General features: G+C 45.1%; 228 protein-coding genes, 8 tRNA genes and 1 other annotated feature (1 of these 237 cut by a window edge). Of the genes, 178 read left to right on the plus strand and 58 right to left on the minus strand.

The features are described 5' to 3' along the window. On the plus strand, positions 1-987 hold the 3' portion of the coding sequence (locus V7M78_RS00745) for an alanine/glycine:cation symporter family protein (protein WP_333645539.1). Its footprint begins 363 nt before the window's first position; the window shows 987 of its 1350 coding nt (coding positions 364-1350); its start codon lies off the left edge, out of view; it ends in the stop codon at positions 985-987. Positions 988-1193: 206 nt separating this feature from the next. On the opposite strand, the gene V7M78_RS00750 is transcribed toward V7M78_RS00745, so the two are convergent. The 3 genes from V7M78_RS00750 to V7M78_RS00760 are packed head-to-tail and all read right to left on the minus strand — an operon-like array spanning position 1194 to position 3004. Then, positions 1194-1445, minus strand: coding sequence for a hypothetical protein (locus V7M78_RS00750; protein ID WP_333645540.1), 252 nt, complete (start codon positions 1443-1445; stop codon positions 1194-1196). Next, the gene (locus V7M78_RS00755; protein ID WP_333645541.1) at positions 1442-2593 is read right to left on the minus strand and encodes a M56 family metallopeptidase; all 1152 of its coding nucleotides are present in this window, start codon (positions 2591-2593) and stop codon (positions 1442-1444) included. Before V7M78_RS00755 ends, V7M78_RS00750 begins: the two co-directional genes overlap by 4 nt. A gap of 3 nt (positions 2594-2596) precedes the next feature. Next, positions 2597-3004, minus strand: coding sequence for a BlaI/MecI/CopY family transcriptional regulator (locus V7M78_RS00760; RefSeq protein WP_333645542.1), 408 nt, complete (start codon positions 3002-3004; stop codon positions 2597-2599). A 450-nt stretch (positions 3005-3454) separates the two neighbouring features. Here V7M78_RS00760 and V7M78_RS00765 point away from each other — a divergent pair, with 450 nt between their 5' ends. The 11 genes from V7M78_RS00765 to V7M78_RS00815 all read left to right on the plus strand — a co-directional run bounded on the left by V7M78_RS00765 (position 3455) and on the right by V7M78_RS00815 (position 16103). Continuing rightward, a complete protein-coding gene (locus tag V7M78_RS00765) occupies positions 3455-4270 on the plus strand; it encodes a hypothetical protein (RefSeq protein ID WP_333645543.1) in 816 nt (271 codons plus the stop codon). Positions 4271-4796: 526 nt separating this feature from the next. Then, positions 4797-5459, plus strand: coding sequence for a hypothetical protein (locus V7M78_RS00770; protein ID WP_333645544.1), 663 nt, complete (start codon positions 4797-4799; stop codon positions 5457-5459). Further along, positions 5449-5739 carry a transcriptional regulator gene (locus tag V7M78_RS00775; RefSeq protein ID WP_333645545.1) on the plus strand — a complete coding sequence of 97 codons (291 nt, stop codon included), beginning with the start codon at positions 5449-5451 and terminating at the stop codon, positions 5737-5739. Before V7M78_RS00770 ends, V7M78_RS00775 begins: the two co-directional genes overlap by 11 nt. A 148-nt stretch (positions 5740-5887) precedes the next feature. Beyond that, the gene (locus V7M78_RS00780) at positions 5888-6265 is read left to right on the plus strand and encodes a BlaI/MecI/CopY family transcriptional regulator (protein WP_333645546.1); all 378 of its coding nucleotides are present in this window, start codon (positions 5888-5890) and stop codon (positions 6263-6265) included. Beyond that, entirely contained in the window at positions 6258-8594 is a 2337-nt protein-coding gene (locus V7M78_RS00785) for a M56 family metallopeptidase (protein ID WP_333645547.1), read from the plus strand. The genes V7M78_RS00780 and V7M78_RS00785 overlap by 8 nt, the downstream gene beginning before the upstream one ends. Before the next feature lie 322 nt (positions 8595-8916). Beyond that, entirely contained in the window at positions 8917-9438 is a 522-nt protein-coding gene (locus V7M78_RS00790; protein WP_333645548.1) for a hypothetical protein, read from the plus strand. Between the two features lie 261 nt (positions 9439-9699). After that, a complete protein-coding gene (locus tag V7M78_RS00795; protein ID WP_333645549.1) occupies positions 9700-11376 on the plus strand; it encodes a MutS-related protein in 1677 nt (558 codons plus the stop codon). A gap of 125 nt (positions 11377-11501) precedes the next feature. Beyond that, positions 11502-13562 (plus strand): thioredoxin domain-containing protein, encoded by a 2061-nt coding sequence (locus tag V7M78_RS00800; protein WP_333645550.1) that lies wholly within the window; start codon positions 11502-11504, stop codon positions 13560-13562. A 69-nt stretch (positions 13563-13631) separates the two neighbouring features. After that, positions 13632-14585 carry a choloylglycine hydrolase family protein gene (locus tag V7M78_RS00805; RefSeq protein WP_333645551.1) on the plus strand — a complete coding sequence of 318 codons (954 nt, stop codon included), beginning with the start codon at positions 13632-13634 and terminating at the stop codon, positions 14583-14585. 248 nt (positions 14586-14833) lie between these two features. Then, positions 14834-15352: a peptidylprolyl isomerase gene (locus V7M78_RS00810; protein ID WP_333645552.1), complete on the plus strand. Its 519-nt coding sequence runs from the start codon at positions 14834-14836 to the stop codon at positions 15350-15352. Between the two features lie 4 nt (positions 15353-15356). Beyond that, positions 15357-16103, plus strand: coding sequence for a GNAT family N-acetyltransferase (locus V7M78_RS00815; RefSeq protein WP_333645553.1), 747 nt, complete (start codon positions 15357-15359; stop codon positions 16101-16103). On the opposite strand, the gene V7M78_RS00820 is transcribed toward V7M78_RS00815, so the two are convergent. After that, positions 16042-16743: a hypothetical protein gene (locus tag V7M78_RS00820; protein ID WP_333645554.1), complete on the minus strand. Its 702-nt coding sequence runs from the start codon at positions 16741-16743 to the stop codon at positions 16042-16044. The genes V7M78_RS00815 and V7M78_RS00820 overlap by 62 nt on opposite strands. Positions 16744-16915: 172 nt before the next feature. Here V7M78_RS00820 and V7M78_RS00825 point away from each other — a divergent pair, with 172 nt between their 5' ends. Next, entirely contained in the window at positions 16916-17644 is a 729-nt protein-coding gene (locus V7M78_RS00825) for a YesL family protein (protein ID WP_333645555.1), read from the plus strand. An 8-nt stretch (positions 17645-17652) separates the two neighbouring features. Here the strand turns inward: V7M78_RS00825 and V7M78_RS00830 are convergent, their stop codons facing one another. Next, positions 17653-18864: an ammonium transporter gene (locus V7M78_RS00830; RefSeq protein WP_333645556.1), complete on the minus strand. Its 1212-nt coding sequence runs from the start codon at positions 18862-18864 to the stop codon at positions 17653-17655. 145 nt (positions 18865-19009) lie between these two features. Then, complete coding sequence (locus tag V7M78_RS00835; RefSeq protein WP_333645557.1) at positions 19010-19348, minus strand: P-II family nitrogen regulator; 339 nt, start codon at positions 19346-19348, stop codon at positions 19010-19012. A gap of 251 nt (positions 19349-19599) precedes the next feature. On the opposite strand from V7M78_RS00835, the gene ispE reads away from it, so the two are divergent. The 8 genes from ispE (at position 19600) to V7M78_RS00875 (ending at position 28796) form a co-directional block, all read left to right on the plus strand. Further along, positions 19600-20505, plus strand: a complete 906-nt coding sequence (gene ispE, locus V7M78_RS00840; protein ID WP_333645558.1) for a 4-(cytidine 5'-diphospho)-2-C-methyl-D-erythritol kinase — start codon at positions 19600-19602, stop codon at positions 20503-20505. After that, entirely contained in the window at positions 20495-21172 is a 678-nt protein-coding gene (locus tag V7M78_RS00845; protein ID WP_333645559.1) for a GntR family transcriptional regulator, read from the plus strand. Before ispE ends, V7M78_RS00845 begins: the two co-directional genes overlap by 11 nt. Positions 21173-21184: 12 nt before the next feature. Then, complete coding sequence (locus tag V7M78_RS00850; RefSeq protein WP_333645560.1) at positions 21185-21376, plus strand: hypothetical protein; 192 nt, start codon at positions 21185-21187, stop codon at positions 21374-21376. Positions 21377-21566: 190 nt separating this feature from the next. Continuing rightward, a complete protein-coding gene (locus V7M78_RS00855; protein ID WP_442914604.1) occupies positions 21567-22118 on the plus strand; it encodes a TetR/AcrR family transcriptional regulator in 552 nt (183 codons plus the stop codon). A 24-nt stretch (positions 22119-22142) separates the two neighbouring features. Next, entirely contained in the window at positions 22143-23294 is a 1152-nt protein-coding gene (locus tag V7M78_RS00860) for an efflux RND transporter periplasmic adaptor subunit (protein WP_333645562.1), read from the plus strand. Positions 23295-23306: 12 nt separating this feature from the next. Further along, positions 23307-26354, plus strand: a complete 3048-nt coding sequence (locus tag V7M78_RS00865) for an efflux RND transporter permease subunit (RefSeq protein ID WP_333645563.1) — start codon at positions 23307-23309, stop codon at positions 26352-26354. A gap of 95 nt (positions 26355-26449) precedes the next feature. Further along, complete coding sequence (locus V7M78_RS00870) at positions 26450-27601, plus strand: TolC family protein (protein WP_333645564.1); 1152 nt, start codon at positions 26450-26452, stop codon at positions 27599-27601. A 1-nt stretch (position 27602) separates the two neighbouring features. After that, the gene (locus tag V7M78_RS00875) at positions 27603-28796 is read left to right on the plus strand and encodes a TolC family protein (RefSeq protein WP_333645565.1); all 1194 of its coding nucleotides are present in this window, start codon (positions 27603-27605) and stop codon (positions 28794-28796) included. On the opposite strand, the gene spoIIR is transcribed toward V7M78_RS00875, so the two are convergent. After that, positions 28777-29427 carry a stage II sporulation protein R gene (gene spoIIR, locus V7M78_RS00880; protein WP_333645566.1) on the minus strand — a complete coding sequence of 217 codons (651 nt, stop codon included), beginning with the start codon at positions 29425-29427 and terminating at the stop codon, positions 28777-28779. The genes V7M78_RS00875 and spoIIR overlap by 20 nt on opposite strands. A 96-nt stretch (positions 29428-29523) precedes the next feature. Between spoIIR and V7M78_RS00885 the strand changes: the two genes are divergently transcribed. Genes V7M78_RS00885 through V7M78_RS00895 form a run of 3 tightly spaced genes read left to right on the plus strand, consistent with a single transcriptional unit; the run spans position 29524 to position 31875 of the window. Continuing rightward, positions 29524-30582, plus strand: coding sequence for a D-alanine--D-alanine ligase family protein (locus tag V7M78_RS00885; RefSeq protein WP_333645567.1), 1059 nt, complete (start codon positions 29524-29526; stop codon positions 30580-30582). 17 nt (positions 30583-30599) lie between these two features. Then, on the plus strand, positions 30600-31418 hold the full coding sequence (gene murI / locus V7M78_RS00890; protein ID WP_333645568.1) for a glutamate racemase: 819 nt from the start codon (positions 30600-30602) through the stop codon (positions 31416-31418). Between the two features lie 10 nt (positions 31419-31428). Continuing rightward, positions 31429-31875: a DUF1934 domain-containing protein gene (locus V7M78_RS00895; RefSeq protein ID WP_333645569.1), complete on the plus strand. Its 447-nt coding sequence runs from the start codon at positions 31429-31431 to the stop codon at positions 31873-31875. Between the two features lie 77 nt (positions 31876-31952). Here the strand turns inward: V7M78_RS00895 and V7M78_RS00900 are convergent, their stop codons facing one another. The 3 genes from V7M78_RS00900 to V7M78_RS00910 all read right to left on the minus strand — a co-directional run bounded on the left by V7M78_RS00900 (position 31953) and on the right by V7M78_RS00910 (position 33738). Beyond that, positions 31953-32393 carry a Dps family protein gene (locus V7M78_RS00900; protein ID WP_333645570.1) on the minus strand — a complete coding sequence of 147 codons (441 nt, stop codon included), beginning with the start codon at positions 32391-32393 and terminating at the stop codon, positions 31953-31955. 27 nt (positions 32394-32420) lie between these two features. After that, a complete protein-coding gene (locus V7M78_RS00905; protein ID WP_333645571.1) occupies positions 32421-33041 on the minus strand; it encodes a superoxide dismutase in 621 nt (206 codons plus the stop codon). Positions 33042-33309: 268 nt separating this feature from the next. Continuing rightward, positions 33310-33738 carry a hypothetical protein gene (locus V7M78_RS00910; RefSeq protein WP_333646033.1) on the minus strand — a complete coding sequence of 143 codons (429 nt, stop codon included), beginning with the start codon at positions 33736-33738 and terminating at the stop codon, positions 33310-33312. Positions 33739-33979: 241 nt separating this feature from the next. On the opposite strand from V7M78_RS00910, the gene rpoB reads away from it, so the two are divergent. The 13 genes from rpoB (at position 33980) to V7M78_RS00975 (ending at position 56177) form a co-directional block, all read left to right on the plus strand. After that, on the plus strand, positions 33980-37837 hold the full coding sequence (rpoB, locus tag V7M78_RS00915; RefSeq protein WP_333645572.1) for a DNA-directed RNA polymerase subunit beta: 3858 nt from the start codon (positions 33980-33982) through the stop codon (positions 37835-37837). 18 nt (positions 37838-37855) lie between these two features. Continuing rightward, positions 37856-41515: a DNA-directed RNA polymerase subunit beta' gene (rpoC, locus tag V7M78_RS00920; RefSeq protein WP_333645573.1), complete on the plus strand. Its 3660-nt coding sequence runs from the start codon at positions 37856-37858 to the stop codon at positions 41513-41515. Positions 41516-41661: 146 nt separating this feature from the next. Continuing rightward, positions 41662-42537, plus strand: coding sequence for a carbohydrate ABC transporter permease (locus V7M78_RS00925; protein ID WP_333645574.1), 876 nt, complete (start codon positions 41662-41664; stop codon positions 42535-42537). Beyond that, complete coding sequence (locus tag V7M78_RS00930; RefSeq protein ID WP_333645575.1) at positions 42527-43360, plus strand: carbohydrate ABC transporter permease; 834 nt, start codon at positions 42527-42529, stop codon at positions 43358-43360. The genes V7M78_RS00925 and V7M78_RS00930 overlap by 11 nt, the downstream gene beginning before the upstream one ends. 19 nt (positions 43361-43379) lie before the next feature. Beyond that, positions 43380-45890 (plus strand): hypothetical protein, encoded by a 2511-nt coding sequence (locus V7M78_RS00935; RefSeq protein ID WP_333645576.1) that lies wholly within the window; start codon positions 43380-43382, stop codon positions 45888-45890. After that, positions 45883-46962 (plus strand): glycoside hydrolase family 88/105 protein, encoded by a 1080-nt coding sequence (locus tag V7M78_RS00940; RefSeq protein WP_333645577.1) that lies wholly within the window; start codon positions 45883-45885, stop codon positions 46960-46962. The genes V7M78_RS00935 and V7M78_RS00940 overlap by 8 nt, the downstream gene beginning before the upstream one ends. 12 nt (positions 46963-46974) lie before the next feature. Then, positions 46975-47898 (plus strand): AraC family transcriptional regulator, encoded by a 924-nt coding sequence (locus V7M78_RS00945; RefSeq protein WP_333645578.1) that lies wholly within the window; start codon positions 46975-46977, stop codon positions 47896-47898. A gap of 88 nt (positions 47899-47986) precedes the next feature. Further along, positions 47987-49249, plus strand: a complete 1263-nt coding sequence (locus V7M78_RS00950; protein ID WP_333645579.1) for an ABC transporter substrate-binding protein — start codon at positions 47987-47989, stop codon at positions 49247-49249. Positions 49250-49454: 205 nt separating this feature from the next. Continuing rightward, positions 49455-49877 carry a 30S ribosomal protein S12 gene (gene rpsL, locus V7M78_RS00955; protein ID WP_333645580.1) on the plus strand — a complete coding sequence of 141 codons (423 nt, stop codon included), beginning with the start codon at positions 49455-49457 and terminating at the stop codon, positions 49875-49877. 175 nt (positions 49878-50052) lie between these two features. Further along, positions 50053-50523, plus strand: coding sequence for a 30S ribosomal protein S7 (gene rpsG / locus V7M78_RS00960; RefSeq protein ID WP_333645581.1), 471 nt, complete (start codon positions 50053-50055; stop codon positions 50521-50523). Positions 50524-50539: 16 nt separating this feature from the next. Continuing rightward, positions 50540-52660: an elongation factor G gene (fusA, locus tag V7M78_RS00965; RefSeq protein WP_333645582.1), complete on the plus strand. Its 2121-nt coding sequence runs from the start codon at positions 50540-50542 to the stop codon at positions 52658-52660. A 154-nt stretch (positions 52661-52814) separates the two neighbouring features. Continuing rightward, entirely contained in the window at positions 52815-54008 is a 1194-nt protein-coding gene (gene tuf, locus V7M78_RS00970) for an elongation factor Tu (protein WP_333645583.1), read from the plus strand. Between the two features lie 291 nt (positions 54009-54299). Then, positions 54300-56177, plus strand: a complete 1878-nt coding sequence (locus V7M78_RS00975) for an LTA synthase family protein (protein ID WP_442914605.1) — start codon at positions 54300-54302, stop codon at positions 56175-56177. Positions 56178-56233: 56 nt separating this feature from the next. Here V7M78_RS00975 and V7M78_RS00980 read toward each other — a convergent pair whose 3' ends face one another. After that, positions 56234-57532 carry a S8 family peptidase gene (locus V7M78_RS00980; protein ID WP_333645584.1) on the minus strand — a complete coding sequence of 433 codons (1299 nt, stop codon included), beginning with the start codon at positions 57530-57532 and terminating at the stop codon, positions 56234-56236. Positions 57533-57741: 209 nt separating this feature from the next. Here V7M78_RS00980 and V7M78_RS00985 point away from each other — a divergent pair, with 209 nt between their 5' ends. Then, the gene (locus V7M78_RS00985) at positions 57742-58779 is read left to right on the plus strand and encodes an acyltransferase family protein (RefSeq protein ID WP_333645585.1); all 1038 of its coding nucleotides are present in this window, start codon (positions 57742-57744) and stop codon (positions 58777-58779) included. 4 nt (positions 58780-58783) lie between these two features. Here V7M78_RS00985 and V7M78_RS00990 read toward each other — a convergent pair whose 3' ends face one another. Beyond that, positions 58784-59650 (minus strand): class I SAM-dependent methyltransferase, encoded by an 867-nt coding sequence (locus tag V7M78_RS00990; protein WP_333645586.1) that lies wholly within the window; start codon positions 59648-59650, stop codon positions 58784-58786. Positions 59651-60185: 535 nt separating this feature from the next. Between V7M78_RS00990 and V7M78_RS00995 the strand changes: the two genes are divergently transcribed. The 63 genes from V7M78_RS00995 to V7M78_RS01305 all read left to right on the plus strand — a co-directional run bounded on the left by V7M78_RS00995 (position 60186) and on the right by V7M78_RS01305 (position 110251). After that, a complete protein-coding gene (locus V7M78_RS00995) occupies positions 60186-61538 on the plus strand; it encodes a cell wall-binding protein (RefSeq protein WP_333645587.1) in 1353 nt (450 codons plus the stop codon). A 329-nt stretch (positions 61539-61867) separates the two neighbouring features. Further along, positions 61868-62185 carry a 30S ribosomal protein S10 gene (gene rpsJ, locus V7M78_RS01000; RefSeq protein WP_333645588.1) on the plus strand — a complete coding sequence of 106 codons (318 nt, stop codon included), beginning with the start codon at positions 61868-61870 and terminating at the stop codon, positions 62183-62185. Positions 62186-62407: 222 nt separating this feature from the next. After that, entirely contained in the window at positions 62408-63043 is a 636-nt protein-coding gene (rplC, locus tag V7M78_RS01005) for a 50S ribosomal protein L3 (protein ID WP_333645589.1), read from the plus strand. Positions 63044-63072: 29 nt separating this feature from the next. Next, positions 63073-63693, plus strand: a complete 621-nt coding sequence (gene rplD, locus V7M78_RS01010; RefSeq protein WP_333645590.1) for a 50S ribosomal protein L4 — start codon at positions 63073-63075, stop codon at positions 63691-63693. Further along, positions 63693-63992, plus strand: coding sequence for a 50S ribosomal protein L23 (rplW, locus tag V7M78_RS01015; RefSeq protein ID WP_333645591.1), 300 nt, complete (start codon positions 63693-63695; stop codon positions 63990-63992). Before rplD ends, rplW begins: the two co-directional genes overlap by 1 nt. Positions 63993-64070: 78 nt before the next feature. Then, positions 64071-64919 (plus strand): 50S ribosomal protein L2, encoded by an 849-nt coding sequence (gene rplB / locus V7M78_RS01020; RefSeq protein WP_333645592.1) that lies wholly within the window; start codon positions 64071-64073, stop codon positions 64917-64919. Positions 64920-64938: 19 nt separating this feature from the next. Continuing rightward, positions 64939-65220, plus strand: coding sequence for a 30S ribosomal protein S19 (gene rpsS, locus V7M78_RS01025; RefSeq protein ID WP_024834874.1), 282 nt, complete (start codon positions 64939-64941; stop codon positions 65218-65220). Between the two features lie 72 nt (positions 65221-65292). Next, complete coding sequence (rplV, locus tag V7M78_RS01030) at positions 65293-65679, plus strand: 50S ribosomal protein L22 (RefSeq protein ID WP_333645593.1); 387 nt, start codon at positions 65293-65295, stop codon at positions 65677-65679. 11 nt (positions 65680-65690) lie between these two features. Continuing rightward, complete coding sequence (gene rpsC, locus V7M78_RS01035) at positions 65691-66347, plus strand: 30S ribosomal protein S3 (RefSeq protein WP_333645594.1); 657 nt, start codon at positions 65691-65693, stop codon at positions 66345-66347. Further along, positions 66347-66772 (plus strand): 50S ribosomal protein L16, encoded by a 426-nt coding sequence (gene rplP, locus V7M78_RS01040; protein ID WP_333645595.1) that lies wholly within the window; start codon positions 66347-66349, stop codon positions 66770-66772. The genes rpsC and rplP overlap by 1 nt, the downstream gene beginning before the upstream one ends. Before the next feature lie 2 nt (positions 66773-66774). After that, positions 66775-66981, plus strand: a complete 207-nt coding sequence (gene rpmC, locus V7M78_RS01045; RefSeq protein WP_333646037.1) for a 50S ribosomal protein L29 — start codon at positions 66775-66777, stop codon at positions 66979-66981. A 95-nt stretch (positions 66982-67076) separates the two neighbouring features. Further along, entirely contained in the window at positions 67077-67331 is a 255-nt protein-coding gene (gene rpsQ / locus V7M78_RS01050) for a 30S ribosomal protein S17 (protein ID WP_333645596.1), read from the plus strand. A gap of 26 nt (positions 67332-67357) precedes the next feature. Then, the gene (rplN, locus tag V7M78_RS01055; protein WP_333645597.1) at positions 67358-67726 is read left to right on the plus strand and encodes a 50S ribosomal protein L14; all 369 of its coding nucleotides are present in this window, start codon (positions 67358-67360) and stop codon (positions 67724-67726) included. 14 nt (positions 67727-67740) lie between these two features. After that, entirely contained in the window at positions 67741-68046 is a 306-nt protein-coding gene (gene rplX / locus V7M78_RS01060; protein ID WP_333645598.1) for a 50S ribosomal protein L24, read from the plus strand. A gap of 21 nt (positions 68047-68067) precedes the next feature. Beyond that, positions 68068-68607, plus strand: coding sequence for a 50S ribosomal protein L5 (rplE, locus tag V7M78_RS01065; protein ID WP_333645599.1), 540 nt, complete (start codon positions 68068-68070; stop codon positions 68605-68607). 15 nt (positions 68608-68622) lie between these two features. Then, positions 68623-68808, plus strand: a complete 186-nt coding sequence (locus V7M78_RS01070; RefSeq protein WP_024291897.1) for a type Z 30S ribosomal protein S14 — start codon at positions 68623-68625, stop codon at positions 68806-68808. Positions 68809-68832: 24 nt separating this feature from the next. Then, entirely contained in the window at positions 68833-69234 is a 402-nt protein-coding gene (gene rpsH, locus V7M78_RS01075; RefSeq protein ID WP_333645600.1) for a 30S ribosomal protein S8, read from the plus strand. A 72-nt stretch (positions 69235-69306) separates the two neighbouring features. Next, the gene (gene rplF / locus V7M78_RS01080) at positions 69307-69849 is read left to right on the plus strand and encodes a 50S ribosomal protein L6 (protein WP_333645601.1); all 543 of its coding nucleotides are present in this window, start codon (positions 69307-69309) and stop codon (positions 69847-69849) included. 17 nt (positions 69850-69866) lie between these two features. Then, a complete protein-coding gene (gene rplR / locus V7M78_RS01085; protein ID WP_333645602.1) occupies positions 69867-70235 on the plus strand; it encodes a 50S ribosomal protein L18 in 369 nt (122 codons plus the stop codon). Between the two features lie 19 nt (positions 70236-70254). After that, positions 70255-70764, plus strand: a complete 510-nt coding sequence (gene rpsE, locus V7M78_RS01090) for a 30S ribosomal protein S5 (protein ID WP_333645603.1) — start codon at positions 70255-70257, stop codon at positions 70762-70764. 13 nt (positions 70765-70777) lie between these two features. Next, entirely contained in the window at positions 70778-70960 is a 183-nt protein-coding gene (rpmD, locus tag V7M78_RS01095) for a 50S ribosomal protein L30 (RefSeq protein ID WP_333645604.1), read from the plus strand. A 26-nt stretch (positions 70961-70986) separates the two neighbouring features. Next, a complete protein-coding gene (gene rplO, locus V7M78_RS01100; protein WP_333645605.1) occupies positions 70987-71427 on the plus strand; it encodes a 50S ribosomal protein L15 in 441 nt (146 codons plus the stop codon). A gap of 1 nt (position 71428) precedes the next feature. Then, positions 71429-72751, plus strand: a complete 1323-nt coding sequence (gene secY / locus V7M78_RS01105; RefSeq protein ID WP_333645606.1) for a preprotein translocase subunit SecY — start codon at positions 71429-71431, stop codon at positions 72749-72751. 86 nt (positions 72752-72837) lie between these two features. Continuing rightward, positions 72838-73482 carry an adenylate kinase gene (locus tag V7M78_RS01110; protein WP_333645607.1) on the plus strand — a complete coding sequence of 215 codons (645 nt, stop codon included), beginning with the start codon at positions 72838-72840 and terminating at the stop codon, positions 73480-73482. Positions 73483-73485: 3 nt separating this feature from the next. Beyond that, positions 73486-74250: a type I methionyl aminopeptidase gene (gene map / locus V7M78_RS01115; RefSeq protein ID WP_333645608.1), complete on the plus strand. Its 765-nt coding sequence runs from the start codon at positions 73486-73488 to the stop codon at positions 74248-74250. A 9-nt stretch (positions 74251-74259) separates the two neighbouring features. Then, the gene (locus V7M78_RS01120) at positions 74260-74541 is read left to right on the plus strand and encodes a KOW domain-containing RNA-binding protein (RefSeq protein WP_333645609.1); all 282 of its coding nucleotides are present in this window, start codon (positions 74260-74262) and stop codon (positions 74539-74541) included. A gap of 5 nt (positions 74542-74546) precedes the next feature. Beyond that, positions 74547-74765, plus strand: a complete 219-nt coding sequence (gene infA, locus V7M78_RS01125; protein WP_333645610.1) for a translation initiation factor IF-1 — start codon at positions 74547-74549, stop codon at positions 74763-74765. Positions 74766-74976: 211 nt separating this feature from the next. Further along, positions 74977-75090, plus strand: a complete 114-nt coding sequence (rpmJ, locus tag V7M78_RS01130) for a 50S ribosomal protein L36 (RefSeq protein WP_158377639.1) — start codon at positions 74977-74979, stop codon at positions 75088-75090. 28 nt (positions 75091-75118) lie between these two features. Then, a complete protein-coding gene (gene rpsM, locus V7M78_RS01135) occupies positions 75119-75487 on the plus strand; it encodes a 30S ribosomal protein S13 (protein ID WP_333645611.1) in 369 nt (122 codons plus the stop codon). 86 nt (positions 75488-75573) lie between these two features. After that, positions 75574-75975 (plus strand): 30S ribosomal protein S11, encoded by a 402-nt coding sequence (gene rpsK, locus V7M78_RS01140; protein ID WP_024834894.1) that lies wholly within the window; start codon positions 75574-75576, stop codon positions 75973-75975. A 17-nt stretch (positions 75976-75992) separates the two neighbouring features. Beyond that, positions 75993-76586 (plus strand): 30S ribosomal protein S4, encoded by a 594-nt coding sequence (gene rpsD, locus V7M78_RS01145; RefSeq protein ID WP_333645612.1) that lies wholly within the window; start codon positions 75993-75995, stop codon positions 76584-76586. Between the two features lie 104 nt (positions 76587-76690). Next, positions 76691-77659, plus strand: a complete 969-nt coding sequence (locus V7M78_RS01150) for a DNA-directed RNA polymerase subunit alpha (RefSeq protein WP_333645613.1) — start codon at positions 76691-76693, stop codon at positions 77657-77659. Positions 77660-77746: 87 nt separating this feature from the next. Next, positions 77747-78283: a bL17 family ribosomal protein gene (locus V7M78_RS01155; RefSeq protein WP_333645614.1), complete on the plus strand. Its 537-nt coding sequence runs from the start codon at positions 77747-77749 to the stop codon at positions 78281-78283. A 440-nt stretch (positions 78284-78723) separates the two neighbouring features. Beyond that, a complete protein-coding gene (locus V7M78_RS01160; RefSeq protein WP_333645615.1) occupies positions 78724-79950 on the plus strand; it encodes an N-acetylmuramoyl-L-alanine amidase family protein in 1227 nt (408 codons plus the stop codon). A gap of 23 nt (positions 79951-79973) precedes the next feature. Further along, complete coding sequence (locus tag V7M78_RS01165; RefSeq protein ID WP_333645616.1) at positions 79974-80987, plus strand: N-acetylmuramoyl-L-alanine amidase family protein; 1014 nt, start codon at positions 79974-79976, stop codon at positions 80985-80987. A gap of 386 nt (positions 80988-81373) precedes the next feature. Continuing rightward, on the plus strand, positions 81374-82456 hold the full coding sequence (locus V7M78_RS01170; RefSeq protein ID WP_333645617.1) for a Gfo/Idh/MocA family protein: 1083 nt from the start codon (positions 81374-81376) through the stop codon (positions 82454-82456). Positions 82457-82468: 12 nt separating this feature from the next. Further along, positions 82469-83341 (plus strand): sugar phosphate isomerase/epimerase family protein, encoded by an 873-nt coding sequence (locus V7M78_RS01175; RefSeq protein WP_333645618.1) that lies wholly within the window; start codon positions 82469-82471, stop codon positions 83339-83341. 16 nt (positions 83342-83357) lie between these two features. Continuing rightward, a complete protein-coding gene (locus V7M78_RS01180) occupies positions 83358-84791 on the plus strand; it encodes a GntP family permease (RefSeq protein WP_333645619.1) in 1434 nt (477 codons plus the stop codon). Between the two features lie 24 nt (positions 84792-84815). Next, positions 84816-85583 carry a hypothetical protein gene (locus V7M78_RS01185; protein ID WP_333645620.1) on the plus strand — a complete coding sequence of 256 codons (768 nt, stop codon included), beginning with the start codon at positions 84816-84818 and terminating at the stop codon, positions 85581-85583. A gap of 90 nt (positions 85584-85673) precedes the next feature. Further along, a complete protein-coding gene (locus tag V7M78_RS01190; RefSeq protein ID WP_333645621.1) occupies positions 85674-86417 on the plus strand; it encodes a FadR/GntR family transcriptional regulator in 744 nt (247 codons plus the stop codon). 16 nt (positions 86418-86433) lie between these two features. Then, a complete protein-coding gene (gene ilvD / locus V7M78_RS01195; protein WP_333645622.1) occupies positions 86434-88236 on the plus strand; it encodes a dihydroxy-acid dehydratase in 1803 nt (600 codons plus the stop codon). Between the two features lie 169 nt (positions 88237-88405). Beyond that, complete coding sequence (locus V7M78_RS01200; protein ID WP_333645623.1) at positions 88406-89311, plus strand: energy-coupling factor transporter ATPase; 906 nt, start codon at positions 88406-88408, stop codon at positions 89309-89311. Next, the gene (locus V7M78_RS01205) at positions 89301-90155 is read left to right on the plus strand and encodes an energy-coupling factor transporter ATPase (RefSeq protein ID WP_333645624.1); all 855 of its coding nucleotides are present in this window, start codon (positions 89301-89303) and stop codon (positions 90153-90155) included. The genes V7M78_RS01200 and V7M78_RS01205 overlap by 11 nt, the downstream gene beginning before the upstream one ends. A 49-nt stretch (positions 90156-90204) precedes the next feature. Next, positions 90205-91005 (plus strand): energy-coupling factor transporter transmembrane component T family protein, encoded by an 801-nt coding sequence (locus V7M78_RS01210; RefSeq protein ID WP_333645625.1) that lies wholly within the window; start codon positions 90205-90207, stop codon positions 91003-91005. A gap of 23 nt (positions 91006-91028) precedes the next feature. Continuing rightward, entirely contained in the window at positions 91029-92054 is a 1026-nt protein-coding gene (truA, locus tag V7M78_RS01215) for a tRNA pseudouridine(38-40) synthase TruA (protein ID WP_442914606.1), read from the plus strand. A gap of 52 nt (positions 92055-92106) precedes the next feature. Further along, the gene (locus V7M78_RS01220; RefSeq protein ID WP_333645626.1) at positions 92107-94179 is read left to right on the plus strand and encodes a methyl-accepting chemotaxis protein; all 2073 of its coding nucleotides are present in this window, start codon (positions 92107-92109) and stop codon (positions 94177-94179) included. A 191-nt stretch (positions 94180-94370) separates the two neighbouring features. Further along, positions 94371-94805, plus strand: a complete 435-nt coding sequence (rplM, locus tag V7M78_RS01225; RefSeq protein ID WP_333645627.1) for a 50S ribosomal protein L13 — start codon at positions 94371-94373, stop codon at positions 94803-94805. A gap of 28 nt (positions 94806-94833) precedes the next feature. Beyond that, positions 94834-95226 (plus strand): 30S ribosomal protein S9, encoded by a 393-nt coding sequence (gene rpsI, locus V7M78_RS01230; protein ID WP_333645628.1) that lies wholly within the window; start codon positions 94834-94836, stop codon positions 95224-95226. Between the two features lie 228 nt (positions 95227-95454). After that, positions 95455-95682: a type II toxin-antitoxin system HicA family toxin gene (locus V7M78_RS01235; RefSeq protein ID WP_333645629.1), complete on the plus strand. Its 228-nt coding sequence runs from the start codon at positions 95455-95457 to the stop codon at positions 95680-95682. Between the two features lie 48 nt (positions 95683-95730). Continuing rightward, positions 95731-96075, plus strand: a complete 345-nt coding sequence (locus V7M78_RS01240) for a type II toxin-antitoxin system HicB family antitoxin (protein WP_333645630.1) — start codon at positions 95731-95733, stop codon at positions 96073-96075. Between the two features lie 246 nt (positions 96076-96321). After that, entirely contained in the window at positions 96322-97563 is a 1242-nt protein-coding gene (locus tag V7M78_RS01245; protein ID WP_333645631.1) for a [Fe-Fe] hydrogenase large subunit C-terminal domain-containing protein, read from the plus strand. Between the two features lie 25 nt (positions 97564-97588). Then, entirely contained in the window at positions 97589-98092 is a 504-nt protein-coding gene (locus V7M78_RS01250; protein WP_333645632.1) for a GreA/GreB family elongation factor, read from the plus strand. Positions 98093-98117: 25 nt separating this feature from the next. After that, positions 98118-99455, plus strand: a complete 1338-nt coding sequence (locus V7M78_RS01255) for an MATE family efflux transporter (protein WP_333645633.1) — start codon at positions 98118-98120, stop codon at positions 99453-99455. Between the two features lies 1 nt (position 99456). Further along, entirely contained in the window at positions 99457-100083 is a 627-nt protein-coding gene (locus V7M78_RS01260) for an HAD family hydrolase (protein WP_333645634.1), read from the plus strand. 28 nt (positions 100084-100111) lie between these two features. Further along, a complete protein-coding gene (locus tag V7M78_RS01265; RefSeq protein WP_333645635.1) occupies positions 100112-100978 on the plus strand; it encodes a DNA glycosylase in 867 nt (288 codons plus the stop codon). A gap of 308 nt (positions 100979-101286) precedes the next feature. Then, positions 101287-102372 carry a 3-isopropylmalate dehydrogenase gene (gene leuB / locus V7M78_RS01270; protein ID WP_333645636.1) on the plus strand — a complete coding sequence of 362 codons (1086 nt, stop codon included), beginning with the start codon at positions 101287-101289 and terminating at the stop codon, positions 102370-102372. A 22-nt stretch (positions 102373-102394) separates the two neighbouring features. Then, complete coding sequence (gene ilvD, locus V7M78_RS01275) at positions 102395-104056, plus strand: dihydroxy-acid dehydratase (protein ID WP_333645637.1); 1662 nt, start codon at positions 102395-102397, stop codon at positions 104054-104056. A 20-nt stretch (positions 104057-104076) separates the two neighbouring features. Next, a complete protein-coding gene (gene ilvB / locus V7M78_RS01280) occupies positions 104077-105762 on the plus strand; it encodes a biosynthetic-type acetolactate synthase large subunit (protein ID WP_333645638.1) in 1686 nt (561 codons plus the stop codon). Between the two features lie 38 nt (positions 105763-105800). Beyond that, a complete protein-coding gene (gene serC, locus V7M78_RS01285; RefSeq protein ID WP_333645639.1) occupies positions 105801-106886 on the plus strand; it encodes a 3-phosphoserine/phosphohydroxythreonine transaminase in 1086 nt (361 codons plus the stop codon). A gap of 78 nt (positions 106887-106964) precedes the next feature. Continuing rightward, entirely contained in the window at positions 106965-108128 is a 1164-nt protein-coding gene (locus tag V7M78_RS01290; protein ID WP_333645640.1) for a phosphoglycerate dehydrogenase, read from the plus strand. Positions 108129-108138: 10 nt separating this feature from the next. Continuing rightward, a complete protein-coding gene (locus V7M78_RS01295; protein ID WP_333645641.1) occupies positions 108139-109377 on the plus strand; it encodes a DUF1015 domain-containing protein in 1239 nt (412 codons plus the stop codon). A 185-nt stretch (positions 109378-109562) separates the two neighbouring features. Beyond that, positions 109563-109760, plus strand: coding sequence for a helix-turn-helix transcriptional regulator (locus V7M78_RS01300; protein ID WP_333645642.1), 198 nt, complete (start codon positions 109563-109565; stop codon positions 109758-109760). Continuing rightward, positions 109760-110251, plus strand: a complete 492-nt coding sequence (locus V7M78_RS01305) for a DUF6773 family protein (RefSeq protein WP_333645643.1) — start codon at positions 109760-109762, stop codon at positions 110249-110251. Before V7M78_RS01300 ends, V7M78_RS01305 begins: the two co-directional genes overlap by 1 nt. A 90-nt stretch (positions 110252-110341) precedes the next feature. Here the strand turns inward: V7M78_RS01305 and V7M78_RS01310 are convergent, their stop codons facing one another. Beyond that, the gene (locus V7M78_RS01310; protein ID WP_333645644.1) at positions 110342-111511 is read right to left on the minus strand and encodes a M23 family metallopeptidase; all 1170 of its coding nucleotides are present in this window, start codon (positions 111509-111511) and stop codon (positions 110342-110344) included. 263 nt (positions 111512-111774) lie between these two features. On the opposite strand from V7M78_RS01310, the gene V7M78_RS01315 reads away from it, so the two are divergent. The 3 genes from V7M78_RS01315 to V7M78_RS01325 all read left to right on the plus strand — a co-directional run bounded on the left by V7M78_RS01315 (position 111775) and on the right by V7M78_RS01325 (position 113615). After that, positions 111775-111885, plus strand: coding sequence for a type II toxin-antitoxin system HicA family toxin (locus V7M78_RS01315; RefSeq protein WP_333646039.1), 111 nt, complete (start codon positions 111775-111777; stop codon positions 111883-111885). 31 nt (positions 111886-111916) lie between these two features. Continuing rightward, positions 111917-112330: a type II toxin-antitoxin system HicB family antitoxin gene (locus V7M78_RS01320; protein ID WP_333645645.1), complete on the plus strand. Its 414-nt coding sequence runs from the start codon at positions 111917-111919 to the stop codon at positions 112328-112330. A 97-nt stretch (positions 112331-112427) separates the two neighbouring features. Beyond that, the gene (locus V7M78_RS01325; protein ID WP_333645646.1) at positions 112428-113615 is read left to right on the plus strand and encodes an iron-containing alcohol dehydrogenase; all 1188 of its coding nucleotides are present in this window, start codon (positions 112428-112430) and stop codon (positions 113613-113615) included. A gap of 81 nt (positions 113616-113696) precedes the next feature. On the opposite strand, the gene V7M78_RS01330 is transcribed toward V7M78_RS01325, so the two are convergent. Both V7M78_RS01330 and V7M78_RS01335 read right to left on the minus strand, forming a co-directional pair. After that, positions 113697-113993, minus strand: coding sequence for a hypothetical protein (locus V7M78_RS01330; protein WP_333645648.1), 297 nt, complete (start codon positions 113991-113993; stop codon positions 113697-113699). Positions 113994-114378: 385 nt separating this feature from the next. Continuing rightward, positions 114379-115380, minus strand: a complete 1002-nt coding sequence (locus tag V7M78_RS01335) for a LacI family DNA-binding transcriptional regulator (RefSeq protein WP_333645650.1) — start codon at positions 115378-115380, stop codon at positions 114379-114381. A gap of 220 nt (positions 115381-115600) precedes the next feature. Here V7M78_RS01335 and rbsK point away from each other — a divergent pair, with 220 nt between their 5' ends. From rbsK to V7M78_RS01445, 22 genes are all read left to right on the plus strand, one after another. Continuing rightward, positions 115601-116533 carry a ribokinase gene (gene rbsK / locus V7M78_RS01340; protein ID WP_333645652.1) on the plus strand — a complete coding sequence of 311 codons (933 nt, stop codon included), beginning with the start codon at positions 115601-115603 and terminating at the stop codon, positions 116531-116533. Positions 116534-116535: 2 nt separating this feature from the next. Further along, positions 116536-116955 carry a D-ribose pyranase gene (gene rbsD / locus V7M78_RS01345; protein ID WP_333645654.1) on the plus strand — a complete coding sequence of 140 codons (420 nt, stop codon included), beginning with the start codon at positions 116536-116538 and terminating at the stop codon, positions 116953-116955. 17 nt (positions 116956-116972) lie between these two features. Continuing rightward, positions 116973-118460: a sugar ABC transporter ATP-binding protein gene (locus V7M78_RS01350; RefSeq protein WP_333645656.1), complete on the plus strand. Its 1488-nt coding sequence runs from the start codon at positions 116973-116975 to the stop codon at positions 118458-118460. Then, the gene (locus V7M78_RS01355; protein WP_333645658.1) at positions 118460-119401 is read left to right on the plus strand and encodes an ABC transporter permease; all 942 of its coding nucleotides are present in this window, start codon (positions 118460-118462) and stop codon (positions 119399-119401) included. The genes V7M78_RS01350 and V7M78_RS01355 overlap by 1 nt, the downstream gene beginning before the upstream one ends. Before the next feature lie 22 nt (positions 119402-119423). After that, the gene (locus tag V7M78_RS01360; protein ID WP_333645660.1) at positions 119424-120338 is read left to right on the plus strand and encodes a D-ribose ABC transporter substrate-binding protein; all 915 of its coding nucleotides are present in this window, start codon (positions 119424-119426) and stop codon (positions 120336-120338) included. Between the two features lie 168 nt (positions 120339-120506). Continuing rightward, the gene (locus tag V7M78_RS01365) at positions 120507-122444 is read left to right on the plus strand and encodes a fructose-1,6-bisphosphatase (RefSeq protein WP_333645662.1); all 1938 of its coding nucleotides are present in this window, start codon (positions 120507-120509) and stop codon (positions 122442-122444) included. A gap of 109 nt (positions 122445-122553) precedes the next feature. After that, entirely contained in the window at positions 122554-123030 is a 477-nt protein-coding gene (locus V7M78_RS01370; RefSeq protein WP_333645664.1) for a DUF1700 domain-containing protein, read from the plus strand. Between the two features lie 256 nt (positions 123031-123286). Continuing rightward, positions 123287-123979 (plus strand): C40 family peptidase, encoded by a 693-nt coding sequence (locus tag V7M78_RS01375; protein WP_333645666.1) that lies wholly within the window; start codon positions 123287-123289, stop codon positions 123977-123979. A gap of 122 nt (positions 123980-124101) precedes the next feature. Then, on the plus strand, positions 124102-124833 hold the full coding sequence (locus tag V7M78_RS01380) for a C40 family peptidase (protein WP_442914607.1): 732 nt from the start codon (positions 124102-124104) through the stop codon (positions 124831-124833). Between the two features lie 194 nt (positions 124834-125027). Next, a complete protein-coding gene (locus V7M78_RS01385) occupies positions 125028-125459 on the plus strand; it encodes a PTS sugar transporter subunit IIA (protein WP_333645668.1) in 432 nt (143 codons plus the stop codon). Further along, on the plus strand, positions 125443-125910 hold the full coding sequence (locus tag V7M78_RS01390) for a PTS system mannose/fructose/N-acetylgalactosamine-transporter subunit IIB (protein ID WP_333645670.1): 468 nt from the start codon (positions 125443-125445) through the stop codon (positions 125908-125910). Before V7M78_RS01385 ends, V7M78_RS01390 begins: the two co-directional genes overlap by 17 nt. Before the next feature lies 1 nt (position 125911). Beyond that, positions 125912-126700 (plus strand): PTS mannose/fructose/sorbose/N-acetylgalactosamine transporter subunit IIC, encoded by a 789-nt coding sequence (locus tag V7M78_RS01395; RefSeq protein WP_333645672.1) that lies wholly within the window; start codon positions 125912-125914, stop codon positions 126698-126700. Beyond that, on the plus strand, positions 126700-127509 hold the full coding sequence (locus V7M78_RS01400; protein ID WP_333645674.1) for a PTS system mannose/fructose/sorbose family transporter subunit IID: 810 nt from the start codon (positions 126700-126702) through the stop codon (positions 127507-127509). Before V7M78_RS01395 ends, V7M78_RS01400 begins: the two co-directional genes overlap by 1 nt. 41 nt (positions 127510-127550) lie before the next feature. Then, a complete protein-coding gene (locus V7M78_RS01405) occupies positions 127551-128369 on the plus strand; it encodes a tyrosine-protein phosphatase (protein ID WP_333645676.1) in 819 nt (272 codons plus the stop codon). A gap of 33 nt (positions 128370-128402) precedes the next feature. Beyond that, complete coding sequence (locus V7M78_RS01410; RefSeq protein ID WP_333645678.1) at positions 128403-130355, plus strand: BglG family transcription antiterminator; 1953 nt, start codon at positions 128403-128405, stop codon at positions 130353-130355. Positions 130356-130633: 278 nt separating this feature from the next. Beyond that, positions 130634-130855, plus strand: coding sequence for a hypothetical protein (locus V7M78_RS01415; protein WP_333645680.1), 222 nt, complete (start codon positions 130634-130636; stop codon positions 130853-130855). A 118-nt stretch (positions 130856-130973) separates the two neighbouring features. Then, a complete protein-coding gene (locus V7M78_RS01420) occupies positions 130974-131282 on the plus strand; it encodes a rhodanese-like domain-containing protein (RefSeq protein WP_333645682.1) in 309 nt (102 codons plus the stop codon). Positions 131283-131361: 79 nt separating this feature from the next. Beyond that, positions 131362-131910, plus strand: coding sequence for a phosphodiesterase (yfcE, locus tag V7M78_RS01425; RefSeq protein ID WP_333645684.1), 549 nt, complete (start codon positions 131362-131364; stop codon positions 131908-131910). Position 131911: 1 nt separating this feature from the next. Further along, positions 131912-133093, plus strand: coding sequence for a THUMP domain-containing class I SAM-dependent RNA methyltransferase (locus V7M78_RS01430; RefSeq protein WP_442914608.1), 1182 nt, complete (start codon positions 131912-131914; stop codon positions 133091-133093). A gap of 30 nt (positions 133094-133123) precedes the next feature. Further along, positions 133124-134428 (plus strand): lectin like domain-containing protein, encoded by a 1305-nt coding sequence (locus V7M78_RS01435; RefSeq protein WP_333645686.1) that lies wholly within the window; start codon positions 133124-133126, stop codon positions 134426-134428. Positions 134429-134457: 29 nt separating this feature from the next. Then, positions 134458-135072, plus strand: coding sequence for an XTP/dITP diphosphatase (locus tag V7M78_RS01440; RefSeq protein WP_333645688.1), 615 nt, complete (start codon positions 134458-134460; stop codon positions 135070-135072). Beyond that, the gene (locus tag V7M78_RS01445; protein ID WP_333645690.1) at positions 135069-135560 is read left to right on the plus strand and encodes a metallophosphoesterase; all 492 of its coding nucleotides are present in this window, start codon (positions 135069-135071) and stop codon (positions 135558-135560) included. Before V7M78_RS01440 ends, V7M78_RS01445 begins: the two co-directional genes overlap by 4 nt. Before the next feature lie 107 nt (positions 135561-135667). Here the strand turns inward: V7M78_RS01445 and V7M78_RS01450 are convergent, their stop codons facing one another. After that, entirely contained in the window at positions 135668-137065 is a 1398-nt protein-coding gene (locus tag V7M78_RS01450; protein ID WP_333645692.1) for a family 4 glycosyl hydrolase, read from the minus strand. 135 nt (positions 137066-137200) lie between these two features. Between V7M78_RS01450 and V7M78_RS01455 the strand changes: the two genes are divergently transcribed. From V7M78_RS01455 to V7M78_RS01475, 5 genes are all read left to right on the plus strand, one after another. After that, positions 137201-138049 carry an AraC family transcriptional regulator gene (locus tag V7M78_RS01455; RefSeq protein ID WP_333645694.1) on the plus strand — a complete coding sequence of 283 codons (849 nt, stop codon included), beginning with the start codon at positions 137201-137203 and terminating at the stop codon, positions 138047-138049. 187 nt (positions 138050-138236) lie between these two features. Next, entirely contained in the window at positions 138237-140369 is a 2133-nt protein-coding gene (locus tag V7M78_RS01460) for a hydantoinase/oxoprolinase family protein (RefSeq protein ID WP_333645696.1), read from the plus strand. Positions 140370-140374: 5 nt separating this feature from the next. After that, on the plus strand, positions 140375-141172 hold the full coding sequence (locus tag V7M78_RS01465) for a hypothetical protein (RefSeq protein WP_333645699.1): 798 nt from the start codon (positions 140375-140377) through the stop codon (positions 141170-141172). Positions 141173-141354: 182 nt separating this feature from the next. Continuing rightward, positions 141355-142638: a citrate transporter gene (locus V7M78_RS01470; RefSeq protein ID WP_333645701.1), complete on the plus strand. Its 1284-nt coding sequence runs from the start codon at positions 141355-141357 to the stop codon at positions 142636-142638. A gap of 81 nt (positions 142639-142719) precedes the next feature. Further along, complete coding sequence (locus V7M78_RS01475) at positions 142720-143457, plus strand: GntR family transcriptional regulator (RefSeq protein ID WP_333645703.1); 738 nt, start codon at positions 142720-142722, stop codon at positions 143455-143457. Between the two features lie 60 nt (positions 143458-143517). Here the strand turns inward: V7M78_RS01475 and V7M78_RS01480 are convergent, their stop codons facing one another. The 4 genes from V7M78_RS01480 to V7M78_RS01495 all read right to left on the minus strand — a co-directional run bounded on the left by V7M78_RS01480 (position 143518) and on the right by V7M78_RS01495 (position 149121). Continuing rightward, positions 143518-144576, minus strand: a complete 1059-nt coding sequence (locus V7M78_RS01480; RefSeq protein ID WP_333645705.1) for an AbrB family transcriptional regulator — start codon at positions 144574-144576, stop codon at positions 143518-143520. A gap of 122 nt (positions 144577-144698) precedes the next feature. Then, entirely contained in the window at positions 144699-145817 is a 1119-nt protein-coding gene (locus tag V7M78_RS01485; protein WP_333645707.1) for a glycoside hydrolase family 88/105 protein, read from the minus strand. Between the two features lie 24 nt (positions 145818-145841). Beyond that, a complete protein-coding gene (locus V7M78_RS01490) occupies positions 145842-147353 on the minus strand; it encodes a response regulator transcription factor (RefSeq protein WP_333645709.1) in 1512 nt (503 codons plus the stop codon). Beyond that, entirely contained in the window at positions 147328-149121 is a 1794-nt protein-coding gene (locus V7M78_RS01495; RefSeq protein ID WP_333645711.1) for a sensor histidine kinase, read from the minus strand. The genes V7M78_RS01490 and V7M78_RS01495 overlap by 26 nt, the downstream gene beginning before the upstream one ends. Positions 149122-149299: 178 nt before the next feature. Between V7M78_RS01495 and V7M78_RS01500 the strand changes: the two genes are divergently transcribed. From V7M78_RS01500 to V7M78_RS01515, 4 genes are all read left to right on the plus strand, one after another. Beyond that, positions 149300-150643, plus strand: a complete 1344-nt coding sequence (locus V7M78_RS01500; RefSeq protein ID WP_333645713.1) for an ABC transporter substrate-binding protein — start codon at positions 149300-149302, stop codon at positions 150641-150643. A gap of 26 nt (positions 150644-150669) precedes the next feature. Next, positions 150670-151599: a carbohydrate ABC transporter permease gene (locus tag V7M78_RS01505; protein WP_442914609.1), complete on the plus strand. Its 930-nt coding sequence runs from the start codon at positions 150670-150672 to the stop codon at positions 151597-151599. Between the two features lie 6 nt (positions 151600-151605). Beyond that, the gene (locus V7M78_RS01510) at positions 151606-152460 is read left to right on the plus strand and encodes a carbohydrate ABC transporter permease (protein WP_333645715.1); all 855 of its coding nucleotides are present in this window, start codon (positions 151606-151608) and stop codon (positions 152458-152460) included. A 122-nt stretch (positions 152461-152582) separates the two neighbouring features. Then, positions 152583-154262, plus strand: coding sequence for a S8 family peptidase (locus V7M78_RS01515; RefSeq protein WP_333645717.1), 1680 nt, complete (start codon positions 152583-152585; stop codon positions 154260-154262). 3 nt (positions 154263-154265) lie between these two features. Here the strand turns inward: V7M78_RS01515 and V7M78_RS01520 are convergent, their stop codons facing one another. The 10 genes from V7M78_RS01520 to V7M78_RS01565 form a co-directional block, all read right to left on the minus strand. Continuing rightward, entirely contained in the window at positions 154266-154460 is a 195-nt protein-coding gene (locus V7M78_RS01520) for a hypothetical protein (RefSeq protein ID WP_333645719.1), read from the minus strand. 195 nt (positions 154461-154655) lie between these two features. Beyond that, positions 154656-154907, minus strand: a complete 252-nt coding sequence (locus V7M78_RS01525) for a CsbD family protein (protein ID WP_333645721.1) — start codon at positions 154905-154907, stop codon at positions 154656-154658. 34 nt (positions 154908-154941) lie between these two features. Next, the gene (locus V7M78_RS01530; protein ID WP_333645723.1) at positions 154942-155190 is read right to left on the minus strand and encodes a GlsB/YeaQ/YmgE family stress response membrane protein; all 249 of its coding nucleotides are present in this window, start codon (positions 155188-155190) and stop codon (positions 154942-154944) included. 256 nt (positions 155191-155446) lie between these two features. Continuing rightward, positions 155447-155526 (minus strand) — tRNA-Leu (locus V7M78_RS01535). Positions 155527-155539: 13 nt separating this feature from the next. Beyond that, positions 155540-155612: transfer RNA gene (locus V7M78_RS01540), tRNA-Lys, on the minus strand. A 3-nt stretch (positions 155613-155615) separates the two neighbouring features. Then, a tRNA-Gln gene (locus tag V7M78_RS01545) sits at positions 155616-155687 on the minus strand. A gap of 39 nt (positions 155688-155726) precedes the next feature. After that, positions 155727-155802 (minus strand) — tRNA-His (locus V7M78_RS01550). Between the two features lie 32 nt (positions 155803-155834). After that, positions 155835-155908: transfer RNA gene (locus V7M78_RS01555), tRNA-Arg, on the minus strand. A gap of 3 nt (positions 155909-155911) precedes the next feature. After that, a tRNA-Gly gene (locus V7M78_RS01560) sits at positions 155912-155982 on the minus strand. A gap of 45 nt (positions 155983-156027) precedes the next feature. Further along, a tRNA-Pro gene (locus V7M78_RS01565) sits at positions 156028-156102 on the minus strand. A gap of 503 nt (positions 156103-156605) precedes the next feature. Between V7M78_RS01565 and V7M78_RS01570 the strand changes: the two genes are divergently transcribed. Continuing rightward, complete coding sequence (locus V7M78_RS01570; RefSeq protein WP_333645725.1) at positions 156606-157313, plus strand: hypothetical protein; 708 nt, start codon at positions 156606-156608, stop codon at positions 157311-157313. Positions 157314-157388: 75 nt separating this feature from the next. Here V7M78_RS01570 and V7M78_RS01575 read toward each other — a convergent pair whose 3' ends face one another. From V7M78_RS01575 to V7M78_RS01585, 3 genes are read right to left on the minus strand one after another with little or no spacing between them, the layout of a single operon-like run. Further along, positions 157389-157967, minus strand: a complete 579-nt coding sequence (locus tag V7M78_RS01575; protein WP_333645727.1) for an ABC transporter ATP-binding protein — start codon at positions 157965-157967, stop codon at positions 157389-157391. A gap of 3 nt (positions 157968-157970) precedes the next feature. Beyond that, complete coding sequence (locus V7M78_RS01580) at positions 157971-158744, minus strand: ABC transporter permease (RefSeq protein ID WP_333645729.1); 774 nt, start codon at positions 158742-158744, stop codon at positions 157971-157973. A 35-nt stretch (positions 158745-158779) separates the two neighbouring features. Continuing rightward, a complete protein-coding gene (locus tag V7M78_RS01585; protein ID WP_333645731.1) occupies positions 158780-159850 on the minus strand; it encodes an ABC transporter substrate-binding protein in 1071 nt (356 codons plus the stop codon). A 158-nt stretch (positions 159851-160008) separates the two neighbouring features. Between V7M78_RS01585 and V7M78_RS01590 the strand changes: the two genes are divergently transcribed. The 5 genes from V7M78_RS01590 (at position 160009) to V7M78_RS01610 (ending at position 165872) form a co-directional block, all read left to right on the plus strand. Next, entirely contained in the window at positions 160009-160839 is an 831-nt protein-coding gene (locus tag V7M78_RS01590; RefSeq protein WP_333645733.1) for a purine-nucleoside phosphorylase, read from the plus strand. Positions 160840-160855: 16 nt separating this feature from the next. Further along, positions 160856-162628 carry an adenine deaminase gene (gene ade / locus V7M78_RS01595; protein WP_333645735.1) on the plus strand — a complete coding sequence of 591 codons (1773 nt, stop codon included), beginning with the start codon at positions 160856-160858 and terminating at the stop codon, positions 162626-162628. Positions 162629-162715: 87 nt separating this feature from the next. Further along, positions 162716-162955 (plus strand): (2Fe-2S) ferredoxin domain-containing protein, encoded by a 240-nt coding sequence (locus tag V7M78_RS01600; protein ID WP_333645737.1) that lies wholly within the window; start codon positions 162716-162718, stop codon positions 162953-162955. A 2-nt stretch (positions 162956-162957) separates the two neighbouring features. After that, complete coding sequence (locus V7M78_RS01605; protein WP_333645739.1) at positions 162958-164691, plus strand: [Fe-Fe] hydrogenase large subunit C-terminal domain-containing protein; 1734 nt, start codon at positions 162958-162960, stop codon at positions 164689-164691. Further along, a complete protein-coding gene (locus V7M78_RS01610; RefSeq protein WP_333645741.1) occupies positions 164691-165872 on the plus strand; it encodes a SpoIIE family protein phosphatase in 1182 nt (393 codons plus the stop codon). Before V7M78_RS01605 ends, V7M78_RS01610 begins: the two co-directional genes overlap by 1 nt. Positions 165873-166010: 138 nt before the next feature. Here the strand turns inward: V7M78_RS01610 and V7M78_RS01615 are convergent, their stop codons facing one another. The 3 genes from V7M78_RS01615 to V7M78_RS01625 form a co-directional block, all read right to left on the minus strand. Further along, complete coding sequence (locus V7M78_RS01615) at positions 166011-166256, minus strand: spore coat protein (RefSeq protein ID WP_333645743.1); 246 nt, start codon at positions 166254-166256, stop codon at positions 166011-166013. A gap of 13 nt (positions 166257-166269) precedes the next feature. Then, positions 166270-166443 carry a hypothetical protein gene (locus tag V7M78_RS01620; RefSeq protein WP_333645745.1) on the minus strand — a complete coding sequence of 58 codons (174 nt, stop codon included), beginning with the start codon at positions 166441-166443 and terminating at the stop codon, positions 166270-166272. A 212-nt stretch (positions 166444-166655) separates the two neighbouring features. Then, positions 166656-167063 carry a BlaI/MecI/CopY family transcriptional regulator gene (locus tag V7M78_RS01625; protein WP_333645747.1) on the minus strand — a complete coding sequence of 136 codons (408 nt, stop codon included), beginning with the start codon at positions 167061-167063 and terminating at the stop codon, positions 166656-166658. A gap of 725 nt (positions 167064-167788) precedes the next feature. Here V7M78_RS01625 and V7M78_RS01630 point away from each other — a divergent pair. Beyond that, positions 167789-167926, plus strand: coding sequence for a hypothetical protein (locus V7M78_RS01630; RefSeq protein ID WP_333645749.1), 138 nt, complete (start codon positions 167789-167791; stop codon positions 167924-167926). Between the two features lie 75 nt (positions 167927-168001). Here V7M78_RS01630 and V7M78_RS01635 read toward each other — a convergent pair whose 3' ends face one another. Genes V7M78_RS01635 through V7M78_RS01655 form a run of 5 tightly spaced genes read right to left on the minus strand, consistent with a single transcriptional unit; the run spans position 168002 to position 173031 of the window. After that, the gene (locus tag V7M78_RS01635; RefSeq protein WP_333645751.1) at positions 168002-169747 is read right to left on the minus strand and encodes an NADH-dependent [FeFe] hydrogenase, group A6; all 1746 of its coding nucleotides are present in this window, start codon (positions 169745-169747) and stop codon (positions 168002-168004) included. A gap of 17 nt (positions 169748-169764) precedes the next feature. Next, positions 169765-171552, minus strand: a complete 1788-nt coding sequence (nuoF, locus tag V7M78_RS01640; protein ID WP_333645753.1) for an NADH-quinone oxidoreductase subunit NuoF — start codon at positions 171550-171552, stop codon at positions 169765-169767. A 12-nt stretch (positions 171553-171564) separates the two neighbouring features. Continuing rightward, complete coding sequence (locus tag V7M78_RS01645) at positions 171565-171942, minus strand: (2Fe-2S) ferredoxin domain-containing protein (protein WP_333645755.1); 378 nt, start codon at positions 171940-171942, stop codon at positions 171565-171567. Between the two features lie 24 nt (positions 171943-171966). Next, on the minus strand, positions 171967-172524 hold the full coding sequence (locus V7M78_RS01650; RefSeq protein ID WP_333645757.1) for an ATP-binding protein: 558 nt from the start codon (positions 172522-172524) through the stop codon (positions 171967-171969). A gap of 12 nt (positions 172525-172536) precedes the next feature. After that, on the minus strand, positions 172537-173031 hold the full coding sequence (locus V7M78_RS01655; RefSeq protein ID WP_333645759.1) for an NADH-quinone oxidoreductase subunit NuoE family protein: 495 nt from the start codon (positions 173029-173031) through the stop codon (positions 172537-172539). A 211-nt stretch (positions 173032-173242) separates the two neighbouring features. Between V7M78_RS01655 and V7M78_RS01660 the strand changes: the two genes are divergently transcribed. The 10 genes from V7M78_RS01660 (at position 173243) to V7M78_RS01705 (ending at position 181229) form a co-directional block, all read left to right on the plus strand. Continuing rightward, positions 173243-173590 carry a DRTGG domain-containing protein gene (locus V7M78_RS01660; RefSeq protein ID WP_333645761.1) on the plus strand — a complete coding sequence of 116 codons (348 nt, stop codon included), beginning with the start codon at positions 173243-173245 and terminating at the stop codon, positions 173588-173590. Beyond that, positions 173590-174018 (plus strand): ATP-binding protein, encoded by a 429-nt coding sequence (locus V7M78_RS01665; RefSeq protein ID WP_333645763.1) that lies wholly within the window; start codon positions 173590-173592, stop codon positions 174016-174018. The genes V7M78_RS01660 and V7M78_RS01665 overlap by 1 nt, the downstream gene beginning before the upstream one ends. Before the next feature lie 84 nt (positions 174019-174102). After that, positions 174103-175515 carry a [Fe-Fe] hydrogenase large subunit C-terminal domain-containing protein gene (locus V7M78_RS01670; protein WP_333645765.1) on the plus strand — a complete coding sequence of 471 codons (1413 nt, stop codon included), beginning with the start codon at positions 174103-174105 and terminating at the stop codon, positions 175513-175515. Continuing rightward, complete coding sequence (locus tag V7M78_RS01675) at positions 175493-175825, plus strand: hypothetical protein (protein ID WP_333645767.1); 333 nt, start codon at positions 175493-175495, stop codon at positions 175823-175825. The genes V7M78_RS01670 and V7M78_RS01675 overlap by 23 nt, the downstream gene beginning before the upstream one ends. 1 nt (position 175826) lies before the next feature. Next, the gene (locus V7M78_RS01680; RefSeq protein WP_333645769.1) at positions 175827-176534 is read left to right on the plus strand and encodes a PHP domain-containing protein; all 708 of its coding nucleotides are present in this window, start codon (positions 175827-175829) and stop codon (positions 176532-176534) included. 27 nt (positions 176535-176561) lie between these two features. Next, on the plus strand, positions 176562-177497 hold the full coding sequence (locus tag V7M78_RS01685) for a polysaccharide deacetylase family protein (RefSeq protein WP_333645771.1): 936 nt from the start codon (positions 176562-176564) through the stop codon (positions 177495-177497). 193 nt (positions 177498-177690) lie between these two features. Beyond that, positions 177691-178305 (plus strand): TetR/AcrR family transcriptional regulator, encoded by a 615-nt coding sequence (locus V7M78_RS01690; protein WP_333645773.1) that lies wholly within the window; start codon positions 177691-177693, stop codon positions 178303-178305. Between the two features lie 91 nt (positions 178306-178396). Continuing rightward, on the plus strand, positions 178397-178999 hold the full coding sequence (locus V7M78_RS01695; protein WP_333645775.1) for an MptD family putative ECF transporter S component: 603 nt from the start codon (positions 178397-178399) through the stop codon (positions 178997-178999). Beyond that, positions 178999-179736 carry an energy-coupling factor transporter transmembrane component T gene (locus V7M78_RS01700; protein ID WP_333645777.1) on the plus strand — a complete coding sequence of 246 codons (738 nt, stop codon included), beginning with the start codon at positions 178999-179001 and terminating at the stop codon, positions 179734-179736. Before V7M78_RS01695 ends, V7M78_RS01700 begins: the two co-directional genes overlap by 1 nt. A gap of 11 nt (positions 179737-179747) precedes the next feature. Beyond that, positions 179748-181229 carry an ABC transporter ATP-binding protein gene (locus V7M78_RS01705; protein WP_333645779.1) on the plus strand — a complete coding sequence of 494 codons (1482 nt, stop codon included), beginning with the start codon at positions 179748-179750 and terminating at the stop codon, positions 181227-181229. A gap of 103 nt (positions 181230-181332) precedes the next feature. Here V7M78_RS01705 and V7M78_RS01710 read toward each other — a convergent pair whose 3' ends face one another. Beyond that, positions 181333-181722, minus strand: a complete 390-nt coding sequence (locus V7M78_RS01710) for a helix-turn-helix domain-containing protein (protein WP_333645781.1) — start codon at positions 181720-181722, stop codon at positions 181333-181335. 224 nt (positions 181723-181946) lie between these two features. On the opposite strand from V7M78_RS01710, the gene V7M78_RS01715 reads away from it, so the two are divergent. Both V7M78_RS01715 and V7M78_RS01720 read left to right on the plus strand, forming a co-directional pair. After that, on the plus strand, positions 181947-182984 hold the full coding sequence (locus V7M78_RS01715; RefSeq protein ID WP_333645783.1) for a sensor domain-containing diguanylate cyclase: 1038 nt from the start codon (positions 181947-181949) through the stop codon (positions 182982-182984). Positions 182985-183063: 79 nt separating this feature from the next. Then, positions 183064-183684 (plus strand): peptidase C39, encoded by a 621-nt coding sequence (locus tag V7M78_RS01720; RefSeq protein WP_333645785.1) that lies wholly within the window; start codon positions 183064-183066, stop codon positions 183682-183684. A 49-nt stretch (positions 183685-183733) separates the two neighbouring features. Here V7M78_RS01720 and V7M78_RS01725 read toward each other — a convergent pair whose 3' ends face one another. Next, positions 183734-184165: a DUF4430 domain-containing protein gene (locus tag V7M78_RS01725; RefSeq protein ID WP_333645787.1), complete on the minus strand. Its 432-nt coding sequence runs from the start codon at positions 184163-184165 to the stop codon at positions 183734-183736. A gap of 151 nt (positions 184166-184316) precedes the next feature. Here V7M78_RS01725 and V7M78_RS01730 point away from each other — a divergent pair, with 151 nt between their 5' ends. The 5 genes from V7M78_RS01730 (at position 184317) to V7M78_RS01750 (ending at position 187946) form a co-directional block, all read left to right on the plus strand. Next, complete coding sequence (locus tag V7M78_RS01730; protein WP_333645789.1) at positions 184317-184934, plus strand: hypothetical protein; 618 nt, start codon at positions 184317-184319, stop codon at positions 184932-184934. Between the two features lie 72 nt (positions 184935-185006). Continuing rightward, positions 185007-185615: an imidazole glycerol phosphate synthase subunit HisH gene (hisH, locus tag V7M78_RS01735; RefSeq protein WP_333645791.1), complete on the plus strand. Its 609-nt coding sequence runs from the start codon at positions 185007-185009 to the stop codon at positions 185613-185615. 12 nt (positions 185616-185627) lie between these two features. Then, positions 185628-186389, plus strand: a complete 762-nt coding sequence (hisF, locus tag V7M78_RS01740; RefSeq protein WP_333645793.1) for an imidazole glycerol phosphate synthase subunit HisF — start codon at positions 185628-185630, stop codon at positions 186387-186389. 30 nt (positions 186390-186419) lie between these two features. Beyond that, a complete protein-coding gene (locus tag V7M78_RS01745; protein WP_333645795.1) occupies positions 186420-187094 on the plus strand; it encodes a uracil-DNA glycosylase in 675 nt (224 codons plus the stop codon). An 18-nt stretch (positions 187095-187112) separates the two neighbouring features. Beyond that, positions 187113-187946 carry an undecaprenyl-diphosphate phosphatase gene (locus V7M78_RS01750; RefSeq protein ID WP_333645797.1) on the plus strand — a complete coding sequence of 278 codons (834 nt, stop codon included), beginning with the start codon at positions 187113-187115 and terminating at the stop codon, positions 187944-187946. 90 nt (positions 187947-188036) lie between these two features. On the opposite strand, the gene V7M78_RS01755 is transcribed toward V7M78_RS01750, so the two are convergent. From V7M78_RS01755 to V7M78_RS01780, 6 genes are all read right to left on the minus strand, one after another. After that, positions 188037-188282, minus strand: coding sequence for an HPr family phosphocarrier protein (locus V7M78_RS01755; protein WP_333645799.1), 246 nt, complete (start codon positions 188280-188282; stop codon positions 188037-188039). A gap of 278 nt (positions 188283-188560) precedes the next feature. Next, positions 188561-189541 (minus strand): ABC transporter permease, encoded by a 981-nt coding sequence (locus tag V7M78_RS01760; RefSeq protein ID WP_333645801.1) that lies wholly within the window; start codon positions 189539-189541, stop codon positions 188561-188563. Positions 189542-189557: 16 nt separating this feature from the next. Then, on the minus strand, positions 189558-190658 hold the full coding sequence (locus V7M78_RS01765; protein ID WP_333645803.1) for an ABC transporter permease: 1101 nt from the start codon (positions 190656-190658) through the stop codon (positions 189558-189560). Beyond that, entirely contained in the window at positions 190655-192184 is a 1530-nt protein-coding gene (locus V7M78_RS01770; protein WP_333645805.1) for an ABC transporter ATP-binding protein, read from the minus strand. Before V7M78_RS01770 ends, V7M78_RS01765 begins: the two co-directional genes overlap by 4 nt. Before the next feature lie 110 nt (positions 192185-192294). Next, positions 192295-193578 carry a BMP family ABC transporter substrate-binding protein gene (locus tag V7M78_RS01775; RefSeq protein ID WP_333645807.1) on the minus strand — a complete coding sequence of 428 codons (1284 nt, stop codon included), beginning with the start codon at positions 193576-193578 and terminating at the stop codon, positions 192295-192297. Between the two features lie 182 nt (positions 193579-193760). After that, on the minus strand, positions 193761-194789 hold the full coding sequence (locus V7M78_RS01780) for a 3-deoxy-7-phosphoheptulonate synthase (RefSeq protein ID WP_333645809.1): 1029 nt from the start codon (positions 194787-194789) through the stop codon (positions 193761-193763). Between the two features lie 170 nt (positions 194790-194959). Between V7M78_RS01780 and V7M78_RS01785 the strand changes: the two genes are divergently transcribed. The 5 genes from V7M78_RS01785 (at position 194960) to tyrS (ending at position 200773) form a co-directional block, all read left to right on the plus strand. Beyond that, on the plus strand, positions 194960-195250 hold the full coding sequence (locus V7M78_RS01785; protein WP_333645811.1) for a hypothetical protein: 291 nt from the start codon (positions 194960-194962) through the stop codon (positions 195248-195250). 16 nt (positions 195251-195266) lie between these two features. Then, a complete protein-coding gene (locus tag V7M78_RS01790; protein WP_333645813.1) occupies positions 195267-196049 on the plus strand; it encodes a MurR/RpiR family transcriptional regulator in 783 nt (260 codons plus the stop codon). A gap of 189 nt (positions 196050-196238) precedes the next feature. Then, complete coding sequence (locus tag V7M78_RS01795; RefSeq protein ID WP_333645815.1) at positions 196239-197831, plus strand: PTS transporter subunit EIIC; 1593 nt, start codon at positions 196239-196241, stop codon at positions 197829-197831. A gap of 28 nt (positions 197832-197859) precedes the next feature. Beyond that, a complete protein-coding gene (locus tag V7M78_RS01800) occupies positions 197860-199185 on the plus strand; it encodes a 6-phospho-alpha-glucosidase (protein WP_333645817.1) in 1326 nt (441 codons plus the stop codon). A gap of 60 nt (positions 199186-199245) precedes the next feature. Further along, positions 199246-199501, plus strand: a binding site (T-box leader). Positions 199502-199549: 48 nt separating this feature from the next. Beyond that, positions 199550-200773 (plus strand): tyrosine--tRNA ligase, encoded by a 1224-nt coding sequence (gene tyrS, locus V7M78_RS01805; RefSeq protein ID WP_333645819.1) that lies wholly within the window; start codon positions 199550-199552, stop codon positions 200771-200773. Positions 200774-200824: 51 nt separating this feature from the next. Here the strand turns inward: tyrS and V7M78_RS01810 are convergent, their stop codons facing one another. Then, entirely contained in the window at positions 200825-202156 is a 1332-nt protein-coding gene (locus V7M78_RS01810) for an HD-GYP domain-containing protein (protein WP_333645821.1), read from the minus strand. Positions 202157-202462: 306 nt separating this feature from the next. On the opposite strand from V7M78_RS01810, the gene V7M78_RS01815 reads away from it, so the two are divergent. The 4 genes from V7M78_RS01815 (at position 202463) to treC (ending at position 207634) form a co-directional block, all read left to right on the plus strand. Beyond that, on the plus strand, positions 202463-203581 hold the full coding sequence (locus V7M78_RS01815; RefSeq protein ID WP_333645823.1) for a hypothetical protein: 1119 nt from the start codon (positions 202463-202465) through the stop codon (positions 203579-203581). Between the two features lie 145 nt (positions 203582-203726). Further along, positions 203727-204440, plus strand: coding sequence for a trehalose operon repressor (gene treR, locus V7M78_RS01820; RefSeq protein WP_333645825.1), 714 nt, complete (start codon positions 203727-203729; stop codon positions 204438-204440). A gap of 113 nt (positions 204441-204553) precedes the next feature. Then, on the plus strand, positions 204554-205963 hold the full coding sequence (treP, locus tag V7M78_RS01825; protein WP_333645827.1) for a PTS system trehalose-specific EIIBC component: 1410 nt from the start codon (positions 204554-204556) through the stop codon (positions 205961-205963). Next, positions 205964-207634 carry an alpha,alpha-phosphotrehalase gene (gene treC / locus V7M78_RS01830; RefSeq protein ID WP_333645828.1) on the plus strand — a complete coding sequence of 557 codons (1671 nt, stop codon included), beginning with the start codon at positions 205964-205966 and terminating at the stop codon, positions 207632-207634. It abuts the gene before it with no gap. Here treC and V7M78_RS01835 read toward each other — a convergent pair. The 3 genes from V7M78_RS01835 to V7M78_RS01845 are packed head-to-tail and all read right to left on the minus strand — an operon-like array spanning position 207620 to position 210147. After that, complete coding sequence (locus V7M78_RS01835; protein WP_333645830.1) at positions 207620-208180, minus strand: manganese efflux pump MntP; 561 nt, start codon at positions 208178-208180, stop codon at positions 207620-207622. The genes treC and V7M78_RS01835 overlap by 15 nt on opposite strands. Before the next feature lie 53 nt (positions 208181-208233). Next, positions 208234-208755, minus strand: a complete 522-nt coding sequence (locus V7M78_RS01840) for an NYN domain-containing protein (RefSeq protein ID WP_333645832.1) — start codon at positions 208753-208755, stop codon at positions 208234-208236. A gap of 9 nt (positions 208756-208764) precedes the next feature. Continuing rightward, on the minus strand, positions 208765-210147 hold the full coding sequence (locus V7M78_RS01845; RefSeq protein WP_333645834.1) for an MATE family efflux transporter: 1383 nt from the start codon (positions 210145-210147) through the stop codon (positions 208765-208767). A 560-nt stretch (positions 210148-210707) separates the two neighbouring features. Here V7M78_RS01845 and aspS point away from each other — a divergent pair. The 5 genes from aspS to V7M78_RS01870 are packed head-to-tail and all read left to right on the plus strand — an operon-like array spanning position 210708 to position 216627. Then, positions 210708-212039 carry an aspartate--tRNA(Asn) ligase gene (aspS, locus tag V7M78_RS01850; protein ID WP_333645836.1) on the plus strand — a complete coding sequence of 444 codons (1332 nt, stop codon included), beginning with the start codon at positions 210708-210710 and terminating at the stop codon, positions 212037-212039. A 16-nt stretch (positions 212040-212055) separates the two neighbouring features. Continuing rightward, the gene (gatC, locus tag V7M78_RS01855) at positions 212056-212349 is read left to right on the plus strand and encodes an Asp-tRNA(Asn)/Glu-tRNA(Gln) amidotransferase subunit GatC (protein WP_333645838.1); all 294 of its coding nucleotides are present in this window, start codon (positions 212056-212058) and stop codon (positions 212347-212349) included. A gap of 11 nt (positions 212350-212360) precedes the next feature. After that, on the plus strand, positions 212361-213860 hold the full coding sequence (gene gatA / locus V7M78_RS01860; RefSeq protein WP_333645840.1) for an Asp-tRNA(Asn)/Glu-tRNA(Gln) amidotransferase subunit GatA: 1500 nt from the start codon (positions 212361-212363) through the stop codon (positions 213858-213860). After that, positions 213861-215306: an Asp-tRNA(Asn)/Glu-tRNA(Gln) amidotransferase subunit GatB gene (gene gatB / locus V7M78_RS01865; protein WP_333645842.1), complete on the plus strand. Its 1446-nt coding sequence runs from the start codon at positions 213861-213863 to the stop codon at positions 215304-215306. 31 nt (positions 215307-215337) lie between these two features. Continuing rightward, positions 215338-216627 carry an aminotransferase class I/II-fold pyridoxal phosphate-dependent enzyme gene (locus V7M78_RS01870; protein WP_333645844.1) on the plus strand — a complete coding sequence of 430 codons (1290 nt, stop codon included), beginning with the start codon at positions 215338-215340 and terminating at the stop codon, positions 216625-216627. A gap of 71 nt (positions 216628-216698) precedes the next feature. On the opposite strand, the gene V7M78_RS01875 is transcribed toward V7M78_RS01870, so the two are convergent. The 3 genes from V7M78_RS01875 to V7M78_RS01885 all read right to left on the minus strand — a co-directional run bounded on the left by V7M78_RS01875 (position 216699) and on the right by V7M78_RS01885 (position 219363). Then, on the minus strand, positions 216699-217577 hold the full coding sequence (locus V7M78_RS01875) for a LysR family transcriptional regulator (protein WP_333645845.1): 879 nt from the start codon (positions 217575-217577) through the stop codon (positions 216699-216701). 99 nt (positions 217578-217676) lie between these two features. Next, complete coding sequence (locus V7M78_RS01880) at positions 217677-218873, minus strand: NADP-dependent isocitrate dehydrogenase (RefSeq protein WP_333645847.1); 1197 nt, start codon at positions 218871-218873, stop codon at positions 217677-217679. 70 nt (positions 218874-218943) lie between these two features. Continuing rightward, on the minus strand, positions 218944-219363 hold the full coding sequence (locus V7M78_RS01885; RefSeq protein ID WP_333645849.1) for a metal-dependent transcriptional regulator: 420 nt from the start codon (positions 219361-219363) through the stop codon (positions 218944-218946). A gap of 195 nt (positions 219364-219558) precedes the next feature. On the opposite strand from V7M78_RS01885, the gene V7M78_RS01890 reads away from it, so the two are divergent. The 3 genes from V7M78_RS01890 (at position 219559) to V7M78_RS01900 (ending at position 222025) form a co-directional block, all read left to right on the plus strand. Beyond that, on the plus strand, positions 219559-220896 hold the full coding sequence (locus V7M78_RS01890; RefSeq protein WP_333645851.1) for a redoxin family protein: 1338 nt from the start codon (positions 219559-219561) through the stop codon (positions 220894-220896). Between the two features lie 142 nt (positions 220897-221038). Then, positions 221039-221194: a hypothetical protein gene (locus V7M78_RS01895; protein ID WP_333645853.1), complete on the plus strand. Its 156-nt coding sequence runs from the start codon at positions 221039-221041 to the stop codon at positions 221192-221194. After that, the gene (locus tag V7M78_RS01900; protein WP_333645855.1) at positions 221195-222025 is read left to right on the plus strand and encodes a peptidoglycan recognition protein family protein; all 831 of its coding nucleotides are present in this window, start codon (positions 221195-221197) and stop codon (positions 222023-222025) included. A 128-nt stretch (positions 222026-222153) separates the two neighbouring features. On the opposite strand, the gene V7M78_RS01905 is transcribed toward V7M78_RS01900, so the two are convergent. Then, positions 222154-222561, minus strand: a complete 408-nt coding sequence (locus V7M78_RS01905; RefSeq protein ID WP_333645858.1) for a DUF3888 domain-containing protein — start codon at positions 222559-222561, stop codon at positions 222154-222156. Between the two features lie 806 nt (positions 222562-223367). Here V7M78_RS01905 and V7M78_RS01910 point away from each other — a divergent pair. Continuing rightward, positions 223368-229463, plus strand: a complete 6096-nt coding sequence (locus tag V7M78_RS01910; RefSeq protein ID WP_333645860.1) for a doubled motif LPXTG anchor domain-containing protein — start codon at positions 223368-223370, stop codon at positions 229461-229463. Positions 229464-229646: 183 nt separating this feature from the next. Here V7M78_RS01910 and V7M78_RS01915 read toward each other — a convergent pair. Continuing rightward, positions 229647-229718: transfer RNA gene (locus V7M78_RS01915), tRNA-Arg, on the minus strand. A gap of 112 nt (positions 229719-229830) precedes the next feature. Between V7M78_RS01915 and V7M78_RS01920 the strand changes: the two genes are divergently transcribed. Next, positions 229831-230646, plus strand: coding sequence for a hypothetical protein (locus V7M78_RS01920; RefSeq protein WP_333645861.1), 816 nt, complete (start codon positions 229831-229833; stop codon positions 230644-230646). The last annotated feature ends 40 nt before the right edge of the window (positions 230647-230686 follow it).

A 230686-nucleotide genomic window follows, 5' to 3' on the forward strand; every position in this document is an offset into this window, starting at 1 on the left:
AGAAACGGTGCGTGGGTCTGCGGTCCTATGGTATACTTGGAAAAGGGAATGAAAATGCCTGTTTTGGGAATGGTTTACAGTTTCCTCTGTATCATGGTTTCCCTTGGAATGGGAAGCATGGTTCAGTCCAACTCCATTGCTGAAACCTTAGAATATGCTTTTGACATAAATCCTGTTTCCGTTGGAATTTTGCTGACAGGAGTGGTATTTTTAGTGGTGCTGGGTGGAATCGGAAGGATCGCCTTTGTTTCTGAACGGCTGATTCCAGTGTCGGCAGGACTTTATATGATATTTTCCATGGTTGTGATCATGTCCTGCTGGGACAGTATCCCCCATATTTTCCGGTGTATTTTTGAAGATGCCTTCCGTCCGGTGTCCGTCTTTTCCGGAGCAGCCGGATATGGAGTCAGCAGAAGCTTGCAGTATGGCATATCCAGGGGCGTGTTCTCTAATGAGGCGGGCCTTGGAAGCCTGGCAGTCCTCCACGGGGCGGCAGAGGATACTACGCCGGAGCAGCAGGGAATGTGGGCTATGTTTGAAATATTCTTTGATACTATTTTAATCTGTACTATGACGGCATTTGTGATTCTGTGCATGACAGATGGAAATCCGGCGGCTTCTGGTTATGATGGGGCGGCTCTTACTGCATACTCTTTTTCCAGAAGGCTGGGAGGACTTGGACAGTATGTGGTTTCAGGGGCTATGGTGATTTTTGCATTTGCTACTATTATCGCCTGGTATTATCTTGGGAAGCAGGCGGCGGTTTATTTGGCGGAAAGTTTAAAAAAGAGGCGTATCCTGTATTTCCTTCAGAGGGTTTTAAGGGGAAAGGTATATACCCTTCTTTACTTAGGGGCCGTATTTGGGGGCTGTATTGCAAAGTTGGAAACTGTGTGGGAGTTTTCCGATATCTGGAATGGGCTGATGGCCCTTCCCAATATATTGGCGTTGATATTTTTAATGAAGGAAGTTACATATCCCAGGTAGAATATATTCTTTAAAGCTAAATAATATCAATATTCCCTGCCTGACCATTGGCATAAGAGTGTTTGATTTTTATTTCAAAGAAAACTCCCGTAGTCTGCATTTTCATAGTAAAGTCTGCAGACTATGGGAGTTTTTTGTTTTCTAATATTATATTGTTATTCCATGGACAAGTATGCTTTGATTCACGATTCCCTGGTATCATTCCATTATGATACTAATGTCCACTCCTTATCAATCCATCTTGCATATGTATATGACCAAAGCCGTTTATACTGCTTGCCATTCATAATTTTGTATATATAGCCAGTTTCTTCTGCCTGGGGACCTACCTCTGAGCTTGCAGTAGTCTGTATTTGTCCTGCTTGAGACTCAGATGCATAAGTGCTAATTGGCAGAGCCATTAAAAATGTAGCTGTTGCTAATAGGCCGATAAGGTTTGTTTTCAAAGTTTTTTTCATGGTAAATCCTCCTGATTTATTATTTTTAAATGTTTTAAACTATCATCAATAACTAAAATATTAGCTATTAATTCTCCTTCGCTATTATAAAGATTGTAACCAGAATCTGTTTTTACCAAATAGTCGTCACTGGAAATGTCAGTCATAGTTCCATAATCTTGGACACTGGGCATGCTATAAGGTTGAATGACAAACGTATACGATAAAACCAGCAAGACAAACATAATTGGAATAAACATTTTGCTTCTCTGTTTGTTAATATTTGAATAATTACTTTCAAGCAACATTTTAAATCGTTGTTTGAGCCGATTACTTTGAGCTTCTTCAACTAAGCAACAAGTTAATATAGATTCCTTTTGACCTTTACCCTGATTTTGTATGACCTTGATTATTGCATTTAAATAACACTGTTGTTGCTGCCTACTTAAATAATAACTAACTTTTTCATCAGAGTGCATTTCCAAAGTGTGCTCTACTTCATTGTTAAAATATCTAAAAAAGGGGTTCCACCAAAATATGGTCTGAATGATATCACAAATGCACTTAATGATTGCATGTCTCTGACGGTAGTGCTGCCACTCATGTAATAATACTCCAAATAATTCGTCGTCAGTGAAATTTATATCTGGAAGAATTATGATTGGTGAATAAAGGCCAACGATTGCCGGTGTTCTTATGCTTTTGTGTACTATAATTTTTATTTCCCTTTTTGCGCCGATAAGGTTTTGTATATTCGCTAAGGTTGATTTTATGCGTTGATCTTCAGAAGCGGGGAAAATACATAGTATATTATAAAATCTTCTATATTTATTTATCTTTCTGCAAAGTTTATATAATGCAACTCCGACACTTATAAGAATCAGGATATCAAATACGTTGGCAGTAATACCTTTGCTGGAAAGATTAATAAGAGGGTAAGCTAATACACGTTGTAAAGCAGGCAATAAACTTTCAGATCTAATAATTTGAGTATAGAATAGTTCTGTCGGTAAAAAGAACCTTATTAAACATAAACATATCAAAAAAATCAAGGGATATATTGAGAAAGTTCTTAATAGGATCATTTGCCTGCTTAATAATTTTATGACAATTGCAAAGATACTTACCCATATAAGCGAAGTCAGGAACGAGAACAATGTTAACCCCATAAACTATTCCTCCCTGTATTGGTCTAATAGTTCCTGTAAAGCTTCTGCGATTTCCTCCTTGCTGTTTTTCTTGCCCAAAAGCATTGATATTAAAGACAAACTATCTTGATCATCTCCTTGATAATACCTATCAAACTGCATAATAGCATATTCATTGGCTGATATTGTTGGACGAAACAGCCGTCCATAGGACTTTCCGATTTTTGTTATTTCAGCAACTTCAATAGCCTTCTTTTTTTCCAGTGTCCGTAAAATGCTCTGAATGGAACTTGTAGGCCAGGTTCTGTCAGGAATTCCTTCGGCGATTTCGGTAGCACTTAAAGGCGTTTCGGATGCCCATAAAACTTTCATGGCAGCTTCTTCTTTGCTTGTAAGGAAAAAACATGAATTCATATTGTTTTTGATTAACATATTGCTCATCTCCTGATTTTTATTTTTTATTTAAATTATAATTTCATATTATAATAAATTATAGCTCTATATTATGAAAAAGTCAATTATTATTAATACTATTTTAAAAATTAAAATTGTTATTGACAAAATAGCTGTATCGATATATTATAAAAATATAGAATTTCAAATTAAAAAAGGTTTTATAATAATATTGCGTAATTGTATAAGATATTATCAGTGCTAAAATCATAAGAAAAGTAACAATTCGAACATAAAATCACGGTAATTTCTGATAAAGTTATTATTAATTAGGCCGATATTGGTACTTTTATATATTTGCAAAAAGAAGGGAGGGATTCCAATGGATGGTATGGATTCTAGCTGATATCGCTATAGTGTTAACAAGTTAAGGTATCTTTAGGCACTAAGCATTTTGCAGCCTATATTAAATACGAGGAGGAATTTTTAATGAAAAAATTTATTAAAAGAATTGTTAGCTTTTTATTATCAATTGCAATGCTCTTATCATCTGCAACATATGTTTTTGCCCAAGAGCAGGTTTATGATGGGAAAAAATCCAATATTCATTATGAAAAAGGTAGCATAGAGGCTTTATTAGATTCTACTTCTTCCAGGAGTAGTTTTAAAGAATTAATTTATACCTATGATCAGAATGGCGAAAGTTATCGAGTATATGATCAAGTCAATAGCGATTTAACTTACACTCATTCATCGATTTTTAAAATTGAAAAAAATCAAAAGGAAACACTCGTTCGACGTGAGATTGTTAATGTAGCCAATAATATGGTAACTACAACGATTATCGAAAATGGGAAGGAAACAACCCATGTTTTAGATCTTAATAGCAGTAATAAATCTGAGTTTGCGAATGCGCCTACCCCAATGGGAACATGGGATGGATGGCCAGTAAGCAACACTTTTGAGCATTATGGAACCTTTAAATATTCCTATAGTATAACTGGAACAACCACTGCGGCTGTTACGGTGACAATTAATGCAATTGTAAAATTTGCAAACATTAATCCATATGCTAAAGTAGCAGTGACTATTATATCCGGAATAGTGAATTATATTGTTAAAGAAAATGTTAAAAGGACTTATGTAATAGAAGATGTCTCTTTCAGATGGACTCAAATACCAAATATACCTGTGCAGCAACGTGCAGTTGAACGCACTATACGTAAGTTTCATGCTGATAGTAATTATGCAACAGTAATTGATAGCGCTACAACTACTGTATATGCAAAAGATTATAAGGATTAGGTGGTAATATTAAAAAAATCATTATAAACAATATGGGATATATTGTGATTATTTTATCATTGATTATTGGAGAAAAGGTTAAAACAAATGCTTCTTGGTTAAATATTATAAAATCTGAATCTGGAACTATTTTTTTTCTTATTCTTATTATAATTATTGTAGAAGTAATGATAACTGTTTTTAAGGATTAGTTTGGTAACAAAATAAAGGTTTAAGACAGAAAAATCTGGTGGGAACCACTACCCCGATAGGAATTTTGGGCACTCACCATGACTGGCGAATGTCTATTTGGAGATTTCTCACCTAATAAAACATTGAAGAACTATTATAATCGGATCGACATATCTAATCAAAGCAGAGTCGTTCCGAAAAAAAGATATCGCTTAAAACGATATCTTTTTTATATTAACATATTTAATAAAGCGCTTAATAATATAAAGATAAGTATAAAAAATTAGCAAATATAAAACTGGTTAAGATTGGGGGAAGGGGACAAAAGACGGTGCTTGCAGAAATGGAGGATTTTATGAATTTAGAAAAAGAAAAAGCTTATGATGATCTTACAACTATAACTGAAACTTTAGAACAAACAAGAAAAGACTATAGTGGTCTATATGAAATATTGTGGAGATATGGTGTGATTCAGATAGCCCTTTGTGTATTCCCCATTGTATTGAGAAAAGTTTGGGGGGATCATAGTTCATTTGGATTTATTGCATTGGCATTGGGGATATTGGCAGCAGTATATATGCTGATTATCTATTTTAAGATATATAATAAAGAAAATATCACTTCAAATAAGTACTACTTAAGTTGTCTTGGTATGTGGGGAGTTATCGCGGTTGCTTTACCATTTGTTGAAATTGCAGTAAGAGGAGTGATATTAGCAGTATCTCCCGAAAGGGCACTTGATTTATTACCGAGACTGCAAGAATTTGATATGCTTATAAATATATTACTTGTATGTTTTTGCTTTATTATTTGTGGTTTTATAGTTAATAGAAAAGGTCTTGTTATTTTGTCAATCATAATTTTGTTTGTTTTTATAACCTTGGATATGTTGTATTATAATTCGGGTGTTTCTGGGAGAGGTCCTGCTGCTTTGATCATATTTTATTATATTTGCATTACTGTAGGGTACATTGGATTATCTTATATATTACGACGGAGTAGTAAAGATGGATATTAATAATATACCGGAGGCTTTAAGTCTGCCACTTAGATTAAAATTAATTAGTTGCCTTGTAAATGGAAAAAAGACATTTAATGAATTAAAAGATTTGGTTGAAGCATCGGATGGAAATATGAGCGTTCAACTATCGAAATTAGAACAATGGGGATTTATAACATCAGTAAAAAAGATAGATGGGAAGAAAACTAAGACTACTTATGAAATAACTGATTATGGAATTTGTATGTTAAAGGAATATGTAGAGTTATTAAAAAAGGTTATTATGGAAGCTGATTAACCCTATCTTATTAGTATTTTTGGTAATGTTACAGTTACAACGAGTGAATACTCGGCAGAGTTTTTCTGGAGATATTTCCCTCTTGCATATTTGGTCTAAATGATATAGACTATAATCAGTCTAATAAGTTTAGATTGGAGAGAATATTATGGCTAAGGATATAACACTTACTACAGCAGAAGAAAAGCTGGCAGTTTTGATCTGGCAGAATGCGCCGCTTTCTTCCCCGGATCTAGTCGCTCTTGTGGAGCGGGAAATGAATTGGAAGAAGTCAACAACTTACACGGTATTAAAAAAACTTTGCGATAAGGGTGTATTCAAAAACGAAAATGCCAGTGTGTCGGTGGTTCTTACCCAAGATGAGCAAATTGCCCGTCAGAGCCGCCGTTATGTAGAAGATACATTCGGCGGGTCGCTTCCTAAATTTATCACATCATTTTTTAGTGGCAGGAAATTAACACCAGAGCAGGCAGCAGAGCTAAAACGGCTGATCGAAGAGCATGAGGAGGGCGGAAACAATGGATAAACTGTTCCTTGCAATTCTAAACATGAGCCTTATGGGTGCATTTGTTATCGCAGCCATATGTCTTGCCCGTCTGCCTCTAAAAAAGGCTCCTAAAATAATTTCCTACTGCTTGTGGGCAGTGGCAGGATTCAGGCTTGTATTTCCATTTTCAATCGAAAGCGTTTTCAGTTTAATACCATTTAAGGCTCAGACCATTCCCCCGGATATAGCCATACAACCTACACCGCGTATTGATAGTGGTATTTCTATTGTGAATAACGCCATCAGCAGCGTTCTTCCTGTTGCTACACCGACTGCCAGCGTAAATCCGCTTCAGATATGGATTATTATTGGTGCATTTGTTTGGCTTGTTGGTGCTTCTGTACTGCTTATTTACGGTGTGGTTTCATTTGTTGTTCTTAGGAAAAAAATGAAACATGCATCTCACATTGATACAAATATCTACGAAGCCTCAAATATTAAATCGCCTTTTGTGCTGGGCGCTTTCAAACCGAAAATCTATCTTCCTATTGGCTTATCCGGCCAGGAAAGAATCTATATTCTTTTGCACGAACAAACCCACATCAGGCGATGTGACCATATTGTAAAAATTGTGGCCTTTTTTATTTTATGTTTACATTGGTTCAATCCCATGGTATGGCTGGCATTTATTCTGATGGGTGCTGATATGGAAATGTCCTGCGATGAGCGCGTACTGAAAGAAATTGGCAGCGAAGTTAAGAAGGCTTACTCTATGTCTCTGCTGTCGTTAGCCACGGAAAGGCGTATCATAGGCGGCAGTCCGCTTGCCTTTGGTGAAGGCGGTATAAAGGAAAGAATAAAAAATGTACTGAATTTCAAAAAGCCGTCAAGGAGGATTGTGATTGCTATAGTGGCATTGGTGATGGTGTTCAGTATAGGTTTTTTGGTGAATCGCCCTACGGATAGAAATAATTTGGATTCAATCACACCAAGGTCTATGAATGATGTTGTTAATGAGCCGCACTTTGCCGGAACTGTAATCGAAGTGCATGACAATACTATTCTTGTGCGTGTTAATGAAGGTGAGGAGGCGCGCAGAAGCAGTGACTTGATCAGTGTTTCTCTTGATGTAAAATTGAAAGACAGCATGACTCATTTTACTGTTGGTGACAAGGTTATTGTCTATTATAACGGGCAAATTGCCGAGTCTTATCCGGCGCAGGTAAATACTGTTTATGGGATTGTTCTCACAAGTCCTGATATGAGTATAAACATGGAAGACATTGACCGTCTTTCCGCAATGGGAACACCTTACGTAGGAGACAACAGCGCAGTCGGCAATATTGTAAATGCGCTTCCAAGGATTAATAGAGAGTATAGGCAGCAGTTTTTTTCTATAGGAGATGATTACGGCACAGGCCATACTCCTTATACGCTTACCGTTTACTATGAACCTGATGACACAGAAGCCGGCGATGCACGAACTATAACGGTTACGCCGAAAAATGCCGTATTGCTGTTTATTCTGATTGATAACCTTGAAGAAGTAAGTTATGCATTTCGTTCAACACCCAGTGGCGGAGAAATAGATAAGGCGGCTTATAACACCATCGCAGTATATAACAGGAAGGATGTTTCCGAATATCTTGAAACCATAGGATTGGAATGGGAAGATTTCAAGAATGACTGGAAGGGTTCGGTTGAAAAGATGTACGCAGCTCCCTCCCCTGTCTCATACCAGTCCCAGGACATAACTATTGAAGATGTGCGAGCTCTCGCTAAAAAGGGAGATGGCCTGTTGTTTGAAGACTTTCAAAAATATGCCGGTGTAAACACCAGCTCAAGAACTGACTACAATATAATTGCCTACAGTGTTGAGGAAGGTTATCGTTTGATCGTACATTCAAATGAGAGCGGAAAGCTTGATATGGTGAACCTTGAAAGTATTTGGGAGAGCAGCGGGAGTGGCATTGACATCCGGTATGGAGATATGGAAGAGTTTTTGAGTAAACGGCCTATTGTTATGTTGGTGAAAGGTGGTATAGCAACACCATTGGGAACAACCGTTACTCTTAAAAATGTTACGGATTTTGAATACATTTATGGCGAGAGTTACACTATACAGCGAAAAGATGATGGCGGCTGGATAGATGTTGAACCTATCATTGAAAATTATGGTTTCAACTCCATTGGATATATGCTGCCAGCGATGGAAAGCAAGGAAATGTCTATCGATTGGGAATGGCTTTACGGAAAACTTTCCCCGGGTGATTATCGAATCGTTAAAGATGCATCTCTTGTCATGTCACCGGGTGGCTATGGTACATTTCGATTATATGCAGCATTTACAGTGGCAGGCGAAAGCTAAAGTCTGGAGAAACAGCGGACGGAACAAAAAATCAGGGATTTATTAACTAGGACTGATGTTTCTGAAAATGAGATTGCCGCTGATTGTGCTGTTATAAGGGATCATGCTTATGACCATGTGGGTATTGTGCTATTTACCGATACAGAAAAGAATACCATCAATATGGCATTTTTAGACGAAGAGGCAACCCCTGCACTTGTAAAATAACCTTTTCCATACAGGGCATTGATGTGAACTTTACTGTGGAAAATGAATTATAAGACGTGAAATTGTGTGGACGTGAAGTTTGAGCTATTGTATGTTAGGAGGGGGGCTGCAAATAATGAATAAAATAAAAATGATTTTTACTTTTTTAATCATCTCCATCGTTTGTCTGGCTCTCATATTCATCTATGGGTATAGCCCATATACATATGAGTGGAATGGATGCAGCATTAGCTTTCCTGATCGGAGTTGGAAGAAAGTTATGTCAGGGGATAGTAGTGTGGCAGGTTTTACATCTGTAAATAATGGAAGCGTTGAAATAATCTGCACAGGTTTCGACGATCCTGCTAAGAATATATTATTGTATCCGAGATTAAAAGAGCAGGCAAAAAAGATTTTGGAGGACAAGCAAATTGGAAAAGGCTATGAAGTATTCACTTTAAGCTTTTCCAATGATGATGTAAGCAAAGAATATGAATCTTCCTTTGGAATTACTGGTAGTGACTATAAACATGGGTTATTGAAGGGAATAGAAACACCGGAACAAACTTACCAGATTTTGATATTAATGAATCGTGACGATGCCAAAAGTGTAGAATCTGCTCATAAAATTATGGACTCAATTATTGTAATCCCTTAAAGCTGCAAGGATTGATGATGATTTTATGGATCGCTGCCATAATAATATGCAGTATATTTATATTTTAAGTAAAAAAGAATAAACGTAAATCAAGATGGTTCTGGAATAAGTTTCAGAACCATTTCTGTCAATATTGCTTTCAGCATTGAAGTTTGCTCATGGCAGGTATACAATAAAAGATAATAACATATTGTTCTATCGGTCGCTGGAATACCATAAATCTCCCGTTTTAGCAGGCTATACGGCTGGAAAGAGGAAACTATGAAAACATATATAATTGTTATATTTTTAATTGCAATCATTACATTGAATATATTTAATAAAGTAAAGAAACGTCTGTATTTATTGAAAAAACAAAAAGCTAAAAATTATTTGCATCAAAATTTCGGGAAGACAACCTCCAAAAATCATATTAACCTGGGAGCTGTCCAAAGAGATTGGATTTCAATTTCTAAAAACATACCTGATAAAGACAAAATCGATGATATAACCTGGTTTGATTTAGAAATGGATCAGATTTATGATGAAATAAATAATTGCCAATCGTTTGCAGGGGAACAAAAGCTTTATTCCATGCTTCATACAATTGGAAACCATGGAACAGAATACGAAGCATGGAAAGAAAAAGTTGAATTTTTTAATAATGAAGAATCAGAACGCGATGAAATGTGGTATTTAATTTCCCATTTGGGTAAAGAGACAGACAGTTATTATTTACCTATGTATATAGATAATTTGGAAGCATTTAGAATTCCCAATATAGATTTTTATCGTTTTATGAGAGTCTTGTTATTTCTTTCCTTCATACCAGCAGTAGCAACTATAAATTATGTATATTTGTGGTTCCCAGCCTTTACAGCGTTAGCTAATATTGTCATATATTCTATTCAGAAAAACAGGTATGAAGCATATTTGAATATGCTGAGCAGTATTTTGCGAATCATGAGAGCGGCACAGCAAATTGTAAGTTCAACAGAATTAAAGTATGAAAGTAAATTCAAGGATTTAAGTGAAAGAATCCATGTATTTCAAAAATTGCTTTTGATTATCGGAAAGCTGCAATACCGTTTTAAATCCAGTATATCAGGAGATGCGATGACTCTGGTGGAGTCGGCAACTTTTGGGATTACATTATGGGATTTGATACAGTATGACAAAGTAATAAAACAATTAATTGGGCACCAAAGAGAATTAAGAGCTTTATATGAAATTATTGGACAAATAGATGCTGCTATTTCTGTAGCTTCATTTAGAAAAAGCTTACCATTTTATTGCATGCCTCAGTTTGATGATAAAAGCGTAATAGAAGTAAAAGAGATCTTTCATCCGTTTGTAAAAAACCCTGTTTATAATTCTGTAACGATTAATAAAGGGTGTATGATCACAGGGGCAAATGCCTCTGGAAAATCTACCTTTATTAAGGTACTGGCAATTAATGCAATATTAGGCCAAAGTATTAATACCTGCATTGCAAGCGGATTTAAGATGCCCCATTGTGCAGTTGTGACGTCTATGGCTGTTCGTGATGAAGTTGCATCTGGAGAAAGTTATTACATAAAAGAAATCAAATATTTAAAGAGGATTATTTCTTTATTGAATAATGATACAATAGTATTTAGCGTAATTGATGAAATACTTAGAGGAACAAACACAAATGAAAGGATTGCTGCATCTGCATCTATTTTAAAATATATATATGAAAAAAATAGTATAACAGTAGTTGCAACACATGATATTAAGCTAACAGAGATGCTAAATGGTTACTTTGATTGCTTTCATTTCAAAGAACACATAAGTGAAAAAAAGATGTCATTTGAATATAAAATTTATTCTGGACCTGCGACATCGACAAATGCACTTCGCCTATTGGAATATATGGAGTTTCCGGAAAAGATAATTGAAGAGGCTGAAAAAATATCATTGGGCTTATGTGAGTAAGAAAAAGGCATCTATAATTGCAATTTTTATGCTGTCGGATATATTAATACTTTGGATTTAACAGGGGTAAGTTTTACAAAGCTGGATACAATAATTACAAATTTTAATTAAAAAGAGGTGTTGCTATGCCTGACTCTAACAAGATTTCCAATAATTTAATCAATGAAAAGTCCCCGTACCTGCTCCAACACGCTTATAACCCCGTTACCTGGTACCCATGGGGAGGGGAAGCTTTTGAAAAAGCAAAAGCGGAAGATAAGCCGGTCTTTCTCTCCATCGGATATTCCACCTGCCACTGGTGTCATGTCATGGCTCATGAATCCTTTGAAGATGAAGAGGTGGCAGAAGTCTTAAACCGGGATTACGTGGCTGTAAAGGTGGACAGGGAGGAGCGGCCGGACATTGATTCTGTATACATGTTTGTATGCCAGGCCCTGACCGGCTCCGGCGGCTGGCCTCTGACTATTATTATGACGCCGGAGCAAAAGCCTTTTTATGCCGCAACTTATCTCCCAAAGCTTTCCAGATGGGGCTCTGCCGGACTGCTGGATATTTTATCTTCCATTCAAAGGCTGTGGAAGAATGAAAGAGACCGTGTTCTAAGCGTAGGAGAAGAACTGACAAGTTTATTAAATAAGGAAACCCGTTCCCAATCAGAAACAGAAGAGGAGCCTTCCAAAGAACTTTTAAAAGCAGCGTCAAATACCCTTTCCAGGGCCTTTGATAAACAGTGGGGAGGCTTTCATAGAGCCCCCAAATTTCCCATGGCCCACAACCTGATTTTCCTTTTCAGGCATTATCTGCTGGAGGGCGGGGAAAATGTGCTTTCCATGACGGAAAAGACTTTGAAACAAATGTACCGGGGCGGCATGTACGATCACATCGGAGGGGGATTTTCCCGCTATTCCACCGATGAAAAGTGGCTGGTTCCCCATTTTGAAAAGATGCTCTATGACAACGCCCTTTTGCTATATGCCTATACGGAAGGCTTCCAAATCACCGGAAATCCATTTTACGCCATGGTTTCAAAAGGAATCCTGGACTATGTACTTTCCGTCCTTACTGATGAAGAGGGCGGCTTTTACTGCGGCCAGGATGCGGACAGCGAGGGAGTGGAAGGAAAGTTCTACACCTTTGAGAAAAAAGAAATTATAGACATTCTGGGAAAAGAGCAGGGAGAGGTATTTTGTCAGTGGTTTGGCATAACAGAAGCGGGCAATTTTGAAGGAAAAAATATTCCAAACTTAATCGGAAATGAAGATTTTGAAACAGAAAACCAGGAAATAAAGGCATTGTGTCAAAAGCTTTACCAATACCGCCTAAAACGAACAACCCTTCACACAGACGATAAAATACTCACCTCCTGGAACGGCCTTATGATCGCCGGAGTGGCAAAAGCATATAAGATTCTCGGCGACAGCCGATATTTAGAAGCCGCCCAAAAAGCCCATGCTTTTATAGAAAAGAATCTGAAAACCCCGGACAACAGGCTTTTTATCCGGTATCGCGACGGAGAAGCGGTCCACGACGGACAGCTTGATGATTATGCCTTTTACGCCTTCGGCCTTTTAGAACTGTACGAAGCCTCCCTTTCCGTCACATATTTAAAAGAAGCGGAAAAAGTTTCCGAAAAGATGGTGGACTTATTTTTTGATGAAGCCGAGGGCGGCTTCTACATGTATGCCCATGATAGAGACAGGCTCATCAGCCGCCCCATGGAGTTTTACGACGGCGCTCTGCCATCGGGAAATTCTGTGGCAGCCTATGTATTAAGCAGGCTCTATCACCTGACAGGGGAAGTGAAGTGGCAGGAGGTTTTGGAAAAGCAGATTTCCTGCATGGCAGGAGCAGCAGCTCAAAGCCCTGCAAACCACTGCTTTGCTCTCATGGCTTTTCAGACTCTTCTTTATCCTTCCGCGGAAATCGTGGCAGCTTCAGCCCGGGAGCCGTCGCGTGAGGAAGTGACCACACTCCAGAGGGAAATCGCAGGAAATATAAGTCTTCTATGGAAAACAGCAGGAAATCAAAAAGAGCTTTCTGAATCAGCTCCCTTTACAGCGGATTATCCCATACCTGAGTCCGAAACAAAGTATTACGTCTGCAGCGGCGGAACCTGCCTGCAGCCGGTGGACACCCTGGAGGAAGTAAGGAGCCTAATAAAAACCCTGTCTGACCGTCTGTCCTGATTTTATCATAAAAATAATCTGCCTCCTATATAAATAAGTAAGCATTGATAGAAATAGGAGGTAGATTTTATGTGCACTGCTATTACCCTGCAAACACAGCAGGGGGAAACCTTTTTTGGAAGGACTATGGATTTTTCTTATGATATTGAACCTCACCTGTTCATTGTCCCCAAGCATTACCAATGGACCAACTGTGTGAATATGACGGCTCTGTCCAATACCTACGGCTTTATCGGCATTGGACAGGAGCTGGAGGGAAAGCTCTTTCTTTTTGACGGGGTAAATGAGATGGGATTTGCAGCGGCAGCCCTCTATTTTGCAGGCTGTGCAAAGTATGATGCCTGTTCTGAAAATGGGATTGCGGCTTATGATTTTCTTCATTATATACTGGGGAACTGCTCCTCTGTAGAAGAATTAAAGACATTGGTAAAAGGCGTTTCCGTTGTAGGGGTAAAGGACCCGGTTACCGGGACTGCGGCGCCTCTTCACTGGATTGCAGTTGACAGAAGCGGAGCCTGCGCTGTAGTGGAGATCACGGAAAAGGGAAAGGCAGTCATGGAAAATCCCATGGGCGTTCTGACAAACAGTCCAGAATTTCCCTGGCATATGACCAATTTAAGAAATTACATGGATGCTTCTCCCTGGCAGACAGAAAAGGTCAACTGGGGACAAGTGGAGCTGACTCCCTTTGGACAGGGAGGAGGATCTATGCCTCTGCCGGGAGGCTTTACTTCCCCGGAGCGATTTGTCCGGGCTTCCTATTTAAAATCCCATGTCCCGGAGCCGGAACATGGAGGGGAAGCGATCACTTCCTGCTTTCACGTCATGGAAAACATATCCGTTCCAAAGGGGGCTGTTATTGCCGCCCGGAACGTTTATGACTACACAAAATACACCGCATTTATCAATATCAATACCTGCGAATATTTTTTCAGGACCTATGATGATTTTCAGATCGGTACCACTCGGTTCTTTGAATACAATTTTTCGGCTCCGAGGCTTGTAAATCTTGGGGGCTTGTAATGAACAGAAATGTCCAGAAAAAGGGAGGGGGAGCTGATGACGAATCATCAGCTCCTGTATTATGAAAAAAAGTCTTTCAGCAATTCTTTGCTATGTTTACAGTATATCCATGAAACATGAAGAAATAATATTATTTTTGTAAAAGGTTTTTAAATAAAATTTGAACAAAATATGAACATGTGGACAAACGTCCATGTATTTGATAAAATATTGCTAGATGAGAAATCTAACTCAGAAGGGAGATTAACATGAAGAATCCGGTTGTAACAATTACAATGGAAAACGGCGATGTGATGAAAGCAGAGCTGTATCCGGATATTGCACCAAACACAGTGAATAATTTTATCAGTCTCGTAGAAAAAGGCTTTTATGACGGGCTGATTTTCCACAGAGTAATCAGCGGTTTTATGCTTCAGGGCGGATGCCCGGAGGGAACAGGAACAGGCGGTCCCGGCTACTCCATCAAGGGAGAATTCAGCCAGAATGGATTTCCAAACGCTTTAAAACATGACGAAGGTGTTTTGTCCATGGCAAGAGCCATGCATCCTGACTCAGCCGGTTCCCAGTTCTTTATTATGCACAAGGCATCTCCTCACTTAGACGGAGCTTATGCTGCATTCGGCAAGATTACAGAAGGCATGGATATTGTCAACAAGATCGCTGCTGTAAAGACCGATTACAGTGACCGTCCTATGGAGGAGCAGAAGATCCGATCCATGACAGTGGATACCTTTGGAGAAGCTTATTCCAAGCCACAGGAGAGCTGATGCAATGACCTGGGAGAGGGAAATCACCGTAGAAGGAGCCGTTTTCCGGGTTACCATATCCGATGACTGCAAAGCCCTGCATTCTGCTTATGCGGAAGGCAGGGCTGTTATTGGTTTATGGGACCGGGAGAAAGAGAACCAGAGCCTTGTTCCGGCAGCCTATGTTGTAGAAAAGCTGGAGGATATTGACGATGTTTTTCTGGAACGGGTGGTCAGAAGAAGGCTGGGCCTTCCCTGGGTCATTACCCGAACCAGCCGTCTGACCGTCCGGGAAATGGTTCCCGGAGACTATCTTCTGATTCCTGATGAGCCGGAAGCAGGGGAGGAAGGACGCCGTTTTTTAAGGGAAGAATATTTAAAAGATTATATCAGATGCCAGTATGGCTTTTATGAATACGGAATCTGGGCCCTGGAGAAACGTGACAGCGGCAGACTGGTTGGAAAGGCCGGTCTTTCCAATCTGGATTTATCTATGTATCCGGAATTTTCTTCTTCCATAAAAAAAGAGGATACCCCGGTGGAACTGGGATATCACATTTTTTCTCCCTACAGGAACCAGGGTTATGCAAAGGAAGCCTGCCAGGCCATTTTACAATATGGAACCCGGGAGATTTCCAAACAGATTTACGCCAGAATAGACCGGACAAACCTGCCTTCCTTAAAGCTGGCGGAGAGCCTGGGCTTTCGGCTTATAGCTCAAGGATATAGCGGATCAGCTTCAGGCATGTGTCTGTACGGGTGGAATTGCTGACAACAGACAGAACAGGTTCTTCCATAATAAGTCCTGTCCGGTCACAAAAGTCCGTTTCTCCGATGAAGATGCCGGTTGCAGCAGTTTCTCCGGTTTCTTCATTGGTGGACATATAAAGGCGGTCCTTTACCTTGTCATATACATCAGCCGGAAGAAGCTCTTTTAAGTCGGCAAAGCCGCCCATGGAACCATAGTGTGCGGCGGTTTCCGGGTTTCCGATCATAATATCCAGATCCTTGGTCGAGATCACAGCAGTGACTTTGGCAAGGGAGGCATAGGTGAGCTCGCTCATGGCCGACTCGTCAAAGGTCAGGGACATAGAGGAATCCACATCAATTTTTACATTTTCATCAAGTCCCGCATACTGGCGGAAATCCTGGTCAAAGTAAGAAGACAGGAGGTCTGTGTCACTGCCTGGCCTGCTGTTTAAGATGAAGCAGGAGAGGGCCGTTTCAAACCGGTTCTGGTACATGGCTGAGCCGATGGAACCTATGAGGGCCAGGGCTGCCATAATGCTTAAAATGGGAATCTTATAATATTCCCAGATATACCAAAGTCTGTCCTTGATGCTCATGTTCTTCAGCTTTTGCTTTTCCTCCTGCAGGGAATCTTTTAAGGTCTTGTCTTCATAAGGTGTCATGGTTTGCGCCTCTTTCTTCATTTTTCGGGGGAACTTTTTAGATTATACCATATGAAAGACAGCTTTCCTTAAAATAATTATGAAATTTTGATGAAATAAGGGAGAAGATTTGATTTTTCCAGGTACATGGGCTATAATATTTTTCAATTCTACGTTTGGAGGGGAACAACATATGTTTTCTAACTTTTTTAATTATGACAATCCAGTCTGGCGGTTTATCGGCAAATTCGGGGACCTGATTATTTTAAACATCTTATGGATTGTGTGCAGCCTTCCGATTTTCACCATAGGCGCCTCTACTACGGCAGTCTATTACGTGACCTTAAAGCTGGCCAGGGATGATGACGGGTATACCATCCGTTCATTTTTCAAATCCTTTAAACAGAACTTTAAGCAGGCCACAATTATCTGGCTGATTATGCTGGCAGCAGGCGTAATTCTTGGAATCGACGTATACGTCTTTACCAGATTGTTTACGGGCGGAGAGAGCTTTCGGACTGTAATGCTTACCGTATTCATTGCCATGGCTTTAATCTATGCCGCAATCTTTACTTATATCTTCCCTCTGCAGGCCAGATTCTTCAACACCGTCAGGCGGACCTTTTTCAATGCATTTTTCATGTCCCTGCGCCATTTGTTCCGCACCATCGGAATCCTGGCTATTAACGGAGCTTTGATTGCTGCCGGATTTGTTCTTATGATCCCCCCAGTGATGATGATATTAATGCTCTTTGGCTTTCCCCTTATTGCATTTATCAATTCCTACATCCTATCCCCCGTATTCCAGCGGTACACGCCCGAGGAAAAGAGGGATGGAGAGGAAATGAGGCCCTTATTTGCAGATGAGGACAGTGAAAACAGCCTTTTAAGGGCAAGGGAAGAGCAAAAACCGGAGGAGTAGGAAAAAGGTTATTTATCCATCCGGAAGCCGCAATAAGCGCTCATTCCATGTTCGTGAAGGTCCAGGCCGTCAATTTGCTCCTGATCGGAAACTCTCAGACCAATGGTTTTATGAAGAAGGGTGAAGATGAGGAAGGCCATTACTCCGGTATAGGCAATGACAGACCCAACTCCTATTAGCTGGGTGAGGAAGCTGCATCCCTCTCCGAAGATTCCTGTCAGCAGGGTTCCCAGCAGTCCGCAGCACCCATGTACGCCTACAGCGCCCACCGGATCGTCAATCTTTAATTTTTTGTCAATAAATTCAATGGAAAGAACGATGACAAAGCCTGCAATCACACCGATGATGATGGCTTCATAGGGAGTTATGACGTCACAGCCTGCTGTTACTGCCACCAGTCCGGCCAGTGAGCCGTTTAAGGTCATGGATACATCGGGTTTTCCGTACCGTTTCCAGGTGAATAAAAGGGTCACAAGGGTGGAGGATACTGCAGCTAAGTTGGTATTCATGGCAATGCTGCCCACTGTGGATGTGGCAGCCGTGGTGGAGCCGCAGTTAAAGCCGAACCAGCAGAACCAGAGGATAAATACTCCAAGGACGCCTAAGGGAATGTTGTGGCCCGGAATGGCAGTGGGAGTTCCATCCTCTCCGTATTTGCCCAGACGGGGTCCTACGATCTTAGCTCCCACAAGGGCGCATATGCCTCCTACCATGTGAACTGCCGTAGAGCCGGCAAAATCGTGGAAGCCTATTTCAGCCAGCCAGCCGCCTCCCCAGATCCAGTGTCCGGTTACAGGGTATATAACCACGCTGATGGCAGCAGAATAGATGAGATAAGAAGAAAATTTGGTCCGTTCCGCCATGGCCCCGGAAACAATGGTGGCAGAGGTGGCGCAGAACACTGTATGAAAGATCATGAATACGGCAATGGGAAGACCGCTGAATAATCCGTCTGCATCTGCAAGAGAATAGGGATTAAAGAAGCCGGAAGTTCCTATGATTCCGGCTGCATCACTGCCAAACATAATAGGAAAGCCCAGAATAAAAAAGAACAGAGAACCCAGTACAAAGTCCATTAAGTTTTTCATACAGATGTTTCCTGCATTTTTTGCCCGGGTAAAGCCTGTTTCAACCAGAGCAAATCCGGCCTGCATGAAGTAAACTAAAATAGCGGCAAGCATCGTCCATATGACATTCAATAACATAGTAGTATTTTCCATAATCAAAGCTCCTTCTTCAATTGATAATCGAATATTTTCCCGGCAGAAGAAACGAAAAACGGAGATAACTGCTTTTTAAGAGCAATTATCTCCGTTGATAATGTTGTTTCATTCTGCTGGAGGTTTCATGTCTGTCTTTTCGGAATTACAGGGCCTCGCGCCCATGCTCACCGGTACGGATGCGCACCGCATCCTGCACGTCGTAAATAAAAATCTTGCCGTCTCCGTAATTGCCGGTATTGATTTCCTTTACCACTGCATCAATAATGGGATCTGCCAGCTCCTTGGGAACTACGGTTTCCACCTTTACCTTGGGAAGCAGGTTCACGTTATAGGCGGTTCCCCGGTACATCTGCGTATAGCCCTTTTGGGTTCCATATCCCATAACATTGCTGATCATTAGGCCATTGACCTTGCAGCCTTCCAGAATGGCTTTCAAATTTTCCAGCTTATCCGGCTTGATGATGATTTCCAATTTTTTCATACAGAACATCCTCCTTTTTTTTTAATAAAAAAAACAAGGGCAATTCCGGTTAGGAAACGCCCTTGTTTAATATCAACATTATACACCATTCCGCTTGTTTGTCAAATAAAAAACATAGTTAAAATTCGGAAAAATTTTATAAAAAATTCACAAGAGGCTTGTGCTTTTCTTTGTTTTGGTATATACTAAATACAGTATACAAAAAAATAATTAAGTACAATCCGAATAACAGAAGCGAGGAATACCTGCCTATGATAAGATATCTGGGGTTAAAAGCCTATGGAAAGATCAATCTGGGACTTGATGTTTTGAGAAAAAGGGAGGACGGGTATCATGATGTTCGTATGATCATGCAGACCGTAGGCCTTTATGATAAGATTGATATTTATTTACAAGAAACTCCGGGGATTGAGATTGTAACCAATCTCTTTTACCTGCCTGTCAATGAAAATAATCTGGTTTACAAAGCGGCCAAACTCCTTATGGATGAGTTTCATGTTACCCAGGGCATCCGCATTCATTTAAAGAAGTTTATTCCTGTCTCTGCCGGTATGGCAGGGGGAAGCAGCGATGCGGCTTCGGTGCTCTTTGGAGTTAACAAGATGTTTAAACTGGGCCTGACCAGACAGGAGCTGATGGAGCGGGGAGTCAAAATTGGAGCAGATGTGCCCTACTGCATTATGAGGGGAACTGCTTTAAGCGAAGGAATCGGAGAAATCCTGACGCCTCTTCCCGATATGCCCCAGTGCCAGGTACTGATTGCAAAGCCGGGAGTCAATGTTTCCACCAAGTTTGTCTATGACAACTTAAACGCAGCAGGACTGAAGGAATCTGATCACCCGGATATTGACGGCATGATCAGTGCCATCAAAAACCGTGACATCTACCAGGTGTCGGCTCGTCTGGGAAATGTGCTGGAAACAGTAACCATACCGGAATACCCGGTGATCGCACGGATCAAGGACCGGATGAAGGAAGCAGGAGCTGTGAACGCCCTTATGAGCGGAAGCGGCCCTACAGTGTTCGGCATTTTTACAAGTCCTCAGGCTGCTGAGAAGGCTTATGAGGACATGAGGTACGGAGAGGGGAAGACCCTTGCCAAACAGGTTTATCTGACGAATTTTTACAATACCAGGGAGGTTGCTAATGAGCAGTGAATTAAAGGTGAACATGAATGAATATCTGCCTTTGAGGGATGTTGTTTTTAATACTTTAAGGCAGGCTATTTTAAAAGGAGAGCTGGCGCCGGGAGAGAGGCTGATGGAGATTCAGCTTGCCGACCGTCTGGGAGTCAGCCGGACCCCGATCCGGGAAGCCATCCGAAAGCTGGAGCTGGAAGGCCTTGTTTTAATGATACCCAGAAAGGGAGCCGAGGTAGCCAGAATTTCTGAGAAAAGTTTAAGGGATGTATTAGAGGTCCGCAGATCTTTGGAGGAGCTTGCCATTGAGCTTGCCTGCCAGAGAATGGATGAGGAGGCCGTAGAGGAGCTTGAGAAAAAGCAGGAAGAATTCCGGAACGCCGTTTTAAAGGGCAATGCCATGGAGATTGCGGAAACCGACGAAGCTTATCACGATGTAATCTTTAAGGGAACCTGCAACGACAGGCTGGTTCAGATGATCAATAACTTAAGAGAGCAGATGTACCGCTACCGTCTGGAGTACATCAAGGACAAGGACAAACGCCAGGCCCTTGTGGCGGAGCACGAAAACATCTTAGAGGCAGTGCGCCGGGGCCGGGTCATGGATGCCAAAGAAGCCATGAGAGAGCATATCGACAACCAGGAGATTACAGTTTCAAAGAATATAAAAGAACGGGATTCTTAAGGAGGACGGCTTATGACGTTTAAGGAGAAGTATCTGGCAGGTGAAGTGGAATTTGAAGCCATTGATGATTATATTGAAGAGTGGAACAACAGCAGCACAGACCAGACTCTGGCAAGATTCCTGGGCCTTGACGAAGGGGAAGAGGATATCTGGATTGAGGAAAGCGATGAAGCCTTGCAGGAGCTTTTGGACAGTAAAAAATAAACATAATGGTAAAAATTATTAAATAAATATAATCCTGGTTGACAGGGTGACAATGTGTCATTATAATAAGTGACATGTTGTCACCCTGTGTTTATTTACAGGGTAAAAAACAGAGAGAGGTGAAAAAATGCCGACGGAGCGGTTCTATAATCTTCCACCGGGAAAAAAGAAAACGATTCGCGAGGCCGCAATGGAAGAATTTATCCGGGTGCCCTTCGAAAAGGTATCAATCAATAAGATGATTCAAAAGGCAGGTATATCAAGAGGCAGCTTTTATACTTATTTTCAGGATAAGTTTGATGTCTTGGCCTGCATATTTGAGGATGCCTCAGAAAAGCTGCTGGAAAGCTGGAGAGAATGCGCTGAAAAAAACAGCGGCGATCTTTGGAAAACGGCGGAGACTTTCTTTGATTACAGCATTACCAATACAAAAGAGCATATGCTGATGTTGAAAAATCTTTCGGAAAGTGAAAAAATGTTCGGTGAGATCCACAAAATGCGCCAAAGCTGTGACAGCGGTTTGTATACCCTTTTAGAGGGCATGTATGAACCGGTGGACAAAGGCAATTTTAAGGATCAGACCATGGAAACCTTTGAAAATCTCATATCCATGATATTTTTGGAACTGCTTCACTGTATGGGCTGGCATTACCACCATCCGGAGGATGAAGAAAAGATTAAGAATGTTTTCCGCAAAAAATTAGAAATTCTTCAGTATGGAATTTGCAAATGCCAACTATAATGCGATTAAGTGAAGGAGTTTGTCATGACAAAGAAAAAAATATTCATCATTGCAGGCGCAGTTGTGGTAACAGCTGCCCTGGCAGGCTTAATCCTTCCCAAGGTTCTGGGAGGAAATAAGGAGGAATTTGTGGCTGAAGTGCCTCCTGCCGTAAGTGCAGAGAAGCCTCAGGTCCGGTCTATAGAGCTGTCCAGTGAGCTGATCGGTACCATAGAGCCCTCCAGCATCGTCTATATCACCCCCCTTGGGGCAGGCGAGATAACCGGAGTAAACGTCCAGACAGGAGATATGGTTTCTGCAGGGCAGCTTCTTTGTGTCATTGATACAAAGCAGGTGGAAAGCTCCAGGATCATGGCGGAAACCGCCAGAATTACATATGAGGATGCAAAAAAGAACTTAGACCGGATGGCCATTCTCCATGCGGCAGGCGATGTGGCTGATGCCGATTACCAGTCTCTTGCAGATAAGGTGGAAATGGCACGGCTCCAGTATGAAAATGCCAAGATCGGATACAACCTCCAGATAGAGAGCAGCCAGGTAACGGCTCCCATAGGAGGAAAGGTAGAAAGCTTTAATGTGAAGGTTCACGACATGGTATCCCCTCAGACCGTTCTCGGCGTCATATCAGGAGAAGGCGGAAAGGGCGTCACCTTTTACGCTTCTGAGCGCATTGTAGGCGGCTTAAAGGCAGGAGACAGCATTCAGGTGGAAAAGAACGGAACCAGCTATGATGCCTCCATCACCGAGGTCAGCACCATGGTAGATGCGGCAAGCGGCCTGTTTAAAGTAAAGGCTTCCGTTCCCGGCGGGGATTCACTGGCTACAGGAACCTCCGTAAAGCTTTCCGTAGTTTCCCAGAAGGCGGAAAATGTCCTTACAGTTCCAGTGGACAGCGTTTACTATGAAGGCGGAGCGTCCTTCATCTATACATACGCCGACGGAGCTTTAAAGAGAAATCCCGTGACCATAGGGCTGGCAGACGATGACTATGCAGAGGTCAAAGAAGGAATCACAGCAGAAGACCAGGTGGTCACCACATGGACCAGCGAGTTGTATGACGGATCAAAGGTCACCCTTGCAGGCGGAAATGGGGAAGAAACCCAGGCAGCAGACAACACAGCAGAAACAGCAGAAACAGAAGAAGCCGGGGCAGAAACTTCTGGTTCCGGACAGTAAGGGGGCGGTAGAATGGGAATTATAAAAGGCATTTTAAAGCGGCCTGTCACCCTTGTTTTAGCCATCCTGTGTCTGCTGGTATTCGGTCTCTCCTCTGTTTTCAACGCCAAGATGGAGCTGACCCCGGAAATGAATTTCCCCATGTTTTTAATCACGGCCGTATACCCCGGAGCAAGTCCGGAGGATATCAATGACCTGGTCACAAAGCCTTTGGAAGAATCCGTAGGAACCTTGTCCGGTGTGAAAAACATCTACTCTTTTTCCCAGGAAAATGTCTCCATCGTGTATATGGAATATGAATACGGAACCAACATGGATAAATCTTATTCTGAACTGAAGAAAAAGATGGACAGCGTCAACCTGCCTGATGATGTGGAAGTACCAACCATCATGGAATTTAACATGAATGATATGCCTTCTGTCACCCTGGCAGTCAAGGATTCCACCCAGTCCAATTTATATAACTACGTAAATGAAAAGATTGTGCCGGAATTTGAAAAGATTACTTCCGTAGCCAGAGTGGATGTCAGCGGAGGCCAGGAAAACTACGTCAGTGTCCGGCTCATTCCGGAGAAAATGGCTCAGTACCGATTGACCATGGAGTCCATCAGCCAGGCCATCACCTCGGCTGACTTCACCTATCCTGCAGGAACCACAGGAGTGGGGAAACGGAATCTGTCCGTAAGTACCGCTGTAGAGATCGGGAACATTGAAAGCTTAAAAAAGGTTCCTTTGGTGGCTGGAAACGGAAAGACCATACATTTAGAAGATGTGGCTGACATTTCCGAATCCTATAAAGAAAAAACAGCCATTGGACGTTACAATGGAGAAGATACCATTACCCTGTCCATCAACAAGCAGCAGAAAAACAGTGCGGTGGATGTTTCAAGGGGAGTAAACAAAACCATTGATACCTTGAAAAAAGAATATCCCAATGTGGAATTTATCACCATTGACGATGCCAGTGATCAGATTTTATCAGCCTTGGGAAGTGTAAGAGACGCCATGATAGCGGCTGTTGTCATTTCCATGGTTATCATCTTCCTGTTTTTCGGGGATTTAAAGGCTTCCCTCATTGTAGGAAGCTCTATACCGGTGTCCATGCTGATTTCCCTGATCCTGATGTCCCTCATGGGCTTTTCCATGAATCTGGTTACTATGAGCAGTATTGTTTTGGCAGTGGGAAATATGGTGGATGACTCCATCGTTGTACTGGACAGCTGTTTTAGGGCCCAGAAAGGAAAGGGCTTTAAGGCGTATATGGAGGCAGCCGTAAGCGGAACCGGAGAGGTATTTGCAGCCATCTTAGGAGGCGGCCTCACAAACTGCGTGGTGTTCGTTCCCCTTGCAGTTCTGGAGGGATTATCAGGACAGTTGTTCATGCCTTTGGGCTTTACCCTGATCTTTGCTTCCCTGGCTTCCGCCATTTCAGGACTGACCATTGTGCCCATGTGCTATACCAAGCTTCGTCCTGTTGAAAAGCAGAATTCCCCCATGGGAGGGATTATAAGATTTCTTCAAAAAGGGTACAGCCGCCTGGTTTCCAGACTGCTGAAAAGAAGGGCTCTGGTTATGATCGTATCTGTTCTCCTTCTGGTAGTTTCCTTTATTCTGGCAAGCCGGCTTGGATTTGAGCTGATGCCTGAAACCGATGAGGGAACGGTTTCCGTTTCCGTGGAAGTAAAGCCGGGACTTAAGGTAGAGGAAGCGGACCAGATTCTTAAAAAAGTGGAAGACATTATGATCAAAGAAGAGGATTTAGAGTCCTATATGACCACCTACGGAGGGGGCGGCTTAAGCTCAATAGGCAACAGCGCAGCCACCGTAACCGGATATTTAAAATCCGACAGAAAGCTTTCTACCGATCAGGTCGTAAATAAATGGAAAAAAGAAATGAGTCAGCTTCCTGACTGCAACATTACCGTAAAATCCACCTCCAGCATGTCCATGACAACAGGCGTCCAGGATTTTCAAGTAATCCTTCAAAGCGCCCAGCTTGATAAGCTGAAGCAGGTCTCAGATCAGATGGTGACAGAGCTTTCCGGCCATCAGGGACTTATTAAGGTTCATTCTGATCTTGAAAATGCGGCTCCTGTTTTAAAGGTCCGTGTAGATCCCATCAAGGCAGCGGCAGAAGGCGTGGTTCCAGCCAGCGTAGGTTCCGTATTGAGCGGTATGCTCAGCGGTAAAGAGGCCACAAAGCTGGAGGTGGCAGGAGAGGAAATCGCCGTAAGGGTGGAATATCCTAAGGATCTTTACGGTACGCTTAATAAAGTTCAGGGAGTTTTAATTCCCAATATGCAAGGCGGTTCGGTAGCTTTGATGGATATTGCTGATATCAGCTATGAAGACAGCCCTGCCACCATCAACAGAAAGAATAAACAGTATTTAGTTACCATATCAGGCTCCTTTACAGAAGAAGTTAAGTCAGAAAAGGATAAAGCGGGGCTGAAAAAGACCATTGACGAGGATATTGTCAATCCATATCTGGATGAAACTGTCACAAGGTCAAAGAACAGCGATGAAGAGTCCATGATGGAAGAGTTTACCAATCTGGCTATGGCTATTGTTACAGCTATATTCCTGCTCTTTGTGGTTATGGCGGCTCAGTTTGAGTCCCCCAAGCTGTCCCTCATGGTTATGACAGCCATTCCCTTCAGCTTAATCGGTGCCTTCGGGCTCATGGTGGCAGTGGGAATCAAGATCAACATGCCGTCTCTTCTGGGCTTCCTCATGCTGGTAGGTACGGTAGTAAAATCCGGAATCCTTTACATAGAAACCGTAAGCCAGTACCGCCTGACCATGGAGAAACGGGAAGCCTTAATCCAGGCAGGTGTGAGCCGTTTCCGTTCCATTACCATGACAACACTCATTGCCATTGTTTCTATTGTACCTCTGGCACTGGGACTGGGAGACGGAGGAGAAACTATGCAGGGCCTGTCCCTGGTTAACGTAGGAGGTCTTACTGCCTCCACCGTTCTGACCCTTCTTCTCCTTCCGGTATACTACTCCATTATGACCGGAAAGTCGGAAAAGAATATAGACCCGGACCCGGATTAAACAATCCGGGTTCTGGCCCAAAGGTTTGGAAGAAAGTGGATTTTGTAAATTTGATAAAATATGGTAAAATGAAATTCAAATAAGGAGGATTCAGGATGAGAAAATGGAAACAGATTTGTGCATGTTGTCTTGCAGCCGTGCTGACTGTTTCCGGACCGGCGGCCACAGCCTGGGCCGGAAGTCCGGAATTTGCCAGAACCCCCGAGGAGTGGGCAAGGCTTAGGGACAATGTGATGGAATACGATGAGCTGGCCGGCCTGATCCGTGAATACAACGTGACCGTCCGAAAGAACCAGCTTGATATTAGTGATAAGAAGAAGGATGATATGATCACCAGCGACCAGTATGCCCAGGCATATCGTGATGCTGCTGATCAAAAGTGGAGTGAAGTGACAGGTGACGATGCCATTACAGATGCAGGCAACGAGATGGCTGCCAGAAATGCAGAGATCAGTGCCGATAATAACGTAGAGGATTTACAGGTATATCAGCTGACCTATGACCAGCAGGAAGCCAATTTGGTGGCCTCAGCCCAGTCCTCTATGATCGCATACTTCCAACAAAATTATGAGTTGGAAGGGGCAAAAGACAGCCTGGAACTATTAAAGGCAGTTTATGATTCCACAGTTTTGAGGCAGAGCGCAGGCATGGCAACCCAGGTGGATGTGCTGACAGCCCTGGAAAATGTCCAGAACGCCCAGGCAGGCATTGACAAGCTGACCGCTTCCATTGACCAGACCAGACAGACCCTTTGTGTCATGCTGGGCTGGAAATACAATGACATGCCGGAGATCAGGCAGATTCCTGCAGTGAACATGGATCAGATCGCCGCCATGAACTTAGAGCAGGATAAGGCAGCAGCCCTTGAAAATAACTACACCTTAAAAATCAATAAAAGAAAACAGGGAAATTCCATCTCCGGTGTGACCATAGAAAGCTTAGGCCGTACCATTGAAAGCAACGTGCAGAACATCAATGCCGATATGGTGAAGAATTACCAGGCCGTACTCCAGGCAAAGGCCGCCTATGAGCAGGCAGCCGCAGAGTTTGAACTGGAAAGCAAAAACATGGGAACCGCTCAGAGAAAGTTTGACATCGGTATGATGAGCAGACTGGATTATTTAAAACAGAAAAACACGTATAACTCCAAGAACACAGGAATTAAAACTGCAGAATTGGCCTTGTTCCAGGCGGTGCAGACTTATGAAAACGGAGTAAAGGGTCTGGCTTCGGCAGGAGGAATGTAGTATGAAGAAAAACAGTTTTCTCTGCCTCTGCCTGTCCGTCTCCCTGGCATTTTCACCTGCCCTGACAGCCTATGGTGCATTAGGACCGGGAGAAGCCATGCAGTCCATTCCCGAAGGCGTATCTGAGGAAGTATGGAACCGCCTAAATGATCAGACCATAGAATTTGATGAGGTTTCAAATCTTGTAAGATATTTTAATCCTGATTTAAAAGCAGGATTAGCCTCCGGATTAGCCTCCGTAGACGGGGTGCAGAAAGTTTACGATGAAATGAGAATTCATGTAAAAGATTTGAATAACCAGGCCAAGAATTTAAGAGATTCCGGCGGAGCCGACAGCGTTTCCGGCATGGTGGAATATATGACCTTGACACAGACCGCGAAAGCGTACAGCAAAATGGCTGATGAGATGAAGCCGAATGTGACGAAAGCCAAGAAAGCCATTAATGCGGGAAGTGACCGGGTCGTCAAAAACTTGACTGCTGCTGTGAATCAAATGATGATTGGATATAACAGCGCCCAAGCCAACCGCTCTCTCCTTCAAAAGCTGCTGGAAGCCAATACAGCTGCTTATGAAGCGCAAAAGCTGAGATTCCAGCAGGCTATGGCCACAGAGGCAGATGTGCTGGCGGCTGAAAAAGAAGTTCTGTCTGCCAGATCCAGCCTGACACAGCTTGAAAACACCATAGACAGCTTAGGAAGGATGCTGGGGGTGATGACTGGGTATTCCGCAGATTCAATGCCTCAGATCGGCCAGATTCCTCAAAGTGATTTAGCTGTATTCTCTTCCCTTGACTTGGAAGGGGACACCCAAAAGGCCATTGGAAACAATTATAATCTCATCGACCTGCGCCGGGCCAAGTCGGACAGAACCACAACAGGAATAGAAACCAAAGAGGCGGAAGTCTCCCAGGCGACCCAGGAGGTCACCATCCGTATGCAGTCCTTATATCAGGCGGTGATGCAGGCAAAAGCAGCTTACGAGGCCTCCGGCACCTCTTACGAAAAGGCGGTGCTCATCAATGGAAAATCAGAAAGAGCCTTTCAGCTTGGCATGATGAGCCGTGTTGACTACCTCCAGTCCCAGATGGCCCTGCTTCAGGCAGAAGGGACAAAGCAGAGCGCTTACAACAGCCTGTATCAGGCTTACGACACCTACCAGTGGGCTATAAATGGCATTATTCAACCGTCTGAATAGTAGCCGATGATTTTTTGGAAAACAATTCAGCAGTTTTAAAACGAAGATTAATTTTCACCTTTTCCCGGCTCAGCTTTTGATAATCGGATTCTCCCACAGACTCCCGGAGGATTTCCTTAGATTCATCAGGGACTACTGCATAAGAGGAATCAACAAAACAAAGGGGAGGATAGAGGACGCACCACCAGTTGCGTCCTTTTCCTTTGCCTATTTTTACCCGGACAGCCTGATAGTTTCCCTGGGGAAATACCATATCCCCATAGGTCTTGGCAGGAAAATAAGCGTCAGTCAGTTCCATATGTGCAGGATAATCGTATCCCAGGCTTTTCATGTAATTTGATGCTTCCTTCTCCAGATTTTCCCGGTGAGAAATCACATAATCCTTTGTATCTTCTAAAGATGCTCCCTCTCCCAGCTCTTCATATATGGAATTGAGAAGTCTTGTGCGGACTTTTAATTTAAGGGCCTGATCCTCAGTACTGTTACTGTTTGCCAGCACGTGAAAACGCAGAATTTCCGGGGCGATTCGGGAAGCCAGTGCCTGGTCTTCTTTCCGTTCCTCTGCCAGGGTCAGCAATAGGGCAAGCAATAAACATATTATACATAAAAACAAATTGCGTTTTTCTTTCATATTTCATTTCTCCTTTTTCCTTTTCTATTTCTAATTGTAGCCATATGTGATATAATATAAACGCTGAAAGATTAAGAATTTGGTGAGGAGATAGAAATGAATAAAAAAACTGCGGTTGTTTTATTTGGAGGCCGGTCTTCGGAGCACGTTGTGTCCTGCATGTCGGTCATCAATGTCATTAACCATATTGATAGAGAAAAGTATGATTTAATACTGATTGGAATTACAGAAGAAGGCCGATGGGTAAAGGCAGAATCCGTGGAAGAGATCAAAACAGGGGCCTGGAGAGAAGGAAGTGTCTCTGCCATCCTTTCCCCTGATTCCACCATGGGAGGCGTCATTTTCATGGATGGAGCGAAAACAGAGGTGGTAAAGGTAGATGTGGTATTCCCAGTGCTCCATGGATTGTTTGGAGAGGATGGGACTGTCCAGGGACTTTTGGAACTGGCAGGAATCCCCTATGTGGGCTGCGGCGTGCTGGCTTCCGCAGTTTCCATGGATAAATTATATACAAAGATCATTGTAGACCGGCTTTCTGTAAAGCAGGCAGACTACGTGCCGGTGATGCGCCGGGATTTAGAGAATATGGAAGAAGTTGTGAACAAGGTGGAGGAGAAATTTTCCTATCCCGTATTTGTAAAACCCTCCAATGCAGGTTCCTCCAAAGGAGTCAGCCGGGCAGGCAGCCGGAAGGAGCTGGAGGAAGCCCTGACAGAAGCGGCAAACCACGACAGAAAGATCCTGGTGGAAGAGATGATCGTGGGACGTGAGATCGAATGCGCTGTGTTTGGCGGCGGAAGAGCACCCATAGAAGCCTCCGGCGTGGGAGAAATCCTTGCAGCCGCCGAATTCTATGATTTTGATGCCAAGTATTATAACTCAGAGTCCAAAACAGTTGTCAACCCAGACCTGCCGGCAGGTGCCTCAGAAAAGGTGAGAGAAGCAGCCAAAGCTATCTTTCAGGCAGTGGATGGCTTCGGCCTTGCCAGGGTGGACTTTTTTGTTAAAGCGGACGGAACCGTGGTCTTTAATGAAATCAACACCATGCCCGGATTTACCGCTATCAGCATGTATCCCATGCTTTGGGAAGCTGCGGGAATTACCAAGGACCAGTTGGTGGACCGCCTGATGACTCATGCGAAGGATAGAAACTGACAGTAAGGAGAGACACCATGGCAGATAAAAATTCACCTATCGGAGTTTTTGATTCCGGCGTAGGAGGCCTTACGGTTGCAAGGGAGATCATGAGGCAGATGCCGGAGGAGAAAATCGTATACTTTGGAGACACAGCCCGCGTGCCTTACGGAAATAAATCCCGCAGTACAGTAATCCGTTTTACCAGACAGATTATCCGCTTCCTTATGACCCAGGATGTGAAGGCCATTGTTATTGCCTGCAACACCGCTACAGCCTATGCGTTGGAGGAAGTGGAAAAGGATATCGATATTCCTATCATCGGAGTTATCCATGCAGGGGCCAAGACGGCTGTGGAGTCCACCCAGAACGGGAAAATCGGCATCATCGGAACAGAGGGAACCATAAACAGCGGAGAATATACCAAAGTGATGATGAGAATGAGGGAAGACATCCAGGTTACCGGAAAGCCCTGCCCCCTTTTGGTTCCCTTGGTGGAGGAAGGCCTTCTCCACGATTCCGTTACCGATGAGATTGCTTCCAGGTATTTAAGCGAATTAAAAGGCAAATATATTGATACACTGATTCTGGGCTGCACCCATTATCCGCTTTTGCGCTCTACAGTAGGAAGGCTTATGGGACCGGAGGTCACCCTTGTGAACCCGGCTTATGAGACCGCTTTGGAGTTAAAGCAGGTGCTAGAGGAGCAGGGGCTGCTTTGTGAGTCCTGCGGCAGTGACCAGGAAAAATACCGTTTTTATGTCAGTGACCTGGCAGAAAAGTTTACCAATTTTGCGGCGTCTATCCTTCCCGGAAGAGTGACGGAGACAAAGCAGATTAATATTGAGGAATTTTAGAGGAGCTACTATGACGAGAGACGTTCTGATCAGCATCAGCGGAATGCAGGTTGCAGAAGAGGACAAAAATGGAGTGGAACTGATCACATCCGGTGATTACTTCATAAAAAACGGGAACCACTACATTTTATATGAGGAGATTCAAGAGGATGGAGAAGGCGTAACAAAAAACACCATTAAGATCCGTCCCTCAGGCCTGGATATTATTAAGAGGGGAAGCTTCAGCACCCACATGATATTTGAAAAAGACAAAAAAAATATGTCCTGCTATGCCACTCCCCTGGGAGAGCTTATGGTTGGAATCAACACCAATGACATCCACATCCAGGAGGATGAGGACCATTTGAATGTGCGGGTGGAATATTCTCTGGATATTAACTACCAGCATGTATCACAATGCAGCATTGTCCTTGATATTCATTCTAAGGCAACAGCAGATATCCGCCTTGTAAATTAAAAAAGATATATAACCAAAACCGCCTCGCAGCAAGACCTTCACTGCGAGGCGGTACTTTTATTTTATCTATTTAAAACTCATTCCATGTAAGATTTCAGCATCCACATCAGCTTCTGATACTCTGTCAGATAGCCGTTGAACTGATCTGCAGTGGCCCCATCGTTATTTTCCTCAGCCAGTTCCACAATTTCTTTCGTATCGTGAATCCAGTAATCCACATCAGAGATCAGACTCTTAATGGTTTCATCGGAAGAAATAGGTCCATCTTCCCGTTCCTTTACGGAAGTCAGTTCCAGCGCTTTCTTTAAGTTGGCTACCGGAGAGCCCCCCAGAGCCAGAAGCCTTTCGGCTACGTCGTCAATAATCTGGGCTGTCTGGTCATAAAGCTCTTCCAGCTTGGCATGGAGTGTAAAGAAGCCGCGGCCCTTCACATACCAGTGCAGGTTGTGGAGCTTGATGTACATAACCTGCTGATTTGCAAGGTATTCATTGAGTTTGTCGGATAAGTTTTTGCTCATAATGCTTTTATTCCTCTCTTTCTTTTTCTATCTGCTTAATGCCTTTTCATAATTATCGGCAACTGCTTTCCAGTCAACAACCTGAAAGAAAGCCTTGATATAATCTGCCCTCAGGTTCTTATATTTCAGATAATATGCATGCTCCCATACATCAATGCCCAGAATCGGGATATTTCCCTTTCCTTCCATAAAAGGATTGTCCTGGTTAGGACTGGAGGAAAGAACCAGCTTTCCTTCTTTGCTGACAGAGAGCCAGCCCCAGCCTGAGCCAAACTGTCCGGCAGCCAGTCCGCTTAGCTGATCCTGAAAAGCGGAAAAGCTTCCAAAGGCTTGATCCAGTTCCGCCTTAAGAATGCCGGAAGGTTCTCCGCCTCCGTCAGGGCTCATGGTGGAAAAATAAAGGTTGTGGTTATAAAAACCGCCGCCGTTGTTGCGGATTGCTTTTCTTAAAGCTTCATCGGAAATGCTTTCCAAAGAGGAGAGGATAGAAGTAATTTCTTTGCCCTCAAGGCCAGCCTTCTGGGCCGCGTCATTTAAATTCTTTGTATAAGCTGCATGATGCTTGGAATAATGAGTTTCCATGGTAAGAGCATCGATGTGGGGTTCTAAAGCGTCATATGCATAAGGTAATTTAATTTGTTCAAACATAGTAGTTCTCCTTTCGCTTCTATATATAATGTAGTAGTCAATTTAATATTAGGTTAGTTGTAACTAACAACCTTGTAACTTGATTATATATTAAGAATACAGCTATGTCAAGAGCGTTTTCAAACTTTTGAGATAAAAGAAGGATAATAAACGAGTTTTTGTAAAATATAGTTAAATATTGTGAATAATTACAAGGCTAAATTCAATAAAGGAAAAATAAAAATGCCAGAGCGCGATTCGCAATCGCACTCCGGCATCCAGAGCAGTTTTATTTTTTATCTTTTTTAAACCTGTCCATAAATTTCTTCTTTTTCGGTGCAGGCGGAATTGCTTTTCCCCGAAGGCTCTTGATCTCGGTTATGTAGATCCCGCTTATAACCACCTTAGCCTCTGTCTTAACCGGAAGCACTTCAAAAACTTTTGCGTCTGCAATCAGGGTCATAACCTTTGGCCCGATTTTCGCTTTTACAATGGGAAGGCTTGTACGGCGCATATACCAGGGAGTCTGCTCATATACGACCTTGGGAAGCCCAGCATCCTTAATCTTCATCTTTTTCTTGTCAATTACCAGCATGGATACGGTCTGCGCCGCAGCCTCCAATGCCTGCTGCTGCTCCACCTGACGCTTTTCCAGCCTTCTTCCGAAGAAATAAAGGGCTGCCATAGCCACCACTGCAATGAAAAGAATCACTATCATTACGTTTAAAAATACGCTCACCGGGAATACCTCCAATAGTTCGTTTTATAAGATTTAAGAAAAATATGTCTATCCGCAATAGTATAACACATATGTCTGGAAAATTCAAGTAAAAAATGCTTGACACCTTGACAGTGCTATGATATTATGGAATGTGCACTATTGTGGCTTTGTGTGCCTTAAAGGCACATTTATGCCCAAAAACAGAAATGATTAGAAAGAAAACAGGGGTGAAACGTCAATGGAGAAAAGCAGAATGCGTCCGGTCCCAGCCGGTAAGAGCCTGAGAATGAGTTTCTCAAGACAAAAAGAAGTGCTTGAGATGCCGAACCTGATTGAAATTCAGAAGAATTCCTATCAGTGGTTCCTTGATGAAGGGTTGAAGGAAGTTTTTGAAGACATCTCTCCCATCGCAGACTTTGCTGGTCACTTGAGTCTTGAATTTGTCGACTTTACATTATGTAAGGATGATATCAAGTATACAATCGAAGAATGCAAAGAAAGAGATGCCACCTACGCAGCTCCTTTAAAGGTAAAGGTAAGGCTTTGCAATAAAGATAAAGATGAAATTAATGAACATGAGATCTTCATGGGTGATCTTCCGCTTATGACAGATACCGGTTCCTTCGTGATAAACGGCGCCGAGCGAGTTATTGTAAGCCAGTTGGTACGTTCCCCAGGTATTTATTATGGTATTGAACACGACAAGGTAGGAAAAGAGCTTTATGCTTGTACAGTAATTCCAAACCGCGGCGCGTGGCTGGAGTACGAAACCGACTCCAACGATATTTTCTATGTACGTGTTGACAGAACCAGAAAGGTTCCCGTAACCGTACTCATCCGTGCCCTTGGCCTTGGCACCAATGCAGAGATAATTGAACTCTTTGGTGAAGAACCCAAGCTGCTGGCCAGCTTCGGCAAGGATACCTCCGACAATTACCAGGATGGTTTGCTGGAGTTATATAAGAAAATACGCCCAGGTGAACCTTTATCTGTTGATAGTGCTGAAAGTCTGTTAAATAGTATGTTCTTCGACCCCAGAAGATACGATCTTGCAAAGGTTGGAAGATATAAATTCAATAAAAAGCTTCATTTCAAAAACCGCATCACAGGCCACGTGCTGGCTGAAGAAGTGGTGGATACCAGAACCGGCGAAATCCTGGCAGAGGCTGGAACGACTGTAGACAAGCAGCTTGCAACTGACATTCAGAATGCGGCTGTTCCTTTCGTGTGGCTGGAGGGAGTAGAGCGCAAGCAGAAGGTTCTTTCCAATTTAATGGTAGATTTATCTTCCTTTGTAACCTTTGATCCTAAGGAAGCAGGAGTTACAGAATTAGTATTCTACCCAGTCCTTGAAAAAATTCTGACAGAAGCTGGAAATGACGAAGAAGAGCTGAAAGCTGCCATTCGCAAGAATGTCAACGAGCTGATTCCTAAACATATTACAAAGCAGGATATTTTAGCTTCCATCAACTACAACATGCATCTGGAAGAAGAAGTGGGAAATGCCGATGACATCGACCACCTTGGAAACAGAAGAATCCGTGCTGTAGGCGAGCTTTTGCAGAATCAGTACCGCATCGGTCTTTCCAGAATGGAGCGTGTGGTTCGTGAAAGAATGACAACACAGGATATGGACGGCATTACGCCTCAGTCCTTGATCAACATTAAGCCGGTTACCGCAGCAGTAAAGGAATTCTTCGGAAGCTCCCAGCTTTCCCAGTTCATGGATCAGAACAATCCTCTGGCAGAGCTGACCCATAAGCGCCGTCTTTCTGCATTGGGACCTGGTGGTCTTTCCAGAGACCGTGCCGGATTTGAGGTTCGAGACGTTCACTACACCCATTATGGGCGTATGTGTCCTATCGAGACTCCTGAAGGTCCTAACATCGGTCTGATCAACTCCCTCGCTACTTATGCGAGAGTGAACCAGTATGGATTCGTAGAGGCTCCTTACCGGGTGGTGGATAAGACAGATGTCCAGAATCCTATCGTTACCGAAGAAGTGGTTTATTTGACCGCTGATGAAGAAGATAATTATGTAGTTGCCCAGGCTAATGAGCCGTTAGATGACGAGGGCCACTTCATCCATAAAAATATTTCCGGACGTTTCCGTGAGGAGACTTCCGAATTCCAGAGAAAGAACATCGATCTCATGGACGTATCTCCCAAGATGGTATTTTCCGTTGCAACGGCCATGATCCCCTTCCTGGAAAATGACGATGCAAACCGTGCCCTCATGGGTTCCAACATGCAGCGTCAGGCAGTTCCCCTGTTGACTACAGAGGCTCCGGCCGTAGGAACAGGTATGGAAGCCAAGGCAGCGGTAGACTCCGGTGTGTGTATGGTTGCCAGAGAGTCCGGTGTGGTAGAGCGCTCCGCTTCCAATGAGATCATCATTAAGAGAGATTCCGACGGCAGAAGAGATGTTTACCGTCTGACCAAGTTCAAGAGAAGCAACCAGTCCAACTGCTACAACCAGAAGCCAGTGGTATACAAAGGTGACCACGTGGAAAAGGGAGAAGTCATTGCAGACGGTCCTTCCACACAAAACGGCGAGATCGCCCTTGGAAAGAATCCTCTGATCGGCTTTATGACCTGGGAAGGCTATAACTACGAGGATGCGGTTCTCTTAAGTGAGCGTCTCGTTCAGGAAGACGTTTACACCTCTGTCCATATTGAGGAATACGAGGCAGAAGCCCGTGACACCAAGTTAGGGCCGGAAGAGATCACCAGAGACGTTCCGGGCGTAGGCGAGGATGCTTTAAAGGATCTTGACGAAAGAGGAATCATCAGAATCGGTGCGGAAGTCCGTGCCGGAGATATTCTGGTTGGAAAGGTGACTCCAAAGGGAGAAACCGAGCTGACCGCAGAAGAGAGATTGCTGCGCGCCATCTTCGGTGAGAAGGCCAGAGAAGTCCGTGATACTTCCTTAAAAGTGCCTCACGGTGCTTACGGAATCATCGTGGATGCAAAAGTATTTACAAGAGAAAACGGCGACGAGCTTTCACCGGGTGTGAACCAGACTGTCCGCATTTACATTGCCCAGAAGAGAAAGATCTCTGTAGGCGATAAGATGGCCGGACGTCACGGTAACAAGGGTGTTGTTTCCCGCGTGCTTCCGGTAGAGGATATGCCATTCCTTCCAAACGGCCGTCCCCTTGATATTGTACTGAATCCATTAGGTGTTCCGTCCCGTATGAACATCGGTCAGGTGCTGGAAATCCATTTGAGCCTTGCTGCAAGAGCCCTTGGATTTAACATATCCACACCGGTATTTGACGGAGCAAACGAAATTGATATTATGGATACCCTGGATGTGGCAAACGACTACGTGAACATGGCGTGGGAGGATTTCCAGGAAAAATATGGCGACACCTTAACCCCTGGGGTAATTGAATACCTTGGAGAGCATCTGGATCACAGAGAGCTGTGGAAGGGCGTTCCCATTAACAGGGACGGTAAAGTCCGCCTCCGTGACGGACGTACCGGCGAGTACTTTGACAGCGCCGTTACCATCGGACACATGCATTATCTGAAACTGCATCATCTTGTTGACGATAAGATCCATGCCCGTTCCACAGGACCATATTCTCTGGTTACCCAGCAGCCATTGGGCGGTAAAGCCCAGTTCGGCGGACAGCGTTTCGGAGAGATGGAGGTTTGGGCTCTGGAGGCCTATGGCGCTTCCTACACACTTCAGGAAATCATGACAGTGAAATCCGATGACGTAGTAGGACGTGTGAAGACCTATGAGGCTATTATCAAGGGTGAGAACATCCCTGAGCCGGGAATCCCCGAATCCTTTAAGGTATTATTAAAGGAGCTTCAGTCTCTGGCACTTGATGTAAGGGTGCTGCGTGATGACAACACAGAGGTTCAGATCGCTGAAAGCACTGACTACGAAGAAACGGATTTGAGATCCATTATCGAAGGTGATAAACAGTACCGGGACGAGGAATCCTTTGGCAGCTACGGCTATCAGAAACAGGAATTCAAGGATCAGGAACTGGTAACTGTAGAGGAAGATGAGGAGGACGGAGACGATTCTCCAGGTGTTCTCGACGATACGGATTTTGAAGACTCTGACGAAGAATAATAGAAGGGAGAACCGCTCATGCCTGAAAATAATGAAACTTACCACCCAATGACATTTGATGCCATCAAGATCGGTCTGGCATCTCCGGAGAAAATTCTGGAATGGTCCCACGGTGAAGTAAAAAAGCCTGAGACAATCAACTACAGGACATTGAAGCCGGAAAAAGACGGCCTGTTCTGTGAAAAAATCTTTGGGCCGAGTAAGGACTGGGAATGCCATTGCGGAAAGTATAAGAAAATCCGTTACAAAGGCGTTATCTGTGACCGCTGCGGCGTGGAAGTGACCAAGGCCAGTGTCCGCAGGGAACGTATGGGCCATATCCAGCTCGCTGCACCAGTTTCCCATATCTGGTACTTTAAAGGAATTCCCAGCCGTATGGGTCTGATTCTGGACATTTCTCCCAGAACACTGGAAAAAGTTTTGTATTTCGCATCTTATGTAGTGCTTGATGCAGGAAATACAGGTCTGCAGTATAAGCAGGTTTTATCAGAAAAAGAATACCGGGAGGAAGTGGAGAAATACGGCCACGGCTCTTTCCGGGTAGGAATGGGAGCAGAAGCCATCTTAGAACTTCTGCACTCCATAGATTTAGAAAAGGACTCTGAAGAGTTAAAGAAGGGGTTAAAGGATGCCACCGGACAGAAACGGGCCAGAATCATCAAGAGACTGGAAGTTGTAGAGGCATTCCGCAGTTCCGGCAATCTGCCTGAATGGATGATCATGACAGTGGTTCCGGTTATTCCTCCGGATATCCGCCCCATGGTACAGCTTGACGGAGGCCGTTTCGCCACCTCAGACTTAAACGACCTTTACAGAAGAATTATAAACCGTAACAACCGTCTTGCCCGCCTGTTGGAGCTTGGCGCTCCGGACATCATCGTCCGCAACGAAAAGCGTATGCTTCAGGAAGCTGTCGATGCCCTCATTGACAACGGCAGACGGGGAAGACCTGTAACAGGACCTGGAAACCGTGCCTTAAAGTCCCTTTCTGATATGTTAAAGGGAAAACAGGGACGTTTCCGTCAGAACCTGTTAGGAAAGCGTGTGGATTATTCCGGACGTTCCGTTATCGTAGTAGGACCTGAACTTAAGATTTACCAGTGCGGTCTTCCGAAAGAAATGGCTATTGAGCTGTTTAAGCCCTTTGTTATGAAGGAGCTGGTTTCCAACGGAACCGCTCATAATATAAAGAATGCAAAAAAGATGGTAGAGCGCCTTCAGACTGAGGTCTGGGATGTGCTTGAGGATGTAATCAAAGAGCATCCGGTTATGTTAAACCGTGCTCCTACCCTTCACAGACTTGGAATTCAGGCATTTGAGCCTATTCTGGTTGAAGGTAAGGCTATTAAGCTTCATCCTCTGGTTTGTACCGCTTTTAATGCCGACTTTGACGGAGACCAGATGGCTGTCCATCTGCCCCTTTCCGTAGAAGCCCAGGCAGAGTGCCGTTTCCTTCTGTTATCACCCAACAACTTATTAAAGCCTTCTGACGGCGGTCCTGTGGCCGTTCCGTCTCAGGATATGGTTCTCGGAATCTATTACCTGACTCAGGAAAGACCGGGAGCAAAGGGTGAGGGAATGGTATTTAAGAGTGTAAATGAAGCCATTCTTGCCTATGAAAACCAGGCAGTTACCCTTCATTCCAGAATCAAAGCCAGAATGACCAAGACCATGGCTGACGGAACTGTGAAAACCGGAGTGGTAGAGTCCACAGTAGGACGCTTCATCTTCAATGAGATCGTTCCTCAGGACTTAGGCTTTGTAGACCGTTCCATTCCAGGCAATGAGTTTTTGATGGAAGTGGATTTCCACGTAGGAAAGAAGCAGTTAAAGCAGATCCTGGAAAAGGTTATTAACGTTCACGGTGCCGTTCAGACTGCCGAAACCTTAGATGACATTAAAGCCATTGGTTATAAGTACTCTACCAAAGCTGCCATGACCGTATCCATTTCCGATATGACAGTGCCGGAGAGCAAGCCCAAGCTGATTGCAGATGCAGAAGCAACGGTTGACCAGATTGCAAAGAACTTCCGCCGTGGTTTGATTACGGAGGAAGAGCGTTATAAAGAAGTAATTGATACATGGAAGGTAACCGATGACCAGTTGACCCATGACCTGCTGACAGGACTGGATAAGTACAACAACATCTACATGATGGCCGATTCCGGAGCCCGTGGTTCCGATAAGCAGATCAAGCAGCTTGCCGGTATGCGTGGACTTATGGCAGATACAACCGGTCACACCATCGAACTTCCTATTAAGTCCAACTTCCGTGAAGGTCTTGACGTATTGGAGTACTTTATTTCCGCTCACGGAGCCCGTAAGGGACTTTCCGATACAGCCCTTCGTACGGCTGACTCCGGTTATCTGACCAGACGTCTGGTAGACGTTTCCCAGGATATGATCATCCGGGAAATCGACTGCTGCGAAGGAAAAGAAATTCCTTATATGGAAATCAAGGCATTTATGGACGGCCAGGAAACCATTGAAGGCCTGGAAGAGCGTCTGACAGGAAGATTTATAGCAGAAACCATTACTGACCCGGATACTGGTGAAGTGATCGTAAAAGCAAACCACATGTGTACTCCAAAGCGTGCGGCTGCAGTTATGAAGGTTCTTGCAAAGACCGGCCGGGATTCTATAAAGATCCGTAATGTTCTTACCTGTAAATCACATATGGGTGTTTGTGCGAAATGTTATGGAGCCAACATGGCGACTGGCCAGCCGGTTCAGGTAGGCGAAGCAGTTGGTATTATCGCTGCTCAGTCCATCGGTGAGCCAGGAACCCAGCTGACCATGCGTACCTTCCATACCGGCGGTGTTGCCGGTGGCGATATCACACAAGGTCTTCCCCGTGTTGAGGAGCTTTTTGAGGCACGTAAGCCAAAGGGTCTTGCCATTATCGCAGAGTTCGGCGGCGTGGTAGCCATTAAAGATACTAAGAAAAAACGTGAAATCATTATTACTGAGAATGAAACTGGCAATTCCAAGACCTATCTGATTCCTTATGGATCCAGAATCAAGGTTCAGGATGGTCAGGTACTTGAAGCCGGTGATGAGCTGACAGAAGGTAGTGTGAACCCACACGATATCTTAAAGATCAAGGGCGTTCGTGCAGTTCAGGATTATATGATCCAGGAAGTACAGCGTGTATACCGTTTACAAGGTGTAGAAATCAATGATAAGCACGTTGAGATGATTGTAAGACAGATGCTTAAGAAAATCAAAATTGAGGAAGGCGGGGACAGTGAAGTCCTTCCTGGAACCTCCATGGATGTTCTGGATTACAATGATTTAAATGAGTCACTTCTTGCAGAAGGCAAAGAGCCGGCAGTAGGAAATCAGGTTATGCTTGGTATCACCAAGGCATCCCTGGCTACAGATTCCTTCTTATCCGCAGCCTCCTTCCAGGAGACTACAAAGGTTCTGACCGAAGCCGCTATTAACGGCAAGGTAGACCATTTGATCGGTCTGAAAGAAAATGTTATTATCGGTAAGCCTATTCCGGCAGGTACCGGCATGAAGCGTTACCGCACCATTCGTCTGAATACAGATGCAGCTTTCGAGGAAGAAGAGGAGATTATCCTTTCAGAAGATGATGAAATCATTTTGTCAGAGGATACCTTTGAAGAGGCGGAAGAGGTTCTGGATATTGATGAAATAGAGATAGAAGAATAAAGTGACAAAGGCCCCGGCAGATTTCATTCTGCCGGGGCCTTTTTTTGCAAAAAATTCCATATGGCAATATTCTGTGGTATTTGCACAAAAAAACAAAATTTTTATTCAAAAGATAATGCTATAATCATAAAAAAGGAGGTAGAGGAATGAGAAGTTTTGAACAGAAAATCTTTCCGTATCTGCTGCTGGCGCCCACTCTGATCATATTTGGGCTGTTTTTATTTTTTCCGGCTGTCAATGGATTATGGATTTCCCTCACAAAGTGGGATGGAGTCAATCCGCAGAAGTTTATTGGAATTGAAAACTATGTAAAGCTGATGTCAGACAGAGGGTTCTGGGAATCTTTTTTTCAGACAATACTTTTTACTGCCATTTCAGTTCCTCTCGTTTATGCATCAGCCCTGGGTCTGGCAATGCTTTTGACGGGAGAGAGGAAGGGAAATGATTTTTTCAGGGCAGTATTTTACTGGCCTACCATGATTTCCAGCATTATTGTGGGACTGACCTGGAGATTCCTTCTGGGAGAGGATTTCGGAGTTATCAACTATCTGCTGACTGCCGCGGGCAGGAGTCCGGTGAAATGGCTGACCAATCCTAATTATGCCATGGGAGTGGTGATCTTTGTCACTGCCTGGAGCATGTCCGGTTACTATATGGTCATGTTCGTTTCCGGCATTAAGGCCATATCTGAGACTTATTATGAAGCTGCCAGAATCGACGGCGCAGGGGGGCTTGCCCAGTTCCGCTACATTACCCTTCCTCTGCTAAAGCCTACCAGCCTGCTGGTTATCGTCCTGTCCACAGTCACCATTATTAAAACCTATCCCCTGGTATATGCCCTGACCCAGGGAGGCCCTGCGGGAGCGACCAAGTTCATGGTTCAGTCCATTCAGGAGACAGGCTTTCAAAAGAACCAGATGGGCTATGCCAGTGCCATGACTATGATTCTCTTTGTTCTGCTGGCGTTGTTTACTGTCTTGCAGTTTCAGATAAACAAGGGAGGGGAACAGGATGCAGACTGATATGAAAAAAAGCCTTCTAAAAGGGATAGAATGGATGCTGTTGCTGTTCCTCATCTTCTTGTTTCTCATGCCTATTGTCTGGGTTATGGCTTCTTCCTTTAAAAATGCGGGAGAGCTGTTCTCCTGGCCGCCCAGTTTATTTGGTAAAAATCCCAGCCTGGACAATTACAGAAAGGCGCTGGAGGAAGGAAGCTTTGGAGTTTACTTTTTCAATACTGTATTTACCAGCCTGACAGCCACACTTCTGACGGTTGTGGTCAATGTTATGTCCGGCTACGCCTTTGCAAAATACCATTTTAAAGGAGAAAAGCTGCTTTTCGGTGTGGTGCTGGCAACCCTTATGATCCCTCTGGAGGTTATTATGATTCCCATATTTAAGGTGATCGTGGCTACAGGCCTTTATAACAGCTTATGGGGACTGATCATTCCGGCAGTGGCTTCGCCTACGGCAGTGTTTCTGGTACGGCAGTATTATATGGGAATTCCCGATGCCTATATGGAGGCGGCCAGAATTGATGGGGCTTCGGAATTAAACATTTTGATGAGGGTCATGCTTCCCCTTGCAAAGCCGGTGGTTTCCGTACTCTGCATTTTTTCCTTTATGTGGAGATGGAATGATTATCTCTGGCCTAAGCTGGTCATCAACAGCAAGGAACGCTACACCATCCAGCTTGCCCTGGCAAACTACTCGGGAGAATATTCCGTGGACTGGAACAGCCTTCTTGCCATGTCGGTGATTTCCATGATTCCGGTCATCCTTGTATTTATCACATTGCAGAGATATATCATCGGCGGCATGACGGCCGGCGGAGTAAAAGAATAGATTGAGAGGAAGAAAATACATGAAGTATATGGAATACCCTCTGTTTGCCGAAGGGTTTGTAAACCGTTTTTTAATAACCCCTGTCCACACCCAAATCCGTCAATTCACCAGATCCACCTTAAACGGGCGGGTCAATGAGTGGCTGAAAAAAGGGTTTGCCATCCATGAAAACCCCTGCAGAAAGGAGTTTGTGGCAGAAAGAAGAAATGAAATTCCGCCCTGCCCTGATTTTAGAGGAATCCGCCACGGAGAAGCCGCCGCAAAGCTGTATTTCCCCTTTGGAAATACGGGAGTGGATGCTTCCGGGTTTTATTACCGGCCCACTTACCTGCGGATGTATGGCTATACAGAGCTTTGGGCGGAAGAAGAGGGAAATGTGGATTTTGAACTGGAAACCTGCGGCGGTCTTACTCTCTGGGTCAATGGAAGCCTGATTACAGATTTCACTCCATTTACCCGGAATCTGGTAAAGAAAACAGTGGTTTCAGTGCCTCTTTTACAGGGGCAGAACCAGGTGATTCTGTGTCTGGATGATCTGGCTGAAAGGGATACGGATTATTATTTCCGTATGAAACGGCTGGGAGATGCAGCTCTTACCATGAAGATACCTGTAAAAGAAGAGACAGACCAGACCGTACTGGACAAAATTGAGCAGATGTTAAATGGAATGAGCTTTGACCGGGAGGCATATATGAGCCAGCTTATTAAAATGAACATCAGCAACCCTCTGCCCACTCCTCTGGAGTTTGATATGATCATAAGCCCGGGTGAATTCATTGAAAAGATGGAAAACCCCTGGACAATGGTTAAAACCCGGCATTATACCATGGAACCCTTCCAGAAGGGCCTGGAATTATTTGAAGCCGATGAGTTGTCTCCGGGATACTATTATTTTGCCGTCTCTCTTACCGTTATGGGAATTGATATAAAAAGAAAAATCGGAAATCAGCTTGTCAGAAAAGATTTTCTTACGTATAAGGAACCGGATTTAAGGACCAGAAAGCGCCATGCCCTGGAAACCATCATTCAGTTTGCCCCGGAAAATACTTATAAGGCGGCTGTACTGTTTCAAAGCGAAAGGGAGTACCAAAGAGCAGAGGCCATTATACTGGAGGAACTGGCAGGAGTCAATGCCAGAAAGGATTGTTCGGATTTTCACTTCATTATCATGCTCTATATTTACCATACCTTTCATGACCGGATATCCGGGGTATTAAAAGAGGCTCTGGAGGAAGCTATGGTCAATTACCGGTACTGGATTGATGAGCCGGGGGATGATGTAATGTGGTTCTTCAGCGAAAATCACGCTCTTTTATTCCACTGCTGTCAGTATCTGGCGGGAACTTACCTACCTGAACGCACCTTCACCAACAGCGGCAGAACGGGGGAGGAGATGAAGAAAAGGGGAGAAGAGCTGCTTCACCACTGGTTTGATGAATTTTCCAGGGATTTCATTACAGAGTGGAATTCCAATGCCTATATTCCAGTGGACGTGCTGGGAATCGGCACCCTTTACAATTTGACAGAACCGGGAAGCCCTCTCCATGAAAAGGCCCGTCAGGCTTTGGATATGATTTTCCGCTGCCTTGCCTTAAATGCCCATAAAGGAGCGGTCATGACCAGCTTTGGCAGGACCTATGAAAAAGAGATGAAGGGCAACTACAACGCCGGGACCACTTCTTTGCTGTATGTCGCATACAACGCCGGATACTTAAACAGGGCCTGCATCGGCTATCTGTCCCTGGTTCTTGGGGATTATGAAGCACCGGAAGAGTATCAGTGCTACAGCGCATTAAAAGAAGGCCGGGAGCTGATATTTGAAAACACCCAGGGTTTTGAAGGCCATGTAAACCTGTATCTGTACAAAAACAGCCGGGCCCTTTTGTCCACAGCAGTGGGATATAAGCCCTTTCAGAACGGGTATCAGGAGCATATCATGCAGGCAGTGATCGATGAGGTGGCTCAGGTTTTCATCAATCACCCGGGAGAATCTTTTCCATATGGAAGCGGACGGCCTAATTTCTGGGCTGGCAATGGAAGCCTGCCTTTAGGAGTCCAGTTTGAGGATACGGGTATTTTAAGGTATCACATAGGAGAGGAAGAACGGATTGACTATACCCATGCCTATATTCCCATCAGTGAATTTTCCCGGTACAAGGGAGAAGGCGGAGTTCTGGTACTGGAAAAAGACGGAGCATATCTGGCAGTAAAGGCCATGAACGGCTTGATCATGCAGGAGGAAGGACCCAACCGGTTCCGGGAGTTTATCAGCATGGGGCGGGACAATGTGTGGGTGGTAAGGGCCGGGGCTTTGGGAAAAGAGTATGAAAACCTTGATGAAGTGTTAGAAGCTTTTAAGAGCATAGAGGTCGCTATTCATGGGGAAGAGACAGAAGTGAGAGATGACAGGGGAGACTGCTACCTGGCAGATCAAGAGTATTTCTTAAAGGTTAACGGAAGGACTGTTTATGATTATCCGCTGAATGCGGAAGGAAGAATAACATTGAGGGGGACGGGAAAAGGTGATTGATAAGAAGTTAATTGATGAAACATTGAACCTTGTTTCAAGACGGATGATGACGCTGAAAAATAACGGAATGAAAGAGAAGTTTCCCATCAGCCTTATTGATATCAACTGCTGGGAATGGCCCCAGGGAGTAGGACTTTTTGGCCTTTATAAATATTATGAAGTCAGCGGAAAGGAAGAAATACTGGAATTTTTGCTGGATTGGTATGACAAAAGGCTGGAAGAAGGCATACTGGAGAGAAATGTAAACACCACCTCTCCCATGCTGACCCTGACCTATGTTTATGAGAAAACAGGAAAAGAACAGTATTTATCTTTCATTGAGGACTGGGCTGACTGGATCATGAAGGACAAGAAGCTCATCCGGACCGGAGACGGCTGCTTCCAGCATATGATCACAGGAGACCCTAACGAACATGAAATCCTCATTGATACTTTATTTATGACCGTATTGTTTCTTGTGAGAGCCGGAAAGCTGCTAAACAGACAGGACTATATTGACGAGGCCAATTACCAGATTTTAAGCCATATCAAGTACCTTTTGAATAAAGAAGAACGGCTTTTTTACCACGGCTTTAATTTCAAGAGAAATGATAATTACGGCGGGATTCTCTGGGGGAGGGGAAACTGCTGGTATACCATTGTAGTTATGGAGCTGCTTCAGGAAATCCAACTGGACGGAGCCATGAAGCGCTACTTCCTCAATGTATATGAGAACCAGGTTCAAGCCCTGAAGCACCATGCAGACCCGGAACAGGGGCTTTGGCATACCATCATTAATGACTCCTCTTCTTATATAGAGATGTCTGCAAGTGCTGCATTTCTCTATGGCATCATGAAAGGCGTCCGTCTTGGAATTCTCAAAGAAGAAGAATTCGGGGAAATGATTCAAAAAGCTATGAAAAACATGATGGATTATATCGAAGAGGATGGAACAGTAAGAAATGTATCCTACGGAACTCCTATTGGAATGGATGGGGAATTTTATAAAGAGATCCCATGCTGTCCCATGACTTACGGACAGGCACTTATGATTCTGGCACTGCAGGAAGCCTTGCAGCCTTATTGGAAATAGAAAGGATTGGTTGTGGAAAAAAAGGAAAGAGTATTTTTTGAAGAATTCGACGCACTGTACTATTTTCACGGCAGTTCCGAAAATTGGGCGATGCAGGGCTTTCATTTTCACAACCAGTATGAAATCATCCTGCTTCTCACAGACGGAGCATTGATGGAAATAGGAAACTGTACCTACCATGCAAAAGCCGGGGATTTATTTGTCATTAATAACAAGGAGTACCACAGAACCAGCGGGGCTTCGGGAAAGGCTTATAAGCGGTATGTCCTCATGTTTGAGCCGGAGTTTCTGGTTCAGATGGGGGAGGCGTTTCACTATGACTTTTCCCTGTTTTTTGAAAACCGCCCGGAGCAGTTTAACCACAGGCTTCACCTTTCCGGGGAAAAGCTGGAAAAGGTAGAAAAACTCTTTGGAAAGCTTGAGCGGCATATAAGCTCTGAAAGCAAAAAGAGTGCTGAATCCTCTGTAAAGGTGAAAGTTGCCATTTTGGAATTGATCACTGCAATCAACGAAATGTACCGGTTTTTTATGGAAGAGGAGAAGGGCAGAAATTCAGAAGAACGGAAGGACGAACAAGGGAAGCAGGAGTTTAAAGATCCGGTGCTTTACAGGGAGAGAATTGAACAGTTGAAAAAATACATTGCAGCACATGTGGAGGAGCGGCTGGACTTAGATGAGATATCAGGAAGATTTTATATGAACCGCTATTATCTGAGCCACTATTTCAAAAAGGAAACAGGCTTTACTCTCATGCAGTATGTGACCAACCAAAAGATTCTTGCGGCAAAAACCCTGCTGAAGGAAGGCCATTCCGTGACTGATGTGGCTTTCCGGCTTTCCTATAACAGTGACAGTCACTTTATTGCAGTTTTTAAAAAGGCTACAGGAATTACTCCAAAAAAATACGCCCAGTCCAAAAAGGACAATCACGAATGACAGAGGGGTGCATTTTCCAGAGGGCCTGATGAAATTAACATATGCCCGGAATCCATGGGCAGAAAAAATGGAAAAGGAGAGGTTATTTATGAAGAAAGCATTATCACTGGTATTGGCGGGAACACTGGCCTTTGGAGCACTTACAGGCTGTTCCGGCGGCGGACAGAAAAAGGCAGAGGGGGAGGTAAAGACTCTGGATGTGGTATGGTTCAGCGACGGAAAAGAGGGGGAATCCTTTAAAAGGCTGGCAGATCAGTATACTGCAGAGCATCCGGAGATTAAAATTGAGCTGATTGAAGTTCCTTATGCAGACTTAGAGAGCAAGATCAAAAACATGTTAAACGGAAAAGAAGCTCCGGCCTTAGCCAGACTCACAAATCTGGGACCGTTCCAGAATCAATTGCTGGATTTAGGGGAGCATGTATCTGATAAAGAAGCCTTTGTAAACAGCTTCGGGGAAGGTCTTAGATTTGTTTTTGATGATAAGGTTCTGGCAGCCCCCATGGATGTAACCGCCAATGGACTGATTTACAATAAGACTGCTTTTGAAAAGGCAGGGGTATCTGTTCCCCAGTCAGAGGATGAGATATGGACATGGGATGAATGGAAGGAAGCCATGAAAAAGGTTATGGCAAACAGCGACTGTAAATACGGACTGGTATATGATAAATCTCCCCAGCGCTTTACCACCCTTCTTTATGAAGCAGGCGGAAGCATGCTGAACAAAGATTTAAATGAAGCCAATTTCAATACAGAAGAAACAAAGAGAGCTGTAAGCTTCTTTAAGGAGCTGCATGACGAAGAAATCATTCCTTCCTCCGTATGGCTTGGCTCTGAGAATCCCAACAACCTATTCCGCACCGGCCAGGTTGCCATGCATTTTGCAGGAAGCTGGATGATCGCCAATTATAAAGAGCAGATTACGGACTTTGAATGGGGAGTTACATATCTTCCAAAGGAAGCGAGACGTTCTTCCGTACCAGGAGGAAAGTATCTGGCTGCATTCCAGAACACGGGAGTGGAAAAAGAAGCGGCAGAATTCATCGAGTGGATTTCAAAGGCTGAAAACAATGCTGTATATTGCAAGGAAAACAGTTACTTATCTCAGGTAAAGGGAAATGAAAGCCTGGACTATGAATACGGAAAAGAGTTTTTTGATATTTTTTCCAAAGAACTGGCTGCCACAGATTCCCAGCCGGGAGCAGAATGGGGGTATCAGGCGTTTACAGGAGCAGTCCAGAACGATTTGAGAGATAAACTGATTGAAGTGCTGGCAGGAAAGGTGACTGTGGATCAGTACGTGGAAGAAATGAATCATTTCATGAATGAAGCTTTAAAAGAATTAAAATAATTTGAAAGAGTAAAACCCGGAGTGCCCATGTTTTATCGCGGAACTCCGGGTTTTATCAGAAGTTTGGCCGTAAAATAAAAAAATCCTTGACAGAAAAAAACAATATGTATATAATGATTAGGCGTGCATAAACGCGTCATGTTTTTGTGCGTAAATTAGCTGAAGAAGACAGCAACCACAGACAATATCACAGGAGGTGAATGGAATGCCAACATTTAACCAGTTAGTAAGAAAGGGAAGACAGACAAGCGCAAAGAAATCTGGATCACCAGCTCTGCAGAAGGGTTACAACTCTTTACAGAAAAGGGCGACCGATATTTCTGCTCCTCAGAAGAGAGGCGTTTGTACCGCAGTTAAGACTGCTACACCGAAAAAACCTAACTCAGCTCTTAGAAAGATCGCCAGAGTACGTCTTTCTAACGGCATCGAAGTAACAAGCTACATCCCAGGTGAGGGACACAACCTTCAGGAGCATAGCGTTGTTTTAATCCGCGGCGGAAGAGTAAAAGACTTACCAGGTACAAGATACCATATCGTAAGAGGAACTCTTGATACTGCAGGCGTTGCCAACAGAAAACAGGCTCGTTCCAAATATGGTGCTAAGAGACCAAAAGCAGCAAAGAAATAATTAGAACCACACATTTGAATTTCTAGTGCCGGACTTTAGATATTGAACCTGTAGGTTGCAGGATTATATATAGAAACCCAGCGCGAACGCAACTTCAATGTTTGTGAGTACCTAAGATCTAATGAATAGCTGAACAATTCCAGAAATTGACAGCGGTATTAAGGAGGGAAGTAACGTGCCACGTAAAGGACATACTCAAAAAAGAGACGTATTAGCAGATCCGCTTTACAACAACAAGGTTGTTACAAAACTGATCAACAACATTATGCTTGATGGAAAAAAGGGTGTTGCTCAGAAGATCGTATACGGTGCATTTAACCGTGTGGAAGCAAAGATGGGCAAGCCTGCCGTTGAAGTTTTCGAAGAAGCAATGAACAACATCATGCCTGTACTGGAAGTAAAGGCAAAACGTATCGGTGGAGCTACCTATCAGGTACCTATCGAGGTAAAACCGGAGAGAAGGCAGGCATTAGCTCTGAGATGGCTTACTCTTTACTCCCGTAAGAGAGGCGAGAAGACCCAGGAAGAAAGACTTGCCAATGAGCTTATGGATGCTGCCAACAGCACCGGTGCTGCAGTAAAGAAGAAAGAAGATATGCACAAGATGGCTGAGGCAAACAAAGCATTTGCTCATTACAGATTTTAATTAGGAGGAAAAAGCTTTGGCTGGAAGAGAATATCCATTGGAAAGAACCAGAAATATTGGTATCATGGCCCATATCGATGCTGGAAAGACCACATTGACTGAGCGTATCCTCTATTATACTGGTGTAAATTACAAAATTGGTGATACTCATGAAGGTACTGCAACCATGGACTGGATGGAGCAGGAACAGGAAAGAGGTATCACAATCACTTCAGCAGCGACTACCTGCCATTGGACCATGCATGAAAACGGCAAAGTAAAGCCAGGCGCTCCGGAGCATCGTATCAACATCATTGATACTCCAGGACACGTTGACTTTACTGTAGAGGTTGAGCGTTCCCTGCGTGTACTGGACGGCGCTGTAGGCGTGTTTTGTGCAAAGGGCGGCGTAGAGCCTCAGTCCGAAAACGTATGGCGTCAGGCAGACACCTATAATGTACCCCGTATGGCATTCATCAACAAGATGGATATCATGGGTGCAAACTTCTACGGTGCTGTAGAACAGATCAAGACCCGTCTGGGCAAGAATGCAATCTGCATTCAGCTTCCTATCGGAGCAGAAGACCAGTTCAAGGGCAACATTGACTTATTCGAGATGAAGGCCTACATCTACAACGATGACAAGGGTGATGATATCTCCATCGTTGATGTTCCTGAAGATATGAAGGACGATGCAGAGCTTTACCGCGGAGAGATGATTGAAAAAATCTGCGAACTGGACGATGATCTGATGATGGCATACCTGGAAGGGGAAGAGCCGTCAAATGAAGAATTAAAGAAGGCATTGAGAAAAGCTACCTGCGAGTGTACCGCTATTCCGGTATGCTGCGGAAGTGCTTATAAAAACAGAGGTGTTCAGAAGCTTCTGGATGCAGTTCTGGAATTTATGCCGTCTCCTGTTGACATTCCTTCTATTAAGGGTGTTGATATGGACGGAAATGAGATCGAGAGACATTCTTCTGATGAAGAACCATTCTCCGCTCTTGCATTTAAGATTATGACAGACCCATTCGTTGGTAAGCTGGCATTCTTCCGCGTTTACTCCGGTGTTATGAACTCCGGTTCCTACGTGCTGAATGCAACCAAAGGCAAGAAAGAGCGTGTTGGCCGTATCCTTCAGATGCATGCCAATAAGAGATCAGAGCTGGATAAAGTATATTCCGGTGATATCGCTGCTGCCGTTGGTTTCAAGCTGACAACAACAGGTGATACTATCTGTGATGACCAGCATCCGGTAATTCTGGAGTCTATGGAATTCCCAGAGCCTGTTATCGATATCGCTATCGAGCCTAAGACCAAAGCTGGTCAGGGCAAGATGGGCGAAGCTCTTGCAAAGCTTGCAGAAGAAGATCCTACCTTCCGTGCAAAGACCAACCAGGAAACTGGACAGGTTATCATTTCCGGTATGGGTGAGCTTCATCTGGAGATCATCGTAGACCGTCTGCTTCGTGAGTTCAACGTAGAAGCTAACGTAGGTGCTCCTCAGGTTGCTTACAAGGAGACCTTTACAAAGACTGTTGAAGTTGACAGCAAGTATGCAAAGCAGTCCGGCGGACGTGGTCAGTACGGACATTGTAAGGTTCGCTTTGAGCCCATGGAGGCCAATGGCGAAGAATTATTTAAGTTTGAATCCTCTGTTGTGGGCGGTGCTATTCCTAAGGAATACATCCCGGCAGTTGGTGCAGGTATTGAGGAAGCTACTAAGTCCGGTATTCTGGGCGGATTCCCTGTACTTGGTGTAAAGGCTACTGTATACGACGGTTCCTACCATGAGGTTGACTCCAGTGAAATGGCATTCCACATTGCCGGTTCTATGGCATTTAAAGATGCGATGAACAAGGGCGGCGCCATTCTTCTTGAGCCGATCATGAAGGTAGAAGTAACCATGCCGGAAGATTACATGGGCGATGTTATCGGTGATATTAACTCCCGACGCGGCCGTATCGAAGGTATGGAGGACATCGGCGGCGGAAAGATGATCAAAGCATTTGTACCGTTGTCAGAGATGTTCGGCTACGCAACTGACTTACGTTCCAGAACACAGGGACGCGGCAACTACTCCATGTTCTTCGAGAAATACGAGCCAGTGCCAAAGAGCGTACAGGAAAAAGTCCTCGCTGAAAAGAAGGGCAAATAATCCTAACTGGTTTTCCATGGATTTCGGGCACACAAGTCCGCCCGGAATCCATCAAATAGGCTTGAAAATAGTGCACAAATAGCATATAATAAAAAACAGCCTAACATATAAACAAAGCTCGGAAGAGAGCGTAAATTAAGGAGGACGTTATAAAATGGCTAAAGCTAAGTTTGAAAGAAGCAAGACACATTGTAACATCGGAACCATTGGTCACGTTGACCACGGTAAAACAACTTTAACAGCAGCTATCACAAAAACTCTGAATGTAAGATTAGGTACTGGACAGGCAGTAGCTTTCGAGAATATCGATAAGGCTCCGGAAGAGAGAGAGCGTGGTATCACTATCTCTACTTCTCACGTTGAGTATGAGACTGCAAACAGACACTATGCACACGTTGACTGCCCAGGACATGCTGACTACGTTAAGAACATGATCACTGGTGCTGCTCAGATGGACGGCGCTATCTTAGTTGTAGCTGCTACTGATGGTGTTATGGCTCAGACAAGAGAGCACATCCTTCTTTCCCGTCAGGTAGGCGTTCCTTACATCGTTGTATTCATGAACAAGTGTGACATGGTTGACGATTCAGAGCTGCTTGAACTGGTAGACATGGAAATCCGTGAGCTCTTAAATGAGTATGAATTCCCAGGCGATGATACACCAATCATCCAGGGTTCTGCATTAAAGGCTCTTGAAGATCCTAACTGCTCTTGGGGCGACAAGGTTCTTGAATTAATGGAAGCAGTAGATACTTGGATTCCTGATCCATTACGTGAGACAGATAAGCCATTCTTAATGCCTATCGAGGACGTATTCTCCATCACAGGCCGTGGTACTGTTGCTACTGGTAGAGTAGAGCGTGGTACATTACACGTATCTGATGAAGTTGAAATCGTTGGTATCAGCGAAGAGACTCGTAAGGTTGTTGTAACTGGTATCGAGATGTTCCGTAAGCTGCTTGACGAGGCTCAGGCTGGTGATAACATCGGCGCACTTCTTCGTGGTGTTCAGAGAACTGACATCGAAAGAGGACAGTGTCTTGTTAAGCCAGGTTCTGTAAAGTGCCATAAGAAGTTTACAGCACAGGTTTACGTTTTAACAAAAGATGAAGGTGGACGTCATACTCCTTTCTTCAACAACTACAGACCTCAGTTCTATTTCAGAACAACTGACGTAACAGGCGTTTGTGATCTTCCAGAAGGCGTAGAGATGTGTATGCCTGGTGATAACGTAGAAATGTCCGTAGAGCTGATTCACCCAATCGCTATGGAGCAGGGTCTTCGTTTCGCTATCCGTGAAGGCGGCCGTACAGTAGGTTCAGGTAGAGTAGCTACTATCGTTGAGTAATTATTGACGGTATAGCAATACTAATTTAAACATTAGCCACAATTCCTTAAAATTAAGGGATTGTGGTTTTTTGCATATCAGCAGGATTTTAAGATGCCTCCCTACGTGACCTTGATCCGGTGGATGCGTTTACAAACCATTTAAAAACGGAGAACTGGTTTGATGTTGTGCGGCCCATTGCTTTGTAGTATATTGACTGAAAAACCCAATTTTTCTTCCTGTCATAAATTGTCTATTGATGGTGCTGCTGCTTTGTGGTACCATTAAAGTATTCTGATATAGAAAAAGAGGATGTTTTACGTGATAAGAGAACGGATGTTAAAGTGGTGTAAAAATGCAGGGATTTTTATAACCACTGCTATCATACTTTTAATTCCCTGCGCATCTTATATTCTGTTTGAGTATGTAACCGGCAATTTATCTGCAATTTCCCCGTCCATGGCTGTGTTAAATATAGGCTGGATTTATCTGCTTTATCTTACGGTATTTGCAGTCAGCGGAAGCACCGGAGTGGGAATTTCCCTGACCGCGGTATTTCTCTATTTTGTTTCTGCTGCGGAATACCTGGTTACCAGCTTCCGGGGAAGGCCCATTATGATCTGGGATGTATTGGCCCTGCGGACTGCCATGAGTGTGGCGGGAAATTATGAATTTGTCCTGACAAAGGAAATGTATCTTGCCTTCCTGGGAGTCCAGGCCATCTGCCTTTTTGCTTTTTTATTTCCCAAACGGACAAGAGGCAGAAAAAGGAGGCTGATCCTTGCCGGGGGAAGTGCAGGTGTGATTGTCAGCTTCAGTATGTGGTTTTATACCTTCCTGATTCCTGCTAAGGGTCTTGAAATTAACATGTGGGAGGTTAATGAAACTTATCAGGAGTATGGATATGTGCTTTCAACGGCTGTTTCTTTCAATTACACGGTTCAGAAAAAGCCGAAAGGCTACAGCCTTTCAAAGGTAAAGCAGATTTATGATTCCGTGAGGGAAGAAAACCAGGTTCTTCTGGCCCAGGCCGGAGAAAGCGATGCGGAAACAGAAGAGAAGACAACTCCGGTCAATATCATATGCATTATGAATGAAAGCCTGTCTGACTTAAAGGTGGCAGGAAACTTTGAAACCAATCAGGAATACTTCCCCTTTATGAACAGCTTAAAGGAAAATACGGTGAAGGGAAGTCTGGCCGTTCCGGTGTTCGGTTCCCTGACCAGCAATTCTGAGTATGAGTTTCTGACCGGAAATTCCATCTCCCTGCTTCAGGCCAACAGCATTGCCTATCAGTTCAATGTGAAGCCCAATACATACAGCCTTGTAAGCACTTTAAAGTCCCAGGGCTATGAGACCGTTGCCATGCACCCATATCCAAGGGAAAACTGGAATCGTCAGGAGTGTTACCGGAACCTGGGAATGGATGAATTTCTGGCTATAGAAGATTATGAAGGCAGCGAAGAGCTGAGAAACTATGTCAGCGACAAGGCGGACTATCAAAAGCTGATTGAACGAATAGAGGCCAAGGAGAATCCTGAGGATAAGCTGTTTGTTTTTAATGTGACCATGCAAAACCACGGAGGCTATGAGAGTGCTTACGATAACTTCGATCAGGAAGTGTGGCTGACCGGAGATCTGAAGGGAAAGTATCCCAAGACCGACCAGTATTTATCTCTTGTGAAGCGGTCAGATGAAGCCTTGGAATACTTGATTTCCTATTTTAAGCAAAGTGATGAGCCCACCATGATCGTCATGTTCGGGGACCATCAGCCCAGTGTGGAGGATGAATTTTTTGATGAGATTGCAGGAATGCCAAGCAGCCTTGTACCCCATGAAGAACGGCTGATGTGGTATCAGACCCCGTTTCTGATCTGGACCAATTATGAGAGCCAGGCAGAAGAAAAAGGGAAGCTGGGGGCTGTTTATCTGGGGGCGGAGCTGTTAAAAAGAGCCAACGTCCAGATGCCCCCTTACCAGCAGTTTCTTCTGACCATGGAAGAGACATTTCCAGTGGTCCATCCCATTGGCTGCTATGACAAGGAAGGCACCTATTATTCCTGGGAATCCTTAAGAATGCCGGACAATCCATACCGGGACCTGATTGCAAGCTATGAGTATCTGGTATACAATCACACCTTTGACGGAAAGAAATACAAGGAAATGTTTTCTTTAGATGCTGAAGAATAAAAAAGACAGTGAGGAAAGGGAGAAATGTTCTTCCCTTATCTTCACTGTCTTTTTGTTTACTGCCAGGTGAGGGCTGCGTAAGCATCTAAAAGTCCGCCGCTTACCATTTTTCCTGCAAGACTGTCCATTTTTCTGCTGGAATTTAAAAGAATGTTTTTAACCTCTAACAGAGAAATGTCCTGCCTGTAAGAATAGATCATGGCAGCCACGCCGGTCACCATGGGTGCAGCCATGGAAGTGCCGCTCATAAAGCCGTAAGCATCTCCCGGAATGGTGCTTAAGATAAAACTGCCCGGCGCTGCGATATCCACACTGAGAGCGCCGAAATTGGAGTCCTTGCTTAAGCTTCCGTCAAATAGGATGTTGGCTACGGAAATCACGTTGTCGTGGGGAAGAGAGGCCGGATAAACCGGGTAAATGTCCGTATCGTATCCCAGGCCCGACACCCCGCCGTTTCCGCAGGAAACCACAAACAGCATGGAGGAGTCTCTGATGGCCTGATCCAGAGCCTCGCTGTAGGCAGTGGTCCCCATGCTTAAGTTGCAGATGGAGGCCCCCATTGCTTCGGCATAGCGTATGGCCTGGATCACCGCTTCCGGAGAGCCGGCCCCATCTTCGCCGCCTAAGGCTTTTAAGGTCATGAGCTTCACATAATTATTGTCCGTGATTCCGGCTATGCCATAGGAACCTCTGTCCGCACCAATGGTGCCTGCTGCATGGGTCCCGTGGCTGTCTTCATTGCCCACGAAAACCTGGTTGTTTCCGGAATAGAAGTTCCAGCCGTAAATGTCATCCACATATCCGTTGCCGTCATTATCAATGCCGTCGCCATCCACCTCTCCGGGATTGGTCCAAAGGGAGTTTTTAAGCTCCTGATGATGGATATCAATGCCGGTGTCAATGATGGCCACAGTAACGGACCGCTTGGTTTCCGCCTGGTCATACAGCTTCCAGGCAGGCTGTATAGCGATATCAACGCCTGTAACGGCGTGAGTCACAATGGACTTGTAATCGTCCGGTCCAGGCTTTGGGATTCCGATGCCCACTCCGGATCTTGTCTGGCTGTAGGTCTGGTCAACAGTCCGGAACTTGGCCTGCAGCTCAATGAGGCGGAATTCTCCGTCATTTTTAAGACCCCACTGATAGGTGGAAAACTCATCGGAAGGGGATAAGTTTACAAGGCCCGGGCCAATGGCCGTTGCCTGAAGGGCCTGTCCTCTGTCTGAGGAAAATACTTGAAGCGCCTTGGCCGGATCTTCCGGTCTGCTTTTTCCAAAAGCATAGCTGCCTGAAAGGGATAAGCCTCCAATCAGAACAGCAAGGGAAAGGCAGGCGGCGCGGGTTACTTTTTTCATGGTTATTTTCTCCTTAATTGGAAAGCAATGGTTTAGATTGCTCCTATTATACCATAAACCCTATGAGACGGAATGAAAAAATATATGAAAAATATTTTAATTTTTACGGTATTTCGCCGAAAGTTCCTGTTTCCAGCCAAAGACCTGGAAAATGATTTGATAAAGACTCTTTCCCTGTGATAAAATGTATAGGTAGAAAGGAGGGCCCTATGGAAGAAATACAGTTCCGAAATAAAATCGTCTGGTTTACATTCTTTTACAGTCTTTTGGTCATATGGGTCCATTCCTACAACGCAGTGCTTTTTCTGGGCAGCACAAGGCTGGGATATCAGATGGACTGGATGGAAAGGCTTTTGGGAAATACAGCATCCCAAATTGCCGTGCCCGGGTTCTTTCTGATTTCTTCTTACCTCTTTTTCCGGGGATTTACCATGGAAAAGCTCTGGGTGAAATGGAAATCCAGAATGCGCAGCGTGCTGGTTCCTTATGTGGTGTGGAATCTCCTTTACTACCTGGGATACGTGGTGGGAAGCCGGATACCCTATTTGTCCGAAGTGATTGGGAAAGGCAAGGTGCCTTTTACCCTTTCAGGAGCCTGGGATGCTGTTCTCAATTATACTTATAATTATGTGTTCTGGTATTTGCATCAGTTGATTCTGCTGATCCTCCTGGCCCCCCTCATCTATATGATGATGAAAACCTGGCAGCTTGGGTGCCTGTTTTTGGGAGTGATTTTTGCAGTTATTTATATGGGAGGATTTCTGCCGTTTTTAAACCTGGATGCCCTGCTCTATTATTCCTTCGGAGCCTTTTCTGCCATTCATGGGAAGAAGATAGCAGAAGGGAAGTGGAACAGAGGCCGGTTTTACGCAGGCGCCGCCCTTCTTGCAGCGGCAATCTTTTTATACAGGTTTGATTTTCCGGGAAGTTTAAAGGGAGAAATGGCGGCATCTGCTGTGTGCTTTCGCCTTCTCACACCCACGGGTCTATGGCTCCTCGCTCCGGAAGGGCTTCTTATGGAAGCTAAGGACTGGATGAAACAGAACTTCTTTCTGTATGCAGCTCACTTTGCTATTGTGAGACTGGTTAACAAAACGGGAGCATTGCTGCTCCCGTCTGTTCCGGCCATTCCCTTTTTGCTGTTTCTTTTTATGCCGGTCTTATGTGTGATTTTAAGCTACCAGGCAGGGCGGCTGTTGCGGTGGCTTTTGCCGCCCTTATGGCAGGTGGTAAACGGAGGCCGCTAAAGCTTTAAGACTCTGCCCACCATCTGCCCGATGCCCCGCAGGGGAGGATAAGGCCTGTGTTTGTAACAGGAAGGCCTACCTCCTGTGCCTGGACGGTACCGCCGAATTTCTTTCCTACTTCAATGGAAATCATATAGGACAATACGGAGGGAGCCAGGCCGGTGGTATAGGAATTAATGAGGAAAAATAAAGGCTCAGGAGATAGAAGCTGGGCACATAAGCTGACAAAGGGGTAAATGGAATCTTCGATCTTCCAGATTTCACCTTTTGGCCCTCTGCCATAAGAAGGCGGGTCCATGATGATGGCATCATAACGGCTGCCTCTGCGGATTTCTCTTTCCACGAACTTTACACAGTCATCAACGATCCAGCGGATGGGAGCAGATTCCAGATTGGAGGAACGGGCGTTTTCCTTGGCCCAGCCTACCATTCCCTTGGAAGCGTCCACGTGGGTGACATTGGCTCCCGCCTTTGCTGCGGCCAATGTGGCTCCTCCAGTGTAGGCAAAGAGATTAAGAACCTTGATAGGCCTTCCTGCCTTCTTTATCTTTTCACTGAACCAGTCCCAGTTTGCCGCCTGCTCCGGGAAGATTCCGGTGTGCTTAAAGCTGAAGGGCTTTAACTGGAAAGTCAGTTCCTTATAGTTGATGCTCCACTGCTCCGGAAGGCTGAAAAATTCCCATTCTCCCCCTCCCTTGACGCTTCGGTGATAATGGCCGTTCATCTTTTTCCAGCCTGCTTCTGTCTTGGGAGTGGACCAGATAACCTGGGGATCAGGACGCACAAGGATGTATTTCCCCCAGCGCTCCAGTTTTTCTCCTTCTGAACAATCTATTACTTCATAATCTTTCCAGTTGTCTGCAATCCACATATGGTGTTGTCCTTTCCTTTGCTTCCTGTCAGCTTGTCCGCTTATGGGGCGGGGCTGATTGAACTTCCTCAATTATACTGGATAGAGGGGGGAGCGTCAAGAAATTGCTCATAAACAATTCTGCCCCGTTTTTCAAAAAATCACGCCTTGTCTATGTGTCCTATATAATATAGTATAATTCTAAGTGACGAGGTGTGAAGCTATGTGTTTTCGTATAGGATTTTCTGCCGGTACCTGCGGCTGTAATTATTGGTGCAATTGGGGAATTAACGCAGGGGGCTGCTACAGGCAGTGCAACCGGGGATGCTGCCGGTGCAGAAGGAATTGCTGCTGCTGCCGCCGGTGTAACTGGTAATAATAAATGAAAGCGGGTGCGGTTTACAGCGCCCGCTTTATTAATAGAAGAAAAAAGCCGTATCCATAACAGGGAGAAATAATTTCGTAATATAATCGAAAGATTAAAACAGTTGAATAATTGGAAAATAATTGCTAAAATAAAGAAAGACAAAAGGAAATCCCTGTAAGGAGTGAAGGAATGAAAAGAAAAGGTCTCATTGTGCTGGCTGTCGCCGCCATGCTGGCTATGGGTACTGCATCAATAGATGCCCAGGCCGCGGAAGGCTGGGCTCAGTCGGGAAATACCTGGGTTTATTATGATGCAGACGGAAGTAAAGTCACCAATGTCTGGAAAAAGGGTGCGGACAACCTTTGGCGCTATTTAAACAGCTATGGTGAGATGGCGGTAAACAGTTGGGTAGAAAATACATATTATACGGACTCCAACGGTATTCTGGTGACTGACAAGTGGATGAAGTTCCAGGATTCAGGAAACGGCCAGCTTAAATGGTATTATTTCGGAAGCAGCGGAAAGGCTGTCATGGACAACTGGTCCAAAATTAACAATAAGTGGTATTATTTTGATTCCAACGGCGAGATGCAGACGGGCTGGGTACTGGATGATATGTATTACTGCAGTACAGATGGCGCCATGCGCACAGGCTGGCAGAAGCTTTTTTCACCGGACAGCGATTATGACCCGGACAAAATTGCCCCCGGAGACACTGACGATGGAAAGTTCTGGTATTATTTTGGCGAGAGCGGAAAGAAGTACGTTCCAAAGAACATGTCCGGCGATTTTGCAACCTATAAGATTGACGGAATCTCTTACTGCTTTGATTCAGAAGGCGCTCTTCAGACCGGCTGGAAGAATGTAGGCATTGACAATGCGGATTATGAGATTCAAAATTATAAGTATTATGACAACAACGGAAAGCTGAGAGTGGGCTGGTATTCTGTAGAACCTCCCCATGACGTGTCCGGCTATGAAGAAAATGTAGAGTGGTTTTATTTTTCCAACTCCGGTGTTCCAAAGACCGGCCCTAAGGAGGGAGAAGCCAGCACCCAGCATTTGACAAGGATCAGTGATAAGACATATTTGTTCAACGATCTTGGAAATCCTGTATACGGACTCCAGAAGGTGAAGATCGGAAACGGCTCCGAGTTTACGGCTTATTATTTTGGAGACAAGAAGACCAGTTCCATGCAAAAGGGCAAGATCAAAGTGACCGAAGGAGACGGCAGCGAAGAAACTTATTACTTCAGCGACAGCGGCCGTGGCTATACAGGTGTTAAGGATGGCTACCTATATTATATGGGTAAGCTTCAGAGAGCTGAGGAGGGCAGCAAATACGAAGTCATTGCCATTCCCACAGGAAGCACCACCACCGACTACGTAGTCAACTCCTCCGGAAAAGTGGCAAAGGGAACGACTGTAAAGAATGCGGAAGGCGTAAAGTATAAAACCGGAAGCAACGGAAACCTGTTAAAGGTGGACGATGAAACCCCGTCAGGGGAGGGCAGATCTCCAGTGGAGCCTGTCTGGGAGTAAAAAAAGACCAATGGCGTGAGATTTGAGAAAATCAAATTTTACGCCATTATTTTTGAAAAAAGTGCTTGCAATGTAAAAGAAAGTATGATATTATATCAAGGCTGTGGCATGATAGCTGTGAAGCGTGAGGTTGCTGCTTGTAAAAGCAGGTTTTCCGCGGAGCGAATGTCAAGTTAGGAAACTGGCGACAAGTCACTGTACAACTTAATGTTCTGTTTATTTATACAAACGGATAGTAGTGTGTGGTTCCGTAGGACACACACGGGAATGTGTACAGTCACCGCTTGTCGTACTTCTATTATAAGTGCGAAAAGGAGGCGACTTTTTTTATGGCAAGTCAAGTAATGAGAATCACATTAAAAGCGTATGATCATCAGCTGATCGATCAGTCTGCAGGCAAGATCATCGACACTGTAAAAAAGACAGGATCAAAAGTGAGCGGACCGGTGCCGTTACCAACCAAGAAGGAAATAGTAACCATCTTAAGGGCGGTTCACAAGTACAAAGATTCCAGAGAGCAGTTCGAGCAGAGAACGCATAAGAGACTCATTGATATCATTACACCAAGTCAGAAGACAGTTGATGCATTATCCAGACTGGAAATGCCGGCAGGTGTGTACATCGATATCAAGATGAAGAACAAATAATCTTCATCACCAATGAATCAAGGTAATATCCTGAAGGGTTTAAATATAGAAGCAACACGTTTCCTGTAAGGAATCAACATCTCCATAAACGGCGAATGGTGATTGCAGGGCAATCATGATGCTGCCGGAAAAACGGAGTCATAGTGTTCCACATATATTGGACTGTTCTAGGATGATTGCGAAAGCAATCCGCTGTAGAATTAACAAACAGGAGGTAAAAACATGAAGAAGGGTATATTAGCTACCAAAGTCGGAATGACACAGATCTTCGATGAAAACGGAGTATTGACTCCAGTAACAGTTCTTCAGGCAGGTCCCTGTGTAGTAACACAGATCAAGACTGTTGAGAACGATGGTTACAGTGCAGTGCAGGTAGGTTTTGTAGATAAGAGAGAAAAACTTGTCAGCAAGCCAATCAAGGGCCATTTTGATAAGGCCGGTGTATCTTACAAGAGATACGTTAGAGAGTTTAAGCTTGAGAATGCTGATCAGTATTCTGTAAAAGATGAAATTAAAGCAGAGATCTTCGCTGCAGGCGATAAGATCGACGCAACCGCAATCTCCAAAGGTAAAGGTTTCCAGGGTGCTATTAAGAGACACGGACAGTCCAGAGGACCTATGGCTCACGGTTCCAAATTCCACCGTCATGCTGGTTCCAACGGCGCTGCTTCTGATCCCAGCAAGGTATTCAAGGGCAAGAAGATGCCAGGACAGATGGGTAACAAAAAGGTTACAATCCAGAACCTTGAAATCGTAAGGGTTGATTCTGAGAACAACCTGCTTCTGGTTAAGGGTGCTGTACCAGGACCGAAGAAGTCTTTAGTAACAATCAAGGAAACAGTAAAAGCAGCTAACTAATGCTTTTATAAGAAAGGAGGATCACACAGATGGCAAACGTATCTGTTTACAATATGGAAGGTAATGAAGTTGGCACATTAGAGTTAAGCGATGCAGTGTTCGGTGTAGATGTTAATGAGCATCTCGTACACTTGGCAGTCGTAAGCCAGCTTGCAAACAAGCGCCAGGGCACACAGAAGGCTAAGACCCGTGCTGAGGTATCCGGCGGCGGAAGAAAACCGTGGAAGCAGAAAGGAACCGGTCATGCAAGACAGGGTTCAACCAGATCTCCACAGTGGACAGGCGGCGGAGTTGTATTTGCTCCCGCACCAAGAGATTACACAATCAGACTCAACAAGAAGGAGAGAAGACTTGCTCTTAAATCCGCTCTTACCAGCAGAGTTAATGAGAATAAGTTCATCGTTGTTGATGAGTTAAAGTTTGATGAGATCAAGACAAAGAAATTCCAGACTGTATTAAATAACTTAAAGGTATCCAAGGCTCTTGTGGTTGTTGGCGACGACAGCACAAACGCAGTAATGAGCGCAAGAAACATCGCTTCCGTAAAGACTGCATTTGTTAACACAATCAACGTATACGATATCTTAAAGTACAACACAGTTGTTGCTACCAAGACTGCTGTTGCAGCAATCGAGGAGGTGTACGCATAATGGCAGATATTAAATATTACGACGTAATCCAGAGACCTGTAGTAACTGAGAAGAGCATGAATGCTATGGCAACCAAGAAGTACACATTCATCGTTCATACAGATGCTAACAAGGCTATGATCAAAGAAGCTGTTGAGAAGATGTTCCCAGGCACAAAAGTTGCCACTGTGAACACCATGAACTTAGATGGCAAGACTAAGAGAAGAGGAACGACCTACGGTAAGACCTCTAAGACAAAGAAAGCTATCGTTCAGTTGACCGCAGACAGCAAAGAAATCGAAATTTTCGAGGGACTGTAAGATTCAGTCCACCCTATGTGATGAACATTATATCACGATAATAAGATACGCCAGGAGGCGTTGAAAGGAGTTATAACAATGGGAATTAAAAAGTATAACCCATATACCCCTTCCAGGAGACATATGACCGGTTCTGATTTTACTGAAATCACAAAGTCAACACCTGAGAAGTCCTTAATCAGCAAAACTATTAAGAAGACAGCTGGCCGTAATAACCAGGGTAAGATTACCGTAAGACATCGCGGCGGCGGCGTTAAGAGAAAATATAGAATCATCGACTTCAAGAGAAACAGCAGAGACGGTATTCCGGCAACTGTTATCGGTATCGAATACGATCCTAACAGAACTGCTAACATCGCATTGATCTGCTACGCAGACGGCACAAAGGCTTATATCCTTGCTCCTGCCGGTTTAACAGACGGCATGACAGTTATGAGCGGTGATACTGCAGAAGCAAAAGTAGGAAACTGCTTACCTTTAAGCCACATTCCGGTTGGTGCTCAGGTTCATAACATTGAGCTTTACCCAGGAAAAGGCGGCCAGCTTGTTCGTTCCGCAGGAAACGGTGCACAGTTAATGGCTAAAGAAGGCAAGTATGCGACCCTTCGTTTACCTTCCGGTGAAATGAGAATGGTTCCCATCAATTGCAGAGCAACCATTGGTGTTGTTGGAAACGGCGATCACAACCTGATCAATATCGGTAAAGCAGGAAGAAAGCGTCACATGGGCTTCCGTCCAACTGTACGCGGTTCCGTTATGAACCCTAACGACCATCCACACGGTGGTGGTGAAGGTAAGACTGGTATTGGCCGTCCAGGTCCAAGTACACCATGGGGCAAACCAGCGCTTGGCTTAAAGACCAGAAAGAAAAACAAGCAGTCTAACAGATTGATCGTTAGAAGAAGAGATGGAAAGACCGTTAAATAATTGAAGGAGGTTAGAATCTATGGCTCGCTCACTTAAAAAAGGACCATTTGCAGATGCTCATTTACTGAAAAAAGTAGATGCTATGAACGCAGCAGGACAGAAGCAGGTAATTAAGACCTGGTCCCGCCGTTCTACTATCTTCCCGCAGATGGTTGGACATACAATTGCAGTTCATGATGGCAGAAAACACGTTCCGGTATATGTGACAGAAGATATGGTTGGTCACAAACTGGGTGAATTCGTTGCTACCAGAACTTACAGAGGACATGGCAAAGACGAGAAAAAGTCAGGCCGTAAGTAATAGATAAGCAGACTCCCTTGGGTATTCAACAGAATTTCCCCGGGGCGTTAAAGTTGAAAGGAGGATTCACCAATGGCTAAGGGACATAGAAGCCAGATTAAAAGAGAGAGAAATGCCCAGAAGGACACCAGACCGTCAGCAAAGTTATCCTATGCTAGAGTTTCTGTTCAGAAGGCATGCTTCGTATTAGACGCCATCAGAGGCAAAGACGTTCAGACAGCACTTGGTATTGTACTTTACAATCCCAGATATGCTTCTTCTTTAATAGAGAAGTTATTAAAATCAGCAGTTGCTAACGCTGAAAATAACAACGGTATGGACCCTGCAAAGCTTTATGTAGAAGAGTGTTTTGCAAACAAGGGACCGACAATGAAAAGAGTAAAACCGAGAGCACAGGGCCGCGCTTACAGAATCGAAAAGAGAATGAGCCACATCACCATCGTGCTTAATGAAAGATAAGGAGGCAAATAATGGGACAGAAAGTTAATCCACACGGCTTAAGAGTCGGTGTTATTAAAGACTGGGACTCAAAGTGGTATGCTGAAGCTGATTTCGCAGACAACTTAGTAGAAGATTATGCGATCAGAAAATTTCTTAAGAAGAGATTATACAGTGCTGGTATTTCTAATATCGAAATTGAAAGAGCATCTGACCGCGTTAAAATCATTATCCACACAGCTAAGCCAGGTGTTGTTATCGGCAAGGGCGGAGCTGAGATCGAGAAGTTAAAAACTGAGGTTCAGAAGCTTACAAATAAAAAGTTGTTTGTTGATATCAAAGAAATCAAGAGACCTGACAAGGATGCTCAGTTAGTAGCTGAATCCATCGCACAGCAGTTACAGAACCGTGTATCTTTCCGCCGTGCTATGAAGTCTACTATGGGACGTTCCATGAAGGCTGGCATAAAGGGTATCAAGACTGCAGTTGCAGGCCGTCTTGGCGGAGCTGATATGGCTCGTACCGAGTTCTACAGCGAAGGAACCATTCCGTTACAGACATTGAGAGCAGATATTGACTATGGTTTCGCAGAGGCAGATACAACCTTCGGCAAGATTGGTGTTAAGGTATGGATCTACAATGGCGAAGTTCTTCCAACTAAAGGAAACAAGGAAGGGAGCGATAAATAATGTTAATGCCTAAAAGAGTTAAACGTCGTAAACAGTTCCGTGGTTCCATGGCTGGTAAGGCTTTAAGAGGCAATACAATCAGCAATGGTGAGTTCGGCTTGGTTTCTACAGAACCATGCTGGATCAGATCCAACCAGATCGAGGCAGCCCGTGTTGCCATGACCCGTTACATCAAGCGTGGCGGTAAAGTCTGGATCAAGATTTTCCCGGATAAACCCGTAACAGCAAAACCAGCAGAAACCCGTATGGGTTCCGGTAAAGGCTCCCTGGAATACTGGGTAGCAGTAGTAAAGCCAGGCCGTGTATTATTTGAAATCGCTGGAGTACCTGAAGAAACAGCACGTGAAGCTTTACGTCTTGCTATGCATAAGTTACCGTGCAAGTGTAAGATTGCTGCTAAAGCAGATTTAGAAGGCGGTGAATGACAGTGAAAATGAATAAATATGTTGAAGAATTAAAAGGAAAATCAGTTACTGAGCTGAACGAAGAATTAGTAGCTGCAAAGAAAGAACTTTTCAACTTAAGATTCCAGAACGCAACCAACCAGCTTGATAACACAAGCCGGATCAAAGAGGTTCGCAAAAACATTGCCAGAATTCAGACTGTTATAACTGAGAAGGCTAGACTGGCTTAAGCTGCAGTTTTTTATAAAAGCATGACACACACGACAGAGTGTGAACTTATAGAGAGGGCCGTCCGGGCCAGAACATCGAAAGGAGAATACCGAACGTGGAAAGAAATCTTAGAAAAACCCGTACAGGTAAGGTTGTGAGTGACAAGATGGATAAGACCATCGTTGTAGCCATTGAAGACCATGTAGAACATCCTTTATACGGCAAGATCGTAAAAAGAACGTATAAATTAAAAGCTCATGATGAGAATAACGACTGCAATATGGGCGACACAGTAAAAGTAATGGAAACAAGACCGCTGTCCAAAGACAAGAGATGGAGACTTGTTGAGATTATCGAGAGAGCGAAATAATTTATTTCCAGGAAGGAGTAACAGGCATGATTCAGCAGGAAACCAGATTAAAGGTTGCTGACAATACCGGTGCAAAAGAATTACTTTGCATCCGTGTAATGGGCGGATCTACAAGAAGATATGCTAATATTGGTGATATTATCGTTGCCAGCGTAAAAGATGCAACACCTGGCGGTGTTGTGAAGAAGGGCGACGTTGTAAAAGCCGTTGTGGTACGTACTGTTAAAGGCGCACGCCGCAAAGACGGTTCTTATATCAAGTTCGATGAGAATGCTGCCGTAATTATCAAAGATGACAAGACTCCAAAAGGAACTCGTATCTTTGGACCGGTTGCCAGAGAGTTAAGAGAGAAACACTTCATGAAGATTGTTTCCTTAGCTCCGGAAGTATTATAAGGAGGTATCGGACTGTGCATAAAATTAAAAGAGACGACCTGGTAAAGGTCATCGCAGGAAAAGATAAAGATAAACAGGGCAAGGTTCTTCTGGTAGACACCAAGAACAGCAAGGTAGTAGTAGAAGGCGTTAACATGATCACAAAGCATGTAAAGCCAGGCGCAGGAAATCCACAGGGCGGCATCGTACAGAAGGAAGCTGCACTTGACATTTCCAACGTAATGCTCGTTGTAGACGGAAAAGCAACCAGAGTGGGCTTTGAAGTAAAAGACGGCAAGAAAGTCCGCGTTGCCAAGTCAACCGGTAAAGTAATTGACTAATTCGGAGAGGAGGAATAAAAATTGGCTAGATTAAAAGAAGTATACCAGACAGAAATCGCAGAAGCGATGACCAAGAAATTTGGATATAAGAACATCATGGAAGTACCGAAGCTGGAGAAGATCGTCATCAATATGGGTATTGGTGAAGCAAAGGAAAATGCCAAAATTTTAGACTCTGCTGTAAGAGATATGGAAATCATCTCCGGACAGAAGGCGGTTCTTACCAAGGCTAAAAAATCAATTGCTAACTTCAAGCTTAGAGAAGGTATGGCAATCGGCTGTAAAGTTACACTTCGCGGCGAGAGAATGTATGAATTTGCAGATCGTCTGATCAACTTGGCACTTCCCCGTGTACGTGACTTCAGAGGTGTGAATCCTAACGCATTTGATGGCAGAGGAAACTTTGCTCTCGGCATCAAAGAGCAGCTTATTTTCCCTGAAATTGAGTACGATAAAGTTGACAAGGTAAGAGGTATGGACATCATTTTCGTTACTACCGCTAAGACTGACGAAGAAGCACGTGAACTTTTGACATTATTCAATATGCCATTTGCAAAATAGTAGGAGGAATTATTCATGGCTAAGACTTCAATGAAGATCAAACAGCAGAGACCGGCAAAATTCTCCACAAGAGAATATAACCGCTGCAGAATCTGCGGTCGTCCACATGCTTATTTGAGAAAATACGGAATCTGCAGAATCTGCTTCCGTGAATTAGCATACAAGGGTCAGATCCCAGGCGTTAGAAAAGCAAGCTGGTAAAATAAGGAAGGAGGCAATTCCAAAATGACAATGAGCGATCCAATCGCAGATATGCTTACAAGAATCCGTAATGCAAATACTGCAAAACATGATACAGTAGATGTACCTTCATCTAAGATGAAATTAGCTATTGCTGATATCCTTGTAAAAGAGGGTTACATTAAAAAATATGATCTCGTAGAAGACGGTGCATTCCAGACTATCCGGATCACCTTAAAATACGGTAAAGATAAGAACGAAAAAATCATCACAGGCATTAAGAGAATTTCCAAACCTGGTTTACGTGTATACGCAAACAAGGAAGAGCTGCCAAAAGTACTTGGCGGTTTAGGAACAGCTATTATTTCCACCAATCAGGGTGTTATCACTGATAAGGAAGCACGCACACAGGGCGTAGGCGGAGAAGTATTGGCGTTTGTTTGGTAATTAGTACTGCAGAAAGTCTGAAAACAGAGGGAGTGCATAAATTCCCTCCGAAAATTTAAGGAGGTAAACGGCATGTCACGTATAGGAAGAATGCCTATCGCGGTTCCGGCAGAAGTAACTGTCACAATCGCAGAAAATAATAAAGTGACTGTAAAAGGTCCTAAGGGAACTCTTGAGAGAGTATTACCGGCTGAAATGACAATCAAAGAAGAAGATGGTCAGATCTCCGTTACAAGACCGAATGATTTAAAGAGAATGAAATCTTTACATGGTCTTACCAGAACATTAGTAAACAACATGATCGTCGGCGTAACTGCCGGTTATGAAAAGAAGCTGGAAATCAATGGTGTTGGTTACAGAGCTCAGAAGCAGGGCAAGAAGCTTGTTCTTTCCCTGGGTTACTCCCACCCGGTTGAGATGGAAGATCCGGAAGGCGTAGAGTCCACCATGGAAGGACAGAACATCATCTTCGTTAGAGGAATCGATAAAGAAAAAGTTGGCCAGTACGCTGCTGAAATCAGAGACAAGAGAAGACCTGAGCCGTATAAGGGCAAGGGAATCAAGTATGCTGATGAAGTGATCAGACGTAAAGTTGGTAAGACTGGTAAGAAATAATTAAGGAGAGTGTAAAGATGGTTAGCAAGAAATCAAGAAGCGAAGTTCGCGTTAAAAAGCACAACAGATTACGTAACCGTTTTGCAGGTACTGCAGAAAGACCACGTTTGGCTGTGTTTAGAAGTAATAATCATATGTATGCTCAAATTATTGACGATACAGTTGGTAAGACTTTAGTCTCTGCTTCTACAGTAGAAAAAGAAGTAAAGGCAGAATTAGAGAAAACTGACAACGTTGACGCTGCAGCATATGTAGGTACCGTAGTTGCCAAGAGAGCAATTGAAAAGGGAATTAAGGAAGTTGTCTTTGACAGAGGCGGTTTTATATATCACGGTAAGGTTCAGGCATTAGCAGACGCAGCCAGAGAAGCTGGTCTGGAATTCTAGTAGAGAGGAGAAGACACAGGTGAAACGTACAAATATTGATGCAAATCAGACAGAGTTAAACGATAGAGTAGTTGCCATCAAGCGTGTTTCCAAGACCGTTAAGGGCGGACGCACCATGAGATTCTCTGCTTTAGTAGTCGTAGGCGACGGCAATGGCCATGTAGGTGCTGGTCTTGGCAAAGCTGGTGAAGTTCCAGAGGCAATCCGTAAGGGAAAAGAGGCTGCTGTTAAGAATATGGTTTCTATTCCGGTTGATGAGAACAGCAGTATTCCTCATGACTTAATCGGTAAGTACGGAAGCGCTTCCGTACTTCTTAAGAGAGCGAGCGAAGGTACTGGAGTTATTGCAGGAGGTCCTGCTCGTGCGGTTTTAGAGCTTGCAGGAATTAAGAACATCCATTCTAAGTCTTTAGGTTCCAACAACAAGACTAATGTAGTTATGGCTACTATTGAAGGATTGACTAAGTTAAAAACTCCTGAAGAAGTTGCAAGACTTCGCGGCAAATCTGTAGAAGAGATTTTAGGCTAAGGAGGATAAGAAGATGGCAGATAAGTTAAAAATCACATTGGTGAAATCCCCGATCGGTGCAATTCCGAAGCATAAAGCAACCGTTGCAGCATTAGGCTTAAAAAAGCTTAACAAGACAGTTGAAATGCCGGATAATGGTGCAGTCAGAGGTATGATTGCCAATGTGCGTCATTTAGTAAAAGTGGAAGAGATTTAAAAGAAAACAGTAAGGAGGTGCAAGGGATGGATTTATCAAATTTACAGCCTGCATTAGGTTCCAAACAGAGCGATAACTTCAGAAGAGGACGCGGTCACGGTTCAGGAAACGGCAAGACTGCAGGCAAAGGCCATAAAGGACAGAAAGCCCGTTCCGGTGCTACAAGACCAGGCTTTGAAGGCGGTCAGATGCCTTTATACAGACGTATTCCTAAGAGAGGTTTTACTAACAGAAATTCTAAGACCATCATCGGAATCAATGTAAGTGCTTTGGAAGTATTTGACAACGATGCAGTTGTTACGGTTGAGACTTTATTAGAGAGCGGTATTGTTAAGAATCCGCGCGATGGCGTTAAGATCCTTGGAAATGGAGAATTAACCAAAAAGCTTGTAGTAAAGGTAGATGCTTTCAGCGAAGGCGCAAAAACCAAAATTGAGGCTTTAGGTGGAACCTGCGAGGTGATCTAATATGTTTAAAACACTCCGTAATGCATTCAAGGTCAAGGAAGTAAGAACAAAACTGATCTATACTTTCATGATGCTGGTGGTTATCAGAATCGGTTCTCAATTGCCGATTCCAGGAGTTAATACAGAGTTTTTCAAAGAGTTTTTTGCTCAGCAGAACAACGACGCCATGGGATTTTTCAATGCCATGACCGGAAGCTCCTTTTCCAATATGTCGGTGTTCGCCCTGAGCATCAGCCCTTATATCACATCTTCCATCATTATGCAGCTTTTGACCATTGCAATCCCTAAGCTGGAGGAAATGCAAAAAGACGGTGAAGACGGAAGAAAGAAGATTGCAGAATACACCCGTTATGTAACAGTAGGTCTGGCATTAATCGAGTCCGTTGCTATGGCAATTGGATTCGGCGGCCAGGGTCTGTTAAAAGAATTTAATGCATTGAGTATTATGATTGCTGTCGTTACTATGACGGCTGGTAGTGCTCTTCTGATGTGGATTGGTGAGAGGATTACGGAAAAAGGTGTGGGAAACGGTATTTCTATCGTGCTGATGGTGAATATTATTTCCAGCTTCCCATCTGACGTATCCACCTTATACAACCGGTTCATGTCAGGAAAATCGGTTGCAGTAGCAGCTATAGCAGCCATTATCATCATAGCTGTTATTTTAGCCATTATTGTATTTGTCATCGTCCTTCAGGATGGTGAAAGAAGAATTCCTGTACAGTATTCCAAAAAGATGCAGGGACGGAAGATGGTAGGCGGACAGGCCACCAACATTCCGTTAAAGGTGAATACAGCCGGCGTTATTCCGGTTATCTTCGCTTCCTCCCTTATGTCGTTCCCAGTCGTGATTGCCCAGTTCTTTGGGGATAAGATCGATTACAGCAGCATTGGAGGCCACATTTTAACAGGGCTTAATTCTTCCAGCTGGTTCAAACTGGACAGACCGGCATATTCCATCGGTCTGATCCTATATGTGGCTCTCATTATTGTGTTCGCTTATTTTTACACCTCAATTACGTTTAATCCGTTAGAGGTTGCGAATAACATGAAGAAGTCCGGCGGTTTTATTCCGGGTATCCGTCCGGGAAAACCTACCAGCGATTATCTGAATTCTATTTTGAACTATATCGTGTTTATAGGTGCATGCAGTTTGACGATTGTCTGTGTTATCCCCATCATGGTATCAGGCCTGTTTAATGTAAGCCGTCTTTCATTCGGCGGTACATCCTTAATCATCATCGTCAGCGTTGTACTCGAGACAATCAAGGCGATTGAATCTCAAATGCTTGTACGTTATTACAAAGGCTTTTTAAACGATTAGAGGAGAAACCAAGGAAAACACGCCATGCGTGTTTTTCTTGGGATTTATGCTATTTGACTTAATCCAATGCGAGGGAGGGACTGTTTATGAAGATTATCATGTTAGGCGCCCCAGGAGCCGGTAAAGGTACTCAGGCAAAAAAGATCGCTGAAAAATATGGAATTCCCCACGTTTCCACCGGAGACATCTTCCGTTCCAACATAAAAGAAGGAACAGAACTGGGCAGGAAGGCTAAGGAGTACATAGATCAGGGAGCTTTGGTGCCCGATGAATTGACCATTGGTATGCTGATAGACCGGATTCAGAATGAAGATTGCAAAAACGGATATGTGCTGGATGGGTTCCCAAGAACCATTCCCCAGGCAGAAAGCCTGAAGGAAGCGCTTTCCGAAAGAGGACAGAAGATTGACTTTGCCATCAACGTAGATGTGGCGGATGAAAACATCATAAACAGAATGGCCGGCCGCCGTGCCTGCATTTCCTGCGGTGCTACCTATCATCTGGTATACAACCCCAGCAAGGTTCCGGGAATATGCGATGTATGCGGCGCAGAGCTGATTTTAAGAGATGATGATAAGCCGGAGACTGTTAAGAAGCGGCTGTCAGTTTACCATGACCAGACAAAGCCTTTAATTGAGTATTACGGGAAAACCGGCGTGCTGGTGAGTATTGACGGAACACAGGATTTAAATAAAGTGTTTACTGATATTACCGGCATTTTAGGAGCATAGTTTATGTCAGTTACCATTAAATCTGCAAGAGAGATAGAACTTATGAGAGAGGCGGGGAGAATTCTTTGTAAAACCCATGAAGAACTCTCCAAGGCCTTAAAGCCGGGTATGACAACTTGGGATATTGACCATCTGGGAGAAGAGATTATAAGAAGCTACGGCTGCACGCCTTCTTTCTTAAATTATAACGGATATCCTGCCTCCATCTGCGTTTCAGTCAATGATGAGGTGGTTCATGGGATACCCAATAAGAAGCGTTTTTTACAGGAAGGCGATATTGTGAGTCTGGATGCCGGCGTGATTTACAAGGGCTATCATTCCGATGCCGCAAGGACTTATGGAATCGGAGAAATCACTCCTGAAGCGGGACAGCTCATAGAAGTGACAAGACAATGTTTCTTTGAAGGGATTAAATTTGCAAAATCTGGCAATCATTTAGGTGATATATCCGCTGCAATCCAGAAGTATGCAGAAAAATTTGGCTACGGAGTGGTCCGGGACTTAGTGGGACACGGAATTGGTTCCCATCTTCACGAGGAGCCGGAGGTGCCCAACTTTGCCAGGAAGAGAAGAGGAATCAAGCTGAGGCCGGGAATGACCCTTGCCATTGAACCTATGATCAATGGGGGAAGCCCCGATGTGGTTTGGCTTGACGACGACTGGACCGTGGTGACCGAGGACGGAAGCCTTTCTGCCCACTATGAAAATACTGTGCTGATTACAGAAGGGGAGCCTGAGCTGCTGAGTCTGGTTTCCGATGAAAGATGAGGCAGGTCTATGAAGACAGAGGCAGGAACCCTGGTAAAATCAGCGGCAGGGCACGATAAAGGCAGCTATTTCTTCATATTAAGAGAAGAAGGCGAATATATATATCTGGTGGACGGAAAATACAAACGTCTGGACTGCCCGAAAAAGAAGAAGAAAAAGCATGTAGAAACCCTTTTATGGGAGAAACATTCCCCTGGAGACAAAATCCGGGAAAATAAAAAAGTCACCGATGAAGAAATCAAACATTTCATCAGATGTTTCAAAAGAGAAGAACAGGTTGTTAGGAGGTAAGCTATATGTCAAAAGCAGATGTTATTGAAATTGAAGGAGTCGTTGTGGAGAAGCTTCCAAATGCCATGTTCCAGGTTCAACTGGAAAATGGTCATCAGGTGCTGGCTCACATCAGCGGAAAGCTCCGCATGCATTACATTCGTATTTTACCAGGTGATAAAGTGACCATTGAAATGTCCCCTTATGATTTAAGCAAGGGAAGAATTATCTGGAGAGATAAATAAGGAAAAAAGCGCTTGCATTTAGATATAATCAGTGATATAATGTTGTGGCGACTTTGTTGAAATACGCTGTGTTATGTCCACAGGGACAGCACTGGTTTTATGATAAAACACACTGCGGGTATACTCAGCAAGCTCTTTCTCATGTAAGCGTCTGGAAAACAGATGCCGGGCGTTCAGATGGAAAGGGCGCATAAAGGAAAGGAGAATTGCTGTGAAGGTTAGATCATCAGTCAAACCGATTTGCGAAAAATGCAAAATCATCAAGAGAAAAGGCAGTATCAGAGTAATCTGTGAAAATCCTAAGCATAAGCAAAAACAAGGTTAAAAATTATTAATGGAGGTGTATTACACAAATGGCTCGTATTTCAGGTGTTGATTTACCAAGAGAAAAACGTGTTGAGATCGGCTTAACTTACATCTATGGTATCGGTAGAGTGAGTGCAAACCGCATCCTTACAGAAGCTGGCGTTAGTCCTGACACTCGTGTTAAGGATTTAACAGATGACGAAGTAAAAAGAATCGCAGCAGTGATTACAGAATCTCAGACTGTTGAAGGTGATTTAAGAAGAGAAATCGCTATGAACATCAAGAGACTTCAGGAAATCGGATGCTATCGCGGAATTCGTCATAGAAAGAGCCTTCCGGTTCGCGGTCAGAAGACAAAGACCAATGCAAGAACTCGTAAGGGTCCAAGAAAGACTGTAGCAAATAAGAAGAAATAACAATTAACAGCGAATCACGTTACATGTTTTAAAAACAGGAATAACAAGATTCAGGTGCAAGTAAAAAGAAAGTAGGTTAGTTTAAAATGGCTAAAAAAGTGTCCACTACTAAAAAAGTGACAAAAAAGCGTGTAAAGAAAAACGTTGAACGCGGACAAGCACATATCCAGTCATCTTTTAATAACACAATCGTGACATTAACAGATACGCAGGGAAATGCATTATCCTGGGCAAGTGCTGGTGGTCTTGGTTTCAGAGGTTCAAGGAAATCTACTCCATATGCAGCTCAGATGGCGGCAGAAACTGCTACTAAGGCGGCTCTTATACATGGTTTAAAATCAGTAGACGTTATGGTCAAAGGTCCTGGTTCCGGCCGTGAAGCAGCTATTCGCGCACTTCAGGCATGCGGATTAGAAGTAACCAGCATTAAGGACGTAACTCCAGTTCCACATAACGGTTGTCGTCCACCAAAACGTAGAAGAGTTTAATTTAGGAGGAAATTACAGTGGCAGTTGATAGAGTTCCTGTTCTTAAAAGATGTAGATCCCTTGGTCTTGATCCGATCTATTTAGGAATAGATAAAAAATCCAATAGAGAATTAAAAAGAGCGAACAGAAAGATGAGTGAGTACGGTATTCAGCTTAGAGAAAAGCAGAAAGCTAAATTCATCTACGGCGTTCTTGAGAAACCTTTCCGTAACTACTATGCAAAAGCTTCCAGAATGAATGGTCTGGTAGGTGAAAACCTGATGATCCTTCTGGAGAGAAGACTTGACAACGTAGTATACCGTATGGGGTTCGGAAGAACAAGAAGAGAGACCAGACAGATTGTTGATCATAAGAGCATCCTTGTAAATGGTAAGTGCGTAAACATTCCTTCCTACTTAGTTAAGGCAGGCGATGTGATCGAAGTAAAAGAGAAATGCAAAACCAATGCAAGATTCAAAGGTGTTCAGGAAATGACAGCAGGACGTATGGTTCCGGCATGGCTTGATGTTGACCATGAGAATTTACGTGGTACTGTAAAAGAGTTACCAACAAGAGATGAGATTGATGTTCCAGTGAATGAAATGCTTATCGTCGAGTTGTACTCCAAATAATTGAAGGCTGGCTGATTGGCCGCTTTCGCCCGGGGGTATCTGCCTCCGGGCAAGATTTGAGTATAAGACCCTCGATACAAAATACCCAAAAGGAGGGGCTATTAGTGTTCGATTTTGAAAAACCAAACATTGAGATTGCTGAAATCTCAGAAGACAAAAAATATGGCAAATTTGTAGTTGAACCGCTTGAAAGAGGTTATGGCACGACTTTAGGTAATTCCTTAAGAAGGATCATGCTTTCTTCCTTACCGGGCGCTGCAGTCAGTCAGGTAAAAATCGACGGCGTTTTGCATGAATTCAGTTCCATCCCAGGCGTTAAAGAAGATGTGACTGAGATTATTATGAACATCAAGAGCTTATCTATTAAGAATAACAGCGATACCAACGAAGCAAAGGTTGCATACATCGAGTTTGAAGGCGAAGGTGTTGTAACTGCTGCTGACATCCAGGCAGATCCCGACATTGAGATCATGAACCCGGATCAGCCTATCGCTACGCTCAGCGGCGGTACTGACAGCAAGTTCTACATGGAGCTTACTATCACAAGAGGCCGCGGCTATGTAAGTGCAGATAAGAACAAGAGTGAGGATTTACCCATTGGCGTAATTGCCGTTGATTCCATTTACACACCGGTAGAACGTGTCAACATGACGGTAGAAAACACCCGAGTAGGTCAGGTTACCGATTACGATAAGCTGACATTAGATGTATTTACAAACGGCACATTGGCACCTGACGAGACAGTCAGTCTCGCTGCAAAGGTGTTAAGTGAGCACTTGAACTTATTTATCGATTTATCTGAAAATGCCAAGACTGCTGAGGTCATGGTGGAAAAAGAGGATAATGAGAAGGAAAAGGTTCTGGAGATGAATATTGACGAACTGGAGCTTTCCGTCCGTTCCTATAATTGTCTTAAGAGAGCTGGTATCAACACCGTAGAAGAATTGTGCAACCGGACTTCAGAAGATATGATGAAGGTTCGTAACTTAGGCCGCAAGTCTTTGGAAGAGGTACTGGCAAAATTAAAGGAGTTAGGCTTACAGCTTAACCCCAGCGATGATGCAAACGCATAATTGCAAACGATGTATGGAGATTAAAGCACTGGTACAGTAAGACCGAAGAAGCGTGTATCCGTGTTCCACAGATGGAGGAATATTGAAATGGCAGGATATAGAAAACTGGGAAGAACTTCCAGTCAGAGAAAAGCATTAATCAGAAGCCAGGTAACAGCATTGTTACACAATGGAAAGATCGTTACAACAGAAGCAAGGGCAAAAGAAATCCGCAAGGTAGCTGAAGGCCTGATCGCTCTGGCAGTAAAAGAAAAAGACAACTTTGAGACTGTTAAGGTAACTGCTAAAGTTGCCCGTAAGGACAAAGACGGCAAGAGAGTAAAAGAAGTTGTAAATGGCAAGAAAGTTACTGTTTATGACGAAGTAGAGAAAGAGATCAAGAAAGATCTTCCTTCCAGACTTCACGCCAGAAGACAGATGTTAAAAGTTCTTTACGATGTAACAGAGGTTCCTGCAGAGGCAGCCGGAAGAAAGAAAAACACAAAGTCTGTTGATCTTCCAAAGAAGCTGTTCGAAGATGTAGCACCAAAGTACGTATCCCGCAACGGTGGTTATACACGTATCGTAAAGATCGGCCAGCGTAAGGGTGACGGCGCTATGGCTGTTTTACTTGAATTAGTATAAATTAAAGATTGAAATTCCCGGTATGGAAATTTGTTTTCCTGCTGGGAATTTTTTTTGTTTCTACCTTTTCCTGGCAAAGAAATGCAAGAATAAAGAAAGAATATCGTAAGTTGACGGGGGGGTGGGGGAGAGGATATAATATCCATATAAGCAATGAGCAGTGCGAAAGAGGTTGGTAATGGGATTTTTCGTTGTGCTTGCACATAAGAAAAATTTTATTGCCGACCTGTTTCATAGGGCGAAGCCCGTGAGCCTGGAAACCCAAAGGGTTTCCAGGCTCGCACAGCGGCCCAGACTCCCGCACAAACAAGCTTTTCTAAAGTTCGCGACGGGAATTCCCAAGCCTACACCAAAGATTTTCACATCTGCCCAGCAGATGTCCAAACCTGCACTACAGATTTGCAAAAAATGGATTTATAAAAGGAGAACGGAGGGATCTTATGAAGCTATTAAAACGATTGGCAGCCTTAACTTCCATGGTAACCATGTTAGGAATGAGTTTTTCCCTGGAGGCCCTGGCAGCCGCAAAGACCATATCATCAGTAACTATTAACGTAGGACTGGACGAAATCAACACCGGTGATACCCTGCCCGGAGAAGATTCTTTTGATACGAGCGGAACAAGCGGAAATTACGTTTCCACAACCAATGACAGATTTGTTGTAGAGGAACTGGACTGGGTCACATCAGACAGCAAAGAGATGAAGATCGGTTCTGAACCTAAAATGAAAGTAACCTTAAAAGCAGTAGACTCTGACGAATACGCATTCAAAGGCGGCTACCAGTCCAGCAATGTAAGTGTGAAAGGCGGAACCTACGTGTCTGCCAGCCGCTCCGGATCAGATACCTTATATGTAACCTTCACATTCAAACCCATAAAAGGCACCTACGAGTCCCCAGAAGACGCCTACTGGAGAGATTCCGGCTACGGCAACGCAAAATGGAGCTCTGTAGACAACAGCTCCGATGCCTATGATGTCTATTTATACCGGGGCAGCACCGTCGTAAAGAAGGTAGAAACCTTAAAGGCCACCAGCTACAACTTCTACCCCTACATGACTAAAGCAGGCACCTACAGCTTCCGGGTACGCACCGTACCCTATACAGAAACCGAACAGAAATACGCCAAGAGAAGCGACTGGACCGAGTCCGATGAAATGTACCTTCCGGAAGAAAAAGTCTCAGACGGAAGCGGCCAGGATAACGGAACTCCCGCCAGCGGCGAGGTTGGCTGGATCAAAAACGGAAGCACCTGGTATTACCGCTATCCGGACGGAAGCTATCACAAAAATAACTGGGCAAAGATCAACAGTAAGTGGTATTTATTCGACAACAACGGTGCCATGCTGACTGGCTGGAACCAAAGAGGAAGCTTGTGGTACTATCTGAACAACGACGGAGCCATGGTAACCGGATGGATCGTTTCCAACAATAAATGGTATTATTTAAATCCCTCCACCACCAGCGGAGTGGAAGGTGCTATGGCAACAGGCTGGATCAATTACAACAACAAATGGTACTATACCGATGCCAGCGGCGTTATGCAGGAAGGCTGGAAGCAGGTAGACGGAAACTGGTATTATTTCTATCCGGGCGAGGGCTCCAGGGCGGTAAATACCACCATCAGCGGATTCCCGGTAGATGGCAACGGAGTATGGCGTAAGTAATCAGGACGAAAGGAGATGGCAGGATGAAGGGAAAAGGAAAATGGCTGATTCTATTTTGTGCAGTCATGACACTTGGAACAGGGTTGACAGCTTCTGCTTTAGGAAGCGTAAAGATCCGTCTGGATCAGGGCAGCAAAAGCAGTTGGACGGAAGAAATCCGGATTCCTGCCGTTACCGTTAATTACTCAGAGGAAAGCCCTAAGTGGAGCAAACCCATTGAAGAGTGGGAGCCAGGAAAAAAGGTAACAGGAACCCTCCGCCTTCCGGGCGCTTATTCAGAAACAGACTGTACCGTATACGGAGGCCGCCTTGTTTCTGTAAAAACAGAGGAAGGGGAAACGGTCATCAAGGTTTCCTACACTCCCGGGGCCAAGCTGGGAAAAACAGAGGAAGCAGGCTGGGGCGATGCAGCCAGAACAAAAGCTGTATGGAAAAAAGTTCCCTTTGCTTCCAGGTACCAGGTAATGCTGTATAAGCAGGATGGAACCTGGGTCAAAAGCCTGACCACCTCCTCTGTTTCCATAGACCTTCTGCCTCACATGGAAGGGAAAGACCGGCATTATTATACAGTAAAAGCCATCCTAATGGATTCTTCTGAGGAAGACTATTTAGCGGAAGGCGATCCCGTCACCTCCGGCAACTCTATTCTCCAGGATCAGGACGACAGGTTCGGAACCTGGGAAGAGCATAATAACAGAAAAAAATACCGTATGTCTGACGGAAGCTGGGTGACCGGCAGATGGCAGATGATCCGGGGAGAGTGGTATCGCTTTAACGAGGAAGGCTATGCATCAGTTGGCTGGCAGTATTCAGACGGAAAGTGGTATTACCTGGGAGAAAATGGCCGTATGATGACCGACTGGCAGCAGATAAACGGAAAGTGGTATTATCTGAAGGCCGATGGCTCCATGGCTACCGGATGGCTTCAGATGCAGCCTGGAGAGTGGTACTATTTCTATGAGGATGGAAGTATGGCCTCCGACACCAAGGTGGAGGGAACTTACCGCATAAACAGCTCCGGACTCTGGGTACAATAAAATAATCAAAGGTTTAAAATAAAGGGATCTGCCGTAATTTATGGCAGATCCCTTTATTTTGGACCTTTTATGTATAGTTTATGCAGAAATAGAAAAGCTATGGACCATAATATTATGATAAAAAGTGAGTGTTTTTATTATAATACAATCAAAGTCATCTGATGAATAATTCATGAGAGCAGCTGATCAGTCAAATATTGGAAATTTATGTATAGAAAAGTATCAATATTTATGAAATATATATAGAATAAAACAGCGAAAGATGTTGATAAAGTAGAACATGCTGCAACGACTTGCGATAAAACCCAGAAAAATATATAATTTAAAATCATATGATGAGATATTCCTGTACGTACAAATCTTGAAAAGAAAGGCAATTATAGCAAATGAAAAAATTAAAAACAGCTATCATCGGATGTGGCAAAGTTGGTGACTTTCATGCAAAAGCTTATGTGAATATTGAAAACAGCGAATTTACAGCGGTTTGTGATAACAATATAGAGCGGGCAAAGTCATTTGCAGAAAAATATGGAGTAAAAGCATATTCAGACATTGAAGAAATGATTACAAAAGAACAGATTGAGGTGGTAAGTATCTGTACCCCTCATCCCCTCCATGCAAATCCGGCGGTTATTGCTGCTGATTGCGGCTGTAATGTTCTTGTAGAAAAGCCTTTGGCATCATCTTTAGAAGATTGTGACAGAATTATTGAAGCGGGCAATCGGAACCATGTGCAGATTGGAACTATGGTGCAAAGGAGATTTTACAGACCGGCCATGAGAATCCGCAAGGCAATTGATTCCGGAAAGATCGGAAAGCCAGTGCTGGGAACGGTAACCATGCTGGGATGGAGAGATAAAGACTACTATGACAGCGACCCGTGGAGAGGAACCTGGAAAGGAGAAGGCGGAGGAGTTATGGTAAACCAGGCCCCCCACCAGATCGATCTTTTGCAGTGGTATATGGGGGAAGTTGATGAGGTTTACGGTGTATGGAAGAACCTGAATCATCCTTACATTGAGGTAGAGGATACAGCCGTTGCTGTTATTAAATTTAAAAATGGCGGAGTCGGAAATATTGTTGTTTCAAACAGCCAGAATCCTGCCCTTCATGGCAAGGTTCATATATTTGGCGAAAATGGCGCTGCTGTCGGTGTTCAGACAGACGGAGGTCAAATGTTTATCGCAGGAATGTCAAATATAACGGAAGCTCCCTATAATGATATCTGGACCGTTCCTGGTGAAGAGGAAATGCAGCCTGTATGGAAAAAAGAAGACACAGATTTCTTCAACAGTGTGGATTCCATGTATTATTATCATCAGCAACAGATCGAAGATTTTGTCAGTGCAGTAGCAAATGGAACCAAACCCCTGGTGGATGCAGTTGAGGGAAGGAAAACAGTAGAAATATACACAGCCATTTACAGGTCAACTGAAACTAATCAAGTGATTAAATTTCCAATAAAATAAGGAGTCAGACGAATGAAGTTGTCTTATAATGAAGCCACTGCAAAAGGCTGTTCCGATCTCTTGACAGATTTGGAATTATGTGAAAAGGCAGGCTTTGACTATATTGAAATACGGTTGGATATGCTTGAGGAGTATTTGCGGAAACATACGTTAGAGGAACTGGTCCGATTTTTTAAAACCAGCAGACTAAAACCTCACGCCATGAATGCTTTATATCTTTATCCGGAGTTTCTCAGTGATTCCGATGATCCGGAAAAGCAGAAGGAACTGATGAATGAATTCTTATTTGGATGTGAGGTAAGCAGAGCGATCGGCAACCATTATTTTATTATTGTTCCTCCTTTGCAGAGAGATCCTCTTGGCGGTCCGTTTATAGGAGATAAGGAAAAGACCTTTGCAGACTGCGTAAGGATTCTGGGTAAATTAAGTGACATTGCAGAATTTTATGACATTAATTTATGTTTTGAGCTGGTTGGCTTTAATAGAAGCAGCGTAAGAAGCATTTCAGAAGCAGACCGGATCATCAGAGCTGTAAACAGAAAGAATGTAGGTTTTGTATTTGACTCCTACAACATTTATCTGAATGGAAAATTAAATGATTTCAGTGAACTGCAGGCAGTGGAGCCGGATAAGATTTTTGCTGTTCATCTGATAAGCGGTCTGGAGGTTCCTGATGAAGAAATGGGACAGGATAAAAGATGTTTTTGTGACAGAGGAGTAGTGGACATTGACAACTTTTTGCAAAATTTGAAAAAGACAGGTTATGAGGGGATGGTATCAGTAGAAACCTTTAATCCGGATTATTGGAAACAGGCTCCCCAACTGGTTATACATGAGGCATTTCAAACTCTTGAGAAAAAATTATTAGAAAATAAGTGTATTTAGAAGGGAAAAACATAACATGACACCTATGATGTTTATTATTATGTTGGTATCAGCAATTATTATACTTACGGTGCTGACTTTAAAGCTTAAGATGCATCCGGTTATAACCTTGTTTCTTACAGCAACATTCATCGGATTGGCTTCCGGCGTATCAATTACAGATACCTTTGCTTCCATTAAAAATTATTTTGGTTCGACCTTGGGAAATATCGGTATTATGATTATATTTGGAGCGATTCTTGCGTCAGGAATTTCTGATACAGGAGCGGCTTCCAGTATTGTGAATTTCTTCATTAAGCTGTTTAGAGGAAAAAGGCTTGAATTAGCACCAGCCCTGACCGGCTTTATTATGAGTATTCCGGTTTTTGGAGATATTGCTATTATTTTAAATGCTCCGATCTCTGCAATCCTGGCAAAACGCAAAAAGATGGGTATGCAGCAGGTTGCACCATTTGTAAATCTGGGACTGACCTTAACTCATGGCCTGGTTCCTCCTACGCCTGGTGTACTTGCAGTTTCCATCACCTTGGGCGCAGATGTGGGTACTGTAATTTTATGGGGACTTGTGTGCAGTATTGTCTCCTTTGTAGTCAGCTATATCATCCTTTCACCGGTTTATGCAAAATGTGAATACATTGAGCCTTTGGCTGATTATACAGAGGGAATCGAAGCGGTTGACGAAAATGAATCTGTAGATACCCTTTTAATCAAAGAAGAAAATTGTCCTGGTGCCTTTGCATCCTTTTTACCTCTTCTTTTGCCGGCTGTCATGATAGCAGTTGGTTCTATCGGTAAGGTGTTTGCGGAAGAGGGCAGTGCGGCATATAAGTTTTATAACATCTTTGGAGATACCATTTTGGCGTTATTCTGCGGTATTATTTGTCTTGGCTTACTGGTGTTCGGAAGAAAGAGCAAGGTTGTGGCAAAAGCAAATATGGCGTCAGGAGAAGCTGAGTTAACAGAAAAGAGCTCATGGTCTGAAATCGTTTTTGGAAACTGGGTTGGAAGAGCTTTGAAAATTGCCATCGGAGCCCTGCTGATCACAGCTATGGGCGGTGCTATGGGAGGAATCCTGAGAGAAAATGAAGCGATTTCCGTCATTGGAAAATCCATCGCTGAAACTAATTTTCCGGCTATTTTAGTTCCATTTTTACTGGCGGCAATTTTAATGACAGTTTGCGGTTCCATGACAACCGCTTCTATGACAGCGGCGGCATTGATGGTAGAACTTTTACCTATTCTGGCGATCAGCCCTGTTGTGGCCACCCTGGCAATTGGTGCAGGCTCCATGGTGGGCTGGCACGTAAATAACAGCGGGTTCTGGATCTTTACCTCTCTTTATGGATTTGATACAAAGCAGGGACTTAAATATTTTACATCAACCAATGCAATCGGCGGTATATTGGCCTTTGCGTGTCTGGTACTTATTTCGTTTACAGGACTTATTTAATGAAAAGCAAATAGGAGAAATCATTTGATTTTTTATTTTAAGAAAAGCAGAAAGGTTTTTATTATATGGAGCATTATATTGACGGTCATTGGCTATACGATTTTGCCTTTGCTCTTTAAAAATGGCTCCAACAGACTGATGGCCTATGTCCTGGTCCCTGTAATATCCGTATATCTGGCTTTGTATATCGGAAGATTAATGGGGTACAAAATCTTTCAGGAGAGCTTGCTTCTTCTCTACCAGAATATGGAAGTAGAGAGATTTATAGTGGAACTGGAAAGCATGATGAAGGCAAGACTTTCAAAGAAAGAGAAATGTTTATTAATACAGCATTTATCAAATGGATATATTGCTGCCGGTGATTTTCATAAAGCAAAAAGTATTTTAATGGATTATATGCCCCTTGCAGAAATGCTTGGGGCAGATATGGAGTTTACTTCAAATATTATTTCGGCTATGATTCAAAATAGAGAAACAGAGCAGGCAGATATTGCCATATCAGATTTAAAGCAGGTAGTCAGCCATGAAAAAGATAAGAGTAAAAAGATGAGACTGCAGAAAACCTTAGCATACCAGCAGGCTTGTCTGGAAACCATAAAGGGTAGCAAGAAGTACTGTGATGTACTCGAAAATGATTTTATTAGCTCTAAATCAATTCTGCATAAGCTTAATGTAAGTAGATGTTTGCTGGAATTGTATAAAGCAGATGGTTATCAAGAAAAGCAAAAGAACATAAAGGATTATATTAAAGAAAACGGGAATCAACACTATATGGTAAAAAAAATTACGTAGAAAAATAATTAATATCCTTGTAAAACAAACTTATGCACAATGAACCAATAGTACATCATCAACGTTTCGTATCATTGATAGGAGTCTAATATGCATGGGTTTGAAAATTATAAAGAAAAGTTGTTGACGGAACAGATTGAGGAACAAATTATTGATTACATTGCAAAAGAACAGATAGAGTCGGGAAAAAGACTTCCGAATGAATATATACTTGCTGAAAAATTTGGTGTTGGCAGAAGTACTTTGCGGGAGGCAGTTAAACTTTTGGTCGCCAGAGGGGTATTGACGGTTCGCCACGGATCAGGAACCTATGTGGCAAGTCCCATACCTCTTGACGACGACCCTCTTGGCGTGCGCGGAATTGATGACAAGATTTCTCTGGCTATGGATTTTGTCAATGTCAGATTAATGCTGGAGCCGGAAATAGCGGCCCAGGCAGCTCTTAATGCTACAGAAGAAGACATTAAAATGCTGACTGAACTCTGTGACAAGCTGGAAGAAAAAATCTTGAAGGATGAGCCGTATATCCGTGAGGATATTGAATTTCATACATTCATTGCGAAATGCTCCAAGAACCGGGTAGTAGAACAATTAATTCCTATTATCGATACGGCTGTATTACTGTTTGTAAATGTAACACACAAGACCTTGATCGCAGAGACAATAAAAACCCATAGAGCATTGACCGAAGCGATTCGGGACCATGATTCCATCAGTGCCAAAACTTCTATGCTGATGCATATTATTCACAACAGGGATAAGATTAAAGAAATAAAAGAAGCAAGAGATAAAGACAATCCGAATGATGAAAATATTAGAACGAAAAGGAAATAAGAGAGGAAAATCTGTGATGGGCATTGATATAAATACATTAAAGAGTCAGGCGACCAGAAAAATAGCTCCGGAAATGGATCCTTTGAAAATGGGAATGGGGTGGACATTACATGATCTTGAAAAGCCCCAGATCATTATAGAAAGTACCTATGGAAACAGCCACCCCGGTTCCACACACCTGGATCATTTCATTGAGGAAGCAGCTAAAGCTGTAAATGAAAACGGGGGTAAGGCAGCCAGATATTATGCCACAGATATGTGTGACGGAATGGCCCAGGGACACGATGGGATCAATTACTCCCTGGCCCATAGAGAAGCAATTGCCAACCTGGTGGAAGCCCAGGTCAATTCCATCACCTTTGACGGAGGTATTTTTATTGCAAGCTGTGATAAAGGTATGCCGGCCATGCTTATGAGCATCGGGCGCTTAAAAGATATGAGCGCCATTGTTGTCAGCGGCGGAGTGATGGAGGCAGCTGTTGTAAAAGACGAATATGTTGCAGATGATCAAAGCTGTGCCATTAATGAGCTGCTGACACTGGAACAAATTGGAAAGTTTTCTGCAAAGCATGAGCGTGGGGAAATATCTGATGAACAGATGTCATATTATAAGCACAATGCCTGCCCCAGCTGCGGTGCCTGTTCCTTTATGGGTACGGCGGCAACCATGCAGGTCATGGCAGAAGCTTTGGGACTGATGCTTCCGGGGACTGCGGTCATGCCGGCTTTAGCCCCGGAATTGAAGCAGGCTTCCTACGATGCTGGCGTTCAGATCATGAAGCTGGTGGAGCAAAATATTACGGCAAAAGATATTGTTACAATGAAAAGCTTTGAAAATGCGATTATGGTACATGCGGCCATTTCCGGTTCCACCAATGCGGTGATGCATATATCAGCCATTGCCCATGAATTTGGATTTGATATTGATGCGGATACCTTTGATCGGTTACATAGAGGTGCCCATTACCTTTTAAATGTAAGACCGGCAGGAGACTGGCCTGCCCAGTATTTTTATTATGCAGGCGGAGTTCCCCGCATTATGGAAGAGATCAAAGATATGCTTCATTTGGATGTTATGACCGTTACGGGAAAAACACTTGGAGAGAATCTGGAAGAACTGAAAAAGAACGGATTTTATGAGCATTGTGATGAGATCCTGTCAGAAAAAGGAAAAGAGATAGGGCGGGAAATCAAACGCACAGAAATCATCCGTGATTTCAGCCAGGCAATAGGCGTAGATGGAAGCATTGCTATTTTAAGAGGGAACTTAGCGCCGGAAGGAGCTGTGATCAAGCATACGGCATGTCCTAAAAATATGTTTCAGGCAAAGCTGAATGCCAAGCCTTTTGACAGCGAAGAAGAAGCCATAAATGCAATTTTCAAAGGCAATATCAAACCGGGAGATGCGGTATTCATCCGGTATGAGGGACCCAAGGGAAGCGGAATGCCGGAGATGTTCTACACAGGAGAAGCGATCTGTTCAGATCCGGAGCTTGCGGCCAGCGTTGCATTGATTACGGATGGAAGATTCTCAGGAGCTTCCAGAGGACCGATTGTGGGACATGTTTCTCCGGAAGCAGCAGCAGGAGGTCCTATTGCACTGGTGGAAGAAGGGGATATCATAGAGCTGGATGTGGAAGCCCGCAAATTAAATATCATTGGTGTAAAAGGCATGGAGAAGACTCCGGAAGAGATGGAGGATATTCTGGAGGAAAGAAGGAAGCATTTAAAAGAATTTAAAAGCAAATATACAAGAGGCCTTTTAAAACTTTACACCCAGCATGCAACAAGCCCCATGAAGGGCGCTTATATGGAATAGAAGCGGAATAAAACCGAAACAACCGTCTGGAGAACGAGGATGTTCTTCAGGCGGTTGTTTTTTATAAGGAAAATAATAAAAGATTTGTGACGATGCTTGACTGTTATGCAATATTCAACTAAAATTATGTGACATGTAAATGTTTGAGTCTACTACAGAAAGGTATGCTATGGGAATCATAAAAACCTCTAAGCTGATATTCGATTACATCAGGAAAGACGAAGAAGAAAATATTGAAGAAATAAAGCGGGCCATTGACGGAGTCAGCGTAGATATTGAAGCAGGAAAGTTTGTGGCTGTTCTGGGGCACAATGGTTCCGGCAAGTCCACTTTTGCAAAGCACTTAGATGCCATTTTACTGCCTACAGAAGGAACTGTATGGATTCAGGGCCTGGACACCTCCAAAGAAGAAAACTTATGGGAGGTTCGAAAGAGAACAGGAATGGTATTCCAGAATCCGGACAATCAGATCATCGGAAATGTGGTGGAAGAAGACGTGGGATTCGGTCCGGAAAATCTGGGCGTTCCCACAGAAGAAATATGGAAACGGGTGGAGGAGAGCTTAAAAGGAGTGGGCATGGCTGCTTACCGCTTAAAATCTCCCAATAAGCTTTCCGGAGGCCAGAAGCAGAGGGTTGCCATTGCCGGAGTCATGGCCATGCGGCCTCAGTGCATTGTTTTGGACGAGCCTACAGCCATGCTGGACCCTAACGGCCGAGCGGAAGTGGTGAGGACTGTCCGGGAGTTAAATAAAAAAGAAGGCATTACCGTAATCCTCATCACTCACTATATGGAAGAAGTCATCCATGCGGACCGGGTCATTGTCATGGATGAGGGAAAAATAGTCATGGATGGAACTCCCAGGGAAATATTCTCCAGGGTGGAGGAGTTAAAATCCTACCGTTTGGATGTCCCCCAGGTGACGGAGCTGGCTTATGAGCTTCAGAAAAACGGAGTGGACTTACCTGACGGAATATTGACATTAGAGGAACTGATGGAAAAACTGCTTCCCATGTTTACAGAGCGTTTTCCTGGAAAGGTTACTCTGGGAAATGGAGCAGAGAATGGCGATTAAAGCAGAACACTTGAATTATATTTACGGCCAGGGTACGGCCTTTGAACAGCATGCCTTAAAGGATGTGAATTTAGAAATCAAAGATGGAGAATTTGTAGGCCTGATCGGCCATACAGGCTCCGGCAAGTCCACCCTGATTCAGCATTTAAACGGGCTTTTAAAGGCTACCAGCGGAGCCATCTATTATAATGGAAAGAATATTTATGAGGCAGGGTACGACTTTCGGGCTTTGAGAAGCCGTGTGGGTCTTGTATTCCAGTACCCGGAGCATCAGCTTTTTGAAATTGATGTATTTTCCGATGTGTGTTTTGGCCCCAAAAATCAGGGACTATCCAAAGAAGAGGTGGAAGCCAGAGCCAGGGAGGCTCTTTCCATGACAGGACTTGATGAAAGCTTTTATAAGCGTTCTCCCTTTGAGCTTTCCGGCGGGCAGAAGCGCCGGGTTGCCATTGCAGGAGTTCTGGCCATGAATCCGGAGGTGCTGATTTTAGATGAACCTACGGCAGGCCTGGACCCAAAGGGACGGGATGAGATTCTGGATCAGATTGAACGGCTCCATAAGGAGCGGAACATGACCATTATTCTGGTTTCCCACAGCATGGAGGACATTGCCAGATATGTGGACCGGATTCTGGTGATGAATCACGGGGAAAAGGTATTTGACGATACACCAAAGGAAGTGTTTAAGCATTATAAGGAGCTGGAGGCTATGGGACTGGCAGCTCCAAAGATCACTTACATCGTCCATACCCTGCGGGAACATGGAGTTCCTATTGATGACAACACTACTACCATAGAAGAAGCCAGAGACGGGATACTGAAGCTTCTGAGAGATGGCCGCTGATCTGCCTTAGGGCAGGGCAGGCCTTCTTAAAAACAGGATCGGAGATATTATGCTGAAAGATATTACTTTAGGACAATATTATCCGGTGGATTCCATCCTTCACAGGCTGGACCCCCGGACAAAGCTGTTTGGGACTATGATTTACATCATATCCCTTTTTATTGCGGACAACATATGGGCCTATCTGGCAGCCACCATTTTCCTGGCAGGGGCCATCCGGCTGAGCCGTGTTCCCATCCGGTTTATGGTGCAGGGATTAAAAGCCATTGTGTTCCTGCTTTTAATCAGCGTCAGCTTTAACCTGTTTCTGACTCCCGGAGAAGCCGTATTCCAGTTGGGATTTTTGAAAATAACGAAAGAAGGAATCCAGACAGCAGCCTTTATGGGAATCCGTCTCATTTATCTGGTGATAGGCTCTTCCATTATGACTCTTACTACCACTCCGAACCAGTTGACTGACGGATTGGAAAAAAGCCTTGGATTTTTAAAGAAAATCAAAGTTCCCGTTCATGAGCTGTCCATGATGATGTCCATTGCCCTTCGTTTTATCCCCATTCTGGTAGAGGAAACGGATAAGATCATGAAGGCTCAGATGGCCAGGGGAGCTGATTTTGAAACAGGAAATTTAATTCAGAAGGCAAAGAACATGATTCCCCTTCTGGTTCCCCTGTTCATTTCCGCATTCCGCCGTGCCACAGATCTGGCAATGGCTATGGAAGCCAGATGCTACCGGGGCGGGGAAGGCAGGACTAAGATGAAGCCCCTTCGGTATGAGAAGCGGGATGGGGCGGTTTACGCACTCTGTCTGGTCTATTTGGCAGTTATTGCAATACTTCGGATAAAAGCCTGAGGAATCTATAAAAAGGAGAGTATATGAAACGGGTTAAGATGATTGTGGCCTATGACGGTACCAATTACTGCGGATGGCAGCTCCAGAATAACGGAGTTACCATTGAAGAGGTTTTGAACAAGGCGCTGACGGATTTGCTGAAGGAGCCGGTGGCAGTCATCGGGGCCAGCAGGACGGATTCAGGAGTTCACTCTGAGGGAAATGTGGCCGTCTTTGATACGGAAAACCGGATGCCGGCGGATAAAATCTGCTTTGCATTAAACCAGAGGCTGCCGGATGATATCCGGGTTCTGCAATCCGAAGAGGTGAGCCCTGACTATCATCCCAGAAAACAGAATTGTGTAAAAACTTATGAATACAGGATTATGAACCGGAAAATCGAAATTCCCACCATGAGATTATACAGCTACTTTTGTTATTTTCCTCTGGATGTGGAACTGATGAAAAAAGGAGCCGCTTATCTGGTGGGAGAGCATGATTTTAAAAGCTTCTGCACCGCAAGGGGTCAGGCAGAGGAAACGGTGAGAACCATTTACAGCCTGGACGTGGAAAAGTCAGGAGATTTAATTACTCTTCGGATCAAAGGAAGCGGATTTTTATATAACATGGTGCGGATCATCGCAGGAACCTTGATGAAGGTGGGAATGGGTGTTTATCCTCCCGGACACGTGGAAAAAATTCTCGATGCCAGAGACCGGAATGAAGCGGGTCCCAAGGCGGCAGCCAAGGGTCTTACTTTGATGAGCCTGGAATACGAAAAGGAATTGGAACAGGAAATCAAGGGAGAAAACAAGGAATGGAGCTATACTCTCTCCCAGGAGGAGATTGTTTCAAAAGGAAAAGCCCGCCTTATCATTCACCGGTGCAGGGAAGAGGATTTTGAACGGCTTCTGATCCGGGTAGTCCATCAGGCAGTGCGCAATGGGGCTGGGACTGTTTATGTAAAGGATGAGGAGAATGCAGAAAGAATCATTTCGGGAAAATCTTATGGATTTTATGTCTTTCATTCTTCTGATGAGGAGCAGGGCTGGTATGTGACACAAAAATAGGATTCTGTTTACAGAAAATTGAAAAAAGATAAAAGATACCAGGAGGATTATAATGAAGAAAGGCATCGGATTCAGAAGTATTGGAATAAAAATGCTGCTGGGGATTCTGCCTGTTGTTGTACTGGCTCTCGTTCTTTTAAACAGAATCAGTGTATCTACGGGCAGAGACTTGATTGAGGAGCAGAGCAATGCCAGTATGCATTCAGAATTGAAGGCAAGTATAAACGGAATCAATGACTATCTGAATACAGTGGAAGCAACGGCAATGAACCTTGCACATATGGTTGGTTCCTCCTATGAGAGCACAGAGCTGGAGGTTTACGGAAAGGCAATTGATAGAATCATATGGGATAATGAGCTGATTTTGGGAAGCGGAATCTGGTTTGAGCCCAATGTATATGACAGTCAGGAGAAATACATAGGTCCTTATTGGTACAAGGAAAACGGCAAAACATCTTTGACTTATGATTACAGCAATAAGGATTACGACTATTTTAATCAGGAATACTACATGCTTGCAGCAGCAGGGGGCAAAGAGGCAGTTATTACAGATCCTTACTACGATCCCACCCTTGATGTGATAATGGCTTCCTGCACTGCACCTATTTATGATAGCCGGAATAAATTCATTGGGGCAGTTACAGTGGATATGGAACTGGGAAGCATTGATACCATGATTCAGTCCATAAAGGTAGGAGAAAAAGGTTCTGCCATGCTGACAAATTCTGAGGGAGTGTATATTTCCGGTGTGGAAAAGGAAAAGATAACAGCAGCAATGAATATGGCCCAGGATGAAAACAGTTCTCTGGCAGCTGCAGCAGCAACCATAATTTCCACTGATTCCGGCAGATCTTTCTATCAGGAAGGGGCGGAAACCTATAACCTTTACTATGACAAGGTGCCTGGTGTAAATTGGATCATTATGATTAAAATGCCCCAGTCAGAACTTCAAAGGCCAGTGAACCATTTAAATTCCCAGCTTATGAAGCTAAGTGCAGCAGCGCTCCTTTGCTGCGTTGTGGCAGTGCTGCTTCAGGTAGCAGGAATTGCTTCCGGATTAAAACGGGTGAAAAATTTTGCCGGTTTTCTGGCAGCCGGAGATTTTTCCATACGTCCTTTAAAGACCAGAGGAAAAGATGAACTGAGCCAGATGAGTCATTCCTTAAATAATATGTTTCGAAGCAATAAATCCCTTATGGAGCGGATATCCGTTCATGCCGGAGGAATCAGCGGTGCAAGTGAACATTTAAACACAGCATCTGCTGACTTACTTCAGGAATTTCAGGATATCAGGACCTATATGGGCGATGTGGATAAAGCCATGATGTCCTCCAGTGCAGCCACAGAAGAGGTTAATGCCTCGGTGGCAGAGGTTAATTCCTCAGTGGAAGTCCTGGCTGATGAGACAGAAAAATGCAGCAAAATGGCCGGAGAGATCATGGAGCGTGCCAGAGACATCGAAAAAAACAGCAGGGAAGCGTATGAAAATGCAATCGGCATATCCGGGGAACGGGAAAAGGATTTAAGACTTGCAGTGGAACATGCTAAGGTAGTAGAAAAGATCGGGAACATGGCAAAGATTATTTCTGATACAGCTTCTCAAATCAACCTTCTTTCCTTAAATGCTTCCATTGAAGCGGCCAGGGCCGGTGAACAGGGAAAAGGATTTGCAGTGGTAGCAAGAGAAATTGGAAAGCTTTCCAAAGATACCTCTGATATTGTAAAAGAAATTGAAGTGACCATTGACGGAGTTCAGAATGCCTTTGCCATGATGATGAGCGGTACGGAGTCCATGCTTAAATTTTTAAAAGAAACAGTTACCCCTGATTACAGCCGTTTTGTGGATGTGGGCCGCCAGTATGGGCAGGATGCGGTTTCCATTGAGGAAATCTCCAATGAAGTGGCTGAAATGGCCGGAAACATCAATGTGGTTATGCAGGAAGTCCGGGATGCGATTGAAAATGTATCGGAATCTGTACAGACCACGGCAGGCAACAGCAGCATGGTTCTGTCTGCTATAGAAAAGGCACATAAAGTAGTACGGAATATGGCTGAAATGGCTGAAAACCAGAAACAGGTGGCAGAAGAATTGAGCGAAGCTGTTGCCGGTGTAAAGCTGTCATAATATTTTTTGTTCTTTTGTTCTTTTGCTCATTTTTACAGGAAAAGTGGTTGACACAGCCGGCTGAGTGTAATATAATGTATAACTGTGACGTTAGGCAAAAATGTTCAAGCCAATGCCCCGGAGTGAACGTTTTGAATATAACTTAAATGCAGTTATGATGAATAAAACGAGAATTTACAGGAGGTTATCCCATGAAGACTTTTATGGCTAGTCCATCAACGATTGAAAGAAAATGGTACGTAGTTGACGCTACAGGACATACATTAGGACGTTTGGCTTCAGAAGTAGCTAAAGTATTAAGAGGAAAAAATAAACCGATCTACACCCCGCATATGGATTGCGGCGATTATGTGATCGTTGTCAACGCAGACAAGATTTCTGTAACCGGCAAGAAGCTGGACCAGAAAATTTACTATCATCACTCTGATTATGTGGGCGGTATGAAAGAAACCACATTAAGAGAGATGCTGGCTAAAAAGCCTGAGAGAGTAATGGAACTGGCAGTTAAGGGTATGCTTCCAAAGGGACCTTTAGGAAGAAGCATGATTACAAAACTTCACGTATACGCAGGCCCAGAGCATGTAAATGCAGCTCAGAAGCCAGAAGTTTTAGAAATCAAATTTTAATCAGAGGTGCTGAAAGGAGGAAGTTATCATGGCTAATGCAAAATTTTACGGAACAGGCAGAAGAAAAAAATCTATCGCCAGAGTATATTTAGTACCGGGTACAGGCAAAATCACCATCAATAAGAGAGATATTGACCAGTACTTAGGTCTTGAAACATTAAAGGTTGTTGTTCGTCAGCCGCTGGTTGCTACAGAGAACGTTGATAAGTTTGACGTTTTAGTAAACGTTCACGGCGGTGGATTCACCGGACAGGCCGGTGCAATCAGACACGGTATTTCAAGAGCTCTGCTTCAGGCAGATGCGGACTATCGTCCAGTTCTTAAGAAAGCCGGTTATTTAACAAGAGATCCAAGAGCGAAAGAAAGAAAGAAATACGGCTTAAAGTCCGCTCGTAGGGCACCTCAGTTTTCAAAGAGATAAGCAGTTATCTGCGAACAAAAATGTATATGGAAAAGTCCCTGAATGCTTGCATTCAAAGGGACTTTTTTATATACATTTTTGTTCATTGGAATGCAAGAAATGACCGAGATGGAGCGAAGCGGAATCGAGGTTATTTCTTGCATTCGCAGATAACGGAAACTGCCAAAGACCAGAACATTGACAATCAGTACCAAATATAGTACTGTAGTTTTGAGCGGGCCGAAATAAGTGCCAAGCGTACAAAAAATAATAGACAAGATGAAACGGCAGCCAAACGGTATACGGCCGGAAGAAGCTGAAAAGGTACTGAATGCATATGGGTATGAAGCAGTGAGACAAAAGGGAAGCCACAAACAGTACTTAAATAAAGAAACTGGAGACCTGACAACAATAAAGCAGGAAAGCCCGTTAAAGAAGGTATATGTAATGGACATACTAAACCGGATAGGAGAGTAATTTCTCTGATCCGGATATAATATATCAGGCAGGAAAGGAGCGCAAACAATGGAAGTTAAGGATTATATGAAACTCCCATATACGAGATTAGTACAGGAAATAAATGATGAAAGCGGTCATTATTTCTACGGTAGAATCCTGGAGTTAGATGGCTGCCAAAGTACAGGCGATACACTGGAAGAATTATATGAAAGCCTTAATGAAGCTATGGAAGGGTATTTGGAAGTGAAGTTAGAAAATGGACTGCCGATTCCAATGCCTGAGAGTACAGGAGACTATAGCGGCAGATTCAACTTAAGGCTGCCTAAGTCCCTGCATCAAAGGCTTGCAATAGAAGCGGAACGAGAAGGCGTAAGTCTCAATACATTGGCGTTATATAAACTGACAAAGTAATGCAGGATATAGTAAAATCAGTAACAAAAGACTATCGAGGCTATTTAAATAGGAGGTTTTGCAAAAACAGCAAATAAGGCTATTTTTGCAGAACCTTCTTTATATCAGTTAAAGAGGAAGATTTAAATTCCATTTTTCGGTATAGCAAGAAGGAAGAAAAGGTATTATAATGGTAATTGTACGATCCGATAAATACCTATTTAAAAATGCCACACCAAGATCAAAGCCTACATGCGGGAGGTATTTATGCAAACCTTTAAAGAGCTATACGAAAGCACGATCAAAGCAGCACTGGACAATAAATCAGATTTGGCACCGGAAGACGAACACTCCTACGACCCCAACCACTTAGACTGCCTTTTAAACCCCAAGAAACACCCCATCGTATTCCGCACCGGAACATGCAATTGTTCCGAATCTGAAGGCGAAGAATGCTTAAACCGCTGTCCCTTCGGAGCCTTAACCATGGGAGCCGATGGAGTAGAGGTAGACCCTGAACTCTGTCTGGGCTGCGAAAACTGCATCCAAGGCTGCGCCAGTGAAAAACTAACTGCCACCACAGACATTATCCCAGCCCTAAAAGCCATAAGAAGCTCTAAAAGTCTGGTATACGCCATGATCGCCCCTGCATTTCTAGGCCAGTTTTCCAGTGAAGTCACACCCGGCAAACTGAGAAATGCATTAAAAGAAGTAGGATTCGACGGAATGCTGGAGGTTGCCCTATTTGCGGACATCCTCACTCTAAAAGAAGCCCTCGAATTTGACAAAAACATTAACGATATCAATGATTTTCAGCTCACAAGCTGCTGCTGTCCCATGTGGATCGGCATGATCCGTAAGGTTTACAACCAACTCCTCCCCCACGTCCCTGGCTCAGTTTCTCCCATGATTGCCTGTGCAAGAGTAGTAAAAGCACTCCACCCCGATGCCATGACCGTCTTCATAGGCCCATGCCTTGCAAAAAAGGCAGAGGCCAGAGAAAAGGATTTGGCAGGAGATGTTGACTTTGTGCTCACCTTCCAGGAAACAAAGAACATCTTTGATGCCCTGGGAATCGATCCTGCTGTAATGGAAGAGAGCGAGAAAGACCACTCCTCCAAAGCGGGAAGAATTTATGCCAGAAAGGGCGGAGTCAGTGAAGCGGTGGAATATACCGTAAGGGCCATCAACCCCAACAAAGAGACAAAAATCCGCACCAAGCATGCCGATGGAGTCCCTGCATGCAGGAAGATGATCCAGGATATTATGGAGGGAAAGATTGAAGCCAATTTTTATGAAGGAATGGGCTGCGTAGGCGGATGTGTAGGAGGCCCCAGATCCATCTTGGGAATGGAGCTGGGAACCGAGCTGGTCAATGAATATGGAGAGAAGGCAACCTATCAGCATCCCGCTGAGAATCCATATGTCATTGAGCTGCTGCACCGCCTTGGAATGGACACCATTGAAAGCCTGTTAGAGGAAACAGACTTTTTCAGCAGAACAATATAAGAAAAAGGAAAGGCTGGCTTAAAGCGTGTTTGACAAATTAACAGAAAATGACATCAAGAAAATGCAGGAAGAAATTGATCACAGGAAGCTGGTGGTCCGCAAGGAAGCCCTGGAGGCCGTCAAGGAGGCCAGGGCCCATGGGGACTTAAGCGAGAACTTTGAATACCATGCTGCTAAAAAGGACAAGAACCAGAACGAAAGCAGAATCCGGTATTTGGAGAAGATGATCCGTACAGCTCAGATCGTATCCGATAATTCCAAAGAAGATGAAGTTGGGCTTTACAATACGGTTGATTTATATTTTGAAGAAGATGACGAAACAGAAACCTACAAACTGGTCACCACGGTCCGGGGAAATTCCATGAAGGGCCTTATTACCCCGGATTCCCCTTTGGGAAGAGCTATTATGGGCCGCAAAGCAGGAGACAGAATTTATGTAAAAATCAGCGATAAAGCTGGTTATTACGTAGTGGTAAAACGGCTGGAAAATACAAAGGATGACGGAAGCGATAAGCTGAGAAGCTATTGATCCGCAGGAAGGGTTGGTTTAAACGATGAAGGATATGACAAAAGGAAACATTTCATCCCACCTGATCGGATTTTCCATTCCACTGATTTTGGGAAATTTATTTCAGCTTACCTATAATGCGGTGGATTCCATTGTAGTGGGGCGTTTTGCAGGGGAACAGTCTTTGGCTGCGGTGGGCACGTCCGGCCCGGTCATGACCATTGTGATCCTGGGAATTTCGGGAATCTGTATCGGTGCCTCAGTGCTGATGAGTGAATTCTTTGGTGCGGGGAATTATGAAAAGGTGAAACGGGAGGCAGCGACGGTTCTGATATTTGGAATTTATTTTTCCCTGGCTGTTGCAGCTTTAGGAGCAATTTTTTCTCCCAATATTCTGAGGCTTCTTCGGGCACCCGAGGAAATCATTGAAGAGGGTGCTCTGTATCTGCGGGTTATATTTTTAGGAGTTCCCTTTACTTTTTTTTACAATGCAGTGGCTTCGGCTTTAAGGAGTGTGGGAGATTCCAAAACCCCGGTCCGGTTTCTGGCGGTGGCTTCGGTGCTTAACGGAATTTTGGATGTGATCTTTGTATCCCAGTTTCATATGGGAGTTTTTGGAGCCGCACTCTCCACCAATATTGCAGCGGCTGTCTCAGTTATTTTATGTGTGGGATACATATATAAGAAGGTTCCCTTTCTTCAGCTTACCAGAGAGGAGTTCCATATGGACCGGGGGCTTTTGAACCTGACCTTACGGCATGGGTCCATTACGGCATTACAGCAATCCTGCCAGCCCATTGGAAAGCTTTTGATTCAGGGATTTATTAATCCCTTGGGTGTCAGCACCATTGCGGCCTTTCATGCGGTAAACCGGGTGGAAGACTTTGCGCTTATCCCGGAACAGAGCATTGGAGCAGGAATGATGACCTTTGTAGCCCAGAACCGTGGAGCAGGAGATGGAAAACGGGTGAAAAAGGGATTTCGGACCGGGCTGGTTTTGGAAGCCTGCTACTGGGTTCTGATCTGCGGGTTAGTTCTTCTTATAAAAGAGCCTGCCATGAGGTTGTTTGTCTCGGAGGGAGACAAGGGCATGGTGGCAGCAGGGGTAGAATATCTAAGCATTATGGCATTTTTTTATCTGGTTCCTGCGTTTACCAATGGAATACAGGGCTTTTTCAGGGGAATGGGGAACATGTCCATAACGCTGATCTCCACATTGATTCAGATATCCGTCCGGGTAGTCTTTGTTTACATCCTGGTCCCGGTTATGGGAATAAAGGGAGTGGCCGTTGCCAGTTTCATTGGCTGGGTATGTATGCTGCTTGCAGAAATTCCTTATTATTTTTGGTTTAAGAAAAAAAATCAACTATTACAGGAGAGATGAAATGATTAAAAATATAGTATTTGATATGGGAAAAGTATTGGTAAATTACGAAGGGAATAAGGTGTGCCACCATTTTATTGAGGATGAGGCGGAGAGAAAGGCAGTATCTACCGCAGTGTTTGATTCCCCGGAGTGGATTTTTCTGGATATGGGCCTGATGCCGGAAGAGACTGCCCTTAAGAAAATGCAGGCCCGTCTGGAAACAGATCACGCAAAGGAAATGGCAGCTTTATGCATGAAGCACTGGCACGAATACAACCTATGGCCCATTGAGGGAATGGAAGAGTTAGTGGCAGAGCTTAAGGAAAAAGGTTATGGGATTTATTTGTGCTCCAATGCCTCCCTGCGGCTTTTGGAATGCAGCCATATGATTCCCGGAATCAGCTATTTTGACGGAACTTTATTTTCCGCAGAGGTGAAGTACATAAAACCTCAGAAGGAAATGTACGGCCATCTGTTCAGCCGGTTCGGATTAAAGCCGGAGGAATGCTTTTTTATCGATGATATTCCTATGAATATTGAGGGAGCCAGGGATTGCGGAATGGATGGATACTGTTTTGCAGACGGAGATGTAAAGAAACTTAGGGAAGTGTTATTCCGTTTAAACGAAAGCCAGCCAGCTTTGTAATGGCTGATAGAATAGAGAGATCGTTATCATGTACCGGATTTCAATAAAAGATATGGATTTGGAGCAGATTGCCAGATCAGGCCAATGCTTCCGGATCAGAAGGAGAGAGGACAATCATGGCGCCTGGTCCATTGCCGCAGCCGGGAATTATGTGGAGGCGGTGATGGAAGAGGACTGCTTTCTCTTTTCCTGCGGGGAAGAAGAATTCCGGGAAATATGGTCCGGTTACTTTGACCTGCAGACGGATTACAGCGGATATAAAAAGAATGTGGAGCCGGAAGATGCTTACCTTAGGGAGGCTGTTAAGCTGGGCTGGGGCGTGCGGATTTTGAATCAGGACCTTTGGGAAATGATCGTGACCTTTCTGATTTCACAAAACAACAACATTACCCGGATCACAGGAAGTGTTGAGGCCCTGTGCAGCAGGTTTGGAGTCCAAAGGACAGGAACCGGTCTGGCGGCTTCTGCTGACGGGACCTGGAAAGAGGAGGAAAGGAGCTATTACACCTTTCCGCAGCCTGAGGTCATTGCAGCAGCAGGGACTTCCGGCCTTTCAGGCCTGGGTCTTGGATACAGGGATAAATACATATGGTCCATGGCTGAAAAATGCAGCGGAGAGCCTGGAAAGATGTGGATTGAGGATTTAAAGAGGCAGGACTATGAAAATGCCCATTCCATGCTGACAGAACAATACGGCATAGGAAAGAAAGTGGCGGACTGCGTCTGCCTGTTCGGGCTTCATCACATCGGTGCTTTTCCGGTGGATACCCACGTAAAACAGATATTGGAACAGCATTATCCCCAGGGCTTTCCTCTTAAGAAATACCAGGGGTATGCAGGGATTCTCCAGCAGTATATGTTCTATTATAAAGTCAATAAACTGGCATTAAAGTGATTGCCGGAAGTTCTTTCATAACCGGAGCTTATAGTTTCGATTCCAATCTTATATACTGTTTTCTATCAAATTTATATGATTTTAGTTGAAAAATCCCGATAAATGTTCTATTATGATAACAAGTTTTCATAATCGGAGGGATGGCACTAAAGGGAGTGTCTTTTATGAGAAGCTGAAAAGCAGCTTCTCATAATCTATATTATGAAGACAATTACTTTAACACAGTAACATATCATAGCTACAGTCAGGTTATGCTTTCAAAGCTTTTGCATAGCTGGACTGTAACTCATATAGAGGGAGAATGAAAGATGGATTACAGCATTGCAGTTATCCCCGGTGATGGGATCGGACCTGAAATCATTGGAGAGGCGAAAAAGATCCTTGATAAGGTGGGAACTATATTCGGTCATGAATTTTTGTATACAGAGGTTTTGATGGGCGGTGTTTCCATTGATGCCCATGGCGTTCCCTTAACAGAGGAAGCCCTGGAAACCGCAAAAAACAGTGATTCTGTTCTCCTTGGAGCAGTAGGCGGAGATGTGGGAAATTCCAAATGGTACGATGTGGCTCCTCATTTAAGACCTGAAGCGGGGCTTTTGGCAATCCGCAAGGGCCTTAATTTATTTGCAAATATCCGTCCTGCTTATCTTTATAAAGAATTATCTGAAGCCTGCCCCTTAAAGAAAGAGATCATCGGAGACGGCTTTGACATGGTCATTATGAGAGAGCTGACAGGCGGTCTTTACTTTGGAGACCGGTGTACCAAGGAAATAGACGGCGTCAGAACTGCCGTTGACACCCTCACTTATAATGAAAATGAAATCAGAAGAATCGCCATTAAGGCTTTCGATATTGCCATGAAGCGCAGGAAGCAGGTCATCAGCGTGGATAAGGCAAATGTACTGGATTCCTCCAGGCTTTGGAGAAATGTGGTGGAAGAGGTGGCAAAGGACTATCCTGAGGTTACCTTAACCCACATGCTGGTTGACAACTGCGCCATGCAGCTTGTTATGAATCCACGCCAGTTTGATGTAATCCTGACGGAAAACATGTTCGGAGATATTTTATCCGACGAGGCCAGCATGATTACCGGTTCCATCGGAATGCTGTCTTCAGCCAGCATGAATGAAAGCAAATTCGGAATGTATGAGCCAAGTCACGGCTCTGCACCTGACATTGCAGGAAAGAACATTGCAAACCCCATAGCCACCATCCTTTCCGCAGCTATGATGCTGCGCTACTCCTTTGACTTGGATAAAGAAGCAGATGCAGTGGAAGCGGCAGTAGAAAAGGTATTGTCAGAAGGCTACCGGACCGGAGACATTATGTCTCAGGGCTGCAAGCAGGTCTCTACCACTGAGATGGGAGATTTGATTGCAGGGAAAATTTCATAAAAAGAAAAGGAGAGTACAGCATATGAAGAGTGATTCAGTAAAAAAAGGAATGCAGCAGGCACCTCACCGTTCCTTATTTAATGCACTGGGAATGACTGAGGAAGAGATGGAAAGACCATTGGTCGGAATTGTCAGCTCTTATAATGAGATCGTGCCAGGTCATACCAACCTGGATAAAATAGTCAATGCCGTCAAAATGGGAGTTGCCATGGCAGGCGGTACACCGGTCATGGTTCCGGCTATTGCAGTCTGCGACGGAATTGCCATGGGACACATCGGAATGAAGTATTCTCTGGTGACCAGAGATCTTGTTGCGGACTCTACAGAATGTCTGGCAAGGGCTCACGCCTTTGACGCATTGGTCATGGTACCAAACTGCGATAAAAACGTACCAGGACTTTTGATGGCAGCAGCCCGTGTCAATGTGCCAACTGTATTCGTCAGCGGCGGCCCCATGATGGCAGGCCGTGTGAAAGGACAGAAGACCAGCTTATCCAGCGTATTCGAGGCAGTAGGCGCTTATGCGGCTGAAACCATGACAGAAGAAGACGTAAGGGAATATGAAGAAAAAGCATGTCCTACCTGCGGCTCCTGCTCCGGTATGTATACGGCCAACAGCATGAACTGTTTAACCGAGGTATTGGGAATGGGTCTTCGCGGCAACGGAACTATACCGGCTGTTTACTCCGAGCGTTTAAAGCTTGCAAAGCATGCGGGAATGGCTGTTATGGATATGCTGAAAAAGAATATCTGTCCACGTGACATTATGACCGAAAAGGCTTTCCGCAACGCCCTGACTATGGATATGGCTTTGGGATGCAGTACCAACAGCATGCTTCACCTTCCGGCCATTGCTCATGAGGCAGGAGTGGACTTGAATCTGCAAATCGCCAATGAGATCAGCTCTAAGACTCCAAACCTCTGCCACTTAGCTCCGGCAGGCCATACTTATATGGAAGATTTAAATGAAGCCGGCGGTATTTACGCTGTTATGAATGAGATCAGCAAGCTGGGACTTTTAGAGCTGGATTGCATGACAGTAACAGGAAAGACCGTAGGAGAAAATATAAAGGGCCATGTGAACAAAGATCACTCAGTCATCCGCCCTGCAGAAGATCCTTACAGCAGCACCGGAGGTATTGCAGTCTTAACGGGAAATTTAGCACCGGACTGCTCTGTGGTGAAACGTTCTGCTGTAGATGCTGAGATGTTAAAGCATGAAGGTCCGGCAAGAGTATTTGACTGTGAAGAGGATGCCATTGACGCAATCAAGGGAGGAAAGATCGTAGCAGGCGATGTAGTAGTCATCCGCTATGAAGGACCTAAGGGCGGCCCCGGCATGAGAGAGATGTTAAATCCCACTTCAGCTATTGCAGGTATGGGACTTGGCTCCACAGTTGCCCTCATTACAGACGGACGCTTCAGCGGCGCTTCCAGAGGTGCTTCCATCGGCCATGTCTGCCCGGAAGCAGCAGTAGGAGGCCCGATTGCCCTGGTAGAAGAAGGGGATATTATTTCCATTGATATAGACAACTGCCGGTTAGACATAAAGGTATCAGATGAAGAAATGGCGGCAAGAAAGGCTGAATGGAAGCCCAGAAAGCCGCAGGTAACCTCTGGATATCTGGCCCGTTATGCGGCCATGGCGGCTCCGGCAAGCAAGGGAGCCATTCTGGAGATATAAAGAAAGGGGAAAGCAGATTTATGAAAACATTATCAGGAGCAGAAATTGTAATTGAATGCCTGAAGGAACAGGGCGTAGACACTGTTTTTGGATATCCGGGCGGCACTATCCTCAATATATACGATGCCCTTTATAAGCACCAGGATGAGATCAATCACATTCTCACATCCCATGAGCAGGGTGCATCCCATGCGGCTGACGGATATGCAAGGGCAACAGGAAAAGTCGGTGTCTGTCTGGCAACCTCAGGCCCAGGAGCCACCAACCTGGTAACAGGAATTGCAACTGCCTTTATGGACTCCATTCCAGTGGTAGCCATTACCTGCAATGTGGGAGTCAGTCTGCTTGGGCGTGACAGCTTCCAGGAAATTGATATTGCCGGTGTGACCATGCCTATTACGAAATACAGTTTTATTGTTAAGGATATAACAAAGCTGGCGGACACCATTCGCCGGGCGTTTACCATCGCACAGACCGGAAGGCCTGGCCCGGTACTGGTGGATATTACCAAAGATGTAACAGGCAATACCTATGATTATGAATACAAGGCTCCCGCACCGATTGAGCGTCAGGTGGACACCATCACAGAAGAGGATTTGGAAACCGCTCTTCAGATGATCCGGAAGGCAGAAAAGCCTTATATTTTCGCAGGCGGCGGTGTTATTGCCTCTGATGCGGCAGAGGAGCTTCGTGCCTTTGCCCACAGAATTCAGGCTCCTGTGGCTGACAGCCTCATGGGAAAGGGTGCTATTGACGGAAATGACGAACTGTATACCGGAATGGTAGGAATGCACGGAACCAAGACCTCTAACCTGGGAATCACGGAATGCGATCTTCTGATTGTATCCGGAGCCAGGTTCAGCGACAGGGTAACGGGAAATGCCTCCAAATTTGCCAGAAAGGCCAAGATTCTTCAGTTTGACGTAGACCCTGCGGAGATCAGCAAAAATGTAAAGGCCCATGCCAGCGTCATCGGTGACGTAAAGATGATTTTAAAGAAATTAAATGCCCGTTTAGACCCGATCAATCACGATGAGTGGCTGGCGCACATTGACCGCAGGAGCCAGATGCATCCCCTGCGCTACGACAAGAGCATTTTAAGCGGGCCCTATATCATCGAAAAGATTTATGAGGTGACAGGGGGAGATGCCATTATAACCACAGAGGTAGGCCAGCATCAGATGTGGGCGGCCCAGTATTACAAGTACAATAAGCCCAGAAGCTTTATCACCTCCGGCGGTCTGGGAACCATGGGCTACGGCCTTGGAGCTTCCCTTGGGGCCAAGATGGGATGTCCTGATAAGCTGGTTATCAATGTGGCAGGCGACGGTTGTTTCCGTATGAACATGAATGAGATTGCCACAGCAGTCCGCTATAACATTCCCATTGTCCAGGTGGTTGTCAACAATCACGTTCTGGGTATGGTTCGCCAGTGGCAGACCTTGTTCTATGGAAAACGTTATTCACATACACTGCTTAATGACAAGGTGGATTTTGTAAAGATAGCAGAAGGAATGGGAGCCACCGCCTACCGTGTAACCAGAAAAGAGGAATTTGAGTCTGTTCTGAAAGAGGCCATTGCCCTCAATGCCCCTGTTGTGATTGACTGCCAGATTCACTGTGATGACAAGGTATTCCCTATGGTTTCACCCGGAGCGCCCATTGCAGATGCTTTTGACGCAGATGATTTAAAGATAAAACGCTAGTAATTCAGGGAAGCCCCCTGATAAGAGGAGGAAGAGATATGAGCAGAGTGTACAATTTTTCCGCAGGTCCGGCCGTGCTCCCGGAAGAAGTATTAAGGGAAGCCGCCGAAGAGATGATGGATTATAAGGGCTGCGGCATGTCCGTTATGGAGATGAGTCACAGATCCAAAGTTTATGATACGATCATCAAGGAGGCGGAAGCAGACCTTCGGGAGCTTTTGGAGATTCCAGACAATTATAAGGTGCTGTTTTTGCAGGGCGGAGCCTCCCAGCAGTTTGCCATGGTTCCTATGAACTTATTTAAGAACCGGGTGGGAGATTACATCATTACAGGACAGTGGGCGAAGAAGGCATATCAGGAAGGAAAGCTTTACGGAACAGCCAATGCTGTGGCTTCCAGCGCAGATAAGACCTTCAGTTATATTCCTGATGTTTCAGATCTGCCCATTTCAGATGATGCGGATTATGTCTATATTTGCGAAAATAACACAATATACGGCACAAAGTTTAAAAATCTGCCTAATACAAAGGGAAAAACCCTGGTAGCAGATCTCTCTTCCTGTTTTTTATCGGAACCTGTTGATGTTTCCAAATACGGCCTGATCTTTGCCGGTGCCCAGAAAAATGTAGGCCCTGCCGGAGTAGTCATCGTCATTATCCGTGAGGATCTCATTACAGAAGATGTTCTTCCGGGAACGCCTACCATGCTCCGCTACAAGATTCATGATGAGGCAGAATCCCTTTACAATACCCCTCCTGCTTACGGCATTTACGTGTGCGGAAAGGTATTTAAATGGCTGAAGAAGCGGGGCGGACTCTCTGCCATGAAGGAATACAATGAAAAGAAAGCAGCCATTCTTTACGATTTCCTGGACCAGAGCCAGATGTTTTCCGGCACAGTGGTAAAGGAGGACCGTTCCCTTATGAATGTTCCTTTTGTAACGGGAAATGATGAGCTGGATGCCCTGTTTGTAAAAGAGGCCAAGGCAGCAGGTTTTGAAAACTTAAAAGGCCACAGAAGCGTAGGCGGTATGAGAGCCAGCATTTACAATGCCATGCCTATGGAAGGTGTGGAAGCCCTGGTGGCATTTATGAAGGAATTTGAAGCAAAAAATACAAAATAAATCAATGGTTCAGCCATGCAAATACTTCTGCATGGCTGAACGTACATGCAGACAGGTGTGCAGGAAAGGATTGGAATCATGAAAAAAATTCATTGCCTTAATGCGATTGCTGATTGTGGAACCGCATTGCTGACAGAAGAGTATACGTTAACAGACAATATGAAGGAAGCAGACGGAGTGCTGGTACGAAGCGCTTCCATGCATGATATGGAGCTGCCTGAGGGGCTTCTTGCGGTTGGAAGAGCGGGAGCAGGAGTTAATAACATTCCCTTAGACGGATGTGCGGAGAAGGGAATTGTGGTATTTAACACACCGGGCGCCAATGCCAACGGCGTAAAGGAACTGGTTCTTGCAGGGCTTATGCTGGCTTCCAGAGATATCATTGGGGGAGTTCAGTGGTGCCAGGAAAATCGGGACGATGAAAATATCGCTAAAAATGCAGAGAAAGAGAAGAAAGCATTTGCAGGCTGTGAGATCAGAGGAAAGAAGCTGGGCGTGATCGGCCTTGGAGCTATTGGTGCGGAGGTTGCCAATGCCTGCTCTTACCTGGGTATGGAGGTCTATGGATATGATCCCTTTATTTCCGTAAATTCTGCCTGGTGCCTTTCCAGAAATGTAAAGCATATCACTTCTGTGGACACCATTTACCAGGAGTGTGATTATATTACTCTTCATGTTCCGCTGATTGACTCTACAAAGGGAATGATCAAGAAAGAAGCCATTGATACCATGAAAGATGGGGTAGTGGTTTTAAACTTCTCCAGGGACGTTCTGGTCAATGAAGATGATATGGCTGAGGCTTTAAAATCCGGCAAGGTGAAAAAGTATGTGACAGATTTCCCGAATCCAAAGTCCGTTAATATGGAGGGAGCTATTGTTATCCCCCATTTAGGTGCTTCCACGGAAGAGTCTGAGGATAACTGCGCAAGGATGGCCGTAAAGGAAATTATGGATTACATAGACAACGGGAATATCCGCAATTCTGTAAACTTCCCTTCCTGCGACATGGGAGAATGCAAGGCAGCCAGCCGTATTGCTGTGCTTCATTTAAACATTCCAAACATGATCGGACAGATTACAGGTGCTCTGGCAGCAGGGAATGTGAATATTTCCGACATGACCAACAAGAGCCGTGAAAAATACGCTTATACCTTGCTTGACCTGGAAAGTCCGGCAGATGAGGAATGCATACAGAAATTAAAAGACATCAAGGGCGCGCTCCGTGTGCGGGTGATCAGATAAAGGAGAAAGTATGGCTATCGTTAAACCATTTAAATGCGTCCGCCCGGATGAGCAGTATGCTCATCTGGTGGCGGCACTTCCTTACGATGTATACAACCGCAAGGAAGCCTGCCAGATTACAGCGGCAAATCCGAAATCATTTTTAAATATTGACAGGCCGGAGACACAGTTTTCTGAGGATGTGGATATTTACGATGACAGGGTCTATGAAAAGGCCGGGGAAATGTTAAAAAGCTGGATGGCGGATGGAACTTTTAAGGAAGACAGCGGGGAAGCTTATTATATTTACGAATTGATTATGGACGGACGAAGCCAGACCGGAATTGCGGCCTGCTCCTCCATTGATGATTATGTGGCTGGCGTGATTAAGAAGCATGAAAATACCAGAGAAGAAAAGGAAGTGGACCGGATACGCCATGTGGACACTACAAATGCCCAAACAGGGCCTATTTTCCTGGCGTACCGTTCTAATGAGGCAGTCAATAAGATTGTGAAAGTAAAAACGTCAGAAGCCCCTATCTATGATTTTGTTTCAGATGACGGGATCAGTCATAAGGTGTGGCGGATTGATGGTACGGGCATGATTCATGCTGTTGAAGAGGCATTTCAGAGTATTCCTGCTACCTATATAGCGGACGGGCACCATAGGGCGGCTTCTGCTGTTAAAGTGGGGCTTAAAAGGCGGGAAGAGAATCCGGGATATACGGGAGAAGAGCCGTTTAATTATTTTCTCTCGGTTCTGTTTCCTGACGACCAGCTGATGATTCTGCCTTATAACCGGGTTGTAAAGGATTTAAACGGACTTAGTCCGGAAGCATTTCTTGAAAAAGTAGAGGAATCCTTTGAAGTTTCCAAGGTGGGAGAAGAGGCTTATTCTCCGGAGGAAAAGGGAAGCTTTGGAATGTATATTGGAGGAATCTGGTACTGCTTAAAGGCGAGAGATTTTCTCTATTCACAAGACCCGGTGAAGAGTCTTGATGTGTCTATTCTTCAGGATCATGTTTTAGGCCCCATTCTGGGAATCAAGGATCCCAGAACAGATAAGCGGATTGACTTTATCGGCGGAATTAGAGGGCTTGGGGAATTGGAGAAGAGATGTAAGGAAGATATGGAAGCGGCATTTTCCATGTATCCGACTTCTATTGAGGAGTTGTTGAATGTGGCTGATGCAGGGCTTTTGATGCCTCCTAAATCTACCTGGTTTGAGCCGAAATTGAGAAGCGGGTTGTTTATTCATTTGCTGAAATAAGGATGAGATTTCTTAAGTATTATATAAGTGTAAGGGATTTAAGTATTTTTGATGCTTAAACTCTTGCACTTATTTTTTATAATGTGAGTTTTCTAAATACTTCCAGCTTACAAAATGTAATATATAATTGACATTTAGGAATATATAATATATAATTCAACCATAAACAACACAGGAGGACTGCAGTGAAAAATAAAAAGCTCAAGATTGCCAGAATTGAATGTGATATGAGCCAGGAGGATTTGGCTAATATGGTTGGTGTCACACGGCAAACCATTGGTTTGATCGAATCTGGGAATTATAATCCGACATTGAAGCTTTGCATTGCAATATGCAAAGCTCTTAACAAAAATCTAAACGACTTATTTTGGGAGGAATCATAATGAAAATCAATAAAATTAAAGATGAACGTGTTTTGCAACTAAACAATAAAATTCAAAGCGAAGCCTATCTTGTCGTGTTGTTCTTTGCAGTAGCTTCTGTTTTTATTAAATCCTATATTATGGATATGTCTTTCTCACAGTATGCAGTTGAATTTGGCATTATTATTTTATCAACAGTTTACATTGCAGTGAGGAGCATGTCAGTTGGACATAATTTCATTGACACTTCAAAAGACGGAAAAGTGTTAACAGTGTCAGCTGTTTTAGCTTTAAGTTTTGCTGTCAGCATTGTAAATGGAGTAAGAAACTATTCCCTGTACAGCCATAAGTATACTGGAATATTTGACGGACATTTTATTGCAGTATTAATATTTACTTTTGTTTCTTCGGTTATTTTTACCTCTGTTGTATTTGCTCTTCTATATTGGTTCAATTGGAAAGGGCAGCAAAGAATTGAAAAAAGACTGAATGAGGAAAATGAACAGGATTGATTGTTTCAAACAGCCACATTTGAACCAAAATAAAACAATAAAGAGGCATTGGACCAAATCACCGGCCAATGCCTCTTCTCTGTTATTAATTTAATAGTTAACCGTTTCAACCGGTTCCGGAGGTACAAAATTCTCCGGAATGGCCGGGTCTTTCATATCATATATCCGGTCATATTCCTTTGTCTCCTGGTCTTTCAATGTTTCAGAACGGTTCATGGCAAGGAATTTCACCAGCTCATAGCAGTTAACCCAGATTTCATTATTCCCTTCTTTCTGGGATTCATCGAAAATAAGCTGAAGCCCGAAGTGAAGATGAGGCTGGTTAATGTTGTTGGTGTTTTCCGTCCTGCTGTATCCGGTGCGACCCAGATAACCGATCACGTCTCCGGCAGTGACGATGCTTCCCTGTTCTAAGGATTTATGATAAGGGTAGTTCTTTCTCAAATGAGCATAATAATAATACCGTTTCCCGTCAAAACTCCGTATCCCCAGCCGCCATCCGCCGTACTGGTTCCAGCCGATGGCTTCCACGTAACCGCTTTCCACTGCAATAATAGGGGTTCCCACCTGACCCATCATATCATGGCCTAAATGCTGGCGTTTATAACCATAAGACCGGGATACACCGAAATCATCAAATTCGTTGTAGGGAAAGCCTTTTGCAATGGGGGAAAATCCTTTGAGTCCATATTTTGTAACCCAGACCTTATCCGGATCAATGCTGCCGTCGGGAAGGCGGGCAGGAGCAGCGTAAAGAGGTGCATTTTCAGCGGGAATCTGTATTTCATATTGGCCTGTAAGTCCGTCGAGCACAGCGCCGTAGGCATCCCTGTAATAAGAATAATATTTCATTTTAGCAGTCAGTTCCTCCATGGTTTTGCCTGAAAGGAGCTGTTCTGCCAGATTATCTAAATCCTTGGTGGAATACTTGGAAAAATCCCCTCCATATTTAGCGCCCAGAAAGGCCAGCAAATCCACCCAGTTCAAATGAATCTCTGACTGGCAGGTATCCACATCATACCGGAAGGCTTCCTTCATGGCCTTGGCGGTCACGTCAAAATCCACCCATTTTATAAATTTCTTTGCTTCTGAAGGACTGGCATTTTCATTTTGGCTGAAAACCGGGAATGAGAACCTTCCGCCTGCCGGCAGAAAAAAAAGAGAGACCAGAAGAAAGGTCAGAATAATAACTTCTATGTAAATAATGTATTGATGCCTGGAGGTCTGGGAATGTTGTGTATCTTTTTTTAATAGGTTCATAAGCGTTCTCCTTGCCGTTCCTGTAAATGCACATGCCAAAAGAAAGCAGGTTTTTTAGGCTTCACTTTATAAGATATGCAAAAAAGCTGAGGAATATGATATTCAAGGACTAAATACCTGCGGAATAAATACAGTTATTGACGTGCGTATAAAATGGGCGTATAATATATAGATGTAAGGGGGATACTGAGGTGACAGCAAAAGAAATTCTGAAAGAGCTTTATAAAGATGGCTGGATAGAGGTAAATTAAAGAGGTTCTCATATCAATTTTAAACATCCGACAAAACCGGGCAAGGTCACAGTTCCCATGCATTCAGGGGACTTACCGAGGGGAACATTAAATAGTATCTTAAAACAGGCGGGATTAAAGTAATGTTTCTGTCTATAAAAAAGGAGTGAGATATATGCGTAAATTAACTTATCTTGCAGTGTTGGAACCAGCCGATGAGGGATATGGTGTGTTTTTTCCGGATATTCCTGGCTGTATCAGTTTTGGAAAAACCATAGAAGAAGCGCAACAGATGGCAGAAGAGGCGGCAGGGCTCCATATTTATGCGATGGAGCAGGAGGGAGAAGAGATTCCAAAACCTTCTAAAACCTTAGATACAGAAGATGTCTCTGGCTGTATAGTTACACCCATAACAGTGTATCCAGACATGATTAAAAATGAAATGGATAATAAGAGGGTCAAAACTAATATAACTCTGCCCAATTGGTTAAAGCAAATTGCGGAAGAAAATAAAGTTAACTATTCCAGGATTCTTGAAACTGCTTTGATGGACTACTTAGGCCTTCAAGGAAAGCGGCAGGGCAAGTAATTAAATCAGAGTACTAGCCATTATAACGGATATTTGATACAATTCCAATATGGCAGTAAATGCAGCAGAACCACAACCATCGGAAGGAGATGCGAAAATGAATAACTTTGAATATTATGTACCCACAAGGATGATTTTCGGTCGTGACACCCAGAAACAGGTAGGAGCCATAATCCGGGAATACGGGTTTAAAAAGGTCATGATCCACTATGGCGGAGGAAGCGTAAAGAAAACCGGCCTGCTGGATCAGGTGACAGATTCCTTAAAGGAACAGGGAATCGGCTATGTCCTTTTTGGAGGCGCCCAGCCAAACCCCACCCTGTCTTTGGCAAAAGAGGGAATTGATCTTTGTATCAAAGAGCAGGTAGATTTCATCCTGGCAGTAGGAGGCGGAAGCGCCATTGACTCAGCCAAGTGCATAGCCGATGGAGCCATGAACCCGGAAACTGACCCATGGAAGTTCTTTATGAAGGAAGCACTTCCCCAGAAGGCCCTTCCTCATGGATGTATTCTCACCTTGTCTGCTTCAGGAAGCGAAAGCAGTGCATCCTGTGTTATCACCAATGAAGAATCCGGCTTAAAGCGGGGCTTTAACAGTCCAACCCACCGTCCACTATTTGCCATCTGCAATCCGGAGCTGACCTTTACGGTCAATAAGTTCCAAACAGGATGCGGAACAGTGGACATTATGATGCACACTCTGGAACGGTATCTGGGCGGAAAAACCAGGGATACGGATTTGACGGACCGTCTGGCAGAGAGCATTTTGATTTCTGTTATGGAAGCAGGAGCTGTTGCCGACAAGAACCCGGAGGATTATGAAGCCAGGGCAGCCCTTATGTGGGCGGGAAGCCTTTCCCACAATGACCTGACAGGTCTTGGAAGAGAATACATGATGCAGGTTCATCAATTGGAGCATGAGTTATCCGGTATGTATCCTTCCGTTGCCCATGGCGCCGGACTGTCAGCCCTGTTCTGTTCCTGGGCCAGATATGTGTGTAAAGAAGATCCCATGAGATTTGCCCAGCTTGCTGTAAGAGTATTAAAGGAAGAGATGAATTTTGAAGATCCCTTACAAACAGCTTTAAAGGGCATCGACAGCCTGGAGAAGTATTTTAAGAGCCTGGAAATGCCTGTAACCTTAAGAGAACTGGAAGCTGGAATAAAGGAAGACGATTTTGAAGCGATGGCAGAGAAATGCTCCGGGGGCAATACAAGGATTCTGCCCGGAATCAAGGCTTTGGGAAAAGCAGAAATGATTGAAGTTTATAAAATGGCATTTTAGATTGCAAATATCCGCCTGACAGTGAAAGCAGGCTGCCCCTCTAAAGAGTTGGCAGCCTGCTTATTTTATTGGGTATAAGCCTTAATCCCGAAAGCATCCCATCCGGCATATATCGGTTACAACGGCCTTGGATTTCTCCTTTTCCTTATCCTTGCAGAGGGGTTTGAAAATGGAGACCCTGGTTATGGCGTTTTTGGGAGGCCGGGTCATAATAGTGGAATTGCAGACAAAACGAAAGTGGATTCCCCTGGACTCGCAAATGGATACCAGATAGGGTTTATAGGTAGTGCCGCGCAGATCCTTGGTAGCTTCATGAAAAATGGCCAGATCCTTGCAGTTTACATCTCGGTAGGGACAAAAGTTGCCTGGGCAGCACATATCAGGGACTCCTTTATTTTCTATTGTTATATGATATGCATCTGCGGGGACGAGCGTGAGTCCTTTCCCTCAATTCACATCTTGTCTGCGTCATCCATAGAATATAGTATAATAAAGGCTGAAAGGATGAGAAAACGATGAGTGGTTATAATTGCAGGTGTAGTTGTAGATGTAACTGCGGAGGCAATCGCGGAAATGACGAATGCGAGCGCAAACGCAGAGAACAGGAATTAAAGGACGCTTATTGCGCCGGCTTTAAAGATGGCTGCAGAAATGCTCCCTGTGGACGGGATGCCCGCAGTGAGGATGATTGTGGATGTGAATAAATGTAAAATGCGGGTATCCGGTATTCCGGGCCCGCTTTTTGATACAATAGGAAAGTTCCTCAATGAATGACCAGTGTGGGCATTAAACATATTTCCTTTTGCTTTATTTCTTTTTTCTTGTCCTGTCTGGCAGCTTCTTTCATAATGTTCCAGGCCCTTATTCCAAGTTCTTCCACGTCCTGGTTCACACTTGATACTTTTATTCCAAATAAATAATCAGACAGCAGATTGTCATAGCTTACTATGGCATAATCTTCGGGCACATGGATACCCTGCTCTGAAAAGTATCTTAAAATGCCCAGGGTCATCATGTCATTGCATACAAATATAGCCGTGCAGTCTGTGTCAAGGACTTGCTTTGCGGCTTCATATCCGCCTTCTATCCGGTAATTTGCAGGAATGATATACTCTTTCGGCACCTTGATTCCATATTCCATCATTGCATTCCGGTATCCGTGTATACGGGAAAGAGAGTTGTGGGAAATGAAAGTATTGCAGATACAGGCAATCTTTCTGTGGCCTTTCTCCAGAAGATGCTTTGTTGCAATATAGGAACCCTCTACATTATCAAAATATATTTTATTACATGAAAATGAATCAAATATGCGGTCAACCATTACAAATGGAAGATTAAGCTGTAATAATTTCTGCTCAATAATATTCTGATGAAGATAGGATTCATTGGAAATCACTACAAATATTCCGTCGATTCCTTTTGCCGCCAGAAGATCAATTAAAATCATGTCTCCTTCAAATGTATCGTTGGAGTTGACGATAATCAATGAATATCCTTCCGCTCTCAGCTGCAGCTCTAAAGTTTTTGATAATTTAGAAAAGAAAGGGTTTTCTATATCAGGGATCAGAAGCCCGAATGTATTGTTTTTTCTGGTTACCAGACTGCGTGCAGCCGCGTTTGGAATATATTGATGATCATCAGCAATCTGCAGAATAAGATTTTTCTTTTTTTCAGAAATTCTATTTGGCCTGTTGTTTAGAACCAGGGATACGCTGCTTGGAGAAACTCCCGCTAATCTGGCTATTTCTTTTATTGTTATAGACATAGTATTTGACCTCTGATGTATTGATATGAATAATAATACCGTATTTTACATAAAAAAGCAACTCATATAAGATAAAACGATTTATCATTTATATTTTTTATCTTGACATGAATCGAAAACAATGATAATATGGATTTACAAAGTAGATAAAACGTTTTATCAACAACAAACCTATATTACAAACGAAACGATTTGGGGTTTTGGGAAAGGTGTGGCAGAAATGAGAATCGGAGTTGTAGGCAGTATCAATATGGATATGACTGTTACAGCACCGCGGATTCCGGGAAAAGGCGAAACGATTACAGGCGATGCCATTGCCTATATTCCAGGAGGAAAAGGTGCAAACCAGGCAGTTGCGGCTGCCAGATTAGGTGCGGATGTAACGATGTTTGGCTGTGTGGGAAACGATGACCATGGAAAAGCCCTCATTGAAAATCTGAAAAATGAAGGTATTCATACAGAATATATAAAAGTACGTGAAAATCAGGTGACAGGGCTGGCTGTGATAACGGTAGCGGAAAGCGATAACTGTATTATAGTTTTAGCGGGAGCAAATAATACGGTAGATATTGAGTACATTAATGGCATCAAAGAAAATTTATTAACCTGCGACATTGTATTATTGCAGCAGGAGATATTACAGGAAACCGTGGAATATGTCATTGGCTTATGTGCAAGTCATGGAGTAAAGGTCATATTAAACCCGGCACCGGCCAGAGAGCTGAAAAGAGAACTGATAGAATTATTGGATTACATTACCCCCAATGAGCATGAAGCCAGGATCATATTTGGAGAGACGGCTGATACGGAGTCTTTATTAAAACAGTATCCGGAAAAACTCATTATTACCCAAGGGGAAAAAGGTGTCATTTACATTGATCATGAAAAAAAGGCAGTGGCTTTGCCGGCAAGAAAATCTAGTGTAGTCGATACTACGGGAGCAGGGGATACATTTAACGGTGCATTTGCCGTAGCACTTGGCTTATACCATAACATGGAAAAAGCGTTGACGTTTGCAGTCCTGGCTTCCGGTTTGTCGGTAGAGAAGTTTGGTGCTCAAGGCGGTATGCCGAAACTTAAGGATGTGATCAGAGAACTGGAAGACCGGTTTGACGGTTGTAATGAGGGTGATACTTACCGGATTGGAGGATAACCATGAAGAGAAACGGAATTTTAAACAGCAGCATTTCAAGCGTACTTTCTTCCATGGGGCATACGGATTTGCTTTGCATCGGAGATTGCGGGCTTCCCATACCAGATGAGACAAAACGGATTGATCTGGCTTTGCGTTTTAATATCCCTTCATTCCTGGAAACGTTAGATGTGGTTACTGATGATATGGCAGTAGAAGCTTATATTTTGGCAGAGGAAATAAAAGACCAGAATCCGGAAATGATGGAAAACATACGAACCATGATGAATAAAAAGTTTCCCAATGCAGTGGAATGCTTTACATCCCATGAAAACCTGAAAGAACAGACAAAAACGTGCAAGGCAGTCATAAGGACCGGCGAAATAACTGCGTTTTCAAACATTATATTGGTTTCAGCCTGCATTTTTGCAACCCAGGGTTAAGGGGAGGGAGAAGAGTTATGCAAATTCAAATGAAAGGAATCTGTAAATCTTTCAGTGATCATGCAGTATTGACTGATGCCGGTTTCAGTCTGGAAAGCGGCGAGGTCCACGCACTGATGGGAGAAAACGGGGCTGGAAAATCCACTCTTATGAAGATACTGACAGGTATCTATGAGAAGGATTCCGGAACGGTTTTGATCGATGGAGAAGAAGTTGTATACAAAACTCCGAAAGAAGCGGAAAAAGCAGGAATTATCTTAATCCATCAGGAACTGAATGTACTTTTTGACCTGACAGTAGAAGAAAATCTTTTCCTTGGGAGAGAAATAAAGACCCGCGGAGGAATCTGCAATAAAAAAGAAATGAAAAAACAGGCAGAAGCTATTCTGGATAAACTGGGGGTTAAAATACCGGTGGATAAAGGGATGGCAGAGCTGGCTGTAGGGCAGCAGCAGATGATAGAAATCTGCAGGGCCCTTATGTGCGAGGCAAAAGTGATTATTATGGATGAGCCTACGGCGGCACTTACGGCCAGTGAAACGGAAATTCTTTTTAAAGTAATAAAGAAATTGCAGAAAGACGGAGTTTCCATCATTTATATTTCCCATCGCATGGAGGAAATATTTGAGCTGTGTGACAGGATTACGGTCTTAAGAGACGGGCAGTATGTAGGGACCAAAGAAACAAAAGATACCAATGAAAAAGATATTGTAAAAATGATGATTGGACGTGAGATTGGGGAACGGTATCCGGAGAGAAAAAGTTCTATCGGAAAAGAAATATTAAAGGTATCGGGTCTTACAAAACAAGGAATATATGAAAATGTCAGTTTTTCAGTAAAAGAAGGCGAAGTGCTGGGCGTGTCCGGCCTTATGGGAGCAGGGCGCACAGAAATTATGAGGTCTATATTTGGAAATATGCAGTACGATGGAGGCGACATCTTTATTGACGGAACAAAATGTACCATAGACAGTCCGGCTGCAGCCATAAAATATGGAATCGGCTTTATTACGGAAGACAGAAAAACCGAGGGGCTTATGCTGGAAGACAGCATAAAAGACAACATTTCCCTGACAAATCTGGCCTCTATATCCGACCGGTACCATGTAATCAATAATAGAAAAGAAAAAGATTTTGCCGCAAATGCAATCAAAGAATTGAAAATACGCTGCTTCCATCAGACTCAGGAATGCGGAAAATTAAGCGGTGGAAACCAGCAGAAGGTCGTGTTTGCCAAATGGGTATATACAAATCCCAGAATATTGATTCTTGATGAACCAACCAGGGGAGTTGATGTAGGCGCAAAGAAAGAGATCTATAACATTATTAATGATCTGGCAGCAAAAGGAGTCGCAATTATTATGGTTTCTTCTGAACTTCCGGAAATTCTGGGAATGAGTGACCGGATTATGATAATCAGAGAAGGCACGGTCCGCGGTATTCTTAATAAGGAAGAAGCGAATCAGGAAAAAATCATGACTCTTGCAACGGGAGGAACACTGTGATGAAGGAAAAGAAACAGAAATGGTTCAATTATATGGGAGATTACGGCGCACTGATTTCTCTTGTTTTTATTGTGGCGCTGATCAGTATCATAAGTCCGGAATTTCGTACGTCCGGTAATTTTCTCTCACTTTTGAGACAGTCTTCCATCAATGGCTTTATCGCTTTTGGTATGACCTTTGTTATACTTACAGGTGCCATAGATTTATCAGTTGGTTCTGTTCTGGCGTTGTCTACCGCACTTTGTGCGGGAATGATAACTTCGGGAGTGCCGGCAGGAATTGCCATGGCAGCTTCCCTGCTGATCGGAGCATTTCTTGGACTCATAAGCGGTATGCTGGTGACCAAAGGAAGATTGCAGCCGTTTATAGCTACGCTGATCACAATGACGGCATACCGGGGGCTGACAATGATTTACACCAATGGAAAGCCCATATCCAGGCTGGGTGACAGCGTACTTTTAAAATCAATTGGAAAAGGCGATGTATTTGGAATTCCGGTACCGGTTATATTATTGATACTTATGTTCCTGCTTTTCTGGTTTCTGCTTACAAAAACCACATTTGGACGCTATATCTATGCAACCGGAAGCAACTGGAAAGCAGCCGAACTGGCTGGTGTTAATATCCGTAAAACAAAGGTTACAGCTTACGTTATATCCGGCGTAATGGCTGCATTGTCAGGTCTTATCCTTTTATCCCGTCTCAATTCCGCTCAGCCTACGCTGGGTTCCGGTTATGAGCTGGATGCCATTGCTGCTGTCGCTCTCGGCGGAACCAGTATGAGCGGCGGCCGGGGGAAGATATACGGAACATTTATCGGAGTACTCATAATAGCAGTATTAAACAACAGTCTCAACATACTTGGCGTATCCTCGTATTACCAGGATGTGATCAAAGGATTAGTAATACTGACAGCCGTTCTGTCAGACAGAAAACGGTAAAAATAAAAGGAGGAAATAAAAAATGAAAAAAATCAAGAAAGTGGTATCATTGGCAATGGTTATGGCTTTAGGAGTGAGTGCGTTAGTTGGCTGCGGCGCAGGCGGCGGTGAGAAGAAAGAGGCAGGCGGCGGCCAGGCGGTTGGATTTTCTGTTTCAACCCTTAATAATCCATTTTTTGTGACGTTATCGGACGGAGCAAAAGCTGCTGCCAAAGAGAAAGGTATTGAGCTTACAGTAGTAGATGCAGGAGATGACAGCGCAAAGCAGATCAGCGATATCGAAGATTTAATTTCAAAAAATATCAAAGTTCTGATTGTCAATCCGGTGGATTCTGATGCGGTAGCCTCTGCGGTAGAATCAGCTACGAAAAAGGGCATTAAAGTCATAGCGGTTGACCGTGCGGTAAATGGAGCCGAAGTAGAGTGCCAGATTGCCTCTGATAATGTGGCCGGTGCAAGAATGGCGGCAGAATATTTAAAAGAGCTGGTTGGCAGCGGAGCAAAAGTTGCTGAACTGGAAGGTGTTCCGGGAGCATCTGCTGCTATTGACAGAGGACAGGGCTTCCACGAAGTGGCAGACAAGGACTTAGATGTGGTTTCCAGCCAGACAGCCAATTTTAACAGAGCAGAAGGCTTATCAGTTATGGAAAATATCCTGCAGGCTGATGGTGATATAAAAGGCGTGTTTGCACACAATGATGAGATGGCATTAGGTGCTATTGAAGCAATTGCATCAGCCGGAAAAGATATCGTAGTAGTTGGCTTTGACGCTACCGATGATGCCAAAAAAGCAGTGGAAGACGGTACATTGGCAGCGACAGTGGCACAGCAGCCGGAACTGATGGGAAAGACAGCTATTGAAACTGCTGTAACAATTATGGAAGGAAAAACTGTTGAGAAGTCCATACCAGTAGAAGTTACACTGGTCAAGAAATAATAACTTAAATCCAGTCATGTTATCTGAATAAGATATCTGACTGGATTTTTTTGTATACTCCCCGGAAATTTTTGCTTTAAGTTAAGGACAATATATTTCAAACTTGTATGTTTTGTGTTATTATGTTCTTATATATTATTGTGTTTCATGAAATGGGAGGGATTCATCATGAGAGAACTGTCATATCTGAAATTGCTGGCCAGAGAGTATCCTACTATTAAGGCTGCTTCCAGCGAAATTATTAATCTGACCGCTATTCAGGGACTTCCAAAGGGAACGGAGTATTTTTTCAGCGACCTGCATGGCGAATATGAGGCATTTGTACATCTTTTGAAAAGCGCTTCCGGTATTATCCGGGAGAAAATTACGGAAACATTCAGCCACATCATACCAGAGAAAGAGGAAGTAGAGTTAGCCAATTTAATCTACTACCCTGAGCGTGTCATGAATCAGCTGGGAATGGACGGCCAGGCAGACGACGACTGGCAGAGGGTGACCATTTACCGGTTGGTGCAGATCTGCAAGGTAGTGTCCTCCAAGTACACCAGATCCAAGGTGAGGAAGAAAATGCCCAAGGAGTTTGCTTACATCATCGATGAGCTTATTCACGTAGATTATAATGATGACAATAAGCGTGTATACTATAGTGAAATCATCCGGTCTATTATCGACATCCGGGTTGGGGATAAGTTCATCATAGCTTTATGTGAGCTGATCCAGAATCTGACCATTGACAGCCTGCATATCATCGGCGACATTTTTGACAGAGGCCCCAGGGCGGATATCATCATGAATGAGCTGCTTCAATTCCACGACGTGGACATCCAATGGGGAAACCACGACATATCGTGGATGGGCGCTGCCACGGGAAATCTGGCCTGCATCTGCAATGTGCTGAGAATCGCCATCAGCTACAACAGCTTTGATGTGCTGGAAGAGGGCTATGGCATCAATCTGCGGCCTCTGTCCATGTTTGCAGCCAGGGTTTACCGGGATGACCCCTGTACCCGTTTTTCTCCAAAGATTCTCGATGAGAACATTTACGATGCTGTGGACCCTGGACTGGCAGCCAAGATGCACAAGGCCATTGCCATCATCCAGTTTAAGGTGGAAGGGCAGATCATCAAACGCCGCCCGGAATATGATATGGACGACAGGATTCTCATGGAATCCATTGATTTTAAACAGGGCACGGTGATGGCAGAAGGCAAGGAATATCCCATGCTGGATATGTTCCTTCCTACAGTTGATCCGGCTGACCCCTTAAAACTGAATCCGGAGGAGGAGGAGCTTCTTCATACTCTGCAGCTTTCCTTTCAGCACAATGAGCTTCTCCATAAGCATGTCCGCTTCCTGTATTCTCATGGCAGCATGTATAAATGCTATAACTCCAACCTGCTTTACCATGGCTGCATTCCCATGAAAGAGGATGGGTCCTTTGATGAAATTCAGGTGGGCAGCAGGTCTTATTCCGGCAAAGCCCTTATGGACTATGTGGACCAGATGGTTCAAAACGCATATTTTCTGCCGGAGAGTTCCAAGGAGAAGCAGGAAGCCATTGACTTCATGTGGTATTTGTGGTGCGGAGCCAAGTCTCCGGTCTTTGGAAAAGGAAAGATGACTACCTTTGAGCATTACTTCATAGAAAGCCCTGCAGCTCACAAGGAGCCTATGAACCCTTATTACAAGCTGAGCGTGAAGGAAGAATACTGCGATAAGATTCTGGAGGAATTCGGACTTTCCAGGGAGGGCTCCCACATTATTAACGGCCACGTTCCGGTGAAGATCAAGGAAGGGGAATCTCCGGTCAAATCAGGAGGCAAGCTGTTTATTATTGACGGAGGCTTGTCAAAGGCTTACCAGTCAAAGACAGGAATTGCAGGCTATACCCTGATTTATAATTCCAATCATCTGGCCCTTGCAGAACATAAGCCCTTTGATCCCAATAAAGAAAGCACTCCACGTGTTTCGGTAGTTGAAAACATGAAGAAACGGGTCATGGTAGCTGATACGGATAAGGGAGCGGAGCTGGCTGTGCACATTGAAGACTTAAAGGAGCTGGTGACAGCTTACCGGGAAGGAATTCTAAAGGAAAAAGTGGAGTAGTCTGTCACATTATGAAATTTTAAGACTTTTTTCAGAGAAGGTTTCTTTACCATATCCCTGCCGGATGGTACAATGATGAAAGTTATTTACTTAATTGAAGGAGGCTCGGATGAGCAGACAGGAATTTTTACAGCGGCTGAGGGCAGCTTTGACAGGGGAAGTGCCCGGCAGCGTGGTGGAAGAAAATATCAGGTATTACGATGAATATATCAGTACGGAGATGAAAATGGGTTCCGGGGAGGAAGAGGTAATCGCTTCTATCGGAGATCCCAGACTCATTGCCAAGACGATTATAGAGGTGGGCGGCAATACGGGCAGCAGTGCGGAAAATGAATATTATTACGATTCTTATTCCGGACAGAGCAAAAACGTCTACGAGGAGCAGGACAGCTCCCGCCACCGCGGCGTCCATTATATTAACTTGAATAAGTGGTACTGGAAGCTGCTTGGAGTGGCGGTGTTTATCCTTTTCTTCTTTTTGATGGCCAGCATAGTGACCGGAATTTTCAGCCTTTTGATGCCTCTTATGGGACCAATACTTCTGGTGCTGCTCATCTTTTGGTTTATACGGGGAATGAAACGGTAAATATTACAAAATTGTAAAGGCAGTTATGGCATAAAAAGGCCGTAGCTGCCTTTTTTTCATGGCTGGAATTTCCATTTAAAACCGGAGGAATACGCCGTAAATGCAGTAAATCAGCCATTGTTTGAGAAAAATGTATGGAACTTTCTTGACAAAACCTGTGAAAACGTGTATACTCTGAAATGTAACACTTATGTAACATTTGAAATAAATGTTTACAGATTTGACAGAGAAACGTAAAAACAGGAGATTTTCATATATGATAAACAAAGTGTGGAAGGCCATGGGTGTCTTAGGGATCTGCACCTGTCTGACCCTGGGAGTTCCGGCAGAGGCAAAGGCCGCGGAGATCGCAGTGGAAACCAGTACAACCCTTTACGCCAGAATAGATTCTTCAGCCGCGGTTAAGGACATGCCTCTTGCAGGCGGACAAGTTTTAACCCAGGTGCCTGAGGGCCAGTCTTATGAGGTGGCAGAGACCTCAAAGGATGGCTGGTTAAAGATCAGGACTTCTCAGGGAGAAGGATACATACCAAGCAGCAGTGCAACTCTTATTGAAAAGACCCAGGAAAAGGTGGACCAGTCAGTAAAGCAGCGCCGTGAGGTCGTGGATTATGCCCTTCAGTTTGTAGGCGGCCGCTATGTATATGGCGGTGTGAATCCGAATAAGGGAGTGGATTGCTCCGGCTTTACCAGATATGTGCTGAAATATGCGGCAGGCGTCAATTTAAGCCACAGCTCCAGAGCCCAGTCAGGAGAAGGGCGGCTGGTGAGCTATGAAGAAGCCCGTCCCGGCGATCTGGTATTTTATGGAAAGAACGGTTCCATCAATCATGTGGCCCTTTATATGGGAGAAGGTAAGGTCGTTCACGCTTCCACAGAAAAGACAGGAATTATTGTAACTAACGTCATGTACCGTAAGCCAGTGAAATTTGTCAGTGTTTTAAATTGATTTTAAGAAATTGGTGTAGTTTTAAATATTACTTGACGAAAAGATAAAAAAAATGTATAATAACCGTAATGAATTTAATACTTACGTAACATTTAAAGAATGAAAATAGGAGTAAATTCCCGATGATAAACAATACATGGAAAACATTAGGTCTTATGGCTTTTTGCGGCGCAATGGTGCTTGCAAGCCCTTCTGAAGTGAGAGCAGACGAAATATCAGGCCCGGGCCTGAGTTATGGGAACTATATGGTGACAGTTGATGCGGACAGCGTTACAATCAGTAAGGATGAAGATGGACAGGAAGCTCTGATGACTGTATCCCAAGGAAGTGCCTTTGAAGTTGTTCAGGACATGGGAGACGGATTCTTAAAGGTTAAAGTAAATGATACATATGGCTATATTCCAGTGGAAGGCAATGCAACGGTTTCTTCCACAGATGAGGCTACCTTAGCTGCTTTGGAGGTACAAGCCCAGACAGATGCAGCAGCTGATTTCAGACAAGGTATTGTTAATTATGCATTACAGTTTGTAGGCGGACGTTATGCTGACGCAGGAAGTAATCCAAGTACAGGCTTTGACTGTTCCGGATTTACCAGGTATGTGATGCAGCATGGTGCTGGTATTTCTATCAATCGTTCCTCCACTGCACAGGCTTCCCAGGGAGTATCCATAAGTGCTGACCAGATGCGTCCCGGCGATTTGATTTTCTACGGAAGCGGAAGATCTATCAACCATGTAGCTATGTACATCGGTAATGGACAAGTAGTACACTCTTCTACATATAAAACAGGCATCAAAACTTCTCCCTGGAATTACAGGGCGCCTGTAAAAATTGTCAATGTAATTGGCGATTAATGAATTAGCGGACAACCGGATTTTGAAAAAGGATGTAAGACCCCCGGCATGGGATTGCCGGGGGTCTTTTGAATTGATTTTTTTCGGTTCACCAATAAGGGTGAAAAATAAAAACTGGAGGTTAAAAGAAAAAACAGATAGAATCCATATATAAAACAATTTATCAATGTTTCAACGGGGAAAGGAGAAGGAATATGAATGGTGAAATTGCACTGATGGTCATGAGCCATGGCCTTTTTGCAAAGGCGGCTATGGAAAGCCTGGAGCTGGTTATTGGAAAGCAGAATAACTACGATACCATGGCAATTCAGCTTGTGGACAACGTGGACGCCTTAAAAGAGGAACTTTTTGAAAAGGTGGATAAGCTGGATCTGTCAAAGGGGCTGGTGGTGTTTGCCGATATTGTGGGAGGAACGCCCATGAATCTGGCAGGCAATCTGTTAAGCAGGGAAAATGTTATTCTGTGCACCGGTTTTAATCTGCCGGTACTCCTGGAATTTTCATTAAACAGGGGAAGAGACTTCTCAGAAATAAGGGGAGTGATCGAACAAGCTTACAGCAATGGAATGTCACTGTTTACCAACGACAAGTTAAAGGAGGAAGAGGAAGATGATCTGCTTTTGTAGAATTGATGACCGCCTGATCCATGGACAGGTGGTAACAACATGGGTCAATAAGTATCAGGTGGAACAGATTATTGTTGTAAATGATAAGGTTGCAGGGGATGCCATACAGAAAAACATCCTTACCATGGCGTCTCCTCAGGGAATCAAGGTACACGCCTTTGGGGTAAAGCAGTTTGCGGATATTACGAAGACCAACCCCATTAAGAGAAGAACTATGTTACTGTTTACCAACAGCATTGATGTAAATGAACTGGTAAAGAACGGCGTGGAAATTAAAGAGTTAAACATCGGAGGCATGCGCTATCAGGAAGGAAGGGAACAGCTTACGAAAACCCTTTCCGTGACTCCTGAGGAGCGGGCGGCATTTAAGGAAATGCTGGAAGCCGGAATGAAGATCGAGATTCAGATGGTACCCAATGATGAAAAGATTGACTTAGAGGGGGTAATCTAATATGGGAGCAGCATTGATAGTTGCTGCATGGGCTGGAATATGCAGCATTGATGATATGGCAACGCAAATGATAAGAAGACCATTGCTGATCGCCACTGTGGTGGGCCTGATTATGGGTGACTTGACCACCGGACTTATGATCGGTGCAACCTTGGAAGTTATGTGGATGGGAATTGGAAACGTAGGAGCTTATTCTGCTCCTGATATGATAACCGGAACAGCTATCGGAACAGCCCTTGGAATTTCTTCAGGCGGAGTGGCTACGGCAGTGGCGCTGGCAGTGCCAACCTCTTTGCTGGCCCAGCAGCTTTTGGTTTTGTACCGGTCCGGTATCATTGCTTTAAATCCCATTGCAAAACGCATGGCAGAAGAAGGAGATTTTGACAAATTGTTCCGCATCAATTACCTTCCCATGGTGATTGTATTCCTGATCCGTGCGGTTCCCACATTTTTAGCAATTTTTCTGGGAGCAGCAGTCATCGACCAGGTGGTCAATGCCCTGCCGGAAGTGGTGGTAAACGGATTAAACGCAGCCGGAAAGATCATTCCTGCAGTGGGAATCGGCCTGCTGATGCAGATGATGATAAAAAAAGCAGAGCTTTGGGCATTTTTGATCTGCGGATTTGCCCTGGCTGTTTACCTGGGATTATCCGTACTGGCAATTACCCTGATTTCTCTGCCTATGGCAATCCTTTATGATATGGCTGCCCAGGCTAAGGAAGCCTCCAAGGCAGCGGCAGCAGCGGCTCCAGGACCAGATAACACCGAAGAAGGGGGATATGATCTATAATGGAAGATAATAAAATTCAAAAATCTGATTTGAACAAAATGCTTTTTAATATGCAGTTTTTAAATCTGACCAACAACTTTGAATCCATGCAGGCAATCGGCTTTCTTACAAGCTTTGCGCCCATTTTAAAACGCCTTTATCACAATAAGCCCAAAGAGGAACGGGTAGAGGCCATGAACAGGCACTTAAAGTTTTTCAACAGCCATGTAAACTCCGATGCTCTGATTCTGGGAGTGACTGCGGCTGTGGAGGAGAGCACCACAGAGGAAGAAAAGGATACGGTAGTTGCCATTAAGACCGGCCTTATGGGACCTTTGGCAGGAATCGGTGACAGTGTGCTGAAATTTACCTGGCTTCCCATTTGCGGCAGCATCGGTGCGGCTCTGGCACTGAACGGAAGCGTAATCGGCCCTATTCTGATGTTCCTTTTATACAATATTGTGAATGTGGCTACAAAATATTATGGAATCCATTGGGGATATCAAAAGGGATTTGAGATGGTCAGCGGTTCCGGCACCAATGCGCTGCAGCGTATGGCAAACATCGCCAATGTAGTGGGACTTATGGTAATCGGAGCCCTGATTGCCTCGGTTATCAAGGTGAAATTTGTTATGGAGCTGGGAGCCGGAGAAAATGTCATTCAGCTTCAGGAAATGTTTGATAAAATCATGCCCGGATTGTTCAGCCTGCTGGTTACCATTGTTGTTTACCGCATTTTAAAGAGAACCAGCGGTAAGCATGCGGCGATGCTGATCATGTCTATTATGGTGATCTCTATTCTGCTTTACGGATTATCAATTATCGGTTAATACATATAGGTGCAGAAGTATGGGAAAGATGAGGGGAGAAAATGCAGCGGAACATACCGATTTCAGGAATGAATAATTTCCGGGATATGGGAGGGTATCCCACCTATGACGGAAAAACAGTAAAGTGGGGAAAGCTATACCGTTCAGATCATATTTTTAATGCCGATGAGCAGGGACTGGAGCAGTTGAAAAGTCTGGGTATCCATACTATAATTGATTACAGAAGTAAAAATGAGATTGAAAAATACCCTAATCCTCAGTTTGACGAGAGGATAAAGACGTATCAGCTTGACCCGGACGCCCATGCGGCAGAGCTGGCGGCCCAGTTTTCCTCCAGCAAGGATAAGGAAGACGAAAACCTTGTGAAAAAGGTCACGGAGCAGAAGGAAAAAGGCCTGTTGACAGGGCGGGATGGAATCGTGCTGGAGCAGTACCGGAACTTCATTCACAAGGAAGAGTCAAAGAAGGCATTTGGAGCCATGCTTCATGTGGTTGCCCGGCCGGAGGCAGCAGCGGTTGTCCAGCATTGCAGGGGAGGCAAGGATAGGACAGGATTTGGCACCATGCTTCTTCTGGGAATCTTAGGGGTGGAGCGGGAGGCTCTGCTTGAGGATTATATGCTCACCGGCAAGAACCGGCTGGAGAGAAATGCCGAAAAGATGGAGATTTATAAAACCTACACCTCAGATCAGGAGGTTCTGGATTACCTTTACTCTTTTATTGATACCAAGCAGGATTTTATTGAAGCTTCCATGCAGGAAATAGAACAGGTTTACGGCGGCATTGAAGAGTATGTAAAGGAAGAGCTGGGCGTGACAGAGGAAGAAATTGAGAGGTTAAAGGAACTTTATCTGGAATAGCTGAAAATTGGCGGAGAAAGGAGAGGGAGTTTTATGAAGGATAAGATATCAGACATATTTTTAGTTTTGTCAAATCCCAGACATAAGATCATCTTTCTCCTTTTGCTCCGTTCCGGGGCCATGATATCCAGCAAGGTGCTGGCAGAGGAATTATCGGTCACCCCACGGACCATCAAAAGCGATATTAAGAGCATGAGGTATGATCTGGGGCAGTTTGGAATACAGATCGCATCAAAAAGTTCACAGGGCTACCGTCTGGTATTGAGGGATCAGGTGCAGAACCGCCGAATGAAGGAGTACTTCCAGATTTATCAGCCTAATACAGTCAATGATGAACAGAAAATCAGGGTCCATTACATCATACGCCGCCTGCTCTCTTCCGGGGAGCCGGTAAAAGCGGAGCAGTTCCAGAGAGAGCTGTTTTTAAATGAAAGCAATTCCATGCACAAGGAGTTTTCGGAAGTTAAGGAATTTTTCCGGATGTATCATATTGAAATACTGGCAAGGCCCCACTATGGTATTTCCATACAGGGAGAGCTGTTTTATAAGATCTGCTGCATGGTGAGGATGTATAGGTATTTTTACAAAAACAGCCCTACGGACCTTTGGTCGCCGGAGTTTAACGAATTATTTTACTGCGATGAAACGGAAAAAGGGAATTTGAGAAAAGTGCTTCATAAGACCTTAGCCAATTCCAACGTTGTTTTTTCAGATATATATTCGGAACGGTTTTTGATGTATTTGATATTTTTCAGAAATTATGTGTTAAAGGAAAAGCAGGCAGATATTGAATTTCCGGAACTGTGCTTTGATTATCAGATCACCAATGAATTCACCATGGTGGAAGAACTGATCCAAAAGCTGAGAAATTTATACTCCGGGTTTGATTTCGATGAGGGCGTGGTAAAGTATCTGACTCTGATTGCAGTTATGAGCACGGATTTATACCGGTTTCGGGACTGTACGGAAGAGCGGTACGGCGGATTGATAAAAATAGCTGAGGATTTGAGGAACTTTGTACTGACAGAGCTGTCCTCTTATTTTTGTGTGAATCTGTTTGATGATTATACATGTTTCAAAGACCTGCTGAAAATCATGATTCCCATTAGTCTGAAGCAGGTGTTAAAGTTATCGGATGATGTGGATTTAGGGTTTCATGACCTGGGAGCCATGAAGAGAAAGCCTGTGCTCAACCATGGGGTAAAGCGCCTGCGGGAGGCTTTTCAGGAGAAGTATGGCTATCAGTTTTCAAAAAGGGAACAGTATCTCATATTTACCACCATATTGGGGTTGTTCAACCGTCTGGTTTTGCCTCATCAAAAGCTGAAACTGGCCCTGATTGCCATTGATGGAAGGCTGTCCACACAGCAGTTGAAATTTAATTTACAGCATTATTTCAGCGATTTTATCGAAAAAATTGAGACAAAGATGCTGTATGAACTGGAGAGCATGGATTCCCTGGATTATGATTATTACCTGTGTATGGAATATGGACGAAACATGAATATTGAATATTCGCCCATTTATTACGCCTCTGAGGATTTGGCTGAAAAGGAGTATATGGATTCTTTGAGCCATGTATTTTTAAGCTCCTACAGGCATCAGGACATTCTTCCTCCCATTCGCTATTTTAAAATTGATGAAAAATTTCGGTTTGAACCTTTTCCGGTGGAGGAATTTGAAAATTCTGAATATGAAGATATTATTATGGGGAGAAATCATGATATTCGCCTGTTTTTGAATTTAAATTCCACCAGGGAGCAGTTTGGCATTTTTTATTTTGAAGATGAAGCGGATGTGTGTTTATACGGGGAGAAGTATTTCCTTGTAGTGGACATGCAGATTAATGATAACAGCCAGAAGCTGAAGATGATGATTCATGTTTTGGATCGGATATTTGAGACTCCGGCTCTTTTAAGGGCGCAATGTGAAAAACAGGAGATACTGTACCGCGCTTTTTTGGCGGGGGATAATATCAGTAATTGACAAGAGGCGTGAGGAGCTTATCCATTTTTGAAAAAAAGAAACAGCCATGATAGGGGAGATATCAGGCTGTCTCTAAGGGGAGTATAAAAATTAATAAGGATGAGGAATTTGCACTCCTCATCTCTATTATAGTATGAACATCAAAAAAATGCAAAGTTATTTTTTACAAATCCTGACAGGAAGTTCTTTTTCACTAAAAATCAAAAAGAAAGTATAATTTTCTTCAACTTTGCCATACTACATCTTGTAACAAGAAAATCCTACAGGAGGTATTTAAGATGTCCAAGAACAATTACAATGATATGGATAATTCTTCCAGAAATTCTCAGAACAACAACCAGAACAACAACCAGAACAACAACCAGAACAACAGCCAGAACAACAACCAGAACAATAACCAGAACAACAGCCAGAACAACAACCGCAACTCCACACGCGACAGCAGCCGCAATTCTACACGCGACAACAGCCGCAACAACAACCAGAACAGATTTAACTAAATAGCAGACCAGCTAAGCAATGAAAAAGGCGTGGGAAAGAGACGAAGAGTTCTTTCCCGCGCTTTTCCCATTCCTGGAGATGGGGAATATATTATTATTAGAAAGGACAGGTGATAATATGTTCAGAACCATACCCATTTGGGAAATCGACTATTATATAGAGAGCAACAATAATGCCATGATCATTGATCTGCGCCGGAGAGAGTTTTACAGAAAAAGCCATATTAAGGGGGCGGTGAATCTGCCTTATGAAGACAGGGATGAATGGATGAGTGATCTGCCTATGAACCAATTGCTGATATTTTACTGCTCCAGAGGGGGGCAAAGCATGTCCGTGTGCAGGGAGCTGGAGCCTTACGGCTTCCGTCTGGTCAATATAGCCAATGGAATTGAGTATTACAGGGGAAAATATATGGTTCGGGGATAGGTAAATTCATTGACAGAAGCACCTTCAAGGTCTTAAAATATAGCTTATACACATGACTGACTGCAGAAGGAGAAAACTTATGAAATATATGATTGCTTCCGATATCCATGGTTCTGCCTATTATTGCAGGGAGCTGTTAAACGCATATCAAAGTTCTGGGGCCTCCAGGCTGGTTCTGCTGGGAGACCTTCTTTACCATGGTCCGAGAAATGATCTGCCCAGGGACTATGCGCCCAAGGAAGTGATTGCCATGCTCAATGGCCTTAAGGACCAGATTTACAGCGTGCGGGGAAACTGTGATACAGAAGTGGATCAGATGGTGCTGGAATTTCCCATTCTGGGAGACTACGCCCTTCTGGCCTTAGACGGCCTGACCATTTATGCGACTCACGGCCACATTTACAACCGGGACCATTTGCCCCCTGTTCAGAAGGGGGATATTCTGCTTCACGGCCATACCCACATCCTGACAGCGGAACGTGACCAGGAGATTACTGTTTTAAATCCGGGATCTGTGTCCATTCCCAAGGGAGGCAATCCGCCCACCTATGGAATGTTAGAGGACCAGGTATTCCGGATTCTGGATTTTGACGGGAATGTAATAAAAGAAATCAACTTAGGAGAATAAAGTGAAAAAAACATTTGAACTCATTGCGCCCTGCCATTTCGGCATGGAGGCGGTATTGAAACGGGAAATTACGGATTTAGGATACGACATTACCACGGTGGAGGACGGAAGGGTCACCTTTATAGGCGATGATGAAGCCATCTGCCGTGCCAATGTATTCCTCCGGACAGCAGAACGGGTGCTTTTAAAGGTGGGAACCTTTCATGCGGAATCCTTTGAAGACCTGTTCCAGGGAACCAAATCCATTGCCTGGGAGGATTACATTCCCCAGGATGGAAAGTTCTGGGTGGCAAAGGCTTCTTCCATTAAAAGCAAGCTGTTCAGTCCTTCTGATATCCAGTCTATTATGAAAAAGGCCATGGTGGAGCGGCTGAAAAAGTCTTATGGGGTGGAATGGTTTCAGGAGAGCGGAAGCAGCTATCCTCTCCGGGTGTTCCTTCATAAGGATGAGGTGACTATTGGCATAGATACCACAGGGGATTCCCTTCATAAGAGAGGCTACCGCACTTTAAACAGCAAGGCGCCCATTACGGAAACCCTTGCAGCAGCCCTTATTATGTTGACTCCCTGGAACAAGGACCGGATTCTTGTGGACCCCTTCTGCGGAGGCGGAACCTTTCTCATTGAAGCAGCTATGATGGCTTCCAACCGTGCGCCGGGCATGAACCGTTCCTTTTTGTCTGAGGAATGGAAAAACCTGATTCCAAGAAAATGCTGGTATGACACCATGGATGAGGCCAATGAGCTTGTGGATGACAGCGTAAAGGTGGATATTCAGGGCTATGATATTGACGGGGATATCGTCAAGGCAGCCAAAGCCAATGCGGAGCAGGCAGGAGTGGCTCATATGATTCATTTCCAGGAAAGGCCCTTAAGCGTGTTGAGCCATCCGAAAAAATACGGTTTTATTATCACCAACCCTCCTTATGGAGAGCGTCTGGAAGAAAAGAAGGATCTGCCGGAGCTGTACCGGATGATCGGAGAGCGGTATAAGGCATTGGATTCCTGGTCTTTGTATATGATCACTGCTTATGAAGATGCGGAAAAATATATAGGAAAAAAAGCGGATAAAAACCGTAAAATATATAATGGAATGATGAAGACTTATTTTTATCAGTTCATGGGGCCGAAGCCTCCAAGGCATAATAAATCTGCCGGCGAAGTCAGGAGAAACGCCGATTAAAGGCTGCCCTTTGAGCTAAAGGAGATGTAGTTGAAGATTAGAAGATGGTTTGCCCTCCTGCTCCTGGCGGCTTCTTGCTTTGGAGCAGGCTTCTGGTACTGGAAAGAAGATATAGAGCCTTTGGAGAGGGAGCTTCCTGCTTTTTATGACGGGAGAGAAGAAGGCCGCGTTCCCCCGGTGAAAAATCAGGGGTCTTTCGGCACCTGTTGGGCATTTGCCTCCCTTCATGCATTGGAGGCCAGCCTTCTTCCTGAGGATGCTTACGATTTTTCAGAGGATCACATGTCCCTGAACAATGGATTTTTTATCCCTCAGGAGGCTGGCGGGGAGTACACCATGTCCATGGCCTATCTGCTGTCCTGGAGAGGGCCTGTAGCTGAGGAAGAAGATCCTTATGGAGACGGTATTTCCCCCCAAGGGCTGAAGGCAGAAAAGCATGTAAAGGAAATCCAGATCATACCGGAAAAGGATTACGAAAAGATCAAGAGAGCCGTCCTCTTATACGGAGGAGTTCAAAGCTCCCTTTATACCTCTATGGTCGATGAAGAAAGCCGGTCAGCTTTTTATAATGAAGAAAACTTTTCCTACTGTTATATTGGCACCATGCCTCCCAACCACGATTCCGTAATCATTGGCTGGGATGACGCCTATCCAAAAGAAAACTTCAGCGTCCAGGTTCCGGGAGACGGCGCATTTATCTGCATAAACAGTTGGGGAAACGGGTTTGGAGATCAGGGATTTTATTACGTTTCCTATTATGATACCAACATTGGAGTGAATAACCTTGCTTATACAGATACAGGAGATGCCGATGATTCCGCCCATATCTACCAGACAGACCTTCGGGGCTGGGTGGGACAGCTGGGATATGGGGAAGAAACGGCCTGGTTTTCCAATGTATATGAGGCAGAAGGAGAGGAAAGGCTTGAAGCAGCAGGCTTTTATGCCACAGGCCCTGAATCCTCTTATGAGGTATATGTGGTGCGCCATGCAGGCGCTGAGGAGGAGATTACAGGCGGCAATGCCTTTGGGGAAAAGATATTGGCAGCCCAGGGAAGCTTTGAGTACGGGGGATTTTATACCGTTCCCTTTTCAAAGAAGGTTCAGAAAGAGCTGAATCTTTCTCCTGGGGAACGTTTTGCTGTGATCGTGAAGATCACCACACCCGGGGCCGTTCATCCTGCAGCCATTGAATACGATGCCGGGGATGGGCGCACGGTTGTGGACATTTCTGACGGGGAGGGATATATCAGTCCCGATGGAATGGTCTGGGAACGGGCTGAAAAAGGAAAAAACTGCAATCTCTGCTTAAAAGCATACACAAAGGACCGGTAGAGAGGGCTTAGAAACGAAAGGAGAGGCAAATGAGGGGAGATAAAATCGTATTTGCCACAGGAAACCAAGGAAAGATGGATGAGATCCGGGAAATCTTAAAAGATCTGGGACTGGAAATCCTGTCCATGAAGGAGGCAGGGGCTGATCCTGAAATCGTGGAAAACGGAGATACATTTGGGGAAAACGCTGAGATCAAGGCCAGGGCAGTGTGGAAAGAGACCGGCGGAATCGTCCTTGCAGATGATTCCGGACTGGTGGTGGACTGCTTAAACGGGGAGCCGGGCATTTATTCAGCCAGATATATGGGAGAGGACACCTCCTATGATATTAAAAACCAGAATCTGCTGGATCGGGCCGCCGGCGTAACAGGCAGCCAGAGAAGCGCCCGGTTTATCTGCAATATTGCAGCAGTCCTGCCTGACGGGCAGGTGATTCATACAGAGGCAGCCATGGAAGGCATTTTGGCGGACCGCCCTGCTGGAAGCGGAGGATTTGGCTATGATCCAATCCTTTACCTTCCGGAGTTTGGAAAGACCAGTGCAGAGATCACCATGGAAGAGAAGAACAGAATCAGCCATCGGGGGAAGGCCCTGGAGGAGATGAAGAAAAAGCTTATGGAGATAAACTGGGAGGGAAAGAGATGAAAATACTGATCGTCAGTGATACACATAGAAGGGATGAGAATTTACAGAAGGTCATGGAGGAACAGAAGCCCTTTGATATGCTGATCCACCTGGGAGATTCCGAAGGCAGTGAGGGAAAGATTGCAGGCTGGGCGGGAAAGGACTGCGAACTGCATATGGTTCTGGGAAACAATGATTTCTTTTCCGACCTGGACCGGGAGAAAGAGATACAGATTGGAAAATACAAGGCTCTTTTGACCCACGGCCATTATTACAATGTGTCCCTTGGAACGGAACGGCTGGAGCAGGAAGCGGAAGAGCGGAACTTCGACATCGTCATGTACGGCCACACTCACAGGCCCCTTTACGAGGTACATAACGGAGTGACCATCTTAAATCCGGGAAGCCTGTCTTATCCAAGGCAGGAGGGAAGAAAGCCTTCTTATATGATTATGGAGTTAGATGAGCAGGGAGAGGCACATTATACTTTGAATTTTCTGGGGAGATAAGACGGAACATAAGGGTGTCAGGAGTAGATGTAACATGAGGACGAAGGCAGGGAATGCCTTCGTCCTCATTTTGCATGTATAGCAGAAAAGGTTTCCGCTGAAACAGTTTATTTCCAGCCCTCCGGCAGGTAAGAAAGAGTGGCATCAATCATATCATCAGCCAGTTTTATGACTTCTTCTTTGGAAGCCCGGCCCTTTACCAGAGGATCATTTAAAAAGACTTCATATACCAGATTCCGGTCACAGGTGAGGGCTGCTTTTAAGATCAGCTCATGGTTTTTCGTATGAGGAAGAATCAGTTCCAGAACATTTTCCGGGATGGCTCCGGCAGCAACCGGCTTAATACTGTCCTTACTGAAGACGGCATTGGTTTCTACAATAGTCTCTGCGGGCAGGTTTGGAATCTGCAAAAAGGTATTTGGGATGTTGACATTGCTCACAGTCCGTTCCAGGCCGCATAAGGATTTGATTAAGAGGATTCCTTCTTCTCCCGAGGGCTTCTGTTCCATTTCTATTTCTCCGCTTACCAGCTTCCTGCTCTTTTCCAGGCGTTTTTGCAAATCTTCTTTTCTCCATTTAACAGTTGTCAGGCCGAACTTCCAGCTTTTTACAGTCTCCGGATCTTTTAAGTATTCATCTCCTGGCATAAATTCTGCCAGATGGCGGTCCCCTGCCGCAGCGATAAGGCCGTAACGGCGGAATAAGTCAAATTTCAGCCTGTGGGCGCATTCAAAGGTGCTGTTTGCCCAGTTCTTATCCGGCTCGTTGTAGCCTTCTTCGTAGTGGGAATTTACATAATCACGGTAAACGGGAAACAAATCAATTCCCTTATAGGAAGCCTGATCAAACCAGGTGAAATGATTGATTCCCAGAACATTGACGTGGATGTCAGAGCGGTCTGCATGTTCCAGGCCAAGGCTTTCCTCGCAGATTCCTTTTAACACCTTTTGGGTGCCGAACACTTCATGGCAGCAGCCAAAGGCCCTGATCTCGGGAAATACGTGGTAAAGAGTCTTGACGCATAAAGACATGGGATTGGTGTAGTTGATGACCCAGGCTTTTGGCGCGTATTTTTTAATGGCCTCTCCGATGGTCACGAACATGGGAATGGTGCGTAAAGCCCGGATGGCGCCTCCCGGACCTGCGGTGTCGCCTACGGACTGGTAGATGCCAAGCCGTTCCGGCAGGTGGACATCAGAATCCATTTCATCAAAGGTTCCCGGCAGTATGGAGATGACTGCAAAGTCACAGCCTGTCAGGGCTTCTTCTAAGGAGCCGGAAGTGACATAATTCCATTTTCCAACGGTGTCCTCCCGCTCTGTCAGCTTATTGCCGATGATTTCATTGCTTTTGGCGGCGGCTTCATCGATATCATATAAGCGGATGGTTCCGCTTATGGAGCTGTCCATGGAAAGGTCGGTCATAAAGGTCCAGGCCCAGCCTCTGGAGCCTCCGCCTATGTAGGCAATGGTGATATCTGTTACTTTGTTGTTCTCATATTTCATAAGGTTTCCTCCTGGTCAATGGCTTGCTCTGTCATTTATATTGATAAGTATAATGGATTATAGTATTATAATGCTTATATAATTGGGTCATTTTTAAGAAAAATCATACTTTTGGCTTCTAATTAGGAGGTTACAATGGAAAAAACATTATTTTCGGAAAGCATGGAAGGGATTGTCATCGACCAGGTGATTCGTGACCAGGAGTATTCCATGGCAATCAAACATTTTCATGACACATATGAGCTTTATTTTCTTCTGGAAGGGGAGCGGTACTATTTTATAGAGAAGGAAACCTACCATGTGAAGACGGGAGATGTGGTTCTCATAAACCGGCAGCAGGTCCACAAGACCAGTCAGGCTGGAAGCAAGAGCCATGACCGGATTCTGCTTCAGTTAAGCGGAAGGGTGCTGGAGCCATGGTTAAAAAGTGCAGGTCTTCCTTCCCTGGAAAAAGTGTTTGAAGATTATTACGGGGTATCCAGGCTTCCGAACCAGGAATGGGAGGAAATGAAAGGTCTGTTATTTGGGATTGCAGAGGAATTAAAGCATAAGAGAGAGCGTTATGAGGTTATGGTAAGGCTGAAGCTTTCCCAGATTCTTCTTATAATTTCCCGCAGCAGAAAAAGGGATGTGATGAAGGAAATGCCTCCAAGGGTTCAGACCCCAAAGCATGGAAGGGTTCACGATGTGGCGGAATATCTAACCTTTCACTGTGAGACAGAAGAATCCTTAGATGAGCTGGCGGAGCGTTTTTTTATCAGCAAATCTTATTTGAGCAAGATTTTCCGGGAGGTGACGGGGCTTTCCGTCAATGAGTACCGGAACTTAGCCAGGATGAAAAAGGCCCAGAAGCTTTTGAAAAACAGCCAATATTCCATTACTGAAATATCGGGGCTTCTGGGCTTTGAAAGCGTCACCTATTTTGAACGGGTATTTAAAAAGCATTGTGCAACCACTCCTCTGAAATACAGGAAGGAAAAATAGAATACCAATAAAAAGTATAAAAAAAGAATAAAGTTTTTGGTTAATATATATAAAATAGCAATGGCTTTTTCGTTTAAATTAACAGTGGACATACGATCACATGCTGGTATACTAATGTATGTAATATATTAGTTGCTCACATATCTTGAAGTCACAAGACGTGGCAAAAAAAGAAAGGAATGGAAAAATGGCAGAACATAGAGCAGTCCGTATGGGAATTGACGTAGGCGGCACGTATACCAAATGTGTTGCTATGGATAATGACACCCACGAAATTATTGGGAAAAAGCAGGTAAAGACAACTCATGATCATAAAGACGGCGTTGCTGCCGGTGTTGTACAGAGTTTTCAGTACTGTATGCAGGAAAATAATATTGCACCGGAGGACGTGGTTTTCGTAGCTCACTCCACAACTCAGGCAACTAACGCATTTATTGAGGGAGACGTAGCAAACGTCGGAGTAGTCGGCATGGCCGGGGGAGGCTTAGAGGGCTTTCTGGCAAAACGCCAGTTGGCATTAAAGGATATTATTCTGGATGAAAAAGTAGGCCGTATGATCAAGGTGTACAACACCTTTATTAAGAAGAAAATGCTGACAGAAGATGTGATCAACAAAAGCATTGATGAGCTGCTGAACCAGGGCGCTCAGGTAATCGTGGCTTCTATGGCCTTTGGTGTAGACAGCATGGAAGAGGAAATGACCATTCATGACTGTGCAAAGAAGAAAAATGTGCCTGTAACAATGGCTTCTGATATTACGAAACTGTATGGACTTACCCGCCGTACCCGTACGGCAGCAATCAACGCTTCCATTCTGCCTAAGATGATGAACACAGCTAATGCAACAGAGTCCTCCGTCAATGCGGCAGGCGTTCACGTGCCCCTGATGATCATGAGAGGCGACGGCGGTGTTATGGAAATCGGAGAAATGAGAAAGCGTCCCATTCTGACTGCATTATCCGGTCCCGCCGCTTCTGTTATGGGTTCCCTCATGTACCTTCGTGCTTCCAATGCCATTTACTTTGAGGTAGGCGGAACCACCACCAACATCGGTGTTATCAAGAACGGGCGTCCCGGCGTGGATTACGCTAAAATCGGCGGTCATGATACCTATATCAACTCTCTTGACGTGCGTATCTTAGGATGTGCAGGCGGTTCCATGGTCCGTATCGGAAGCAAGTCCGTAACAGACGTAGGCCCCCGTTCTGCTCATATTGCAGGATGTGAATATGCCTGCTTTACTGCGGAAGAGGAGATCGTAGATCCTCAGATTGAAATGGTAAGCCCCAAGCAGGGAGATCCTAACGACTACGTGACCCTGCGGTTAAAGAATGGAAAGCGCATCTGCTTTACCAATACATGTGCAGCCAATGTATTAGGACTGGTAGATAAGAAATATTTTGCCTACGGAAATGCCAACTCTGCAAGAAAGGCCATGCAGCCGGTTGCCGATAAGCTGGGCATCACCGTAGAAGAACTGGCAACCCAGATTCTTGATAAGGACTTTGAAAAGGTCAATGCCACCATCAACACGCTGGCAGAAAAGTACGGACTGGACCATGACAGCATGAGGCTGGTAGGCTGCGGAGGCGGAGCGGCTTCCTTAGTTCCTTACTGTGCAGGAAAAATGGGCCTTCAGTACAGCATTCCGGAAAATGCAGAGGTTATTTCCTCCATCGGTGTGGCTCTTGCCATGGTTCGTGATGTAGTAGAACGTGTTATCCCCAATCCGACTCAGGAAGATATCAGGGAGCTGAAGAAAGAGGCGGCTGACTTGGCAGTCAGCTCAGGAGCTTCCCCGGATACCATTGAAATTCATATCGAGATCGATAACCAGACCGGTAAGGTAACAGCCATTGCTACAGGTTCTACAGAGGTAAAGACAACCGACCTGTTAAAGGCCTGCGAGGAACCGGAAGCCTTCCAGTTGGCTTTAGAAGACTTTGGTCCTAAGACTTCCAATGTGAAGCTGGCAGAGCAGACAGACAAATTCTACGTATATAGAGGTGAAAAAGACGGAAAGACCCCCCTGCGAATTGTGGATACCAAGGGCTTTATTAAGGTGCAGTGTTCGGAAGGCGCCGTAGAAAAATGCAAGGCAAAGGATTATGAAGAAGTAGTAGGAAAGCTTTGGAAGGAAAATGCCGTATTTAAGACCGACTCTGTTCTCCGTCCTGATTTCTTTGTGTGCTTTGGACCGAGAGTAACGGATTACAGTGCCATTGACTTAGAGCAGGTACTGCTTCTTATGAACCTGGATTTAGGGGACCGGGAACCGGATGAAGATATCCTGATTGTAGCATCTCATAGGGAGATTTAAGAATCATGACAAAGGAAGAATTTCAAACAGCTTTAAAGCCCATTGCAGACGGACTTTTCGGAAAACAGGGAGGAAGGGAATACGAACGCCCTCACTTTGATGTGCGCCCTTTGGGTGATATGCTGGCAGACCTGGCTGAGATTGAACCGGAGGAATGGTACGGCTATGCATTTTCCAGAGAGCCCTTAAATGGAAAGTTTCAGGATGAACAGCGCAGGGATTGGATGGAAAAGAGCCTGGCCTGCGGCAGGGAATATGCTGATAAAATATGCAGTAAATACCAGACCAGAGACCCTAAAGAACTGGCTGAATCCATGGGTATGGATATCTCTTTCCCTGAATTTCCGGAAAAGACTGACCGGGTGCTCTTTGCCGAGTTTTGGGTGCCCAATAAAATCAGTATTTATATGGATGCAGTGAAGAAGGCGGAGAAGCTGTTTGAAAGTCCGGGAGTTTCGGAAGTTCTCACCAGGAAGCTGGATATCAGCCGGCTCCTTCTGTCCCATGAGCTGTTTCACTGGGTGGAAGAGCAGTATCATGAGGAGATATTCACGAAGACTGAAAAGATCAGGCTTTGGTCCCTGGGGTTTCTTCACAATGATTCCAATATCATTGCCCTCAGCGAGATTGCGGCCATGGGCTTTGCCCAGGAGATTATGGGAATCAGCTATTCCCCCTATTTGATGGATGTATTTTTAGTATACGGCTATTCACCGGAGGAAGCCAGCGGCTTGTATGAGGAAATGATGGAGCTGGCGGGAAGAAAGAATAGAATTCCAATAAAAAGTATAAAAAAAGAATAAAAATTTTAGTTAAAATGTATAAAATGTCAATTGCTTTTTCGTTTAAATTAACAGTGGACATCTGAATATATACTGGTATACTAATGTGTGTAATATATTAGTTGCTCACCTTTGGGATAACAAAGCAGCGTATTGTGCAGGTAAATCCATATGGGAAGCAACATAAAAAAAGGAGGAATTATATGAGTCTCTACATTATTATTGCGGGCATTCTACTGCTCGTATCCTTTGCAGGCCTTATCGTATATTGTATGAGGGGCGGTAACCTGTTGGTAGGTTTTATTTTCATGGCTCTCGTTTGGTGTATCATTGGCCGGGTGCCGTACCGCACCGTAGTAGACACGGTTTTCCAGGCATCGGTGGAAAATTACGGTCCAACCATTGCTATCATCGTATTCGGAAGCTGGTTTGGCCGGGTTATCGTGGATACAGGAATTGCAGGCTTTATCATTAAGAAAACTGTGGAGCTTGCAGGTGATAAGCCGCTGGTTACCACTCTTATGGTTTCCATTGTATGCACCCTTATTTTTACCAGCGCATTTGGCGTAGGCTCTGTTATGGCAATCGGTATGATCGTGCTTCCTATTCTTTTTTCCCTCAATGTGGAAAAACATGTTGCGGTAGGCTCTTACCTGATGTCCGTTGCAGCAGGCATGTACTTAAATATCGGATATGTGAACCAGCTACTGGCTCTGTTCCCCTCCATGGCTTATGACAATGTCTATATCCGTTTTGGAATTGCAGCAACCGTTGTTCATGTTGTGTTTATGCTCATCTTCATTGTGTTCCACTATTCCAAAGGAAAGAAGAGCAGAGCGTGGGCGGCATCTCCTGCATCTCCTGCGGCAAAGCCGATTCCCGGAATTGCAGCTATTATTCCTTTCCTTCCTATTTTCATGGTAGCTATTTTTAAATGGAAGCCGGTTCCCTCCTTCCTTCTTGGAATCTTTTTGGGACTGCTTTTAACAGGAAATATGGCAACCTATAAGATGGCAATTGAAAAGGTGCAAAAGACCTTATATGACGGAATTGCAGACGTAGGACTTCTGATCGGTATGCTTTACGGCGTTAATATTTTCAGTACAGCAGCAAAGCAGGTATCTCCTATTCTCAGCGAGCTGCTGGGAGGCGTTATTCCTCAGGCTACCCTGGTTATTGTCATCATCTTCATCATAGCAGCACCTCTTGGCCTGTTCCGCGGACCTCTTATGGTATTTGGCTCAGGAGCGGCAACCCTGGCTATCCTTCAGGCGACTGGATTCTTTACAGATCCGTTCCTGTTTATTCTTTTCCTGGTACCGCCGGTTGCCATCGTGGCAAATTCCTGCCCCACCCAGTCCTGGAGTATGTGGGGAATCAGTTATGCAAAGATGGAAGCAAAGGCCTATATCCGCACCAATTTCCCCTGGTCCTGGGCGATCTTTGCAGTTAATGTGCTGATTGGATATTTCCTCATCGGCCGTTAAGAAATATTATTTGACTTCTTTGTTAAACTGTGATATATTAATCCACTAATACAGAAGAAATGTATAAGGGAGGAGCATCCGTTGCTGAAGAAACCTGAGAAGAAAACAGCCGCAGATAACATTTACAGCGAACTTGGAAGCAGTATTATAGAGATGAGAATTCAGCCGGGAGTCATTGTCACCATCAATGATCTTGCGGAGGAAATGAATGTGAGCCGTTCCCCGGTGCGTGATGCATTGATCCGTCTGGAACAGCAAGGCCTTATTACCACTCTGCCTCAAAAGGGAATCATGATTTCCAGGATCAATCTGGAAAAGGCCCAGAAGGAGCAGTATATACGGTACAGCGTTGAGATTAATATATTGAAAGAATTTCTGGAGCGGTATACAAGGCGGAATATGACAGATTTAAAGAGCCTGATCGAGCAGCAGGAAAGCGCCATCGGGAAACAGGATGTCCGTGATTTTCTGGCCCTTGATGATGAGTTCCACCAGTATTTCTTTGCCGTCTGTGAAAAGCAGTACTGTGCAGATTTAATCTGGGGAGCTGCCGGCAACTACCAGCGTCTGCGCCAGCTCATCTGTGTGGATGAAACCCATCAGCGCCATGTGGTGGAGGATCACAAGGAGATGCTGGAAGCCATTAAGAAAAGGGATAAGGAAATGCTGATTCACATAGCCAGCCGCCACCTGCTGGATATTGATGACAATGCCTTAAAGCTGGGAGAGCAGTATCCGGAGCTTTTTGAAGCAATTCCAAAGCCCGGCAGAATGAGAATTTTCGGAAGTGATTTTCTGGGAGGCCTGGTCAAGGGCTGACCTGCATATAAAAAAGACAGTCACAAGAGATATGAAAAAATCTTTTGTGACTGTCTTTTTTTACATAACCAACAGGATCAGATGGAGAACCTGAGGGAAAATCGCTGTGACAATAATGAGCCGCAGCACCTGAAGCAGTATTAAATCCGTACTTTGGACTCCGATATCAGAAGAAATCAGGGCCATGTCACTGGCTCCTGCCGGAGTGGCGGCCAGCATGGCTTCTTTTCTGGACATTCCGCAAAACCGCTTCAAAAGCTCTCCCATGAGAAAGCAGAAGGCCGAGTATCCCAGTATGAGGATTATGGCGGGAAGGGCCAGATACCGCAGCTCCAGCAAATCTTTCCAGCCTAAAGAGCAGCCGATGTAGGCTCCTGATACAAGCTGGGCAAACCGCTTGACGCCGGCAGGCAGATAAGCCTTGCCCCAGAAAATCTTCAGGATAATGACGCTGACCAGGGAAAATACCAGGGTTCCGGCGGGGATACCGCTTACCTTTCCGACAACTCCGCAGACAGCGGCGATGAGAAATGTGATCACGGCATGGTAAGGCTTTTTCTCTTCTTTGGAACCGGCAGCCTGGGATTTTAGAGCAGTGTCCCCTTCTGATTCGGGGGCAGGTACTTCCTTTTTGCAGACTTTGTTGATCATACCGGGAAATATCCCGATTCCGATGACTAATCGGACAAACTGTAAAGCAGCCACCTGAGGCGCATTGGCTCCCATGTCAGCCGCAATAATGGGAATATCGCTGATTCCTCCCGGAACTGCGCTGAAAAATGCCGTAACAATGTCTACAGGGCTTGTTGCGTAAATTAAAAGTCCCATGCCGATATTGGCAGCCATATAAAAACTGAGAAGCAGGACGGCAGGGCGCAGAATGCGGGGAATGTGCTTTAGTTCACTTTTTTTTACACCGGAGCCGATAAATGCCCCGGCCACAATCTGGGCAAAAACCTTGCCCGCCCCGGGAACGTAAGAGGCTTGAAAAATAATGCCCAAAGCAGCAGAGCCTACGATTCCGCCTACCAGCATTCCGCCGGGGACTTTCATGCGTAAAAAGGCTGATCCGGCTAAAAAGGCAGCGGCCAGTGTCAATAAAAGTTTTATGATTTCCATAGCAGTCTCCCAACATTCAAATGTCTGAATAGAATAAACAATTGATTTAATTATATCTTAGTATTCTTAATGAACAGTAAGTATAATCTTAAAAAATGTTAAGGTCAGGAGATTTTCCCCTTTTACTTCAGTGCCTCACAAAGGGCGGTGAGGGCCAGAGCCTGTCCGTAGGCCATAGGCATGATGGCAATGTTTTTGTAGTGGTCCGGATCCATTCCAATTCCCGTTCCGGCAGACACACCCAGGACGGTTCCGTCTTCGGAAATATTGGCGCAGATGGCTTCAATGGCCTTTTCTGCCGCGGCTTCATAAGTCTTGTCCAGAACCCCGGCCTTTACTCCCCGCAGCAATCCTGCGGCAATAGCGGCAGAGCCTGACACCTCTTCATAGCTGGAAGGATCAGTGAGAACGGTATGCCAGAGCCCTGAGGGAGACTGCAGCTTTAAAAGAGCGGAAGCCTGGGATTTGAAGGTGTCAATCAAGAAATCCTTTACCCCTGGATTTAACTGTTCCCCGCAGGTATCTATGTATTCCATCACCCCATAAGTGAACCAGGAGTTGCCCCTGCACCAGAAGATTCCTCCAAAATTATTTCTTCCGTCAAAGCGGAAGCCATGGTGAAACAGTCCTGTATGCCTGTCAAATAAGTATTTGATGTGAACCAGGAACTGATGAGTGGCTTCATTTTTCCAGAGTTCATTGTCTGTTTTCTGCCCCATTTTGTTCAGGAAGAGGACTGCCATAAATAAGGTGTCCACCCAGATCTGCCCTTCGTTTAAGCTCACCCCATCCCGGTTTCCGATGGCGCTTGTCACATGCTGGAAGCCTTTATCCTCTGTCTTTGGAAGGTCATTGATGAGCCACCGGGCCCTTTTTACACAAAGGTCATAATATTCTTCCTGGCTGTCCAGGCTTTCGTACAAAAAGGACAAAGGAAGGAAGGGGGCGGTGGTGTTGATGTTCTTGGAAGGAAGGCCGTTTTCCTGGTGTCCCCTGTACCATTTGTTGAAGAAGGGAAGATACCTGCCGTCTCCGTAGAACTCCTGAAGCTTATACAGGCCGTAAAGGCCTACACCCTGGGGCCAGTCCCATTCCTCGATGCCAAAGTCCCTTTGGATGAACCCCTTGCTGGTGTCTGCGCTGCTGGCTGTCTTATCCTTATCTGAGTCGCAGCCTCCAAGATTCATCAGTTTGTCCACAACCAGGTGGATCTTTTCAAGCAGTAGCTGGTTTGATATCATGATTCTTCTCCTTTTCTCTATGCATTAAGCTTTATTTTTTAACTGTTCTATATATTCGGTGGGCGGAAGGCCCGTATACCGCTTAAACACCTGACTGAAATATTGGGGATTGCTGCCAAAGCCCACCTGGCGGGCAATGAGCTTGATGTTGTCATTGCGGTAAAAGGCCATAAGTCTGATGGCTTCCTCCATCCGTTCTTTATTGAGATAATCAGAGAACCGCATCCCCTCTTCTTTGACGAACTGTTTGCTCAAATATCCCACGCTCACAAAAAGATAATTTTCTGCCAGCCACTTTAAGGACAGGTTTTCCGAATCCAGGTGCTGGCTGATGTAGGATTTTAAAAGGGAGATGTTGGAAACGGCCTTGTGGCTGCCGGATTCCTTTCTGGGAAGGATGGCGGTTTCCAAAAGCTTTCGAAGGCCTGAAACCGTATTGCAGGAGTAAACCCGCCGGAAAAAGTCACATGCAGCATCAGTGCTCAGTTTTTCCTGTACCAGACCTCCCTGGAGAAACAGGCTTAATGCTAAGTTCCTGGCCGAAGAAAGGGGCATGGAGTCCATAAAAATAGACTGGAGAAGCTGGGCGGCCTGGCTGGTATCGGCAGCAGAGCTGATGGAATTCTCTAACCGGCGTACCATCCAGGGAGAAGCGATGTGGTTTCTGATTTCATGGCCTTCCCCGGATTCTCCCATGAGTAAAATCCGCTCAAACCGGGAGAGTTTATGAAGGATATCCTGAAACAGCTTTTCACCGTTTTCCCTGAAAAGGAAATCAGCTTCAAAGGATACGGACTGGCCGGGGTACTGAAAGCTTGCAACAGCTTCTTCAATCTGCTCCTGAACCGCCAGGGTGGAAACGGGAAATATGAGAACCACCGTATTTTTTACATAGATGACGGAAAACTGAAGGGGGATTTTAAAGGAATCCAAAAGCTTTTTCATGTCACCGGTAAACTGCTTTAAGTGATTTTCCTCCACAAAGGAACAGATGCAGGCACAGCGGCATCCGGCAGGCAGGACCAGAAGCTCCCGGTATTTTTGGAATACGGCAGGAAAGGAATCCTGGCGCTCCAGGGCCTCCATGATAAAGCTTTGCTCTAAGGGCGTGTGAAGGCTCCTTAAAAATTTTTGCTGCTGGACCTTTCTCGCATCCTCCTCCAAAAGCCGTTCCTGGCCGATGGCTGTCAGGGACTCAATCAGCTCATTTTTATCCGTTGGCTTTAACAGATAATGGCGGACTCCATATTTCATGGCCTGCTTTGCATATTCAAATTCATTGTAGCCGGAAAGCAGAATAAAGGTGATCCGGGAATCCAGTTTAATGGAACGCTCGATTAAATCAAGGCCGTTTAATATGGGCATCCGGATATCGGTAATCACCACATCCGGATAGTCGTCGCAGATGATGTTGTAAGCCTCCATGCCGTTTTTTGCGGTACCGATTACTTCATAGCCTATGGATCTGTAGTCGATCATCTGGGAAATGGACTCTCTTATGATCTGCTCGTCATCGACGATCAACAGTCTGAGCATGAGGAACCTCCTTTTCTTTCGGTATGGTCAGCAGAACCACTGCCATTTGGTTTTCGTTGTAAAAATGCAGGCCGTATTCTTCCCCGTAGAGGAGCCGAAGCCTGGAATTGATGTTTTCAAGGCCCACACCGGACCCTTGAGGTGTGATTTCTTTTTCCCGGATCTTTTGCAAAAGGTCCGGCTCAAACCGGGATCCCGTATTTGCCACACGCATTTCGTAATGGTCTTCCAGCTCTTTTATGGTGACTTTGATGGTGCACATTTCGTCAGAGTCCTCCATGGCATGTTTTAAGGCGTTTTCCACCAGAGGCTGAATGGATAGCTTTGGAATAAAAATATTGGAAATGTTCTCCGGCACCTCCAGCTCAAAGCAGAGCCTGTCCTTAAAACGCACTTCCTGTATCAGGATGTAATCATCCAGCACCTTTAACTCCTCCCCAAGAGGGATGATGTCCTCCTGACCGGCGATGGAGGCCCGAAACAGGCTGGCAAGGGAGCGGACCATGGTGGAAATGTCTTCGGCCCCGTATTTTTGTGCCATCCAGTTGATGGTTTCCAGGGTGTTGTATAAAAAATGAGGATTAATCTGCTGCTGAAGCATTTTAATGGCAGAATCCCTTACCAAAAGCTGCTTGTCGTAATTCTCATCCCGGAGAACCTTGACGCTGTGGGTCATCTCGTCAAAGCTTCGGTGAAGCTGGCCGATTTCATCCTGGCGGTTCTGGTAATCATAGGCCTCGTCCTTTGTCTCCGGGGTTTCCCCGCTGCCGAAACGCTGGATTTTTTCAATGAGATAATCCAGGTGGCGGAATAAGTGGCGCAGAACCAGGGTGACACTGACTGCGGTAATTAAAGCAGTGCAAAAGGTGAAGATCAGAATTTCCAGCCCTGTCAGCCGGGTTCTCTGAAACAGTGGGTCGTAATCTCTGAAATAAATGTAATTCCAGCCCTCATAAGCCCCCTGGCCGGTGATGATAAATTCCTTTTTATTGTCCAGTGTGGCAATGGTATAGGATTCTTCCCAGCGGGCGCTGTCAGAAATAATTTTTAAGCAATAATCCTCGTGAAAAGCCTCTGCCGGGTAGATTCTCTTTTGGCCGGACATCAGGATGAACCGGGAGTCCTCTGCCTGGCTTCCGGAATTTTGCAGGCCATCTTCGATCATGCTGTTCATATCCACTGTAATATAAAGCTCTGCCAAAGGCCGCAGGCTTAAATACTTTAATTTTCGGATTTGTCTGGCGCAGGCAGTACCGGTTCCGGGAGAAATTCCTCCGGTCCAGGTAGCTCTGCCCTTAAAGCTATTCAGTGTGGCCTCCAGCTCTTTCCGGTCAAAGTTTAATATATAATCAGAGCTTCCCATACAGATATTGGTTCCGCTAGGCAAAATGACGTTAATAGAAGTAATATATTTGCTCCTGTAAAGGTAGGAATAAAGCTGCTGGTAAATATCTCTGCGGGCAAGTGCCCGGCGGTTGCTCCAGGGGTTTTCATCTAAAAATGAAAGATTATCCTGAAGAATCTGGTCTCCGATCATATTGTCGGATATAGTCTGGATTGCCAGCATTTCTGATTCCAGGTATGCAGTCACATGTTTTAAGGAATTTGCATTGATCCGGTACAGCTCTTCATTATAACGGGTGGTCATAATCCTGATGCTGACCAGGAAGACAATGCAGAGTGAAAGTATGGCAAGAAGGAAAAGCATCAGTATTTTTTTATAAAGGGATAGGTTGTTAAACCAGGCTGTCTTTTTTTTCATCATCATGGGCCCTTTCTCGTTCCAGCCTATTATATAGCAAAGAAATAAAAAAAGAAATTGAAAAACCCCCGAAAATAACAAAAAGCCGTTTTTTTAATCATAAAAAGCTTTATTTTAACTTTACCATTGTGCATATTTGCCATAAAATAATACCATCACAAACCGAAAGGGAGGTTTTATTCACATGAAAAAAAGATTATTGGCATCAACCCTTGCAGCAGTACTTCTGGCATCTTCTTTGGCAGGCTGCGGCAAGAAGGCGGAAACAACAGATGCAACGACTGCCGGAGCAGAAGCAACCACAAAAGCAGAGGCAGCAGATACCACGGCAGCATCGGGAGACAAGGTGACACTGAATTTCACCTGGTGGGGAAACCAGCTTAGAAATGATGTGACAAAGCAGGCGGTAGATTTGTACATGAGCCAGAATCCGGGCGTGGAAATCAAGGTGGAATTTACAGACTGGACCGGCTACTGGGATAAGCTTTCTGCTATGGCAGCAGGCGGAAATCTTCCGGACATCCTTCAGATGGACTATTCCTACTTAAACCAGTACCAGCAGAGCGGACAGCTTGCCAACTTGTCTGAATTTATTGACAGCGGTGTGATTGATACCACCAATATTCCTGACAGCGTAATCGAAAGCGGTTCCATCGAGGATAAGTGCTATGCCATGAGTATCGGAAGCAATGCCCTTGTTATGATTTATGACAAAGCCGTTGTGGAAGAGGCTGGAGTGGATCTTTCCAAGCAGCTGACATTTGAAGAATTGTATGAGGTTTCCAAGACTATCTATGAAAAAACAGGGGTTAAGGGAGCATTTGACGGCCAGATCAACATGATGGCAATGGTTGCTAGAGGAAACGGATCTTATATGTTCGACGAGCTTAGAAATGGCACCACTGATTCCATGAAGGTGTATTTTGAAGCAGTGGAGAAATTTGCAAAAGCAGAATTCGCTGTTTCTCCTGATCTGCTTGCAGAAAAGAACATGGATATCGTTGAAACGAAGCCGATTATTGATGGAACCACATGGAATGACTTCGCTCTTTCCAATCAGTTTATTGCTGTTTCCAATACAGCCGGAAGAGAATTGGGAATGACATATTATCCAATTGTCGATAACTCCAAAACTCAGTCCCTTTACTTAAAGCCAGGCCAGTTCCTTTCTGTGGCAGAGACTTCTCAGAATAAGGAAGCAGCAGCCAAGTTTATTGACTGGTTCGTCAACAGCATTGAGTGTAATGAAATCCTCATGGCTGAAAGAGGAATCCCAGTTAATACAGAAGTTGCCGCTGCCATTAAGCCAAAGGCAGAAGCTATTTCCCAGAGCGTCTTTGATTATATCTCCCAGGTCGGCGAAATTGCAACTCCAATTGATGTTCCGGACCCATCCGGAAAGGGTGAAGTGGAAGCATTAGGAAAGACCATGGTAGAAGCCATTCGTTACGGCGACGCAACCGCTGAAGAAGCAGCAGAACAGTTTGTTGCAGAATCCAAAAAGATTCTGGAGGAAGCTGCAAAATAAATAAAAAGCAATCTGGAGGGGATACGATGAAGAATGTTCAAATGGCCCCCAAGAGAAAGAAATCAATGGTTCAGATATTAAACACACCGAAGGTTGCAGGATATATATTTATCCTGCCCTTCATTATAGGCTTTCTGGCCTTTATGGCTGTTCCCATGATTTTATCTTTAGGGTTTTCATTTACCAGATATAATATTTTAAAAGCACCGGTTTTTATAGGTCTGGAAAATTATGTGACCATGTTTACTGCTGATCCCAAGTTCTGGAAAGTCTTTGGCGTGACCATGTATTATGTTTTGTTTTCGGTTCCTCTCCGGCTTATTATGGCCCTTATTGTGGCTATGCTCCTTGTAAAGAGCAGCAGGCTGTCAGGTTTTTACAGAGCTGTCTATTACCTGCCCTCCATCATTGGTTCCAGTGTGGCGGTAGCTATTCTCTGGAAGAGGATGTTTGCCAGTGACGGTGTGGTCAATGCCCTCATGGGAATTGTCGGGCTGCCTTCTGATATTGCATGGCTGGGAAGGCCGAATACAGCTATGTGGACCTTGATTATTCTGGCTGTATGGCAGTTTGGTTCTTCCATGCTTATCTTTTTATCAGGATTAAAGCAGATTCCCGTAAGCCTTTATGAGGCTGCAACTGTAGATGGGGCAAACGGCATTCAGCGTTTTTTTAAGATTACGCTTCCCATGCTGACACCTACCATTTTCTTTAACCTGATCAACCAGCTGATCAATGGATTTATGGCATTTACCCAGAGTTATATTATTACTCAGGGTAAACCAAGGGATGCAACACTGTTCTATACTGTATACATGTATCAGAATTCTTTTACTTATAACAAGTTAGGCTATGGCTGCGCTATGGCATGGTTCATGGTATTAGTGGTGGGCCTGATAACTTTGGTACTGTTCAAGACTCAGAAAAAGTGGGTACATTATGAAGCAGAAGGGTGATGAAGTATGAATACAGGATATAAAGAAAAACGAATGGCCGTCACAGCGATCTATCACATATTCACCTTTTTGTTTGCATTCGTGATGATCTATCCCCTTTTGTGGATGGTGATGAGCTCCTTTAAGAATACCAACGACATATTCCGGACTGCTACTTCTCTCTTTCCTGAGACGTTTTCCGTTGAAAACTACGTAACAGGCTGGAAGGGGTTTGCAGGCTACAGCTTTTCCCTGTTTTTTAAGAATTCCTTTATCATTGCAGGCCTTTCCACCGTTGGAGCAGTCATTTCCTCCGCCATTGTTGGATACGGCTTTGCCAGGATTGACTTTAAGTTTAAAAATATCTGGTTTGCCTGTATGCTGTTAGCCATGATGCTTCCTTTCCAGGTCATCATGATTCCTCAGTATATTATCTTTAACCAGATGGGATGGATCGGAAGCTATCTTCCTATTATCGTGCCTCAGTTCTTTGGCCAGGGATTTTTTATCTTCTTAAACGTGCAGTTTATCAGAGGAATCCCCATGGACTTAGACGAAGCGGCCAGAATGGACGGCTGCACCATTTATTCCATATTTATCCGGATCATCCTTCCCCTCATTAAGCCGTCTCTGGTGACCAGCGCTATTTTCTCCTTTATGTGGAGATGGGATGACTTCCTTTCGGCTCTGCTCTATTTAAGCGATCCGTTAAAGTATCCGGTCAGCTACGCCCTTAAAATGTTCTCAGACCCGTCTTCGGGCTCAGACTGGGGCGCCATGTTTTCCATGGCAACCTTTTCCCTGGTTCCTATTTTCATCATTTTCCTGACCATGCAGAAATATCTGGTGGAAGGAATTGCATCGACGGGAATCAAGGGGTAATAACAAGAATCAGGTGGAAGATCCGCATTGCGGGTTTTCCGCCTTTTTATTTTGGGGATTTATGAGAGAACTGCTGCATAAAATGTATCATATGCTCTCTTAAGCATACAGGAGGCTGAGATATGGAAAAGATACTGGATAACAAGTACTATGACCTGATCATCAGTAATTCCGTGGTTCCGCAGCACAATACAGAGGACAATGTAACGCTGCTCAATGAAATGCATTCTCTGCTGCATATCAGAAAGGAAGAAGTGGAAGCCTGTGATCTGGGGGAAAATGCTTATCATTACTTTCCGGCTCTCTATACCTTGGAATCCTCCATCAGCGTGGAAAAATCCGGAGTTCCATTTGTTCAGGGAGATCCTGGCCTTGCTCTTTTTGGAAGAGGGGTCATTATAGGGATTGTGGATACAGGCATTGATTACCGCCATCCTGCGTTCATGCACCATGACAGGACAACGAGGATTCTTGCAATATGGGATCAGACCAAAGAGGGCAGTATTCCGCCCCGTGGTTTTACCTTTGGAGCAGAATATACCAGGGAGCTGATTAATTTCGCCCTTATGTCCGAGGACCCTCTTTCTATCGTTCCTTCCGTTGATGAACATCTTCACGGGACTGCCATCTCAAGCGTAGTGGCAGGAAGGCCCAATGCGGAAAATGCCTTCAGCGGCGTGGTTCCTGATGCGGATTTGCTGGTGGTAAAGTTAAAACAGGCCAAGGACAATTTAAAAAAGCTTTTCTCCGTTCCGGAAGGGGCCTTGTGTTATCAGGAATCGGATATTATTCTTGGGATCCGGTATCTGGTCACAACGGCAAAGCGGATAAACCGGCCCATTATCATTTGTCTTGCCATGGGCAGCAGCCAGGGCGGTCATGACGGGCGGGGAGCTTCGAGCATGTACTTAGATTACCTTGTACAGCAGCCTATGATCGGCATTGTAGTGTCTGCCGGAAATGAAGGAAACAACCTAAGACATTATTTCGGGCGCATTGAAAGAGCTCCTTATATGGGAAGCTTCCAGCTCAAGGTGGGAAGCTATGACAGGAAGTTCTTTATGGAGATATGGCCTTATCTGCCTTCCAGGCTTTCCATTGAGATCACCACACCGGGCAGGGAAACTTCCCAGACCATCTACCCCTTATTCGGCGCATGTCAGAGGGTGGTATTCCAGTCAAGCCAGACTATTGTCTGGGTCAATAACATTAATTTTGAAGAGGAGACAGGAGACCAGCTGATTTTGCTGCGGTTTGAGAATACTGATCCCGGAATCTGGCAATTCCGTGTGTCAAGTGATGAGAGTGAGCCGTTTTCTTTTCATAGCTGGCTGCCTTCGGGGAATCTGTTGACCAATGAGACATTTTTCTTGAATGCGGATGCCAATACCACCATAACCGCTCAGGGAGATGCCATGCATCCCCTTACGGTCACGGCTTATAACCAGCTAAATGACACCATTATTCCTGAATCAAGCAGAGGCTATACCCGGCTGGGCCAAATCAAGCCTGATATCGGCGCTCCGGGCTACCAGTTGTCCTGCGCCCTTCCTGGGAACCTGTACGGTACCATTACAGGCACAGGAGCGGCAGCGGCTCATGCGGCCGGCATTGCGGCCATGGTTATAGAATGGTCTTACAGCAAGGGCAATTTTACCTCCATTACCGGAAATCAGATCAACCGGGTCATCGTCCGGGGAGCCCAGCGTGACAGTCCGGAATATTATCCAAATAATATATGGGGCTACGGGCGGATCGATGCGGAACGGATATTTGCCCAGCTTTCTGAGATGAGGATTTAATTTTTATCTAGTAGAGTTTTTTAAGTTTTTTAATTCTCCTCTGATTCTGGGTTCAATTCCCCTGCGTTCCATTTCGGCTATGATGCTTTCAAATTCTCCTGACGGGGCAGGGGGGGTCTTTGTCTCCTTGGATTGGGACTCCAGACGGTCTAATTCTCCCTTTTCATAATGGTCCCTTTTGCTTTTCCAATGCTTCATGATTATCACCTCCCAGAAAATTATATAACGAAAGTCGGAAACGTATAGACCAAATATAGAATAAATTGAATTATTTATATATGAAATGCGGGAAAAAGAAGGTATTTGGAAAAGATCGGAGAGATTGGAAAGGCTTATAAGGCGAAATAAAGCCGGCTATGGATTTTACATCCATAGCCGGCCTTTTGTTTCTGCTTATTTTTCTTCCTTCTTTTTTTCCATCAATGAATCAATGAGGTCATTTGCCTTTTCGGCAATTGCTTCCTTAGCTTCCTCACTAATTTCCTTGGCTTTCTTTTTTGCCTCTTTAACTTTTTCTCCAGCCTCGCCGGAAAGTTTCTGCAATTTGCCTTCCAGCTCTATTTGTTCGGAATCTATAGCTTTTCCTATATTTTCCTTTACAGTACCCGCAAGTACATTTGCTTTGTTTTTAATAGAATCACTCATAAACTATGCCTCCTTTACTTATCTTATATTTGTTTTATCTGCGAAGTTTGTTGAATAATAATAAAAAGATTATTGAACCTATAAATGCAACAAAGAGACTCCAAAGATTAAAGCCGGTAACACCTGCTCCACCTAACAGATTCATAACGAATCCGCCGATGAAACCACCAACAATACCTACACCGATATTGGCGAAACCGCCCATCTTTCTATTATTTCCGGTGACCATACTTGCAAGCCAACCGGCTAAAGCACCAATGATAATCCATCCAAAGATTCCCATATGTATGCACCTCCTTAATTATTGATTTGATATTCTAAAATATATCACGAATTGATATGATTTGTCAATTAATTTGAATGAAAAAGTGTATATATTTTGTTTTTTTTGAAGTTTGGATTTATATTAAATCACTATGTGAAAAATAAAAACACCAGAAAACCTTGCATGTACAAGGAATTCTGGTGTTTCTTAATCATATGTAGATCGGCGTTTCGTTATCATATGTGAACTGATATATCTTTATCATATGTACAACTGCGGGTAACAGGACTTGAACCTGCACGGTCTCCCACCAGAACCTAAATCTGGCGCGTCTGCCAATTCCGCCATACCCGCAAACACAAAACAATGAGACACCGGGGACTCGAACCCCGGACAACTTGATTAAAAGTCAAGTGCTCTACCACCTGAGCTAGTATCCCATACTGGGCTAGTTGGATTTGAACCAACGAATGCAGGAGTCAAAGTCCTGTGCCTTACCGCTTGGCGATAGCCCAATAACAAATCCTGATAAAAAAAAATTCCCTAAAAGGGAAAGGTGAGTACAGGGATTCGAACCCTGGGCCTCCAGAGCCACAATCTGGCGCGATAACCAACTTCGCCATACCCACCATAATTTCACACCCTTGGTCTGAGATGTGAAATGAGCCTGAAGGGATTCGAACCCCCGACCCACGGCTTAGAAGGCCGTTGCTCTATCCAACTGAGCTACAGACTCAAGAGCGGGTGATGGGAATCGAACCCACGTATCTAGCTTGGAAGGCTAGTGTTCTACCATTGAACTACACCCGCGCGGAATATCTAGAGAAGTGATTATTAAAATAATGCTTTTCTCAATCGGGGTGACAGGATTCGAACCTGCGACCCCCTGGTCCCAAACCAGGTACTCTAGCCAAACTGAGCCACACCCCGATGAATTGCTTTTCCGCAACGCAAGAGTTATTATATATGATGGATATACTTTTGTCAACAATATTTTTAGAAAAAATTTCAAGGTTTTTAAAATGGCTTGTTTAAGCCGTTTTATGAGAGGATTAAGACCCAGAAATGGAGGAACCGGCAGGCCATCAAAGATGTTCCTGCCGGTTTGAGTATGAAAAATAAAAAGTCAATATTAAAAGGGGGGAGTTCCTTACAAGACTTAGTATACGGGAAAATTGTGACGTAAGTTTGACCAGCCCATAAAGATTTCATAAATAAAGTAAAAGAATTATGAGTAATTCGAGAAAGATATAGTTCCTGCCTGGATAAGAAGGTAAAACTGCCGGAATTAGAGCAGCCCGGACATGGCTGCGTAAATTATTAAGAATTTTTGGTGTTTCTTTCAGTTCCTTTAATCCCCTGTACATTTCGATTCTGGAATGATATAATCCTCATCGTTACCAGAAACCAATGGAATAAGGAGGAATGTTTATATGAGAAAAAACAAATTATTGGCAGCAATGGTTATTTCGATGGCAGTCATGATGGCGGCATCAGCCTGTGGCTCCAAAGATAATACAAAAGCAGGAACAGAAACAGAGACCTCTTCCGAGGCAGGTTCCCAGGATACAACCGGTGGATCTGAGGAAGAGACAGGATCAGAAGTGAGTGGAGAAGAGTCCGGGACAGAAGACGCAGAGGCTTCTGCAACAGAAGCACCGAAGGGCGCACCGGAAGCAGGAACCTTAGACGCAGGCGTATTTACCTCTAAATCAGGAAAATACCAGATCACACCGCCTCAGGGCTGGATTATTGATGAAGACAGTGACGAGAGCGTAGCAGTCTTTACTTCTCCTAGCGGCAGTGACACCCTGGAGGTCATTTACGTGGAAGGCGACGATGCGGAAGATTCCCGTGAAAATTATCCGGATACCATGGAAGAGTACAAAGAGCAGATCAACCGTGGCGAAGATATGGAATTTGTCCGTTACAATGTGGAAAACGGCAGCAACGGAAGCCAGACCTTCCGTTATTCTATCCGTTATAAAACTCCTGATGACGGAATCCGTTATTACGCCATATCCGGTTCCTATGATGCAGCAGCTAAGAAGTACATCAGCGCAGCAGGAACCATTGAGTCCGAAGGCAGCGACGTAGAGAGTCAGATTGAAGCAGCCCTTGATTCATTAAAATTGAAATAAGAAAAGAAAGGCCCCTGAAGCCCCGGGAATTGATTTGATTTCCCGGCTTCAGGGGCCTTTCTTTTTTTACAGTTCTTACAGTCTTACCGTGATTCCGTTTAAAAGTCCCACGTCCTCCTCCTGATGGGTGCTTACAATGACCAGCTTCCCGGCAGAGCGGTTTAGAATATACCGGATTACCGAGCCCTTGGTGGCCTCGTCAAGGCCGGTAAAGGGCTCATCCATCACTATCATGTCTGAAGGGGCACATAAGGCCCTTACAATGGCTACACGGCGCTTCATGCCGCCGCTTAGGGTAGATACAGGCCGGGAAAGGGATTCCTCCGGAAGCAGGCTTAAAAGCTCTTCATAGGCCCCTTTCCTGTTCCGGGAAACAGAGCCGGGAAGAACCATAGCTACGTTCTCCACCGGGCTGAAGGCTTCGCACAGCCTGTCCTCCTGGAATACGGCGGAGGCTCTTTTGCCCCTCAAACCTTCTATTGTGCCGGAATCAGCCTGCTCAAGCCCAAGAAGAATCCGCAGAAATGTGGTTTTTCCTGAACCGGAAGGGCCCATAAGGCAGTGAATAGGGCCTGACGGGAGAGTGAGGCTTACCTGGTTTAATACTTGAAGATTTCCAAAGGCTTTTGACAGATCCTTTATCTTAAGTTCCATCCATCAGACCCCCCTTCTCTTAGGTTGTTCCGGTTCAGGAACAGCCAGTCCCAAAATCCACAGCACGAATTTTTCAAGAAATGCGCTGATTACGATGATCACCAGGGTCCAGGCAAATAAGTCCCCGGTGCTTAAGTAGATTTTAGCCATGTACAGCTTTTCCCCGATAGAATAGTTTGGCACTCCGATAACCTCTGCGGCAATACCTGATTTCCAGCCCATGCCCAGGGCAGCCCTGCAGCCGCTGATAAGATAGGGCAAAAGGGCGGGGCGGTAGATGAAGATGAGCTTTTTTCCGGGAGACATGTGAAAGACTTTTGCCATTTCAAGGAGCCTGGGATCCGTGCTCATAAATCCTGCCCTGGTATTGATGTAAATGATGGGAAATACCACCAGGAAGGAAATGAAAACCGACAGGTTTTCAGAGCCGGTCCAGATCAGCGCCAGGATGACAAAGGAAGCCACAGGAACCGACTTCATTAAGGATACAGGCGGCTCCAGCAGATCTTTGAAAAAAGGAAAACGGCAGGAGAGGCCTCCTGCCAGGATTGCTGAGGAAAAAGCCAGAAAAAATCCAAAGCTGATTTTTCCAAAGGAGAGAAATATGGTTTTCCAAAAGCCCGGCAGGGCCGCCTGAATCCATAAGGACCTGCCTACCTCCAAAGGGCCCACCAGTATAATGCTGTTGTGCACAGCCAGGCTTGCCGCCTGCCATATGATAAGCCAGAAAAGGATGATGACGGCCTTTTTAAAAGGCCGGGCTGTCAGTTTTATCATGGAAATCTCCTCTTTCTAAGTTCGTTTTTTCCTGATTACGGCAGATAATAGAAATCATCAGCCGGAAGTGTTCCTCCTACGGAAGCGGGGTCCATATCAAATAGTACCTTTAAGTATCCGCTCAGCAGGGATTTCATTTCCTCCCCGTCAACATAGGTGATGCTGCAATAAGGAATGGCCTTTTCCGCAATGGGAGCCTTTTCGATAATTCCGGCTGCAGCCACCAGGGCAGCAGTTTCGGCTGTGTTGGAATTGGCATACTGAGCGGAGGTGTTATGCTCGGCCATAAAGGTTTCAACAGCTTCTTTCTGCTCCTTTAAAACATCGTTGCGGCAGATGGTCACTCCGGTTACCAGGCTTCCGCTGCCTTCGATTCCGGCGGCATCCCATTCCTTTGTCAGATCTAAAACGATTTTCAGAGCATCATTCTGAGCCAGGGCAACCGTTACGAACGGCTGGGGAAGGAGCCCCACTGCGTCTGGCTTTTCCTTTAAGATGGCAGCCACTTCAGCCGCCTCTGATTTATATTCCAGGGTGACGTCGCTGTCAGTCAGTCCATTGGCCTTAAGCACGTGGCGGAAGGCATAATCCGGTGTAGCTCCTTTTCCGGTTAAGTATACAGTCTTTCCCTTTAAGTCTCCTGTGGTTTTAATGGAGTCGTCAGAGGATACTGCGTAAAGCACGCCTAACGTGTTGATGTCAATGACGCTGATTCCCTGATTAGTCTTGCTGTAGATGATGGAAGCCATGTTTGCAGGTACCAGTGCGATATCCAGCTCCCCTGATGCAATTTTCCCCAGAAGCTCATCTGCGGCAGTGACCATGGTAAATTCATAGGAACCTTCTGCTCCGCCTTTTTCAGACTTGTCCATTAATTCCACAAGTCCCATGGAGGTAGGTCCTTTTAAAGAACCGATTCTCAAAGCTTTGGCTTCCGGAGCTTCCTCTGCCTTGGATTCTTCCGAAGAAGTTTCTGCTGTGGTCACAGAAGCAGAGGTTTCTGTTTCAGATGGAGCTGCCGTGGTTTCTGCTCCTCCTTTGGCACAGCCGGCTAAAACCGTGGCTGTCATGGCAAGAGCTGTTAATACGGATAATATTTTTCTCATAATTCTCCTCACTTTCCGTCCTTTCGGACAGCCTCAGTATACCATTATTTCCCTGTAATTGTCAAAATATAGATACAGATATAACCGCAAATGTGGTATACTGAAAACATCTGTCTTAACATCATTTATGTACAATATAGAAGGGAGAAAAAAGACATATGAATGAAGTATATGCAAAGCTGGAAAACTGCTTGAAAAGCGTGAGGGAAAAGACTGATTTTGTTCCGGAGGCGGCTTTGATTCTGGGTTCCGGTCTTGGGGAGTATGCAGAGGAAATTAAAGTATCTGCCTCCATCGAGTACAAGGACATCGAAGGATTTCCGGTGTCAACGGTTGCCGGACACAAAGGCAGATTTATATTCGGATATGTGAATCAGGTTCCGGTGGTGATCATGCAGGGGAGGGTCCATTACTATGAAGGATATCCCATGACTGACGTGGTGCTTCCGGCCAGGCTTATGGGGCTTATGGGCGCTAAGACCCTGTTTCTCACCAATGCGGCAGGAGGCGTCAATAAGGACTTTGATCCGGGAGATTTCATGCTGATCCGGGACCATATCTCCACCTTTGTTCCCTCCCCGCTTCTGGGAACAAACATAGAGGAGCTGGGGCCCAGATTTCCTGATATGAGCCAGGTTTACAGCAGGAGATTGCAGCAGATCATTAAGAATGCTGCAAAAGAAGAGGGAATCGGTCTCAGAGAAGGGGTTTACATGCAGCTTACGGGACCAGCCTATGAATCTCCGTCAGAGGTCTCCATGTGCCGCATCTTAGGGGCTGATGCAGTGGGAATGAGCACAGCCTGCGAAGCAGTTGCAGCAAGGCATATGGGCATGGAGGTGTGCGGCATTTCCTGTATCACCAACATGGCCTGCGGGATTTTAGACCAGCCCTTAAGCCATACGGAGGTACAGGAAACAGCGGACAGGGTTGCACCACAGTTTAAACGGTTAATTACGGCTTCCATTACAGGATTTGCCGGAAAATAAAAGGAGGATATTTCTTATGGAACGGATGCTGACAGAACGGATACTGGCTGCGTCAGGGGCAAAAAAAGCATCTCTGGTGTTAAAACATGCAAAGGTGGTCAATGTGTTTACGGCAGAGCTGGAAACAGGGGACATTGCCATTGAAGGCGGATATATTGTGGGAATAGGGGATTATGAGGGACAGACGGAGATCGAGCTGGGGGGCCAGATCGTCTGCCCCGGACTGATTGACGGGCACATTCATTTAGAAAGCTCTATGGTGGCTCCGGGAGAGTTTGAAAAGGCCGTGGTGCCCCACGGAACCCAGGCCGTTATTACAGACCCTCATGAAATTGCCAATGTGGCGGGAACGGAAGGAATCCGTTTTATGATGGAACGGACCAAGGGACTTACCCTTGATGTGTACTTTATGCTTCCCTCCTGTGTGCCGGCCACAGGGCTTGATGAGTCGGGAGCTATCTTAAACGCAGAGGCCCTGGCGCCCCTCTATGAGGAGGAACGGGTGCTGGGACTGGCGGAGCTTATGAATTCCTATGGGACCGTAAGGGCTGACGGAGGGATTCTTGACAAGGTGGAGGATGCCAGAAAGAAAAAGATGCTGATTGATGGCCATGCGCCGGGGCTTTTTGGCAGGGAATTAAACGCATATGTGGCTGCCGGGGTGCAGTCTGACCATGAATGCAGCGATGCAGAAGAGGCCATAGAAAAGATCAGAAGAGGCCAGTGGGTCATGATCCGGGAGGGCACTGCGGCAAGGAACTTGGAAGCCCTGCTTCCCTTGTTTAAAGAGCCTTATTACCGCCGCTGTATGCTGGTGACTGATGATAAGCATCCGGGAGATTTAACCAGGCTGGGCCACTTGGATTATATCATAAGAAGGGCAGTGAGCCTGGGGGCTGATCCCATTCACGCAGTCCTTATGGGCTCTCTCCATGCAGCCCAGTATTTCGGACTTTCTGAGGTGGGAGCCATTGCACCGGGATACAAGGCAAACCTTCTGGTGGTTTCTGATTTAGAGAATTTTGAAGTCAAACAGGTTTATAAAAACGGAAAGCTGGTTGCGGAAAACGGCGTGATGAAGGAAGAGATTCTGGCAGCAGAAATGCGGAGCGTGGAAACTCCAGCCAGAGTGGGAGATTCCTTCCGGTTAAAGGAAATCTGCCCCGAAGACTTGCGTATGGAGAAAAAGGGAGATACCATCCGGGTTCTTTGCCTGACTCCCGGAGAACTGACCACCACAGAGCTTTTGGCTCCCTGGACAGAGCAGGAGGGGACTGCACCCGGTGTCAATGTGGAACAGGACATCGTAAAAATGGCGGTGCTGGAGCGCCACCACAATACAGGCCATATGGGTCTGGGCTTTTTAGGCGGTTATGGATTAAAGCGGGGGGCAGTAGCCACCAGTATTGCCCATGACTCCCACAACCTGATTTTAGCAGGCACCAATGATGAGGATATGGCTCTGGCCGGAAACACTGTGAGAAAGAACCGGGGCGGTCTGGCAATTGTGGCTGATGGAAAGGTCTTAGGAGAGCTTCCGTTGCCCATTGCCGGGCTTATGAGCGAGGAGCCGGCCTGGTGGGTGGATGAGAAGCTGGAGGAGCTGAAAGCCCATGCAAGAGACCTTGGAATCGGAGAAAGTATTGATCCCTTTATGACGCTGGCCTTTGCCAGCCTTCCCGTCATTCCCAAGCTCCGGCTTAACACCTACGGCCTGATTAATGTGGAGGAGCAGAGGATTGAGGAGGTCATGATTAACTGTACTCCAAAAAATACAGGTAATCAGTAAAACTATATTGATAATAATATAACAATATGCGATAATTATCCCAAAGGGTTACTTACAGGCCGAATGTAATTTGGAGGGAGAATATTCATGAGAGTAACAATCTGTATTGGAAGTGCGTGTCACTTAAAGGGGTCCAGGGAAATTATTACCCAGCTTCAGAGCCTCGTAAAGGAGAACCGCCTTGAAGGCCAGGTCGATTTAAACGGAGCATTTTGCAGCGGACACTGTGTAAGCGGTGTCTGCGTTACTCTGAACGGGGAGGTTTATTCGTTAAAGCCGGAGGATACAAAGGAGTTTTTTGAAAAAGAAATAGTAGGGAGGCTGTAATCATGGGGATCATTGATTTCAAGTCTATGAAATGCAAGCACTGTTATAAATGTGTCCGCAACTGTGAAGTCAAGGCAGTCATGATTAAGGATGAGCGGGCTGAGATCATGGAGGATAAATGCATTTTATGCGGAAAATGCATGAAGGTCTGTCCTCAGTCCGCCAAAACCCTGGTCAGCGATTTGGAGCTGGTTAAAGGCTACATAAAATCAGGAATTCCAGTGATCATTTCCCTGGCGCCGTCCTATATGGGGCTGCTGCCCTATGGGTCCATCGGACAGATAAACGGGGCATTGAGAAAGCTGGGCTTTGCCGATGTCCGGGAGACCGCAGAGGGTGCGGCTCTGGTGACAGCGGAGTATGCCAGGCTTTTAAAGGAGGGGGAGATGGAAAACATCATCACCACCTGCTGTCCCAGCGTCAATGACCTGATTGAAATTTACTACCCCAGGCTGATTCCTTATCTGGCTCCGGTAGTCTCTCCCATGATCGCCCACGGAAAGCTGATCAAGGAGGAAATGGGACCTGAGGTGAAGGTGGTATTTTTAGGCCCCTGTATTGCGAAGAAAAAGGAATCCCAGGACAGCCGCCACGGAGAGTACATTGATGCGGTCCTTAACTTCAATGATATTCTGCGGTGGCTTTCTGAGGAGGACATTGCCATAGAGGATTGTGAAGATATACCCTTTAAAAGCTTTAATCCCAGAGTCAACCGCCTTTACCCGGTCACCAATGGAGTGGTGAATTCTGTTCTGGCCGGACAGAAGGAAAAGGATGGATACCGGAAGTTTTATGTCCATGGTTCCAGAAACTGCATTGATTTGTGCGAAAGCATGATGAGAGGAGATATTCAGGGCTGTTTCATTGAGATGAACATGTGCTCCGGAGGCTGCATCAAGGGCCCTGCTGTGGACACAGGGGGCATATCCCGGTTTAAGGTGAAGCTGGATATGGAAGAGTCCATTAAACGGGAGCCGGTGCCTGAAGAAGAGCTTCATGAGGTGCTGGAATCCATTTCCTTTGGAAAACGGTTTGCGGACCGGGCACCCAGGGAGCGGATGCCTACGGAGGTTCAGATTCAGGATATTTTAAAACAGATCGGAAAGACCAGGCCTGAGGATGAGCTGAACTGCGGTGCCTGCGGCTATTCCACCTGCCGGGAAAAGGCTGTGGCTGTGTTCCAGAAAAAGGCGGAGCTTAATATGTGCATCCCATTTATGCACGAAAAGGCGGAATCCTTATCCAATCTGGTTATGGAAACATCTCCTAACATTGTTTTGATTGTGGATAAGGATATGAAGATTCTGGAGTATTCGGCAGTGGGAGAGAAATATTTCGGAAAGAACCGGCAGGAAGCTTTGGATATGTACTTATACGAGCTGATTGACCCTTCTGATTTTCAGTGGGTTTATGATTCCCATCAGAATATTCATGGAAAAAAGGTGACCTACGGCGAATACCGCTTCTCCACCCTCCAAAACATTGTATACATTGGGAAAGAGGATGTGGTACTGGCTACCTTTATTGATATCACCAAGGCCGAGGAGCAGGCAAGGCAGGAGTTTGAAAAGAAGCTGGAGACCATTGAACTGGCCCAGGAGGTCATTCGCAAGCAGATGATGGTGGCTCAGGAAATCGCCGGACTTCTGGGTGAGACAACAGCCGAAACCAAGACCACATTAACGAAGCTTTGCCGGTCCTTATTGGAAGAGGGAAGCGAAAGCGAGGTCAGGTGATGGGAGTTACGGTTGATGTTGCATACAAAAGCTTGAATAAATTCAGTGAAATATTATGCGGAGATAAGGTTGAGATTTTACATACAGGGGACTCCAACATCATGATTCTTGCCGACGGCATGGGCAGCGGGGTAAAGGCCAATATTCTGGCTACCATGACCTCCAAGATTCTGGGGACCATGTTTTTAAACGGGGCCACCTTAGATGAGTGTGTGGAAACCATTGTGGAGACTCTTCCGGTGTGTCAGGTGCGGCAGGTGGCTTATTCTACCTTCAGCATCCTTCAGGTATTTAACAGCGGGGAAGCCTATCTGGTGGAATTTGACAATCCGGGCTGCATCTTTATCCGAAACGGAAGTCTGGTTTCTATCCCTAAGAATTCCAGAGTCATACGGGATAAACAGATCAATGAATACCGTTTTCGTGTGAAAAAAGGGGACGCTCTGGTCCTGATGAGCGATGGAACCATTCATGCGGGGGTAGGGCAGCTGCTGAACTTTGGATGGCAGTGGGATGAGCTGGCAGCTTATGCGGTGAAGCAGTACCGTATGACCATATCTGCGGTGCGTCTGGCGACCGCCCTCAGCAGAGCCTGCGATGAGCTTTATCAGTTCAGGCCCGGAGATGACACCACGGTGGCGGTTATGCGGATCATTGACAGGAAGCCGGTTCACCTGATGACAGGGCCTCCAAAGAGACAGGACGATGACGAGGGGATGATTAAGGATTTTCTTTCCGGAGACGAGGGGGTAAAGAGAATTGTCTGCGGAGGGACCAGCGCAAACATCGTATCCAGAGTGACCGGAAAGAAACTGGATGTGTCGCTGGATTATAATGATCCGGACATTCCGCCTATTGCCTTTATTGACGGCATTGAGCTGGTGACGGAAGGGGTTTTAACCTTGAACAGAGTCTTGCAGCTTTTGAAGCGCTATGTAAATAACGAATCTGTTTCAGAAGAATTTTTCCTGGAGCTGGACCAGCCAAACGGGGCTTCCATGGTAGCTAAGATGATTATAGAGGATTGTACGGAGCTTAATCTGTATGTGGGAAGAGCCATTAACAGCGCTTATCAGAATCCTGGACTGCCCTTTGATCTGGGTATCCGGCAGAATCTGGTGGAGCAGCTAAAACAGACAGCAGGAGAGATGGGGAAAAAAGTTACGGTAAATTATTATTAAACAGATGTAAGATTCACGCTGCCGGGGACTTTTAAAGCTTCATATGAATAGATATTAAATCATATACATATGTAAAATTATTCACACGTATGAAGTCATAGAAAAAGCTATGGGATTTCCCATAGCTTTTTCTTTTTGTTACATGCCTGCAAACTGGTTTTTTACCTTGGTAATCTTTTGCTGCTCTGCCTGTTCTGTGGTATACCATCCCTTTGAGGACATCTTTTTGTAGATGTCATCCTGCATACATAAACTATCGTTTAAGGCGTTGTCAAATGCCTGATGCACATTCATGGTAGGGGATTCAATGGTTCCATGCAGATATAGGTTGCACACGCCCTTGGTTGTGTGGAGCAGGTTCTCCATAATACACTTGTCATCCATAGGTGGTTCCTCCTTACACTAAGTTATAGAAGTTGTCAAAAATCTGCTGATGCTTTTGCATAAGCTGCTCTGCGCAGGACTTTAATTCAGGGTCCTGCAGATTCTGTACTGCCTCCTGGCACTGGGTCTTTAAAAATTTCTCGTGTCCGAGAGCATCCTCGATATAATTTAATTCCTTTGGGCTCATGTTTTATCACCTCCTGTCTTAGTATGGATGCTTTCTACTTTTTTTATCAGTGAAATTTATCAGAAAAATTTATCAATAAAATAAAAAATCCCCGTAGCCTGCATTTTCATCATAAGACCTGCAGGCTATGGGAGTTTTTTGTGTTTTAATATTACAAAGATACTTACCCGCATAAGTGAAATTAGGAACGAGAATGGTGTTAATGCCATAAACTATTCTCCCTTGTATTGATTCAATAGTTCCTGTAAGGCTTCGATGAATTTCTCCTTGCTGCTTTTCTGCCCCAAAAGCATTAATATTAAAGACAAGCTACCTTGATCATCTCCCTGGTAATATCTGTTAAACTGCATAAAAGCGTATTCATTGGCAGATGTCGTTGGCCGAAACAAACGGCCATAAGACTTTCCGATTTTTGTTATTTCAGCCACTTTAATCGCATTCTTTTTTTCCAGTGTCCTCAAAATGCTTTGAATGGAACTTGTAGGCCAGGTTCTGTCAGGAATTCTTTCGGCAATTTCGGCAGCACTTAAAGGGGTATCTGATGCCCATAAAACTTTCATGGCGGCTTCTTCTTTGCTTGTAAGGAAAAAACATGAATTCATACTATTTTTGACTAACATATTATGCATCTCCTTGCTTTTGTTTTTTTATTTACATTATAGTTTGTCTATATAAAAATGTAAATAAATATTAATATAATTTAAAAATTAAAATCGTTATTGACAAAGGTATTATTCTATTATAAGCTATGGACATATAAGGTTATTAAAAAGTAAATAAGTTTAACTTTTGCTGGAACTATTATCAATTTTAGCGTGTTATTGACATTTAAATACATCTAAAAGAGAAATGAAGAATTCCAATAAATGATCTGGATTCTAGTTGATGAGGCCATTTTGCTTAAGTTAAGGGTATGGGAAAATGTAATTAAAGAAAACAAAGAAAGATGTGTGAATAAAAAATCAAAACAAGTATATTGAAATTCTGTAATATAATATTATATTTTTATTTTAAGGAAGAAAAGGGATATTCGTGAAAAATTATAAAGTTCATATTGGAATTAGTTTGGCTTCCTTTGTATTAGGGATAGGTATACTGGTATTGTTGATTTTTAGAGTCAAGATACTGACTGGGTATCTATTCTTAATATATGGGATGCTTGCAATGATATTAATTGCAAACCTGGCATCACTTATAACCGTTTTGTGGTGCAATCGTAAACAGTTGACCCGCAAGAATTTCTTTACTGCATCTATATATTTCGTTATAAATATTTTATTCATACTTTTATGTGTATCTGTAGTTTTAATGATTCACCTTGCTTTTTGATAAGGAAGAAAACTATATGAAGAAGTTATTAAATTTTGCATTAATATTAATTATGTCGTTAATTGTCAGTATGACGGCCTTTTCTGCTGTACCAACGGAAAATAACTATATAGAAAACATTTATAATAGAGCAGATAGAGATTTTTATGTATGAATCTCTATCTGCTCTGTTTTGTTTGTCAAAAATATGTCTTTTCCAATCTTCTCTGAAAGAAGAAATGTTTTTGTATTAGATTTCGTTTATCCTTCTCTTCACATAAGTGGTATGAAGAAGATGGTGAGATTTTTCACTGCCTGGAGTTCCAAGGTAGGTTTCATATAACTCCTTGATGGCCGGATTCTCATGGGATTTCCGGATAGCTTTTCCTGCATCATCATCATAGAGAACCTTTGCCCGCAGCGCCTTTAAATCAACCGTATTGCGGATATAGCCTGGCTGCTGAGGCATGCCGCCTCCGTTTACACATCCGCCCGGACAGCCCATGATCTCGATGAAATGGTAGTCTGCGGCTCCGGATTTAACCCGGTTTAAAAGCTCTCTCGCATTGCCAAGGCCGGAAGCAACAGCTACCTTCACATCCATGCCTGCAACATTGTAAGTGGCTTCCTTGATTCCTTCGGTTCCCCGGACATCAACAAAGTCAGGCTTTTCCAGTTCTTCTCCGGTCAGGGTTTCCACTGCGGTTCTTAAAGCTGCCTCCATAACGCCGCCGGTAGCACCGAAGATGGTGGCTGCACCGGTGCCCAGTCCCAATGGAGTGTCAAAGTCTTCTTCCGGAAGGTTGGTGAAACGGATTCCGGCCTGCTTGATCATTCTGGCAAGCTCTCTGGTGGTTAAGGAATAGTCCACATCCGGAACGCCGTTAGCATCCTGATCATCTCTTCCTACTTCGAACTTTTTAGCAGTACACGGCATTACGCTGACGGATACGATATCCTCCGGCTTTAAGTCCATCTTTTCTGCATAATAGGATTTAACAACTGCCCCAAACATCTGCTGGGGAGATTTACAGGAGGATAAATTCTCTGTCATATCCGGGAAATAGTGCTCGCAGTATTTCACCCAGCCTGGAGAACATGAGGTGATCAGAGGAAGAACGCCGCCGTTTTGAACCCTGTGAAGAAATTCGTGGGCCTCTTCCATAATGGTTAAGTCAGCGCCGAAGTTAGTGTCAAATACCCTGTCAAAGCCAAGTCTTCTGAGAGCGGCTACCATCTGGCCTTCTGTATTGGTTCCAATGGGATAGCCGAATTCCTCTCCAAGGCCTGCACGGACGGAAGGAGCGGTCTGAACTACCACATGCTTTGTGGGATCTGCAATGGCTGCCAGAATCTCGGTGGCATTGCTCTTTTCGTAAAGAGCACCTGTGGGGCAGACTGCAATACACTGGCCGCAGGAAACGCAGCTTGTTTCGCCAAGGCCCATATCAAAGGGAGAGCCGATGAAGGTGGCAAATCCACGGTCATTAGGTCCGATGACTCCGATTTCCTGGGTCTTTTCACAGACAGCGGTACAGCGGCGGCACAGGATGCATTTGCTGTTGTCACGCACCATGTGAACGGCACTTTCATCCAGTTCAGAAGGTGTTTTAGCACCGTCGTAGTAATCTTCCATATCCACGCCCATTTCCTTGCACATGGTCTGAAGCTCGCATTCACCGCTGCGGACGCAGGATAAACAGGAGCGGTCATGGTTGGAAAGGATCAATTGAAGGGTTTTCTTTCTGTAGTCCCGCACCTTGGGGGTGTTGGTCTTTACTTCCATGCCTGGATTGATAGGGTATACACAGGCAGGAGCCAGCTTTCCTCCGCCCACTTCCACTGTACAGATGCGGCAGGCGGCGATTTCGTTGATATCCTTTAAAAAGCACAAAGTCGGTATCTCAACATGTGCAAGTCTGGCAGCCTCTAAAATGGTGGAGCCTGCGGGAGCACTTACATCCATGCCGTTGATTTTTATTGTAATATTCTCCATGATACAAGTTCCCTCCATTATCTCTTATAAACAGCGTCAAATTTGCATTTCTCCATACATACGCCGCACTTGATACATGTTTCAGGATCAATGACGTGGGGGTTCTTGACAGAACCGGAGATTGCGTTAACCGGACAATTTCTGGCGCAGATGGTACAGCCCTTGCACTTCTCAGCATCAATGTGATAGGAGAGGAGAGCCTTGCAGACGCCTGACGGACAGGTTTTGTCAATGATATGGGCATTGTACTCATCCCGGAAGAATTTCAGGGTGGAAAGAACCGGGTTGGGAGCGGTCTGCCCTAAACCGCAGGCTGAATTTTCCTTTATGTAGTAGCACAGCTCTTCCAGACGATCCAAATCCTCCAGTTTTGCATGCCCATTGGTGATCTTGTCAAGAATTTCCAGCATACGCTTGGTTCCGATCCGGCATGGAGTACATTTGCCGCAGGATTCCTCTACGGTAAATTCCAGGAAGAACTTGGCAATATCCACCATACAGTCGGTTTCATCCATAACGATCAAACCGCCGGAGCCCATCATGGAGCCGATGGCAAGGAGGTTGTCGTAGTCAATGGGGATGTCGTAGTGCTCGGCAGGGATACATCCACCGGAAGGTCCGCCGGTCTGGGCTGCCTTAAACTTCTTGCCGTTTGGAATGCCGCCGCCGATTTCCTCGATAATTTCCCGGAGTGTGGTTCCCATGGGAACCTCCACCAGTCCGGTGTTGTGAATCTTTCCTCCTAAAGCAAATACTTTTGTACCCTTGGATTTTTCCGTACCCATGGAAGCAAACCAATCAGAGCCGTTTAAGATGATCTGAGGGATATTGGCGTAGGTTTCTACGTTGTTTAAGATGGTTGGCTTGCCAAACAGACCTTTCTGGGCCGGGAACGGAGGACGGGGTCTTGGCTCGCCTCGGTTGCCTTCGATGGAAACCATAAGGGCTGTTTCCTCGCCGCAGACAAATGCGCCTGCACCTAAACGCAGATCAATGTCAAAGGAGAAGCCGCTGCCAAAGATGTCGTCACCTAAAAGTTCCATCTCTCTTGACTGTGCAATGGCCAGTTTCAGACGCTCTACGGCAATGGGATACTCTGCACGGACGTAAATATAACCCTGGGAAGCGCCGATGGCATATCCGGCAATGGTCATGGCCTCTAAAAGAGCATGGGGATCGCCTTCCAAAACGGAACGGTCCATAAATGCACCTGGATCGCCTTCATCCGCATTACAACAGACGTACTTCTGGTCTGCGTCATTCTGCTTTGCCAGCTTCCACTTTAAGCCTGTAGGGAAGCCTGCTCCGCCTCGTCCTCTTAAACCGCTGTCCAACAGAGTCTGGATAACATCGTCAGGAGTCATCTCTGTGAGAACCTTTCCAAGAGCTGCATATCCGCCGGTACCGATGTATTCTTCGATGTTTTCCGGGTTAATGACACCGCAGTTGCGCAGGGCCACACGGTGCTGTTTCTTATAGAAATCCGTATCACTTAAGGACTTGATTCCGGCAGGAGTCACGGTCTCATCGTAAAGCAGACGCTCTACGGGACGTCCCTTTAATAAGTGCTCGGATACGATTTCCGGAATGTCTTCTTCCTTTACCATGGCATAAAAGGCTGCATCGGGATAGATGATCATGATGGGGCCCAATGCACAAAGGCCGTGGCAGCCTGTCTGTACCACGGATATTTCTTCCGCTAAATCCTGTTTCTTTAACTCATCGTTTAATTTGACCATAATCTGCTGGCATCCGGAGGAAGTACATCCTGTTCCGCCGCAAACCAATACATGTGAACGATACATCTTGTTTCCTCCTTATTTGATGTCAGCAGAAGCCAACGTGTAGTTTTGAACAATGTGACCGCCCAGCAGATGCTCTTTGTAAACTTCCTCCGCCTTTTCCGGGGTCATATTAATATAAGTGATCTTATCTTTTCCGGGCTCTAAAATCTCTACGATAGGCTCGTACTGGCATAAACCGATGCAGCCTGTCTGGGTAACGGAAAAACGGTCATTCATATGGTTTTCCTGAACCAGGTCTGACAATTTATTGATAACAGGTCTTGCACCGCTGGCGATACCGCAGGTTGCCATTCCCACTAAAACACGTGTGCGTCCATGGTCTTCTTCCCGCATGGTTACCTGATTCTGCATCTTCTCCCGAATTGCTTTCAATTCTTCAAGAGTTTTCATGTTATTCCTCCAATTCTGACGGGCCTATATGGCCGCGCCTCCGTCTGTCTCTGATTTGTTTTCGCTGAGATATTCCTTTATGTAGGTCCTTACCTCCGGCGTGTCAAAGGGGATTCCCCCCAGTATTTCCCGGAAGCTTCTCGTATCCAGTTCAAAAGAACTGTCATTATAGCGGTAAATGTAGAGAAAATCTGTATCCGGATGACAGGTGATCAATGTCTCAATGGTGCTGTTAATATCTCCAAGAGGCATCCGGTCAATGTGGGACAGACCGAATACAGCCGTGACCACAGTCCCCTTTCCCTGCTCTGACTCAATGGAAAAACTGCCTCCTGTGCTTTCCGCCGCATATTTATAAAACGGAATGCCAAGGCCCACCTTTCTGGTCTTGCGGGTAGTAAAGAAGGGATCAGTCACCTGTTCTGCCTGTTCCTTTGTCATACCGCAGCCATCGTCCTTGATGATGACTGTCAGTAAATCTGCGGCAGTATCTGCGGCAACGGAAATGGTGACCAGCGAGGCCCCTGCCCGTGTGGAGTTCTCTGCCACATCCAGGATATTTAAAGAAATCTCTGTCATCATATGCCGGGAGCCCTACTCGTACTTGGCAAGAATGCCCGGAACATCTTCAGGGGCCAGCCTTCCGTAAACATCGCTGTTTACCATCATGACAGGTGCAAGGCCGCAGGCACCTACGCAGCGGCAGGAGTCAAGGGAAAACTTGCCGTCAGGGGTGCATTCGCCGTTGGTGATTTTAAGGATGTCTTCAATCTTGTGGAAGATGTCCCCGGAGCCCTTTACATAACAGGCAGTTCCCAGACAAACGGACACTTGATATTTTCCCTTTGGCTGAAGTGCGAACTGAGAGTAAAACGTTGCTACGCCGTAAATCTTTTCAAGCGGAATTCCTGTTTCATCAGAAATCATGGTTTGTACTTCAATTGGAAGATAGCCGTAGATCCCCTGGGCCTTCTGCATGATAGGCATGAGAGATCCTTTTGTGTCTTTAAGCAGAGCAATTGCTTCTTTTAAAGCTTCTTCTTGCTCCTTTGTGCCATTAAACTGGACACCTTGTTTTTTACAAGCCATTTGATAGCCTCCTTAAAAAAGTGTTTATGCAATGTAACTGATATTTTACCATGTTATTGATAAAAAATCCATAGTTTGTATGAAATATGACAAAAAAATAACATAGTTTCATACTGATATTCCTATACCTGCCCGAGTATTTATGATATAATTATCAATATTGTCGATAAACATGTGATTTCGAGGTCAAAAAGCGGAGGAGAGTGGTGTGATGACTGTAAAAGATGTGAGAGATATACTGGGGGCCCGTGTCCTGGCTGGAGAAGACCATTTGGAGGATGAGGTCCGAAGCGCCTGCGGAGCGGATATGATGAGTGATGTTCTGGCCTTTTCCAAGGATCATTCGGTCCTTCTCACCGGCCTTTGCAATCCTCAAGTCATCCGAACGGCGGAGATGCTGGACATTGTCTGTATTGTCTTTGTCAGGGGGAAGAAGCCGGATGAGTCCATGCTTGAAATGGCGGAGGAGAGAAACCTGATCATCCTCTCCACGGGCCACAGGATGTTTTCAGCCTGCGGCATGCTCTATCAGGCTGGTTTAGACGGAGGTGCGGTGTGATGGAGGATATGATCACGTTTCAATATAAAATATCTCCTGAGGATTTTACCAGGGCGGGAGAAGCCAGCAGTGATGTGAAAAGCAAGTTAAAAAGCATGGGGGTCAGTCCGGAGGCAATCCGTAAGGTGGCAATTGCCATGTATGAAGGAGAGATCAACATGGTCATTCACGCCCGGGGAGGAGAAATCACGGTCAATGTGAACCCGGAAAAGATCGAGATGATTCTGGCCGATGTAGGCCCAGGAATCCCTGATGTGGAGCTGGCTATGCAGGCAGGCTATTCCACTGCTCCCGATGCGGTCCGCTCCCTGGGATTCGGCGCAGGCATGGGACTTCCCAATATGAAACGGTATTCGGATGAGATGGAGATTAATACGGTTTTAGGTGAAGGAACCACCATCCGGATGGCGGTGAACTTATGTGCTTAACGTGGGTAGTAATATGAAAGCACCCTGCGGGTATACCATTATGTCCAGAAAGCGTGGACAATAATATGGAAACGAGGTGACAAGGTGGATAAATTTTATCATTCGGTAAGGCTTGATCCAGACCTGTGCATGGGCTGTATCAACTGCATCAAGCGGTGCCCTACCCAGGCGATCCGGGTGAGAAACGGAAAGGCGCAGATCAATAACAAATTCTGCATTGACTGCGGGGAATGCATACGGGTCTGTCCTCACCATGCAAAGCTTTCTGTCTATGACAGGATGGAGGACATAAAGCCCTATGAATATACGGTGGCCCTTCCGGCTCCTTCTCTTTACAGCCAGTTCAATAACTTGGATGATGTGAATATTGTTTTAAATGCTCTGCTGCTCATGGGGTTTGACGACGTTTTTGAAGTAAGTGCTGCCGCTGAGCTGGTAAGTGAGGCCACCAGGGAGTACTTAAGCGAAAATCCGGAACGGCTTCCGGCAATCAGCACGGCCTGTCCTTCGGTGGTGCGTCTGATCCGGGCAAAGTTTCCCAATCTGATACCTAACCTTCTGCCCCTGAATCCTCCGGTGGAGGTAGCCGCCATTCTTGCAGCTCAAAAGGCCATGGAAAAGACGGGGCTGGAACGGGAAAAAATCGGGATCATATTCATTTCTCCCTGTCCGTCCAAAGTGACCTATGCCAAGTCTCCTTTGGGGACGGATCACAGCGAGGTGGATAAGGTCCTTGCCATAAAGGATATTTACCCCCAGCTTCTTCCCTGCATGAAGGCGGTGGGAGAAGACCCCCCTGAAATCGGAAGCTCTGGAAAGATAGGCATCAGCTGGGGGCGAAGCGGAGGAGAGGCCAGCGGGCTTTTTACAGAAGATTATCTGGCGGCTGACGGAATTGAAAATGTCATCAGGGTTTTGGAGGATATGGAGGATCAGAAGTTCACCAACTTAAAGTTTGTGGAGCTGAACGCCTGCAGCGGAGGCTGTGTCGGCGGAGTCCTCACCGTGGAAAATCCCTATGTGGCGGAGGTAAAATTAAAACGTCTGCGCAAATACATGCCTGTGGCGAGAAACCACATGCAGATGGAATCAGAGGAGCTGGTCAAATGGACCAGCCAGGTTCAGTACGAGCCTGTATTCCACTTAGGCGATACCATGATGGAAAGCTTTGTACGCTTAAATAAGGCAGAGCGGATTTTAAAGAAGCTGCCCGGCCTGGACTGCGGCTCCTGCGGCGCCCCTTCCTGCAAGGCCCTGGCAGAGGATATTGTAAGGGGTGAAGCGGCAGAATCGGACTGCGTTTATTTCTTAAGGGACAATGTGCACAAGCTGTCGGAGGAGGTTTCCAGGCTGGCGGCGGACATTGTGGAAGGAGACCGGGAGAGCTATGAGAAGTTTAAGGTCCTGACAAAATATATCCAGAGGATTTCCGAAGAGATCACTCTGCTGGACCGGAAAGAGGGGAGAAAGGGCAATGACGGTAAGGGAAGTGATTGACAGCGGATTGTTTGAAGTGATAAACAGAGGAGATAACCTTGACAGGGAGATCACAAAGCCTTTTTGCTGCGATCTCTTAAGCATTGCCATGGGAAGGGCGCCGGAAGGCTGTGTGTGGGTTACGGTGATGGGAAATATGAACACCCTTGCAGTGGCAGCCCTTGCAGATGCCGCCTGCCTGGTTATGGCAGAGGGTACAGCACTTGATGAAATGGCTTTGAAAAAGGCGGAGGATCAGGGAATCACGGTGATGAAGACGGAGCTTCCTGTTTTTGAGGCTGCCTATCTGGTCCGCCAAAGGCTGCCCTGATATGAAGCTGTCTTATGACCTTCACATTCATTCCTGCTTATCACCGTGCGGGGATGGAGATATGACACCGGCCAATATCGCTGGGATGGCGGCCTTAAAGGGCCTTGATGTAATCGCCCTGACGGATCACAACTCCTGTAAGAACTGCCCGGCTATGGATCATTTTGCCAGGGAGTACGGGATACTTTTTGTGCCGGGAATGGAGATATGCACCTTGGAGGAGGTTCATGCGGTATGTTTATTTCCGGACCTTGAAAAGGCCATGGAATTTGATGAATATGTGTATGAACGGCTGATTCCGTTTCCCAATAAGGAGGAAATATTTGGAAGACAGCAGATATATAATAAGGAAGATATGCCCTGTGGGACGGTGCCGAACCTTCTTATTAACAGCACCCAGATATCTTTTGATCATTTATGGGAGCTGGTCCGGTCCTTTGAAGGAGTCATGTTTCCGGCCCATATCGACAAAGGGACCAACAGTTTGATTTCCAACTTGGGCTTTGTGCCTCCTGACAGCCGGTTCCAGACGGCGGAGGTGAAGGATATTCATAAGCTTTCGGAGCTTAAAAAAACCAATCCTTATCTGGAGGGCTGCCGGATTATAACTAATTCCGATGCCCATTATTTAGAGGATATTCAGGAGCCTCTATTTACTATAGAAGTAGAAGAAAGAACCGTGGAAGGAGTGATCCGGGCACTGCTTTAACATTGCCCGGATAGAGGAAAGAGGAATATGAGAAGATTAATACAATGGAGCTATGGTCTGATGGCCGGGCTGATTGTGACATTTGCAGCGTCCTCTGCATTTCCGGCCATGGCAGAGGACGCCCCAGCGGACCAGGGACAGACAGAGGTCCGCTCCGGCTGGATTGATGAAAACCTTGGGCCGGGTGTGGCCCGGTGGGTGGATGAAAACGGAAATATTTCAGACCAGCCGGGAACCCAGGGACAGACCCCGGAGGAAGGGGAAGAAGCCGGAGCGGAAGGAGAGAGCCAGGGGGCTCAAGAGGGACAAGAAGCCCAGGACTCCCAGGAGCAGGTTCCGGCAGGGCGGCAGATTGATCCTGCAAAGCCCATGGTAGCCCTGACCTTTGATGACGGGCCTTATGCGCCGGTGGGCAATCAGATTATGGACTGTCTGGCACTTTACGGCGGAAAGGCCACATTTTTTGTGGTGGGCAGCAGAGTTTCCGCTTATCAGGCGGAGCTGCAGCGGATGGTTGCAGAAGGTCATGAGATAGGCAATCACACCTATGATCATAAATATATAACAAGACTGAGCGGAGAGCAGATCCAGAGCCAGGTAAACCGGTGCAGCGATGCGGTACAGGAGGCAACAGGAGTCCGTCCCACCCTTTTCAGGCCTCCGGGCGGGTATATAAGCAGTGCCTCTCTTGCCCATGTCCAGGCTCCGGCTATTATGTGGAGCATCGATACTCTCGACTGGAAGACGAGAAATGCGGGAAAGACTGTGAATGCGGTTATGAGCAGAGTCCGGGATGGGGATATTGTGCTGATGCATGAGCTGTATTCCCAGTCAGGGGCAGCGGCTCTTGAGATCATACCAAGGCTTGTGGAGGCAGGATATCAGCTTGTTACAGTCAGTGAAATGGCTGCCGCAAGAGGAGGCGCAGTTTCCGGGGGCGTTTATTCCCAGTTTTATCCTTAAACTATAAAGAAGATCAAGGCTTAGCCGTGGTATTATGGAGCCAATATTAAATTAGATAAAATTTCAGTGGTGGGGCGGACAGTTTCAGTTGTCTGCCCCGCTTTTTCATATGCCCAATTTAATTCTTGACGGTATATGGCAAGTGTGATAACCTTGTTATGAAAAATAACAAGAGAGGTTCTTTGGTGACAGCATGAGTTACAGTTCTAACCTGACCCGTGAACGCATCTTGGAATCTGCCTGGCAGGAATTTATGGAGCACGGCTATCAAAACGCCAATATGCGCCGTATTGCCCAAAGGGCAAAGGCTACTACTGGTGCGCTGTACAATCACTTTGCCAATAAGGCGGTGCTGTTTGACGCATTGGTACAGGAACCGGCAGAGGAGATGCTGGCTCAGTTCCAGGCAATACACCGGCAGGCAGAGGAAAAGGTTTTTGTTCAGCCGGAGAGCAGCATGGAGGAACAGGCCTGTGCTGGTACGGATTGGATTCTTGACTATATCTACAAACATATGGAGGCTTTCCGGTTGATTTTATGCCGATCCGAAGGAACCCGATGGTCCACTTATCTGGAGCAGTTAATTGAGGTTGAGGAGCAGGCATACCGGGTTTACTGCGATGCCCTTGGCAAGAATGGTAAGCGCGTGGAAGATATGTTCCTGCATGTTACCGCCGCCACCGGGTTTCAATATCTTGTGGAGCTGGTTTCACATGATTTGCCTTACGAGCAGGCAGTAGCCGTAATGGACAGCGTAAAGCGGTATAGCATGGCCGGTTGGCAAGAAATATTAAGGGCGAAGCCCTAATATTTTTGGATATAAGTTAGTTAAAACTAACTTAATCATAGCAGCCGGGGCGGATGCCCTGGTAAAATAAAAATAAATGGAGGTACTCATCATGTCCACAAACACTGTTCGCAAGAACCAAAACCGTTTGACCGGAAAAGATCTCATCAATGTGGGAATCTATTCGGCTACTTACTTTGTCGTCATCATGGCTCTCGCCATGCTGGGCTACATACCCATTATGATGCCTATGCTTTGTGTCATCGGCCCCATCGCAGGCGGCATACCCTTTATGCTGTTTTTGACCAAAGTAAAGAAGTTCGGTATGATCCTCATTATGAGCATCATCATGGGCATAATGATGGCTTTGACCGGCATGGGCCTGTATTCTCTGCCGGTGGGCGTAGTTTCCGCTCTCGTCGCAGAACTGGTTTGGAAGAGGGCAAATTACAGCAAGGCAGGCAGTTCTGTTTTGGTCTGCGGCTTCTTTAACATCTGGATGTGGGGAAACTTTATCCCTCTGTTTACCAATCCGACAGGCTATTTCTCTACCCGGGCGGAATTTGGCACGGATTATGAGGCTGCTCTGACAGCTCTGCTCCCTGGCTGGATGAATCCGGTCTTGCTGGTCACCTGCTTTGTAAGCGGCGTAATTGGCGGGATTCTGGGCCGGGCACTTCTAAAAAAACACTTTGCTAAGGCAGGGGTTGCATAATGGTTTCCGGTATTTTGCAGACTGCAGGACAGAAGCGGGGACTGTTGCTCGATCCCCGGACCAAGCTTCTGCTGCTCATCACCGTGTCCACTTTTGTGCTGGGAGGAACGGGAAGCCATAAGTTTCCCTTTCTCGTGCCATGCTTATCCGCCCTTCCCCTGGTTCTGCTTCTGGCATCGGGGAAATTCAGGACTGCGATTCTTTATCTGGCAGTCTTTACGGGGGCATATCTGGCATCGCTTCTGTTGATTCCACGGCTGTCAGGATTCCCCCAATTCTTTTTGCTGGGCTGTACGGGGATTTTCAGCCGGGTCATGCCCGGTGTGGTAATGGGGATATACGTTGTCTCTACCACCACCGTCAGCGAATTCATTGCCTCCATGCAGAGGCTCCATGTCAGCGAGAAGATTATTATTCCCATGTCCGTCATGTTCCGTTTCTTTCCCACTGTGGGTGAGGAGTTCGGCGCCATCAACGCTGCCATGCGGATGCGGGGAATTAGTCTGGGAGGCGGCAGACTGGGAAAAATGCTGGAGTACCGGCTGGTGCCGCTGATGGCCTGCACAGCAAAGATTGGAGAGGAACTGTCTGCGTCGGCTCTCACCCGCGGCCTGGGAGGCGAGGTCAGGCGCACGAATATCTGCCGCATTGGATTCCAGGTTCAGGATATTATATTTATCGCACTGTGTACCGCCGCCTTTGCAGCTGCTGTATTGGCGTACATGGGCGTATTGTAAAGGAGATGCCCATGATTGAGTTAAACCATATCAGTTTTCAATACTTAAATGCCGGCTCCGGTTCCCTGAAGGATATTTCCCTGCGTGTGAACCGAGGAGAGTGTGTACTGCTATGCGGCCAGTCCGGCTGCGGAAAAACCACTCTGACCAGGATTGTGAATGGTCTCATCCCCCATTACTATGAAGGAGAGCTGTCAGGCCAGGTGTCTGTGGGCGGCCTGGATGTGAAGAATGCGGAGCTGTACGAAACTGCCCGGTTGGCAGGCAGCGTTTTCCAAAACCCCCGCAGCCAGTTTTTCTGCGTGGACACCGTTGGGGAGATTGCTTTTGGGTGTGAAAATCTTGGTCTTCCTCCGGAGGAAATTGACCGGCGGGTGGAATCCGCCGCCCGGGAGATGAACGCCACAGAGCTGCTGGGGCGCAGCATCTTTCACCTCTCCGGAGGAGAAAAGCAGAAAATTGCCTGTGCATCTGTGTCTGCTATGGAACCGGAGGTGTTTGTCCTGGATGAGCCTACCTCTAATCTGGATATAGAAGCCATTGAGGATTTAAAAGAAACCCTGCGGATGTGGAAAGCCCAGGGCAAGACCATTCTGATTGCAGAACATCGTCTGTACTGGCTGAGGGAACTGTGTGACCGGGTCATCTATCTCCGGGAAGGGAAAATTGAGCGGGACATTTCCATGGCGGAGTTTTGTTCCTACACCACTGAAATGCTGGCGGAGTTAGGCTTGCGCACCTTGTCACTAGCCGATCTGCCAAGGCGGGAGGCAGTGCCGGCCTCCGGGGAGTTTCTAACTCTGCGAAATTACCGGTATAACTATCGAAGCAACTCTTCCTGCGCCTTGGATATCCCGGAGGCCGCAGTTCCAAAGGGCGGAGTTATCGCCGTCATCGGTCATAATGGGGCGGGGAAGTCCACTTTTTCCAGATGCCTGTGCGGGCTGGTAAAGGGATGCAAGGGTGTCTGCTGCAGCGGAGGAGAAACCGACTCCCGCCGCCGGAGGCTGAAAAAGAGCTACATGGTCATGCAGGATGTGAACCACCAGCTTTTCTGCGAAAGTGTGGAGGAGGAACTGCGTCTGGGAGCGGACGAGGTGTGCGGGGCGGAGCTGGAGCAGGTCCTGGATGCCTTGGAGCTGACGTCATTCCGGGATCGTCACCCCATGTCCCTGTCCGGCGGTCAGAAGCAGCGGGTAGCCATTGCCTCCGCACTGCTGGCGGGAAAGGAACTTCTGGTGTTTGACGAGCCTACCAGCGGCCTGGACTTTCGCCACATGGAGCAGACTGCCCGTCTGCTGGAGTCGGTGAGCGGGAAGCAGACCGTATTTATTATTACCCACGACCCAGAGCTCATCGTCCGCTGCTGCAATTTTGTGATCCATCTGGAGAATGGGCATATTATAGAGCAATACGCTCTGGATGGGGATGGGAGAAGGAAGCTAAATCATTTTTTTGAATACCGGGAAAGAAAGCGGCAATATCTTCATTGATAGCAGTAAAGCAGCAGGAATTGATTATCAGTTCCTGCTGCTTTGTTGTTTCCATATTCCGCTTGCCGGCAGTTTGGCATTTGTTTTTTGTAACATCCCGCCTTTATATCTCGGTCCTCTTTTTTGAATGTTTTCCCCTGGCTTCGTATCTTTGCTTCAGCTTTTGCAGAGAGATGTATTCCAGCACAGCCCTTCTTCCTGCCGAGCTTAAGGACATGACATCGGATAACAGGCTGCCTGCTGTGATGCTGTCGATGATTTTTTTATTGAGGGCAGCAATTCCTTCCCTGCAGTCGGTTCTGCCCATGAGATAGTCGGCTGAGACTTGGTAATGGTCTGCCAGAATGGACAGGGCCCGGAGGGGAAGTTCGCTTTCGCCTGTTTCATATTTAGAATACTGCTGCTGGGTAGTGCCGATTAAATTGGCAATGTCTGATTGTTTTAAGTCTTTGTCTTCCCGCAGACCACGAAGAATTTCTATTGTGTTTTTCATTTATACGCCTCTTTTTTGTAAAAAATAATATCAAACCAACATAAGATGTATTTACAAAAACTATTATTAGATGTAAAATAAAATAATATACATCTAAAACGATTAAAAGTAAAAGGTTTCAGATCACGCAAAATGCATATTTTTTGTGGGATTTTCACTGCAGCAGGATAAAACAGATTCTCTAAAATAGGAAAACAGAGAATTTGTCTGGAGGGGATATGAATATGAGGTTTTTTATAGTGCCTTTTATGACTGCGATTTCCGTGCAGGCTCACCAGCTTTCACGGCTTTTTTTCACTCATAGGGAATACGTCTCCAATGATTTTACTTCCGGCTCTCCGGCTCATCCGGGGCTTTTGTATTTTACTGTTGCCGTCTTTTTTTTAGCGGCTGTTCTGATTTATAAGGGCCGCCGCCAAAGCCCCCTCAGCGTGGAGACTTTGGCCCGGGCTCAGGTGGTGGAGGATATGAAGGATGCCTTCATTGTCTGCGACAGCCAGTTTCGTTTTCTGGATGCGAACCAGTCGGCCAGGTTTCTGTTTCCGGAACTCAATGCCTTAACGCCGGGAGAGGCCATTAAGGATGATGAGAGATTTAGAACCAGAGGAGAAATGCAAGTGATGGCGGGAGGAAGGAGACGGACTTACGAAGTCACTCATACCCATATCCGCCAAAAAGGGGGAGAGGGCGGAATCTGCATCATCCTTCATGACATCACGGAAAGGGAAAAGCTGTTGAAGCAGCTCTATATTCAGGCAGCCTTTGATCCATTGATGAACATTTATAACCGGGGTGCCTTTTTCCGGCTGTCCGCCATGATGGTGGAGAAGGAAAAGGGCTGTTCTTATGCCCTGTTGATGATTGATGTGGATTATTTTAAAACGGTTAACGACACCTACGGCCATCAATGCGGCGATGCAGTGCTGAAAGTTCTTGGAAGAATACTGAAAGAAAACTTTAGCGGGGACAATATGGTAGGACGTTACGGAGGAGAGGAAATGATTGCCATTTTAAAAGGTGTTTCTCCTTCCCAGGCCCTTGCCGCGGCGGAGAGGCTTTGTAAGAACATTGAAAGCGCTCCTGTTTTTTACAGGAACTGCATCATAAGAACCACAGTCAGCATTGGGGTGGGGCATTCTCCGGCAGGTCAGGATCATATGCTCCAGGACATGCTGTTTGAGGCCGACCAGGCATTGTACCTGGCTAAAAACAAAGGCCGCAACAGGGCCTGCCTGTATCAGACCGAAGAGGTTACGCCGTAGCTGGTATAAAATTTATCTGGAAAAAATCAGTGAATTGAGATAGAATAGGATGCATATGATTTGAGGAGATAAATACAAGATGAAAAACCCACTGAATTACCAGGTTACGGAATACGACTGCGGCCCTACCACTGTGTTTAATGCAATGAGCTATCTTTTCCGAAGAGAGCAGGTGCCGCCGGATATTATAAAACACATCATGCTTTTTTGTCTGGATTCTTATAATTTAAAGGGAGAGTTTGGAAAAAGCGGAACCTCACAGATGGCCATGATGTTTTTAAGCAACTGGCTTAACCAGTTCGGCAAAGTAAAAAAATTTCCCATTCAGAGTGAGTATCTGACGGGAGAAGAGGTATATATAGGGGAAAACAGCAGAGTTATATATGCTCTGCAGCAGGGCGGCGCTGTAGTGGCCCGGGTCATGTACGGCTGCTGGCATTACGTGCTTTTGACAGGGGCTGATCAGGACAGGGTCTATTTATTTGACCCGTATTTCAGAAAAAAGCCTTTTAAGCAGAAGGAAATAGAGCTGGTTACCGATATGCCTTACAGCAGAAACCGCAGTGTTCGGTGGGAAATGCTCAACAGCACGGGAAAGGAGCCTTATGCGCTGGGTCCCAAGGAAATAAGGGAAGCCACCATTATCTTTAACAAGGATACCCAGAAGAAGGCATCTGATACCATTGAATATTTTATTTGACAAAAAACGAAGAGCCGTCATATCAAATGTGCGGCTCCTTTTTTGTATTTTAAGTCTTATCTGATTTTTTCTGAATCTTCGTATATTGAAAGGTGTAGGCTTCTCCGTCCTTGATGGCCTGCATGGAGACTCCATAGCTGGCCGGTTCTCCGTCGCAGAGAAGTTCCCAGTAAGCTTTCCCTTTTTTCATATCTGCTTCCCTGCCGTTTATGGCGGTGACTAAAAGCCCTTCTTCCTCTGAGGTGGTTCCCTCTATCTTAAGATCCGGGATGGATTTAAGGGCATCTGAGAGAAATCTGGCCTCTGTAGTGATCTTATAATGATCCCTGGACCCGTCTTCATATACCACGTCAATGGATATACTTTTTGTTCCTGCCATGGGAACCGGTCCTGTTGCGGAATAAATCACCAGCAGCAGCGCCAGGACTGCAATTGCGGCACAGGCCCCTATGAGGGGGGAGCGCCTTTTCCATTTATTCATGGTATGCTGACTTCCTTTTTTTGTTATTAAAATGTTATGGATAAGTATAGCATAAACCGGGCGCCTGCCGCAAGGGAAGAATTTTTATCTTTTCATTAAGAGTTTCCTGTCTTATAATAGAAGAAAATCGAAAAAAAGAAGGTGGATGGCCATGGTTGAACAGAGACGTATATTGGAAGAAATAGCAGCTTGTGACAAGCTTTTAATTGGAATTGGTGAGGAATGGAAAAAGGAAGCAGTGCCGGACATCCAGAACCTTTATGAAAAAATAGACAAGCTTATCAAGGAAAAGGATTATTTTATCATTACCACTGTTACAGACGGAGAGATATTAAAGTCCTCCCTGGAGCCGGGCCGGATCACCGCCCCCTGTGGAAATGTGACCTGGAGGCAGTGTTCCAAATCCTGTACCAAGAATATCTGGGAACCGGGAGAGGTGGCTGACGACATCTGCCCTTACTGCAAAGCACCTATGACCGGCAACACCATTGAGGCGGAAAACTACATTGAAGAGGGGTATCTTCCCCAGTGGAATGCATACACCGGCTGGCTGGCGGGAACTCTTAACAAAAACCTGCTGATTCTGGAGCTGGGAGTGGGCTTTGGGACTCCTACAGTCATCCGCTGGCCCTTTGAGAAAACCGTATCAGTCAACAGAAAGTCCCGCATGTACCGGATTCACGGAACATTCGCCCAGCTCCCGGAGGAAATCAAGGAGCGTGCAGAGGGCATTTTAGAAAATTCTTCGGAATTCTTTCGTTATTTATAAAGGATGTTTTCCGTTGTGAATTGTCAGAACCTGTGTTAAAATGTTGGAAAAAGGCGTAAAGAGGTGAAACCCATGATTGCGATAATTGACTACGATGCTGGAAACTTAAAAAGTGTGGAAAAAGCCCTGACCGCATTAGGGGAAAATCCGGTGGTGAGCCGGGATAAGGAAACCATTCTTTCTGCGGACAAGGTAATTCTGCCAGGCGTGGGGAATTTTGGCGCCTCCATGGAAAAGCTTCATCAATATGGACTGGCAGAGGTAATCCGTCAGGTGGCAGAAAAGGGAACGCCCCTTCTTGGAATCTGTGTGGGATTTCAGCTTTTCTTTGAGGGAAGTACGGAAAGTCCGGGAGTGGAGGGCCTTTCCCTGTTTCCCGGGGAGTTTGTGAGATTTCCCGATGCCTCGGGACTTAAAGTGCCTCACATGGGCTGGAATAACCTGGATATTAAACCGGGGGCAAGACTTTTTAAAGGGCTGGAATCAGGGGCATATGTGTATTTTGTCCATTCATACTATTTAGAAGCAGGCCGGGAATCCGATGTGGCAGCAGCGGCAGAATACGGAGTCAAATTCGTCGCTTCTGTAGAACGGGGAAATGTATTTGCCTGCCAGTTCCATCCGGAAAAGAGCGGGGATACTGGTTTGAAAATATTGAAAAATTTCATCGAGCTGACATAAAGGAGGTAACCGATGCTGACAAAGAGAATTATTCCATGCCTGGATGTGCATAACGGAAGGGTCGTAAAGGGCGTTAATTTTGTGAACTTACAGGATGCCGGAGATCCGGTGGAAATTGGAGCTGCCTATGACAAGGCAGGAGCCGATGAACTGGTGTTTCTGGATATCACTGCTTCCTCAGACAACCGCAGTACGGTGGTGGATATGGTGCGCCGGGTGGCGGAACGGGTGTTTATCCCCTTTACCGTAGGGGGAGGGATCCGTACCGTAGAGGATTTTAAGATGCTTCTGCGGGAGGGAGCCGATAAGATATCCATTAATTCTTCTGCCATCAATACGCCCCGCCTGATTTCCGATGCAGCGGATAAGTTTGGGCGTCAGTGCGTGGTGGTAGCCATTGATGCCAGAAGAAGAGCTGACGGCAAGGGCTGGAACGTGTTTAAAAATGGAGGCCGTGTGGATACAGGCCTGGATGCAGTGGAATGGGCAGTGGAAGCAGACCGCCTTGGAGCGGGGGAAATTCTGCTGACCAGCATGGACTGTGACGGAACAAAGGCAGGATATGACGATGAGTTAAACCGCACCATAGCAGACCTGGTTTCCGTTCCTGTCATTGCATCGGGAGGAGCCGGAACCATGGAGCATTTCCGTCATACCCTGACAGAAGGGAAGGCAGATGCAGCCCTGGCGGCATCTCTGTTTCATTACAAGGAACTGGAAATTATGGAGCTGAAGCGTTATTTGAGCAGTGAAGGAGTGCCGGTCAGGCTTTAGAAACGGCATTAGAAACAAAGGAGAGATAACATGGGTGCAATACAGAACGATTGGCTGGAGCCCTTAAGCGGGGAGTTTAAAAAGCCGTATTACAGGGAACTTTATCAAAAGGTGAAGCATGAATATGAAACCACAACAGTATTTCCGGAGCCGGATGACATATTCAATGCTTTTGAGGTCACTCCTCTTTCCAAGGTCAAGGTGGTGATTCTGGGCCAGGACCCTTACCATAACAACGGGCAGGCCCATGGCATGTGCTTTTCTGTAAAGCCGGAGGTAGATACTCCGCCTTCTCTGGTGAATATTTATCAGGAGCTTCGGGATGATTTGGGATGTGAGATACCCAATAACGGATATTTGAAAAAATGGGCGGACCAGGGTGTCATGCTTTTAAATACAGTCCTCACAGTACGGGCCCATGCGGCCAATTCCCATCAGGGAATGGGCTGGGAGAAGTTTACGGATGCAGCCATCCGAATTCTCAATGAACAGGACCGTCCCATGGTATTTCTTTTATGGGGGCGTCCGGCCCAAAATAAGAAGACCATGCTGACCAACCCAAAACATCTGATTTTAGAGGCCCCTCATCCCAGCCCTCTTTCCGCGTACAGGGGATTTTTCGGCTGCAAGCATTTCAGCAAGACCAATGCCTATTTGGAGGCCAACGGACTGGAGCCTATTGACTGGCAGATTGAAAATATTTAAGAAGACAGGGGAAACACAATGAATTTTGTTGAGATTTTAAAGGTGATTGTTCTGGGAATCGTAGAGGGATTTACGGAATGGCTTCCCATCAGCAGTACAGGACATATGATCCTGGTGGATGAGATCATTCATTTAAACCAGCCCTCTGATTTTAAAAACATGTTTCTGGTGGTCATCCAGCTGGGAGCCATACTGGCGGTGGTAGTCTTATACTTTGACAAGTTAAATCCCTTTTCACGGGGGAAAAAGCCGGCCCAGAAACAGGCTGCCATGGTGTTATGGTCCAAGATTGTTCTGGCCTGCATTCCGGCGGCAGTAATCGGATTTCTGGTGGATGACATCCTGGAAGAATATTTGATGAACGGATATGTGGTGGCAGCCACCCTGATCATTTACGGCGTTTTGTTTCTGGTCATTGAAAACAGGAACCAGTACAAAAGCTTTGAGGTGAAGAAAACAGCGGATATTTCCTATCAGACGGCCCTTTCCATCGGCTTATTCCAGCTTCTGTCCCTGATTCCGGGAACCTCCCGGTCAGGAGCCACTATTTTAGGAGCCATGATCTTAGGGTGTTCCAGAGCGGCTTCTGCGGAATTTTCCTTTTTCCTGGGAATTCCCATCATGTTTGGCGCCAGCTTTTTAAAGATTATAAAATACGGGCTGAACTTTACCGGTTCTCAGATATTTTATCTCCTTTTGGGCATGATCATCGCTTTTGTGGTTTCTGTTTATGCAATACGGTTCTTAATGGAATATATCAGACACCATGATTTTAAATTCTTTGGGTATTACAGGATCGTTTTAGGAGCAATGGTGTTTTTGTATTTTATCGTTACGGCCCTTGTGGGTTAGAGAGCAAGTGAAAGAGAGTTGACAGCCAGCATATTTCTGGTGTCAACTCTCTTTTGATTGATGCGTCATATTCAGTTCCTTTCTGACCGATCATGGTTGAAATAGCATCCCGATCCGTCCTTCCGCGGCCTGTTCGTCAATGCCGTCGAAAGAAAATTGTAAGTTTCGGTTCTGCGTGTTAAGCCCTTTTTTCATCTCGGCGTAGTCCTTGACGTTTACTTTTGTTAAGCCATAATCAATGTAGATATCACAATCGAAAGAATTGGCCGTGTTGATCAAAAGCGCCAGAGGAATAGGGGTGCAACGCAGCATGATATCGACTTCCTTTGTCCGCATATACATGCCTCCTTTTCCTGATGTCCGGATAAAACCCGGTGTGAACGTTTGTCTGCAACTACATGAGGGGTTCGCTTGGTATCAACAGGATGAGAATCAAGTAACTGATTCTATCTCTATTCTACCATTAATTATTAGAAAAACAAGAGAAAAAATGAAAAAAGTTAAAAAAGTGTCCTTGCAGGCTGTTTGTCAACAGGAATGTTATGGTAGTCCCTGCAAGGACATTATACTTAAGATGATGTAAATTTATGCATATTTCTCATCCATCCCGCGGGTTACCGTTCCTCACGGAAGTAGGGTTGGCCCAGACTTGCAGGAGGCTGGTGCTCTCTTTTCTTTCTTAAGCTGGTTATGATCAGCACGACGATGGTGACCACATAGGGAAGAGCCTTGAATATTTCCTGGGCCCCCCGGTTCAGTCCCGGAATGTAAAGATAGAGAATGTAAAGGCCTCCAAAGAGCAATGAACCCCAGATTGCATTGACCGGTTTCCAGAGAGCGAAGATGACCAGAGCGATGGCCAGCCAGCCTCTGTCTCCGAAGCCGTTGTTGGTCCAGGTTCCCCCGGAGTATTCCATGACGAAATACAGGCCGCCCAGGCCGCTGATTCCTCCTCCGATGCAGGTGGCCAGATATTTATAGGCAGTCACGTGAATTCCTGCTGCATCAGCAGTCCCGGGACTTTCCCCTACAGCCTTTAAGTTTAAGCCCTTCTTGGTCTTGTTTAAGAATAAGGCCAGGAATATAGCCAGAACAATTGCCAGATAGGTCAGAAAGCCATAGGAAAAGAGCATCTGCCCTATAGGTCCCAGCTTTGACAGTATGGGAACAGGGGCTTTAAATGCTGCGCCTGTCACTGCTACGGAAATCTGCCCCACGCCTCCGGCCAGCTTTGCCAAAGAGCCTCCGAAAAAGTTTCCAAAGCCCACTCCAAAGGTGGTCAGGGCCAGGCCTGTTACGTTTTGATTGGCCCGTAAGGTGATGGTCAGGATGCTGTAGACCAGTCCTCCCAATGCGGCGCAGAAAAATGCACAGAGGAAAGAAATCACCATCCCCGTCAGACCCCTTGGAGAAGCAGAAGAACTTTCATATAAAAATGCGCCTATGAGTCCTGCAATGCCTCCCATATACATCATGCCGGGGATTCCCAGGTTTAAGTTTCCTGATTTTTCTGTCAGGATTTCTCCCAGAGCCCCGTACAGGATGCCCATACCCTGGCCCATGGCTTTTTGAATGAATATTACCAAAAATCCCATAATTTCTAACTCCTTTCTAATTTGCCGAAGGGTGTTTCCTGCCCCGGAGGTTCACCTCATAGTCAATAAAAAATTCACATCCCAGAACAAAGAACAGAATAATACCAGTGATGACATCGGAAGCATTTTCATTTAAATTGAACTGGGAAGCAATCTGTCCTGCCCCTTTTTGCATAAATACCAGGAAAAAAGAAACCAGGATCATGGCAAAGGTGTTGAACTTACTGAGCCAGGATACGATGATGGCCGTAAAGCCCCGGCCTCCGGCGGTGCTGGTGGAGATGGTATGGCTAGCCCCGCTGACAATAATAAAACCTGCAATTCCACACAGAGCTCCGGAAAGGGCCATGGTGCGCAGTATGACTTTTTTGACGTTGATTCCCGCATAGCGGGCTGTGTTATCGCTTTCGCCGACCACGGAAATTTCATATCCGTGCTTGCTGTATTTTAAGTAAACAAACATGGCCGCAGTTAAGGCCAGTACAATGACCAGATTCCAGCCGTATTCCATGGTAAACAGTTTGGGAAGCCAGCCGTTTTTGGTAGCTGAGTTGATGGTTCCCACAGAATTGGAGCCCTTGGGATTTTCCCAGAAGATGATTCCAAAGGTGACCACCTGCATGGCCACATAATTCATCATCAGTGTAAACAGTGTTTCGTTGGTATTCCAGTAAGCCTTAAAAAAGGCGGGAATAAAAGCCCAGACAATGGCTGCTGCTGCGCTTCCCAGAAACATGAGGGGAAACAGTACCAGGGGAGGAAGGGTATTGCCCAGATAGATCATCATGGCTGCAGAGGCAATACCTCCCATGAGCACCTGCCCTTCGGCTCCGATGTTCCAGAACTTCATTTTAAAAGCAGGAGTGATGCCCACTGCAATGCATAAAAGGACCAGGGTGTCCCGGACCGTCATCCAGATCCTCCTCTTTGTTCCCACAGCTCCGTCCAAAATGCCTTTGTAGACTTCTATGGGATTGAGTCCCGTAAGGGCTATGATCACGGCCCCGCAGACCATTAAGGACAAAAGGACGGCCCCGATCCGTATGGACCAAGCCTTCCAGGGCTCTATGGATTCCCGTTTTGACATGTGGAAAAAAGGTTCTCTCATTTTGCTCATGGTTTTTCACCTCCTGCTTTTGTCATCAGCCTTCCGATTTCTTCTTTGACGGCGGTTCTTCCATCCACTATGCCTGTAATTCTTCCGCCGCACATGACCAGAATCCGGTCACACAGCTCCATGAGCACATCTAAATCTTCCCCCACGCACAGGACGGCAGTTCCCTGTTTTTTCTGCTCATTGAGCAGGCGGTAAATAGTATAGGAGGAATGAATATCAAGTCCTCTCACCGGATAGGCCACTAAGAGAACAGCAGGAGAGGAGGATATTTCTCTTCCAACCAGCACCTTTTGTACATTTCCGCCTGAAAGCTTCCGTACAGGAATAGAAGTTCCGGGAGCAGCTATTTCAAGATCATTGATGAGCTTTTCCGCCAGGGCTTTGGGCTCTTTCCGGTCTGTAAAAAAGGAGCGCCCCTTTTGATAGCTTCTGAGCATGATGTTATCCGTTAAATCCATGGACCCCACCAGCCCCATGCCCAGCCGGTCTTCTGGAACAAAGGAAAGCCTTATCCCTGCAGCGGCTATTTCAGCAGCCGTCATGGAAGTCAGTTCCTTTTCTCCTCCTTCCGGCGGATAGTATGTAATGGAACCGGAGACAGCAGGAATGAGCCCTGCGATGGACTCTAAAAGTTCTTTTTGACCGCTTCCGGCCACGCCTGCAATGCCCAGGATCTCACCGCTGAAGGTAGTAAAGGAAGCGTCCTCCAGGGCTTTGGTTTCTTCTCGTCCAAGACAGGTTAAGCCTTTTATCTCCAGACGTTTTTCAGGAGACTCTGGCTGGGGACGTTCAATATTTAAAACCACTTTTTTCCCTACCATCATTTCTGTTAAGGACTCTTCTGTAGCCTGTGCGGTTTTCACAGTTCCGATATACTGTCCCTTGCGTAATACAGATACCCGGTCAGACAGCTCTAAGACCTCATGCAGCTTGTGGGTAATGATGATGATGGAATGTCCGGCCTCCCGCATGTTGCGAAGGACCGCAAAGAGCCGCTGTGCCTCCTGAGGGGTTAGGACGGCGGTAGGTTCATCCAGAATCAGGATGTCCACACCCCGGTACAGCATCTTGACGATCTCTACAGTCTGCTTCTGGGAGACTGACATGGTGTATATCTTCTGATCAGGGTCTAACTCAAAGCCGTATTTGGCGGTGAGGCTGTTGATCTTGTCTGCAATGGCTTTCCGGTTTAAAAGCTCTTTGCCGGGCAGGCCCAGGATGATGTTTTCTGCTGCGCTCAGCACCTCTACCAGTTTAAAATGCTGGTGGATCATGCCGATTCCCAGATCAAAGGAATCTCTTGGGGAGCAGATGGTGACCTCTTTTCCGTTAACGGCAATCTGCCCTTCATCGGGGTAGTAAATTCCGGAGATCATATTCATGAGAGTGGTTTTTCCGCTTCCGTTTTCTCCTAAAATGGACAAAATCTCCCCTCTTTTTACGGACAGGCAGACCTTGTCGCTGGCAATTATTTTTCCGAACCGCTTGGTGATGTTTTTTAGTTCAATGGCAAAATTTTCGTTCACCTGCTAACCTCCGTCTTCATTATTTCCTGATTGTCGGTTCCTTCTATAACAGTAAAAAGCGGGCCAGGAGATCTGGCGCCGCTTTCTGGCCCGATTCATTTTCTTGGGTATCAATTTTCAATGGTCGTGATTCCGTCGATCAATATGTCAAATGCCGGTGCGGAACCGTATACGGACTCGTGGAAATATCCGTCTGATATATATTCCACATCAATTCCATCCTTTTTATAGGTATCCAGTTTCTGTCCTCCTGCTGTAAAGGTGGAAGTATCAAATACATGAAGGGTTCCGGCAATGATTGCGCTTTCCACTTCCTTCACCTTTTCCTCGGTTCCGGGAGCGATCACAGCCTGATTGAGCTCTGTAATGGAGTTTGCTCCCTCCTTATAGCCCTGGCACCAGTCTGTCTCAAAGGATTTGCCGTCTATAACGCTCTGTACCGCATAGGTCACATATGGGGCCCAGTCAATGGCTGCGGAGGTCAGGGCCGTATTGGGAGCAGTTGCGATCATGGAGATGTTATAGCCTACGCTTGGGACTCCGGCAGCCTCACAGGCAGTAGGAGCGCCGGTGGTATCTGCGTGCTGGCTTATGAGTACGCAGCCATTGGAGATCAGGGCATCGGCAGCCTCTTTTTCCAAGTCAAAGCTGGACCAGCTATTGGTGTATTTCACTTCCATAACAGCCTCCGGGCAAACAGAGCGCACACCTAAAAAGAATGAGGTATAGCCGCTGATAACCTCGGCAAAAGGATAAGCGCCCACGTATCCTATCTTTACGGCATCCTTGCTCACTTTGCCATCTTCAATCATCTGGTTCAGCTTAAGTCCTGCCACAACTCCCGACACGTAACGGGATTCGTAAACATTGGTGAAATAGTTATGCATATTGCTCAGTCCGCTTAAAGCAGCCTGGTATCCGGTGGCATGGCAAAACTGCACATCCGGGTATTCCTTGGCAGCTTCCAGAATATAGGATTCATGGCCGAAGCTGTTGGCGAAAATGATATTGCATCCCTGGTCAGCCAGATCCATGGCTGCATCCCCGGCGGTTTCATCCTCCGGAACATTCCATTTTATGATGACCTGGTCATCGGATAAACCAAGAGCTGCCTTCATGTCCATAGCTCCCTTGTAATGGGCAGCCGTATAGCCTTCATTTTCGTCTCCGATGTAAATAAAGCCCACTTTTAAATCTTCTTTTGCTACCGGTTTTAAGTCCCCGGCTGCCTGGGTCTCCCCGCCTGCCGCTGTCGTTGCTGCTTCTGATGCCTTGGCTTCTGCTGTTGTCCCGCCGTCGGATGTGGTACCTGAGCCTGCAGAGCCGCTGCAGGCAGACAAGGCCAGGGATGTGAGCCCTGCTAAGGCCAGGACTGTCAACTTCTTTAATTTCATAACTGTTCCTCCTTGACAAATATGTTTTTAAAATCAAAAAGCGCCGGGCTGCCGTGTAGACATGCCTGACGCTTTTGTCATTTCATTTTGAATATGAGCTAGTATATCATCATTTTCTTTATTGTCAATGTGAATCCTGGACTTTCTAATATTCGAAATTAAACTGTTTTTTTTATTAGTTTTTATGCATTTTCAGCGATTTCATAAATTAAGCGCTCAGAATCCTCCCAGCCCAGACATGGATCTGTGATGGATTTTCCGTAACAGTGCTCGCCTACCTTCTGGCTGCCCGGCTCAATATAGCTTTCGATCATGAGGCCCTTTACCAAAGCGCGGATTTCGGGAGAATGCTTCCTGCTGTGAAGAACTTCCTTGGAAATACGAATCTGTTCTTTGTACTTTTTGTTGGAATTGGAGTGGTTGGCATCTACGATACAGGCAGGATTTTCCAAATCGCGTTCGCCGTACATCTCATGAAGCAGGAATAAATCCTCAAAATGGTAGTTGGGGATGCACTGGCCGTGTTTATTGACCGCACCTCTTAAAATGGTGTGAGCCAGAGGATTTCCATTGCTTCTCACTTCCCAGCCTCTGTAGGTGAAATCATGGTGATTCTGTGCTGCTACAACAGAGTTGAGCATAACGGACAAGTCACCGCTGGTAGGGTTTTTCATGCCTACGGCAACGTCACATGCGCTGGCAGTCAGACGGTGCTGCTGGTTTTCCACAGAACGGGCCCCAATGGCGATGTAGGACATAATATCGTCAAGGTATCCTAAGTTTTCCGGGTAAAGCATTTCGTCGGCTGTAGATAAGCCGGTTTCTATAAGAACCTTCATGTGCATCTTGCGGATGGCGATAAGTCCTTCCCGCAGGTCCGGCTTTTTCTCCGGATCAGGCTGGTGAAGCATTCCTTTATAGCCCTCACCGGTTGTCCTGGGCTTATTGGTGTAGATTCTTGGAATAATGATCAGACGGTCTTTTGTCTGCTCCTGTACTTTTATCAGACGGTTTGCATAATCAGAAACAGAATCCTCATTGTCAGCGGAACAGGGTCCGACAATAACAAGGAATTTATCACTTTTCCCGGTGAGCACATCGCTGATGGCCTGATCCCGTTCTGCTTTCCGTGCTGCTGATTCTGCCGGCAGCGGGAATTGTTCCTTGATCTCTTCCGGGCTGGGCAGATTATTGATATATTGAAATCCCATAATGTCCTCCTCTGTATGTTTCCGATTTATTTTTCTGTTGATTATATAACAGAACGCAGGAAAAATCCAGCATTCATTAAAAATTTGGCAATGTGTCTCCCTTAGGTGTTCCTTTTTGAAGAAAAATGGTGTATGATTGCAGAGAATGACAAAAGGAAGGGTGTATTTCTATGGAAAAATATTGGAATTGGGAAGGAAACTATATCGGTGTGAGACAGAAAGATTACTTAACTGCCTGTGACGGGATAATTCTTGGAAAATTCTATGGGAAAGAAATTTATGACCAAAACGGAAATTACATCGGAGAAATAGGAAAAAACAACAGACTGATTAAAAATAAAACAAAGGAAAACTTTCGCCGTCCGGGCTTCAGCTTTTATGTGAAGGGAACCATAACAGCACCGTTTAAAAGCTGCGATCCTTATCCCATGATTCCGGGCTACGAAGATTTTTTGCGATGAAAGAGAGGAGAAGCTGATGGCAGGGGTGGTGGATTTAAGCAAGCTGACAGCGGGAAAGAATTTGACAGAGGTAGAGGAAGGCGTTCTTCACTACATCATTGAGCACATAGATTCCATGCTTAAAATGGGAGTGCGGGGCGTTGCAAAGGAAAATTTCACCTCCACCTCCACCATTATGCGTCTGACAAAAAAGCTGGGTTACAGCGGGTTTGTGGATATGTATTACAAGCTTCTGCCCCTTGTAAACCGGGTCCAGGACAATGAGGACACGGGTATGCATTTTATCAGCAGCTTTTGCAGCAACTCTCTCTTAAAATACAACTCTTATGAAGACATCCGGGAATTTGCCAGACGGATCGTCCGCCTGGATGGAGGATACGTGTTTTTGTATGCAACAGGGTTTTCCGCTATTCCTGTTGAATATCTGACTAAAAAGCTTCTGGTTCTGGGGATCAAATGCATTTGTTCCAATGGGATGGATTCCATCGGTGTTTTTGAAAACAACCTGGAGAATATGGAAATGCTGATCGTGGTTTCCAGATCCGGGGAAACGGACTGGGTGGCGGACCGGGTGAGGACTGCCAGGGAGAACGGTATTTTTACCGTATCTTTTACCAATGAGGCCAAAAACCGGGTCAGTTCCATAACAGATATGCAGTTTTGCATTGAGGACAGCAATAAACTGGATGACAGAAATATGATGGCAAACACATTTTTCCCCAATGTGATTATGCTGATGGAGCTTTTGGTTTATGAGTACCACAAGGTGCTCCGGAATGAAGGCAAAAAAGAAGAATAGAGGTTCCGGGTACGTCTGAAAGGACGGCTCCGGGACTTTTTTTGAAACTGGTTACTACCTGGAATAACAGGTTCCTATCCTCTTCCAAAGTATATACAAAGGCTGGGCCGGCGACTATAATACGGATATGAATTTCACGTGGAATGAAAAAAAGGAAGTAATGAAACATTCATATTGGAGGAAAAGACAATGAAAGAGAAAGTGATGGATCAATTGCAGCGCTTTTCAAAAGCCATGTTCATCCCGGTTTTGATTCTGCCTATCGCAGGTATTTTAATCGCTGTCGGAAACTTGTTTACCAATGCAAAGCTGCTGGAGCTTCTGCCCTTTTTGGACAATCCGGTGACAAAAGGCTTCGGCACCATTCTATCCGGCTCCCTGGTGGCTATTTTAAATAACCTGGGACTGATCTTTTGTGTGGGGCTTGCCGCCGGACTTGCGGGAAAGAAAAAGTATGAGGCAGGATTTACGGCTCTTTTGGGATTTCTGGTATTCATCAATGCCATGAACAAGTTCATGACCCTGACAGGAATCATGTTTACGGGAGAATCCTTAAGGGGAACGGGACAGGCCCTGGTTCTGGGCGTACAGATTCTGGATATGGGGGTGTTCCTGGGAATCATTCTTGGAATTGTAACTGCCATCGTCCATAACAGGTTCTGTGAAACAGAATTTCAGAATGCCTTCCAGATTTACGGAGGCTCCAGGTTTGTATTCATCGTATTAATCCCTGTAACGGTTCTTCTGGCAGTTGTGCTGACCTATGTCTGGCCCTTTGTTCAGTTGGGAATTACGAGCCTGGGCGGCTTTATCAACCGTTCCGGAAACTTTGGAATCTTTATTTACGGCGCTCTGGAACGTCTTCTCATTCCAACGGGCCTTCACCATTTAGTTTATACTCCGTTTTTATACACCTCTCTGGGAGGCGTTGAAACCATAGGAGGACAGGTGTTTGAAGGGGCCAGAAACATTTATTATGCGGAAATTGCAGATCCTGCTGTGGAAATCCTGTCTAAGTCCGTCATCTGGGATGCCAGGGGAATTTCCAAGATGTTCGGCTTAATGGGTGCCTGTCTTGCCATGTACCATACGGCCAGGCCGGAAAACCGCAATAAGATAAGGGCCATTTTGATTCCAGCTGCATTTACTTCTTTTATTGCAGGCGTTACAGAGCCTATTGAATTCTCCTTTATGTTTGTGGCTCCCATCCTGTTTGCCGTTCATGCCGGATTAAGCGGACTCAGCATGGCGGTTCTCAATATCTTAAACGTCCGCGCCATCGGCCCTAACGGTTTTCTGGATTTCCTGCTTTTTAACGTACCTCTGGGAATCCGAAAAACAGGCTGGCCTATGTACATTGTGACGGGACTTTGTTTTTTTGCGATCTACTACATTATATTCCGCACTCTCATCACAAAGCTGAATTTAAAGACCCTGGGACGTGAGACAGAAGGCATGGAAATGAAGCTTCATTCCAAAGCAGAGTATAAGGAAAAGGTGGCTTCCGGGAAAGAAGGAAAAGCCGGGGAAGATGTGGATGCAGCCATGATTGTGGAGGCATTAGGCGGTGCCGGAAATATTGAAAAGGTGGACAACTGCTTTACCCGTCTGCGTCTGATTCTCACAAATCCGGACCTGGTTCAGGAGGAAGTTCTGAAAAACGGAACCGGAGCCAACGGCGTGGTAAAAAAGGGAAATAACGTTCAGGTCATATACGGCTTACGGGTGACTGCTGTGAGAAAAGCTGTTGATGAAGAATTAGGGAACAGTGAAAATAGCTGATGAATCAAGGAAAAGGAGGTAAATCATCATGAAGAAATTTTCAATTGTAATTGCCGGAGGCGGAAGCACCTATACACCCGGCATTGTAATGATGCTGATGGATAACTTAGACCGGTTTCCCATCCGTTCTTTAAAGCTCTATGACAACGACAAAGAGCGTCAGGAAACTCTTGCAAAGGCCATAGAAATACTTATGAGGGAAATTGCGCCGGAAGTGAAGTTTTCCTATACTACAGATCCGGAGGAGGCCTTTACTGATGTGGATTTCTGCATGGCCCATATCCGGGTAGGCAAGTACGCCATGCGGGAGCTGGATGAAAAGATCCCCTTAAAGTATCATGTGGTAGGCCAGGAAACCTGCGGCCCTGGCGGAATTGCATACGGAATGCGAAGCATCGGCGGCATGATGGAGCTGATTGACTATATGGAACAGTATTCTCCTGACTGCTGGATGCTCAATTATTCCAATCCGGCTTCCATTGTGGCCGAAGCCTGCCGTGTATTAAGGCCCAATTCCAAGGTCTTAAATATCTGCGACATGCCTGTGGGAACCAAGCGCCGCATGGGATTCATTGTGGGCAGGGACCCCAAGGACATGGATGTGAAGTATTTCGGGCTGAATCACTTTGGCTGGTGGACCAGCGTAAAGGATAAGGCTGGAACTGATCTGATGCCTCAGCTTTTGGATTATGTGTCCAAAAACGGATATTTGACGGAAAAAGCAGTGGAAACCCAGCACATGGATGAAAGCTGGCAGCAGACCCATAAAAAAGCAGCGGATTTATTGAAGCTGGAGCCCAATTTTCTGCCCAATACTTATTTGAAATATTACCTTTACCCGGATTATGCAGTAGAGCATTCAGATCCCGGCCACACCAGAGCCAATGAGGTGATGGAGGGCAGAGAAAAAGAAGTGTTCGGTGCTGCAAAGGCCATCATAGAGGCCAACACCGCAAAAGGCGGGGAATTCTCTATTGACAATCACGCTTCTTTCATTGTGGATCTGGCCTGCGCTATTGCCTATAATACCAGGGAGCAGATGCTTTGTATCGTGGAAAACAAGGGAGCTATCGCTAATTTTGACCCTACCGCAATGGTAGAGGTGCCTTGTCTGGTAGGAAATGAAGGCCCAGAGCCTTTATGCCAGGGAAACATTCCCACCTTTGAAAAGGGAATGATGGAGGAACAGCTTGCAGTAGAGCGTTTGGTAGTAGAATCCTGGATAGAAGGAAGCTATTTAAAGCTGTGGCAGGCCCTGACCTTATCAAAGACTGTACCCAGTGCTTCCGTTGCCAAACAGATTTTAGACGACCTCATAGAAGCCAACAAGGGATACTGGCCGGAATTAAAGTAAAGAAAAGTCCTTGACAAAAGGGAAAAAACCTCATATACTAATCAATAATTTCATAACCATAGAAAAGCTTTGATAAGAACAAGTAGCAATACCAGGGACCAGACAGAAAGCAGCCGGCTGATGAGAGGCGCATGGAAAGCGGATTGTGAATACATCTTTGAGCTTCACACCCAACGGCAGAGCTGCCCAGTAGGCTGTGACGGATTCCCGCACCCGTTATTGTGCTAGAGTATCCCATAGGTACTCAAAGAGGTAAGCAGCGTGAGCTGTTTATAAACTTAAGGTGGTAACACGAGACTTTGGCCTCGTCCTTTTGATAGGACGGGGCTTATTTTATTTCCAAAAAGAGAAAAGGAGAATCAGCATGAAGATCTATGAAGAGTTGAAGGCCAGAGGTCTGATCGCTCAGGTGACAAATGAGGAAGAGATCAGCAAAATGGTAAATGAAGGGAAAGCCATATTTTATATCGGTTTTGACCCCACGGCAGACAGCCTGCACGTAGGACATTTTATGGCATTGTGCCTGATGAAGCGCCTTCAGGAGGCAGGCAACAAGCCTATCGCCTTAATCGGCGGAGGAACCGGCATGGTGGGAGATCCCTCAGGCCGCAGCGATATGCGCCAGATGATGACAGAAGAGATTATTCAGCACAACTGTGACTGCTTTAAGAAGCAGATGAGCCGTTTCATTGATTTTTCCGAAGGAAAGGCCATGATGGTCAACAACGCAGACTGGCTTCTGGAATTAAACTACATTGATTTTCTCCGGGAAATAGGCCCCCATTTTTCCGTTAACCGGATGCTGACGGCTGAGTGCTATAAGCAGCGTATGGAAAAGGGCTTAAGCTTTTTGGAGTTCAATTACATGATCATGCAAAGCTATGATTTTTATGAGTTATTCAAGCGCTACGGCTGCAACATGCAGTTCGGCGGCGATGACCAGTGGAGCAACATGCTTGGAGGAACAGAACTGATCCGCCGGAAATTAGGCAAGGATGCCCACGCCATGACCATCACCCTGCTGTTAAATTCCGAAGGCAAGAAGATGGGCAAGACCCAGTCAGGAGCCGTATGGCTTGACCCTGAAAAGACCTCTCCTTTTGACTTCTACCAGTACTGGAGAAATATCGGTGACGCAGATGTGTTAAAGTGCCTGCGTATGCTGACCTTCCTTCCTGTTGAGCAGATCGATGAAATGGATCAGTGGGAGGGCAGCCAGTTAAACCAGGCAAAGGAAATCCTGGCATATGAGCTGACCAATCTGGTTCACGGGGAAGAAGAGGCAGAAAAGGCACAAAAGAGCGCAAGAGAACTGTTTGCCGGCGGCAATGCGGAAAACATGCCTTCCTGTGAGCTGGAAGAAGAGGATTTCAGTGAGGGAACTGTGGATATTCTGACCATCCTTCAAAAGTCCGGACTGGCTTCCACCCGTTCTGAAGCAAGACGAAACGTAGAGCAGGGCGGCGTGACTGTGGAAGGAGAGGCTGTTTCCGATATTAAGGCTGCCTTTACCAGAGAGCAGTTATCCGGCCAGGGTCTTGTAGTGAAGAGGGGAAAGAAGAAATTTGTAAGAGTGACTGCAAAATAAATAGAGAAATAGTAATGGCTGCCGCAAAATGGATTTGCGGCAGCCGCTTTTTTAGGGCCACACCGGTTCTAATTCCGGGTCCTCGAGAGAAAGGATAAAATGCAGTTTTTCTTCTATATTATGTAATTGATGAAGAGATTCGTACTCGTTATTGAGCCTGGAATATACGTTTAGTATGGGTTTGCATCGATCGGCGGTAGCTTCCAGAATCATATCCAGATTTTTCACGGTCAGATCTATAATAGAAGAGTCCAAAAGGCCTGCGTTTTTCATATTGGTGAGAATGGCGATGATTTTATCCTTTGGGAAGGAGTCCTTATAGCTTCTTTTTCCGGTGAGGGCGCTGATAATATCGGCGATGGCCACAAGGCGCTCCGCCACAGTAAGATCCTTAGCCGTAAGTCCTCTGGGATAGCCGGAGCCGTCCAGCTTCTCATGGTGGCGCAGGGAAATCCGCTGAATGGTCTCGTCGATGGCTCCCCCGAATATCTCTTCGGTAAGGTCTACATGAGTCATCATAATGGACATGGCCTGAGAGCTCAGCTTTCCCGGAAATTCAAGGATTTCTATAGGAATGGCTATTTTCCCTAAGTCGTGAAGCAGTGAGCCGCAGAGAATCTGGTTGATCTGGGGCTCTGGAAGATCCAGCAGCAGGGCCAGTTCATGGCTGATGCTGGTAGTGGTTATGGTGTGGGTGGCTGTGTAGGAGCTTCGGAAGTCTATGAGAAATACCAACATTTTTAAATAGTCTGTAGTATCTTCGGTAGAAAGGGGGATGCTGGTCAGAAAGTCAAAGTAATCAGGGTCTGTTCTCTGTTCTTCTTCGATGGCCTGGGTGAGGTTAAGCCTTGCGGCTAAGTCCACCAGATGAGGTGCATAGGCTGTTCCTCTTCCTTTGATCAGCGATCTCCGGGTATCCTTCCAGGACTTGCCTTCCACTGACATGGACACATCAATCCGGTCTGCAATGTGAATGATCTGGGCCACATTCCTGATGGAAGGAGTCAGTTCTTCCTGTTCTTTCAGCAGGTTCCAGGCTGTATGGTGAAAGAGGATTGCGGGAGCCAGCTTTTTGAGGGGAGAAAAGTACCGGATAAACAGATAACCATAGGAGCAGTGTCCCCAGACGTTATGGGTTTCAAATTGGAGCATCCTGGAGATTTCCTCAGTTTTGTATGCTCCGATATCGTGAATATGAGCCAGAAGACACAAGTCACGAAGTTCTATAGCGGAACATAATTCTGCTTTGTGAAGCATCCGGAAAACGATGTAAGCCACCCGGGAACCGTGCTCCGTAAGCCGGGGTTCTATGTTGCTGCAAAAACGGCGCATGATGCCGATAATACTTTTATTATTTAAAGTATTGGTATATTGCATTCTCATTTGTAAATCCTCCTGGTGAAGTCACCATTCTGAAGTTTTAATATGTCACATCATACCATATTTTGACAAAAAAATACAGTTTTTTCTAATAAAGGTAACAAAAGTCGTTTTTTTACCCATAAACGTGTAATTATATGGGTTTTTTTGAAGAAAAGCACTTGCAAGTTATGGTTACGGGAAAATGGAAGAGTTGACATAAGATTGTTACAAATCACTTTATATTTTATAAAATATGCCGATATGAAGTATAAGAACAATATTAAGAACATCAGCATGCAGAAAATATAAATGAGAGGGGGAGGTATTATGAACCGGACGCAGATGGTCAGAGGAAGCACACAGGCTCTGTGGGACAGTGTCCGTTCCGGCAAAGGTACAGAGGAAACCGGAGGGGACTTAACCGCCGTATTAACGGGGCAGACAAGGAAAGATCAGGTAAAGCTTTCCGGGGACTGGCAGTCAGGAGACTGGAAGGAAATGGTGAAAAAGACCATTGACCAGTTAAAGGCCCAATACCCTTCCCTTCATATTGTTATAGATGATAAGGAAAACACCGGCAGTGTAAGCCGTCTGGCAGCAGGGCTTGGCTCCGGAACCCATCTCGTTATTTCTTCTAAGTTTCTGGCCCGTATGGGAAGCAGCCCGGAGGAATTTGCCAGATGCAGCTCAGTGCTGACGGGAACCGCCATGGAGCTTGCAGCGGGAAAGGAAAAGGCTGGGTCCGCCGGAGCTTATATAGGACAGTCAGCGGTTTCCTCCTGGAGAACACAGGGAGAACCGGAGGCTTTTATCAACGGCCAGAACTCTGTCCGCAGTTTTTTTGAGCATTCGGGAAAGCTTGACAGGACTTCGGATAAGGAAAACAATGCTGTGAAGAAAAATACGAAAAAAAGCATGATTTCCGTATCCCGCCATTATACCGGCATGGCAGCCGCCCGTTCTAAGGGACAGGTTCAGGCTGTTATGGCAAATATTCAGAGAAGCATCGGAGACCTTCAGATGACGGCCGTCTACGGAGAAGCCGAAGAACGGGTTAAGGCCGGCAGAGCCCTTCGCTCCTTAAAAAAGCTTTTATCCAAAGGCGGCCGGAAGCTGAGGCGGTTGAATCAGGAAGAGCTGGCAGCCATCAGAAAGAGAAATGCAGAAAAACACCAGGAGAAAAGAAAGGCAGAGCAGGCCAGACTGGAAAAGGAACAGTACCAGCGGGGGCGGTCCAGCTCAGACCGGGCTCTCGAAATGGAGGGAAGGTCGGAAGAATCTTATATCAGGGGATACCGGCATTACCGCCTGTTAAAAGAAGAATTTGAGATTGGGAAAACAGATCACATGGGCATGGAGCCTGCAGGAACCGGAGGGAATCCAGGCCCGGCGGGCGGAGAAATAGAAGGAAATCAGATTGTAGTTACAAATACGGTGAGTTTTTAAGACCTGACGGTCTGGCATGTATGGAGAGGGCAGCATAATTTTTGCATAACCTCTCCTTTGTTTGACGAAGATATACGTATATGTTAAAATAAAAGATGGTTGCCTGTATCAACTGCAAAGCCAGATAAAGCGAGGAAATAAATTTATGGAAAGTAAATATAAAAATCTCTATAAGCAGCTTCTTGAAAAAATAGAGCGGGGGGAATACCGGCCTGGTGATAAGCTTCCGGCAGAGGGGGAAATGATGGAAACCTATCATGCCTCCCGTGATACTGTCCGCAAGGCTCTGGAGCTTCTGGTTCAGGATGGATATATCCGAAAAGCCAGAGGAAAAGCAGCAGAAGTCCTGGGAAAGAACACGTTTCATTTTCCGGTCTCAGAGATTGCAAGCTTTAAAGAAATCTACCGGTTTTCCGACTCAAAGCCCCAAACTTATGTGGAAAATCTGGAAATTATAAAAAATGATAAAAAGCTGATGGAAGCCCTGCAGCTCGGGCCGGAGGATGAGGCCTATTTTCTGGAAAGGGTCCGGGAGATCGAGGGAGAAAAAATCATCATTGACAAGGATTACTTTTCCAGAAAGGTGGTGGAAAATCTTCCTTTGCGGGCCGCCAAAGACTCTGTTTATGAATATCTGGAACATGAACTGGGGCTTAAAATCGGATTTGCCATGAAGGAGATCACGGTCCACAGCGCAGTGGATGAGGATTACCGCCTGCTGGACATGGGGATTTATGATATGGTGGTGGTGGTGAAAAGTTATACGTATCTGGAGGATTCCACCCTGTTTCAATACACGGAATCACGCCACAGGCCGGATAAATTTAAGTTTGTGGACTTTGCCCGCCGGAAGCTGTAAAAAGATTTTTCATACATGTTGACAAAACATATACGTATATGTTATAGTTTGAGAGTGATAAGAACGTATAAGTTTGGCGGAGCGTGAAAACATGTATGGGAAGGAGTATTGATATGGGCAAGTATGAAAGTGATGGAAAAAAACTATTGGAGTATGTGGGAGGGAAGGAGAACATCAGTGCAGTATCCCACTGCATGACCAGGATGCGCTTTGTATTGACCGATGCGGACAAAGCGGATACGCAAAAGATTGAAGCTCTTGAAAGTGTTAAGGGGACTTTTACCCAGGCAGGGCAGTTTCAGGTCATTATCGGAAATGATGTACAGTCGTTTTATAATGATTTTACCGCAGTATCCGGTATAGAAGGAGTGTCCAAGGAAGCGGTAAAAGTTGAGGCAAAGGGAAACATGAATCTTTTACAGAGGGCAGTGGCAGATATTGCTGAGATTTTTGCTCCTTTAATTCCGGCTATTATCGTAGGAGGTCTGATTCTGGGCTTCCGAAACATCATCGGAGAGATCAAGTTCATCAATGGCGGAACCCAGACTCTCGTTGAAGCCTCCATTTTCTGGGCAGGTGTCCACAGCTTCCTGTGGCTCATCGGTGAGGCTGTCTTTCATTTTCTTCCTGTGGGAATTACCTGGTCCATCACAAGAAAGATGGGAACCACCCAGATACTGGGAATTGTTCTGGGCCTGACCCTGGTGTCTCCCCAGCTTTTAAATGCATATGCCATGGCCTCAGGCGCAGAAGTTCCATTCTGGGATTTTGGTTTTGCCAAAATGGGGATGATCGGCTATCAGGCACAGGTGATTCCTGCCATTCTTGCAGGTTTTGTGCTGGTTTACCTGGAGAGGTTCTTTAAGAAAATTACGCCTCAGGCGATTTCCATGATCGTGGTTCCGTTTCTTTCCCTGCTTCTGGCAGTCATTGCCGCTCATGCGGTGGTAGGCCCCATTGGCTGGTCCATCGGCTCCTGGATTTCAAAAGTTGTTTATGCAGGGCTTACCTCCAGTTTCCGCTGGCTGTTTGCAACTTTATTCGGTTTTGTCTATGCACCCCTTGTTATTACAGGGCTTCATCATATGACAAATGCCATTGACTTGCAGCTTATGGCTGAATTCGGCGGAACCATGTTATGGCCTATGATTGCATTATCTAACATTGCCCAGGGATCTTCCGTACTGGCCATGATCTATCTTCAGAGAAAAAACAAGGAAGCACAGCAGGTTTCTGTTCCTGCCTGCATCTCCTGCTACCTGGGAGTTACGGAGCCGGCTATCTTTGGTGTGAATTTAAAGAGGGGCTTTCCTTTCCTGGCAGCCATGACCGGTTCCGCTTTGGCAGCAACCCTTTCTGTGGGAATGAATGTTATGGCTAATTCTATCGGTGTGGGAGGGATTCCCGGAATCCTGTCCATTCAGCCTCAGCACATGGTTACCTTTGGAATGTGTATGCTGGTTGCCATTGCAGTACCGTTTATTATTACCGTTATTTTTGGAAAGAAGAGGGGAGTTCAGTAAATGCAGAATTTCAGGAAATCATGTGTGTATCAGATTTATCCCAAATCCTTTCAGGATACCAATGGGGATGGGATTGGAGATTTAAAGGGAATTGTTGACCGGCTGGATTACTTAAAAAGGCTGGGAGTGGATTATCTTTGGCTGACTCCATTTTTCATATCTCCTCAAAATGATAACGGATATGATATCCAGGATTATTACCGGATTGCTCCCGTGTTCGGCACCATGGACGATCTGGAGAGGTTGGTATCAGAGGCGAAAGAGCGTGGAATGGCCCTGATGCTTGACATGGTCTTTAACCACACCTCCACCAGCCATGAGTGGTTTCAGAGAGCTCTGAAAGGAGAAAAGGAATTTCAGGATTACTATTTCTTCCGGGACGGTGAGGCGGGAAATCCGCCCACCAACTGGCAGTCTAAATTCGGCGGCAGCACATGGGAGTACGTGGAGGAGCTGGGAAAATATTATCTCCACCTCTTTGACCGGACACAGGCGGATTTAAACTGGGATAATCCCGCAGTGCGGGAAGAGGTGAAAAAGGTCATAAGGTTCTGGAAGGAAAAGGGAATCAAGGGGTTCCGGTTTGATGTCATCAATTTGGTGTCAAAGCCTGAACAGTGGGAAAACGATGAGGAAGGGGATGGCCGCCGGTTCTATACCGACGGTCCCCGGATTCATCAATACTTAAGGGAAATGGTGGAGGATACGGGACTGGATTCGGAAGATATAATTACCGTAGGGGAGATGTCTTCAACCACCATGGATCACTGCATCCGCTATACAGCTCCTGAAGAAAAGCAGTTGAAGATGTGTTTTAATTTTCATCATTTGAAGGTAGATTACAAAGGAGGAGATAAGTGGTCTCTGATGCCCTATGATTTTGAAGAATTAAAGGATCTCTTTCATACCTGGCAGACCGGTATGGCTCAGGGAAATGGCTGGAACGCAGTATTCTGGTGCAATCACGATCAGCCCAGAGCAGTATCCCGGTTCGGCGATGACGGAACATACCGGAAAGAGAGTGCCAAAATGCTGGCTGCCGTGATTCACGGGATGAGGGGAACCCCTTACATTTATCAGGGAGAAGAAATCGGCATGACCAATGGGGATTTCACGGATATTTCCCAATACCGGGATGTGGAAAGCCTCAACTACTTTGAAATATTAAAAGAACAGGGGCAAAAGGAAGAGGAAATTTACCGGATATTAGGAGAACGTTCCAGAGATAACGGAAGGACTCCCATGCAGTGGGGGCCGGAGGAACGGGCGGGCTTCACCACAGGCACTCCCTGGATCAGGGTGAACAGCAACAGTGATCGCATCAATGTAAAGGAAAGCTTATCTGATCCGGACTCTATTTTTTCCTATTACCAGAAATTAATTGAGCTGAGAAAAGAGTATGACGTAATCAGTGAAGGGACCTATGAGCCGGTGTTCCTGAAAGATAAGTGGCTGTTTGCCTATAAAAGAAGCTATAGAGGAGAACGTCTGCTGGTGCTGGCAAACTTCTCCGGGCAGTTCAGGGAAGCAGAGCTGGATGAAAAAATGGATAGCTGGAATCTCCTGCTATCCAATGATGAAAATACAAAAACAGATGGGAAAAAGGTTTGTCTTGGCCCTTACGGAGCTGTCATGCTCCATCAGCAGGGCCCTGAATCAAGCTCCCATTAAATGTTCTGACAGGATTCTGGCTCCCATAAGAATCAATGTGATGCCTCCTGCCAGTTCAGCCTTTGACTTATACCGTGTTCCAAAGGCATTTCCGGCTTTCACTCCCAGGACGGACAGCACAAAGGTGATGATTCCTATAAAAGAGATGGCTGGGACAATCTGAACGTGTAAAAATGCAAAGGTAACTCCCACTGCCAGGGCGTCAATGCTGGTTGCAACGGCCAGAAGGCACATGCTTTTGGGATCGATGGAACAGACAGGACATGTTTCTTCTTTACTGAAGGCTTCCTTTATCATGTTGAGGCCAATGGCTCCCAGAAGTATAAATGCAATCCAATGGTCAAAGGCAGCGATGGAATTTTTAAACTGGGAGCCCAGAAGATACCCGATCAGGGGCATTCCGGCCTGAAAGCCTCCAAAGTACAGACCGACGATGAATCCGTGCTTCCAGTTCATTTTTGGCATGCAAAGACCTTTGCAGATGGCGACGGCAAAGGCATCCATGGATAAACCTGCTGCAATGATAAACAGTTCAATGAGTGACATGTGATATTCCTCCTGTGGTTAGTAAATATATGCAGTGAAAACCAGAATCATTTCTAATCCTTTTTATTCAGCCTGATCTTTTCCAGATAAGCAAACAGCTCCGGGTCGACGTTGTCGAATAAGCGGTTTTTCTTTGAGGGGATTCGTTCCAGATGTTCCTTGTGAATTTCGGAATTGGTCTCCTCAATTTCTTTTTTTAAATCCCTGGCAGAAAGGCGTGTGCAGCCTTTTCCTAAAATAATAATCTGTTCCAGCTTGTCCGAGGTAGCAACCCGCACCTGGTACTGCCTGCCGATCTGCTGGGAAATCTTTTCGATGTACTGGTCAGCCGTTTCAGCCTCCTTGGTGAAAATGACATGGATATTGTGGTATTTTATCACAGTGCCCGGATTTCCCTTGACTTTATATCCGTCAAAGACCAGGACCACATTGCATTTTTTATATCCCTGATAATTGCATAAAATATCCTGAAGCTTGATTCTGGCGGAATCCATGTTGAACTCAGCCAATTCCTTCAGCTCCGGCCAGGCAAATATAATGTTGTATCCATCCACCAAAAGATAATCAGAATTCATGGTGCCACCTCAATCCGAAGCCGCAAGGTGCTTAATGCGTTTTACATAGATCCGTCTGAGAAGGAAGGTGCTTAAGGTTACGGACATAATTTCAGACAGAGGAAACGCGTACCAGACAAAATGAAGGCCAAACAATTTCGCGAAAATATATGCAATTGGCAAAATACAGATAAGCTGTCTTGCCACTGATACGACCAGGCTGTAGACACCGTTTCCAAGAGCCTGGAAGGCAGAGCCTACCACAATGCAGTATCCCGCAAAAATAAAGCTGATGCTGATGGTCCGGAGAGCCGGAACACCGATGGACATCATATTTTCCGAAGCATCAAAGAGGGATAAAAGCTGTTCCGGGAATATCTGGAAGATGGCAAATCCGGCCAGCATAATGGACACGGCACCTATAATACTGGATTTTAAGGTTTTTATAATACGGTTTTTGTTTCCGGCCCCATAATTATAAGCAATAATGGGAACCATACCATTATTAAGCCCAAATACAGGCATAAAAATAAAGCTTTGCAGCTTAAAGTAAATTCCAAATACGGAAACTGCAGTTTCGGAAAACAAAAGAAGGATTTTGTTCACCCCAAAGGTCATGACAGAACCGATGGACTGCATTAAAATGGAAGGAAGCCCTACCCGGTAAATGGTGACAATGGTTTCCTTATGAGGGCGGAAGCCTCTCATATTTAAATTCACATCCGGATTTTTAGTCAGGTTGAAATACAGCAAAAGCATCATAGCCAGGATTTGTCCAATGACTGTGGCAGCCGCTGCCCCGGCAATTCCCATGGCAGGGAAGCCGAATAATCCGAATATCATGATGGGGTCCAGAATGATGTTGGTGATGGCTCCAAGTCCCTGAGTGATCATGTTGTAAATGGTTCGTCCTGTGGACTGCATGATCCGTTCCAGAGAAATCTGCAGAAATACCCCGAAGGAAAATATGGTGCAGATGGAAAGATAGGCTGTTCCCTGGCTTATGATCTCCTCATTGTCAGTCAGCAAAGAAAAATAAAACCGGGAGAAAAAGATTCCAAACAGAGCAAAGGCCAGTGAACTGAGAAGGAAAAGAAAGATTCCGTTGACAGCGGCCAGATTGGCTGCCTTCTGGTTCTTTTCTCCAAGAGAACGGGAGAGTAATGCATTGACTCCGACTCCGGTTCCTGCTGCAACGGCAATGATCAGGTTTTGGATGGGAAATGCCAGGGATACGGCAGCCAGGGACGATTCTCCCAGTCTTGCCACAAAAACACTGTCCACCACATTATAAAGGGCCTGTATCAGCATAGATAAGACCATGGGAAGGGACATGGTGAGGAGAAGCCTGTTTACGGGCATGGTTCCCATCTTGTTTTCCCCGGGCTGCAAAGTGCCCATGGTTTCAGACATATAAAAACCTCCTTAACATTAGTAAGCGTGGCTATAATTGTAACCTTTCCCACATGAAAAGTCAACATTGTGAGTTTTTTTAAATTTGTGAAAAATAAACATTGCACCTTAAAAAGGATTATGTTAATATAAGTGCAATTCATTGTAATAAAGCAGTGAATTATTATATTTGAGAAAGGCAGAGAAGGAGACTCTGGCCTATTGGACCTCAACAGGAAGATGGCGTCACCGACTGAGAGCGCTGTCACGTGGGACTTGGCTAAGGGAACACTCCGGAGCCGGTATGTCGAAGCGGCCTATATGGCGAAAGCCAGCAGGCGTCATGAGTAGACTTATCCGTATGCATGCGTTAAATGCTTGAGTGGGGACATTTTCCCCTCTGTCTGTCATATCTGCGGATGGAGGAAAGGGATTTGTCTCAATGCGGGTGGTACCGCGGGAAATATTAGACTATAAATCCCGTCCCGGAATATGTAACTGTATTCCGGGGCGGGATATTTTATTGTAAAAATCTGCTTCCGGAATCGAAACAATTACATTCAGGTAAGGAGAAAACAGATATGGAATTCATCAGTGGTGTAAAAGAAAAAGACATGCCGGAAATTAAGGAAATTTGTGCCGGTGACTATGAGGGAAAGACCGTTGCCATGGAAGGCTGCGTCCATACCATTCGTGATATGGGAGAGGTGGCCTTTGTGATCCTTCGGAAAGCAGAGGGTCTGGTGCAGTGTGTTTACGAGGAAGGAAAGACGGATTTTGATTTAAGTCTGTTAAAAGAAGAATCAGCCCTCCGGGTTACGGGAACAGTATCCAAAGAGGAACGGGCGCCCCGGGGATTTGAACTTCGCTTATTAACGGTTGAAGTGCTGTCCCAGCCTGCAGAAGCGCCGCCGATTGCCATCAGCAAATGGAAGCTGAACACCTCCCTGGAAACAAAGCTGGCTCTTAGACCCATTTCCTTAAGGAATCCTATGGAACGGGCAAAGTTCCGCATTCAGGAAGGAATTGTGAGAGGCTTTCGGGATTTTCTTCATTCCCAGAGCTTTACAGAAATCCGCACGCCGAAAATTGTGGCACGGGGAGCGGAAGGCGGCTCCAATGTGTTCCGGCTGGACTATTTTAATAAGAAGGCAGAGCTGGGGCAGAGCCCTCAGTTTTATAAACAGACCATGGTAGGGGTCTATGACAGGGTATTTGAGGTCGCCCCCGTGTTCCGGGCGGAAAAGCACAATACCGTAAGGCATTTAAACGAATATACCAGTATGGACTTTGAAATGGGATATATTGACAGCTTTGAGGAAATCATGGGAATGGAAACAGCCATGCTGCAGTACACATTTTCCCTCCTTTCCAGGGAATATGAGGCGGAGCTTAAGATGTTAAAGGTCACTCTTCCCGATGTATCCCGCATTCCAACCGTCCGCTTTGACGAGGCAAAGGAGCTGGTGGCTGAAAAATACAGCCGCAAAATCAAAAATCCCTATGACTTAGAACCGGAAGAGGAAGCCTTAATCGGCCGTTATTTTAAGGAGGAGTGTGACAGCGATTTCGTATTCGTCACCCACTATCCTGCCAAGAAACGTCCCTTTTACGCCATGGAGGACCCGGAAAATCCAACCTTTACCTTGAGCTTTGACTTATTGTTCAAGGGTCTGGAGATCACCACCGGGGGACAGAGAATTCATGATTACGATACGATCATCAAAAAGATGGAGTCCAGAGGCATGGAGCCGGAGGACATCTCTTCTTATCTGATGATATTCAAATACGGAATGCCGCCTCATGGAGGTCTGGGCATCGGCTTAGAACGTCTCACCATGAGACTTCTCGATGAAGCAAATGTGAGGGAAACCACCTTGTTTCCAAGAGATGTGACGAGACTGGAACCATAGAAGGAGGCAGGAGAAAATGGCAAATATAATCGATGATGCAACAATTGAATATGTAGGAATTCTGGCAAAGCTGGAGCTGGACGGATCAGAAAAAGAAGCTGCCAAAAAGGATATGGGCCGTATGCTGGACTATATTGATAAGCTCAATGAGCTGGACACAGAAGGCGTGGAGCCTATGTCCCACGTTTTCCCCATACACAATGTTTTCCGCCAGGATGTAGTGGAAAACGGCGATGACAGAGAAAATATCTTAAAGAATGCCCCTGAAAGCAAGGATGGAGCCTTTAAGGTGCCAAAGACAGTGGAATAGGGGGAAGAAAGATGACAGCAAAAGAAATTTTATCCCTTACGGCAGTGGAGCTGGGGAAAAAGATAAAAGCAAAGGAAGTGACTTCCGTGGAGGCGGCCAAGGCGGTTCTCGGCCAGATCAGAGCCATGGAGCCGGTTCTTAACAGCTATGTGACGGTTGATAAAGAGGAAGAGATATTAAGGCAGGCAGAAGAGATCCAGAAACGGATTGACAGCGGAGAGCTGACCGGACCTTTGGCCGGAGTCCCGGCTGCAGTAAAGGATAACATATGCATGGAAAACATGAAAACCACCTGCAGCTCCAAAATCCTTTCTGACTTCGTTCCCACCTATACGGCTGAGGCGGTGGAGAACTTGAAAAAAGCCGGGGCAGTGATCATTGGAAAGACTAATATGGATGAGTTTGCCATGGGAAGCACCACAGAAACCTCTGCCTACGGGCCTACCAGAAATCCCTGGAACCCGGACCATGTGCCCGGCGGTTCCTCAGGCGGTTCCTGCAGTGCGGTGGCAGCGGCAGAATGCTTCTTTGCTCTGGGCTCCGATACAGGCGGCTCCATCAGACAGCCTGCATCCTTCTGCGGAGTGACAGGCTTAAAGCCCACCTATGGAACTGTTTCCCGGTACGGTCTCATTGCCTATGGCTCCTCTCTGGACCAGATCGGCCCGGTGGCAAAGGATGTGACAGACTGTGCCGCCATTTTAGAGGTGCTGGCTTCCCATGACAGAAAGGACAGCACATCTGTGGAGCGGAAGGACAAAGATTTTATGTCGGCTTTAAAAGACGATGTGACAGGAATGCGCATTGGCATTCCGGCAGATTATTTAGGTGAGGGACTGGACCCAGAAGTGAAGGCGGCTGTTTTAAAGGCAGCTGAGGTTCTGAGGGAAAAGGGTGCGGTTGTGGAAACCTTTGACTTAAGCCTGGTGGAATATGCCATTCCGGCCTATTATGTCATCGCATCCGCAGAGGCCAGCTCCAACTTGTCCCGGTTTGACGGCGTAAAGTTCGGCTACCGGGCAAAAGAATACCAGGGACTTCACAGCATGTACAAAAAGAGCCGCTCCCAGGGCTTTGGGCCTGAGGTGAAACGCCGGATTATGCTGGGCTCCTTTGTCTTAAGCTCCGGTTATTACGATGCTTATTATTTGAAGGCTTTGAGAACAAAGGCTCTTATTAAGAAGGCATTTGATGAAGCATTTTCAAAATACGATGTGATTTTAGGGCCTGCGGCTCCTACGACTGCCCCTAAGCTTGGGGAAAGCCTAAAAGACCCATTAAAGATGTATCTGGGCGATATTTATACCATTTCCGTAAACCTTGCCGGGCTTCCCGGACTTACGGTTCCAGGGGGTAAAGATAAAAACGGACTTCCCATTGGAATCCAGTTTATCGGAGACTGCTTTAAGGAGAAAAATATTTTACAGGCAGGTTATGCTTTTGAACAGAGCACAGGCTATGAGATGCCAAGGCTGGCGTCAGAGGCTGCGGCTGGGAAGGAGGAGAGGTAAATGAGCAGACAGTATGAAACCGTTATCGGTCTGGAGGTCCATGTAGAGCTTGCGACCAAAACAAAGATTTTCTGCTCCTGTTCCACGGAATTCGGAGGAGCGCCCAATACCCACACCTGTCCGGTCTGCACCGGAATGCCCGGTTCCCTTCCTGTCCTTAACAAACAGGTGGTGGAATACGCCCTGGCAGTAGGCCTTGCAGCCAACTGCGGGATCAACCAGTACTGTAAATTTGACAGGAAGAATTATTTTTATCCCGACAATCCTCAGAATTATCAGATTTCCCAGCTTTATCTGCCCATCTGCCACGACGGCTATGTGGAGATTGACACGGCTTCCGGAAAGAAAAAGGTCAGGATTCATGAAATCCACATGGAGGAGGATGCAGGAAAGCTGATCCACGATGAATGGGAGGACTGCTCTTTGGTGGACTTTAACCGGAGCGGGGTTCCGCTTATTGAGATTGTGTCGGAGCCGGACATGAGAAGCGGGGAAGAAGTGATCGCTTATCTGGAAAAGCTGAGACTGATCATCCAGTATTTAGGAGCCTCAGACTGCAAGCTTCAGGAAGGTTCCATGAGGGCTGATGTCAACTTATCAGTCCGGGAAGCGGGAGCTTCAGAGTTTGGAATCAGAACGGAAATGAAGAACTTAAACTCCTTTAAAGCCATTGCACGTGCCATTGAAGGGGAGAGAAAGCGCCAGATTGAACTGATTGAAGAAGGAAAGGCCGTTGTCCAGGAGACAAGGCGGTGGGATGACAACAAGGAGTCTTCCTATGCCATGCGTTCTAAGGAGGATGCCATGGATTACCGTTACTTCCCTGACCCTGACCTGCCTCCTGTCATCATAGACCAGGAATGGCTGGACCGCATAAAAGCCGGACAGCCGGAGCTTCGGACGGAGAAAATGGCCCGGTATCAGGAGGAATATAACCTTTCTGAGTACGATGCGGACATCATTACAGGCTCCAAGCACATGGCAGATTTATTTGAAGCTGTGGCTGCTATCTGCCAAAAGCCAAAGGAAGCAGCCAATTGGCTGATGGTAGAAGCCATGCGCCTTTTAAAAGAACAGGAAATGGAACCTGAAAATATGACATTTTCCCCAGAAAACCTTGCAAAATTAATTGAATTGGTGGATAATGGTACCATTAACCGCACCGTGGGCAAGGAAGTCTTTGAGAAGATTTTTAAGGAAGATGTGGACCCTGAACAATATGTAGAAGAAAAGGGGCTTAAAATTGTCAATGACGAGGGAGAACTGCGCACGGTTATTGAGGAGATTGTTGCAGCCAATCCCCAGTCTGTGGAGGATTACCGAAACGGAAAGGAAAAGGCTATGGGCTTTTTAATGGGAAAGACCATGAGGGCTATGTCCGGCAAGGCTGATCCGGGGGCTGTCAGCAGGATACTGAAGGAAGTGCTTGGAAGCACTCAGGGTTAAGGAGTCTATATTGAGGAGGAGAATGAAATCTATGAAGCCGTATGTTGAAATGACAAAGGAAGAGTTACAGGAACTGAGAAAGCAGCTTGCTGCCCAATACAAGAGCTTTCAGGGAAAAGATTTAAGACTTGATATGTCCAGAGGAAAACCCAGCATAGAACAGCTTGATGTCTCCATGGGATTGATGGAGGCGTTGTGCGGCGGGGAGGACTTAACCTGTGAAGATGGAACAGACTGCCGCAATTACGGAGTGCTGGATGGAATCAAGGAAGCCAAGGAACTGCTGGCAGATATGATGGAGGTTTCTCCAAGCCAGGTCATTATCTACGGAAACTCCAGCTTAAACGTAATGTATGACACGGTTTCCCGTTCCATGACTCATGGCGTTATGGGAAGCACACCCTGGTGCAAGCTGGATAAAGTGAAGTTTTTATGTCCGGTGCCGGGATATGACAGACATTTTTCCATCACCGAGTACTTTGGAATTGAGATGATCAATGTGCCCATGACTCTTACCGGTCCGGATATGGATATGGTAGAGGAGCTGGTGGCACAGGATGATTCCATCAAAGGAATCTGGTGTGTTCCCAAATACTCCAATCCTCAGGGGATTTCCTATTCTGATGAAACAGTCCGCCGCTTTGCCAGGTTAAAACCGGCTGCAAAGGACTTTAGAATCTACTGGGATAACGCTTACACCATACACCATTTATACGATCACGACCAGGATCACCTGATCGAGATTCTTGCCGAATGCAAGAGAGCCGGAAATCCGGATATGGTTTATAAATTTGCTTCCACCTCAAAGGTCAGCTTCCCTGGTTCAGGAATCGCTTCCATCGCAGCCAGCCAGAACAACTTAGAGGATATTATGAAGCAGCTGAAGATTCAGACCATTGGACACGACAAGGTGAATCAGCTTCGCCATGTGCGCTACTTTGGAGACATTCACGGCATGGTAGAGCATATGAGAAAGCATGCGGATATCATGAGGCCTAAGTTTGAGGCAGTGATTGAGACTCTGGAAAGAGAGCTGGGAGGACTTGGAATCGGAGAGTGGACCGCTCCCAAGGGAGGATATTTCATTTCCTTTGATTCCATGGACGGCTGCGCCAAATCCATCGTTGCAGGCTGCAAAAAGGCAGGGCTGGTAATGACCGGAGCCGGAGCCACTTATCCTTATGGAAAAGACCCTCATGACAGCAACATCCGGATCGCTCCTTCCTATCCACCCTTATCTGATCTGATTCTCGCCATGGAACTGTTTGCCGTGTGCGTGAAGATTGTCAGCATTGATAAGCTTCTGGCTGGAATGAAATAATTAAAAATGAGCTTTGACCATGGTGTTATAACCGGTCAAAGCTCATTTTTTAATAGGCTGTTTTAAGATTGTCAGTCGAACAGTACCAGATTGATAAATGCCTGGAAAGCTTCTGTCTGGAATTTATCCTTGTGAAATGCCACGTGGTTCATACAACTGATGTCTAAGTTCTGAACCTCGATTTCAACCACCTCTCCCCGCTTGACAGACTCGTCTGCAAAGATTCTGGGAATTACTCCTATTCCGATATTTTCCTTTACTGCCTGCAGGATTACGTCAGAATTAGTGCTGGACCAGAGAGGCTCTGCGGATAGATTGTTTAAGGAAAGGGCGGAGTCAAAGGTGTCCCGTAAGGTGCAGCCCTGCTCCCTTAAAAGGAGAGGCTCCTTGATGAGGCGGTCCAGGGTCACAGGCTGGGCAGAACGCTTGGCAAAGGGATGGGCTGGGGCGCAGATCACAGCCAAAGGATAGGAAGAAAAAGGGATTTTTTCCAGCCGGTCTTCTGGGATGACGCCTTCCACCAGGCCGATATCCAGTTCATTTTTTAAAAGCTTACTAATGATCTCTCTGGAATTATCTATGGTGACCTTCAGCGTAGTATCGGGATTTGTGAGGGAAAACCGGGATACGGCCTGGGGAAGTAAGTAGCTTCCCAAGGTGACACAGGAGCCGATCCGCAGGGGGGCCTGAAAATGAAGGGCGCCCGAGTAGCTTTCCAGATCCTGATACAATTCCAGAAGGGGGATGACTTTCGATAAATAAAATTTGCCGTTTTCATTGATGACCACCTTACGGGAAACCCGGTCAAAGAGGGTGGTTCCAACGGATTCTTCCAGTTCATTGATGGCGTGTGAGATAGCAGGCTGTGTCATGGACAGGGCTTTGGCTGCCCCGGTAATGCTGCCTTCCTCACACACCGTTTTAAAGATCGTGAGATGTCTTAAGTTCATGTCAGATGTCCTTCCATTACCAATGGTTCATGTGATAATCTACATTATATCATTTTGATAATAGTATGAACAGATATTTTGAAAAAAATGTCGAAATACTTACAAACGTTTTGCAATGGCCTTGATAAAATCTTCGCTGCTTAATACGGTTGGGTTGGGAATGGTGGTGATGAGAGCCAGGTCCTTTGTCATCTCTCCGGCTTCGATGGTGTCCAGGGAGGCTTGTTCCAGTCTGTCTGCAAAATCAGCCAGCTTCTGGTTTCCGTCCAGTTCTCCCCTCTTTCTTAAAGCTCCTGACCAGGCAAAAATGGTTGCCATGGAATTGGTGGAGGTTTCCTGGCCCTTTAAGTGCTGGTAGTAATGGCGCTGTACGGTTCCGTGGGCAGCCTCATATTCATAATCTCCGTCAGGGGACACTAAAACAGAGGTCATCATGGCGAGGGAGCCGAAAGCAGAGGATACCATATCGCTCATCACGTCTCCGTCGTAGTTCTTACAGGCCCAGATAAAGCCGCCGTCCGCCTTCATGACACGTGCCACTGCATCGTCAATGAGGGTATAAAAATAGGAAATCCCTGCTTCCTTAAACTGGCCTTCAAAGTCCGCATCAAAAATGTCCTGGAAAATATCCTTAAAGCTGTGGTCGTATTGTTTGGAAATGGTGTCCTTGGTGGCGAACCATAAATCCTGCTTTGTATCCAGAGCATAGTTGAAACAGCTTTTTGCAAAGCTTTCAATAGAATCGTTTAAATTGTGCATTCCTTGAATGATTCCCGGTCCTTCAAAGGCGTGAACGGTTTCCCTGGTTTCGGTTCCATCTTCTGCGGTGTATACCAGCTCTACCTTTCCTGCTCCCGGAATCTTCATTTCCGTTCCCTTGTAAACGTCGCCGTAAGCGTGTCTTGCAATGGTAATAGGCTTTTTCCAGCTTTTTACACATGGATCGATTCCCTTGACAACAATAGGTGCCCGGAATACGGTTCCGTCTAAAAGGGCTCTGATGGTAGCATTAGGGCTTTTCCACATTTCCTTTAAGCTGTATTCCTTTACACGGTCTGCGTTGGGGGTGATGGTGGCGCATTTGACAGCGACCTTGTATTTTTTTGTGGCATTGGCAGAATCTACGGTCACTTGATCATTGGTCTGGTCACGGTAGGAAAGACCCAGGTCATAATATTCTGTTTTTAAATCAATATAAGGCAAAAGAAGATTGTCTTTGATCATTTGCCAGAGAATCCTGGTCATTTCGTCACCATCCATTTCAACAATGGGAGTTGTCATCCTGATCTTATCCATGTGCTTGTCCTCCTTAAAATTATTGGTGTAAGCTATAGTATACGATGAATTGTAAAATCGCACAAGTATTCTATGTAAATTTATTCAGCCATTTCTGAATATTATACACTGTTTCCGGGGCTATAAAGTGTTCTACCTTTTCCACCTGCTCCAGTTCATCGGAATTCTGGTTAATGTAGCAGAAAAACCGGTGGAGCACATCGTGGCGGAATAATAAATATTCACCCAGCTGCAAGCCGGGCTCTGTCAGGGAAACGGTGCCGTACTTTTCAAAGCGCACCAGGCCCTGTTTTCTTAGGTTTCCGGTCATTTTGGAGGCTGAGGAGGGCTTTACGTTAAGGCATTCAGCCAGTTCCTTAATGCGGACAGTCTGGCCGTCTTTATGGAGGCGGCAGATCATTTCTAAGTAATCCTCCATGGAGGAGGTGATCCTGGTGTTTTCCAGAAGAGAATAGCCCTTTAAGGTATAGAAGTTGTGGGGGTTAGACATGGGGACTCCTTTATGAAGGATGTTATTTATATTTATTCCCTTATGGGCAGTTCTATGAGTGATAAGGCAGACCCATATAATGCTTGACACCCCGGTATCTAAATGGTATAGTTTTACTACACAAACTGTAACTGAAAATAGTACAGAACAAGGGTTTTTATTCAGAACCATGTGCCATTGAGAGGAGGCTTTATTTTGGGATTTACACTAGATGTGAGTGTTCCGGTTTTGACCGTGTTTGTGCAGGGGCTGGTCAGCTTTTTTTCACCCTGCGTCCTTCCCCTGATTCCCCTTTACATCGGGTATTTATCGGGAGGAACAGGAGTGAAGGGGGAGGATGGAAGGATTTATTATGACCGGAAAAAGGTCTTGCTGCATACAATCTGCTTTGTCATTGGAGTCAGCTTTGCTTTCTTCCTTCTGGGTCTTGGTTTTTCCGCCCTCGGCAGCTTTTTTAAATCCAACCAGCTTTTGTTTGCCAGAATCGGAGGAATCCTTGTTATTATGTTCGGCTTGTACCAGCTTGGTTTCTTTGGACAGTCTTCCATTTTAAGCAGGGAGGGCCGGCTGCCCTTGTCCATTAACACCCTTGCCATGTCACCATTTACAGCTCTGGTTATGGGCTTTACCTTCAGCTTTGCCTGGACGCCCTGCGTGGGACCGGCTTTGGCAAGCGTGCTGATTATGGCGGCTTCAGCTTCTACAAAGGCATGGGGCTTTGCCCTCATCGGTGTGTATACCCTGGGCTTTATTCTGCCATTTCTGGCGGTGGGCTTTTTCACCACATCCGTCCTTGCATTTTTCAAAACCCACAGCAATGTGGCAAAGAATGCGGTAAAAGCCGGAGGCGTGCTCATGGTGCTCATGGGAATTATGATGTTTACCGGAAAGATGAACGGAGTGACCGGGTATTTGTCATCCATTTCGGGTGGGATTGCTACGGAAACAACGGCGGCTTCTGAGACGGAAGAGGAAGAAACGACAGAAAAGCCGACAGAAGAATCTACAGAAGAATCGGTTCAGGCTTCTGAAGATGCTGCTTCTGAAGATGCTGGAGAGGAAACAAAAGAGGAAAGCGAAAACCAGCTTCTTCCGGCCATTGATTTCACTCTGACGGACCAGTTTGGCAATACCCATTCCCTTTCTGATTACAAGGGGAAAACCATATTTTTGAACTTCTGGGCCACCTGGTGCCCTCCCTGCCGGGCAGAGATGCCGGATATCCAGAAGCTGTATGAATCTTATGATACGGAAGGGGACAATGCCCTGATCGTCCTCGGTGTGGCTGCCCCCAATTATGGGCAGGAAAAGGATGAGGAAACGGTTAAGAAGTTTCTGGAGGAGAACGGGTATACTTATCCCACTTTGATGGATACTACAGGGGAATTGTTTGAGGCTTACGGAGTATATTCTTATCCTATGACCTTTATGATTGACAGGGACGGGAATGTATTCGGCTATGCCAGCGGTATGCTGTCTGAGGATACTATGCGCAGCATTGTGGAGCAGACCATGAATGGAAAGAGGAACTGACGGCATTGGGAATGAGAATTGCCGGTGTGACAGAATGAATAAATTAAGAAGGGGAGCAGCAGAGACCGACGTTTCTGCTGCTCCCTTTCTCACTTCCATGTCCTTTTCGTCATATGATAAATAAAAAGGACAAGGGAATTTTATGGTAAAAAGTGAGGCCACAAAGGATATGACCAGCATAGAACTTTTGGGAATACGGGAAAATTTAAAAAACTCCGATTATACGGAGATCGAACGGTTCCGGGAATCCTTTGATGCAGATGAAATGGGTTTTGCGGAAGGAAGGGAAGGGATTTAAATGGAGGTTCACAAGCTATTGACCCCCTATAATTACAGCAATGGACAGGGGCGCACCATCCGGTATATTGTGATCCACTATGTAGGGGCTTTGGGGGGAGCGGAGGCAAACTGCAAGTATTATGCTTCCGGGTATATCGGAGCCAGCGCCCATTATTTTGTTGGTTTCAGGGGAGAAATTTGGCAGTCCGTTGAAGATAAGGATATTGCATGGCACTGCGGGGCCAAGATATACCGCCATCCAGAGTGCCGCAACAGCAACAGCCTGGGGATCGAGCTATGTGTCAGGAATAAAGGAAGCCAGTCGGATACCAGCAGGGACTGGTATTTTGAAGATGCAACTGTAAAAGCTGCTGTTGCGCTGACAAAAAAGCTGATGAAGCAATACAGCATTCCGGCGGACCATGTAATCCGCCACTACGATGTGACGGGAAAAATTTGCCCCAACCCTTATGTATATAATCATACTCAGCATACCTGGGATAGTTTTCAGGCGGAATTGAAGACAGAACCTCAGCTTAAATCCGGATGGAGAGAGGAAGACGGGGGCTGGAGATTTTATCTGGGAGATACAGGAAATTATGTCAGGAACGACTGGTATCAGGATGGGGAAGAGTGGTATTGGTTTAATGATGCGGGATTTATGGAAAAAGATACATGGAAGACCGGGTCAGACGGGAAGTGGTATTATTTAAACAACGATGGAGCTATGGCAAAAGACCAGTGGATTATCTGGAAAGGGGAGTTGTACCGGGCTGCAGAGGATGGGAGTATGTTTGAAGGGAATATGTATTTGAGTACGGATGATAAAGGGTCCCTGCACATGGGATAAAGGGGGTTTTGTTATATAAGATATACTTTCTCATATATACCGGAATTGAGGATTGTTCAGAAATTAAGTTTTTTAAGTAAAAAATACCGCTATGGGCATTGTAACAGCACATAGCGGTTTGTTATTCTTCATGGTAAAGAGTAGCTTTTTATGTGTTTATAATCGGTCAAAACAATTTCTCCATCTGGTTTTATATGATAAATCAATTCATCTTCACCAACAGGGTTATGGGCGCCGATTTGAGGAGTGGTGCGGAATTTTACTAGAATTCCTACATTTTCCTTATCCTCAACACTCAAAACTTCAGTTTCATAATCATATACCAGGATATAAGGATTGGAGTAGAAAAGTTGAGTATCTGTATAGATATTTTTTAGGAAACACCTGACTATGACAATATCTTTGATACTGTCCTCTGTTACCGTTTCCGGGTTAACTGTTTGGAGCGATTTATGATTTCTGGACGTTAGAAATAATCCTAATAATAAAAATATAAAAAGTGGTAATATAAAAAGTGGAATATATTTTTTTATCATGGTATATCCTTTTTGCTGTATTGTATTACAAGGTATTTCTTGAATGGTATAATTATACATTTTTATAGAAGGGTTTGATTATATGGAAAAACTGATAAAAAAGAAAATAGATAAATACTGAATTGGGGATTTATAAGAATTAATTGGAAGATAAAAGTCTGAGTTGCTTTATGAAAGTTGGTTTAAGAGTCAAGAACAGTAAAAGAGGACTTGATTTCTCAAGCCCTCCATTGTATAATTTACTTAGAAAGGTTATCGGAATTGATCTTCCGATTGCCCTCAGTAAAAATACCTATTTTGAAATAGCATCTACTTTGGACGGTGGGATGCTATTTCTTTTTGTTGTTATGATTGTCTATGTAAGACAGAGCCGCAAAAATTACAAGTATTAAGGTTAAAACTTCACCTGTACTCATAAGGGCATCACCCTCTCTTTCGTAATACTAGAGGGCATCTAACATCGGAAAATCGCATCCGCTTTCTTTTCAATTATGCAATACAATTATAGCATATGAAGTAACCATTCACAATCAATAAAAGCACCAATGAAGAGAGTCTTTCGAACGTGTTTTAAAACAAGAAAACGGCAAAATACTGATACATTTTCAGTGTTTTGCTGTTTTTTTCATGTATCTGACAGGAATCGGGCCTAAGGCTGTTTATGAACATGTGCAGCTTCACGCAGCAGATGAAAAGAGTAAGCTAAAAAAATAAAAGTTACAAAAACAATATGAAGATGTAACTGGGATGTAACCACGTGATGATATATTAAGGATAACAAATCAATATATAAAGGAGGAGACTCTATGAAAGCAGGAAAGCATTTAAAACAGATGATATCATTACTGCTGTCTGTTGTCCTGGTTATTACTAATCTGGGGACTTCAGCGGGGGCAGTTCACGAAGCAGACAACAACCTTGTAAATTTTACGATTTCGGAAGATGATTTGACAGCAGCTATAGAAGAAGTAATTGAGCAGGGTGGAGTACCGGTTTCTACGGAATATTTTAATTTTACAGACGGAGAAATTGATAAATACAATACATTATTTTCTGACAGAGAAGAAGAGGCTGTTTATGAATTTGAAGCAAGCTTTGAAAGTTCAGATGCAGAGGTTCAGTTACATAGCTTTATCCGTCTGCCGGAGAACCTGGATGAGGGATATAGCCTGACAGGAAACGAGCAGATTATTTTTCTTTATGTTAATAACAGCGAATCAACAGTCCGCTGTTCCATTACCATTACCACAGCCGATGGAGAGAGCAAAACAACAAAGGCGGTAGAGGTTGAGGCGTATCAGGAAGCATTTGAAAAAGAAGAGAAACAGGGAATTGACACTAACGCTGGTGCCCCGGTAACAAATGAAGTACCGGACACAGAAGCAGCAGAGCCCGAAACAGAGGAATCTGTAGTTGAAGAAACTGAAGACGGTCAGGCGGAAGAGACAGAGGAATCTACTGAGGAAAGTACACAGGCAGAAGAAGAGGAAACTGTTGAGGAAAGTACACAGGCAGAAGAAGAGGAAACTGCTGAGGAAAGTACACAGGCAGAAGGAGAGGAAACTGCTGGGGAAGGTACGCAGGCAGAAGAAGAGGAAACTGCCGGGGAAGGTACACAAGCAGAGACAGAGGAAACTGCTGAGGAAGGTACACAGGCAGAAAAAGAAGAAGCTTCTGAGGAAGATACACAGGCAGCAGAAGAGAATAATTCTGAAGCAGTTGAAAGTTCACCTCAGGCCTCTATTTCTCGCCATAATGCACCAGTCGTGGCAGCCAGCCTGTCATCAAAAGACAATGGCTTGGTAGGAATCGATGGAGCAGCAACAGCTGTAGCTATTACAACCACTCTGGAGGAGTTGGGAGTTGAGTTTGAAGCAATGCTGTTTGCAAGAGGATCAAATGAAAGTTTTGAAATTGAAGATTTCCTTGATGCTGGATACCCTAAGATGGAATTCAGGGATAGCAACGGAAATGTTCTGGATACAATGTTAAATGGTGATGGTGAGGTCGTTAGAAAACCTAGTGGTCAGCCTCTCCCCAGAAATATGCAGTTCTACATTGCTTTATCATACGGACTGAAAGATTCTGAATACCATGACTATGAAGTACAGAGTGGAGATACATTTACATACACTTATCCTGAAAACCTGAAAATCACAACAAATAACTTTGCAGTAAAAGATTCATCAGGTGAAGTGATTGGTACCGGAATTGTTGAAGACGGCAAGCTAACGATTACTATTACAAAAGACGGTGTTGGATCTCAGTTCAGAGGAACCGCAGGTATATTTGCTTCCGTGGATTGGGAAAAGGTTGGAGACACAACAGAACTGGTTGAAGTTAATTTGGGAGAACTTGAGTATGATCTCAGATTCCCGAAAGTGGTCGTAACAGAAACTCGTAAGGCTACTGTAAATAAGGCAGTCAGTGATACAAAATTCAATGAAGAAACCGGTGCAGGTCATATTAAATACGATTCGGTTACAAATTTACCTACAGCTGTTCGATTTGAAGTAACAGTGACAGCTGATTCAAAAAATACCGGATTACTGGAGAATATATCTTTACTTGATACCTTTACTCTGGCTGACGGTACTGGAAGTTTTGATACAGAAAGCGGAGTAAGAATTGTTTCTGATTCCAATAGTACAGTAACTTCGGCAGAGTTTGAAGCGACTGGAGAAGATAATCAGATGCGCATTACTCTTAAGGACAGCCAAGGAAATAATGCTTCTCTGGTAAAGGGGCAGGTAGTTAAGCTGAGCTATTGGGTGAAGCTGAATGAAGACATATGGACCAGTTCCCTTAGCGGAGATTCAGGAAGTAATTTTACTACATCTACTGTAAAACTTAACAATACAGTTGCAGTAAGCAGCGGAGAAACACCGCTTAGTACAAAAACAGCTAATTACAATAAGACCTTCAAATGGTTCATGAAAACAGGAAAGGTCATTAAGGAATACAATGATGGTACTACAGTACATAAACCTGCAGTTGAGTGGGATGTATTTTTAAATCCAGGTGGGGCAAATATAGGTGGTTGGACCGTCAAGGATAAACTGGATTCTAAGCAAGAATATGTAGGTCCGGTAAATGTATATGCATTTAAAAGTGTAAATGACTATCTTGGTGCATCATCCTTAGCAGGAAAACTTGTTGGAACTGCTGATGTCTCAACTGAAAATGATGTATCAATTTGGACTTACACAATACCGAAAGACAAAGCAACTTATTATTATGTATTTGTATATCATACCAAGGTTTTAAATCCAACTGATGAGAGTACAGGTAATGCGTTGAGCCTGGCTAATAGAATCGAATTGACTGCTCCTGCAGGAAGCGGCGGATCTGGAATCGGTCTGGGTGGCGAAACCGGCGTTGAGGTTGAATATGATACTTATGCTTTAACAAAAGATAATGCTGAAGCAATCTCTGAGAACCCTGGCGTTGCAACAAAATGGGGTTGGGGAGAATTTGGAAAAATCCGTTGGAACTCTGTAATATCCAGTTATAAAAATGGTGAAGAAGAAGACGCAGTCATTACAGCAGGTTCTACATATACCGACAATCTCAGCATTGTTACGAATGATGATGATAAAGACGAGATAACAGCTTTAGTTGACTATCATGTATTTGATGCTGATGATGAAGCAAATCTGGTTTTAAAAGACGGTGATGGAAACACACTGAGTCAGCCGGATGATTATACGGTTGAATTTACAGACAGAAGCTTTACCGTTACTTTTAATAAAAATGTAGCTGCTCCTGTAACAGTGACATATACTTCCACAGTGACAGACTTTAAAGCACTGGGAAATACTGACCTTCTGTTTGAGAACAAGGCGGAATTCAACTTTGGAGTTAACTTACAACGGAATGACCAGGCATATCATCCATTCTTCAGCAAAGATTATTTGGATAAGACTTATTACTCTGAAGATTCCGCCACTGGAATTGTAAGATGGAAATTAGTTTTCAATAAAGGCTCCAAGTTAGATCTTGGAGGTCATACAGTGGATATCATAGAAGAGATACCTGACGGTATGGAATTTCTGGAACTCCTTCATGGATCCGGTAAGGTTCCTGAAACAGGAAGAGATGGTAAGCCTGCATATGAAATTTTACCTGACAATAAGGTTGTTATCCACCTTAATAACATTACCACTGTTAACCGTAATCTTTCCAGAGAAGAAACTTTCTACGTAAGAACTAAAATCACAGATCCAAATAAGAATCCGTTTTTGAATAAGGCAACTTTGCAGATTGATGGAAAGGATTTATCAGAATCAACTGCTGAAAGAAGTTTCCATGTTTCTGTTTTTGATAAGTCTTCGATATACAATGCAACCACAGCACCTTTTGTAAAATACACGTTAACAGTTAACAGCCAAAAGGCAAAGTTAACTAAGAATCCTGGCGATACTCTCACAGTAAGAGATAATCTTCAGGCTGATGAAATGAACTATGTAGACTTTATCAACAACGTTAAAGTAATCAATAAAGCTACAGGCTTAGAGATTCCTAATGTTGAAAAGAAAATCATTAATAGTGGCAGAGGATTTGAGATTACGGGACTTCCGGATGCAACTCACATCGAAATCACATACGATGTATCCTTATCAGCAAATCTGAATGAACAGGTAAATATTAAAAACGCTGCACAGTTAATCTATCCTGACAGTGTACCTATTTCAACTGAGGATGGAAAAAAAGTTACCATTATCAATCCGATAGCTACAGGTGAAGGTGTTTTCAAGGCTAAAGTTGTTAAAATGGATCAGGCAGGAGCACCGCTGGAAGGAGCTGAATTTACTCTTTATAAAGCAGTGAAAGAGGGCGGTTCCTGGAAGGCTGGCGAGGCTATTGGCACTTACAATCCAGCTATAGAGGCTGGAGGAAACACAGCCAGGGACATCATTGGAAACAACGGAGAAAACCTGCAAAAAGATCAGATTTATTACCTGGAAGAGACAACAGTACCGGATGGATACACGGGGGCACCAGGAATCTTTTTCGCAATATTTGGCAGTAATCTCGGTGACAAACCTGCCGGCATTAAGTATTATCAGTCAGGTCAGGACATTGCATTCTACAACATAAAGGTTACTGCTTTAGCTGCCACAAAGAACCTGATAGGACGTAATTTGGCAGATGGCGAATTTACCTTTGAAGTATACGATGGTGATACCCTGATTAGTACCGGAACAAACAAGACAGACGGAACCATTGAATTTACACCGATTGATTACAGCGAATTAACTGTAGGTGATCATGTATTTACAGTAAAAGAGCTGAAAGAAAGTAAAACAGGCGTTACATATGATTCCAGCGTATACACCATTGAGGTTAAAGTAGGTAAGACAGGAGATGGGCGGGTTTACTCAGAGATAGGAGATATCTATCTCAATGGCGATAAAGTAACTAAAATCGTATTCAATAATGACTACGAGAAACCAGTCACAGGAACCAGCATCGGATTAACTGCCGAAAAGATACTTGATGGACGTAAACTGAAAGCCGATGAGTATACATTTGACTTGTATGCCGAGGGTAATGATATACCTCTTGATACAGCCAAGAATGCGGCAGACGGAACGATCAAATTTAAGACGATCAATTATGAAAAGGGCCAGGACGGCTCCTATACATACATTGTAAAAGAGCGTATGGAAACTCAGCCAAATGTAGACTATGACCGCAGCGTATATACTGTTAAAGTTGATGTAACTGTAGATGATTCAGATGCAGAAGTTAATAAGCTGGTTGCAACAAAGACAGTATATAAGGGAGAAAGTACATCTCCGGCAGAAGCCATTGTGTTTACAAATACTTACACTCCACCAGTCTTCAATGATGAGATCCAGTTCAGAGCTAATAAGGAACTGGTTGGACGTGTCCTTACAGCAGAAGAGTTTACCTTTGATGTATATGAGGGCGATGGAGAAGAACCAATTGATACTGCAACAAACAATGGCGAAGGAATCATCGAATTCAAGACCATCACCTACGGAGCAGATGATGCAGGCACTCATACCTACAAAATAGTAGAACGTAAGGGCGGCAAAGCACATGTAACGTATGACCCAACTGTTTATACTGTTGAAGTTAAGGTGAGCAAAGAAACAAGAGAAACTGAAACAGGTGATGAAATCGATATTGTTGCAGAGATAACAAAGATGGCAAAGGTGAATCCGGATGGTGATACCCCAGTAGATGATATTAAGTTTACAAACACCTACAATCACCCGGTAACAGATGCCAGCATCGCATTAAAAGCCAATAAGGTGCTTGCCGGGCGTACCCTTGCAGCAGATGAATTTACCTTTGATGTATATGAGGGCGAAGGTGAAGACGAAAGATTAATCACTTCTGCAGCAAACAAGGCGGACGGAACCATCGAATTTGCACCGATTACCTATGACAGAGATGATGTAGGAACTCATGTATACAGAATCGCAGAGCGTCTGGGCAGCAGAGCAAATGTAACGTATGACCGCACAGTTTATTATGTTATGGTTAATGTAAAGGAAGAAACAGTAGGTTCGGACTCAGCTCCAGAAATCAAGGTTACTGCTGAGATTACAAATACATATCTGGCAGATGAGACTCTGGTAAATGGCGTTGTGTTCAATAACAGATATACACCTCCAAGAACCGGTGGCGGCGGTGGCGGCGGAACCGGCGGTAATGTCATTATAACACCAGGAACAGTGCCATTGGCCCAGATGCCAGCTCCATCTCCAGAACCAGGTACAGAATTGATCATAATTGATGGAGATGTTCCATTAGCTGGTCTGCCTAAGACAGGCGACCTTGGCAGAAGCCAGAACGGCATTATCCTGCTGCTTGGTTCTCTTATGCTCAGCATTTACATGATGCTGCAGAAAAAGAAACACGAATAAAGAAATAGAAGTATATTTAACAATAAGACGCAGCGAAACTGGCTGCGTCTTATTGTTTTCAGAAATATATTCAACTGTTTTTGACTGTGAAAAAGGGTCTTAAAGGAATGAGAATATTTTAGGATTAAAACAAGAAAACGGCTTAATACTGATACATTTTCAGTATTGTGCCGTTTTTTATCATGCATCTGATAGGAATCGAACCTACGCACGCAGCTCCGGAGGCCACTGCTCTATCCACTGAGCTACAGATGCATCTTTTACATTCTACTATAGATTGTTTTAAAGCGCAAGAGTTATTTGTTGATTTTTGTTTGTTTTTTTGTTAGAATGTATGGAGATTGATGTCCCGGGAGGATGAGCCTGTATGAAGGACTTATTAGAAAAATGGAATAAAAAATTGACAGCAGAAAACAGGCGTTTTCTGAAATTTCTGGCCATTCCACTGGCAGCGGTTTTATTGATCGCTGTCATAATTGTGCTGGATAAATCCGGGCCGGAACAGGGAACGGTGGAGAACGTGGGAACAGGGTCTGAGGCATTGCCGCCGGGAGATGAAGACGGAGAAGGCACAGCCCAGGAGCCTGCAACAGTGGATTTTACCCTGCAGGAGGAGACTATACCGGAGATTCATGATTTAATGGAGGCTTATTTTAAAGCCAGAAAAACCTGTGATCCGGAGCTTTTAAATGAGGTATACGGAGGGACCTATTCCCAGGAACAGATCAATGAGCAGATTGCCAGAATGGAAGAGGAAGTAAAATTCTACCGGGGCTTTGAGAATCTGATCTGTTATACGGTTCCCGGAGTAGAAGAAGGGGATTATCTGGTCTATGCAAAATTTGATATCATGTTCCGTCAGGCAGATACCCTGGCACCCAGCTTGATTTTGTGCTATGCAAAAACCGCTGAGGATGGAACTTATTATCTGGTGGGAGATGTGAATCAGGCCCAGTCTAAGTATATGGAAGAAGCAAACCAGTCTGAGGCTGTTCAGGCCATGGCAAAAGAGGTAAACGAAAGCCTTGAAAAGGCCTTAAAATCGGATGAAAACCTTCTGGCTGTTTATCATACTCTGACAGATGAAATTGAAGAAACAGATGAAACTGAAGGAACAGATGAGATAGAAGAAACAAACGAGACAGAAGATACAGAGTCAGGCAGTCAGCCGGACAATATGTAAAACACATGCTTCTCTGCGTGGCACCGTGCAGAGGAGCATT

The sequence above is a fragment of the Lacrimispora sp. genome (assembly GCF_036758025.1).
GTDB lineage: Bacteria > Bacillota > Clostridia > Lachnospirales > Lachnospiraceae > Lacrimispora.

Bases quoted from the DNA above. Each gene is read 5' to 3' on its own strand.
- V7M78_RS01635 (WP_333645751.1), bottom strand. From the start codon at position 169,747: ATGGAGAATATTACAATAAAAATCAACGGCATGGATGTAAGTGCTCCC.
- V7M78_RS00910 (WP_333646033.1), bottom strand. From the start codon at position 33,738: ATGATAGTGATTCTTTTCATTGCAGTGGTGGCTATGGCAGCCCTTTAT.
- V7M78_RS01815 (WP_333645823.1), top strand. From the start codon at position 202,463: ATGAACCGGACGCAGATGGTCAGAGGAAGCACACAGGCTCTGTGGGAC.
- V7M78_RS01655 (WP_333645759.1), bottom strand. From the start codon at position 173,031: ATGGCTTGTAAAAAACAAGGTGTCCAGTTTAATGGCACAAAGGAGCAA.
- V7M78_RS00790 (WP_333645548.1), top strand. From the start codon at position 8,917: ATGAATAAAATAAAAATGATTTTTACTTTTTTAATCATCTCCATCGTT.
- V7M78_RS01585 (WP_333645731.1), bottom strand. From the start codon at position 159,850: ATGAGAAAAATATTATCCGTATTAACAGCTCTTGCCATGACAGCCACG.
- V7M78_RS01510 (WP_333645715.1), top strand. From the start codon at position 151,606: ATGAATACAGGATATAAAGAAAAACGAATGGCCGTCACAGCGATCTAT.
- rpsJ (WP_333645588.1), top strand. From the start codon at position 61,868: ATGGCAAGTCAAGTAATGAGAATCACATTAAAAGCGTATGATCATCAG.
- V7M78_RS01110 (WP_333645607.1), top strand. From the start codon at position 72,838: ATGAAGATTATCATGTTAGGCGCCCCAGGAGCCGGTAAAGGTACTCAG.
- V7M78_RS01445 (WP_333645690.1), top strand. From the start codon at position 135,069: ATGAAAATACTGATCGTCAGTGATACACATAGAAGGGATGAGAATTTA.
- V7M78_RS00750 (WP_333645540.1), bottom strand. From the start codon at position 1,445: ATGAAAAAAACTTTGAAAACAAACCTTATCGGCCTATTAGCAACAGCT.
- treP (WP_333645827.1), top strand. From the start codon at position 204,554: ATGGGCAAGTATGAAAGTGATGGAAAAAAACTATTGGAGTATGTGGGA.
- gatB (WP_333645842.1), top strand. From the start codon at position 213,861: ATGAGCAGACAGTATGAAACCGTTATCGGTCTGGAGGTCCATGTAGAG.
- V7M78_RS01605 (WP_333645739.1), top strand. From the start codon at position 162,958: ATGGGGATCATTGATTTCAAGTCTATGAAATGCAAGCACTGTTATAAA.
- V7M78_RS01920 (WP_333645861.1), top strand. From the start codon at position 229,831: ATGAAGGACTTATTAGAAAAATGGAATAAAAAATTGACAGCAGAAAAC.
- V7M78_RS01575 (WP_333645727.1), bottom strand. From the start codon at position 157,967: ATGGAACTTAAGATAAAGGATCTGTCAAAAGCCTTTGGAAATCTTCAA.
- V7M78_RS01905 (WP_333645858.1), bottom strand. From the start codon at position 222,561: ATGATAAAAAAATATATTCCACTTTTTATATTACCACTTTTTATATTT.
- V7M78_RS01715 (WP_333645783.1), top strand. From the start codon at position 181,947: ATGAGGTTTTTTATAGTGCCTTTTATGACTGCGATTTCCGTGCAGGCT.
- V7M78_RS00780 (WP_333645546.1), top strand. From the start codon at position 5,888: ATGGCTAAGGATATAACACTTACTACAGCAGAAGAAAAGCTGGCAGTT.
- truA (WP_442914606.1), top strand. From the start codon at position 91,029: ATGAAACGGGTTAAGATGATTGTGGCCTATGACGGTACCAATTACTGC.
- V7M78_RS01795 (WP_333645815.1), top strand. From the start codon at position 196,239: ATGAAAGAGAAAGTGATGGATCAATTGCAGCGCTTTTCAAAAGCCATG.
- V7M78_RS01335 (WP_333645650.1), bottom strand. From the start codon at position 115,380: ATGTCTATAACAATAAAAGAAATAGCCAGATTAGCGGGAGTTTCTCCA.
- rplR (WP_333645602.1), top strand. From the start codon at position 69,867: ATGGTTAGCAAGAAATCAAGAAGCGAAGTTCGCGTTAAAAAGCACAAC.
- V7M78_RS01390 (WP_333645670.1), top strand. From the start codon at position 125,443: ATGATCTGCTTTTGTAGAATTGATGACCGCCTGATCCATGGACAGGTG.
- V7M78_RS00980 (WP_333645584.1), bottom strand. From the start codon at position 57,532: ATGAAAAAAGTAACCCGCGCCGCCTGCCTTTCCCTTGCTGTTCTGATT.
- V7M78_RS01260 (WP_333645634.1), top strand. From the start codon at position 99,457: ATGATTAAAAATATAGTATTTGATATGGGAAAAGTATTGGTAAATTAC.
- V7M78_RS01800 (WP_333645817.1), top strand. From the start codon at position 197,860: ATGAAGAAATTTTCAATTGTAATTGCCGGAGGCGGAAGCACCTATACA.
- V7M78_RS00870 (WP_333645564.1), top strand. From the start codon at position 26,450: ATGAGAAAATGGAAACAGATTTGTGCATGTTGTCTTGCAGCCGTGCTG.
- V7M78_RS01165 (WP_333645616.1), top strand. From the start codon at position 79,974: ATGAAGGGAAAAGGAAAATGGCTGATTCTATTTTGTGCAGTCATGACA.
- V7M78_RS01295 (WP_333645641.1), top strand. From the start codon at position 108,139: ATGGCTATCGTTAAACCATTTAAATGCGTCCGCCCGGATGAGCAGTAT.
- V7M78_RS01630 (WP_333645749.1), top strand. From the start codon at position 167,789: ATGAAGAAGTTATTAAATTTTGCATTAATATTAATTATGTCGTTAATT.
- rplO (WP_333645605.1), top strand. From the start codon at position 70,987: ATGGATTTATCAAATTTACAGCCTGCATTAGGTTCCAAACAGAGCGAT.
- V7M78_RS00975 (WP_442914605.1), top strand. From the start codon at position 54,300: ATGTTTTACGTGATAAGAGAACGGATGTTAAAGTGGTGTAAAAATGCA.
- V7M78_RS01780 (WP_333645809.1), bottom strand. From the start codon at position 194,789: ATGGGATTTCAATATATCAATAATCTGCCCAGCCCGGAAGAGATCAAG.
- V7M78_RS00755 (WP_333645541.1), bottom strand. From the start codon at position 2,593: ATGGGGTTAACATTGTTCTCGTTCCTGACTTCGCTTATATGGGTAAGT.
- V7M78_RS00810 (WP_333645552.1), top strand. From the start codon at position 14,834: ATGAAGAATCCGGTTGTAACAATTACAATGGAAAACGGCGATGTGATG.
- V7M78_RS00990 (WP_333645586.1), bottom strand. From the start codon at position 59,650: ATGTGGATTGCAGACAACTGGAAAGATTATGAAGTAATAGATTGTTCA.
- rplD (WP_333645590.1), top strand. From the start codon at position 63,073: ATGGCAAACGTATCTGTTTACAATATGGAAGGTAATGAAGTTGGCACA.
- V7M78_RS01410 (WP_333645678.1), top strand. From the start codon at position 128,403: ATGAAGGATAAGATATCAGACATATTTTTAGTTTTGTCAAATCCCAGA.
- V7M78_RS01810 (WP_333645821.1), bottom strand. From the start codon at position 202,156: ATGAGAATGCAATATACCAATACTTTAAATAATAAAAGTATTATCGGC.
- rpoC (WP_333645573.1), top strand. From the start codon at position 37,856: ATGCCTGAAAATAATGAAACTTACCACCCAATGACATTTGATGCCATC.
- secY (WP_333645606.1), top strand. From the start codon at position 71,429: ATGTTTAAAACACTCCGTAATGCATTCAAGGTCAAGGAAGTAAGAACA.
- gatC (WP_333645838.1), top strand. From the start codon at position 212,056: ATGGCAAATATAATCGATGATGCAACAATTGAATATGTAGGAATTCTG.
- rplN (WP_333645597.1), top strand. From the start codon at position 67,358: ATGATTCAGCAGGAAACCAGATTAAAGGTTGCTGACAATACCGGTGCA.
- V7M78_RS01180 (WP_333645619.1), top strand. From the start codon at position 83,358: ATGACACCTATGATGTTTATTATTATGTTGGTATCAGCAATTATTATA.
- V7M78_RS01155 (WP_333645614.1), top strand. From the start codon at position 77,747: ATGGCAGGATATAGAAAACTGGGAAGAACTTCCAGTCAGAGAAAAGCA.
- rplM (WP_333645627.1), top strand. From the start codon at position 94,371: ATGAAGACTTTTATGGCTAGTCCATCAACGATTGAAAGAAAATGGTAC.
- ade (WP_333645735.1), top strand. From the start codon at position 160,856: ATGGAACGGATGCTGACAGAACGGATACTGGCTGCGTCAGGGGCAAAA.
- V7M78_RS01835 (WP_333645830.1), bottom strand. From the start codon at position 208,180: ATGTCACTCATTGAACTGTTTATCATTGCAGCAGGTTTATCCATGGAT.
- V7M78_RS01765 (WP_333645803.1), bottom strand. From the start codon at position 190,658: ATGAGCAAAATGAGAGAACCTTTTTTCCACATGTCAAAACGGGAATCC.
- V7M78_RS00875 (WP_333645565.1), top strand. From the start codon at position 27,603: ATGAAGAAAAACAGTTTTCTCTGCCTCTGCCTGTCCGTCTCCCTGGCA.
- V7M78_RS01495 (WP_333645711.1), bottom strand. From the start codon at position 149,121: ATGATGATGAAAAAAAAGACAGCCTGGTTTAACAACCTATCCCTTTAT.
- rplB (WP_333645592.1), top strand. From the start codon at position 64,071: ATGGGAATTAAAAAGTATAACCCATATACCCCTTCCAGGAGACATATG.
- map (WP_333645608.1), top strand. From the start codon at position 73,486: ATGTCAGTTACCATTAAATCTGCAAGAGAGATAGAACTTATGAGAGAG.
- V7M78_RS01845 (WP_333645834.1), bottom strand. From the start codon at position 210,147: ATGTCTGAAACCATGGGCACTTTGCAGCCCGGGGAAAACAAGATGGGA.
- V7M78_RS01405 (WP_333645676.1), top strand. From the start codon at position 127,551: ATGCAGCGGAACATACCGATTTCAGGAATGAATAATTTCCGGGATATG.
- V7M78_RS01460 (WP_333645696.1), top strand. From the start codon at position 138,237: ATGGCAGAACATAGAGCAGTCCGTATGGGAATTGACGTAGGCGGCACG.
- V7M78_RS00815 (WP_333645553.1), top strand. From the start codon at position 15,357: ATGACCTGGGAGAGGGAAATCACCGTAGAAGGAGCCGTTTTCCGGGTT.
- V7M78_RS00785 (WP_333645547.1), top strand. From the start codon at position 6,258: ATGGATAAACTGTTCCTTGCAATTCTAAACATGAGCCTTATGGGTGCA.
- V7M78_RS00775 (WP_333645545.1), top strand. From the start codon at position 5,449: ATGGATATTAATAATATACCGGAGGCTTTAAGTCTGCCACTTAGATTA.
- V7M78_RS01320 (WP_333645645.1), top strand. From the start codon at position 111,917: ATGCGTAAATTAACTTATCTTGCAGTGTTGGAACCAGCCGATGAGGGA.
- V7M78_RS01530 (WP_333645723.1), bottom strand. From the start codon at position 155,190: ATGGGAATCTTTGGATGGATTATCATTGGTGCTTTAGCCGGTTGGCTT.
- V7M78_RS01205 (WP_333645624.1), top strand. From the start codon at position 89,301: ATGGCGATTAAAGCAGAACACTTGAATTATATTTACGGCCAGGGTACG.
- V7M78_RS01200 (WP_333645623.1), top strand. From the start codon at position 88,406: ATGGGAATCATAAAAACCTCTAAGCTGATATTCGATTACATCAGGAAA.
- rpmD (WP_333645604.1), top strand. From the start codon at position 70,778: ATGGCAGATAAGTTAAAAATCACATTGGTGAAATCCCCGATCGGTGCA.
- V7M78_RS00845 (WP_333645559.1), top strand. From the start codon at position 20,495: ATGAGCAGTGAATTAAAGGTGAACATGAATGAATATCTGCCTTTGAGG.
- V7M78_RS01465 (WP_333645699.1), top strand. From the start codon at position 140,375: ATGACAAAGGAAGAATTTCAAACAGCTTTAAAGCCCATTGCAGACGGA.
- V7M78_RS01880 (WP_333645847.1), bottom strand. From the start codon at position 218,873: ATGGATAAGATCAGGATGACAACTCCCATTGTTGAAATGGATGGTGAC.
- V7M78_RS01350 (WP_333645656.1), top strand. From the start codon at position 116,973: ATGCAAATTCAAATGAAAGGAATCTGTAAATCTTTCAGTGATCATGCA.
- V7M78_RS01695 (WP_333645775.1), top strand. From the start codon at position 178,397: ATGTCCACAAACACTGTTCGCAAGAACCAAAACCGTTTGACCGGAAAA.
- V7M78_RS01725 (WP_333645787.1), bottom strand. From the start codon at position 184,165: ATGAATAAATGGAAAAGGCGCTCCCCCCTCATAGGGGCCTGTGCCGCA.
- V7M78_RS00865 (WP_333645563.1), top strand. From the start codon at position 23,307: ATGGGAATTATAAAAGGCATTTTAAAGCGGCCTGTCACCCTTGTTTTA.
- ilvD (WP_333645622.1), top strand. From the start codon at position 86,434: ATGGGCATTGATATAAATACATTAAAGAGTCAGGCGACCAGAAAAATA.
- rpsK (WP_024834894.1), top strand. From the start codon at position 75,574: ATGGCTAAAAAAGTGTCCACTACTAAAAAAGTGACAAAAAAGCGTGTA.
- V7M78_RS01385 (WP_333645668.1), top strand. From the start codon at position 125,028: ATGAATGGTGAAATTGCACTGATGGTCATGAGCCATGGCCTTTTTGCA.
- V7M78_RS01450 (WP_333645692.1), bottom strand. From the start codon at position 137,065: ATGAAATATGAGAACAACAAAGTAACAGATATCACCATTGCCTACATA.
- V7M78_RS01330 (WP_333645648.1), bottom strand. From the start codon at position 113,993: ATGTGCTGCCCAGGCAACTTTTGTCCCTACCGAGATGTAAACTGCAAG.
- V7M78_RS01395 (WP_333645672.1), top strand. From the start codon at position 125,912: ATGGGAGCAGCATTGATAGTTGCTGCATGGGCTGGAATATGCAGCATT.
- V7M78_RS01690 (WP_333645773.1), top strand. From the start codon at position 177,691: ATGAGTTACAGTTCTAACCTGACCCGTGAACGCATCTTGGAATCTGCC.
- V7M78_RS00850 (WP_333645560.1), top strand. From the start codon at position 21,185: ATGACGTTTAAGGAGAAGTATCTGGCAGGTGAAGTGGAATTTGAAGCC.
- V7M78_RS01615 (WP_333645743.1), bottom strand. From the start codon at position 166,256: ATGGATGACAAGTGTATTATGGAGAACCTGCTCCACACAACCAAGGGC.
- V7M78_RS01240 (WP_333645630.1), top strand. From the start codon at position 95,731: ATGGAAGTTAAGGATTATATGAAACTCCCATATACGAGATTAGTACAG.
- V7M78_RS01875 (WP_333645845.1), bottom strand. From the start codon at position 217,577: ATGAACTTAAGACATCTCACGATCTTTAAAACGGTGTGTGAGGAAGGC.
- V7M78_RS00895 (WP_333645569.1), top strand. From the start codon at position 31,429: ATGACGAGAGACGTTCTGATCAGCATCAGCGGAATGCAGGTTGCAGAA.
- rpsS (WP_024834874.1), top strand. From the start codon at position 64,939: ATGGCTCGCTCACTTAAAAAAGGACCATTTGCAGATGCTCATTTACTG.
- treC (WP_333645828.1), top strand. From the start codon at position 205,964: ATGCAGAATTTCAGGAAATCATGTGTGTATCAGATTTATCCCAAATCC.
- V7M78_RS01525 (WP_333645721.1), bottom strand. From the start codon at position 154,907: ATGAGTGATTCTATTAAAAACAAAGCAAATGTACTTGCGGGTACTGTA.
- V7M78_RS01625 (WP_333645747.1), bottom strand. From the start codon at position 167,063: ATGTTAGTCAAAAATAGTATGAATTCATGTTTTTTCCTTACAAGCAAA.
- V7M78_RS01265 (WP_333645635.1), top strand. From the start codon at position 100,112: ATGTACCGGATTTCAATAAAAGATATGGATTTGGAGCAGATTGCCAGA.
- V7M78_RS01675 (WP_333645767.1), top strand. From the start codon at position 175,493: ATGACGGTAAGGGAAGTGATTGACAGCGGATTGTTTGAAGTGATAAAC.
- V7M78_RS01895 (WP_333645853.1), top strand. From the start codon at position 221,039: ATGGTAAAAAGTGAGGCCACAAAGGATATGACCAGCATAGAACTTTTG.
- V7M78_RS01600 (WP_333645737.1), top strand. From the start codon at position 162,716: ATGAGAGTAACAATCTGTATTGGAAGTGCGTGTCACTTAAAGGGGTCC.
- V7M78_RS01520 (WP_333645719.1), bottom strand. From the start codon at position 154,460: ATGAAGCATTGGAAAAGCAAAAGGGACCATTATGAAAAGGGAGAATTA.
- yfcE (WP_333645684.1), top strand. From the start codon at position 131,362: ATGAAATATATGATTGCTTCCGATATCCATGGTTCTGCCTATTATTGC.
- V7M78_RS00770 (WP_333645544.1), top strand. From the start codon at position 4,797: ATGAATTTAGAAAAAGAAAAAGCTTATGATGATCTTACAACTATAACT.
- infA (WP_333645610.1), top strand. From the start codon at position 74,547: ATGTCAAAAGCAGATGTTATTGAAATTGAAGGAGTCGTTGTGGAGAAG.
- V7M78_RS01440 (WP_333645688.1), top strand. From the start codon at position 134,458: ATGAGGGGAGATAAAATCGTATTTGCCACAGGAAACCAAGGAAAGATG.
- V7M78_RS01775 (WP_333645807.1), bottom strand. From the start codon at position 193,578: ATGAAATTAAAGAAGTTGACAGTCCTGGCCTTAGCAGGGCTCACATCC.
- V7M78_RS01220 (WP_333645626.1), top strand. From the start codon at position 92,107: ATGAAGAAAGGCATCGGATTCAGAAGTATTGGAATAAAAATGCTGCTG.
- spoIIR (WP_333645566.1), bottom strand. From the start codon at position 29,427: ATGAAAGAAAAACGCAATTTGTTTTTATGTATAATATGTTTATTGCTT.
- tuf (WP_333645583.1), top strand. From the start codon at position 52,815: ATGGCTAAAGCTAAGTTTGAAAGAAGCAAGACACATTGTAACATCGGA.
- V7M78_RS01870 (WP_333645844.1), top strand. From the start codon at position 215,338: ATGAAGCCGTATGTTGAAATGACAAAGGAAGAGTTACAGGAACTGAGA.
- V7M78_RS01700 (WP_333645777.1), top strand. From the start codon at position 178,999: ATGGTTTCCGGTATTTTGCAGACTGCAGGACAGAAGCGGGGACTGTTG.
- V7M78_RS01620 (WP_333645745.1), bottom strand. From the start codon at position 166,443: ATGAGCCCAAAGGAATTAAATTATATCGAGGATGCTCTCGGACACGAG.
- V7M78_RS01705 (WP_333645779.1), top strand. From the start codon at position 179,748: ATGATTGAGTTAAACCATATCAGTTTTCAATACTTAAATGCCGGCTCC.
- V7M78_RS01420 (WP_333645682.1), top strand. From the start codon at position 130,974: ATGTTCAGAACCATACCCATTTGGGAAATCGACTATTATATAGAGAGC.
- V7M78_RS01750 (WP_333645797.1), top strand. From the start codon at position 187,113: ATGAATTTTGTTGAGATTTTAAAGGTGATTGTTCTGGGAATCGTAGAG.
- V7M78_RS01680 (WP_333645769.1), top strand. From the start codon at position 175,827: ATGAAGCTGTCTTATGACCTTCACATTCATTCCTGCTTATCACCGTGC.
- V7M78_RS00930 (WP_333645575.1), top strand. From the start codon at position 42,527: ATGCAGACTGATATGAAAAAAAGCCTTCTAAAAGGGATAGAATGGATG.
- rpoB (WP_333645572.1), top strand. From the start codon at position 33,980: ATGGAGAAAAGCAGAATGCGTCCGGTCCCAGCCGGTAAGAGCCTGAGA.
- ilvB (WP_333645638.1), top strand. From the start codon at position 104,077: ATGAAAACATTATCAGGAGCAGAAATTGTAATTGAATGCCTGAAGGAA.
- V7M78_RS00860 (WP_333645562.1), top strand. From the start codon at position 22,143: ATGACAAAGAAAAAAATATTCATCATTGCAGGCGCAGTTGTGGTAACA.
- V7M78_RS01760 (WP_333645801.1), bottom strand. From the start codon at position 189,541: ATGGGATTTTTGGTAATATTCATTCAAAAAGCCATGGGCCAGGGTATG.
- V7M78_RS01505 (WP_442914609.1), top strand. From the start codon at position 150,670: ATGAAGAATGTTCAAATGGCCCCCAAGAGAAAGAAATCAATGGTTCAG.
- V7M78_RS01685 (WP_333645771.1), top strand. From the start codon at position 176,562: ATGAGAAGATTAATACAATGGAGCTATGGTCTGATGGCCGGGCTGATT.
- treR (WP_333645825.1), top strand. From the start codon at position 203,727: ATGGAAAGTAAATATAAAAATCTCTATAAGCAGCTTCTTGAAAAAATA.
- V7M78_RS01785 (WP_333645811.1), top strand. From the start codon at position 194,960: ATGGAAAAATATTGGAATTGGGAAGGAAACTATATCGGTGTGAGACAG.
- V7M78_RS00835 (WP_333645557.1), bottom strand. From the start codon at position 19,348: ATGAAAAAATTGGAAATCATCATCAAGCCGGATAAGCTGGAAAATTTG.
- V7M78_RS00995 (WP_333645587.1), top strand. From the start codon at position 60,186: ATGAAAAGAAAAGGTCTCATTGTGCTGGCTGTCGCCGCCATGCTGGCT.
- V7M78_RS01160 (WP_333645615.1), top strand. From the start codon at position 78,724: ATGAAGCTATTAAAACGATTGGCAGCCTTAACTTCCATGGTAACCATG.
- rpsI (WP_333645628.1), top strand. From the start codon at position 94,834: ATGGCTAATGCAAAATTTTACGGAACAGGCAGAAGAAAAAAATCTATC.
- tyrS (WP_333645819.1), top strand. From the start codon at position 199,550: ATGAAGATCTATGAAGAGTTGAAGGCCAGAGGTCTGATCGCTCAGGTG.
- rplW (WP_333645591.1), top strand. From the start codon at position 63,693: ATGGCAGATATTAAATATTACGACGTAATCCAGAGACCTGTAGTAACT.
- V7M78_RS01710 (WP_333645781.1), bottom strand. From the start codon at position 181,722: ATGAAAAACACAATAGAAATTCTTCGTGGTCTGCGGGAAGACAAAGAC.
- rplV (WP_333645593.1), top strand. From the start codon at position 65,293: ATGGCTAAGGGACATAGAAGCCAGATTAAAAGAGAGAGAAATGCCCAG.
- V7M78_RS01365 (WP_333645662.1), top strand. From the start codon at position 120,507: ATGAGAGAACTGTCATATCTGAAATTGCTGGCCAGAGAGTATCCTACT.
- V7M78_RS01210 (WP_333645625.1), top strand. From the start codon at position 90,205: ATGCTGAAAGATATTACTTTAGGACAATATTATCCGGTGGATTCCATC.
- hisH (WP_333645791.1), top strand. From the start codon at position 185,007: ATGATTGCGATAATTGACTACGATGCTGGAAACTTAAAAAGTGTGGAA.
- V7M78_RS01245 (WP_333645631.1), top strand. From the start codon at position 96,322: ATGCAAACCTTTAAAGAGCTATACGAAAGCACGATCAAAGCAGCACTG.
- V7M78_RS00905 (WP_333645571.1), bottom strand. From the start codon at position 33,041: ATGTTTGAACAAATTAAATTACCTTATGCATATGACGCTTTAGAACCC.
- V7M78_RS00800 (WP_333645550.1), top strand. From the start codon at position 11,502: ATGCCTGACTCTAACAAGATTTCCAATAATTTAATCAATGAAAAGTCC.
- V7M78_RS00985 (WP_333645585.1), top strand. From the start codon at position 57,742: ATGGAAGAAATACAGTTCCGAAATAAAATCGTCTGGTTTACATTCTTT.
- V7M78_RS01910 (WP_333645860.1), top strand. From the start codon at position 223,368: ATGAAAGCAGGAAAGCATTTAAAACAGATGATATCATTACTGCTGTCT.
- gatA (WP_333645840.1), top strand. From the start codon at position 212,361: ATGACAGCAAAAGAAATTTTATCCCTTACGGCAGTGGAGCTGGGGAAA.
- V7M78_RS00825 (WP_333645555.1), top strand. From the start codon at position 16,916: ATGTTTTCTAACTTTTTTAATTATGACAATCCAGTCTGGCGGTTTATC.
- rbsD (WP_333645654.1), top strand. From the start codon at position 116,536: ATGAAGAGAAACGGAATTTTAAACAGCAGCATTTCAAGCGTACTTTCT.
- V7M78_RS01455 (WP_333645694.1), top strand. From the start codon at position 137,201: ATGGAAAAAACATTATTTTCGGAAAGCATGGAAGGGATTGTCATCGAC.
- V7M78_RS01380 (WP_442914607.1), top strand. From the start codon at position 124,102: ATGATAAACAATACATGGAAAACATTAGGTCTTATGGCTTTTTGCGGC.
- rplC (WP_333645589.1), top strand. From the start codon at position 62,408: ATGAAGAAGGGTATATTAGCTACCAAAGTCGGAATGACACAGATCTTC.
- V7M78_RS01120 (WP_333645609.1), top strand. From the start codon at position 74,260: ATGAAGACAGAGGCAGGAACCCTGGTAAAATCAGCGGCAGGGCACGAT.
- hisF (WP_333645793.1), top strand. From the start codon at position 185,628: ATGCTGACAAAGAGAATTATTCCATGCCTGGATGTGCATAACGGAAGG.
- V7M78_RS01660 (WP_333645761.1), top strand. From the start codon at position 173,243: ATGACTGTAAAAGATGTGAGAGATATACTGGGGGCCCGTGTCCTGGCT.
- V7M78_RS01650 (WP_333645757.1), bottom strand. From the start codon at position 172,524: ATGATGACAGAGATTTCTTTAAATATCCTGGATGTGGCAGAGAACTCC.
- V7M78_RS00935 (WP_333645576.1), top strand. From the start codon at position 43,380: ATGAAGTATATGGAATACCCTCTGTTTGCCGAAGGGTTTGTAAACCGT.
- V7M78_RS01175 (WP_333645618.1), top strand. From the start codon at position 82,469: ATGAAGTTGTCTTATAATGAAGCCACTGCAAAAGGCTGTTCCGATCTC.
- rplF (WP_333645601.1), top strand. From the start codon at position 69,307: ATGTCACGTATAGGAAGAATGCCTATCGCGGTTCCGGCAGAAGTAACT.
- ispE (WP_333645558.1), top strand. From the start codon at position 19,600: ATGATAAGATATCTGGGGTTAAAAGCCTATGGAAAGATCAATCTGGGA.
- V7M78_RS01415 (WP_333645680.1), top strand. From the start codon at position 130,634: ATGTCCAAGAACAATTACAATGATATGGATAATTCTTCCAGAAATTCT.
- V7M78_RS00925 (WP_333645574.1), top strand. From the start codon at position 41,662: ATGAGAAGTTTTGAACAGAAAATCTTTCCGTATCTGCTGCTGGCGCCC.
- V7M78_RS00885 (WP_333645567.1), top strand. From the start codon at position 29,524: ATGAATAAAAAAACTGCGGTTGTTTTATTTGGAGGCCGGTCTTCGGAG.
- V7M78_RS00820 (WP_333645554.1), bottom strand. From the start codon at position 16,743: ATGACACCTTATGAAGACAAGACCTTAAAAGATTCCCTGCAGGAGGAA.
- V7M78_RS01490 (WP_333645709.1), bottom strand. From the start codon at position 147,353: ATGCTCAGACTGTTGATCGTCGATGACGAGCAGATCATAAGAGAGTCC.
- V7M78_RS01360 (WP_333645660.1), top strand. From the start codon at position 119,424: ATGAAAAAAATCAAGAAAGTGGTATCATTGGCAATGGTTATGGCTTTA.
- V7M78_RS00760 (WP_333645542.1), bottom strand. From the start codon at position 3,004: ATGTTAATCAAAAACAATATGAATTCATGTTTTTTCCTTACAAGCAAA.
- V7M78_RS01720 (WP_333645785.1), top strand. From the start codon at position 183,064: ATGAAAAACCCACTGAATTACCAGGTTACGGAATACGACTGCGGCCCT.
- V7M78_RS01500 (WP_333645713.1), top strand. From the start codon at position 149,300: ATGAAAAAAAGATTATTGGCATCAACCCTTGCAGCAGTACTTCTGGCA.
- V7M78_RS01480 (WP_333645705.1), bottom strand. From the start codon at position 144,576: ATGGAAATCATAAAACTTTTATTGACACTGGCCGCTGCCTTTTTAGCC.
- V7M78_RS01325 (WP_333645646.1), top strand. From the start codon at position 112,428: ATGAATAACTTTGAATATTATGTACCCACAAGGATGATTTTCGGTCGT.
- V7M78_RS01485 (WP_333645707.1), bottom strand. From the start codon at position 145,817: ATGATATCAAACCAGCTACTGCTTGAAAAGATCCACCTGGTTGTGGAC.
- serC (WP_333645639.1), top strand. From the start codon at position 105,801: ATGAGCAGAGTGTACAATTTTTCCGCAGGTCCGGCCGTGCTCCCGGAA.
- V7M78_RS01645 (WP_333645755.1), bottom strand. From the start codon at position 171,942: ATGAAAACTCTTGAAGAATTGAAAGCAATTCGGGAGAAGATGCAGAAT.
- V7M78_RS01885 (WP_333645849.1), bottom strand. From the start codon at position 219,363: ATGTCTAACCCCCACAACTTCTATACCTTAAAGGGCTATTCTCTTCTG.
- V7M78_RS01190 (WP_333645621.1), top strand. From the start codon at position 85,674: ATGCATGGGTTTGAAAATTATAAAGAAAAGTTGTTGACGGAACAGATT.
- V7M78_RS01900 (WP_333645855.1), top strand. From the start codon at position 221,195: ATGGAGGTTCACAAGCTATTGACCCCCTATAATTACAGCAATGGACAG.
- V7M78_RS01310 (WP_333645644.1), bottom strand. From the start codon at position 111,511: ATGAACCTATTAAAAAAAGATACACAACATTCCCAGACCTCCAGGCAT.
- rpsM (WP_333645611.1), top strand. From the start codon at position 75,119: ATGGCTCGTATTTCAGGTGTTGATTTACCAAGAGAAAAACGTGTTGAG.
- V7M78_RS01255 (WP_333645633.1), top strand. From the start codon at position 98,118: ATGAAGGATATGACAAAAGGAAACATTTCATCCCACCTGATCGGATTT.
- V7M78_RS01290 (WP_333645640.1), top strand. From the start codon at position 106,965: ATGAAAAAAATTCATTGCCTTAATGCGATTGCTGATTGTGGAACCGCA.
- V7M78_RS00830 (WP_333645556.1), bottom strand. From the start codon at position 18,864: ATGGAAAATACTACTATGTTATTGAATGTCATATGGACGATGCTTGCC.
- V7M78_RS01790 (WP_333645813.1), top strand. From the start codon at position 195,267: ATGGCAGGGGTGGTGGATTTAAGCAAGCTGACAGCGGGAAAGAATTTG.
- V7M78_RS01305 (WP_333645643.1), top strand. From the start codon at position 109,760: ATGAAAATCAATAAAATTAAAGATGAACGTGTTTTGCAACTAAACAAT.
- ilvD (WP_333645637.1), top strand. From the start codon at position 102,395: ATGAAGAGTGATTCAGTAAAAAAAGGAATGCAGCAGGCACCTCACCGT.
- V7M78_RS01570 (WP_333645725.1), top strand. From the start codon at position 156,606: ATGAGAAAAAACAAATTATTGGCAGCAATGGTTATTTCGATGGCAGTC.
- V7M78_RS01355 (WP_333645658.1), top strand. From the start codon at position 118,460: ATGAAGGAAAAGAAACAGAAATGGTTCAATTATATGGGAGATTACGGC.
- rpsL (WP_333645580.1), top strand. From the start codon at position 49,455: ATGCCAACATTTAACCAGTTAGTAAGAAAGGGAAGACAGACAAGCGCA.
- V7M78_RS00900 (WP_333645570.1), bottom strand. From the start codon at position 32,393: ATGAGCAAAAACTTATCCGACAAACTCAATGAATACCTTGCAAATCAG.
- V7M78_RS01375 (WP_333645666.1), top strand. From the start codon at position 123,287: ATGATAAACAAAGTGTGGAAGGCCATGGGTGTCTTAGGGATCTGCACC.
- rpsH (WP_333645600.1), top strand. From the start codon at position 68,833: ATGACAATGAGCGATCCAATCGCAGATATGCTTACAAGAATCCGTAAT.
- rpsC (WP_333645594.1), top strand. From the start codon at position 65,691: ATGGGACAGAAAGTTAATCCACACGGCTTAAGAGTCGGTGTTATTAAA.
- V7M78_RS01665 (WP_333645763.1), top strand. From the start codon at position 173,590: ATGGAGGATATGATCACGTTTCAATATAAAATATCTCCTGAGGATTTT.
- V7M78_RS01590 (WP_333645733.1), top strand. From the start codon at position 160,009: ATGAATGAAGTATATGCAAAGCTGGAAAACTGCTTGAAAAGCGTGAGG.
- V7M78_RS00805 (WP_333645551.1), top strand. From the start codon at position 13,632: ATGTGCACTGCTATTACCCTGCAAACACAGCAGGGGGAAACCTTTTTT.
- V7M78_RS01515 (WP_333645717.1), top strand. From the start codon at position 152,583: ATGGAAAAGATACTGGATAACAAGTACTATGACCTGATCATCAGTAAT.
- V7M78_RS01840 (WP_333645832.1), bottom strand. From the start codon at position 208,755: ATGAATTCTGATTATCTTTTGGTGGATGGATACAACATTATATTTGCC.
- leuB (WP_333645636.1), top strand. From the start codon at position 101,287: ATGGATTACAGCATTGCAGTTATCCCCGGTGATGGGATCGGACCTGAA.
- murI (WP_333645568.1), top strand. From the start codon at position 30,600: ATGGCAGATAAAAATTCACCTATCGGAGTTTTTGATTCCGGCGTAGGA.
- aspS (WP_333645836.1), top strand. From the start codon at position 210,708: ATGGAATTCATCAGTGGTGTAAAAGAAAAAGACATGCCGGAAATTAAG.
- V7M78_RS00950 (WP_333645579.1), top strand. From the start codon at position 47,987: ATGAAGAAAGCATTATCACTGGTATTGGCGGGAACACTGGCCTTTGGA.
- V7M78_RS01580 (WP_333645729.1), bottom strand. From the start codon at position 158,744: ATGATAAAACTGACAGCCCGGCCTTTTAAAAAGGCCGTCATCATCCTT.
- V7M78_RS01370 (WP_333645664.1), top strand. From the start codon at position 122,554: ATGAGCAGACAGGAATTTTTACAGCGGCTGAGGGCAGCTTTGACAGGG.
- V7M78_RS01470 (WP_333645701.1), top strand. From the start codon at position 141,355: ATGAGTCTCTACATTATTATTGCGGGCATTCTACTGCTCGTATCCTTT.
- V7M78_RS00765 (WP_333645543.1), top strand. From the start codon at position 3,455: ATGAAAAAATTTATTAAAAGAATTGTTAGCTTTTTATTATCAATTGCA.
- V7M78_RS00855 (WP_442914604.1), top strand. From the start codon at position 21,567: ATGGAAGAATTTATCCGGGTGCCCTTCGAAAAGGTATCAATCAATAAG.
- V7M78_RS01730 (WP_333645789.1), top strand. From the start codon at position 184,317: ATGGTTGAACAGAGACGTATATTGGAAGAAATAGCAGCTTGTGACAAG.
- rplP (WP_333645595.1), top strand. From the start codon at position 66,347: ATGTTAATGCCTAAAAGAGTTAAACGTCGTAAACAGTTCCGTGGTTCC.
- V7M78_RS00795 (WP_333645549.1), top strand. From the start codon at position 9,700: ATGAAAACATATATAATTGTTATATTTTTAATTGCAATCATTACATTG.
- V7M78_RS01070 (WP_024291897.1), top strand. From the start codon at position 68,623: ATGGCTAAGACTTCAATGAAGATCAAACAGCAGAGACCGGCAAAATTC.
- nuoF (WP_333645753.1), bottom strand. From the start codon at position 171,552: ATGTATCGTTCACATGTATTGGTTTGCGGCGGAACAGGATGTACTTCC.
- V7M78_RS01170 (WP_333645617.1), top strand. From the start codon at position 81,374: ATGAAAAAATTAAAAACAGCTATCATCGGATGTGGCAAAGTTGGTGAC.
- V7M78_RS01745 (WP_333645795.1), top strand. From the start codon at position 186,420: ATGGGTGCAATACAGAACGATTGGCTGGAGCCCTTAAGCGGGGAGTTT.
- V7M78_RS01400 (WP_333645674.1), top strand. From the start codon at position 126,700: ATGGAAGATAATAAAATTCAAAAATCTGATTTGAACAAAATGCTTTTT.
- V7M78_RS01755 (WP_333645799.1), bottom strand. From the start codon at position 188,282: ATGCGGACAAAGGAAGTCGATATCATGCTGCGTTGCACCCCTATTCCT.
- V7M78_RS01610 (WP_333645741.1), top strand. From the start codon at position 164,691: ATGGGAGTTACGGTTGATGTTGCATACAAAAGCTTGAATAAATTCAGT.
- rbsK (WP_333645652.1), top strand. From the start codon at position 115,601: ATGAGAATCGGAGTTGTAGGCAGTATCAATATGGATATGACTGTTACA.